Origin of the sequence: Aeribacillus sp. FSL M8-0235, from assembly GCF_038000355.1 — a bacterium.
Taxonomy (GTDB): Bacteria; Bacillota; Bacilli; order Bacillales; family Aeribacillaceae; genus Aeribacillus; species Aeribacillus composti.
In genome coordinates this window covers 3,210,397-3,441,082 of the sequence record NZ_JBBOBW010000001.1, presented here as the reverse complement: position 1 = coordinate 3,441,082, position 230,686 = coordinate 3,210,397, and the positions used below count along the sequence as shown (strand labels likewise).

Below are 230,686 nucleotides of genomic sequence, written 5' to 3'. Positions count from 1 at the left end.
TAAAGGCTGAACTTAGAACGGTTTGAATGAATCAGCATTTATCCCGGTTTCAGCAAGCAGCAGTTTAAGGACTCACATTTTATGTTTTCAAAGAAAAAAAGCGCCTCCGTGGAGAGCGTTTTTTTTCTTTGAAAAGATTTTTTGGAAAGGGAGTGTTTCTGATGTTCAGAGGTTTGAAATTAGCAATTCACTTTCGCATCACTTCTTGATTTATTAAATTGGGCGGACATAATCCTTTCAGCCCCTTTATTAAATTTTCCGTCGCCAGTTTTGCCATTGCATACCGCGTTTCATAAGTTGCTGAGCCGATATGCGGTAATGTGACGACATTATTCATTTTTAACAGAGGGTGATCTTTCGGGACAGGTTCTTGTTCAAATACATCAAGCCCGGCACCTAAAATGAGTTTGTTTTGGAGCGCGTAAATAAGGTCTTTTTCGTTGACGGTCTGGCCCCTTGAACCGTTGATGAAAATGGCGCTTCGTTTCATCAATTGAAATTGTTTTAGCCCGATTAAATGCTTTGTTTCTGATGTTAACGGCGTCATAAGGCAGACAAAGTCTGATTGTTTTAGTAAGTCCTCAAGCTCGCAATAGGTGGCATGAAATTGTTCCTCTGCCTTTTGATTGCGGGATCGGTTATGATATAAAATGTTCATGCCAAAACCGAAATGTGCTCTTTTGGCAATGGCGGTGCCGATTTTCCCCATGCCGATAATCCCAAGTGTTTTATGGTGAACGTCAACACCAAATAAATTTTCTCCAATCGGGGCTTCCCATTTGCCTTCTTTTACGTAACGATCTAACTCCGCCATTCTTCTAGCTGTTATAAGGAGCAGCCCAAAAATTGCATCAGCCGTTGTTTCATTTAAAACATCAGGTGTATTGGTTGCCATAATGTTTCGTTTCGTTAATTCCTGAATGTCTAAATTGTCATATCCAACCGAAACATTGCTGACAATTCGCAATTTTGGAGCTTGCTTTAAAAAATGCTGATCGATTCGCATTCCTGCGCCAATAATCCCTTCAGCGTCATGTAAGTCATGCAGAAATATAGAATAGTCTTCACTGTCGGGGTAATATTTGATCTCACATACTTGTTTCAAGCTGTTTAAAATATCTTCAGGACTAGACTTAAAAAATGAATGATCGTGTGTTCGTCTTCATGAAAACTCATTTTATCATTTGCCTTCCAGCTGTTGTTTTATAACTTCCAGCGCCCAATATTTCGGCGGTTTTTCTGCTTCTAATTTTGCCAAGCATTCCCGGTGGATTTCGGCAACTCGTTCTGGTGTGATGACGTCAGCAGGATCCACTTCTACAATTTTTACTGTACTTTTATCTTCGTAAAGATGCTCTCCCTTAAGTCTCCCCTTTTCATCATACGGCCATAAAAATACTTGACGGCTTGAGTAATGATAAATTTTGTCCGGATCATCTACTTCAAATCCTAAATCAAGCAATCCTTGGCCTTTAATTAATTGGTGGAAAGTCAGTTCATCTGCAATTCCCCAATCAGCCACAGCTAGCAAGTCATCAGAATGCCAAAGTACTGATTTTGATGCAATATGATAGAAGTTGAGGACTCCTTCTTTTCCTTCAATAACAGCAGGCTCGCTTCCCCAAGTAACACGATAAACGGGGTGATCGACCATCATATCGGAAGAGACAATTTCATTGAACATGCCAGCGCCTTCCAGATGAACGTGTCGGCGGAAGTTTTCAAGAATCGCAATATGCAATGGATTGGTTGTTTTAGCCAGCAATTCTTCAACTGGTTTCATGCAATTATAAATTTGTTCTTCAAATGTATTCATATTATTCTCCCCCTCTTTTTGTTAACGCTTACATTTTTAACAGAATCAATTCTGATCATTACTGATATCTTATATAAAATTTCCTGAAAATTTATTAAATATATATGATAATTTTGATAAAAAATGCTAATAGTTTGCGGTGAGGGGGATGGAAATGGGGAAAGTTTTAGACTCCAATGAAATGATGAAATTTTTGCCTGAATCTGGGCAAATCTTAAATACTTTGCGAAATCATTTAATTTCAGCTTTAGGTCTCGACAGAGCTAAAGGTTTTTTATTACGGTATGGCTGGGATTGCGGCAATAATTTTTCAAATCATTTAAGAATGAAAGATGCTTATCATACGCTGACATTGAAAGAACTGTTTATCGCTTGTTCGCATATGCACGGCATAACGGCTGATTTAGGCATTTCAGTTAAAGAGCTGTATATCGACCCTGTAACAAAAGATTATTATTCAGAAGGCTATTGGAAGCATTCACAAGAAGCTGAACACCATATTGCAACCTTTGGATTATCTTCTGATCCAGTATGTTTTACACTAATAGGATTTGCAGGCGGATATGTGAGCAATCATTTGGGCAGAAAAGTAATTTTTAAAGAAGTTGAGTGTAAAGGAAAGGGTGATCCGCATTGTCATTGGATTGCTAAACCGGTTTTAGGATTGGGGAGAAGAAATCGAAAAAGAGCTGCCTTATTATGAAGAGGAAAATTTAGGATAAAGCGGTGAGAATCCTCCTTATTTCAATGAGGAGATGAATCAACGCCTTCTTTGTACAGATAAAAGACTATATGTAATCAATCTAATCCATATAAATATTGGAATTTCGTTGTATTTGTAATATACTATATGTATGGATAAAAAAGCAAAAATTACTTATGCTAGAACTTGTGTTTATAATGTCAATTATCATATTGTATGGTCTGTCAAATATCGAAGAAAGGTGCTAATCAAGGAAATCGAGAAATATTTAAAAGACCTTTTTCAAGAAATCGCAAAAGAAAAAGGATTTGAAGTGGTCATGATGGAGGTAGGTGAACAAGATCATATTCATGTATTTGCGACCGCTCATCCAAAAGTAGCTCCTTCTTACATTGTAAAAATGTTAAAAGGAATTTCGGGCAGAAAATTGTTCTTAGAATTTCCTGAGATTAAGCAAAAGTTATGGAAAGGGCAACTATGGAACAGCAGTTACTATATTGAAACGATTGGTTCTATTAGTGAAGGAGCGATTAAGAAATACATTGCTATGCAGAAGAAGGGCAGTGAATAACATGATTCGTGCATCGTATTTCATTTATAAACCAAATCAAATGAACGAGATTATCCTTCGTCAGCTATGTTATGCGAGCCGAAAATTATGGAATGTTGCAAATTTTGAAAGACGTAACTGGACAAAAGATAGTGGTATTCCTTATCCTAACTGGTACGATCAAAAGAAGCGGTTAAAGAATCACTTTTGGTACAAGAATCTTCCTTCTCAATCCGCACAAGAAGTTTTGAAGGTGTTACAAGAATCTTGGCAATCATTTTTTGAATTGAAGAAATCGGGAGGGATTGAAAATCCCAAACCTCCACGATTCAAACATCACAATTTCAATGTAAAGTTTCTAAACAATGGTTTTCGCATCGAAGGAAATCGTATTCGATTGTCTATTCCTGCTAAACAAAAGGCTTATTTGCAAGAAACGTATGGGATTATAGAGAAATTCGTTTATATCTCTATCCCTAAACATATAAAAATTCATCATGTGAAAACGGTCGAAGTAAAACCGTTGAAAAATGGGAAGTACAAAATTATTTTGGCACAAAAATACGATGATGTGTTGATGAAGCAACATTCTACAAAGTTTATGTCTATCGACATAGGGATTGCGAACGCTCTTACTTGTTATGATTATAAAGGAAACTCTCATATTCTATCGGGTCGCCAATGGTTAGCGGTTGAACGGTATTTTCACAAGAAAATAGCGCACTATCAAGCTATTTCTGATGCTCAACAGGTAGCCAAAGGAATGAAATACCCGAAGAAATCCAAACGAGTGTTGCAGTTATATCGCAAAAGAAAAGGACAAACGTTTCATATCTTGCATTGTATGACGAAGAAAGTTGTTGATCTTGCAGTTAAGCAAGGTGTTGAAACGATTGTCATTGGAGATATAACAGGTATTCGTGATCAAACGAATTTTGGGAAGAAAACCAATCAAAAGTTTCATCAATTACCGTTTGAAAAGATAGTTCAGATGATCACGTATAAAGCCGAGGAACAAGGGATTTCAGTCGTTAAGCAATCAGAAGAATATACATCACAAACGTGTTCGGTATGTACACCATATCCAGCGAAAGAATTTGCGAAAAGGTCGAATCGTAAGCATCGAGGACTATATGTATGTAAGGATTGTCAAAGTGTAATCAATGCAGATGTGAATGGAGCGATCAACATCAGCAAAAAGTATCTGAAAGGGCTGAAAGCCCAATCAGTAGTGGTGTTGGACACGCCAACTGTGTATACGTTTAATGGACAAAAGTTCATTGCGTAGAACAGGAAGCTCGTCATTTCAATGACGAGTAGTTCACGACAAGAGCTAGACAAAGCTTTTATAAGGATAGAAAAGCAGAAAGAAATGTTTAAGAAAGCTCTTATGATTAATGAAAAGTTGACAAATTCGCTATTAAACGGGTGTGGACTAAAGGGGATATTGAACACTTTAGCGGTTGAGATGAATTGTGCTCTTCTGCTGGAAAACTCTCACCGTCAGTTGATTGCAGCGAGCGATTCGCTTCGAAAAATTTATTTAAACAGCGCTGATTATGTGTGGGAGAAAGTGGAAACAGTAGATATAAAAGAAAAATGTAATACGAATCGGGTAAAAGTTTCTTCAGCAAAAGGCTATACATTTGAAAAATTAATATCTCCTGTTTTTGTAAGAAACAACATTTTTGGTTATGTTTCACTAATTCGTGAATCAGAAGGCTTTTCGGAATTGGACTATATCGTCATTGAAAAGGCGGCATCCATTTGTGCTATGCAAATAATAAATGAAACTTCTGCGTTTGAAAACGAACAGCGAATTAAAGGAGAATTGCTGAACGCCGTTTTTAGGGGGGAATTTTCAGAAGAAGAGCTTACTTACCGATTAAAATTAATGGGATACAATCTTAATCAACCGCAATATGTGTTTTTGTTTCATCTGGACAGCGGCCAAGAGTTTAATCGAAAAGAGCTTGAAGATTCGCTTAATCATGATAAAACTGCAGCAGCTGAAAACTTAAATAAATTGATCAAGCAGCAGGGTTTTGCATGTATAATGACAACAAAAGTCAATCAGCTGATTGCTGTTATTCCTGAAGATTTTATCCGTCAATTTTCATCTGAAGTTTCATGCGGGCAATGGCTAATTGATCAGATTTTCTCCGAGATTAAACCTTTTGAAATGAAATTGGGGATCAGCAGTTTATGTCAGCAAGCATCAGATTTGAAAAAAGGATTAAAAGAAGCAGAAAAAACAATTAAGATTATGAAGTTTTCTAAAAGCAATGCGAAAGTCAAAGCATTTAAGGAGCTTTTAGCGGTTGCGAAGTTAATATGCTCTGAAAATTTACCAGAAATGGAAGCCTTTGCACATACAATGCTTCAAAAAATAAAAAACTACGATGACAAGCATGGCTCAGATTTATTAGAAACGCTTTTTTGGTATGTTGAAAATAACGGACATCTATATAAAACAGCCGAAAGAATGCATGTTTCATTAGGGTCTGTTCGTTACCGACTGAAGAGGATGCAAGAAATTGGCGGGTTTGATTTATCGTCGAGCCAAGGCTTCTTTGATGTTCATGCTGCGGTCAATATTTATCTTTTCTTAGGGCTCATTGAAGTCAAAATGAAATAAAGCGCAAGTTTTATAATCATAACAATTTGTCCAATAAACTCAACTCCCTCTTGCACGCTCAGGCTGTTTCAGAGGATTTTCATCAGAAAATACAATCCATTCAGGAAATTTGCAAAAATAATTATCCGATTTTTTAAGTGAACGCTATTTTAAAAATTTTACAATGGGTTTATTGTGCTAGGAACGTTTTTTTCTACACGGTGGAGAAAATAAACCCCAATACTTTTTAAATGGGGGAATTTACCCCCTTCTTCCGCAAATTTCTTCAATAAATTACAAATCTTTACATTATTCGTAAGAGTATGGTACTATTAATACTACTAAAACTCGTAAAAAATGAGGTTACTGAAAAATGAATAAAATGAATATTCTATCTATTAAAATAGAAAATGAACGAGCATATATGATTTCATTGGCTGAGAAATATGGATATACATCTGAGGTTGTGTTAAAAATCAGTCAGGAACTTGATAAGCTGATTCATCAATACCAAATCGAGCTCTTAAAAAAAACGAAGTGAACTTGGCAGTATATTGATAAAATTATCTCCCATCTTGAATCAAAATGGTATCTACCTTTCAGCTTTCAAATTGGGCAATCGTAAGAATGGCAGCTCTTTTGATTTTCCGACACATATTTTAGATTCCCGGAGTATACCGCTGTTCTTGTTCTATGAGCCCCAAGATAGAATATGAAAACATCATCTTTTCGTTTGTCAATTGGCTGTTTTTACAAAGTTTCACCACTGCTTTTTTATTTGTAAAGGTTAAATCACGGCGCAGGAAGAAGGTTTAGAAGATGGATAAACAGGCCGTCAGGGAAAAAATATGGACTCAGCTTGAAAAAGAGAAGCTTGGACGCTTTCCGTTTCCGCTGAAAAATAGAATTCCAAATTTCAAAGGAGCTGAACAAGCTGCAAAAATTGTTGCTTCGATGCCTGAATATAAATCGGCAAACGTCGTAAAGGTGAACCCTGATGCTCCGCAGCTTCCAATTCGGACGAAAGTGCTAATTGATGGAAAGATTCTTCTTATGCCAACTCCAAGATTAAAATCCGGTTTTATCATGGTGAAGCCTGAATGGGTGCCAAAAGGAGAAGAGAGAAAAGCCGCCAGCTTGAAACATATGAATACGTTCGGAAAGGAAATCTCTCTCGATCAGCTGCCAACTATTGATTTCATCGTGGTTGGATCGGTTGCAGTCCATAGGGACGGGCGCAGAATTGGAAAAGGCGAAGGATATGCCGATCGCGAATATGCCATTATTCGGGAGCTTGGGCAGCCTTCTGTTCCTGTCGTCACGACTGTTCATAGCATTCAGCTGGTAGAAGACGATTTTCCTATTGATCCGTATGATTTGACGGTTGATTGGATTGCTACAGAAAAAGAATTGATCAAAACGAACACTCCTTATTCAAAGCCGGAAGGAATCATTTGGGAACAAGTAAGTGAAGAAGAGAAAGAACAAATGCCTATTTTAAAAGAAATTTGGGCAATGCTATACAAGCGTTCTTAACGATCATTCCCTTGCATTTTACTTTATTTAGCATGACGTCATCCCATTCATTTAGAAGTATAAAATTTGTGAAAATTCTCAATTTTCTACCCCTTATTCTTTTCTCAGAAGAAAACGGAACAATGTACAATAAATTTTAAACAGTTTGAAAACGAATCGTTTTTTTCTGCTATTAGGCAATTGTATAATAGAGTTAGAAGTGCAGATATGATGATTGGGAGGCCTATAAATGCAAGGGGAGACGATGCATCCAAAATTAGAAAAAATTGTCGAAAATGTTGAAAAAGTTATTGTAGGAAAGAGTGAACTGGTCATTTTAAGTTTGTCGGCATTGCTTGCTGGAGGGCATGTGCTTCTCGAAGATGTACCCGGAGTTGGAAAAACGATGATGGTGAAGGCATTGGCAAAGTCTGTTGGGGCTGATTTTAAAAGAATTCAGTTTACACCTGATTTACTGCCTTCAGACGTTACTGGAGTATCGATATATAATCCGAAAACGATTGAATTTGAATACCGACCAGGACCGATTATGGCTAATATTATTTTGGCCGATGAAATAAATCGAAGCTCACCAAAGACCCAATCCGCCTTGCTTGAAGGCATGGAGGAAGGGAGTGTCACCATTGATGGCGTGACAATGCCGCTTGAAAAACCTTTTTTCGTTATGGCGACACAAAATCCGGTTGAGTATGAAGGAACTTATCCGTTGCCGGAGGCTCAATTGGATCGATTTTTGCTAAAACTGAAAATGGGCTATCCTTCCGTTACAGAAGAAGTAGAAGTGTTGACAAGAGCCGAAAAAGGACAGCCGCTTGATGAACTAACGTCAGTCATCACCAAAGACGAACTAACGGCACTTCAGGAAGAAATCAAACAAGTATATGTAGATGATACGATTAAACATTATATTGTAGACATCGTAAATAAGACGCGGAACCATGATTCCGTCTATTTAGGAGTCAGTCCCCGTGGTTCTGTTGCACTTATGAAGGCATCTCAGGCGTATGCGTTTATTCATGCCCGAGATTATGTGATCCCCGATGATGTTCAGTATTTATCCGTGCATGTCCTGCCCCATCGCATTATTTTGACATCTGAAGCGCGTTATGAAGGGAAAACAGCTGAACAAATCATTGAAGATATTCTTGCCGAAATCCCTGTGCCTGTAGTGAGGTCGCTGTGAAATCAATGAAAGGCTTGCTAAAAGGCACACGGCTGGCGTGGAACCTTGCTTTTTTAATATTGCTCGTGGCGGCTTCCTTTGCATATGCCATGTTTCAAGGAGGATTTGTCAGCTGGTTTTTATTGTATTCATTGCTGCCGTTTGTTGTTTATTCTGTTGCGTTGGCTCTTTATCCGCTGAAGAAGCTGCGAGTTCGGCGCAAATTAAATAAAACGGAATTTCAAGCAGGCGAACCGCTTGTTTGTACTATCGAAATTGAACAGCCGTTTCCCTTCCCTTTTTTCTTTGGAATCGTTGAGGATGTCCTTCCTGAAAAGCTGAAAAATTCGGGATCAGCGAAGATTGTATTGTTTCCTTGGTGGAAAAAACGTTTTTCATTCCAATATTCGTTATCTAATCTTCCGAGGGGATCCCATCATTTTGAAACAGTGCGATTTAAAACAGGAGATTTGTTTGGAATCATTGAAAGAGAAGGCATTTATTCGGCAAAAAATCACATTGTGGTCTATCCGCCATTTTTTGAGTTTCAGTACCGTCCCCAACAACTTTCACTTGAAAAGGATGCAGGTTTTGCAAGAACACGATATATAAAAGATGTTTCGATTGTTGCTGGGGTAAGGGAATATGAACCAGGAGACAAATTATCTTGGATAGACTGGAAGGCGACAGCGAGACGCCATTCGATCATGACAAAGGAATTTGAGCAGCTAAATAGCCAACAAATTGTTTGTTTCATCGATCGAACAAAGTCATCGTCATTTGAAGAGCTTATCTCATTTACAGCTTCGTTCTCTAAAGCAGTGCTCAAAAACGGTTCCAAGCTCGGGGTAGTTTCGGTTGGGAAAACGAAGAAAGTTTTTCCTATATCAAATCATGAGCATCATTGGAAGCATATCCTGTATCATTTAGCAGTAGCGGATTGCGATGGTGAGGACGAGTTTATCAACCAGCTTTTAGAGGAATTGAACAAATGGGGACAGCATTCATCTATCATGATTATGACAAGTCATTTACACCCTTCCTTGATTGACAAGCTTCTAGCGTTTCCGAAGCCGCGTCATGTCACCATTTGGCATGTGACAAAAGCGGTTGAAAAGCCGAGAAGAGATCAAGAACTAATAGATAAATTGCGGCGGCATTCGATAACTGTCCGCACTGTTGACGCCGGCATGTTCCGAGATGCAGCGCAAAGGGTGGGAAGCCGATAATGAAACAGCAAATCGTTAACTTTTGTTTATATTTGCTATCGTTTATTTTGCTGTGGGAATGGCTGCGGCCGCTTGAATATTCGACTGATTCTATCTATACCGTTATTTTCGTTATATTTATCGGAATTTCTCTCTTTTTTACTTTTATGCAGCTAAAATGGTATATCTCGTATCCAGTTAAATTATGCTATATTTTCTTTTTTATTCATCAGCAGTTCTACAACGGCTCTGTTTTTGAAATAGGATGGATATTAGAATTTATTCATGATCTTCGCTATAACTTAAACTTGATCACCGAAAGGTATTTCGGCGGAATGACTCCTCCATTCCGGACGTTTCTTTTCTTTGTATTATTGTGGCTGCTTGTCTATTTATTAAACTATTGGATTATTCAGAGAAAAAGAATTTTATTATTTTTAATTTTAACTATTACGTATGTGGCAGTATTAGATACGTTTTCGCCATATGATGCAACTTATGCGATTATACGGTTAGCGGTGGTTGGATTTTTTCTTTTAGGTCTTCTTTATTTTGAAAGGATGATTTTTTCGGAGAAAATTCCGTTTAGGTCTATTTTGTATTGGAAATGGATTGTGCCGCTTTTGGCAATGATTGTTGTTTCCGCTGCGATCGGGTGGCTCGCTCCGAAAGCGGCTCCCCAATGGCCAGACCCTTTACCGTATTTTTCGAAGTATAAACAGGACGGAGAAGGGGAGCATTTGTCAAATTCGGTTGTCAAAAAAATCGGTTATGGTACCAATGATGAGCAATTGGGCGGTCCGTTCATTCCAAACGATGCACCTGCTTTTCGGGCGTATGTAGAAAGGCAGCATTATTGGCGAGTTGAAACAAAAGATGTTTATACAGGAAAAGGCTGGATGACAAGCGACAGACAATTTTCCATTGCAAATGGATTTATCGGTCCGTATTTAAACTTGACGAGTAGTCAGGTTCAAACGGAACAGCTTGTTTCGACTGTAGAAATTGAGCGCGAATATCCATATCAGCATATTATTTATCCGCTTGGATTGCAGGAAATTTCCAGTGATGCTGATCAATACCGCATCGATCATGTTACGGAGAATATATTCCCAATGTTTAATGAATCGGGGGAACGGCTTTCCAGTTATTCTTTGAAATATTCTTATCCCTTGTTTGAAATTGAAAAATTGCAGGCTGTTCACTCGAATGAAGGTGCTCCAAAAGAATTGGTTGAACGATATACGCAGCTTCCCGTAAGCCTTCCGGAACGCGTGAAAAATCTCGCTGTGGAGATTACAAAAGATAAAAACAACTTTTATGATAAAGCCAAGGCGGTTGAACAGTATTTTTTGAAAGAACCGTTTGTATATGAAACGAATGATGTGGCTGTCCCAGAATTGGATGAAGATTATGTCGATCAGTTTTTATTTGAAACGAAGAAAGGATATTGCGACAATTTTTCAACATCTATGGTTGTTCTTCTTCGGTCTGTCGGAATTCCGGCGCGCTGGGTAAAGGGATATACCCCTGGGCAGTTTGTAGAAACGACAAGCGAAGGATTGGAAGTGTATGAAGTAACTAGCAACAATGCCCATTCGTGGGTAGAGGTTTATTTTTCTGGAATTGGCTGGGTCCCTTTTGAACCGACGATCGGTTTTTCCAATCCGCAGGAATTTGCACATCAATCAAATGAAAATCAACAAGATTCATCCGCTACCGAACAAGAACAAAGTCAGCCGCTTGAGGAAGAAAGTCAAGAACAAATCGATACGGATGATGCTAAGCAGCCAAAGGAATTCCCTTTTTCGCTATCACCAGCTGTTATTGTCTCCATCGGTTTCATCTTGTTTATAGCGGCATGTGTGTTAATACTTTTCAAAACGAGAAATAAATGGATGACCAGTTGGATGACTAGCTTCTATAAATGGAATCATGATGAGAAAGATTTTTTGAAAGCATACAGGCTTTTGCTTAAATCTCTGGAAAGATGTGGCTACAAACGGGAAAACGGGCAAACGTTAAGGGAATATGCAAAACAGATTGATCAAATGTTTGGAACAAATAGTATGTCGCAATTAACTTACATTTATGAGCGGGCGCTGTATCGGGGCGATGATCCAAGCAAGGAATGGGAGCAATCGAAAGAATTATGGGAAGATTTAATCAAAAAAACAACTTCTTGACCGGGTCTTGATCACTTGGTATGATAAGAAAAAATTCATAGCGGGAAGCTCCTTCGTATATCCTCGATAATATGGTTCGAGAGTCTCTACCGGGTTACCGTAAATAACCCGACTATGAAGGCAGAAGTTAGTAGATGTACTAGAATTCTGCCTTTTTTTCGGTAGAATTCTATTTTTTTGAAGTCAGATGTGAAACAATATATTGATCCATCAAAATAATGAGGTGAACACGTTGGAGAACATCCAAGACATGATCTTAGTGTTAGATTTCGGCAGCCAATACAATCAATTAATTACGCGCAGAATTCGCGAATTTGGTGTTTACAGCGAGCTTCATCCGCATACGCTGTCGATAGAAGATATCAAAAAAATGAATCCGAAAGGAATTATTTTGTCAGGGGGTCCAAACAGCGTATATGACGAAAAGTCTTTTCGCTGCGACGAGCGGATTTTTGAACTCGGGGTTCCAGTGCTCGGAATTTGCTATGGCATGCAATTAATGACCTATTTGCTCGGGGGAAAAGTGGAAAAGGCGAAGCACCGGGAATATGGAAAAGCAGCTTTACAAGTAAAGGAAAAATCGCCGTTGTTTGAAGGCTTGCCCGATGATCAAATCGTTTGGATGAGCCACGGGGATCTTGTGGCCGATATTCCGAACGGCTTTAAAGTAGACGCCGTTAGCCCATCATGTCCATTTGCTGCTATCAGCAATGATGAGCGGAACATGTACGGGGTTCAATTTCATCCAGAAGTACGCCATACGGAATTTGGAAACGACCTATTGAAAAATTTCGTTTTCCATATTTGCGGGTGCGCGAAATCGTGGACGATGGAAAACTTTATTGAAATGCAAATAGAGAACATCCGCAAAACTGTCGGAAACAAAAAAGTGCTATGTGCGCTAAGCGGCGGGGTGGACTCATCTGTTGTAGCCGTTTTAATCCATAAAGCGATCGGCAAGCAATTAACATGCATTTTTGTTGACCATGGACTCCTTCGCAAAGGGGAAGCGGAAAGCGTCATGAAGACGTTTAGCGAAGGGTTTAACATGAATGTCATTAAAGTGGATGCAAAAGACCGCTTTTTAGAAAAATTAAAGGGTGTCACTGACCCGGAAAAGAAAAGAAAAATCATTGGCAACGAGTTTATCTACGTTTTTGATGATGAAGCGGCAAAATTGGAGGGCATTGAGTTTCTTGCTCAAGGAACACTTTATACAGACATTATTGAAAGTGGTACACAGACAGCGCAAACGATCAAATCGCATCACAATGTCGGCGGACTTCCGGAGGATATGAAATTTCAACTGATTGAACCATTGAATACACTCTTTAAAGACGAAGTTCGCGCACTTGGAACAGAGCTTGGTATTCCAGATGAAATCGTTTGGCGGCAGCCGTTCCCGGGACCAGGATTAGCCATTCGGGTTTTAGGAGAAGTAACGGAAGAAAAGCTAGAGATTGTTCGGGAATCCGATGCTATTTTACGAGAGGAAATTAAAAAAGCCGGATTAGAGCGGGACATTTGGCAATATTTCACCGTTTTGCCTAACATCCGCAGCGTAGGTGTGATGGGCGATGCCCGCACGTACGATCATACAATTGGAATCCGTGCTGTCACTTCAATTGACGGCATGACTTCAGATTGGGCTCGTATTCCGTGGGAAGTGCTGGAAATGATCTCTACGCGGATTGTCAATGAAGTGCCGCACGTGAACCGAGTTGTCTACGATATTACAAGCAAGCCGCCGGCAACAATTGAATGGGAATAAATCTGACCAACTTGTATAAATCGGAATTATCATTTTTATATAATAAATATAAACATTCTCGTATAATTTCGGGAATATGGCCCGAAAGTTTCTACCAAGCTACCGTAAATAGCTTGACTACGAGGTGTTGACGGTTCGATGGCTGAAGGAGGAGAGGATCCTTTTCCTTTCTCACATTGGGCTTTCAGCAACCTCATGGTCAAGCGCATCCTTGGAATGGAGCGCTTATTTTTTTGCTTAAAGTTTTTTATACAGCCAATTGTAGGAGGACTTTATAATGAAAAAATATTTTCAATTTGATGAACTTGGCACTAATTACCGCAGGGAAATTATTGGCGGAATTACAACTTTTCTTTCAATGGCCTATATTTTGTTTGTCAATCCAGCAACGCTTTCATTAAGCTCTGTTGCTGATTTTCCCAATGAATTGAGAATGGATCAAGGAGCTGTCTTCACTGCGACCGCGTTGGCTGCAGCCATCGGGACACTCATCATGGGTATTGTGGCACGGTATCCGGTAGCTCTTGCTCCCGGTATGGGATTGAACGCGTTCTTTGCTTTTACTGTCGTTTTGACGTACGGCATCCCTTGGCAAACAGCCCTTTCAGGTGTTCTTGTTTCAGGTCTCTTTCTTGTCTTGCTGACGCTTAGCGGATTGCGGGAAAAAATTATTGATTCCATTCCGCCGGAGCTGAAGCATGCAGTCGGTGCGGGAATCGGATTGTTTATCACATTTATCGGTTTTCAAAATGCAGGCATAATTGTTAATGATGACGCTGTTCTTGTCGGATTGGGAGACTTGCGGAATGGAAATACTCTTCTATCTATTTTTGGATTAACTATTACGATTATTTTAATGGTTCGGCAAGTGAAAGGCGGCGTGTTTTACGGCATGGTGATTACGGCCGTTGTCGGAATGATTTTTGGCCTTGTTCCAAAACCGGATAAAATTATTGGGGAAATTCCGAGCTTGGCTCCGACGTTTGGAGTAGCTTTAGGACATTTAGGAGATATTTTTTCTTTACAAATGCTTGTCGTAATCTTAACGTTTATGTTTGTTGACTTTTTTGATACGGCTGGAACGCTGGTTGCGGTTGCCAACCAAGCAGGGTTATTGAAAAACAATAAACTTCCGCGAATCGGCAGAGCTTTAGTATCTGATTCAATGGGAACAGTTGTCGGAGCGATTTTAGGAACATCTTCAACCACTTCTTATGTAGAATCATCAGCAGGGGTTGCGGCAGGAGCGCGGACAGGGTTTGCTTCCATTATAACGGCAGGATGTTTCCTATTAGCTTTATTTTTCTCGCCGCTATTGAGCGTTATTACATCTTCTGTTACAGCTCCAGCGCTCATTATTGTCGGAGTTTTAATGGTATCGTCTTTAGGGCATATAAAATGGGATCAGTTTGAAATTGCTGTTCCGGCGTTTTTAATCTTGATTACAATGCCATTAACGTACAGCATCGCAACCGGTATTGCTATCGGCTTTATTTTCTACCCGATCACGATGATTCTAAAAGGAAGAGGAAAAGAGATTCATCCGATTTTGTATGGTTTATCGATTGTATTTCTGCTTTATTTCATCTTTCTTGTCAATTAATAAGAAGTCGAAGGATCAGATTGAAATGCTGTCTGATCCTTTTCTTGTGCGCCCGGCATGGGTGTAATCTATAGGGTGAAAGTCCCGAGCTGCGAAGGCAGAAGTAGCAGTTAGCTTAACGCAAGGGTGTCCGTGGTGACGCGGAATCTGAAGGAAGCGAGCGGCAAACTTCCGGTCTGAGGAACACGAACTTCATATGAGGCTAGGTATCACTGGGTGAGTTTGCAAGACAAAACAAAGCCCTTTCTGCCGAAGGTGATACAGAGTAAATGAAGCAGATGGATGGAAGGAAAGATTACACTCTTACCCGGGGAGGTCTGGCGGATATGTGAAGTACGCTTCATAACCTACTTAGTGATAAGTAGCTGAACCGTCAGAAGTCAGCAGAGGTCATAGTATTAGTTGGTCTAGAACAACTAAGAAGGACCGAACAATTAAGAGAGAATAGCCCTTGGCATTCAGTGAGTCATGATGAACACAGAAAACGTAGTACCTCACTTGAGGGAGGAAGCGGTGAATCCCGTGGGAGATCTCTTGGAGGGTGGAGTGACCACTGGCATAAAGAGAACAGCTATTCACGGAAGTTATAAAGACTTGCGTCAATTATCTTAATTGAACCGCCGTATACGGAACCGTACGTACGGTGGTGTGAGAGGACGGGAGTTAATCGCTCCCTCCTACTCGATTTGTTTTAGAAGGAAGTGAAAACGTCACAGATCATGATCAAGGTTCATCAAAACCCGAACATTCGGTGTTTAAAGAAAAATAATGTTCGATTTTATCGTTGACATAATGATTTTTCATTGTTAAGATGGAGTCGAAAACAGCATATGAAAACTAAAACCTCATATAATCTTGGGAATATGGCCCAAAAGTTTCTACCCAACAACCGTAAATTGTTGGACTATGAGGGAAAGTAATCGGCAAGATTTTTCAACTGAGCATACATATTACTTATGCCCGGTTTGTGTTACTTTCCCTTATTGATAGGGAAAATGCAGAAGCGGGCTTTTTTTATGCCTTTCAATTATTGTCAAGATTTTTAACGAAGGTGGCAACCTATTATTAAAAATAAAGAGGGGAGCATCGCCATGAATCCTGTCGTTGGAGTGATAATGGGAAGCACTTCAGATTGGGAAACGATGAAGCATGCCTGTGAAATATTAGATGAGCTGAATATTCCTTATGAAAAAAAGGTTGTTTCTGCCCACCGCACACCTGATTGGATGTTTCAATATGCAAGCACTGCCAGGGATCGCGGAATTCAAGTAATCATTGCAGGCGCAGGCGGAGCAGCACACTTGCCGGGAATGGTTGCAGCGAAAACAACTCTCCCTGTCATCGGAGTTCCGGTTAAAACAAACGCGTTAAACGGACTGGATTCGCTGCTCTCGATCGTGCAAATGCCCGGCGGCGTGCCTGTTGCAACAGTGGCGATAGGAAAAGCGGGCGCAGTGAACGCTGGTCTGTTAGCGGCGCAAATTTTGTCGATCAATGATGCTGATGTTCAGCAAAAGCTTGAACAACGGCGAGAAAATATGAGAAAAAACGTCATGGAAAGCAGTGATCAGCTTGTATAAAAAACTTTTGCCTCAAAGTACAATTGGAATCATTGGAGGCGGTCAACTAGGCAAATTTATGGCTATCGCTGCCAAAAATATGGGATATCGTGTGGCGGTGCTTGATCCAACACCGAATTCTCCATGCGGCCAAGTGAGCGACATTGAAATCACAGCCCGTTACGATGATTTGGATGCAATCAAAGAGCTTGCGAAGGTGAGCGATTGTATAACGTATGAATTTGAAAATATTGATTACGAGGCGTTAACTTGGCTTGAGAAAAACGCCTACTTGCCTCAAGGAAGCAGACTGCTCGCCATTACACAAGATCGCCAGACGGAAAAGGAAGCTGTGGCGAACGCTGGTGTGAAAGTTGCGCCGTATGAAGTCGTTGAATCAGAAGATGATTTTTATCAAGCCGTATCCAACATAGGCATCCCGAGTGTTTTAAAGACATGCCGCGGAGGATATGATGGGAAAGGCCAATTTGTACTAAAGCAAGAAGAAGATATAGAAGAAGCAAAAGCTTTGTTGAAGAACGGACGCTGTGTATTGGAAAAATGGATCGCGTTCGACAAAGAAATTTCGGTTATTGTCACTAGAAGCGTGACAGGTGAAGTCAGCACATTGCCTGTTGCCGAAAACATTCATGTTAACAATATTTTGCACGAAAGCATTGTACCTGCAAGAATTTCTGATTCGTTGAAGGAACAGGCGGAGGAAACAGCAAAAACATTGGCGGCGAAGCTTGGGCTGATTGGAACGCTGGCAGTTGAAATGTTTGTGGCAAACGATGAAATTTATATAAATGAGCTCGCCCCCCGGCCTCATAATTCAGGTCATTATTCATTAAATTTATGTGAAACATCGCAGTTTGAACAGCATATTCGCGCGATTTGCGGATTGCCTCTCGGAAACACGAAGCTCATTCATCAAGGAATTATGGTGAATATACTGGGCCAGCATCTAGAGCCTGTGTTGAAAAACGAAGAGCTGCTGAAAAAAGGGAAATTATTTTTATATGGAAAAGCGGAGGCAAAAATCAACAGAAAAATGGGACATATTACGTTCTTCAGTGATGAAATTGAGGAACTATTGACATATATCGAATCCACTCAAATTTGGAATGTTTGACAAGCTATTCATAAACAAGACGGAGAGATCAATAGGAGGTTGCAGGAATGATTGAACGATACACACGTCCTGAAATGGGTGCGATTTGGACGGAAGAAAACCGCTTTAAAGCTTGGCTTGAAGTGGAGATTTTAGCATGTGAAGCGTGGGCGGAGCTTGGTGTGATCCCGAAGGAAGATGTAAAAAAACTGCGTGAACGTGCTTCATTTGATGTGAACCGAATTAAGCAAATTGAAGAGGAAACAAGGCACGACGTAGTGGCGTTTACCCGTGCTGTATCAGAAACGCTTGGCGACGAACGAAAATGGGTGCATTACGGATTGACCTCCACTGATGTCGTGGATACCGCTTTATCTTATTTGCTAAAGCAAGCGAACGAAATTTTACAAAAAGACTTGGAAAATTTCATCGCTATTTTAAGAGATAAAGCGTTGGAGCATAAATACACCGTCATGATGGGGCGTACGCACGGGGTGCATGCAGAACCGACAACGTTTGGTTTGAAATTGGCGCTATGGTATGAAGAAATGAAGCGAAATCTAGAGCGGTTTAAACGCGCAAGAGAAGAGATTGAAGTCGGCAAAATTTCCGGAGCAGTCGGCACTTATGCCAACATCGATCCGTTTGTGGAGCAGTATGTGTGTGAAAAACTCGGTTTAAAGCCGGCGCCGATTTCGACGCAAACATTGCAGCGTGATCGACATGCCGAGTACATGGCTACGCTTGCTTTAATTGCTACATCGATTGAAAAGTTTGCAGTTGAGATTCGCGGCTTGCAAAAGAGCGAAACCCGCGAGGTGGAAGAGTTTTTTGCCAAAGGACAGAAAGGTTCATCTGCGATGCCGCATAAGCGCAATCCGATCGGATCGGAAAACATGACAGGAATGGCAAGGGTCATTCGCGGAATGATGCTGACGGCTTACGAAAATGTTCCATTGTGGCATGAGCGCGACATCTCTCATTCTTCGGCAGAGCGCATCATTTTGCCAGATGCTACGATCGCGTTGAACTACATGTTAAATCGATTTGGCAATATTGTGAAAAACTTGACGGTCTTCCCGGAAAATATGAAGCGCAATATGGAGAAAACGCTGGGATTGATCTACTCACAGCGGGTTTTGCTTGCGCTAATCAATAAAGGTATGACACGTGAAGAAGCATACGATTTAGTTCAGCCGAAAGCGATGGAAGCGTGGGAGCGCCAAGTTCCGTTTAGAGAGCTGATCGAAGCGGAAAAACAAATTACAACAGAGCTTTCGAAAGAAGAAATCGATGACTGCTTCGATTACAATTACCATTTGAAAAATGTGGATTACATTTTTAAACGCTGCGGGTTAGAACAATAGATGTCCAAATGGGGCTCGGCAAATCGAAAAACTGCCCTGCCCCTTGACATAAAATGAAAGGCCAATATTCCGCATTAGGAGGCATGATCATGACCGTTCAAAAGGGCTCATTGCTGTACGAAGGAAAAGCGAAAAAAATTTATGAAACAGACGATCCCAACATTTTTCTTGTTTATTATAAAGATTCCGCTACCGCGTTTAATGGGGAGAAAAAAGCTGAGATTGTAGGCAAAGGACAGCTAAACAATGAAATTTCAAGTTTGCTGTTTGAAAAGTTAAATGAACACGGCATTCCGACCCATTTTGTTCAAAAAATTTCGTCAAATGAACAGCTTGTCAAACGGGTGACAATCATTCCGATTGAAGTAGTTGTACGTAATATTGTGGCAGGAAGCTTGTCCAAAAGATTGGGCATTGCCGAAGGAACTGAGATTAAAAAGCCGATCATTGAGTTCTACTATAAAAATGATGACCTGGGAGACCCTTTAATTAACAGTTTCCATATTGAACTACTAGAGCTTGCGGATAAAGAGCAGCTGGATGAAATAAAAACATTAGCTTTCAAAGTAAACGATATTTTATTGAAGCATTTTCATGAAAGAAACGTGAGACTAGTAGATTTTAAGCTTGAATTTGGCTTGCTAAACGACGGAACGCTTGTTGTTGCAGATGAAATTTCCCCTGATACGTGCCGACTTTGGGACAAACATACAAATGAAAAGCTTGATAAAGATGTGTTCCGCCGGGATATCGGCAATTTGACGGATGCTTATAAAGAAATTTTAAAACGTTTAGGAGGTACAGTTCCATGTACAGAGTAAAAGTATATGTTACATTGCGTGAAAGTGTGCTTGATCCTCAAGGAAATGCGGTGAAAAATGCTTTACATTCAATGAATTTCAACGAAGTGGAAGATGTTCGGATCGGGAAGTACATGGAGCTAGCAATCGGAAAAACGGATCGAAATGTCGAAGAGATTGTCGACGAAATGTGTAAAAAGCTTTTAGCAAATCCTGTGATTGAAGACTACCGTTATGAAATAGAGGAGGTAGCCGTCAAGTGAAATTTGCCGTGATCGTTTTTCCGGGTTCCAATTGTGACGTTGACATGTACCATGCCATTAAAGACGAACTGGGAGAGGAAGTCGAATACGTTTGGCATGACGCTCAAGATTTAAGTGGCTTCGATGGCATTCTCCTTCCTGGCGGCTTCTCATACGGCGATTATTTGCGCAGCGGAGCCATTGCCCGTTTTGCCAATGTTATGAAGGAAGTTGTGAAAGCTGCAGATGAAGGGAAGCCTGTACTTGGCGTTTGCAATGGGTTTCAGATTTTGCTTGAGGCTGGTCTTCTTCCGGGTGCCATGAGACGGAACGAGAAGCTGAAATTTATTTGCCGCCCTGTGAAATTAAAGGTGGAAAACAACGAAACGATGTTTTCGAACAAATATGATAAGGGCGAGATTATCACCATTCCGATCGCACATGGGGAAGGAAATTATTATTGTGATGAAAAAACTCTTGAAGAGTTAATCGCAAACAAGCAAATTGTTTTTACGTATCAAGATAATCCGAACGGAAGCTTAAATAACATTGCAGGCATCGTAAATAAACGCGGCAATGTCCTTGGAATGATGCCGCATCCGGAACGGGCAGTCAGCGAACTTTTAGGAAATACAGACGGGTTGAAATTGTTTCAATCGATTGTAAGAAGTTGGAGGGAAGCTCATGTCACAAATTCTTGAACCAAGTCCAGAAATGATAAAAAACGACAAAATTTATAAGCAAATGGGAGTTAGTGATGAGGAGTTTGCCCTCATTGAAAAAATATTAGGACGATTGCCGAATTACACGGAAATTGGAATTTTTTCTGTTATGTGGTCAGAGCATTGCAGCTACAAAAATTCAAAACCAGTATTAAAAAAGTTTCCAACAAAAGGAGAACGTGTGCTGCAAGGACCTGGTGAAGGAGCAGGGATTGTTGATATCGGCGACAATCAAGCCGTCGTCTTTAAAATAGAAAGCCATAACCACCCTTCTGCAATCGAACCGTATCAAGGTGCAGCAACAGGAGTCGGAGGCATTATTCGCGATGTTTTCTCGATGGGAGCCAGACCAATCGCTCTCCTTAACTCTCTTCGCTTTGGGGAACTTACAAGCCCGCGTGTCAAATATTTGTTTGAAGAAGTTGTCGCTGGCATTGCCGGATACGGTAACTGTATCGGAATTCCAACCGTTGGAGGAGAAGTGCAGTTTGACGCTTCCTATGAAGGAAATCCGCTGGTCAATGCGATGTGTGTCGGACTCATAAACCATGAAGATATCAAAAAAGGGCAAGCAACTGGTGTCGGCAATACAGTGATGTACGTCGGAGCCAAAACCGGAAGAGACGGCATTCACGGAGCTACATTTGCTTCCGAAGAATTGTCGGAAGCTTCCGAAGAAAAGCGTCCGGCTGTTCAAGTTGGAGATCCTTTCATGGAAAAACTGCTTTTGGAAGCTTGCCTTGAAGTAATCAAATCTGATGCACTTGTCGGCATTCAAGATATGGGAGCAGCGGGGCTTACAAGCTCATCGGCAGAAATGGCGAGCAAGGCGGGCTCAGGAATTGAAATGAACTTGGATCTTGTTCCTCAGCGGGAAGCAGGAATGACTCCTTATGAGATGATGTTATCCGAATCGCAAGAAAGAATGCTTCTCGTAATTAAAAAAGGGCGGGAGCAGGAAATCATTGATCTGTTTAAAAAATATGATCTGGAGGCTGCACCGATTGGGAAAGTTACAGATGACAAGATGCTGCGCCTTATTCATAAAGGAGAAATCGTTGCGGAAATTCCTGTTGATGCGCTTGCGGAAGATGCGCCTGTTTACTATAAACCGTCTAAAGAACCAGAATATTATCGCCAGTTTCAAAGCATGCCGCCCTATGTTCCAAAAGTTGACGATTACAAAGAAACGCTTCTTGCATTGCTGAAACAGCCAACGATAGCCAGCAAGGAGTGGGTATATGACCAATACGATTATATGGTGCGGACGAACACTGTCGTGGCGCCCGGTTCTGATGCGGCTGTCCTAAGAATCAGAGGGACGAAAAAAGCTTTGGCGATGACAACCGATTGCAACTCACGCTATTTATATTTAGATCCAGAAGTCGGCGGAAAAATTGCAGTTAGTGAAGCAGCAAGAAACATCGTATGTTCAGGAGCGGTGCCGCTCGCTATTACAGACTGTTTAAACTTCGGCAGTCCGGAAAAACCGGAGATTTTTTGGCAGCTTGAAAAAGCGGTGGACGGCATGAGCGAAGCGTGCTTAGCTTTAAATACACCTGTCATTGGCGGAAATGTTTCCTTGTACAATGAAACGAACGGAACAGCTATTTATCCAACTCCGGTTGTCGGGATGGTCGGACTTATTGAAGATACAGATCATATTACAACGCAATCATTTAAAGAGGCGGGCAGCATCGTTTATTTGCTCGGTGAGACAAAACCAGAATTTTCTGGAAGTGAATTGCAAAAAATGCTTGAAGGCAAGATCTTTGGCAAAGCGCCGGAAATTGACTTGGAAGAAGAGAAGCAACGTTTAGATCAGCTGTTAGCTGCCATTCGAGAAGGGCTTGTCCAGTCGGCTCATGACGTTGCCGAAGGAGGCCTGGCCGTTGCGCTAAGTGAATGCTTAATCGGAACGGGTCTTGGAGCGGAAATAACGATCAACGGTGATGCATTGGCAGGGCTGTTCAGCGAATCCCAGTCCCGCATCGTCGTTTCCGTAAAACCGGAAAACAAAGAGGCGTTTGAAAAGATTGTTCAAGCTGAAGCTATCGGAACGGTCACAAACAGCGGAATTCTTAAAATTGTCAACGGCAATGGAGAAACATTGATTCAAGCATCAGTGGAAGAGTTAGAACAAGCTTGGAAAGGAGCTATCCCATGCTTGCTGAAATAAAGGGGCTAAATGAAGAATGCGGTGTATTCGGCATATGGGGTCATAGGGACGCTGCTCAAATCACTTATTACGGTCTGCACAGCCTTCAGCATCGCGGACAAGAGGGGGCAGGGATTGTCGTAACAGACGGCGAAAAACTGACAGGGTTTAAAGGGGAAGGACTTGTTACAGAAGTGTTTGCCAATGGGGTAGACAACTTAAAAGGAACAGGAGCTATTGGCCATGTTCGCTATGCGACGGCTGGAGGAGGCGGTTATGAAAACGTCCAGCCGTTCCTTTTTCGATCGGAGCAAGGCGGTCTCGCATTAGCTCACAACGGAAATTTAGTGAATGCTTCCGGATTGAAGCATCAGCTTGAAAATCAAGGAAGCATCTTTCAAACAACGTCAGATACAGAAGTTCTTGCTCATTTAATTAAAAGAAGCGGCTATTTAGAGCTAAAAGATAAAGTGAAAAACGCGCTTACGATGATTAAAGGGGCATACGCCTTTTTAATCATGACGGAAACAGAGATGATGATTGCCCTTGATCCGAACGGACTCCGTCCTTTATCTATCGGACGTCTCGGTGATGCATATGTTGTCGCTTCGGAAACCTGCGCTTTTGATGCTGTTGGAGCTCAGCTAGAAAGGGACGTTGAGCCTGGCGAGCTTATCATCATCAATGGTGAAGGACTGAAAAGCGAACGTTTTTCCAAAACGATTAACCGTGCGATTTGTACGATGGAATACGTTTATTTTTCACGCCCTGACAGCAATGTGGAAGGAATAAATGTTCATACTGCAAGAAAAAATCTTGGCAAACGGCTTGCGATAGAAGCGCCTGTAGAGGCGGACGTAGTGACTGGAGTTCCGGATTCCAGCATATCTGCGGCGATCGGCTATGCCGAGGCATCCGGTATACCGTACGAGCTCGGTTTAATTAAAAACCGATATGTCGGCCGTACGTTTATTCAGCCGTCCCAATCATTGCGAGAGCAAGGAGTGAAAATGAAGCTTTCCCCTGTCCGCGGGGTAGTGGAAGGCAAACGGGTTGTCATGGTGGATGACTCAATCGTAAGAGGAACGACATCGAAGCGTATTGTCAAGATGCTGCGGGAAGCAGGGGCAACGGAAGTGCATGTCCGCATCAGTTCACCGCCGATTGCCAACCCTTGCTATTACGGTATTGACACCTCCACTCATGAGGAGCTGATCGCTTCTTCTCATACTGTAGAAGAAATTCGCAGCATCATTGGCGCCGATAGTCTTGCTTTCTTAAGCACAGAAGGGATGCTGGATGCGATCGGAAGGAAATATGAAGGTGAATTTCGCGGGCAATGTATGGCATGTTTTACAGGAAAATATCCGACAGACATTTATGAAGATACGATTCTTCCTCATGAGAAAGGCTAATATGACAGACCGAAGGAGGATAATTCATGTCCAAAGCGTATAGAGAAGCAGGTGTGGACATTCATGCGGGCTATGAAGCAGTTCGCCGCATGAAAAAGCATGTGGAAAAAACGAAGCGTCCCGGTGTTTTAGGAGGGATCGGCAGTTTTGGCGGAATGTTTGATCTGGCAAGCTTAGGATATAAGGAGCCGGTGCTTGTTTCTGGAACAGACGGAGTGGGAACGAAGCTGAAGCTTGCCTTTATGGCGGATAAACACGATACGATTGGAATAGACGCTGTGGCTATGTGTGTAAACGACATTTTGGCACAAGGTGCGGAGCCGCTTTTTTTCCTGGACTATTTGGGGCTCGGGAAAGCAGACCCTGAAAAAATTGAAAAAATTGTTAAAGGTGTTGCCGATGGCTGCCTGCAGGCGGGTTGTGCGCTCATCGGTGGAGAAACAGCGGAAATGCCCGGCGTATATGATGAAGATGAATACGACATTGCCGGCTTTGCTGTCGGTGTTGTCGAGAAAGAAAACATTGTCACAGGCGAACGGATCAAGCCTGGGCACTTTCTCATCGGCCTTTCATCAAACGGCATCCATTCAAACGGTTATTCACTCGTTCGCAAAGTGCTTTTGGAAGAAAATAAGCTTGATTTACATGAAATATACGAGCCTCTAACCGAAACGCTCGGAGAAGAATTGCTAAAGCCGACAAAAATTTATGTTTCTTCTGTCCTGCCGCTTGTGAAAGCATATAAAGTTGACGGCATGGCCCATATTACCGGAGGAGGGTTTATTGAAAACATCCCGAGAATGCTTCCGGAAGGGCTTGGAGCAGAAATCGATTTCGGTTCATGGCCGATTCATCCGATTTTTACCTTTATTCAACAGCAAGGAAATATCGATTTGTCTGAAATGTTTGAAGTGTTCAATATGGGAATCGGCTTTGTTCTGGCGGTCGAAGAAGATGTTGTTCAGCAGTGCCTCAATAAGCTTGAAAAGCTGGGAGAAAAGGCTTTTCTCATCGGCCGGGTAAAAGAAGGAAGCGGAATTCGGCTGAAAGGAGGGCCTTTTTCATGAAGCGGATCGCGGTGTTTGCATCCGGGAGCGGCTCTAATTTCCAAGCGATTGTAGACCATGTAAAGAGCGGGAAGCTAAAAGCAAATGTGATGCTTTTAGTCTGTGATAAACCCGGTGCTAAAGTAGTGGAGCGGGCAGAAAAGGAGCAGATTCCTGCTTTTGTTTTTGATCCGAAGCAATATGAGTCGAAGGAACAGTTTGAAGAAGATATTTTACAGCAATTGAGGCACTATCAAGTGGACTTTATCGTGCTGGCCGGCTACATGCGTTTAATCGGCCACACTCTTCTTGACGCTTTTGCGGGGAGAATTGTGAATATACATCCTTCCTTGCTTCCTGCATTTCCGGGAAAACATGCAATTGAACAAGCGCTCCGTGCCGGCGTAAAAATTACGGGTGTCACCATCCATTATGTTGATGAAGGAATGGATACAGGCCCGATCATCGCTCAGCGTGCGGTTGAAATCAGCGAAGATGATGATGCTAATACACTTGCAGAGAAAATCCATAAAATCGAGCATTCATTTTATCCTGAAACAATAGGAAAAATTTTAGAAAAATTAGAGGTGAAAGCATGACAATCAGACGGGCAATTGTCAGTGTATCTAATAAAGCAAACATCATTCCGTTTGTGCAAGAGCTTGTCAATCTTGGGATCGAAGTAATCTCCACTGGCGGAACGAAAAAGCTTCTTGAGGAAAATGGAATAGATGTCATTGGAATTCAGGAAGTAACCGGTTTTCCGGAAATTATGGACGGAAGAGTTAAAACGCTGCATCCTGTTATTCACGGGGGGCTGCTAGCGGTTCGCAGCAATGATATCCATATGAAGCAGATGGAGGAAAACGGTATTCAACCGATTGACTTAGTCGTTGTGAATTTATATCCGTTTAAAGAGACAATTGCCAAAGATGGCGTGACTTTTGAGGAAGCGATCGAGAACATTGACATCGGCGGGCCGACGATGCTTCGGGCTGCTGCAAAAAATCACCAAGATGTAGTGGTTGTCGTTGATCCTGAAGATTATCCCGTCATTTTAGCCGAACTGAAAGAGAACGGAGAAGTAAGCATAGAAACAAAACGGAAGTTGGCTGCCAAAGTATTCCGTCATACTGCTGCATACGATGCACTGATTGCGGAATATTTAACAGAGCAGGCAGGAGAAGAAGAGCCTGAATCGATTACTGTGACATTTGAAAGGAAGCAATCCCTTCGTTATGGGGAAAATCCTCACCAACAGGCAACGTTCTATAAAAAGCCGATCACGCCTCCATCATCTATTGCCGAAGCCATCCAGCTCCATGGAAAGGAATTGTCGTATAACAACATTAAAGATGCGGATGCGGCACTTAGCATTGTCAAAGAATTTGATGGACCGGCAGCGGTCGCTGTTAAGCATATGAATCCGTGCGGCGTCGGCGCAGGTGAAACCATTTTTGAAGCTTATAATCGGGCATATGAGGCGGACCCGACTTCAATTTTCGGCGGCATTGTTGCACTGAATCGTGAAGTTGATCAGAAAACGGCTGAAAAAATGAGCGAAATTTTTTTAGAAATTATCATTGCCCCTTCGTTTAGCCAAGAAGCTCTTGAAATATTAACGAAAAAGAAAAATATTCGATTGTTAACGATCGACTTTTCGAAAAAATTCCAACCGGAGAAGCAGCTGACATCTGTTTACGGCGGCCTTCTTGTTCAAGATCAAGATATTTATACGCTCGATGACGCGAACATTTCAATCCCAACAAAAAGACAGCCGACTGAACAAGAATGGAAGGACTTAAAGCTTGGCTGGAAAGTCGTGAAGCACGTCAAGTCAAATGCGATTGTTTTGGCAAAAGATGAAATGACCGTTGGTGTTGGTGCAGGCCAAATGAACCGGGTTGGTGCTGCAAAAATTGCGATTGCACAGGCTGGCGAGAAAGCGAAAGGCAGTGCACTTGCATCAGATGCGTTCTTCCCAATGCCTGACACCGTTGAAGAAGCAGCGAAAGCAGGGGTTACAGCAATCATACAACCAGGCGGATCCATTCGCGATGAAGATTCGATAAAAAAAGCGGATGAATACGGAATTGCAATGGTCTTTACTGGAGTCCGTCATTTCAAACATTAAGAAAGGGGATGACTGATGATGAAAGTACTTGTTATTGGAAAAGGGGGCCGTGAGCATGCGATCGCTTGGAAGGCGGCCAAAAGCCCTCTCGTTGAAAAAGTGTATGTCGCGCCTGGCAATGATGGTATGAAAGACGTTGCAATAAGAGTTCCGATTTCAGAAGAACAAACAGACGAATTGATCCAATTTGCCAAAACAAACAACATTGATTTAACCATTGTTGGTCCTGAAATTCCTTTAATGAACGGTATTGTCAACGAATTTGAAGACGCTGGATTAACTGTATTCGGACCGAGGAAAGAAGCGGCAATTATTGAAGGAAGCAAATCATTTGCAAAAAATTTAATGAAAAAATATAACATTCCGACTGCCAATTATGAAACGTTCTCTGATTTTGCCAAAGCGAAGCAATATGTAGAAGAAAAAGGCGCCCCGATTGTGATTAAAGCGGATGGGCTTGCGGCGGGAAAAGGTGTCGTTGTTGCGATGACAAATGAAGAAGCAATTGACACGCTGTCCGGCTATTTAAAGGAAAATAAGCTGGGAGAAGCAGGAAAATCCGTTGTAATTGAAGAATTTTTGACAGGTGAAGAGTTTTCCCTTATGGCTTTCGTAAACGGAGAAAACATTTACCCGATGGTGATTGCGCAGGATCATAAGCGGGCCTTTGACGGAGACAAAGGACCGAATACAGGTGGAATGGGGGCTTATTCTCCTGTCCCGCAAATTTCTGATGATGTTGTTCATGAGTCTGTAGAGAAAATTTTAAAGCCGGTAGCGAAAGCTTTGAAAAATGAAGGAGCGGCATTTACCGGTATTCTTTATGCCGGCCTCATGCTGACAAAAGACGGCCCGAAGGTGATTGAATTCAATGCGCGTTTTGGAGATCCAGAAACACAGGTAGTTCTTCCTCGACTAAAATCAGACCTTATCGATGTGATGTTGAAAGTGTTAAAAGGAGAACCGGTTGAACTTGAATGGACAGATCAAGCGGTGTTGGGAGTCGTTGTGGCGGCGGAAGGCTATCCGGGCAGCTATAAGAAAGGAACACCGATCGGTTTGTTAAAGGTTGGTGCGGATGCCCTTTTATTCCATGCCGGAACAAAAGAGGAAGGCGGCCAATTTGTAACAGACGGGGGTCGTGTATACCTTGTGGCGTCATTTGGAGATAATTTAAAAAATGCGCAAGAAAAAGTGTACAAGCAATTAAAAGAGCTTGAGACGGAAGGTTTGTTTTATCGTAAAGACATCGGCTATCGCGCATTATAACGAATTTGGCTTTCAATATTCCGAACCGATGAATACTAATAAATAAAAGACATATCTACCACATATTTTATAAACCTTTCCAATGGGACAGGAGGATGTTCCTGTCCTTTTCATTTTATAAAGGAATGTAATCGGCATTTTTGACATAGCTTCTTCTTAAACAACTTCCTATTTTGACCGCTCATTATTAAAAATAAACCAGCGTTTCTTCTATTAGGAAACGATCAATCAAGAAAGCCTCTGCACCGTTATCCCAAGTTCAAAATTTTGTAAGAAACTTTAGTGCTTTAATATTTTTCATATGTTAATATATAAAGTAACAGAGTCACTATTTTGAGTAATTACTTTTAATTGAGGAGGACTGAGCAGATCATGCGATCTGGTGCTTTTTGGAAAGCCCATGAAATTCGTGAACATATAGATGTCGTTTCAAATAGATTAGCACCAACCTTGTGGTTGAAAAATGCAGTATTTTTACATCCATATTTAAACCAGTGGGTGAAGTCAAATATTTGGATTTATAAAGACCGCATTATTTATGTCGGCAATGAAGAGCCGGAAAAAACAGCAAATACGGAAATATTTGATTGCAAAGGACTTTATTTAGTTCCTGGCTATATTGAACCGCACGCCCATCCGTTTCAATTATATAATCCTCATTCGCTTGCACAACATGTATCGCAAACGGGAACTACAACACTAATATGCGATAACCTATTTTTGCTATTACAATTCCCAAAAAAGAAAGCGTTTTCTTTTGTTGAAGATATGCAATCTTCTCCAGTTCAGTTTTTTTGGTGGGCCCGCTATGACTTACAAACGGAATGCAGAGAAGAAGATCAACTCATTCCGCCAGATGTCGTGAAACAATGGATCGAGCATCCAGCCGTTATTCAAGGAGGAGAATTGACAGGCTGGCCAAAGCTTCTTTTAGGGGATGACTTGTTTTTACACTGGATTCATGAGACAAAAAAGGTCGGGAAGCGTGTAGAAGGCCATTTTCCAGGGGCTTCTCGAAAAACATTGACAAAAATGAAATTATTTGGTGTCGATTCCGATCACGAATCTATTAGCGGAGAAGAAGTATATAATCGATTGTTATGCGGATACAGCGTGCCGCTCCGCTATTCTTCAATACGGCCGGATTTGCCGAAATTGTTGGAAGAGCTGCTTGCATTTGGAGTTAATCGTTTTGACGAAATGTTTTTTACAACGGATGGTTCAACGCCTGCTTTTTATGAAAATGGAATGATTAATCAGACCATTCAAATAGCGCTGGAGGCCGGAATTCCAGAGTTTGAGGCTTATAAAATGGCAACGTACAATGTTGCTAGATATTATATGCTTGATTCAAAATTGGGAGTAATCGGTCCTGGCAGGTTAGCCTCCATAAATTTTCTGGAAGCGAAAAATAACCCGAACCCAGTGGCTGTTTTGGCGAAAGGGAAATGGATTCATAAGGACGGTCAGGTGTTTGATCATTTCCCTCAAGCAGACTGGAACAAATATGAAGTTGCACCGCTTGAACTTGATTGGGATTTGACAATGGATGATCTTCAATTTTCTATGCCGATGGGATTAAAAATGAGAAACACGGTTATTATTGAGCCGTATTCCATCACTATTGACAACTTCGTTGATGAACTTCCGCTAGATCATGACGAAAGCTTCCTCGCTGTCATCGATAAAAAAGGGAAATGGCGGATCAATACAATGTTAAAAGGCTTCGCAAAGGGGATAAAAGGCTTTGCAAGCACTTATTCAACGACTGGAGATGTGGTGTTGATAGGGAAAAACAAACAAGATATGATGCATGCATTTTCCAGATTGAAAGAAATCGGCGGTGGAATAGTATTAACGGAAAATGGCCAAGTGATTTATGAAATGCCTCTTAACATTAACGGCGCTGCGTCATCGAAAGAATTTAAAGAGGTCATTAAGGAAGAAAATGGTTTGGTCCAGATTATGAGAGAAAAGGGCTATAAATTTTTAGACCCGATTCACAGCCTGCTCTTTTTATCTTCCACACATTTACCATATATTCGGATTACACAGGAAGGAATTTATGATGTTATGAAAAAAACAATACTCTTTCCGACAATAATACGTTAAAATATAAAAGGGATAAATTAGTTAAGGTTGTGAATGAATGAAAAGGACATTGATTTTATTTACGATGCTTTTCTTTGTCTTTATAACAGCTTGCACGAATGAAAAAGAAAAAGAGAAAACAAATGACGAACCGTCATCATCTGAAAATCAGCCAATTGAAAAAGAAACAGCCGTAAGCCCTTTGACAGGAAATGCTGCGACCGGAAATATTGACAGCCGCCCAATTGCTGTCACGATTAACAACCATCCGAAAGCGAGGCCTCAATCAGGATTAAATAAAGCGGATATTGTTTACGAGGCTTTAGCTGAAGGCACGATCACGCGCTTTTTAGCCATTTATCAAAGCGAGAAGCCAAAAATTATCGGTCCAGTCAGAAGTGCGCGGGAATATTTTGTCGATTTGAGTAAAGGGTATGAAGCAATTTATATCAGTCACGGCTGGAGTCCCACTGCTAAAGAAATGCTGGAGTCAGAGCATCTAGACTATTTAAACGGTCTGTTTTATGATGGTACGCTGTTTTGGCGGGATTCAACCCGGAAAGCTCCTCATAACTCGTATATTTCTTTTGAAAATGTCGTAAAAGGAGCAAAAGAAAACGGGTATTCAATGACAAAGGAAGTTGCCCCGCTGCCTTTTCTTTCAGATGAAGAAATAAACGGCATTTCTGGAGAAGAAATGTTAGAAGCCGTTGTTTCTTATGGTTCTAAACCGGAATGGCGCATTAAATATGCTTTCGATCAGCAGCTAGGCCGCTATAAGCGGTATTCCGGGGACGAACTGACAGTCGATCGGGAAACGGAAGAACCTGTTCTTTTAGACAACATTTTTATTGTCCAAATGGATCATCGTTTCCTTGATGATTACGGCCGCAGAACGATTGATTTAAACTCTGGGGGCGAAGGGATTCTTTTGCAAAAAGGTATGATGAAAAGGGTCGATTGGAAAAATGTGAACGGACGCATCCTTCCTTATGAAAATGAAGAACAAGTAAAATTAGTTCCCGGCCATACTTGGATCAATATCGTGCCAGATTTGGATCAGGCTTTTCAAAATTTAGCTGAGAAAGGAGAATGATGCATGCAAATTGACAAGCTGCGGGGGAGAGAGTTAGACCAATTGTTCCGGGCTATCCTTTCTTTAAGAGATTTGGAGGAATGCTACCGTTTTTTTGATGATCTTTGCACCGTCAATGAAATCCAATCGCTTGCCCAACGGTTTGAAGTTGCAAGAATGCTACAGGAAGGCTATACGTATCATAAAATTGAAACAGAAACAGGTGCATCGACAGCGACTATCTCCCGGGTAAAACGGTGCTTGAATTACGGAAATGATGCTTATGCAATGGCGCTTGAAAGAATTAAAGATGACAACGCTTCGTCATAAATTGGGCTGCTGGATGAAATCAGCAGCTCTTTTTTAGTTTAGAACTTTTAAAACTCTGAAAGGCTTCTTCAATTTAGCTTGAAAATCCCCTCCCATTAAAAAAACTCTTTCTAAACATCTACAGACTTTCATTGATTCCCCATTTTTTTGTCCTATTATAATTTGATATAATAATGAAATGGTATATGAAATGGAGGATTATGTATGTATGATGTGAACGAGTGGAGACATGTGTTTAAGCTCGATCCGAATAAAACCATTTCCGATGAACAGCTTGAAAAAATTTGCGAATCGAAAACGGACGCTGTTATCATTGGAGGAAGCGACAATGTAACGGAAGATAATGTTCTTTCTTTGCTTTCGCGGGTGCGGCGTTTTCTCGTTCCATGCGTGCTGGAAGTATCGAACTTAGAAGCAATTGTTCCTGGATTTGATTTGTATTTTATTCCGACGGTTTTAAACAGCCGAAATACTACATGGATTACGGAGCTGCATCACCAAGCAATGAAAGAGTTTGGTGACATTATGAACTGGAATGATATTTTAATGGAAGGTTATTGCATTTTAAATGGAGAGTGCAAAGCCGCAAAATTGACCGAAGCAAAGACGGAGCTTAATGTGGATGATATTAAAGCGTATGCGAGAATGGCGGAAAACATGTTTCATCTTCCGCTCTTTTATTTAGAATATAGCGGAACGTACGGCAATGTTGAAGCAGTAAAAGCAGCGAAATCGGTTTTAACGAATACTAGGCTTATTTATGGGGGCGGCATTCAAAATGCTGCGCAAGCAAAAGAAATGGCCGAGCACGCTGACATCATCGTTGTCGGGAATGCCATTTATGAAAATTTACAATCAGCGCTTGAAACTGTCCGCGCTGTTAAAGGGTAAAGAAAGTGAAAATGAGGTGAGTGTTGAATGCATTTTTTGACTGAGCAGCTCCTCTCAGGTTTGAATGAACAGCAGCAAAAAGCGACGAAACATACGGAAGGTCCTCTTTTAATCATGGCGGGTGCAGGCAGCGGCAAGACAAGGGTTCTCACCCACCGGATCGCTTATTTAATGGCAGAAAAAGGAGTAGCACCTTGGAATATTCTTGCTATTACCTTCACAAATAAAGCAGCGAGGGAAATGAAAGACCGGATTGAACAACTGCTTGGCCCTGGTGCTGAGGAAATATGGATTTCCACTTTTCACTCGATGTGCGTGCGAATCCTTCGCCGAGATATTGACCGGATCGGCGTCAATCGCAATTTTACGATATTGGATACATCAGACCAATTGTCTGTCATCAAAGGAATTTTAAAAGAACGAAACATTGATCCTAAAAAATATGATCCTCGAGCTATTCTCGGCACTATCAGCAGCGCGAAAAACGATCTCATTTCCCCGGAGGAATTTGCTCGTCAAGCAGGAGATGTGTGGGAGCAAATTGTCAGCGATATCTATATCGACTACCAAAAAAAATTGTTGAAAAACCAAGCTCTTGATTTTGATGACCTCATTATGTCAACGATACTGCTTTTTCAACGTGTTCCAGAAGTACTCGAATATTATCAGCGGAAATTTCAATACATTCATGTTGATGAATATCAAGATACAAACCGCGCACAATACACGCTTGTAAAGATGCTGGCATCCCGTTTTCAAAATATTTGTGTTGTCGGCGATTCGGATCAATCGATTTATCGCTGGCGAGGGGCGGACATCGGAAACATTTTATCGTTTGAAAAAGATTATCCGAACGCTAAAGTGATTTTGCTTGAACAAAATTATCGTTCTACCAAGCGTATTTTGCATGCGGCTAATGAAGTCATTAAAAATAATATGAACAGAAAGCCGAAAAATTTATGGACGGAAAACCCTGAGGGGAAAAAAATTATTTACTACCGGGCTGATCACGAAATTGGGGAGGCCCAGTTTGTCGCCAAGCAAATTCAAGAGCTCGTCCAATCGGGCAAAAGAAGACTTTCCGATATTGCTGTATTGTACCGTACAAATGCACAGTCCCGTGTCATAGAGGAAGTGCTGTTAAAATCGAATATTGATTATAAAATTGTCGGCGGCATAAAGTTCTATGACCGGAAAGAAATCAAGGATATTCTTGCATACATGCGTCTAGTGGCAAACCAGAATGATGATATTAGTTTGGTGCGAATCATCAATGTTCCGAAACGGGGCATCGGTGCATCAACCGTTGAAAAAATAATGAATTATGCAGCCCAGCAAGGTATCTCGATGTTTGCTGCTTTAGAAGAAATGGAACATATCGGGGTCAGCACTCGTGCTATGAAAGTGTTGACGGAATTCCGTGAATTGATCCAGCAGCTGTCACAAATGCAAGACTATGTGTCTGTTACTGAGCTTGTGGAAGAGATTCTTGACAGAACCGGCTACAGGGAGATGCTTAAGCAGGAAAAAACATTGGAAGCCCAAGGTCGTTTAGAGAACATTGATGAATTTTTATCTGTAACTCAAAACTTTGAAAAGCAAAATGAGGACAAAAGCCTCGTCGCCTTTTTAACGGATTTGGCCTTGATTGCGGACATTGACCGCATTGATGAAGAGCAATCGGAGCAGAAAGATTCCGTGTTATTGATGACGATCCATTCGGCAAAAGGTTTAGAGTTTCCGGTTGTATTTATGATCGGGATGGAAGAAGGTGTATTTCCTCACAACCGAGCCTTGATGGAAGAGGCGGAAATGGAGGAAGAGCGCCGGCTGGCATACGTCGGGATAACGCGGGCAGAGGAAGAATTGTATGTAACAAATGCGAAAATGAGGACCCTTTTTGGAAGAACAAACATGAACCCGGAATCTCGTTTTATTGAAGAGATGCCGAAAGAGGTTTTAGAAGACTTAAATGAAAAGAAATCTCCAAAGCCGAAACTAAATAGAACAATCGGAGCCAAATCAACGGGAGGAGATGTAAAGGCTTGGTCAGTAGGTGATAAAGCCGTGCACGGAAAATGGGGTGTCGGTGTTGTCGTCCGAGTGAAAGGCGATGGGGAGGATCAAGAACTTGACGTGGCATTTCCAAGTCCTGTCGGCATAAAACGGTTGCTTGCTAAATTTGCACCAATTGAAAAAGTACAGTAACTATTTGAAGGAAGGAATTGACACATATGGACAAACGTACGGCAGAAAACCGTGTAAAAGAATTGCACAAGCTTTTGAATCAATATAATTATGAATATCACGTTCTTGACAATCCGTCTGTTCCTGACGCAGAGTATGACCGCCTCATGAGAGAACTAATAGAACTTGAAGAAAAATATCCAGAGCTGAAAACCCCTGATTCTCCCTCCCAGCGGGTGGGGGGCGCTGTTTTAGATGCTTTCCGAAAAGTGGCGCACCGCGTGCCGATGCTAAGTTTGGCAAACGCTTTTAATGAGCAGGACTTGCGTGACTTTGACAGGCGAGTCCGCCAAGCAGTTGGGGATGTCGAATATGTAGTGGAGCTGAAAATTGACGGGCTTGCGGTTTCCCTTCGATATGAAAACGGCCTGTTTGTACAAGGATCAACACGAGGAGACGGCACGACGGGGGAAGATATCACGGAAAATTTAAAAACGATCCGCTCGATCCCTTTGAGACTAAAGAAAAATTTATCGATGGAAGTGCGCGGGGAAGCATTTATGCCGAAAGCATCATTTGAGAAATTAAATGAGGAGCGCATTGCAAAAGGGGAAGTTCCGTTTGCCAATCCGAGAAACGCTGCGGCTGGTTCCTTGCGCCAGCTAGACCCAAAAATTGCCGCGAAACGAAATTTAGATATTTTCGTCTATAACATAGCAGAGCTTGGCGATACCGGAGTGTCTTCTCATAGTGAAGCATTGGACTTGCTTGATGAACTCGGCTTTAAAACAAATCGTGAACGCAGAAAATGCAAAAACATCGACGAAGTGATCGAGCTGCTTGATCAATTGTTGGAAAAGCGCTCTCAGCTTCCGTATGATATTGACGGAGTTGTAATTAAGGTTGATAGTTTGCGTCAGCAGGAAGCGCTGGGGGCAACTGCGAAAAGCCCGAGATGGGCGATTGCCTATAAGTTTCCGGCAGAAGAGGTGGTGACGAAGCTGCTGGATATTGAACTCGCTGTCGGACGCACCGGCGTCATTACCCCAACAGCGATCTTAGAGCCTGTAAAGGTTGCCGGGACAACCGTCAAACGAGCTTCCCTTCATAATGAAGATTTGATTCGGGAAAAAGATATTAAGCTTGGGGACTTCGTCGTCGTGAAAAAAGCCGGGGACATCATTCCTGAAATTGTAAATGTTCTTGTTGACAGAAGAACAGGCAATGAACAGGATTTTCGGATGCCTTCGCACTGTCCTGAATGCAATAGCGAGCTGGTCCGGTTGGAAGGAGAAGTTGCGCTTAGATGCATTAATCCAAAATGTCCGGCGCAAATTCGCGAAGGTCTCATCCATTTTGTTTCCCGAAATGCGATGAATATTGAAGGACTAGGGGAGCGCGTCATCACCCAATTGTTTAAAGAAGGCTTGATTCAAGATGTAGCGGATTTATACAAATTAACAAAACCCCAATTGCTTCAGCTTGAACGGATGGGTGAAAAATCAACGGATAATTTGTTGCACGCGATTGAACGGTCGAAGGAAAATTCGCTGGAGCGCCTTTTATTCGGTTTAGGCATTCGCTATGTCGGCGAAAAAGCCGCCAAGATTTTAGCAGAGCATTTTGAAACAATGGAGCGGCTGCAAAGCGCGACAAGAGAACAATTAATCAACATACCGGAAATCGGAGAAAAAATGGCTGATTCCATCGCTACTTTTTTTGAACAGCCTGAAGTAAAAGAATTGATTGAAGAATTAAAGTCGTTCGGCGTCAATATGACGTATAAAGGTCCGAAACGGACAAATTCAGATGAAGGGGATTCGTATTTTGCCGGTAAGACAATCGTTTTAACAGGGAAGCTTGCTGAAATGTCCCGCAATGAAGCAAAAGAACAAATTGAAGCAAGAGGCGGAAAAGTTACTGGCAGTGTGAGCAAAAAAACAGATCTTGTAATCGCTGGTGAAGATGCCGGCAGCAAGCTTGCAAAAGCTCGCGAATTAAACATAGAGGTTTGGGATGAGTCTCGTTTACTTGAAGAACTAAGGAAATAGGAGAGGGAAGGTACCTTGAAAAAACTTTTGATCATAGCGGCAGCGTGCATGGCTGTGCTCAGTGCATGCTCGCAGGACATTGGAGAACCGGAGCAAATTGTACAAGAGACGGAAGAATCAACGGAAGAAAAAGCAATTATACCGAAATACAGAATTTCGGAAGATTATTACAAGATGCTCGTGCCTTTTAAAACGAGTGAAGCGCGAGGGCTTGTGGCAAGCAATCTCAATACAAGATTTGATGTTGATGAATTTGAAACTGGTCTTATGCGGATGGCCAGCGACAAGTTTCCAACGGATAAATATGTGTTTCAAGAAGGACAATATTTAGACAAAAAAACTGTCCAAAACTGGCTTAGCCGCAAGCTGGAAGGAAAAGATTTGGAAGAAGCGAAAAAAAAGGATAAATCTTTCAAAAATGAAGGTTTAAATCCGCCAGAAAGCTCCGAAAAAAGCCCCATTTATGTAACGCATATACTTGAACATAATTACCTTGTAAAAAAAGATGAAAAAACACTTGAGCTTGGCGGAGTGTCGATCGGTTTGGCCTTGAATTCTGTTTATTATTACCGCACGGAAGACGGCATCCAAAAAGAAAATAAAATAGACAAGGCCACCATTGAAAAGAAAGGGAAGGAAATCGCACAAGTGGTTGTGAAGAGGCTTCGAGATATAGAAGGATTAGAAAAAGTGCCGATTGTCGTTTCCCTTTACGAACAAGCGCCTAAATCTTCGATTGTTCCAGGGCACTTTTTTGCAAGAACAATCGTTGATGGCGGAAGCGAAAATATCGGAAAGTGGGAAAATATTAACGAAGAGTATTACTTTTTCCCATCTGAAGAGGGAACAAAGAAAAAACCGGATGATGCCAACACATTTAAACGTTTAAAAGGAGATATTGAAGACTTTTTCCCTAACTACACAGGCGTCATTGGGAAGGCTTTTTATCAAGACGGTGAAATGAAGCAAATGAAAATAGAAATACCGGTTCAGTTTTACGGAAAAACAGAGGTCATAGCCTTTACGCAATTTTTAACTGGAAAAGTTGTGGAATATTACAAAAACTATATTTCTCTGGAAGTGACCATCAACTCTTCAAGAGGTCCGGAAGCGCTCATCGTTAGAGAGCCAGGGCAGGACAAACCGACAGTTCATGTTTTTCAATAAAAAAACAGGTGATTTCAAAAAGGGGGGATTTTGAAATCACCTTTATATTGATCGTTTTTTGGCGGGCATTTGGTTAAACGGTGTTTAACACTTTACAAAAGCAGTACCGACAATGATCAACAAAATGAACAATACTACTATAAGGGCAAATCCGCCGCCGTGTCCGAATCCACCACCGTACCCGAATCCGCCGTCATATCCTCCGTAACCGTAGCCTTGACAAGAACCGAATCCAAAACTCATGTTTTTCACCTCCGAATAATGTACCGTACAATATTTTTATATTCACGAATGAATAAAACGTTTGGACGAATGTACCTATATTTGAATTTTTGGTTGAAGTCCTTCGACGTTTTGAAAATTACATATGAAAAGAAAATCATCTGTAAGAGGGGCTTTTTTCAGCCTGCCTTCGTGCAATATTGTTTCAACATTTCGGGGGTGTTGCTTTATCTGGCTAAAATTTGATATTATCAGAGTATTGCAGTGTGTTCGAAAAAGTGGAGGTGAATTGGAATGTCACGCATTTCGAAAGAACAAGTAAAACATGTTGCGCATCTTGCCCGCTTGGCAATTACGGAAGAGGAAGCAGAGATGTTTACCAATCAGCTTGACGCGATTATAACGTTTGCTGAGCAGTTAAATGAATTGGATACGGAGAACGTTCAACCAACTTCCCACGTTTTGGATATGAAAAATGTCATGCGCGAAGATCAACCTGAGCCGGGTCTTCCACGGGAAGTTGCGTTGAAAAATGCTCCTGACCAAAAAGACGGACAATTCCGCGTACCAGCCATTCTTGAGTAAGGAGGACGAAGCGAACATGGCTCTGTTTGATCATAAAATATCTGAATTAAAACAAATGCTGCACCGAAAAGAAATTTCCGTCTCCGATCTTGTCGACGAGTCTTACAAGCGCATTCAAGAAGTCGACGGAAAGGTAGAAGCTTTCTTAACCCTCGATGAAGAACGAGCCCGGGAAAAAGCAAAACAACTGGATAATGAAATAGGAAAAAAAGATACATACGGTTTATTGTTTGGCATGCCGATAGGGATTAAAGATAACATTGTGACAAAGGATTTACGCACAACCTGTGCAAGCAAAATTCTTGAAAACTTTGACCCAATTTATGATGCAACGGTTATGCGCAAGCTGGAAGAAGCTGAAGCGATTACGATCGGCAAATTAAACATGGATGAGTTTGCGATGGGATCATCCACTGAAACGTCCGCATTTAAAAAGACGAAAAACCCATGGAATTTAGAAGCGGTTCCAGGCGGTTCCAGCGGCGGCAGCGCAGCGGCTGTCAGCGCAGGAGAAGTTCCGTTTGCACTAGGCTCTGATACAGGCGGCTCGATTCGCCAGCCGGCAGCATTCTGCGGGGTTGTTGGCTTGAAGCCTACATATGGAAGAGTTTCCCGTTTCGGATTAGTCGCATTCGCGTCTTCATTAGATCAAATCGGACCGATAACAAGAACTGTTGAAGACAACGCTTACCTTCTTCAAGTCATTTCAGGTCTTGATCCAATGGATTCCACAAGTGCAAATGTGGAAGTTCCTGATTATATATCCGCTTTAACTGGAGATATTAAAGGGCTGAAAATTGCGGTTCCGAAAGAGTATTTAGGTGAAGGGGTAAGCCGTGAGTCGCGCGAGGCCGTACTGGCTGCTTTAAAAGTACTCGAAGGATTGGGCGCAGAATGGGAAGAAGTATCTTTGCCGCATTCCAAATACGGTATTGCTACATATTATTTGCTTGCCTCATCCGAAGCATCTGCGAATCTCGCCCGTTTTGACGGAGTCCGCTATGGCTATCGCTCCGACAACGCTGAAACCTTGATCGATATGTATAAACAAACACGCGCGGAAGGCTTTGGAAATGAGGTAAAACGCCGCATTATGCTCGGTACATTTGCATTAAGCTCTGGATATTATGATGCATATTACAAAAAAGCGCAGCAAGTGCGCACGCTTATTAAAAAAGATTTTGAAGACGTTTTTGAAAAATATGACGTCATCATCGGACCGACAACCCCGACTCCAGCATTTAAAATCGGCGAAAAAATTGACGATCCACTCACGATGTATGCGAACGATATTTTAACAATCAATGTGAACCTTGCCGGAGTTCCTGCTATTTCCGTACCTTGCGGATTTGCCAACGGCCTGCCGCTGGGATTGCAAATCATCGGCAAGCATTTTGACGAGAGCACCGTTTATCGCGTTGCCCATGCATACGAACAAGCAACAGACTTCCATAAACAAAAACCGGAACTGTAAGGGGTGAGAACTAATGAACTTTGAAACGGTCATCGGACTTGAAGTACATGTGGAATTGAAAACGAAATCGAAAATCTTTTCAAGTGCACCAAACGCTTTCGGTGCTGAACCAAATACAAACACAACGGTCATTGACCTCGGATACCCGGGAGTTTTGCCCGTTTTAAATAAAGAAGCCGTTGAATTCGCAATGAAAGCTGCGATGGCATTGAACTGCGAAGTGGCTACTTATACAAAGTTTGACCGGAAAAACTATTTTTATCCGGACAACCCGAAAGCATATCAAATTTCCCAATATGATCAGCCGATCGGTCAAAACGGCTGGATTGAAATTGAAGTGAACGGAAAGAAAAAGAAAATCGGCATTACGCGCCTTCATTTAGAAGAGGATGCTGGCAAATTGACGCATACTGGCGACGGCTATTCTCTTGTAGACTTTAACCGTCAAGGAACACCGCTGATTGAAATTGTATCAGAGCCGGACATCCGCTCACCTGAAGAAGCCTATGCATATTTGGAAAAATTAAAATCGATTATTCAATATACTGGCGTATCCGACTGTAAAATGGAAGAAGGATCTCTTCGCTGCGACGCAAACATTTCGCTCCGCCCGATCGGACAAAAAGAATTTGGCACAAAAACAGAATTGAAAAACTTAAACTCATTTAACTTTGTGCGCAAAGGGCTCGAATATGAAGAAAAACGTCAGGCGGAAGTGCTTTTATCCGGCGGCGTCATTCAACAAGAAACACGCCGTTTTGATGAGGCTACAGGGAAAACGATTTTAATGCGCGTTAAAGAAGGATCAGACGATTATCGTTATTTTCCTGAACCTGATTTAGTCACTCTTTACATTGATGATGAGTGGAAAGAAAGAGTCCGGTCATCGATTCCGGAGCTGCCGGATGCGCGCCAAAAACGATATGTTGAAGAGCTTGGACTCCCAGCGTATGATGCTAAAGTGCTGACCATGACGAAAGAAATGTCTGATTTCTTTGAAGCAACAGTTAAAGCCGGAGCTGATGCGAAACAAGCTTCTAACTGGCTGATGGGAGAAGTATCAGCATATTTAAATGCAGAGCAAAAAGAGTTGTCTGAAGTGGCGCTCACCCCGGAAAGTCTTGCAGGAATGATCAAGCTGATCGAAAATGGAACCATCTCCTCCAAAATCGCGAAAAAAGTGTTCAAAGAGCTGATTGAAAAAGGCGGAGACCCTGAAAAAATCGTGAAAGAAAAAGGGCTTGTTCAAATTTCTGATGAAGGTGCCATCTTAAAGCTTGTAATCGAAACATTGGATGAAAATGAGCAATCGGTTATCGACTTTAAAAACGGAAAAGATAAAGCGATTGGCTTTCTAGTCGGTCAAATTATGAAAAAAACGAAGGGACAAGCCAACCCGCAATTAGTAAACAAATTGTTATTACAAGAAATAAAGAAACGATAATTTTAATAGACGCTCAGCTTAGCAGCTGGGTGTTTTATTTGTATTAAAATGGGAATAAAACCCATCCGTGAATTTTTGAAGCTGGAATTTGAAAAAAGTGTTTAAATGGCGAACAGTTTTATCAAAATAAAAATAGAATAAACGTTTATTGACAAAAATAGTATAAATGAACACAAATGATAGAAAAAACTTGTTTGTTTTGGCAAAAAGGAATAATCTATTAATGATTCTATTTTTACAATAGAAATGGATAGTATAGGATGATGTGAATGAAACGCGCAAGAATCATTTATAACCCCACATCTGGTCGAGAGGCTTTCAAAAAACAGCTCCCTGAAGTTCTTGCTAAATTTGAAGAGGCCGGCTATGAAACATCGTGCCATGCTACTACCGGTGAAGGAGATGCGACAAATGCAGCGAAACAGGCTGCTGAACGCGGGTTTGACCTCATTATCGCTGCGGGTGGAGACGGTACGGTGAACGAAGTTGTGAACGGGCTCGCAGTCATGGAAAATCGTCCGACGCTCGGAATCATCCCCGTCGGAACTACAAACGATTTTGCCCGTGCAATCGGCATTCCCCGCGACAATATTTTGCATGCAGTCGATACGCTGCTGAACGGCGTAAAAAGGAAAATAGACATTGGAAAAGTGAATAACCAATATTTTATTAATATTGCCGGCGGCGGAAAATTAACAGAGCTTACTTATGACGTTCCAAGCAAATTAAAGACCGTTTTAGGACAGCTTGCTTATTATTTAAAGGGCATTGAAATGCTCCCTTCCATCCATCCGACAGAGGTGGAAATTGAATATGATGGCAAGCTGTTTCAAGGAGAGATCATGCTGTTTTTAATCAGCTTGACAAATTCGGTCGGAGGGTTTGAAAAGCTGGCTCCAGACTCAATTTTAAATGATGGTATGTTTGATTTACTGATTTTGAAAAAAGTCAGCCTCGCAGAGTTTATTCGCCTTGCCAGCTTGGCATTAAAAGGCGAGCATATTCACAGTGAAAATGTAATTTATACAAAAGCCAATCGGATAAAAGTAAAGACAGAAGACAAAATGCAGTTAAACTTGGACGGCGAATACGGAGGACTCCTGCCTGCTGAATTTGAAAACCTGTATCAATATATTGAGATCATCATGTCGAAAGAAAAAGCAGAAAAAAACGCGCCAATTGAAAAGAGCAGCGAATAGGCTGCTCTTTACCGTTTTTGAATAGATGAAATGCGGCTCCCCGCGCTAATTTCAACGATTTATATGACTTGTCTGCAACATTTTGCTTAAAAAAACCACTGCAAAAGCTTTGCAGGCAGCTTGTTAAACAAAATGTAATGAAAGAAAGGTGCAGCTGTTTTTACAGCCTTGCTTTCAAGCTGGAAAAACGAAATTTTTATTTTCCATAATGGTAATGATCGCTTTCAATTTTATTGACAAGTTTTAACAACTCAATGACGTTCAATTCATATAATTGTTGTCCATCTTCCCCTTTGTAAACACCGTTGGCAATAAGCTGTTCGATGAGTGACTCTTTAAAACTTTGATCCATGTAAATTCACTCCTTCAGCTAATATAGACGATTTTTCATCAACCAATGTTACGTGCCGCCCTTTTATATTTTCATTACAATAGTATTTCCTATTATGACAATAATAAAATCACTTGGGTCATTTTTACGGTTGTGATACAATTTTTTCAGTTCATTCTGATCAAAAAGGAAGAAAACAACATGGAAGCACCAGTGAAGAAAAATGATTATTACGATGTAGTGTTTGAAGATTTAACACATGACGGGGCAGGAGTAGCCAAAATCAACGGCTTTCCTTTATTTGTCCCGAATGCTTTGCCTGGAGAAAAGGGAACAGTCAAAGTTGTCAAAGTAAAAAAAGGCTATGGATACGGACGTCTCATGAAATTATCGGAAACAAGCCCGGATCGGGCAGATGCGCCTTGTCCCATATATAAACAATGCGGAGGCTGCCAGCTTCAGCATGTAAGCTATGACGGCCAACTGCGCCATAAGCAAAAAATAGTAAAAGAAACGCTTGCCCGCATCGGAAAAGTGGATGTAGAAAAAGTCACGGTTCATCCAACGATCGGAATGAGCGATCCTTGGAATTATCGAAATAAAGCACAGGTTCCAATCGGGGAGCGGGAAGGCGCCCTGATTGCAGGCTTTTATCAGCAAAGAACGCACGAAATTATCGATATGGAGAGATGTCTCATTCAGCAGACGGAAAACGATCGAATTGTCCGAGAAGTTAAAGCGATATTGAACCGCTATCATATCCGGGCTTACAACGAACAAACCCATCAAGGATGGCTGCGCCATATCGTTGTCCGCTACGGGTATCAAACAAAGCAAGCGATGCTTGTTTTCGTTACCCGAACAGCTGATTTTCCACATAAAAAGAAAATTTTAGCTGAAATTACCGCTAAATTTCCAAACATTCGATCGATTGTCCAAAACATAAACCCGAAACGGACAAACGTCATATTTGGCGAAGAAACAAAGCTGCTTTCGGGTTTGGAATATATATATGATTACATCGGATCAATTAAGTTTGCCATTTCCGCACGATCTTTTTACCAAGTGAACCCTGAACAGACGAAGGCGCTTTACGAAAAAGCGTTAGAATACGCCGAACTTACAGGAGAAGAAACGGTCATCGACGCCTATTGCGGGATCGGAACGATTTCACTCTTCCTTGCGCAAAAAGCTAAAAAAGTGTACGGCGTGGAAATTGTGCCCGATGCCATTGAAGATGCCAAACGAAATGCAAAACTAAACGGCATCGAGAACGTTGAATTTGCCGTCGGTGAAGCAGAGGAGATCATGCCCAAATGGCATGCACAAGGAATTCGCGCAGACGTCATCGTCGTGGATCCTCCTCGAAAAGGCTGCGATCATTCACTGCTTCAAACAATTATAGTAATGAAACCAAAAAAAGTCGTCTACGTCTCCTGCAACCCGGCGACATTAGCGCGTGACATTGCCATCCTAGAACAAGGCGGCTACGAAACAAAAGAGGTCCAGCCAGTCGACATGTTCCCGCATACGGCGCATGTGGAGTGTGTGGCGCGATTAACGTTGAAAATGTAGTTCCAAAATAAACATTTGCGATTATAAATAAACTCTTGCGAAAATGAAAATAAAAGTTTTGTGATTGAAACAGGGAGAAGGGAAAGTCCTTATACTTCAAGCCTTTTCCCTTTTTTCTGTCAAAAGTTTATTTTTGGATTTAAGTCAATATTTTGGACACACCAATAAGTGAAATTTAATTTTGATCTCATGCCATATTTTTCATGACATCGCTGGTCGCTTGACATGGAGCCTCTGCGGCGTGGTGTTATGCGAAGGGCGAAAGGGGCAATGATTTCTTTCGCATGGCAAACAAGCCTACCACGCCCTGCCATTCCATGTAAAGCGGGTGAACAATCTCAAGATAGTGATTAGGCGGTACGCCGAATGTAGTTCTCTAGCTCTTGTGGGGTTTTATAGCCAATGCTACTATGAATTCTTTTTCGATTATACCAACCTTCAATGTATTGAAATAAAGCTAATGTAGCTGACTGTAATCCATATATTTGACGTTTTGTATTTCTTCTTTCTTCAAAATGGCATGAAAAGATTCCATGCACGCATTATCATATGGGCAACCTTTGCGGCTGAATGGCTGTTTCATGCCTTTGGATTGAACATACTTAGTAAATTCTTCACTTGTATATTGAGAACCTAGGTCAGTATGAATGATAAGCCCTCTTTCCGGAGTTTGAGTGTCATACGCGTTTGCTAAAGCTTGAATCACCAGATCCGTTGTCATCGTCCGCAAAAAGGAATAACCAATAACCTTTTTAGAATGCAAATCCAGTACAGAAGCTAAATAACACCAACCGTCTTTCACTGTATGGATATAAGTAATATCTGATACCCATTTTTCATTAATGGAATTTGTCGAAAAATCCTGTTCTAATAGATTTTCTCGTTCTTTCACTCTTTGATTACTTGAATATGGACGGTATTTTTTCGAAATGATCGAACGAATTCCAGCTTTTTTCATCAAACGCTGGACTCTTTTTAGGCTCACCAAATAGCCTTTTTTTTGAAGAGTGATATGGATTTTGGGAGCACCATAGCGTTGTTTGCTTTCTGTATGAATTTCTATGATTTTGTCGGTTCATTCCTTGTTTTCCCGGTTACGATTCGACTCAACCTGTTGAAGCGATTGATAGTACGTACTTCTAGGTATTTCGAACACTTTGCAAAGCGTTTTAATGGAATACTGGTCTTTATGTTGATCAATCACAGAAACGAGCTCGTCTTGACTTACTTTTTCGCAAATATGGCCATAGCCTTTTTTAAAATGTCGTTTTCCTCCTGAAGACGACGGATTTCTTTTTGCAGCTTGACAACATCATCCGGAGTGACAGATGTTCCATCTTCCAAATCGATAGGGGAATATTGCTTAATCCATCTGTAGATTGATACATCTGATACGCCATATTCGCTGCATAAATCTTTCACAGAGCTGCCAGTGTTGTAAAGATCAACAACCATTTTTTTGAAGTCTTCATTAAATTTTTTTCCAGTACTATGGTTACCCATAAGGACACATCCTTTCATTTTTTATTATGGTCAGTTATATGAAAATTTAACTTAGATGTGTCCATGGAATTATACTAGCATCAAGTTGACATGAAGTTTATTGATCAATATTCGAATTAATTTCGCTTAGCTGATGTTCCTTTTTCGAAGAACTTAAAAGAGCGAATTTGACAGGGGCAAATATAAAGCTATCACATTATCATAGTGTCAACAATTGAAAATCATTGACAGTTTTACCCGATCAGCTACAGCCTTTTAAACTTAGCCGCAAATTCAGAAAGAGTGCCTCCTTTTTGCATTGTAAAGGTCGTTTCCCAGATGACTTATTTGTAATTTTTTGTTTGGCTGTTAGGATTTGATCCTTGTTTTTGCATTCCTTGATCCAATTAAATATTTACATAGAATCAATGAAAATTCCGCATGCGATCTAAAAATACCTAGGTTTTTGGTTTCCAATTTCATTTGGTTTTTTAAGCCAAATTTTATCTAACCCCATATAGAGTAATTTTTTGCTCTTTTAATTTGATCCACTAGACCACTTAAAGCAACTAATAGTAGAGCTAACATAGATACTGTATTTAATCCGAACATTAAAGTCGCGATAGCATACGGTTACAGAAACCAACACCGATTTAGAACACGTGTATTTTTAGATTGTACAGGACAAACTTATGATAAGCACTTCAATGCTGCTTTCGTTCAGGTATTCAATAATCTTATTAAGGATCGATGATGGCCTCTTAGAGACCGCCAAAAAAACTGAACATAAGCAACATGGAAGCGTTAGCTGTCGACGTGTATCCAGATGCCTCCACTGGTAGCGGTGCAAAAAGTCTAGATCGAAACGGCCTGTCGGTGTAGACTGCGGCCACCAAGACTCTTACTAAATTATAGAAAACTGACCTGAGACCCGTAGTTCCCAGCGCGGGACACCTTCCTACTAGGGAATTTTTAAGGACAGTAATTCCGCTAAGAGAAGGATGTTACACGCTTCCTTCTTTGTTTTTCATCATAAAGAATATTTCCTGAGTTTCCGGCTGACGGTGGATTGATCCACTTCCAAAGCCTTTGCCATGCCACTGGTCGTCCCATATTTCTTTTTGGCAAATTCGAGTATCGCTTTCTCTGCCGCCCCCACTGCTTCTTTTAAAGGAACCTCTCGGTGAATTTTTATTTCGATTGGAGAGGGTTCTTTACCAGCCGAGAAATGGTTGACATCCTTAACCCGGATTACAGGCTCATCCGACGAAATGATCAAACGTTCCACCAGATTTTGAAGTTCTCGCACATTGCCCTTCCAAGGTTTCTTCTGTAACTCCGCGATCGCTTCCACTGAAAAGCTTTTATTCAGGCCGTAACGCTCATTGAATTTGACAGCGAAATGGTGAACCAGCAATGGAATGTCCTCCGCCCGCTTCCGCAACGGTGGGATCCAAATCGGGAACACGTTCAATCGGTAGTATAAATCTTCCCGAAATGCTCCTTGTTCCACTAATTTCTCCAAATTGCGATTGGTTGCCGCGATTAAACGCACATCGACCGGTATGGAACGCAATCCGCCAATTCGCCGGATTTCTTTTTCCTGTAACACGCGCAGTAGCTTTACTTGCAAAGTGAGAGGGAGTTCGGCAACTTCGTCCAAAAAAAGAGTTCCGAGATGGGCTAACTCAAACAAGCCGGTTTTCCCTCCTTTTTGCGCACCTGTGAACGCCCCCGGTTCATAGCCAAACAACTCCGATTCCAACAGGGATTCAGGAATGGCCCCGCAGTTGATTTTCACAAAAGGTTGCCCGGAACGGTCGCTCCATTCGTGAATCAGGGAAGCCACCACATCTTTCCCAACCCCGGACTCGCCCGTTATCAGCACGGTTGTATCGAATCCGGAGATTTTTTGTGCCTGGTTCACCACCTTCTCCATTGCCACACTCCGGTAAATCAACTTGCTGCTGGAGCTTTCATGCAGACGTAAGCGGCTGATTTCTTGTTTATACCGTTCCATCATTTCCTTCATGGTTTGTACTTCTTCACGGAGTTTCCCAATTTCGGTTATATCACGGGAAGCATTGATGACACGGACGATTTTTCCGTTCTTATCCTTTACGGGCGTGCCTACAACGAGCAAGGTCCGGCCTGTTTTAGTTTTTTGGATCACACGGACTTTCTCTCGGCTTTCCAAAACCAGCCGAGTAACCGATGGTCTATAGATTCCTTCTTTTTCTAGATCAAGCACACTCCTGCCCACCAGCTCTTCTGGTTTCTTCCCCCAGATTTCCTCACAAGCCGAACTAACGCGAAGCGTCACTCCCTCCCCGTCCGACACGTAAATCACATCATAGGAAGATTCAAAGATGGTTTTGAGATCTAAGCTCGTATTCCGGAATTCGTCCAATTCTGCATCCCCATAAAAAGCCCCTCCTAAAATGCAAAGGACGCCCACCACTTGCCCGTATTCCATCACCGGATTGCATTGAACTAACAGTTCACTGTTATCCTGTAATGTGACGGAATGAAACTTGACTTTTTTCTCCTCCATGGCACTATCCACCAGTTGTTGAAAATCGGCATTCTCTAGTTCAAAGTTTTCGGCCAAATAATCCGAGAGGGAAATGGCACGGATGGTTCCCTTGACATCAAGCAAGACATAGGGGCTTCGTAAAGCATCCAAAACAGACTGAATATTCATTCATCTTCACATCCCTATTAAATGGTAATTTGATTATGCAAAAATGCATAAATTATATGCATTTTTGCACGAAAATCCATTCTCATTATTTGTTTCCCCAATTCATTATGCTTAATCTATTAAGCTAAAAAGTATGCATTTTTGCAATAGTATGATTATATTTAAAAGTATGCATTTTTGCAATAATATGATGGTTGATGTGGACGTTTTGAGTTGGCACGGATTTTGCATATAAATTGTTGTGTATAAAATTTTTACAGAGAAAGGATGGGGGGAATGAAGAATTATCGTTATTTCATCATGGGGATGATCGTCTTCATGGTGGTGATCAACTATGTGGATCGCGGCGCGATATCCTACGCGCAAAAAGACATCATCTCCACTTATGGTTTTGATGCCGTTTCTTGGGGAGCGGTACTCGGTTATTTTGGGTATGGTTATATGATCGGAGCTTTGTTTGGAGGAGTTTTGGCAGATCGCAAAGGACCCAAATTTGTCTGGATTCTCGCGGGGCTTGGCTGGTCGGTGTTTGAAATAGGCACCGCTTACGCAGGTGAAATCGGACTGACTCTGTTCGGCGGTTCCGCCCTAGCTGGATTTGCCGTGTTTCGTGTACTGTTTGGCTTGGCAGAAGGCCCAACTTTTTCAACGATCAACCGTACTAATGCGAACTGGGCGGCTCCCAAGGAGCGAGGCTTTGTCGCGGCTCTGGGACTTTTGGGTAACCCATTGGGTGCTCTGTTAACCGCTCCTATTGCAGTCACACTGCTTACGTTGACTAACTGGAAAATGATGTTTATTATTCTCGGGTTAATCGGTATTGTTTGGGTCATCATATGGAACAAAGTCTTCACCAATTTTCCGGAAGACCATCCGAAAGTGTCTAAGGAAGAACTGGAGGAGATTCGATCGAAATCCGAATTGCTGGAAAACGAGAAAAACGTGGGAGCAGGCGATACGAATGTGAAATGGTACCACTTTTTCCGGAATCCCACTTTAGTTTTCAATACGATTGGTTATTTTGCGTTTCAATATGTGAACTTCCTCTTACTTACCTGGACACCAAAATATTTGCAAGATGTATTCAACTTTCAGCTCAGTTCCCTTTGGTACCTGGGCATGATTCCCTGGGTGGGAGCCTGTTTCACTGTACTGTGGGGCGGTAAAATATCGGATGCGCTACGACGCAAAACGGGAAATTTGCGGATTGCCCGTTCCGGCCTTGCCGTGGTTTCCCTATTTCTTACCGCCGTGTGTTTTCTGCTGATTCCTACTGTCGACAGCATCGTAGCTGTAATGGTGTTGATGTCACTTGGAAATGCGTTCAACTTCCTACCTAACTCTGTTTACTGGTCAGTAATCATTGATACGGAGCCAAACCGGGCAGGCACTTTTGGCGGTGTGACACACTTTTTCACCAATATTGCCACCATTGTAGCGCCTACACTGACCGGCTATTTGGTGGCCAAATACGGTTATACTTCCATGTTTGCGGCAGCTGTTGTGGCGGTTGTGATCGGAATGCTGGCAATGCTCTTTGTCAAACCGGGTCAGCCTATGTCTGTAACCAACAACGCTCCCAAGGACAAATAATAACTAAAATACAGAAAGGAGATTTCAAGATGGCAAACACTCAGCACACCGATGTATTGCAGTGGGATGTCACCAATTTGTCGAACGCGTTCAAACAGAAACAGATTTCACCGGCTGAAGTGACAGGAACCTTGTTGGAGCAGATCGACAGGATCAATCCCCAATTAAACGCATACATCACCGTGATGTATGAACAAGCGATGGAAAGCGCACGTAAAGCGGAACGGGAAATCACCTCCGGCAATTGGAAGGGGCCACTACATGGTGTACCGATCGGACTAAAAGATTTAATTTACACGAAAAGTGTCCGTACCACAATGGGATCCAAAATTTTCAAAGATTACATTCCGGATTTCGACGCGGCCGTCGTTGAAAAACTGACACAGGTAGGCGCCGTAATAATCGGAAAGCTGAATACCCATGAGTTTGCCTACGGTCCGACAGGAGATCGATCCGCTTTCGGAGCGGTGAAAAATCCACACCATCTGTCAAAAATATCTGGGGGATCGAGCAGCGGTTCCGGAGCGGCTGTTTCGGCAGCCCTATGTTATGCAGCATTGGGAACGGATACCGGGGGATCCATCCGGATTCCGTCGAGTTGTTGCGGCATCGTCGGCATGAAACCAACCTTTGGCCGCGTCAGCAAATACGGGGTGTATCCGTTAAGTTGGACTCTTGATCATGTAGGGCCGATGACTCGAACCGTACTGGACAATGCCCTGTTATTAAACGTGTTGTCCGGATACGACGAACGGGATCCGTACTCCATGAAAACCGATGAGGAAGACTTCACCCGTTTCATTGGACAAAGCATTAAGGGTAGCGTTATCGGTGTTCCTTCCTCTTTTTACTTTGACCATGTAGAAGAAGAAGTGGAACAGCAAGTGCAGCATGCATTGAAGGTGTTTGAAAGTCTGGGGGCAGAAATGCGTGTCATCGATCTGCCCCACATCCAACAATTTTCATTGGCACAACAAATCACCATCCGAAGCGAAGCCTATACGGTACACGAAGACATGCTTCGGGATCAGTCTGAGCAATACGACCAAGAAGTGAGGGAACGGTTGCTGACCGGCATGGACGAAAAAGCGCACACATATGTCCATGCTCAGCAGCTCAGGCACGTCGCTGTCCAAGAATTTAAACAAGCGTTCAACGAAGCGGATGTCATTGTGACACCGACGCTTCCGATTTTGCCGCCTGACATTGGCCAGCGTGAAGTCCATATCCACGGAAATAAAGAGTATGTCCGATCTGCGCTGCTTCGCTTGACAAGTCCCACCAATTTTAACGGTTTCCCCAGCATCTCCGTACCCTGTGGCTTCTCGGAATCGGGATTGCCTATCGGAATGCAACTGATTGGGAAACCGTTTGACGAAGCAAATCTGTATCGCTTCGCTTATGCCTTTGAACAGGAAAGTTCCATTCCCAATGTAAAAATGGATATCGTTTGAACAGTTGTAAAAAAACAGAAAAGCTGAGCGGATTCAGGGAAAAATGACTGAGTCCAGCTCGCTTTTGTATTTTTGTTTTTTGATGTTATTCTGGTCGGACAACCGCCAATTAGAAGGACGGATAAGGATTACATTTGTTTATATATTATAATTCTTCGCCATTCGTTTGAATGACATTTTTATACCAATAAAATGAATCTTTTTTATACCGCTTCATTGTTCCATTTCCTTCATTATCACGATCAACGTATATCATGCCATACCGTTTTTTCATTTCACCCGTTGTAAACGACACGATGTCTATAATTCCCCATGGTGTATAGCCGATTAAATCAACACCATCGTAGGTGACCGCTTTTTTTAAAGCTTCAATATGCGCTTTTAAATATTCGATTCTTTGCGGGTCATGGACAGAACCATCCTTTTCTAACGTATCGACTGCACCAAAACCATTTTCTACAATAAATAATGGAATTTGGTATCGATCATAAAAACGGTTTAATGTATATCTTAAACCGGTTGGATCAATCGGCCAGCCCCATTCACTTGATTGAATATACGGATTTTCTACACTATTAGGCAAGCCGCCATTGACTATATTTCCTGTATTATCATTTTCTACATCGCTTTTCACGGTTGTCGACATATAATAACTAAAACCTAAATAGTCAACAGTGCCATTTCTTAAAATTTCTTCATCACCGTCTTCGAACTTGATGTTATATCCTTCCCGTTCAAATTCTTTCAAAGCGTAGTTCGGGTAATATCCACGAACTTGTACATCAGGAAAGAAATATCGTTGCCGCATTAATTCTTCCGCTAACATGACATCTTCCGGATTTGATGAATAAGGGTAAATAGGTACATGTGAAACCATTGCCCCGATTTGGAAATCCGGGTTGATTTTTTTTCCTATTGATACCGCTAAAGCACTTGCCAGCAATTCATGATGCCCCGCCTGATACATGACTTCCTTCGCGTTTTCGTTTTCTTTAACAATGACACCAGAATTGGTCCACAAAAATATAGGATTGTTCACATCCATTTGGTTATTGATTTCGTTAAATGTCATCCAGTATTTTACTTTATCTTTATAACGATTGAAACAAACTTCCGCAAATTTTACGAAGAAGTCTACTACTTTTCGATTTCTAAATCCGCCATACTCTCTTGCAAGATGCAGCGGCATTTCAAAGTGGGATAAGGTAATGACAGGTTCAATTCCGTGCTTTCGTAATTCATCAAATACACGGTCGTAAAATTGCAATCCTTGTTCATTCGGCTCCGCTTCATCCCCTTTTGGAAAAATTCTGCTCCATGCGATGGATGTTCTTAAGCATTTTAACCCCATTTCGGCAAATAAAGCGATATCTTCTTTATACTTATGATAGAAATCAATTGCTTCATGGTTTGGATAAAATTCATTTTCTTCGATTGTATCAGTTATTTTTCTAGGTACTCCATGAGCACCTGCTGTCATAACATCGGCTATACTTGGCCCTTTTCCGCCTTCATTCCAGCCGCCTTCAGATTGATGGGCAGCCAAAGCACCACCCCATAAAAAACCTTCCGGTAATTTTGACATTTTATTTCCTCCTTATTTTATGATCGTAAATAACTTCTGATCGAATGTCACATCTTGCACATCTTCGATGATAATTTCATTATAATCATCTGAATTCGTTATAATAATCGGTGTAGTTGTTTTGACTCCTTTACTTTGAATGAGTTCTTTATCAAATGTAATCAAAAGATCGCCTTTTTTAAATTTATCGCCATCATTTACATGTAAAGTGAACGGTTTTCCATTCAATTGAACAGTATCTAAACCAATATGGACAAGTAATTCAATACCAGATTGGGAACGCAATCCTATCGCATGCTTTGTAGGAGCAACCATGACTACCGTCCCATCAAATGGGGCATATAGCTTGTTGTCTGATGGCTCTATAGCCAATCCTTGTCCCATTGCACCTGATCTGAATACTTCATCCTGAACTTCTGAAAGCCGTATTGCCTTTCCGCTCATTGGGGAATGTACCGTTTCTTCATTATTTTCGAGAATATTTTGTTGAAAATTCGTTTTATGTTTCGTTCGTTCATTACCTGCTGTATTCGCTGAATCTTCCCCATATCCGAAGATTTGAATGAGAATGACAGGAAGAATAATGGCAATCACAACACCTAATAAAATTCCCCATATGGACATTGGATAGTCCGCATCAATCCCATTGACGATCGTTAGTGGTCCAGGCAGTCCTGCATATACAAAGTAATAAGGATTAAAGAAGCTTGCTGCAATGGCGCCAATGGCACCTGAAATACAGCCAAAGATAAACGGTTTCTTAAATCTCAAAGTCACCCCGTAGATAGCTGGCTCAGTGATGCCAAATAGACCAGTTAAACCAGCTGATACACTGACTTTACGCAGTTCTTGATTTTTTGACTTTAAAATAACGCCAAGCACCGCTCCAATTTGTGCGATAACGGCGATCGTTTGATACGCTTGAAAGGAATCCCGGCCATATAAATCAAAATTGGCTAATACCATTGGGGTGATTCCCCAATGCACACCAAAAATAACAACTACTTGCCAAAATGCACCAATAATTGCTCCGGCTACAGCGGGCGCATTTTCTGCCAAGAAGTTATAACCATTTGCAATGCCATTTGCTCCCATTGTTGTAACAGGACCAATTAATAAAATCGTTAAAGGTACCATGATTACTAAACATAAAAATGGAACAAATAACGGTTTAATCACTTCATTCATCCACTTATTCAAAAATCTTTCAAGATATGACAAAATCCATACTAAAAATAGCGGTGGCAGCACCGATGAAGTATACGTCGTTTCCGATAAGGCAATACCTAAGAACGTAATTTTTTGTCCTTCAGCTATTTTTGCAGCCATTTCCCCCCATGTCGGACTGACCAATGCAGCACAGCATGCCACTGCTATAAATGTGTTTGTTTTAAAATGCTTTGCTGCAGTAATGGCAATAAAAATCGGCAAAAAAGTAAATGGAGCCCATGATATAAAACTTAAAACTTGATAAGTCCCTGTTTCTGCAAAATTGTTGAAAAATAAATTAATTAATATTAAAGCGCCTTGCAAAATACCTGCAGCAGCCAAAATGTAAATAAATGGCGCAAAAACCGCCGACATAGTAGCGATGACACGATTTAAGACCGTTCCTTGGTTATCGATTTTTGTCTCAGATGCTTCAACATTTACCAATTTTGAAAATTCTTCGTAGACCTCTCCTACATGCTGCCCGATAACCACTTGGAATTGACCGTTGTTTTCCACTACTGTAATGACTCCTGGCATAGATGCCACTTTTGCTTTTGCATTTGGTTTTGAACGCTTAAGAACTATTCTAAGTCTTGTTGCACACCGTGAAACTCCGACAACATTCTCTTCCCCGCCTATAGCTTCTAGGATGTCTTTAGCAAGCTTAGGGTAATCTCTTACTTTTGCAGACAATGTAAATCCTCCCTCAATTTAATTTATACGCTTACATTATAATTGTATCGGTATAATTTATCAATAACCAAACAAAATAATTATTAATGAACAATATAACTAAATGAGCTTTTAATAAGTTTGTGCTATAATCCAATATTATGAAAAGCTTAATGAAAGTGGGGAATGATACGTGATATGTTAAAATATCAGCGAATTGCAATGGAAATTGAAAAATATATTGAAAATCATAATCTTCAACAAGGTGATAAACTGCCTGTATTAGAAACCTTAATGAATCAATTTAATGTAAGTAAGAGTACGATTACGAAATCTTTAGATCTGTTGGAAAAAAAAGGGGTGGTTTTTCAAGTAAGAGGCAGCGGAATTTTTGTTAGAAGGCACAAGAGAAAAGGATATATTAGTCTGCTCTCCAATCAGGGGTTTAAAAAGGATCTTGAGGAATTTCATGTAACTTCAAAAGTCATCGAGCTAGATGTAAGAAAGCCGACACAGGAAGCCGCTTATAATTTAAATATGGAACTCGATGATGATGTTTATTTTGTAAAAAGAGTTCAGTATATTAACGGACAAACGTTATGTTTAGAAGAATCTTATTATAACAAATCCATCATTACTTATTTGAATAAAGAAATTGTTTCTGGATCCATATTTCATTATATTAGAGAAGGATTAGGATTAAAGGTCGGCTTTTCAGATTTATACCTTCATGTGGACAAACTGAGTGAAGAAGAAGCGAAGTTTTTAGGTCTGCAAACCGGAGCACCTAAACTTTATATCGAAAGCATTTTTCATTTAACAAATGGCCAGCCATTTGACTTTTCAAAAATCACTTATAACTATGAACAATCACAGTTTTTTGTACAGGTAAACAATCATTTTTTCTAAAAGTTTAGTCGCTTGACAGGAACTATTACGTTTTGGATAAGGATCCTCTTCTTCAACCATGCCGGCATTTTGGCAATGAATAGAAAGTTTATTTCGCTGAGTCAAATTTCTTTTAGTGGTTAGGATTTGTTAGTAGACGCAGGGATTATTCATCAAATTTGTTTTATTTGCCCAAATACTTTTATCCAAAAAATCTAATTTTGCAAAATGCTCAATTGAGTGACATGTTCATCATCTGTTGTTTGAAGAGGTGATTTATCTGTTTTATTTTGTGCAACTGTTCGCGTTTGCATCAACGTAAAAATTTTCGATATCCCCCTTTAACCAAGATATATCCCATAAAGAGCTCTATTTGACTGCTTATGGATTCTTTTTTGATCTTCTTTATCGGTAGAAACTCTTATTTAAACAGCACATCTCATTCGTTCAGGTGATATCTGGCGATTGGTAAATAATAGGATATGTTGGTGAAGTAAAATGATTCATTTTCAAGAAAAAATTAATTTTAGCGGTCTGGTTGTATAAAGTTGATATAGAATCTGTAAATCTATAAATAATCGTGATGGACTTTAATTAGAAATACTAATAATGAACTATACTTAAATAATGATATACTATAATTAAGATATAATTGTTGTAGAAAAGGCGTGTGGCGAAAGCCATGTAGAGCTTTGAATTAGGCAGGTCGCCTGCATCCTTTCTACAAATATTGGGGGATAAGGATGGGGAAAAATGAGTAGCAGACAAACTAACACAGACGTTATTTTAATTGGTGCCGGAATTATGAGTGCGACTTTAGGGACACTGTTGAAAGAATTAGCGCCGGAATGGGAAATTAAAGTGTTTGAAAAGCTCAACAAACCAGGAGAAGAAAGCTCTAATGAATGGAATAATGCAGGAACGGGGCATGCTGCACTATGTGAGCTTAACTACACACCCGAGAAACCGGATGGATCTATTGATATTAGCAAAGCTATAAAAATTAATGAACAGTTCCAAGTTTCCAGACAGTTTTGGTCTTACCTTGTAAAAAACAATCTAATACAAAATCCGCAGGAATTCATCAGACCGCTGCCCCACATGAGTTTAGTCCAAGGGGAAAATAATGTGAGATATTTAAAGAAACGTTTTGAAGCGCTATCAAACAATCCATTATTCCAAGGAATGGAATTTTCTGATGACCCGGAAAAACTGAAAGAATGGATTCCGCTTATAATGGAAGGACGTACATCGAATGAACCGATCGCAGCAACCAAAATCGACTCAGGTACGGATGTTAACTTTGGAGCTTTAACACGCATGTTATTTGACTACTTAAAAGAGAAAGAGGTCGAAATATACTACAAGCATAGTGTTAAGGATATTAAACGTACAAGCGACGGTTTGTGGGAATTGAAAGTGAAGGATCTCAATAGCGGTTCTGTTGAAATCCATAAGGCTAAATTCGTATTTATTGGAGCCGGCGGGGGAAGTCTGCACTTGCTTCAAAAATCTGGTATTCCAGAAGGTAAACATATTGGTGGTTTTCCTGTAAGCGGATTATTTATGGTATGTAATAATCCAGAAGTTGTAGAGCAGCATCATGCAAAAGTTTACAGTAAGGCTAAAATTGGTGCACCTCCAATGTCAGTTCCGCACCTTGATACACGGTATATCGACAACAAAAAAACATTGCTCTTTGGACCGTTTGCAGGCTTCTCGCCTAAGTTCTTAAAAACTGGTTCAAATATGGATTTGTTTGCTTCCGTAAAACCGCACAATTTTGTAACTTTGTTGGCATCAGCTTTTAAAAACTTTTCTTTGGAAAAATACTTGATCGAGCAGCTTCTGTTAACGAAAGAAAAGCGCATGAATGAGTTGCGTGAATTTATCCCGACGGCTAAATCAGAGGATTGGGATATAGTCGTCGCAGGCCAACGTGTACAAATTATCAAAGATACTGAAGCTGGCGGTAAAGGAACGATTCAATTTGGTACAGAAGTTGTTACGGCTGCAGATGGCTCGATCGCTGCATTGCTCGGTGCTTCTCCTGGAGCTTCTACTGCCGTACACGTAATGCTTGAAGTAATTAAAAAATGCTTCCCTCAACATTTGAATGAATGGGAACCGAAAATTAAAGAAATGATTCCTTCTTATGGTGTGTCACTAGTGGAAAACCCGGATCTTTTCCATGAACTTCATACTTCAACAGCAGAGACGCTCGGTCTAAACGGACAAGAACCGATCTCTGGTGTAAACGAAAAAGAACCGGTTTATAGCTAATTTCTTGGATGAGAAACAAAGGTGTGGAATGAATAAAGTTTAAAACAGCCACTTTTCATCAGTGGATAATTGTTTCTATAATAAAGAAAAGAGACTGATAAGTCAATGATTTTAAAGCAGAGCTAATATAAAAAAATTGCAGAATAATAGAATATAATTGAAAATAATCCGTTTTTAAAAATTTTTTGTCACGACGAAAAAAAGAGGGATGTCTAATAAGTCGTTTTTTCGATTTATAGACCTCCCCTTTAATGTTTTAGTAACGTTTATATATTGATGTTTATGTGTTTTTTGTTTTAATGACGTTTTGATTTTTGATATGCCTCCCCATTAGGTAGACAGATTAAAAAATAAAAATCTGTTTATCTTCATGGGGAGTTTTATTATGATAACCAAAAGAGTTTATCCTTACGGTGTTATACACATGCGGAATTTGAATGGAAAGCCATTTTGACAATAAAGAGCTTGCTCTGCCGCAGCCTTAAAAGCATTGTAAAACTTGTGTTCGTAAAAAGACACCTGTCTTGGATAAAATTTAAACTTATTTATCAAGATTGGCAACAATATTGCCACGTAAAAAACACATGTTAGGAGTTGATTTCGTTTGACTTCATAAACGTGTGTTTTTTTGTTGCGAACTTATATTAAAATAGTTTTTTAAAATAATGAACGAATATTATCTTGGCTAATGGAGTATCTGATACGAAAGCCGGACAAGTAGGGAAACAATTAAATAGTGATAGTGTGCCGGCAATTCAATTTTTCATCTGGTGGGGACAGCGGAGCCATATAGTCATATGTTGTGCTGCGGATCAGGCGCTTTGCTATTGGCCATCATCCTTTTAAATGAATTGATTGAGAAGCGTTTCGAAAAAAGATGAATATTTCTTGCGGGTATTATTGAAAATGATAATTGTTATCAATTATAATAATGTATAATCACAATGAAAGGAGTAATGTGAGTGTTTGTTCAAATAAAAACTATTTTAGTGACAGAAGGACATGCCGATCGAATTGTTGACCGTTTCACTTCACAGGGAATAATCGAACAGCAGCCGGGTTTTATCGATTTAAGCGTGCTTAAGAAAAGGCAGAGAAAAGGGAATGAAGAAGTACTCGTTATGATTCGCTGGGAATCAGAAGAGGCTTGGAAAGCCTGGGAGAAGAGCGAGGCTCACCTTGCTGGTCACCGGGCGAACCGAGGCAAGCCTGCTCCCTCCTACATTTTGGAGAGTCGTCAAGATGTCTTCTATGTGCTGGGTCAGAAAGGCTATGTAGAGTCCTCTACTCGATAAAATAAAGCAGCCTCCAGTCCAAAAGTAGGTTTTTCCTGAACATATGCTCTAAAAATTTTTAAATGCCCATTCATTTATAGATGATGGCAAATGTGAATGGGTGTTTTTTTATTGCTTAAGAATCTATTCATGCGTGGGGTTTCTGGATCCAATTGAACGTCAAAAAGGATTAGAAGAACTTAAATCATTACTATTAGAAGAATAGTAGATACATAAGAAGGGGAGATCATTTTGATTATCATGTTGGACCCGATCTCCCCTTCTGGATTTTATGATATGAAAAGTCCGTACACGGTGGCATTAAGACACACATCTAATTTTCAGAGCTGAGTGTTCTTGAAAATTATTATTCAATAATTGGCATGTTGTGCCGAAAAAAGTGGAATAAATGCAAATGGACGTTCGACCATTTAAAGAATCCTAAAAAACATACTAAGATTAGTAGCACAGACCACGGCCATGGTCTGTGCTACTATTTTTTTATAGTAGAAGTGGAGAATAGGTCGTGACAGCCCCAGAACCTTGAGTTCGTAGTGAAAAACTGGCCTACTTCACTGCCCTTATAAGAATCAGTTTCAGTATGTTGGATCCTTGAGATCGTGTATAAGAAAAGGGAATCGATAAGGTGAAGTGAAGACTTCTACATAAAAATCAGGAGGAATGTATATGCAAAGCGTCATTGCTTTTGATGTCAGTATGGGAAAAAGTTATACGGTGATTTATAACGCTGCACGTTCTTGTATTTTTGAGGGGGAAATTTTGCATAATCGCCCCCATTTTGAACAGCTAAAAAAACCAAATCATCGATTTAGTACAAAAAGATGGACAAGTTCCAGCCATTGTATTTGAAGCAACAGGCGTGTATTCCCGACCATTAGAGCGCTTTATGAATGATCACGGTTTTCCGTACTGTCTGTTAAATCCCCTTGAATCAAAGATTCAAACGGCTACTATGCGCATTCATAAAACCGATAAAAGTGATGCCCACCGTAGAATGTTGATTTAACAGCATTCTTTGGCCTTACTTTTTTTATGCTTGGGCTGAAAAGCCGTTTTTCAGACACCCCCTGCCTTTGTTTAAATTCGCAGTTAGAGAGGCTGCGGTGAACCATATCATAAATAAACAGATGGTCAATTTGCTCTAAAGAAGTATAAAAAGAACAGCTCAATGTCTTTAATATCCAATTCTTGGATTTACATATAGACGCTTTATACTTATTAGTCTCCTAATGATTTTGAACACTCCATAAGGTTGTTTTTTTTGGCCAAGTCCTAATTATTGTGTAAAAACACACTCCCAGCCCAGCAAACCTAGATTCCCGGTCAATCAAACCGTTTCCTTTTTATACAAAATTCAGGACTTAATCGTTTTTTATAATCAAAGTGACCAAATGAAGAGGACCTTTTGTATACATGAAACGAGGGAAACATTCAAAGGGATTTTTTAGCTGCAATTAACGAAAGAAGCATTGGCAGTAAAAACATCTTCGAGAGAACAAACGGGTAATATTGCTTGTCCGCTTGATGATAAAGGTAGTCCCCTTCTGGCATTAGTTTACTGAAAGTGATTGAAGGAATTCCTATAAGTTTACGGATTTCCTTTAAATTATACTTCTGTAACATTTATTGACTACTTGTAAGTCTTTTTGATTTTCCCATCGAGTTTTTTGTTTAGTATGTAAGTCCAAATAATATGATTTATCGGTAAGGGGATGTCATTAAAATAATATTTTCTTGAGGAGGAGTATAAGGCTGCACGGCAGAGAACCGTTTGTGAAAAACGAAAAGTTAAAATCGTGTTCTATTGAGACAAAGAGGGCGGTTTTATGAGAGTGTGTGACTTGTTGAGGATAAGTTTCATGGATAGACATTATTTAGAGAGGACCGAGGGGACCTCTTTTTTAAAATTTTTCGCATCAACTTGAAACTATAATTTTCTTGCCATCATTAAGGTTAAAAATATATTTATTAATTATTCTAAAGGCTGTAAGATGAATGTAAATAAATTAACTTGAGGAATGCACTTCGCGTTTTTTAAGTTATTTCAAGGCATATTTCCAACTTCATTCTGCGAAAGTTTCCAGGAGGTAAATAATATACCCGCTACCCGTTATAGGACTTTGCGGGGCTTATCAGCCTATCATACCCGCCTATTCATGTAAGGCGGTGGATATGGAATATATAATATGCAAACCTTTTATTGCCAAACACTACATTTCTTAAATGCCTTTAACAATGTGATTCATGACTATATTTTCGAATGTGCCGCTCTTTTTGAACTTTGGGGGCAGAGACCCCGTTCGTAAACAATGATATTTAGGTTTTGTTTTCGTTGTTCACGTAAACTCTTGGCACTCTTTTGCCAATGAGGCAGACTGTTTCATAGTGGATCGTATTCATTTGTTCCGCTACTTCGCCTAATGAAATATAGCCATGATCTGGATCTCCAAAAATAGTGACGATGTCATCTTCATTCACAGCTCCAACACCTGTTACATCAATCATCGACTGGTCCATGCAGATTCTGCCCACAATAGGCGCCCTTTTTCCTTTTACAGTAACATTGCCCTTATTGGATATGGATCTGGATAACCCATCTGCATAGCCGACAGGAATCGTTGCAATCGTTGATACTCTGTTAGTTGTAAATGTACAGCCGTAGCTGATTGATTCACCGGCATTCACCATTTTGACCAGAACCGGCTTTGTTTTAAAACTCATCGCTTGTCTCAAGGAAATTTTGTCTCGCAAATGTTCACTTGGATAAAGCCCATACAGACTGACACCAACCCTGACCATATCCAAATGCTTTTCCGGATATGCGATCGTTGCGGCACTATTGCAGCAATGTTTTATTGGGATATGTACATCATGTTGTTCCAAGTAATCAACAATTGCTTGAAAATGGGAAAATTGTTTTTCTGTAAAGGATGAATCTGGATCATCCGCTTGTGCAAAATGAGTGAATATCCCTTCCACCGTTACAAAAGAAGAAGTATTGGAATGAATCAGTTTCAGAGCTTCTTCTTTATTTTTAATGCCGATCCGGTTCATCCCGCTGTCAATTTTGATATGAATATGGGTGTTTTTTTTCAGTTCCTCTGCAGTCTGTATCACTTGATCTAACACATCCTGCGTAAAAACAGTTAGTGTAATATCATGTTGTATTGCAGTTTTTACGGCATTTGGGGAGGTATAACCCAAAATTAAAATTGGAGCCTTAATATTTGCCTCCCTTAGGGAAATTGCTTCATCAAGGATGGCAACCGCTAAATAGTCAGCACCGGCTCCAATTGCAGCTTTTGCCACTTCGATGGCACCGTGTCCATATCCGTCCGCTTTCACGACAGCCATCAGCTTACATTCATTATGAATATGTTCTTTAAAGGACTTTACATTATGCTGGATCGCTCCCAAATCCACTTCAACCCATGTGTCTCGATAACTTCCATGATTCATTGCGTTTTCCCCCTTGGTGAAATGAACAACAATATGCTTTTTAGGATATATACAATTCAAACAGCAAAAAGTTGTTTGCGTAATATCACTGATTATTGGCCAAATCCTAATTATTAAGTAAAATCTCACATCCAACCCAACGAACCGAACCTAGATTCCGCTTTACACAAAGTTCAGGATTTACTCTTGTATAAAATGCATTTTTATTAACTAATGGATAAACACAAGTTTTTTCCGTCTAAAAAATCATGATAAAATTGCCTTGGTGTCCCAACTATGGAGAAAAGATTACCAGATTACAACAAAATCTTCGATAAGAGTACCTGATAAAATGGTTTTTTCTAAATGAATTCATGCAGGGGACAGCTTGGCAGATTCTCAATTTCTAATCTTGGAACACATAGTTTGAAATATTTTTCAAAAGGCTTTAATCCTTCTAAACTTCATGGAAACAACAATGCAATGTTTCGGCAAAGTCATTTGAGGCATTTTCATTTAAGGATTCTTTAGTTTTTCCATTTAGAAATAGTTTCTGCTATATGAGAGTAAAGATTATTGAACGTATTCACATCAAAAATTTTGCTATGACCACAGTTTCTGATTTCAAGTATTTGTTATAAACCCAGCATTTTTTGAAATGCTGGGTCAAGTGATTCACTTACATAAAAGTTGAGAACCAGTTGCCGAGAATTGTGCCAACATAGTTTCCAATAATATAGCCGAATGTTCCGACTATTAATATCGGTCCAATTAAATTTTTCCAACCTTTCGCTATGGCCAATGCAGCTGCAGTTGTTGGCCCTCCAATATTAGCGTTGCTTGCTAAAAGTATATCTTCAAGATCATATTTAAATATTTTTCCGGCAACTAAAGAAATGATTAAATTAATGATGACAATAATAAAAGCGAACAATAACAACAATGGTGCATTTTGAATAATGAGTGGTATGGACGCCGGGATGCCGATAACAACGAAAAATATATGAACCAAAAATGTTCCAACTTCCTGACTCCCGTTAATATTTTCAAAGTATTTCGGAAATAACGTCAGTGCCATGAACGTCATCGTTGTCAGCATAATATATCCATCACCGAAAAGTCCATTCAGTAAATTCATAAAGAACGAAACATCTTCCCCAGATGGAATCAACTGGTCAAAATATTTGGCGATCTTAAATGATACAATGACAAACAAAAAGGCTGTCCCAACAGAAAGTGCAATATCTTTTAAAGAAATATCCTTTCTTTTCCAAAAGCTTTCCGCCAATGTTTTTCCATCTTCTATTGCACCCTCACGCTCTACTTCCAATATGTGGGGAGTACTGTAACGTCTCTTGAAAAATGAAAGAGTTGGAATAATCATTAGAATAATAAAGAGTATGGCCATCATTAAATTATCGGCAACTACCGCAGAAGAGACTAGTTCACCAGGTGTTTTAAACTTAGCGGCCATTGCGGCAAAATTCACTCCGCCGCCAATATAGCTTGCACTGAACATAGCACCTAGTCTGTCAAGCATTGGAATATAATCTTTTAATAAAAAGAAACTGACAATGGTGCCGGCAATTGTCCCTATCGAGCTTAATAGGAAGATAATAAGCAATCTTCCGGTTTCCTTAAATATTTTTTTAATGTTAACATGGAAAAGCAACAATGGTATCGCTACTGGAACAATAACAGTCCAAACTGCATCATACACTGGAGATGCTGTAGGAATGATTCCAGTATTTGATAAAACGATCGCCCCAATGAGTGCAATGATGGCTCCTGTTATTTTGGATGCCCAAATGTAACGCTGTTCTAGATAAATACTTATCGAAGCCAAAACTACAATAATGCCCCACAAAGTTATATAGTCATCCGCTTGAATAAGTGTCTTCTCCAATTTAATCATCTCCTATCTTTTTCTTTTGAAAATAATTTTTTTATATAATGATCAGCATTGTTGAAGCTGATGGATTCTAACTCTTCAGGTGTGAACCCTCTTTTGCTCATTTTCTCCAAAAGATATGGAATTTTTGTCGCATCCTCCAGATCTCTTGTGTATACATTAAATTCTGTATCTAAATCATAGGATTCTAAGTAATTTACAAAATCAAACCCAAAGGCGACATGCTCCGGACCAACTAGATCAGCTATATAAATCGCATGATCAATGAATTTATTAATCGTTGGATTTTCGTGATCTACAAACAAACCATAAGTATTTAAACCGATGATTCCACCTCTTTCCGCAATCGCTTTTATTTGTTCATCTGTTAAATTTCTCTCATGGGGACAAAGAGCTCTTGCATTGCTATGAGAAGCTATAACTGGAAGTTCGCTGGCATTATACATATCCCAAAAAGATGTTTCATCTAAATGAGAAACATCAAGAATCCAGTTTTTCTTATTTGCCATCTGAACGGCAATTTTCCCATAGTCTGTGAGACCTTTGATCTTAGAATCTTCTGCGCCAGTACCGGTTGCCAAAAAGTTGCGCTCATTCCATGCAAAGATCAAATGAATAAATTTATTTTCATGAAGGAAATTGAATGCATTTTCGATTTTGGCTTCAATTGTTTCCCCTTTCCAATCCTTCATAAAAGTAAGGCCTTCAACCCCAAAAAAGATTTTGATTTTTTCCGAATCAGGGTTATTCCGTTGATCAGACAAAGGATGACCAATCATTGCGTGTTTAGAATCCATTAAATCACTCATTACATATTGAAATAATGTTTGAAACCTGTCATATGGATGATTACGGAATTTTGGCTCTACCCAAAACACACAAATGATAGAATCGACTCCGCCTTCTTTCAGTTTAGGATAATGAAATCGATCAAATATATTCTTTTCGCCACGGCTTTTCCGCCATGCAATATCAGTAAACAGGTCAGAATGCAGATCAAAAACTTTCATGATGAACTCCCCCATAACAAACAGATTCAGGTTTTTGTAAGTTGGCGGTATGCATCAGATAATAAATGAATAATTTATTTACTTTCATCATTCTAAAAATAAGATTAAAAATTCAGGAAGTTCAGTCAAAATATAATAACGAAGAGATTCTTTCCAAACTTTTAACAAGCTTTTTGGAATTTTTATCTTATTTTGTAGATGAAAGAGTGATTAGATCTCTTTCTTCAAACGAATGTTGAAGTACTTTATCGGCAGCGGAAAATTTGTTTGGAAAGAAAATCTGATAAAAGCTTGCCTTTTCAGTTAATCTGGAAATTTGTTTTAAACAAACTTTTGATTGTCCATTTGATTGATATAAAATTCTGAAAAATAATCGTATTTGCTGGCTCTATTCAAAAAGGTTCTCCTGCGGAGCCAGCGTTTCCTGTTAATCTATTTCGGTTTACGATTTGATATTCAATTGTTCAACTCCCATTTTCATCAAGGCGCTTTCATATTTATTTTTTCCGGTTTTTTCAGAAAGATGAGCAATGAATGCCATTTCTTTATTTAAATCAACCTTTTCCATCTTCAACTTTTTTGCGGTTTCGAACTTTTATTAATGTCAATGAAGGTTGTTTAAGGAACCTTTTATTTTAAAACACCCTTCATAGCTAAGCTAGAAGGGTGTTTTTATGATGTTGAATACAATCGTTCGGAGATAACGTCATCGACTGGAACATAGTCATAGCCAAGGTCATGTGCTACTGCTTTAAAGGTTATATTCCCATTCATGACGTTCACGCCTGTTTTAATCGCTTCACTTTCTTTAATTGCTTGAATTACACCTTTGGAAGCAATTTGCACAGCATATGGAATCGTGACATTTGTTAGGGCAATTGTTGCTGTACGTGGAACCGCACCTGGAATGTTGGCGACTGCATAATGCAGCACTCCATATTTTTCGATAATAGGATTGTCATGAGTTGTTGCATAATTAATCGTTTCAAAGTTTCCGCCTTGATCAATAGCAACGTCGATTATGACTGACCCGGGCTGCATAGATTTTACCATTTCTTCCGTTACAAGCTTAGGTGCTTTTGCACCGGGAATCAGCACCGAACCGATAACTAAATCGGAGTCTTTGACAGATTCTGCAATATTATAAGGATTTGACATTAACGTCTGCACAGTTGAACCAAAAATGTCTTCTAATTGACGCAGGCGTGCAGGATTTAAGTCAATAATCGTTACATCTGCACCAAGGCCGTGTGCAATTTTTGCTGCATTCGTTCCGACTACACCGCCGCCAATAATCGTGACTTTTCCGCGTTTGACACCAGGAACACCGCTTAGCAGTATTCCCTTTCCTCCTTTAGATTTTTCCAAATATTGCGCCCCGAGTTGAGCTGCCATGCGGCCGGCAACTTCGCTCATTGGTGTCAATAATGGCAATGTATTATTTACGGTAATTGTTTCATAAGCAATAGCGGTCACTTCATTTTCCACTAAAGCTTTGGCCAATTCCGGTTCATTTGCCAAATGGAGATAGGTAAATAAAATTAACCCTTTTCGGAAATATACATATTCATCTGGGAGGGGCTCTTTTACTTTCAGAATCATTTCTGCTATTTCCCAAATCTCTGAAGCTCTTTCAACAATCTCGGCACCAGCCTGTTTATACTCTTCATCGGTAAAACCGCTTCCGATTCCAGCGTTTGCTTCAATAACTACTTTATGTCCTGCATTTATTAATTGCACAACCCCTGCAGGTGTGATAGCTACACGATTTTCATTATTTTTAATTTCTTTCGGTACCCCGATGATCATCCTCACCATCTCCTTAAAATAACATCTGCACCACTATCATATCTCTTTTAGTTGAACCTTACTTTATGAAAAAATCAGAAAACCGCAAAAGTAATTTGTGTAAATATACAAATTACTCGACATTCATGCTTTCAAGTTTTAAATCCAGAAATAATGTTATTTTCTGGTTAGGGTCTTTCAGGTTTATTCCTGTTATTTCTACTACTCTTTTTAAACGGTAATTTAACGTATTCGGATGAACATGTAATAATTGCGCTGCTTGATAAACATTGCAGTCACATTCTAAATAACTTTTAAGCGTATGCAATAAATCGGTGTGATGCTTGAGGTCATACTCTCTTAATTTTTTGATTGCCTCACTTTGATAGTGGTCACGAACTCGGATTTGATAAAGTTCATCTAAAAACTGATAGATGCCGATCTCCTGAAAACTATACTTTTGCTGTAATTCATCGGGGAATTTTTCCTTAAGCCTTAATACTTTCAATGCTTGTTTATAGCTGCAATGAACATGCTCCGGAGTATGATAAACGGAGCCGAAAGCACCAGATATATTTCGGATTTGTAAACGCATACTTATTTTGTTGATAAAATCTTTAATAAAACCGGAAAGAGCGTTCATCGCCTCTTTTTCTGTTCTGAGCCGGGTAAGCAATATTAGTTGATTTTGATCAAATAATTTGCTGACTACTTGAACTTGGTGCAATGTTTCAGCCAAATAATAGGCATGTTTTTCAATAGCTTGTGTTATATCATTTTCAAAGTTAATGATAGCAACAGCAAGATTTCCATCCAGATTAACCCCAACTCGTTTAGCCTGGTGTTTAATCTTAGACACATCGTTCAGATGACCTGTTAATAGCTTCCATAGAAATTCTTGATGACTCTCTTCTTCTTTTCGTTTTCTTATTCGCTGAAGGAGGAGATGGTTTTTCACAAGCTTTGCAGCTTCCTTTAGCAAATGCAATTGATCATCGCCCATTGTTTTATCATTGATTTGTGCCCATATAAACCCTAAAACCTCATTATGTTTTCGAATCGAAACAGCGACACGGTTGCCAAGTCCAACTTCTTCGATTGCAGGGACAATAACAGGTTCATCGCTTTCGAACAGTTTTGCCATAATCCCATTTTTCCAAAGACTGTTAATGATTTTATCTGGCACTTTTCTACTCATAATCGTGGCCATTCTTGCTTCATCAACATTTTCTTTATGTCTGCTGTAGGAAATGATCTGATGATTGGAATCCTCTATCGTTATTGGACATTCAAGCATTTCACCAATACGGTCTGCCAAAAGGTCTAGGGAATCGTCTTGACGTAACTGCGAAAGTAATTGTGGATAGCCTAATGAATTCCTCATTAATTCTTGCCCCCTTTTGCATTTTTACAGTCCTAAATCCAATAATGAAGGGTCAATTGAATGAACAAGAATCACCCGTTTTGTCGATCATTATTAAAAAAATTTCTGAACAATTATTAGAAGAGCCTAAACAAGATTCGTACCAAATATCCTTGCCAAGAAGCTCATACCGCCTAAGGTAACATAAAGAGTCATATGGCGAAAAAAGAATCTCTACATGGTCAGCCAAACACCGAGAATTACAGATTACATTTTGTTTGCTTCTATAAATGCAGCCAATTATCCAAGGATTTACAGTTATGAAGAAAACTAAATATTTGCTTTTCCTTTTTCATTTACGTGTTTTGATAATTTCGTGATATTGATTTTTCCTAAATCCGGCCTGGCTTTCCTTTTTGATTGATCGATTCTTTGCCGATCATTTATCCTGCAAAAGGGATGTAATACGAAAAATTACTAATAGGAAACGCACTTTTTGCTAAGTAGAAAAACACGGGGTCAGCATATATAAAAATCTCTGTTAGTTCATAGTTATTTTGAATTAATCTTGCCGATTGTTCAGCAGTTTCACAAATCAAAGGTGTCGTCATCAATTCATTACATTCGGCAGCGATCTTACCAATTTCATGGTATTAGGCTCAAGCACATCATCTGCAATCATTAATTGAATGATTCCACCTCCTTAAAATGGTTTTAATAATCTATAATGAAAATATTCCGTCTTTATTAAAAGCAGCAGCCCATTTAAACGGTCTTTAAATAGATTATTTTTTTAAAATGCAGCATTCTCAATATTATCGTCAGGAAATCTGACAAATTATAAAAAGTAAACGTTTTCAAAATTGCCTATTTTAGAAAACGTTGGCGAACGTATGGGATAAAATCTGGGTAAAACCGATGAACTGCTTGTTCATTGCATAGACGACGATGCTTACATTTGCCGGGTTCCAAAAGAATAGGACATTTTTGCCGGAAACATATGGATAGATATTCAGCTTTGTATAATTGCCACTTGATCGAAATCTTCCGCGAAAAACTTCTTCGTATAACGGGTGAGAATTTGCATTACTGTTGGATCAATAAAGTGCTTGTACTCATGCATTTCGAAAGAATACAGCGCTGCTGAACAGTGCTATGCTGATGCTATTATTTTACCACGTTCTTGAGAAACTTGCTTTTGCTTGTCGTGTCGTTAAAATATTTGGCTGTTGTGGATATTTAATACTTTAATGGGAAACGCTGGCTCATTTCGAAGGTTCTTTATTTTACGGGAGCTTCCACGTCCTGATATGTTCATTCCGTAGGATGCCCAGTGGAAACAGCTTGAATAGTGGTGCTCGTAAAGGATATGGAGGAAATCAATCAATATTCGGCAAAAGCCCTAAACAATTGTATGGAATCGTTTAGGGCTAGGAATTTTAGGAGGTTTCTGTGTTTGGGCCTGTATTTACAGTGATGTGAAAGGACAGAGGCTGTTCACTTTTTAAATATAGTAAGTAAAATCCTCGGGTATTACCCGCTTTAAGAACTGTTTTGTTCTTTCTTCTTTTGGGTGTGTGAAAATTTCTTTAGGTGATCCTTCTTCTACAATGACTCCGCCATCCATAAAAATCACCCGATTGGCAACATCTTTCGCAAAAGACATTTCATGAGTTACAACCAACATTGTTGTTCCTTCTTTGGCAATTTGCTTCATAACTGTTAAAACTTCACCAACTAATTCCGGATCCAGTGCTGAAGTTGGTTCATCAAATAAAATGATGTCTGGATTTAAAGCAATCGCTCTTGCAATGCCAACCCTTTGCTGCTGCCCGCCCGATAATTCACTAGGGTAAGCATTGTATTTGTGGGACAGTCCTACTTTATCCAATGCTTTTTTTCCAATTTCATTCGCTTTTTCTTTTGGAATCTTCCTGCCAATAATAAGCCCCTCTGTTACATTTTCTAATGCTGTTTTATTATTAAACAGATTGTAATTTTGAAATACAAATGCAGTCTTTTGTCTTATTGCATGAATTTGTTTTCTAGTTGCTTTATGAAGATCAACCTGAATATCCCCAAAAATTGCCTGACCTTGATCTGCTTTTTCAAGAAAATTTATGCATCTTAGCAATGTTGTCTTTCCTGATCCGCTCGGTCCAAGAATGACGACAACATCTCCTTTATCTATTTTTAAATCAACTCCGTTTAAAACTTTGTTTTTCCCAAATGATTTATATACATTTTTAATTTCCAGCATGTTATCCACCTCTTGCCTTCAAGCTTAAGTATGGTAGTTTTATAAATATTCTCCAAAACTACATATCAATATAAAATTCAAAAAATTGCGACACGTTTAGGCTCTTAATATTATTTCATGCAATGGCACCCTATGACTTAATGATGTGCTTTAATAAAATTGACAGTGGCTGTACAAAAATTTGAAAGTGCTGCAGCCAGCGTTTGAGGAATGAGTATTCTAAATGCCTGAACATTTATTAATCCAACTGACTGACTGTGCAGTCATAAGTTATATATGATTTCATTTGCATAAGGATAGGCTCTGTCATATGCAAGCTTTTGAATCACTATCTTTGCAGTGTCAAATGATGAACGAGAGGATGTATTTGATCCACACCCTGTTAGTAGATGAGTAATGCTAAATCTGTACCTGCCGCTTCGTCGTCTGCACCTTTTATCCATTCAAAAATCTGTACCATCTAATTGAGTCGTTTTAAATTTAAATCATACTATTTAGCTAGGTTTAATTTTCTATAATAATAGATCTTAATAATTTGAAAGTCAACAGTTGATTGTACAGATCGGACAAATTGATAAAAAGAAATGAGAGTTACTAGTATTCTGAGCTTGTTTTGAAGTTTCATTGTAGGTGCAGCGAAAATATTATTGTTTGAAGAAATGCTCATATGTATTTTCAATACATTTTTGCCTAGTTGTAAACTCATATAGAATAGCTGGCGAATATTATTTAAAAAAATTATTCAAAAATAATTAATTTCGTTTTACACTCCATTTCGTATTCACACTTTTTAAAAAAGTTCATGTCCAATTTTTACCATTTTTGTATCTGCTCTATATTACTTTTTTATAGAATCTAAACTTATTTTTATGGAGATAACAGCTTCTCCATACATATTTTTATGGAGTTCATATTGCGTTATCGATACATAAAGAAGAAAGTGCTGGTACAAACATTAAATTTTCTTAATAAAGTTTAATCAATGAAAAAGCATTTTTTAAAAATACTCCAAGTCTTCCATTTCATTTTCCCCCTTGGCCTTAACATCACACTACCTCATGTCCGAAAAAAGGGAACTGATCTAATTTGTTTCATCTCCATTTTTTTTCTATTCATTTTGTTAATCGATAGCCTATATTCACATGAGTAATACACTGTCCGAATAATTTTTCAGACATAAGGCGAATCAATCATTCTGATAAATACAAATTATTTTTTTATGAATGAAATTCAATTAAACAAGATTTTTCTATTTTCCTGTAAAAAATTCGACTAAAGTCTTCTAATACGGAGTATCCAACTAAATAAAAAACTACTAAATGAAAAATTTCTATAATTATGGAAAACTGGAAGATTCATAAAAATTTATTGACAATGAGAATCGTTATTAATAAGTGACCGAAAGGGGGAAAGCTATTTAATTCTGGAATATAACAATCTATTAATTAAATTTTAAAGGAGGGTACGGATCAAAAAATGAAAAAAATTTTTTCAGTCGTCTTTTTACTATTTGTAGTTTTTTATGCTTCATTGCCGGCATCGGCGAATAATTCCTTGGCTGATGGAACATATACCATCAACTATAAAGTTTTAAAAGCAGATAATGATTCGGTATCCATGGCCAATGATTATTGGGAAAAGCCTGCAAAACTAATTGTGAAAAATGGCAAATACTTCGTTCAAGTAAGATTAAATCATAGTTCGTGGATTAAAGAATTTAAAGTTTCTAATGTGGATACAAAAGTGATAAGCACAGATACTTCTGCAAATAAAAGAGTTGCGCAATTTGAAGTAGATCAAGTTCCCGACATTGTAACCTCTCAAATACATGTTTATATTCCAGAAGACGAATTTCCTGGAGAGGGTGTTTATGACAGCCATTACACAATAAGACTAAAGTTTGATCAAAATAGTATTAAAGCTGTTAGCTCAGATTCTAATAGTTCAAACGAATTATCTACCTCTGCTTCTACAAAAACAAGCAATGAAAAAAGTAGTCAAAATAAAACAAACAATCAAAATGAAACAGACAAGCAGACAGAAAATAATCCGGAAACTAGTGACAGCACGTCACTTTATGTTTTCATCGGTTTATTTTTATTATCTGCAGCATTTCTAATTTTTAAATTCAAATCTAGATTTAAAGTTTTGTAGAAGGGGAGGTTTCTTGTGAAGAAAAGGATTAGAAAGTTTTTTGCCATTTTTATGGTTTTCCTGCTATTATTGCCGACCGTCAAAATACAGCCTGTTTTTGCTGAATCGGCTTTAGCAGACGGAGAATACACGATTGGCTTTAGGGTCTTGAAAAACGGGACAGAAGATACCTCGACAATGGACGGCTATACCGTGAAGCCGGCCGGCTTAACAGTGCAGAACGGCAAAGCATATGTATCAGTGACATTAAAAAGCAGCGAATGGATTAAAACTTTTCAAGTAGAACGTAATGGTGAATACGTCGATGCGGAGGTTGTATCGACGAATGGAGCAGAAAACACGAGAGTCGTCAAGTTTGAAGTGGATGATTTAACGAAAAAATTGAATGTTCAAACAAGAGTCGCCGTACCAGGCGTATATGATACAGTTCATACGGTTCAATTCCAATTTGATGTAGACAGCATTACACCAGTGCAGGCGGAGCAGCCGGAAGAGGGCGGGCAAGAGCCTGAAAATCCGGATCAAGAAGATGGGGAAGAGCCGAAAGATCCAACTCCTGGAGATACTGAGCCAAATCCGCAGCCGGGAGAAGATGGCAATCAAGATGAACAGCCTGCGGAACAGCTTCAAGACGGCGAATATACGATTGGCTTTAGGGTCTTGAAAAACGGAACAGAAGATACCTCAACAATGGACGGCTATACTGTGAAGCCAGCTGGTTTAACAGTGCAGAACGGCAAAAAATACGTCTCAGTGACGTTAAAAAGCAGCAAACGGATTAAAACATTTCAAGTAGAACGAAACGGTCAATATGTCGATGCGGAGGTTGTATCGACGAATGACGTAGAAGACACAAGAGTCGTCAAGTTTGAAGTGGACGATTTAACGAAAAAACTGAATGTTCAAACAAGAGTTGTTATACCGCAATATGGTTATGATGGATCTTATACGGTTCAAATCCAGTTTGATGTAGACAGCATCAAACCAATGAAGAAGGATCAGCCGGATGAGGATGGACAAAAACCAGAAGATCCTGGGAAAGATCCGGGTACAAATAAGCCTGGAGACAATCCATCGAACAATAACAATCAAAATTCTGGAAATAACAATGGCGGCCAAACAAGAAATGAGTTGGCTGACGGTTTATATACCGTGGAATTTACTGTATTAAAAAATGGTACAGAAGAACCGTCAATGGTCAATGATTATGTTGTCAGCCCGGCACTATTAACTGTAAAAAATGGACAATTAGATGTTGCGTTCACATTGCTAAAAAGCTCATGGATCACGAAATTACAAGTGGAAAGAAACGGCCAATATCAAGATGTGGAAGTGCGAAGCAAAAATGAAAAAGAAGATACAAGAGTAGTAGGTTTCCCGATCGAAGATTTATCTAAAAAAGTGAATGCTAAGATCAAGGTGGATATTCCAGATCTTCAATATCACAATACGTATGATATCCAAATTGCTTTTGATCCAGATAGTGTAAAACCATATGATGGAACAGGCGTTCCAACGAAGAATACGAATTCCACCGATCAAGATCAAAACCAAAATCAGGATCAAAATCAACAAAATAGCAATAGCGATGACGATTCACTAACCTTTAACCGAGATGCAGATCAACAGTCGACAGACGATGACGCTTCCAATAACTCAAATAATTCAACCGTGAATGCCAAAACGGCTGATCTTTCCCAAATTGGTTTGTATTTGGCATTGCTGCTAGGATCTCTTGCCATCATAGTTTGGAAGAATCGCTCAAGGCTCCTTATTCATTTGAAAAAATAACCTGACTGTTGTCTTGATGCGGACATGCGCATCAAGACAACATTTTCTTATTTAAAAAATATGACAACGACTTTTTAGGTCGGTCGAAAGCGGGGAGGCTTTGTTTAAGTGTGTAAACAAAGAAGAATGGGATGGCTGATCCTTTTGATAATGCTGCTGGTTGTCGTCGCCGGTTGTTCTTCATCTGCTGCTGAATCAACGGAACAAAAAAAGCCGAAAAAACAGGATCATCGAGTTGTCTCATTATCTGTTGCCGTTACGGAAATTTTTGATGCGTTAGATATTGATTTAGTTGGAGTCCCCACAAGCAGCAAAAAACTGCCGGAGCGGTATAAGAATGCGAAAAGAGTGGGGTATGCTAAAAATCCTGATATGGAAGTTTTGATGTCTTTAAAACCTACTGATGTATACTCTGTTTCAACTATTCAATATGATTTAGAGCCAGTGTTTGAAAAACATAACGTTCAAGTAGATTTTTTGGATTTAACCAGTCTTCAATCAATGGAAAAGGAAATTCTTGCACTCGGAGAAAAATATGAACGACAAAAACAAGCGAAGAAGATCGTTGATAGATTCGAAAAAAAAGTAAAAGAAATCCAGAAAAAAACTCGTAACTTGGAAAAACCAAATGTTTTAATCTTACTCGGAGTTCCCGGAAGTTACTTAGTGGCAACAGAGCATTCCTATATTGGCGATCTAGTGAAATTGGCGGGTGGAAACAACGTGATTCAAGGAGAGAAAGTGGAGTATTTAGAATCTAACACAGAATATTTATATGAGTCCAATCCCGATGTCATATTAAGGCTTGCTCACGGCATGCCGGAGGAAGTAGTCAAAATGTTCGATGAAGAATTTAAGAAGAACGATATATGGAAGCATTTTGATGCTGTCAAAAATGGCAGGGTGTATGATCTGGAAGAAGAATTGTTCCCGACTACCGCAACCATTCGAGCGGATGAAGCTTTAGATGAATTGGTGAAATATTTGTATCCTGAGTTTCATGAATAAGCGGACAAAAAAGAAAAGGGTGCTGATCCATGAAGAAAACGTGGCTAACTTTTGCAGTAGTGACCACAATGCTGGTTGTTGTCACTTTTTTCTCTATTGTGAACGGAAGCTTGGAAATTGGCGTTGCTGAGTTGATCAGAGGCCTTTTGTTTGGTGGAAATGAAGATGTAGAAGTCATAAAAGATATGAGATTTCCACGGATCATTGTGTCCCTTTTTGCTGGAGCAAATTTGGCGGTATCGGGATTATTATTGCAGGCAGTCATGAGAAATCCTTTGGCGGAAGCTGGGATCATCGGGATTTCTTCAGGAGCCAATTTTGTTGCATTAACTATGATCAGCTTCTTTCCTACGTTGTTTTTTTGGATGCCGCTGTTTGCTTTTCTTGGAGGGATACTTGCCTGTTTTCTTGTCTATTCCTTTTCATGGAAATCAGGACTCAGCCCCCTTCGATTAATTTTAGTTGGGGTGGCAGTCAATGCGGTGTTTACTGCATTATATGAATCCTTTAACTACAGAGGCTATACGACAACCAGTTCTGCGAAAGCTACTGCATCAACATTATCTCAACAAACGTGGGACGATGTTCAAACAATTGTTATATATGGTTCCATCGGTTTAATATTGTCCTTGCTCGTTTATTCTTGGTGCAACATGCTGGCTTTACAAGATAAAACGGCGCGAAATCTGGGGCTTCACGTGACAAGAGCTCGGGTTATTATATCTGCGATTGCAGTTTATTTGGCAAGCGTCACAACCGCAACTGTTGGGGTCATTGCATTTGTCGGTTTGCTAATTCCCCATATTGGACGGCTATTAGTCGGTTCAGATTATAAAATATTAACACCATTCTCCATTTTATCAGGAGCTTTGCTTATTTTAACGGCCGACACAATCGGAAGGGTGTTTTTAGCGCCGACGGAACTTCCTGCATCCATTATTATGTCATTAATCGGCGGTCCCTTTTTGATTATATTGATTAGAAGGAGTGATCGCATCTATGGAGGTTAAAAATGTTTCATTTTCATATAATCAAAAAGAGGATCAGTTAAAATCAATTAACCTTGCTGTTGAACCTGGTAAAATTACGACGATTATCGGTCCGAATGGATGCGGAAAGTCCACATTATTAGAAGTTATGTCTAGCCACAATGCACCGCAAAAAGGCCAGATTATTTTGGACGGAAAATTGATTCAACAATATAAGCCGAAGGAATTGGCGAAGAAACTATCGGTTGTTCATCAAAAAAATGAAATTCCTTTTGATATCAATGTCGAGAACCTGGTGAGCTACGGCCGCATGCCGTATAAAAGATTTTTTCATCATCATAACTCAGAAGAGGATGAAGAAGTGATTGATTGGGCGCTTTCCATTACCAATTTGCAATCAAAACGAAAAGAAAAAGTAGAACAGCTGTCTGGGGGAGAAAGACAGCGAGTTTGGATAGCGATGGCATTGGCGCAAAAAACTCCTATTTTGTTTTTGGATGAACCGACAACATATTTGGATGTTTATTATCAATTCGAAATTTTAGAGCTCATCAAGAAGTTAAACAGGGAGTATAACATTACGATTGTGATGGTGCTGCATGATATGAATCAAGCCATTCGTTATAGTGATTGGATTATTGTGATGAAAAACGGCGAAATTGTGACGGAAGGTTCTCCAAAAGAAGTGATCACGGAAGGAATGATTGAAAGCATTTATGGGGTAAGAGCCATAGTCAATCATAATGATCAAAGCGGATTTTATGTTGTGCCAATGGGAGTTGCTAGAAGGAATGACAATGCGACATGAATGATCGGGGATTGAGAAAGATCATTGGGAAACTCGTTAGCATTGTTTGCATTGGGATTTTGTTTTTTTCAGCGTATCAAATTATAAGTATCCTTTACGATTACTATACAAACCGGCAAGTTTTAGCTGAAATTCAAGAGGTTTATCAAGAAAATCGTACCGAGAGAACTTCTCACGAAGGCAAGGACTTTGAAAGAATTCGTTCGTCTTTTATTGAATTGCAGCGCATTAACCAAGATATTGTTGGTTGGATTGAAATTCCCGACACATACATTTCGTATCCGATTCTTCAAGCGGAAAACAATGAGTTTTATTTAACAAGAAATTATAAAAAAGAGAAATCAAGGGCTGGAAGCATTTTTATGGATTATCGAAATGATGTGAAAGGCCTAAATCAAAATGTTATCCTTTACGGACATCGTATGAAAGATGACACGATGTTTGGACAATTAGATAAATATCTGGATGAATCGTTTTTCCAGCATCACCGCACCATTTATTTTGATACGTTATATGAAAGCTACGATGCTGAAATCTTTTCAGTATATAAAACGACTACAGATTTTTATTATATCGATACTGAATTTTCCTCTGATGACGAATTTTTATCATTTGTCAATCAGTTAAAAGATCGTTCCATTTATAAGACCGATATTGATATCGAACCGAATGATCAAATTTTAACTTTATCTACTTGTGATTACACGTTTCCTGGAGGAGAAGGGAGACTTGTCATACATGCAAAATTAAAGGAGAACAAGTAAATGGTAGAAAATTTCGAAAATAACAATTGACAATGATAATCATTTTTAATTAAAATGGTAAAGGAGGGATACTTTTGAAAACAAAACTTTTCCAATTCACCCTCACGTTTTTCTTATTGCTCTTATTTACCGGATGCGGGGTAAAAGGAACTGAATCAACAGGAGGGACAAAAGTAACAGAAAGCAAAGTGAAAGTGACCGATGCATCAGGTCGTGAAGTTGCTTTTGACACTCATCCGAAAAAATTTGCTTCATTAACGATCGGTGATATGGATATCATTCATCAATTAGGAGGGGAAATTGTCGGCAGGCCTAGTACGAAGGTAGAGATACCGGAAGAATTAGAAAAAGTAGAAGAAATCGGAAATACACACCAGCCGAATATAGAGAAGATCGTAAGTTTGAAGCCAGATGTGTTAATTGCCAATGTTGGTTTTGATAAAAACATCCCCGCATTGGAGAATCAAGGAATACAAACTCTCATGACGGAAGCGAATTCCATTGAAGATATAAAGAAAAACATCGAAACATATGGAACTCTTCTCGGTAAAGAATCGAAAGCTCAAGAGCTGATTAAACAAATCGAGCAAGTCGTTGAGAAGCAAACGGAAGCTTCCGAAGCTCAAGCATTGCTTGTTTATGGAGCACCTGGATCATTTTTAGCAGCTCTCCCAACGTCATTGGCAGGAGATATTTTAGAAAAATCGGGCGGAATTAATGTAGCATCGAACTTTCCAAAGTTAAAAGAATATCCGCAATACGCTCAATTAGCGGTAGAACGTGTGGTGGAAGCTGATCCAGATATCATTTACTTAATCACACACGGTGATCCTAGCGGGGTAGAAAAAGCATTTAAACAAGAAATGGAAAAAAATGCAGCTTGGAAAAACTTAGATGCAGTAAAAAAAGGAAACATTGTGGTGCTGCCATCGAATTTGTTTGGCACTAATCCGGGGACAAAGATCACAGAAGCAGTGGAATATATGCGTCAAAGCTTGAAAGATATAGGAAAGGATTCATGATGAATCGAAAGAAACGAATATGGCTTATCATCATTCTGATCATCTTATTGTTTCTAAGCGTATTCTATAGCCTGACAGCAGGCAGTATCTCTATTTCATTTAAGGAATTTTTTGCGGATATGGGCGATAAGGAATCGTTAGTGTACCGTGTTGTTTGGGATTTGCGGCTCCCAAGGATTCTCGTTGGGCTGCTTGTCGGCATGTGTTTAGCGGTTTCGGGTGCTATCTTACAAGGTGTAATGAAAAACCCGCTTGCGGATCCCGGTATTATTGGCGTGACGTCTGGGGCAGGACTGGCAGCGACGGTGATCATGGTGCTGTATCCCGATCAACTGCACATTTTGCCTTTAGCAGCCTTTCTTGGCGCTTTTCTTACGGCTATGCTCATTTATTTGCTAGCTTGGCAAGATGGAACTTCCATTGTTCGAATTATGCTGGTCGGGATTTCAATCAACGCCTTTTTAGGTGCGATCATGTCATGTATTATGATTTTACATAGCGACAAAGTTCAAGCGGTTCTGCCGTGGCTAAATGGCGGGATTAGCGGCGTAAGCTGGGTGCATGTAGAGATGATTGTTTATTATGCCATTTTTGCACTGGTATTAGCGTTTTTTTCCATCAAACATATCCGCATGCTGATGCTGGGGGATGAGGTGGCCACTTTATTAGGCCATCAAGTGGAAAGAAGCAGATTTTTCTTAATTTTTGTCAGTGCTCTTTTAGCTGGAATAGCCGTCAGTGTTGCTGGACTGGTAGGATTTGTAGGTCTTATCGTTCCGCATATCATTCGATTGCTCATCGGAAACGATTATCGTTATTTGCTGCCATTATCCTGTGTAGGCGGCGGCATACTCGTTGTGTTCGCAGATGCTGCGGCAAGAAGCTGGTTTGATCCTATTGAACTGCCGGTAGGGATCCTGCTGTCTTTTCTAGGCGGTCCGTTTTTCCTATATTTGGTCTTTAAAGGGGGAGTGAAGCATGCTCACCGTTAAAGATCTGACTTACCACCATTCCAAACGATTCGGCATCAACGAAATGAATCTGGAATTGCCAAAGGGTGAAGTGATTAGTATTATCGGGCCTAATGGATCAGGAAAATCCACCTTGCTGCGGCTCATCGCTGCCTTATTACAGCCCCAAAATGGCGAGATCATTCTCGATGGAAAAAATATCGTTTCTGCGAATCGAAAAGATATCGCAAAACAATTAACTATGCTGCCGCAAACACATGATGTTACGCTCGATTTTACCGTACGTGAATTAGTAGAGTTCGGCAGGAACCCTTATAAACGCAAATTTGCCCCATTCAGTCAAGAAGATAAAGAAATCGTTGATTGGGCGTTAGCTCTTGCCAATGTGAAACAATATGAACATCAACACTTGTCCTCCTTATCAGGAGGCGAGAGGCAAAGAGCGTGGATTGCGATGGTTCTTGCCCAGAGTACTGAATATTTATTATTGGATGAACCGACCACGTTTTTAGATATTGTACATCAATTGGAAATTTTGGAGGTTGTCCAAACGATCAATCAACAGTATAACAGGACGGTCATCATGATTCTTCACGATCTGAATCAAGCCGCACAGTATAGTGACCGCTTAATCGTGATGAAAGACGGGACGATTTATCAACAAGGCAGTCCAGAGGAAGTATTTTCGGAAAAAATGTTTGAAGAGGTATTTGGTATTTCTGTCTCCATCCATGATATGGATGGAAAACCAATGTTTATTCCAAAACGATTCAAAAGAAAGGGGAAAAAAGAATGTACATCGTTACCAATTCCATTCGCGTGAAAAAAGGATATTCCGGAAAGTTAGTGGAGCGTTTTAAAATTAGAAAGGGAATTGAGAAATTTCCTGGGTTCATTCGTTTAGATCTCTTAGTAACAGACGGATTAAAAGATTATGACGAAGTTCGTGTATACACAACATGGGAGAACAAAGAAAGCTTCGAAGGTTGGTTCCACAGCGATGTGTTCCAAAAAGCGCATGAAAATCGAAAACAACATGACTATGTTATTGGAAATCAAGTGTCCTTCCATGAGCTAGCATATTCCTATGTAAAAGAAGATGAGCGTGCTGTCGAAAATTTATAAATAAAAGATGGCAGAGCGATTTTTGTGAAGAAAGTTACAAAAATTGATTGGAAAAAGAATAGATATCCGAATTGCGGCCTTTTCCAAATGAATTGCGGGAAAAGGTCGTTTATTTTTTTCAGCAAAAACAAAAAATGTAGCACGGGGCTGTCCAGAAAGTCAAATCCCTATTGAAAACCAAAAATCATTAACATCGATATTTCATAAAAGGGGGGCCGTCAATAAGCCGAAAAAACGACTTATTAGACAGCCCCAATCAAGAAAATAGTTAGTTAAAACCGCAAACACTCCGGCTTGGACAGCGGAACAGCTGTTAGAAACAAGAAAATAGGTAGTTAAAGGCAGTTGCTAAAACAAAATTTGTATAAAAAATGATTGCAAAAGATTTTTCAATATCCTTTGTAATCAAAACTTTACTTCGTTTTTTCACTCTTTTTCAGCAGGAATTTCTTTGCCGTTCAATATTAGTTTGAACGTAACGTCACCCTTTAAAGATGCAGAAACCGCACAATATTTTTGTTTGCCTAATTGGATGGCGCGCCAAACTTTTTTCGGCGTTATATCCCCATTTACTGTAAATGTGATGGTATAAGCGGTGAAAGAAGAGGGCAATTCTTCGCGACGCGTGCCGTCGACTGTAATATCAATTGCCTCAATATGATCTAATTCATGTCTTAAAATCATCGTTACATCAATTCCAATGCAGCCGGCAAGAGCCGCTAGGAGCATTTCTGTTGGGGTTGCGGCACTTCCTTCTCCACCGTAGTTTTCCGTGGCATCCATTGCCATTTTGTATCCGGATGGACCGACTGCTTCAAAAGCACGGCCGCCCTGCCATGTTGCTTTAATTTGCATATTGTTCAATTCCTCTCTTTTAAAACTCTGTAACTTGTTGCAAAAATTTTTGTGCCCGCGCTGTTTGCGGATGTTCAAAAAATGCTGCTGGCTTCGCATCTTCTACGATAACGCCGTCTGCCATAAATAAAATGCGGTCAGCGGCACTCCGGGCAAATTTCATCTCATGCGTTACAATAATCATCGTCATGCCGTCTTCTGCTAATTCTTTCATTACTTTTAATACTTCTCCTACAAGCTCCGGATCAAGTGCAGAAGTCGGTTCATCGAATAGCATCAACTTCGGTTCCATCGCAAGAGCTCTTGCGATCGCTACACGCTGTTGCTGCCCGCCTGACAGCTGAGACGGATAAGCATCTTCTTTTGCTGCAAGCCCGACTTTTTCTAACAAATTGGCTGCGATGCTGTATGCTTTTTCCTTCGGCATTTTTTTCACTACTAATAAAGCTTCCATTACATTTTGGACGGCCGTTTTATGCGGGTATAAATTAAATTGTTGAAACACCATCCCTGTTTTTCGACGAATGGCATAAATTTCTTTTTGTTGTGCTTTTTTTGAAGCATTTGCATCAATCACGTGACCGTCGACTGTAATGGTGCCGCCTGTAATTGTTTCAAGTCCGTTGATGCATCTTAAAAACGTACTTTTTCCTGAACCGCTTGGACCAATGACTGCCACTACTTGATGGGCTGGAATGGATAATGAAATATTTTTTAATATTTCATGCGGTCCAAAATTTTTCTGTAAATTTTTAATCTCTATCATGCTGTCACCACCTTAATAAACAGACAGCCGTTTTTCGATTTTATTTAATAAAAATGTAAAGAATGTACTCATAATCCAATACATCGCTGCAATGGCTAAATAAAACGGCATGTAAACATAATATTGCGCCACTAATAATTGAGCAGAGCGCATTAATTCTGTGACCGCAATAACGGATACGAGCGATGTTTCTTTTAACATTCCGACAAATGTATTACCAAGTGGGGGGATAGCGTAGCGAATCGCTTGAGGGATGATAATTCGGCGCATCGCCTGGCGTTCCGTCATACCAGTTGCGAGCGCTGCTTCTGTTTGCCCTTTTGGTATGGATTGAATCGCACCGCGAAACGCTTCTGAAACATAAGCGCCGATGTTAATACTTAGTGCAATATACGCAGCAGTTAATGGGCCTAATTCAATCCCATAATCAACTAAGCCATAATAAACGATGACGATTTGCACCAATGCCGGTGTCCCCCGAATGATGGACACATAGGCTCTTGCTATACCACGCAGAATGCGATTGCCCTTAAGCCGGGCAATCGCAATGATTAAACCAATGATTAAACCGAAGAACATGGAAACTACAGTAATGAGTAATGTATAATATGCCCCTTTTAACAAAAAAGGCAAGTTTTCAATGACTAAGTCCATTTTGGCAACCTACTTTCATCATTCTTCGGTCGGCTCTTCGTCAAACCATTTTACATAAATTTCTTTATATGTTCCGTCTTCTTTCATTTCTTTCAATGCTTTATTTAAAGCATCCACCAATTCTTTATTGCCTTTTTTCACAGCAACGCCAGCTTGGTCCTCCTTAATTGGATCGCCGACGGCTTTAATTTTATAGCCGTTTTCTTCAATGACTGGTTTTAATGCATAGACATTGTTGATCGTTGCATCAATTCTGCCAGCATCCAAGTCTTTTAATGTTGTAATCACGTCATCATATGTGTTGATTTTAAAATCGCCCACTTTTGGCAATAATTCATTTCGCAAATATGCTTCATCATTCGTACCAAGTCCAACTCCGATTGTTTTTCCTTTAAAATCATTAACAGATTTGATGTCATTATTGTCTTCCCGAACGATCACTTTGACTTTATTTGTAATATATGGTTCTGTAAAATCGATTTGTTTTTTCCGTTCATCTGTGATTGTCACTTGGCTTACTAAAATATCAAATTTACCTTTTTGAAGCCCAGGAATTAAACCAGAAAATTCTTGTGCAACAAAATTTGCTTTAACTCCTAGACGTTTTGCCAATTCTTTCGCAATGTCAACGTCAAAGCCGTCGTATTCTTTGTTTTCATTCATAAAATTATAAGGTGCATAAGTACCCATAATGCCGACAGTGATTTCGCCTTTATCTTTGATTTCCTGTAATGCGTTTTTCTCTTGATCTTGAGTTTGTTTTTCTTTTTGATCATTGTTATTGCCGCATGCTGAAAGTATTAGAGCTGCTATTGCAATGAGTGAAATGAACCATCTTATTTTTTTCATGTTTATCCTCCTTCATTAGACACCAAAGATTCCAAAAAATTCAAAGTGTACAGTTTCTTCAATGAGCTGTTGAAGTGTTTTTTGCTGTAATGCATCTTTTGATGATGGCGATTGAAATAGCCATCTGGCTAAAACTCCTTCCAGGAGGCTCATGATGAATACTGCCAGTAATTTTGGATCTACTTCACGCGAGATCATTTTCAGTTCTTTGGCCTGTGCAATATTTTCCGCAAAAGCTGTTTCCATGTCTGCTTTAATCTCTTCCACTTTTTCTTGTATCTTTGGCTGAGAATGAATGCCTTTTAGCAATATGTTCATGAAATACTTATTGTTTTCAGCGAAATGAAAAATACGTTCAAACATTTGTGTCGTGGAAGCAACGGAATCTTGCAAGTCCACTTTTTTTGTGCGGTACCCTAGTTTGATTGCATCTAAAAGTTGGGCACGACCTATTTCCAGCATCTCAAGCGCGATCGCTTCTTTGCTTTTAAAATACCAATAAAATGTCCCTTGGGACACATTGCCTTTTGCGACGATATCTGAGACTTTCGTTTTTTCATAGCCAACTGTCGCAAATAATTCTAATGCAATTTGCAATAATTGCTGTTTTCTTTCCTGTCTTCGAGCTTCTGCCTGCACTATACCCCCCCTGACTGACTAATTAGTCAATTAAATCCTATAAGATTACTATAAATTAGTCAACACTTTTGCTTCATTTTTTTAAAAAGCATGCTGCAAATTTAGAAATGGTTCGGCTGAAAAGAATAACAGAGCGAATCACCGTTATTTTATGGAAATCTGCATTACGTTATTCGTCCCGCTTTCACACACAGTCCTCTGTGTTCGTTCATGAACAGAGCAAGAGAAGAAATCAAAGAAACAATGCTTTTCATGTGGAAAAAATGAATCCTCCGATGTCTGCAGCTGTTTTGCTGTTAACGAGATCAACTATCAACGTTTTCTTCATTATTTTCAACTGTATATCCCAGCAATTGATTTAGCTGACTTAGGAAATCAGTGAAAAAGGAAATAAAGATGGATTCATTGTAACTTTTCCCCTTTAGGATTTTATTAGCAAAAAACAATGACGCCGTTTGCGAGCACTGATCCTTCTGCAAAGAGCCTTGCTTGTATGCGCGAAAAAAGAGCAGGAATGAGGATAAAATTTTGACACGTAATCAAGTTGTCTTGCATTTAGTTGTGGATAAAGCCAATTCACTTATATTTTCAAAATGATCCTATCTTCTTTAAGTTTTCCTTCAAAAATATCTTCCTCAATTTCTGCTCGACGGTTTTTTATGAAATGTCCTTGCCTTTGTTCACCTAACGTGTGCTAAAGATACCTTTACTATGAAAAGCCGATGGCAAGAGCATCTTCTGTGGTTGAAGCGATCACACTCTGTTCTAATAGACCTAATTTCAAAAGTTTTATAAATTTTCCATACAGATTGTCTATAGGATTAATTTACTATGGTAAAATATTACACGTAAATGTTGTTAGGTATTTTGGAGGTATCATTATGTCGAAAATTGTCAATGCTTTTCGAATGCTCCTTTTATTGAAATCACGAGGACGAATGCAAATTAAAGAATTAGCAGAAGAACTTGAATTAAGTGAAAGGGTTATTCGAGTTTATCGAGATCAATTAGAAATGGCTGGATTTCATATTCAGACAGCTAGGGGAAGATATGGAGGTTATGTTCTGCCGAAAAGCAATATTTTTGAATACTTGTCGCTTTCACCAAAAGAATTAGAAGCATTAGTAAAGGCAAGTGAATATTTAAAAAATCATCCTACCTTTTTGCAATTCGATGATTTTGAAAGTGCCGTCATGAAGATTCAAAGTATTTCCAAACAGCAGATTCAGTCTTCGTCTGAATGGAAGCCAATTATTTTAGAGGAAAAAGCAAATGTCGATTGGAATCATGAAAAAGATAAGTATGAACAATTAAATTTTGCAATCGCGGCTCGCAGAAAAGTGAAGATTGTTTATGAGGCTTTAAATTCAGACCGCACTGAACGCATCATTCATCCTTACAAACTGATTCCGTATAAAAAATTTTGGTATTGCATTGCTTATTGTGAGCTGAGAAATGATTATCGTGATTTTAAATTAACTAGAATTCAAGATTATCAAATATATGAAGAAAGGTTTCAGCGTGATGAATCATTTCGGCTCGAAGACTATATAGGTAAAACGAGTATTTATGCTGATACCTATTTTGTTGAATTGCATGTAAAACCACCATTTTCCAAGATTTTAAGTGAAAAGATCTATTCAGAGGATCAAGAAATAGAGCAACAACAAGATGGATCCATCATTTTTCGGGCGACGATGTCCGGGTTGCCGGAATTAACTAGTTTTGTATTAAGCATGGGATCTGCAGTTCAGGTGCTCGGTCCGAATGAACTTCGCCAAAGCGTCGAGGAAGAAGTAGAAAAAATGTCAAAAAATTTTTTAAACTGACATATTAAGTTCCGGAATAGATGATAGGATGATGATAGAAAAGCTTGGAGGGAAAAGAAATGAGACTTCGATGCCAATTTGAGGTTGAAAGGCTACCCGTTGCCTATCGTATGATGTTTGTCAGTCTGATCAAGGAGAGCATAAAACGGTCAGCTCCGACATTGTATGAATCTTTGTATTTTTTTAACGGAAAACCTAGTAAGAACAGCAAACATTTTAGCACTGCATTATTTTTACCAAAGTATAAACTTATCGATGATGAATTCCATATCGAAGGCAAGATATCATTCTTGATCAGTACGCCTGACTATGAATTTTTTCTTCACCTTTATAATGGGTTGCAGCACATACAAGAGTTTACTTATCAAACGTATACACTTCATCGGGGAAAAATTACACTTTTAGAAGAAAAACAAATAGATCAAATCCCTGTTTATTTTAAAACACTTTCTCCCATTTATATTCGTGATGCTCATAACAGATCAATCGCGCCAGATGATCCTGCATTCGAGCGTGAGCTGAATTATATTGCTAATCTCCTATTGAAAAATTTTCGTGGGCACGGACTTAAACAGCCATTGCAAGTCTTAGAAAATCAACTAAAGAAAACTGTAGTTAAAGAAAAAATCAGAGAATTTGACCACGGGTATCTTTACTTCACTGCATATAAAGGAAATTTTTGTCTAAATGGAGACATCGATGATTTACGCTTGCTTTCCCAGCTTGGAATTGGATTTCGCAGGAATCAATCGTTCGGCATGGTGGAGGTGATATAACTTGGAAATTTTTTTGCCTACGGGTGAATGGATGATTAATCAAGGTTTGGTTGGATTTGTACGGATTGCTAGGAAAGCCGGACATCATATAGAAATGAAGCAGGACGGTATTTGTTTTGATAGCAGCATATTTAACACAATGGCTAAAGATTATTTTACATATTTTCTTGAAAAATTCAGTGTTGCTGATCGGGATGAAACAAGGCTAAAAAAAATTTTAAGTCAGTGTCGGAAAGAAGAAACATTTAAAGAAGCGAAAAAAAAGCTTGATGAATCGTTAAAGAGAACATGGGATAAGGCAAAAAATTACTGTTCTGATACAGCTGAAGGAACTGAAATGTCTTTGTTGATTGAACAAATTAAGGGATATGATCAGTTCGAAGACATTGAGCAAATAGAAAAAGAAGTTAACCGTTATCTCGACCTACTGAAAACTCCGTTTATTAATGAAAAACAAACAGTAAACTTTTTTAAACTTTCTATACTTCAACCTTATTTCGGTCAGAATAGTTTTCTCAATATTAGTTTAAATAAGTTGGCGATTGAGGAACAAATTCAACGCATACATCAAGATTACATCGTTCCAATTTTGTGTGAACTAAAGCTTAAACAACTGCTTATGAATGCAGAGGATGAAAACCAACTATTAAGTTGGCTCAAAGAATGTCCCTATAAACCGATCAAAAATTTACATAAAACGTGGAAGAAAACATCTCTTGCTGACATTCGGGAAAACGAAAATGAACAGTTTTTATCATGCAGTTTTTTTGATGAATGGTATGCATTCGAACATTTAAATGAAGGTCATTTTGTTCCCTTACAGGTTAGTTCTTCAAATGCTTTGAATTATTATTGGGATTTTGACAATGGAATGAAAATTCCTATTTCCAACCTTGCCAAATTTATATTGTTTTGTGCGCCTGCCGGAGCGGCACTTTCACCAAATGGAAACCAATCGAGCTTTGTGCAAATCGATGGGAGTATGAATAAACTTTTTGAAGTAAATGAACGTTATGCATTATTGCGCGAAGAAGAGAGCCCTTTAAACGAAATTATTTTTGATTTAGTTACAGAATTGAAGGAAAAGGGAAATGCGAATCATCGAAATTATCTTTTTATTGATTATTCATCCGATTATCGGTTGAGAAAGACGATATTGAATTATTTTGATTTACCACGTTCATTAAGTCGTTTCTTCGTGAATGAGCACAAACTATTGAAAAGGATGCATTATTCTTTGCGCAATGCGCTTGCATATGACTTTTTAACAAGGCGCGATGCAAAATGGAGGATTTTCAATGTGCTCCGCCAATGCATCGAGAAAAAATATTCATCATTAGATGCTCAGACGGCAGTAGTTGTCCGTCATTTATACCAAAAATATTTGGAAGGAGATGGAGATGTGAAGATCGATTCGAAAACTGAAAGCAAAAGTATCTGGTTTTTATACAACTGTGGACGTGAAGTTCGGCAAAAATACGTGGAAAAAGGACAAGAACCGAAAGTTCAGGGAATTGCTTACCGATTGTTAAATGCAACAAAAGCGAACAATAAAAAGACTTTTATGGATTCTTTAATTCGCGTGTATATGTCTTTGGAGTTGCCAATGCCCTCTCTCTTTTTACAAGTGCTGCACGAAGAAAAGCTTGATTTTGCGACTGTTGCTAATGCGTTTATCGCAGGCTTGGTATCCCAACCTAATGACAAACAACCTGAAGGAGGAAATGAATAATGAGAAAGGCTTTATCATTTACAGTAATATTTCAAGGAAATTCATTAAATTATGGGGAAGGTATCGCCAATATTTCCGAATTAAAAAAATTCCACCGCGGGAATGGTGATGTTCATACATTTGCCTCTCGCCAAAGTCTCCGCTACGACATCGTCCGTCTTGGTAATCAACTTTTTAACTGGAATTTAGATGTTGTAGACAAATCGAAAGGAGTTATTCAATTTAAAGACGAATGCACCATCAAAGATTCAGTTGAAATGGATTTATTTGGATATATGAAAACAAAGGCGAAATCAGGCGCAGAGAGAAGATCTGCAGCTGTTCGCATTAGTCATGCGATTTCACTCGAACCTTTTCGAAGCGATCTTGAATTTTTAACAAATATGGGCCTCGCTAATCGAATTGGAACAGACGCGAATTTAGCAAATTTAGAGCAGCATCAAAGCCTTTATACGTATACGGTAACCATAGATTTTGCTCGTATCGGGGTGGACGGAAAGATTGAACTGCCGAATGAAGAACGTGCTGCCCGTATCAAACAACTTTTGACAATCATTAAAATATTAAATCGTGAAATTAAAGGAAGACAAGAGAATCTTGCACCTCTATTTATTATTGGAGGGGTATACAGTGTTGCTAATCCATTTTTCCTTGGGAGAGTGTCGTTAAAACAAGGAAATCAATACGAACTCAATACGGGAAAAATTGCATCAGTGCTTGAACAAACGATACTTGGAGAAAAGGTGGCAGATCGTACTTATATCGGGCTAGTACGTGGAGTTTTCGATAATGAAAGTGAAATTGAAACATTGGGGAATATCGTGACAATTGAGCAGTTTTTTACAATTCTTGAACAAGAAATTGACGAATATTTTGGTGATAAATGATGCAAGTACTACGACTAAAAATGTTTCAAGAAACTGCCTGTTATACAAAACCTTTTGCTTTGAAAGTAGGAGAAACATATCCGCTTCCTCCATACTCAACAGTAAAGGGCATGATACATGAAGTGTTAAAAGCCAATGAACTGATTCCATTTCGTTTGAGCATCCAAGGTGATTATGAAACAAGAGTTGTAGATTATAAAAAAAGTTATTTTATAAAAGATAGAAAAAGTAAAGAATTTCCTATAATTTTGGACGGGCTTTCAGGAATTGATTATTCCTATACTTCCATGACAGCGATGCCGCTTTATATGCATCTTTTGTACAATGTTCAGTTAGTAATACATATCGCTGCAGAGGACGAAATTTTGCAAAAAATTTATAAAGCTTTTTATAGTTATGACGGTCATATCAGCCTTGGACGCCATGAAGATCTCGTACGTATGGATGAGATAAGATTTATTGAGCTGATAACAGTTGATGAAAGTGACTTAGCTCATTCGATGTATATCCCGAAAAAGATCATTGCAGAGGATGACCTAACGGGTATCCCTTATCGCCTAAATTGGACTTATACAATTAAAAAGGGAGTTCGTGATTGGGTGAAAATCCCAACATTATATGTTGCACAGGGTGAAAAAATTTACAGTGAATTGTTTTATGAACCAATTCATTTTGATAAAGAAGGATATACTGTCTTCTTTAATTAAGCTTTTGTCTATGGACAAAAGCTCTTTTCTTACAGATATAAGGGAGGGAATCAACATTGTGCATCATTTATGCAAAATCAAATCCCGTTGAATCCTTGAAGGAGCACACAGACGAATTATTGAGACAATATGAAAAATTACGTAATGCATATGGCATTTACATACAGAATGAAAGAGTTTGGGAGCTTTTAAAAATTGCCATTCACTATCATGATGCTGGAAAGGTGTATGGACCCTTTCAGCAACGCATTTCAGATGTGATCGGCATTCCTTATAAGGCAAAAACTGAAGCACAAAAATATTTGCCGCACAATTATTTATCTCCATTTTTTCTTCCCTTGGAGAAGCTTTCACTTACTCGTTTTGAACGAAAGGTGCTTATCCAAGCAATTGCTTATCATCATGAACGTGACCATGAGTTAAATTTTGAAGAACTTCGAGAAGCAATTGAACTGGACTTAGTGAAGAAACAAGATCTAGTTCGAAGCCATCTTGAAATTCCTGTTCCGGATCAAATTAAATTGTCCAATCGAGTTTTTAGAGAAATGGAAAAAAGAATTGTCTACGATGAGGAAAAAATAGATGAATATTTATTTTATGTCTTAGTGAAAGGTCTTCTTCATCGAATAGATCATGCGGCCTCTGGGCATATCGATATTGAAGTAGGGATAGAAGAAAATATCGGTGAACGAGCAGTACAATTTATCCTAGAGAAAGGGTCTTCATTAAGAGATGTTCAATTATTTGCGAAGGAGCAACAAGGAAAAAATGCAATTATTGTAGCACAGACGGGAATGGGAAAAACAGAGGCAGCTTTATTATGGATCGGTAATCAAAAAGCATTTTTTACATTGCCTCTTCGAGTCAGTATCAATGCACTATTTGATAGGGTATTTGAACAAATGGGATTCGAGCAAGCCGGACTTCTGCATTCGACAAGCAGCAACTATCTTGATGAAACAGGAAAAGAAAATTGGGAGGTCATCTATGATCAGTCGAAAAATTTTGCTTCAAAATTGCTTTTTACTACGATTGATCAAATTTTAAAATTTCCTTTTAAATATAGAGGATATGAAAAGCTGTATGCAACCATGGCTTATTCGGTAGTTGTCATCGATGAAATCCAGGCTTATGAACCGAAAATTGTAGCGGTATTAATTAAAGCTTTAGAAATGATTAAACAAATTGGTGGAAGGTTTCTAATTATGACAGCGACACTCCCGACTTTATATGTAGAAGCACTTGAAAGTCGTGGAGTAATAAAAAAAGAAGATTACGTATTTCAAACTTTTGTGAATGACGATATTCGTCATCGTATTGCCATATATGATCAACCAATGAGCGATTACTATGAAAGGATCGCTGAAAGTGGGAAGAAGAAAAAAGTATTAGTTATTGTAAATACCGTTAAGCAAGCTGTGGAAGTTTATTCGAAATTGTGTAAACTTACTGATCAAGTATCGCTTCTGCACTCCATGTTTATTCAGGAAGATCGCAGCATTCTTGAAGAAGCCATTAAAGCATTTGACAAAGATCGAAATCAATCAGGCATTTGGGTGACGACTCAGCTTGTTGAAGCATCTATTGATATCGATTTTGATGAGCTTTATACAGAAGTAGCAACATTGGATAGCTTATTTCAACGATTTGGCAGATGTTATCGAAGACGCTTGCTTGATCACGACAATCCAAACATTTTTATTTTTACTAAAGATGCTTCAGGTATCGGCTATATTTATGATCAAGAAATTGTTTTAAAAAGTATTGAGGCGCTTTCGTTATTTCATGAAAAGGTGATAAAAGAAAAGGAAAAAGTAGAGCTGGTTGCTAATCTTTATAAGCGGGAATCATTAAAAAATACAAAATTTTTAAAGGAATTTGATCATGCAATGAGGGCGATTGATTCGATTACTGACCATGAATTAACGAACAAAGAAGCACAAAATATACTCCGTGACATCCAGGCTGTTCTTGCGATTCCGAGAAAAATATTTGATGAATATGAGTACCTCTTTGACCAGTTAGCTCAATGTGAAGATCGTTATGAACGCATGAAACTGCGGAAAGAAATTGAGCGAAAAACGGTGTCCATTACCAAAGCCCGAGCAAGAGGTAATACATCACCGATTTTAAAGACGTATCGATCATCTAACGGTAAAGAATATCCATTACTGCCATATATCGAAATATTAGACTTAGATTATGATTTTGACAAAAAAACAAAAAAAGGTACTGGAGTTTCGCTTACTCCTTCTTTATCCCCTTTTGTATAAAGAGGTGTCATTTGTGCGGCTAGATATTCAAGGGATAAAAGTACACTATTATTTTGTTTGTAAAAGGAAGCTGTGGTTGTTTTCAAAAGGTATACAACTTGAGAGTGAGCATGAAAAAGTCGCCATCGGTCAATTGCTTCATGAGCATTCCTATAAAAGAGTACAAATGAAAGAGAAAATGGTAGATGATGTCATAAAACTTGATTTAGTAGATGATGATTATGTCAGGGAAGTCAAAATGTCTAGCAAAATGGAAAAAGCTGATCGGATGCAACTTTTGTATTACTTATATTATTTAAAGCAGATGGGCATTGAAAAAAAAGGGAAGCTTCATTACCCAAAGGAAAAACGAACGGAAGAAATTGAATTAACATCAGAGAATGAGGTGGAAATAGAAAAATTAATAAAAGCGATCAATGCTATTCAATATCAGCCGACAGCCCCGAAAGTAAAGAGACTTCCATACTGTTCATCATGTGCTTACTATTCTTTTTGTTTTGCTCAAGAGGAGTGAGTGAGTTGCAAGATTTTTATGTGTTTTCAAATGGACAATTAAAACGACAGGATAATACTATTTATTTTATCGATGGTGAAGGAAAGAAAAAATCCCTTCCTGTTGATAAAGTAGAAAATCTTCACTTATTCGGAGAAACACAATTTAATAGCAGCTTTTTAAACTTATTGAATCAATATGATATTAATCTTCATATATACAATTATTATGGTTTTTATGCTGGTTCATATGTTCCAAGAGAAAAAAAGGTTTCCGGTTTCGTACTAGTTAAACAGGCTGAACATTATTTGAAAGAAGAAAAAAGACTGGATATTGCCCGTTCTTTTATAGAGAGTGCGTCATTTCATATATTGCGGAATTTAAAATCTCATAAAGAGAAGACGTCAGATACAATTCGCATGATAACTGAAGAACGAAAAAAATTGGAAAATGCCAATAGTGTTCAAGAAATAATGGGAATTGAAGGCCGAATTCGAAATTGTTATTATCAATCATTTTCACAGTTTTTACGTCCTGAGTTCTCTATGGAAAAAAGAGAGAAGCGTCCGCCAACTAGTCCGATAAATGCCTTACTTTCTTTTGGGAATAGTTTAATGTATACGACAGTGTTGACGGAAATATATAAAACACAGTTAAACCCTACGATTAGCTATTTGCATGAACCTTCAGTTAAACGATTTTCTTTAAGCTTGGACATTGCGGAAATTTTTAAACCCCTTATCGTAGAGCCGCTAATTTTTTCGCTGATTAATAACCGTCGAATTACACCAAAGCAATTTTCATATGAACATGGCTTCTGTTTATTAAATGAAGAAGGGCGCAAACGGTTTATTGAAAGTTGGGAAAAGAAAATGCAAACTTCTATAAAACATCGAAAGTTGAAGCGTCAAGTAACGTATCGATATTTAATCCGATTGGAATGCTATAAGCTGATCAAGCATGTAATCGGTGACGAAAAATACAAGCCTTTGAAAGCGTGGTGGTAAGTGTGTTTGTCATAATAACGTACGATGTTGGAGAGAAAAGAGTAAATAAAGTTCGAAAAAAATTAAAAGAGTATCTTTATTGGACGCAAAATTCTGTATTCGAAGGGGAAATCACTTTAAGCAGCCTTGCCAAATGCATGTCAGAGCTTGAGGCGATTATTAACAAAAATGAAGATTCGATTTATGTTTATGAAGTGAAAAACCCGCGGAACATAAAAAAGAAAGTGTATGGGCAGGAAAAAAGTTTTGAGACTTTATTCCTTTAATGAAAAAAGCAGTATAATTGATTGTGCCGATTTTTTAAAAAATTCAGTAATATGTGATAGTGTTTACGAGAACAATGTTGTTATAATAGATTGTATTGATTGACATAGGGTACTAGTGTTTCCAATCTTTTTTTGGGAAGGTTAGTATACATTCATTATTTTAATGAACTCAATTCATGATGATGCATGAAATGGGCTGCTGACGGCTAGTATGTATTTGTAATTTTAATGAAAAAGGCTGAAATGAGACTTGTTTTCGTAGGGATATGGATCAAGATTGGAAGAGTAGCAAGGATAGACAAATATTCTTAGCCTAAGGAATGTTGTTTTTGTCAACAAGTATCAACATTATCTCAATGTTGAAGGCAAAAATTAATATTTGCAGCAAACCTATTATATGAAAAAAGTGATGAAACCTTCGATGAATTCTAGGTTTCAAAGCTTTTTTTCATAGATCCCAAAACACGATTTAACCTTTACTGCAAACTGCACAAATACTTGATCTCGCAAGTTTATAAAAAAGCTTGATACTATCGTTATTTTGGCATTTTTGTTTGGTGGGTTTTATCTGAACTAAGTGGGATATAAAGGGCGTTATCAAAGCCGGGATAGTGATGGAGTGATGGTTTTATCTGAACTAAGTGGGATATAAAGCCGTTTATTACGTATCAGTTTGCTTACTCATCCGAGTTTTATCTGAACTAAGTGGGATATAAAGTTCAAAAAATTGATATATTCTTTGTACTGCTGGCGCGGGTTTTATCTGAACTAAGTGGGATATAAAGCGAAACAAGAAAAACTGTCTTATGCAACGTGAAAGTTTTATCTGAACTAAGTGGGATATAAAGTGAAACAAAGGAAGAAACAATTGCTTTCGATACAATCGTTTTATCTGAACTAAGTGGGATATAAAGTTTTCTGAAAGCTCGTCAGTATTTCGATTGTGCATCGTTTTATCTGAACTAAGTGGGATATAAAGCTAAATTGCACGAATGTTGTTATTCGTGTTTGGAACGGTTTTATCTGAACTAAGTGGGATATAAAGTCCCGAACAATTGGACATCATCGCGGAATATGGCCAACGTTTTATCTGAACTAAGTGGGATATAAAGATGAAATGAATGGACAAATAGTTGAGCTGCAGAAAGTGTTTTATCTGAACTAAGTGGGATATAAAGAGCTGATCGTACCGACGATAGGAAGTTTAACAAAAGTTTTATCTGAACTAAGTGGGATATAAAGAGAAATCAAAACGCATGGCAAGACGCCGGATATAAAGTTTTATCTGAACTAAGTGGGATATAAAGAATCTTATCTTTTCATGTTCCAAACCCGGTACTTTTTGTTTTATCTGAACTAAGTGGGATATAAAGTAGTCAGCCTCGATCACTTCCCCGTCATCGATAATGTTTTATCTGAACTAAGTGGGATATAAAGAACCGAACATATTTCGGAAGACTGTCGGCGGTTGAGGTTTTATCTGAACTAAGTGGGATATAAAGAAAATGGCGTGGAAAATCCGTGAGCATTTGCTGAATTTGTTTTATCTGAACTAAGTGGGATATAAAGACCAACCCAACAAACGGCCAGTTGTGGTTAGATACGTTTTATCTGAACTAAGTGGGATATAAAGAGAGGTTTTCGTCGAAGACAAAGACGCACTTGCACGGTTTTATCTGAACTAAGTGGGATATAAAGCTCGTCAACTTTGCCGAAACGTGTATGGCATCTGAGTTTTATCTGAACTAAGTGGGATATAAAGTCCGTTATAGCAACCGATAAAGTCAACTGTGCTTTGTTTTATCTGAACTAAGTGGGATATAAAGGATTTCATTTTGGAAAGGTACGTAGGGTCAATGTGCGTTTTATCTGAACTAAGTGGGATATAAAGATCTTTGTTCTTTTCCGCCTGTTTCTTAAGTAGGTTGTTTTATCTGAACTAAGTGGGATATAAAGTTTTTCTAACTCTGAAAGGGAAAGTATATAGACTTCGTTTTATCTGAACTAAGTGGGATATAAAGTTCAAAATATACGCATCAAACAGTTTTGCCCCTTCCGGTTTTATCTGAACTAAGTGGGATATAAAGTACCTTGCTTACCCTTCAACTGAATATCTTCAAGTCGTTTTATCTGAACTAAGTGGGATATAAAGATAATACTCATTATGTCAACTAGCGCCATTTTCGTCGTTTTATCTGAACTAAGTGGGATATAAAGTTGACAGACAGTAAAACACATTATTTTTTCATCACCGTTTTATCTGAACTAAGTGGGATATAAAGAGAATCCTTGCTGACATTAAGAAACGAGAACAAGAACGTTTTATCTGAACTAAGTGGGATATAAAGAGTGCCGATGCGCTCAATAAGATCGACATACCACCGTTTTATCTGAACTAAGTGGGATATAAAGCGGGTATTCACCTGTTTCGTTAATTAAGTGGTAGTTTGTTTTATCTGAACTAAGTGGGATATAAAGGTCCAGAAAGACTGGAATTGGGTTAAGACTTATGTTGGTTTTATCTGAACTAAGTGGGATATAAAGTGTTGGGGAATTAATTTTCTTTTGTTCTGATCCCTGTTTTATCTGAACTAAGTGGGATATAAAGTAGAGTTGCCGACAAAATGATTAATTCAAATAGACGTTTTATCTGAACTAAGTGGGATATAAAGTACCGGTATTTTTTCCAACTGATCGTTGATTTCTTTGTTTTATCTGAACTAAGTGGGATATAAAGCATAAATAGAGATACACTAAAAAAGAGGTTGTCAATGTTTTATCTGAACTAAGTGGGATATAAAGTTGAATGTCATGCGCATTATTGTCGGCTCTAGTTGTTTGTTTTATCTGAACTAAGTGGGATATAAAGTTGAAATTCTCGCGTGTAAGGCTTTCTTGTAATTCAGTTTTATCTGAACTAAGTGGGATATAAAGTTCTTTCTGTGATATCCCTCCAAAAAAGGGAATCGCGTTTTATCTGAACTAAGTGGGATATAAAGATCTTTCACCATATCGAACGGGATTGCAGCGCATTTTGTTTTATCTGAACTAAGTGGGATATAAAGGTAAAAACGCTAAGCATTGCAAAAAACGCATAAGTCGTTTTATCTGAACTAAGTGGGATATAAAGGATATATTTAAAAAAACTTATGAGCCTGTTGAAGAAGTTTTATCTGAACTAAGTGGGATATAAAGTGGCGCAATGGGAGAGAGAAACTATTGCCGAAAGGGTTTTATCTGAACTAAGTGGGATATAAAGTAAAAATGCGTCCTAGAAGAATACGTAGACTGCTTGCGTTTTATCTGAACTAAGTGGGATATAAAGGATTTCAAATCTGAGGAAATGAGAAAGTCGTACAAAACGTTTTATCTGAACTAAGTGGGATATAAAGAATAATTCAACAAATGTAGCTGACGGATCTTCATGTGGTTTTATCTGAACTAAGTGGGATATAAAGTTATTTTATTCCACGAAAGGAGGAACGCTAATGCAGTTTTATCTGAACTAAGTGGGATATAAAGAGAAAAAGAAAAAATACTCACAGAACGGTATAACGAGTTTTATCTGAACTAAGTGGGATATAAAGTATAAGGTTTAATGTCAACATTTTTTTGAAAAATTGCGTTTTATCTGAACTAAGTGGGATATAAAGATTTTTATACTCCTTTCTTAGTCAAAACAAAACCCTACCGTTTTATCTGAACTAAGTGGGATATAAAGTCTAAAACACAACTTCTATAAGGAGGAGGTAGAACGTTTTATCTGAACTAAGTGGGATATAAAGAATGATCATTGATGCACCTGCTATGAATAACAATCCGTTTTATCTGAACTAAGTGGGATATAAAGATCAGCAGGCGCAGCAAGCTGAACAAAGGGCCGTCAGTTTTATCTGAACTAAGTGGGATATAAAGTGCCGTAAGCGTAAAATAATCCCCACCTTTTAATGATAGGGATTAAATACTATTATTGTGATAAGTTATTAAAAACCCGACAATTCAAAGGAATTGTTTTGGACCAAGGAAGTAGTTGATCAAGCTCATCCATATTGCTTATATCCATATTGGGAAGCCTTTCAAATAAGTAGCGAAGATAATAAAATGGATTTAATTTATTCTCTTTTGCTGTCTCCACAATACTGTAAATGATTGAGCTGGCCTTAGCTCCTTTCGGAGTATTGCTAAAAATCCAGTTCTTCCTTCCGATCACAAATGGTTTAATGGATCGTTCACTTCGATTATTATCGATTTCTAATCGTCCATCCTCTAAAAATGCCACGAGTTTTTCCCATTGGTTGAGGCAGTATGTAATGGCTTGACCTAATAGACTCTTTGGTAAAACATTGCTTTTCTCTGTTTTTAGCCATGCTGAAAAAGCCTCCAACAATGGTTGGCTGTGTTTAAGTCGTTTTTTATATCGTTCTTCTGGTGTACATTCTTTCAAATCACGCTCGATGGCAAATAGCTGATTACAGAAATTGAGTCCTTCCCGAGCTGTGACTGCTGAATGACGTTTGGATTCAGGAAGTACGTTTAAAGCCTCATCGAACTTTCTGCGGGCATGAGCCCAACATCCAACTAATGTTACGCCGGATACCTTATGGTATCCTGCATATCCATCGACATGCAGGTATCCTTTAAACCCTTTTAGGAATTCTTTGGCATGTTCTCCTGCTCTAGTTTCCTGATAGTCATAAAGGACAAGTGGTGGATCCTCTCTTCCAGTCCGATAAAGCCACATGTAAGATTTCGATGTGCTTGACCTTCCAGGTTCATGTAAAACCTGAACAGTTGTTTCATCCGCATGTAGAATGTCTTTAGAGAGGAGATGCTCTTTCATTCGTTGATAAATTGGCGCAAGCCATTTTTCGGCACCATAAAGCATCCAATTGGCCATGGTTTGCCTGGATAAGATCACACCTAATCGTTTGAACTGTTGTTCTTGGCGATATAGAGGTAGCCCCTCTACATATTTTTGATTCATAATATATGCCATGCTTGACGGTGAAGCTAAACTTTTTGGATACACAGATTTTGGGGCAGGTGCTGTAACGATTGGTGTCTCTATTTCATTACGCTCACAATGACGGCATCCATAGACATATCGAACGTGTTTTAAAACTTTGACTTGAGCCGGAATAATCACTAATTCTTGTCGTACTTCTGTGCTCATTTCGTGTGTTTTTTCACCGCAACACGAACAGACCTGCTCTTCTTCGGGTAAACGATATTCAATCGTTTCCATAGGCAGGTTTTCAAACGTAGCTTGACGTTGACCACGTTTCTTTTTACGACGATATGTAATTGTTTCAACAGTTGGCTCTTCGGCTTTTACATTAGACTCTACCTCTGCTTCATTGAATAAAGGTAGTTCTAATTGATTAGGATTTGTTTTTTCGCTTGAAGAGCCAAATTTTCGTTTTTGACTAAGACGATACTGTTCTTCATACCATTGTAATTTCGCCGTCAATTCAACGATTTGCTGTTGAAGTTTTTCAATTAATTCAAATGGGTTTTGGTTAGGATTCTTTAAATTTTTCATCATGTAGTAATAATTCGACGGTTTTAGCTATTTTCCTCCAAGGTTTTTGTTAAAAGTAAAAAATTCATATAACTGTTCTAGCCTTTACTTCTGGGTGTGCTTTCTTTTGCTCCATTGCAAGACCATCCAATAACCAGCGTAATTGCCGATAACTAATTTGTATCGTTCCAGTGTCATTTTCATTTGGCCATTGAAATTTTCCTTTTTCCAATCGACGATAATAAAGCCAAAAACCATTATAGTCCCAGTGAAGAATTTTTAATTTATCTCGCTTTCGATTACAGAACACAAAATAGCTTGATGAAAAGGGATCTAAATCAAATCCCTCTTTCACCAAAGCAGCTAATCCATCAATGGATTTTCTCAAATCAGTACTTCCTTTTGCCAAGTAAACTCGTTCAGCTCTTGTACCAGCTAACATGTTGATTTCAAAGTCCTAACCACTTCTGAAAGAAAGGCCGGATCGAAACCAGGTTTTACTTCAATTGAAATCCCACTAATTTCAATCCGTAATGAATTTTCAACTGTTTGTGAATGATCTTCTAGGGTAACGGATGCCCATTTTGTAGACTTTCCTTGATTTTTTATTGGATTTTCAATTTTTCTTAACCAGTATTTAAACTGGTGAATACTCCATTGATTTTCCTTGCACCAGTTTACTTGAGTTTGACCGCTTTTACGATAGTCAGCGATTCGTTGTTCCCAAACCTTTCGTAATTCAGGATTCTTAGGCATAAAAAAACCTCCTTCAATTTCATCTTGAGGAGATTATCTCATGAAATTAGCACATCAAGAAGGTGTGCAAGATTTGACGCTTACAAAGTGCCCCCATTGTGAAGAGGAACGCCTCAAACGTCACGGTTTTATCTGAACTAAGTGGGATATAAAGAATGAATTTGGACAAGCTTTACAAAAAGCGAAACAGGTTTTATCTGAACTAAGTGGGATATAAAGAACACTTTTCGCAGAAGAAATAGTCAATCTTTGTCGTTTTATCTGAACTAAGTGGGATATAAAGTCACATGAAATCCATGAGCGCAATAACGGCGGATTCGGTTTTATCTGAACTAAGTGGGATATAAAGTTTCCTCCAAGCGTTGCTGTTCCGCCTTGCAGTTTGTGTTTTATCTGAACTAAGTGGGATATAAAGCCGCATTAACGGCGGCTGATGAAAAACCTGATTCACGTTTTATCTGAACTAAGTGGGATATAAAGCTCGTCAACTTTGCCGAAACGTGTATGGCATCTGAGTTTTATCTGAACTAAGTGGGATATAAAGGACGAGAAAAATAGCCTTTAACAAAAATTATGACGGTTTTATCTGAACTAAGTGGGATATAAAGTTATCTTAATGAGCTGGACCAGTACGCCAAACATCAGGTTTTATCTGAACTAAGTGGGATATAAAGTCAGCCAAACCGTAAATAAATGGTTTAAAATGCGTGTTTTATCTGAACTAAGTGGGATATAAAGCAAACTCCGTTCTGCTGACTTTCGTTGCGATCTGATCAGTTTTATCTGAACTAAGTGGGATATAAAGTTTTGCGCTTGAATGCTTCTAAAAAAGCTCCAATTGGTTTTATCTGAACTAAGTGGGATATAAAGTAACAGAAAGTTATACTTCCCGTTTTGTAGGAGAGCGCGTTTTATCTGAACTAAGTGGGATATAAAGTTGTTAGATGTCATTATGTTTGTGGCACAAAAAATGTTTTATCTGAACTAAGTGGGATATAAAGTTTTGTTATTTGATACGAATTCGTATCAACTTTCTGGTTTTATCTGAACTAAGTGGGATATAAAGATGTTTCGTAACACATCAATAATATTTGAAGTTATCGTTTTATCTGAACTAAGTGGGATATAAAGTGATGATTTTAAAGCAAAAGGCGTTAAAGAATATAAGGTTTTATCTGAACTAAGTGGGATATAAAGTGGATCGAGCCAGACGAGGGCGGATTAAATAAATTCCCGTTTTATCTGAACTAAGTGGGATATAAAGTCTAATATGAGAATGAGATAACCCCATATGCATTGCGTTTTATCTGAACTAAGTGGGATATAAAGTTGTACCCATCAAGTCGCCCAACGCTTGTATATTGCGTTTTATCTGAACTAAGTGGGATATAAAGGTATATACGAATACTTCTTCCGGCTTTCCGTCATTCGTTTTATCTGAACTAAGTGGGATATAAAGAAAGTTTGGTGAATTCCTCCTTCTTGTCAATTAAATGTTTTATCTGAACTAAGTGGGATATAAAGTTGTTGATTCATCAGCATTCCAACTCGCAACACCCCGTTTTATCTGAACTAAGTGGGATATAAAGTTCCATAACGAGCTTTGATATATCGAATTGCCGCAACGTTTTATCTGAACTAAGTGGGATATAAAGGTAGAGCTAACATTTCATTCGAGGGCGTGCTATACCCGGTTTTATCTGAACTAAGTGGGATATAAAGATCTACCGCATGCTGACGAACAAACAAAAATGACTTTGTTTTATCTGAACTAAGTGGGATATAAAGCAAGCATCCCCGGTTTTGGCTGTGGATTCGTTTTCCAGTTTTATCTGAACTAAGTGGGATATAAAGTGATATCGGAATGTTGTATTATGAAACTGCAATAATGTTTTATCTGAACTAAGTGGGATATAAAGATTATCAATAAGTTTTTTGTTTTCTCACTAATGATGTTTTATCTGAACTAAGTGGGATATAAATGAATGGGGGGGGGGTTTATGATTCAATAACAAGTTGTGTTTTATCTGAACTAAGTGGGATATAAATAGCAAAGAAACAAGCAAAAGGGCAAGTTGATGAAATGTTTTATCTGAACTAAGTGGGATATAAATTGTCATCGGCAGGGACTTGATCACGCTGGATATGGGTTTTATCTGAACTAAGTGGGATATAAATTAAACGGTGATGACGTCAATATATATCTATATCTTGGTTTTATCTGAACTAAGTGGGATATAAATTGAGATTTTAAAATATTTCTTGTTTCTTCTGAAGGTTTTATCTGAACTAAGTGGGATATAAATGAAGATGAAACTAACATAGACGAATACATCAAAAACGTTTTATCTGAACTAAGTGGGATATAAATGTAAAAGAAAACATCGATTTCTTTACCGGCAGAGAAGTTTTATCTGAACTAAGTGGGATATAAATCTTCATGTTTCGGATTTCACCCCCAAAACATTCCACGTTTTATCTGAACTAAGTGGGATATAAATGGTAGACCAGGAGCTTATCTTGTTGGTACGCAGGAAGTTTTATCTGAACTAAGTGGGATATAAATTGTCGTGCTGAAAACTGTAAAACACTAAAGCAGGCTTGTTTTATCTGAACTAAGTGGGATATAAATTCGAACAGATCCTTCCGGCAGGGAAAACATTTCTTCGTTTTATCTGAACTAAGTGGGATATAAATTTTATTAAGATGTCTTTTGTTATATGATCAAACGTGTTTTATCTGAACTAAGTGGGATATAAATAAAACGAGGAGGAATAAAAATGAATCGGGATATCAAGTTTTATCTGAACTAAGTGGGATATAAATCAACTTTGTCGTATCTGTCTTACTTACCTTCTCCTTTTTCGCAAAATTAAAAGACGATATAAATCAACTTTGTCGTATCTGTCGGTGCTGTCGCTCCCCTGTTTTATCTGAACTAAGTGGGATATAAATTTCCGCGGGATGTAGGCAAGTTCTTCACCTTCTTCGTTTTATCTGAACTAAGTGGGATATAAATTTGTTAGATATCCAATTGCTGATGGAGAGTAGACTGTTTTATCTGAACTAAGTGGGATATAAATTTTTATATATAATTCATGATATTTCTTTTTGAATTGGTTTTATCTGAACTAAGTGGGATATAAATTAAACATCATGTAAGTATTCAGTAAGATTGTCAGGGTTTTATCTGAACTAAGTGGGATATAAATTAAAAATGGCGAAACTAGGTGATCTGCATGCAATACGTTTTATCTGAACTAAGTGGGATATAAATTGAAAATAAACGATATATCGTATGCGGTAAAAATTCGTTTTATCTGAACTAAGTGGGATATAAATCAAATTGAAAAAATGATTGTAGAAAAAGAAGAAGATGTTTTATCTGAACTAAGTGGGATATAAATCTCGTTAATACGAAACGTTGTTGTAATAGCAAATACGTTTTATCTGAACTAAGTGGGATATAAATTTCAGTTTTATGAAGAAAACTATGGATTTTTAAGCCCGTTTTATCTGAACTAAGTGGGATATAAAGATTAATCTTCTAAGAAAAGAAATGTCTGATCAGTGTGAGTTTTATCTGAACTAAGTGGGATATAAATTCACTGACAAGGAATATTCTGACCGTTCCCGGAAGGATTTTATCTAAACTAAGTGGGATATAAAGTGATTCACGGTCTTTATTGCGGGTTTACTGCTGGGATTTTATCTAAACTAAGTGGGATATAAAGTTTTTTCCGCTAGAACCGAAATAAAAAGTAGATTTGTTTTATCACTAAGTTGGATATAAATAAGGGGAACTTGAACGTATTCGGACAGGCTGGAAATGGTTGTATCAAAACTAAGTGGGATATCAAACAGCTAAGGCTAATTTAAGCGTTAATCATTTCATAAGCAGGCAACACGAATATAACGGAAAAGCTGGAGAAGAACAGTGCCTGCTTTCTTAATTTTTGTTTTATACTAGCTTGTCTCAATGATGGTTTCCATCTTCAAAGGACGGGTCAGTGCTTACTCTTTCTCATAAATCATTTGTACAAATGTGTGATTCTTTTTAATGAAAATATTTTTGTAAAGGTTTAAAATGAAACATATACTAGTGCTTTTGTCATAATGCAAGAGAAATTAGCATTGCATGAATCAGAGGCTGGTTTAGGGGGAGTTTCCAATGGCTTGAAAAAGCGGTGAGACGATAATGAATATAAGCTTCTAAAGGTAAAATATTTTATCTATTTGGTTAGCATTCGGCTTGCTTCTTATTCGTGATGCCATTCGGAAAGATTTTATATTGCATTTTTCCCGAAATGGTTGTTTTTATATTTTAGTCGGTGCTAAAAATAGAAAGATTTTTGGTTATGCGGCAGCTTAAGTGCTTTCTGGCTTACCTGTTTTCTTTTTAGTATTTTCCGGCTCTTTTGCAACAGCTATATTCAAATAGCTTCCTGCTTTGCCGCTTTCATTTTAGTGATTCCATACGTTCTTTGCCGATGTGTAACCTCCAACTAGAAAAAGAAAAAAAGTTACATAAGAAGGTACGAGGGGGATTATTATGATACGGATGTATAAAAATTTAAATATTGGCTGGAAATATTCAATTGGTTTGATCGTAACAGTGGGATTATTTATTATAGCGTCTATTATTATAGGAAACCAATTTTTTCAAATAAAAAACAACATTGAACAAATTGACCGTAGAGGAGAAAAGGCTGTACATATAACAGAAATGGCTTCGCTTTTCAGAGCTGCTGACATTCGAGTGGCCGATTATATAAATACAATGGATGAAAAAAACTTGCAAGAGTTTAATGATCGTATGCAGGAGTATGATGACAAAAAGAAGGGAATAGAGTCTCAACTGGAGACTAAAAATCAACGGGATTTATTAGCAAATATTGAAACAAACAAGGAAATGATTAATGATCTGTTTTTAAACCAGCTAGTTCCGGCTTTGAAGGGTGGAAACAAGGAAGAAATCGGCAAGTTAAGAGAACAAATCGCTGAATTGCGTACAGAAACAGTTGCTCAGCTAGATCAATTGACAAAGGCCGTAGAGGAAGAACGCATTGTAGCTGTCAATCAAACATTAAATGTTATGCAGCACAGCCTACTCATATTGGTTTTATCTGTCCTTTTATCAATCGTTCTTGGGGTAACAGTGGTTTTCCTTATTACGCGGACGATAAGGAAAAATTTACTTGTAGCAGTAAAAATGGCGAATCAAATCGCAGACGGGAACCTGCAAGGTCATGCAGTCATTTATGACGGTAAAGACGAAATCGGCCAATTAATCAATGCTATGAATAAAATGAAAGGAAACTTGCATCAGATTATTGGACATATGACAAATGTTTCAGGCAATTTAAGCAAACAAAGCAGAACGCTGTCACAATATTCCGAAGAGGTTCAGCAAGGCAGCCAACAGATTGCTTCTACCATGCAGGAATTATCAAGCGGTGCTGAAGAACAAGCGAACTCTGCATCAGAGCTATTAGAACAGATGAATGAATTTGAATCGATCGTAACAAATGTATTAAAAAATCAACAAGAAGTGCAGACATTTTCAGACTCCATGCTTACTCTGACGGAGGATGGCAGTCAGGCAATGATAAAATCAATCGAAAAAATGGAATCAATTGATGCGAAAATTCAAGGTTCACTCGCAATGGTAAAAGGGTTAGATACAAAAACAAACGATATTGCCAAATTAATTAACGTCATCCAAGAAATTGCCGATCAAACCAACCTTTTAGCGTTGAATGCTGCGATTGAGGCTGCGAGAGCAGGAGAACATGGAAAAGGTTTTGCAGTTGTCGCTGATGAAGTGCGCAAGCTTGCAGAACAGGTAGCTTCCTCTGTTTCGGAAATTACTTCTATCATTCAAGGCATTCAAACTGAATCTAAAAATGTTGTTATTTCATTGGAGGATGGCTATAGAAACGTAGCAGAAGGTACGGAAACTATTTCCAAAACAGGTGATATCTTTAATGAACTAAAAGAGACCATTAAAAAAGTCTCGCATAAAATTCGCGGTATGTCAGAATCGATTAACAGTGTTCTTGACAATACGAAAAAAATGGGAGAATCCATTGAAAGTATTGCATCTGTATCAGAAGAATCTGCAGCTGGAATAGAAGAGGTGACAGCTACTGCTGAACAGTCTAATTCTTCTATGAAGGAAGTAGCAAATTCAGCAAAACATTTGGATAAAGAAGCAATGGATTTTGATCGATTAATACAGCAGTTTAAAATTTAGTTAGTTTTTGAGATTGTATGTAACACACGTCTATTTTAAAAAATGAGGGCCATTTCAAACTTTGATAAATGTAAGTTTGAAATGGCTTTTTGTAATGCGTTTTGAAATAAATTTTTTAAGTTTCAAAATAATAATGACGGTGAAGTCCACAGCCTGGATTAAACTGCGCATTGCAGTTCGGGCATTGATATGCACTGTGCAAATACTCATTAATAGTCAATTCTTTCCCGCAATGGCCGCATAAAATCGCCTTCTCATCAAACAAGGCTTTGGGCCAAACTTGTGGATTTCCGCATCCCTCTTCCTCATGGCATTTATGACATGGATAATAAGTCTGGCAGCAATAAAATTTGATTGCAATAATATCCACATCTTTATGGTAATGCTTGCAACGAGATTGTCTGTCGACGACTTTACCTTTCACTTCTATTCCATTTATGTGCATTGGATTTTCACCCCAGTTCAAAACGTCTTTATCATGTGCCACAAACAGAACGAAAAATAGTCATTTTTTTATATAAAAGTATAGCATAACTGTTTCTTTCAATTGTGCTTGGTTGTGATGACTTTGGGGGCTGTCTTAGAAAGTCAAATCGCCATTGAAAACAAAAAATCATAAACACCGATATATCAACGCTTCTAAAACATTAATGGGGGCGTCAATAAGCCGATTTTCTAAAAATAGATCAGTCTTTTCTTGATGATTTTGTGATATTGAGCAAAAACGATTATTTTAATGGCGCACAATATGGGCTTAGGGCATGCCGCAAAAGGACAAAGGTGCAGCTCGAAATTTGGGAAGCGATGAGGTTCAAGCGAAATTCATAAAAGTGCAAGATAAAAAGCAGGTACCTAAATTGTTTCCTATGAAATGGAATGAAGAAAAAACCGTATGCAAAATTGTTTAAAGAAGGCTTGAAACGGGCAGGATTACATATTAAAATTCCTCTTTTTTAGGAATAACAGAACTGCTAAACATAAAAAAAACAGTTTGTTTACCTTATCCCTTATTTTCGTCTTAAAATCCAAAGCTTTGTTTGCGTGTTACATAATAATAGTATATAATAGTATTAAGTAACGTGGATTAAGGGGAATAACTATATGGAATATGTTGAAGCTCTAAGAGATATAAAACAAATCAATGCCATGAAAAGATATTTAAAAAAGCATTCAGAGCGAGATTATGTACTCTTTGTGTTTGGCATCAATACCGGTTTAAAGATCACAGAAATATTGGAAATAAAAGTAGGAGATGTTTTGGGGGATGACGGCTACATAAAGGATTTTTATCTGCTTCCACATAAAGAATCTAAAACGACTAAGGAAGTGTATCTCAACCAAAAAGTAAAAAGGGCGATTCTCCACTATATCCAATCGAGACAATTGAACCGCGAAGATTATTTATTCCAGTCCGTGAAAACGAAAAAGCCCATCACGCGTCAACAGGCTTACCGCATTATCCATCGTGCCGCAGAAGCGGTCGGCATACAAGGGAAAATTGGAACGAACTCTATGCGTAAAACCTTTGGATTTCATGCCTATAAACGAGGAGTCGCCATTTCTTTGCTTCAGAAATATTTTCACCATTCGTCTCCTTCTGAAACACTCAAATATCTAGGAATTTCGAAAGATGAAAAAATTAGAACGGAAATTGATGTAAACCTTTAATATTCAACAACCTTAATCCATTCATTTAAAACATTTATAAGGAGGAATTTTTGCATGAATATTAGAGAAAGTGAACTTCCGGGAATTGGATATAAGTTTGAAATTATTACAAAGAACCAAGATAAGCTTGTTATTGTCATCCATGATGATGGACGGAGAGAAATTTATCATTTTGATTCAGATGATCATGATGAGGTTTTAAGTACTGCCACATTTGATGACTCAGAAGCAAGACAAATTGCTGGAATTTTAGGCGGAATGGCATATAAACCTAAAGCATTAGAAACCGTTGACTTTGCGTTTGATGATTTAATTATTGAATGGTATCAAGTAGAACCTGGTGCACCAGTTGTGAATAAAACGATCGGTGAGATTGATATAAGAAACAATTATGGAGTTACGGTCATTGCTATTAAGAAAAAAAAGACAAAGAAGACACACAACCCAGGTCCGGATACGGTGATTGAGGCAGGCGATACATTAGTAATTTCAGGAGAACGAAACCAACTAAAACAACTAGTTAACAACTTATTATCGAACAAAGGAAAGGAGTGAGGTTTATAGATGGATCATTTAGTCTTTGAAGTTGGAACAGCACTTGTCCTTGTTGCAATTGCAGCTATTATCGCAAATAAGCTTAAATTTTCCATTATCCCTTTCCTGATTGTCCTAGGTATGCTTGTTGGCCCGCATGCCCCAACGATTGGGATTATCGACTTAACCTTTATTGAAAGCAAAGAAATTATCCAATTTTTAGGACGCATTGGTGTTCTGTTTTTGCTTTTTTATTTAGGTTTGGAATTTTCTGTTGGAAAATTGATGAAATCAGGCCGAAATATTGTGGTAGGCGGGAGTCTTTATGTAGCAATCAATTTTGTTTTAGGCCTTTTATATGGATTTATCGTCGGGATGCCATGGATGGAGACTCTTATTATTGCTGGGCTTGTCAGCGTGTCTTCCAGTGCAATCGTCGCCAAAGTCCTTGTTGATTTAAAAAGAACAGCAAATCCAGAAACAGAGTTAATCCTTGGGATCATCTTATTTGACGACATTTTCCTTGCTTTATTTTTAACCACAATGTCAGGTGTCTTGCTTGCCGGCTCTACTTCTGTCCTCGGTATCATTACCTCTGTTCTTATTTCGGTTGGCTATATGCTGCTGTTTTTTTTCATTGCACGAAAAGGTTCGCCTTTATTAAATAAATGGTTGAATATTAAATCTGACGAAATTTTCATTATTGTTATATTTGCTACATTGTTTTTTGTTGCTGGGTTTTCAGAAACCCTTCATGTTGCAGAAGCGATTGGCGCATTGCTGTTAGGTCTAGTTTTTTCAGAAACTGACTATCGAGACCGCATTGAACATATGGTAGTTCCGTTTAGAGATTTCTTTGGCGCAATCTTCTTTTTCAGCTTTGGATTGAGTATTGATCCATCAACATTAGCTGGTGCGATCTGGTTAGCTTTAGGCGCTGCCGCACTCACAATTGCTGGGAACTTTGTAGCTGGTATGATTTCGGGGAGGAAAGCGGGGCTATCCCATAAAGCTTCTACCAATATTGGTTTAACCATTATGGCTCGTGGAGAATTTTCGATCATTGTTGCAAATTTAGGGATTACAGCAGGATTAAATCCCATTTTAACTCCTTTTACTGCCCTTTATGTTCTCATTTTAGCGATCGTAGGACCGCTACTTGCGAAAGAAAGCAAAAATATTTACAAGTTTTTAAATAAGATTTTCAAATGGAGTAACACACCGGAAAAGAAAAAAATAAAAGTCCCAGGCGAGTAGCTCGCCAATGGGAAATTTTAAGCTCAATGAACATTATTATACACCAAAAACATCTCTCAAGAAATATAGAAATAAAACGCGAAAAATGTACGTAAGCTGTTTTCAAAAATTTATTGAAAATGCAGGTTTTCTCCTTAAAACAGAAAACCTGCATTTCCTTGTAAACTATTACTTTGCGTACAAAATTTCGCATTTTTTGTTTGCGTTTCTTTAACGTATGGATCGAAGCGGCTGAACAGAATGTGCATTTGCTTGTTGACAGTTTCGCTACTTGAACTACCACTAGGCTAAAGCCGTAGTGGATTCCTAAGTACAGAGTTCTACCGAACTCTAATTGATTAGGCTATCCCCGTAGTTCCTACGGTTAATCGCAAGGCTTCCTTGCGAAGATTTAAACTTGCGTTAATATCTCGGTTATGATGGGTATGACAATTAGGACACACCCATTCACGCAATGCAAGATTTTTAACGTCTTTGTTTTTGTAGCCACAGCACGAACAAAGCTGGCTGGATGGAAAATTTTTCGATACGGTAACAACTTGCTTTCCGTACCATTTCGCTTTGTATTCTAACATCGTTCTAAATTGTGACCATGATACTTCGCTAATTGCTTTAGCAAGATTGTTATTTTTTAACATATTACTTACAGACAAATCTTCCATCCCGATAATGTCGTGGTTTTTGACAATATAGGTGGAGATTTTATGCAAGTAATCGTTTCTAGCGTTTGTGATTTTTTCATGAATACGAGCAACTTTAATTCGTTGTTTGTTCCAATTAGAACCACCTTTTTTACGTCTTGATAGAATCCGTTGTGCTTTTGCTAATTTTTCTTCTAATCTTCGAAAAAACTTAGGATTAGAGTAAATCGTTCCATCTGAAAGAATAGCAAATTCTTTCAAGCCGACATCTATGCCAACAGCAGAGTCAGTTTTAGGTAATTCCTGAACTTCTGTTTCTACAAGAATGGATACAAAATATTTTCCACTTGGATTACGTCTAATTGTTGCATTGAGAATGCGACCTTCTACTTCACGACTCTTTGCAAAACGAATCCATCCAAGTTTAGGCAGCTTGATTTTATTATCATCAATAGCAATATTGTCATTTGTATACTTTGTCGTGTAAGACTGAACAGGATTTTTCTTGGACTTAAAACGTGGTTTATCGTTTTGTTTCTTGAAGAAACGGGAATAAGCGTCAGCAAGATTTTTTAATGACGATTGAAGTGCAATACTATCCACTTCTTTTAGCCAAGTTAATTCTTTTTTTAATTGTGTTAACTGAGCAGAACAAGAATTATAAGTTAACCCTTTTCCTGCCTCTTTGTAAGTATTATCCCATTTTGCTAAAAAATGATTAAATACAAATCGACAGCACCCAAAGGTTTTATTAATTAATATTTCTTGTTCTTTGTTCGGATAGAGCCGAAACTTATATGCTTTATTTACAATCATTGATTTTTTACCTCCTTTAATATATACTAAAAGTATATACTTAATTAAAAAATATGTCAATAGTATATACCGAGGAGGATTGTAAAATGGAACGTATACCAAAATTAATTAAATTTCCTGTCGATTTAGTAACAAGAATCGAAGAGTACAAAAAAAAGAACAATATTAAAAATTTTTCAGTTGCAGTTTACGAATTAATTCGTAAAGGTTTAGAAAAATAATGGAATACATTTCTGAAAATCACAGTAAGCATTTACTTTTGTGCCATTTGATATTTGTTTGTAAGTATCGAAAAAAGTTATTATTAAAAGTTGGTGATGATATTAAAACCGAAATCGAATCTATATCTAATCGTTATGGTTGGCAAATTATCGAGCAAGAAATAGACCAAGACCATATTCATATTTTGATTCGTTATTCTCCGAAATGGAGCATTCTTGAAATCGTTAGATTATTGAAGCAACTTACAACCTATCGAATATGGCAAAAGCATAACGAATATCTTTCTCAACATTTTTGGAAAGAAAGAACCTTTTGGAGTGATGGATATTTTTCTTGTAGTATTGGAAATGTAAGCAAAGAGATTATCCAAAAATATATTCAAGAACAAGGTCATTAGAGCTTACATCCCCTAGGCTAAATGCATAGGGGTTTTACGCCATTTCCTATAAAATCATCATTGTTGTTGTTTCAATGCACATTTCGAAAATGCACATTTCGAATTTGTTGCACCACTTTTAATTGACATCATTTTTTATTGTAAAAGATAATGATTGACAATACTTAAAAATATTTTCCCTGAGACGAGAAGCGCACGCTCGTCAAAGTCAAAGCGGGGATGGTGATGAGGATAATGAGTTTTTGGATCGTCTCCTCTTGCACCGACATGAAAATAAACACCTGGTTTATGCTTTAAATAGTATGCAAAATCTTCTGCTCCCATTGACGGCTGATAATTATAAAAACAGTCAGATGCATACGTCTCGCTAATAATGGCTCGCAATTGTTCGGTTTCATTTCTAGGATTGATAACTGGAGGATAGCCGTTTAAATAATCAATTTCGTAGCTTGCGTGCGAAGCTTGGCATAGTCCTTGAACAATCGCTCTGATTTCCTCCTCAATTTGCTTCCTAACGTTTGGATTAAATGTTCTTACTGTCCCTTCTATTCTAGCGTTTTCTGCAATGACATTGAAAGCTGTTCCAGCTTGAAACACACCAACTGTCACAACAGCTGAATCTATCGGATTCACGCGTCTGCTGACAATTTGCTGCAAGTAGTTCACAATTTGGCTGCCGATGACAAGAGCATCTACTGTTTCATGCGGACGGGCCCCATGGCCTCCTTTTCCTTTTATTTGAATCGTAAATGCATCGACAGCAGCCATAACGGGTCCTTCTCGTAAGCCTATTTTGCCGTACGGAATATCAGTGGAAACATGTGCGCCAAATACAAGGTCAACATCGTCCAGGCATCCATCTTCAATCATAAACTTGGCGCCGCCGGGCGGTTTTTCCTCCGCGTGCTGAAAGATGAATACGATGTTGCCTTTTAAACGGCTGCGATCGATTTCACTTAATACTTTTGCAACCCCGAGGAGAGCTGCTGTATGCCCGTCGTGGCCGCAGGCATGCATAACTCCTTTTACGGACGATCTGTAAGGAGAGTCATTCTCTTCATGGATCGGAAGCGCATCAAAATCTGCGCGGAAGGCAATGGTTTTTCCTTCTTTTCCGCCCTTAATCATTCCGATAACTCCATTTCCGCCGATTCCGGTCTTTACCTCAATCCCAAAGGAGGAAAGCTTCTCTGCAATAAATTTTGGTGTATTTTCTTCTTGGAAAGAAAGCTCAGGATACCGATGCAAATATCTTCTCCACGAAACCAATTGTTCGAAATTTTCTATTAAAGAACGATGAAGCTCTTTAATCATTTTCGCACCTTCTTTCAAAAATAATGATCCTTTTTTTCGATTAAAAGCTGTTAAATCATCATCAAAAATATGAAGTATCTAGTAGTCTAGCTGGGAAGAGAAGTAAGCTGAGATTTTAAGATCAAAAGTAACTCTTTAGCAGCGTTAGATAAAACTCTTCTTTACTTCTAAGCCAACTAAAAAAGGCTTCATCACGTATTATTTTCTTTAATATTTGGCCTTCTTTAGAAGTACGAAAACTGCTTTTTCAGGTATGGTTAAATATTTTAATCACCAATTCTTTATTAAACCTATACAATATATTGCAATTACTTAATATTCATTTTACCTCCCTTTTTTTGTCACACCAAGTAAAATTTTTCATTTATTTATATTTTACAGAACCATTTAAGAATGTATTCGCTGTCTCTATATAGAACTCTAGTAGAAACAAAAGAGGTTAACTCATGAAAAGTTCGCTATTGCTCAAAACGAAAGAACCAAGCTGGAAAAGGGATATAAAGAAAGCGCCATAAAAATAATCAAACAACCAGAAAATAAAAATGACCTGTCCTTTTCCTAAAGCGAGAAATGTAATATTCGATGATTGGTTTTTAAAAACAACACGTCCGGATTAGTACCATAAGATAAGATGCCATCTTCTTTTCCGGGTTTCTACCATTTTTAAATTGTACATTCCAGAGTGGTTTAATAATTAATTCTTTTTTTCTAGAATATAATGTATCTCTAATTCTTCAAGATCCAATACTAAACCATCATACTTTCATCAAATGATCGAAAATATTCACCCCAACTTATTTTATTTTGACATCATTCCATTTTTTACCTTATTAACAATCCAGCGGTTGTTTTTGAAAAACCGTTTTTACCTGACGTTTAGTTCATCTATACGCAAATTTGCTGAATTCTCCTTTGATTTTTAAGTATTTTTAACATTGTTATTTAATTTTCGTAATTTTATAATGAGCGTGTAAATAATTTTCATTATTCTGATAAATGAAAACGCTTTTTATACACTAACGCATCAGAAATATTTGATACATGCAAAGGAACTGTTGGAATACCGAAATGTTTAGAGGAGTGAATAAAATGAAAGATATCGTTTTGCTGGAAGGAGCAAGAACGGCATTTGCTGAAATATCTGGATCATTTCGAAATACTACTGCGACTGATTTAGGTGCATTTGCGGCTAAAGAAGCTATTCGAAAATCTAATATTTCGCCTGATGAAATTGATCATGTTGTGTTTGGAAACGTTCAGCAATCAAGCAGAGATGCACACATTTTAGCAAGACATGTTGGATTAAAAGCCGGCACCCCGATTGAAGTTCCTGCCGTAACGATTAATCGTTTATGCGGGACGGGGATTGAAGCAATCCTAACAGGCGCCCGCTACATTTTAACGGGAGAAGCAAATGTTGTGCTGGCTGGCGGCACGGAAAATATGAGTCAAGTACCGCATGTCATTCGCGGTATGAGATGGGGAAGTCCTCTAGGTTCGCCTGTTGTAGAAGACTGGTTATGGGATGGACTATATGATACGTATGGCGGCTGCACAATGGCTGAAACAGCTGAAAATTTAGCTGTCAAATATAATTTAACGAGGGAAGAAATTGACCGTCATGCTTTATCTAGCCATGAGCGTGCGATTGCAGCGAGAGAAAAAGGGTATTTTAAAGAAGAAATTGTACCGGTTACTGTGAAAGGGAAAAAAGGAGACATCATTATTGATCAAGATGAACATATCCGCCATACGAGCATGGAGCAGCTTAGTAAATTAAAGCCTAGATTTATTGAAAATGGTGTTGTCACGCCGGGAAATGCAAGCGGTATGGTTGATGGAGCAGCAGCTGTTGTCATTGCATCAAGTGATTATGCAGAAGAAAAGGGGTTAAAACCGATTGCCCGCCTTGTTTCCTGGGATGTTGTAGGAGTAGAACCGAAGTATATGGGGATCGGTCCGGTTCCTGCTATTCAAAATGCATTAAAGAAAGCAAATTTAACGATTTCTGATTTGGACTTAATTGAAATCAATGAAGCTTTCTCTGCTCAATATTTAGCATGCCAAAAAGAATTAGGCTTTGATCTTGAAATAGGTAATGTAAATGGGGGAGCCGTTGCGCTAGGACATCCTCTTGCTGCAAGCGGAACAAGAATCACGACAACTCTTATTTATGAATTAAAAAGGCGAAACAAAAAATATGGCGCTGTATCTGCATGTATTGGCGGAGGACAAGGAATCGCCGCTGTTTGGGAAGCGCTGTAAATCCGCAGAAAAAATTGAATGCTTCGGCTACACGAGAAAATAACGGGTTAAATATATTGTCGGATCAAGCCTTATTTGTTTCCATGCGGCAAGGCGATTTCAAAAGAAAAATGGGGCAACTGTATCGGATGTCAACTTCTGATGCAGAACATATTATTGAAGCAGTCTCTGCAGCTTTTTGATTATAAGAGGGTTGATGATAAGTAAATAGGTATGAAATGTTCAGCTGCTGTTGAAGCTGCCTTTTAATTCCGGCTGGAAAATCTAGATATTTTGAATGAAAAAGCCTCTAGACTGATGAACTTAGTCTAGAGGCTTTCTATTTTATGATGCGGATTGTTTTAAAAATGTTTCTCCTTCTGGTTTTGCCCGTTTGATAAAGAAAGTGAGAACGAGGGCGATCAGTGCAATTAACACTGATATTTTGAAAGAAAAGTTGATTCCATTTAGCATTGCTTCATTCATGATATCGGCCATTTTTGCTGGATCACCCGCTGCGGATTGCGCCAATCGCTCCGCTTCCGACTCTGCTTTGTTTTGCATGAGCGTGACCAGCAGCGCTGAACCAGCAGCTCCTGAAACTTGCTGCAACGTGTTGTTCATCGCTGTAGCGTGCGGGTTCATGGTTTGCGGCAGCTGATTGATTCCGTTTGCCATGACGGGCATCATCACCATCGACATTCCCAACATTCTTAATGAGTACATAAGCATTAAAAAGCTGTAGGATGTATCCATTGTTAAGTGGCTGAATTCATATGTTGTAAAAATGGTAATAGATAAGCCGATAATGGCGAGCGCTCTAGCACCAAATTTATCAAAAAGCCTTCCTGTTATCGGCGACATAATTCCCATGATGATTGCTCCCGGCAGCATTAAAAGTCCGGAATCAAAAGGTGAAATGCCGCGAATTGTTTGAATATATATTGGCATAAGCAGCATCGCTGAGAACATCGTCATCGAAAGAATGATCGAAATTGCGGATGATAAGGCGAACATCGGATATTTATAAATTCGAAATTGCAAAAGAGGCTCTTCCATTTTTAATTGCCGCATAATAAATAAGACTAAGCTGATCGTTCCGACAATAATGGTTCCATATACATGAACGGAATCCCAGCCTTTTTCCCCGGCGGAGCTAAACCCGTATAAAATGCCGCCAAACCCGATGCTTGATAAGATGAGCGATAAAATATCCAAAGATATTTGTTTTTGCGGCAAAATGTTTTTTAATTTAAAGATTGCAAGGATGAGTGTGAGAGCAGCGATCGGAATAACGATGTCAAACAATGTACGCCATGAATAATGCTCAACAATCCATCCGGATAGCGTTGGCCCTATCGCTGGCGCAGTGATCATTACGAGTCCAAAAAATCCCATTGCTGTGCCGCGCCGTTCAACAGGAAAAGCGACAAGCATGACATTCATTAATAAGGGAGCCATGATCGCTGAACCGGCCGCTTGAAACATTCTTGCAACCAATAACACGCCAAATGTCGGCGAAAGTGAAGCTAGCACTGTACCGGCTGTAAACAAGCTCATTGCTGTTAAATATAGTTGGCGATTCGTAAACTTTTGCAACAAGAATGCGCTGGCAGGAATTAAAATCCCATTAATCAGCATGTAGCCTGTTGACAGCCATTGCGCGGATGAAGGAGATATTTCAAAATCCTTCATAATGGATGGAAGTGCAACATTTAGAAACGTTTCGTTAACAAAAGACACAAAGGCACCAACAAATAAAATGGCAATCATCCCATAAGGCGGTTTGTTTAATGTTTCATGATTGGTCAAGCGAGAATCCTCCTTGTACTTATAGTATATTATTTTATACTGTTGTTATAAAAGATAATAATAATATATACTGATAGTATAAAAAAATCAACAATAACTTTTATTTTTGAGTTCAATCATAAAGGATGTGCAGTCAAATTGAACGATCGAAAAAGACAAGTAATGGAAGCGGCGCATACTCTTTTTGTTGAAAAGGGATTTGTGAGAACATCAGTTCAAGATATTTTAGATAAAAGCGGGATATCGAAAGGGACATTTTATAATTATTTCTCATCGAAAAAAGAACTTTTAATTAGTATTTTTGAAAAGATTAAAATGGAAACAGATCAGCGGAGAATGGAAGTGTTGGCTGGCAGGCAAGCAAACGATAAAAACGCGTTTATCGAACAAATTCAAGTCAAGATGGAAATCAGTAAAGAAAATAAACTATTCGCTCTGTTTTATGGTGTGCTGATGTCAGAAGATGAAGAGCTTAAAGGATTGGTGCAGCAGTATCATTTTGATGAACTTTGCTGGGCACAGAAGAGGATTGCAGAAGTATTCGGGGAACAAATACGTCCGTATTCGGTTGATTTGGCCGTGTTGTTGTATGGAATGGTTCAAAACGCCATTCATTTCGCTGTCACTGCCGGAGCAGAAATAGAAATTAACAGCATAATCGCTTATTCGTTGAGAAGAATTGAAAAAATAGCGGAAAATGTTGTGAAAGCGAAGGATCAGCTATTTGATCCGGATATAGTAGAAAGGCTGGAGCCGGAAGAGGCTTTGAATCGGAAAAAGAAAAAGGAATCCCTTTTCAATCAAATTGATAAAATAAAAAAATCGGCAGATGAGGAGCAAAAGGAATTGCTATCCTTTCTAAAGGAAGAATTGCAATCTTCTGTTCCGCGGCGAGCGCTGATTTACGCGGTGATGTCCCAAATTGATCAGAAGAAAAAGCTTGAGCATTTGGTCGATGAGGTGCTAAGATTTAATACTTAAAGACCTATAAAAGGCTGAATCGTTTTGCCATTCACTTACCAAAAGACTTGGATATAATAATAGGAAATGAAGTTTATTGGAGAGATTAGCGTGCAATTAAATTCCAACAAGATTATTGAAGCCTGTTTGCTAGCTGGTAAAATTATGCTAGAAAATGGAGCGGAAACGTACCGCGTTGAGGATACGATGCAGAGGATGGCTACATCGCTTGGTGTAAAGCAGTCTCATTGTTTTGCTATGCCCACTGGAATTATATTTTCCATTGACGAAATGGAACAGACAAAACTTGTACGTGTGCTGGAACGGACAATAGATTTAAATAAAGTTGCGATGGTGAACAACATTTCTAGAAGGATGGCGCAGGGTGAAATATCTGTTGATGAAGTTTTGTTGGAACTGAAACAAATAGACGAATCAAAACCTGAATATCCAGTTTGGCTGCAATTGACCTCCGTTTCCATCTTGAGCGGATGGTTTTTAATCATGTTTCAAGGAAAGTGGGCAGATTTTGTTCCTGCCATGATTTCAGGCGGTTTAGGTTTTGCATTTTTAGTTTATGTTCATCGTTTTGCTAAAATTAAATTTTTTTCAGAGTTCCTAGCATCGTTTGTCATTGGATTTACAGCCATTTGGCAGGTGAAGCTGGGCATCGGGACAGATTTAGATAAAATTATTATCGGTTCTGTCATGCCTCTTGTGCCGGGGCTGCATATCACGAATGCTGTCCGCGATTTGATGGCAGGACATTTAGTGGCGGGATTATCAAAGGGAGCTGAAGCGTTTTTAACAGCTTTTGCGATCGGGTCAGGAATTGCCATCGTTTTATCGATTTATTAATTGAAAGGATTGTTGTCATGCTGTCACAACTTGCAGCAAGCTTTATTGCAGCATTTGCATTTGGAATTATTTTTAATGTACCAAAAAAGACGTTATTTGCATGCGGAATTGCGGGAGCAGTTGGATGGCTTGCGTATTTATTCTTGATTCATTTTAAGATGGATTTAATTATCGCTGCATTTATTTCAGCGCTTCTTGTTGCCTTCATTAGTCACTTGTTTGCGAAAATGTATAAAGCACCGATCATCATTTTTTCTGTCCCAGGAATTATTCCGCTTGTCCCAGGAGGGATTGCGTACGATGCCATGCGCCATGTCGTCGAGCAAGACTATTTTATGGCGATTGAACTAGCAGCTAAAGCTTTTATCATATCAGGAGCCATCGCCATGGGACTAGTGTTTTCCGAAGTATTGAATCGGATGATTATGAAAATCATTCGGCAGTAGCTCGTTTCAATTGGTTGACGTGTGTTTGTCGCTTAGGAAACAAATTTTTATACATGTCAACTCTCATAGTCTCGCTGACCAGACTATGCATTTTGAGGTGGGGAATCGTTCATTTCAACTTGATTTTTGAGGTGGGTAGTAGCTCGTTTCAATTAGTTTGCCGGTACATTTGTCGTCTAGGCACGAATTTTATACATACTAGCTTTCATAGGACACGCTGGCTAGGCTATGCTTTTAAGGTGGACAATCGCTCATTTCAACTTGATTTTCCGAAGTATTTGTCGTCTAAGAAACAAATTTTTATACATACTAGCTTTCATAGACACGCTGACCGGACTATGCTTTTTGAAGTGTGCAATAGCTCTTTTTCAACTAAATGTCGGTGTTCGCTGATCTGATTATACTTTTTGAGGTGAGCAGCCATGCTTTATCAAGTTTTTGTGTATGGAACGTTGTTAGTCGGGGAAGCAAATCATCATGTTGTAGAGCCTTATTTAATCTCTTGCGAAAGAGGACATGTGAAAGGACGCCTATATGATGTAGGAGATTATCCAGCGCTTGTCCTTGATGAAGGTGAAGATGAAGTTGCCGGTGAATGGTTCATTGTAACAGAAGAAGGATTGAGGCAAATGGATTTGCTGGAGGATTTTATAGAAGGGCGGCCGAATAATGAGTATGAGCGCGTTTGGGTCAAGGATAGCCGGCAAAATATAGAAGGTTTTGTTTACGTATATTCCTTGGAAAAAGCGCAGCATCTTCCTATCATATATTCCAATTCATGGAGAGAGCATCGGAGAAATCAAAAGTAAAAGGCTGATTCAACACATTGCTTTTCAGCGATGTTGAGTCAGCCTTCTTATTGGTTGTTTAATTAATATGTTTTCTTGTTCATTGCATTCGATTGAGGGGCTGTCCAGAAGGTCAAATCCCTATTGAAGAACAAAAAATCATAAACATCGATATATCAACATTTCTAAAACATAAAAGGGAGCCGTCAATAAGCCAAAAAACGACTTATTAGACAGCCCCGTGTTTAAACAGGCAGAATGAACCATCCTGCTTACATTATTTCAATTTGATGAGCTGTTCATATTTTTCAAGAATTAGTTTTGTTAACGGGTCGTTTTCGTCAAGCTGGCTGTACTGCTTCAAAGCTGCAGCTGCTCCTTTTGTTTTAATGATTTCTTGCAATTCGACTGCCTCTTGGTCTTCTTTATAGTCGAACAATAGCGCAGCTGCTACGGCTGTTGCGAGATTTTCAGGTTTTTGCCCGAATTCCATTAATCTTTTTGCTGGTAAAATTAATCGGTCGTTTGCGCCAAGCTTGCGAATAGGCGATCTGGCTACTCTAGTGACATTATCGGAAATTTGTTTGTTTTCAAATCTAGAGAGAATCTTATCGATATATTTTTGATGCTCGGAACGATCAAAATGATAAGTTTTCGCCAGCATGTCGCCGGTTTCAGCTAGCGCGCCTTCTAAAATTGGGCGGACAAACGGGTCCAATACAGCTTTGTCGATTGTTTCTATATTTTTGAAATAGCCTAAATAAGCTGCAGTAGCATGTCCAGTGTTGACAGTAAATAGCTTGCGCTCAATATATGGATTTAAGTCGTCGACATAGGTGATTCCTTGAATATTTGGCAAGCTTCCTTTTATGTCTGTTTTTTCCACGACCCATTCAAAAAATGGTTCAACAGAAACTTTTAAAGGGTCCTCGTGGGTTTGTAATGGAACGATGCGGTCGACAGCTGCATTAGGAAAGCCAACATATTGATCCAATTTTTGTTTTTCTTCATCTGTAAGCGATTTGTCCACTTCTTCTTTTAATAATTGGCTGCCGCCGATCATATTTTCACATGCAATAATGTTTAAAGGCTGGACTGACTGTTTAAATCGTTCCTTAAGTCCTGAAGCGATTGTCGGTGCAATGATTTTTAAAATATTTGGACCGACAGCCGTTGTAATTAAGTCAGCTTGGCAAATGAGATCGATAACTTTGTCAGTTTGTTTTGCACTGTTAATTCCTTTTACACCTGTGACGGTGATTGTTTCTTTTTTTTCGCTGGCTAATTCGATGATATAACTTCCTCTTTTATTTAGCTCAGAGATTAGATTTTCATTCACGTCAAGAAAATATATTTCATAGTTAGCTTGATTTAGAAGAGCGCCGATGAATCCTCTTCCTATATTTCCAGCGCCGAACTGCAAAGCGATCATGTTTATTCCACCTCATTGAATAAATTGATTAATTCTTCTTTAGTTGCTGCATTGATGATACGGTCAACATTTTCTTCCTCTGAGCAAAGGATGGCGATTTTCGACAAGAGCTCCAAATGTTCGTTGTCTTTTCCGGCAATTCCGAACACTACTTTAGCAATGTTGCCTTCTCCATATTCTACACCTTCAGGAATTTGAATAATGGAAATACCTGATGATAAAATGTCTTTTTTTCCTTCTTCTGTTCCATGAGGAATAGCTATATGGTTTCCCATGTATGTGGAAGTGATTTGTTCTCTTTCAAGCATTTTACTGATATAATGTTCGTTCACATAGCCGTTTTCCACAAGAACCTTTCCAGCTAATTTAATAGCTTCCTCCTGATTGTCCACTTTTGCATTTAAAACAATGTTGTCAGTTGTTAGTATTGGCTTCATCTCACTCACTCCAATTAAAAAATTTTTCTTTCATATAATGATGGAAAATCACATTCAGTTTATGATAGACGGCTGCTTCATCTCCGCTTTCAAATAGTGTTAAACTGCTATTGCTCTCAATAATAGATGAACTGATTTGGCTTAATATTTCCAGCTTATTTTGAGTTAGCTGTTCAGGAGCTAAAAGCAGCAATATCCGGCTGATTTCCATCGCATTTCCGTCCATTCCGAGGACGTTGTCCGCTTTGTCCAAATCATAAATACGAAATAAAGGAATCAATACTTCTTCATCTTTTAAATGAAATAAAGCAATTTTTGTCCCGGGAATTCCCAATCCTCCTTTTTGTTCTCTCGCCAAAAGCTTCTTCGCAACGGATTCATCATTTGTGATCAATTTTTCTTTATGCAATGTGCGGGCGATTTCCAAAAGATTTTTTTTATGCTGTCCTGTATTTTCAAGCAAGCTCACATTGAAATGGAGCAAAACTGTTTTGATAATATCGCCCAGTTCAAAAAATTGATCGATGATGTGAATCATATCGTTTGAAGGATTTTTCCGGAAAGGAATGCCCGGAACATTGTTTTCGCTTCTTTTGAATTCTGTCAGCTTTTCATTCATGTACCTTTTTATTTTGGCGATATCATGCTCATTTAACAGCGGGTTAACTGTAATATATGGCACATGACGATACGGAAGATCGGTAGTTGAAATAATAATATCGTATTGGCTGACATCCAGCCTTTTTAAATCAATAAGAGAAGCAATATGAATGTTTTCTATTTCAGGAAATTCCTTGCGAAGTCTCGTTGCCAGCATTTTGGAAGAACCGATTCCGCTGGGGCAAACAACTAATCCCTGCAGCGAAATATTCTCCATCTTTGATTCTAAAGCGGAGCCAAAATGCAGTACGAGAAAGCCAATTTCATCCTCTGATAACTGAAGATCATAAAAGATTTTTTTTACCCCTTCTTCGACAGACTCGAAAAGGGCGGAAAATTTTGTTTTGATCTGTTGCAGCAGAGGATTGTGCGTATGAATCTTCTCTTTTGAACGTGTAATAGCAGGGACAAAATGGGCCACCAATCCTTGATATAAAGATTGATCTTCCGTCAAGGGAAAACCGGTTTTGTTGGAAACAAATTCAATGAGCGCATGGACCTTTCTTGAAATGTCTACATCTACATCAAAGAAGGAAAAATCTTTATCTTCTTTTCTGCGCGCACCTAATAAATGAGTCGCGACATAGCCGATTTCCGCTTCAGGAAACTTGACCTGAAAGGCTTTTTCCAATTCTTTGACGATCATGCGGGCGGATTCGAATTCTTTTGTGCCTTTCAATTCTTGAAAAACTTGAGGATCGATATCGATCGTTTCGCCTTTTTGGATTCTTTCCGCTGCCAGCATTAAATGGACTGCAAGAGCAATATAGGCACTGTCCGCAATAGAAAATAAAATGGTTTGCCGAAAATTTTCAAGTACTCCTTCAACCGTTTTTATTTTTTCTTCATCAATGATTTCAAAAATTTTTTCCCTTTTTTCATTTTTCTCTTCTTTTATCTGCCTTTCAATTGCTTGCAAAAAACTTTTTTCATCCAATTTCTCCATTATAATGTTTCCAAGGAGAGCCCTCTTTCCATTTTCTGGTCCAATGAGTTCTATTCCGTATCCTCTTTTTCGGATGAGCTTCAAATCAAATTGAGCAATCCATTCTTCGATTTGATCTAAATCATTGCTTACGGTTGCAGAAGTGACGTTTAATTTTTCAGCTAGTGTAAACAGTTTTAGAGGCTCGCTGGCCTCTAAAAGTGAACATAGGATAAGCACTTTTCTTTCTTCCTGGCTAAAGTCTGTGTGCTCTCCAGATCGGATATCTTTTAATAAATTTTGTTTCCGCAGCGATGGACCGAATAAGCGAATTCCTTTTCCTTGCAGGCTGTCAATATAAAGACCATATTTTTTTATCACTTTTTTTATATTTTTAAGCTCCCGGTGAACTGTTCTTGAGCTGACGTTTAATCGTTCAGCGATCTCTTTTGTGGAAATGTGTCGGTCCTCCTGCAGCATTAATTCGATGATTTCCCGTTCTCTCGCCCGCAAGTACATGGAATTCACCCCTTTTAAAGTGCACAGCTGTGCAATCTGCTTATGACTGTTCTTTTAATTTTTCTAGCAGTTCATCGTACTTAGGACTGTTTAAGAAATTCTCAACAGAAATGTGTGTTGCATTAGGAAGCTTTGCTTTTGCTCTATCTGTTAAATCTTTATGTGTAAATACAATGTCTGCGTCATCAGGCAAATTGTTGATGGCAGTGTTTGTTACTTCGATATTTAACCCAGCTTTTTTGACTTTGTTTCGCAAAATGGAAGCGCCCATTGCACTGGATCCCATGCCTGCGTCACAAGCAAAAACAATCTTTTGGACATTGGCTAATTCATTTTCTTGCAGCTCGGCATCTTCGCTGTCTTTTTGCGCTTGATTTGTGAGCATTTCTGCTGCTTTGCTTTCTTTACCTTTTAATTGCTGCATTTTCTCTGCTGCTGCTGATAAGTCTTCCTCGCTGTCTGCTTTCGCTGCTTTTAAGATGATGCTTGAGATGAGGAATGAAACAGCAGTTGCAACAATAACACCAGCCAACACACTTATATAATGTCCTTTTGGAGTCATAATCATTAATGCAATAATACTTCCCGGTGAAGGCACTGCCACAAGTCCGGCATCAAAAAGTAAGAATGTTAACACTCCGCTCGCTCCACCGGCAATAGCAGCTAAAATTAATAATGGTCTCATTAAAATATAAGGGAAGTAAATTTCGTGAATTCCGCCCAAAAAGTGAATAATGGCTGCACCAGGAGCAGTTTGTTTAGAATTTCCTTTTCCAAACAGCATATAGGCAAGCAAAATTCCTAGACCTGGACCTGGATTCGTTTCAAGCAAAAATAAAACGGATTTGCCTGTTTCTGCTGCTTGTTCAATTCCGAGCGGGCTTAAAATTCCATGATTAATCGCATTATTTAAAAACAGCACTTTTCCGGGTTCGATAAATATACTTGCGAGTGGAAGCAGGTTGGCATCGACAATGAATTTAACTCCACCTGCCAAAATGCCGCTCAAAGTTAAGACAATCGGGCCGATTCCTAAAAAAGCAATAATCGTTAAAATAGCGGCGACAATACCAGCTGAAAAATTGTTGACAAGCATCTCAAATCCGGATTTAACTTTTCCTTGGAACAGTCTGTCCACTTGCTTTATAATATACCCACCAAGAGGCCCCATTATCATGGCACCTAAAAACATTGGAATGTCCGCTCCAACGATTACTCCCATCGTTGCGGTTGCACCCACAACTCCTCCGCGCAGATCATACACCATGCGTCCTCCGGTAAAACCAATTAGAAGCGGCAACAAATATTGTATCATCGGATTCACTAGTTTTGCTAAAGCTTCATTTGGTGTCCAACCAGTCGGTATAAATAACGCAGTGATGAGTCCCCACGCAATAAATGCGCCGATATTTGGCATAATCATTCCGCTTAAATAACTGCCGAATCTCTGTATTTTTACTTTAATATTTGATTCTGCCATTGTGTTCACCCCTTTTATTTTTTTAGAATAATGTTTCTACATTTTAAATTTTAAAGCGTTATCATTGCGAGTCTCAATTTAAAGAAAAGTCAAGTTTGTCACTTTTGCTGCTGACAAAATTTATTTGAAGTTTAACCAAACGCATGCTTTTTATCCTTCTTTTTAGCTATTTTTTGGCATCTATTAGATGACAAATTTCCTGTATTTTATTACTATAAATGTAACTTCTATTTTCTGTATAAGGTGCTTGAAAATGGAATCGTATGATGTGGAGGGTATCGTAGTGGGGATGAAAAGACACGAAGCTCTGGAAGAGATTGAGAGAGTGCTGGGTATACGGGCTGTTGAAGTGCTGACTCATGTTGGAGAAGAATACTTTCGCTCCCTTGTTAAGTATATTGCAGAAACATTACATGCGCCAATAGTCCTTGTCGGAGAAGTGGACGAAACATCTTCAAAAATAAATGTACTAGCAATGTATCGAAACGGAAATTTGTCTGATGGAGATGTTCAGCCAATACTAGCTTTGGAAAGTTCTTTAAAGGAAGCGAGCTTTTACGAAAAATTAATTCACCAGTTATTCTCTAGATTAAAGGGAGATATAGAAGGCGCCGGTTATTTGGAAATACCTCTTAAAAGCAGCAAAGGGGAGATCATTGGGCTCATTTTTATTATAAACATAGAGACGACGGAGACAAAGGAGAAAGCCGAAACGATTTTTCGCTTGTTTAGGGATCGGACTGCGAAGGAAATAGCTAGGAATAAAAAGGAAAAAAGATTATTAAAGCTGGCACACTACGATTCGTTGACTAATTTATTAGAACGGGCTACTTTTCGAAAAATGGTTGATGAAGAAATAGGAAAACATCCTGAAATAAAAAGAGGCTTTTTCTTTATTGACATTGACAATTTTAAAATGATCAATGATTCTTTCGGGCATAAGAAGGGAGACGAGCTGTTAGTCAAATTTGCAAAACGATTAAAAGACATAATGAAAAACGAAAACGCGCTTCTTTGCCGCAATAGCGGCGATGAATTTGTCATCATGCTGAGAGATGTAGAAAAGGATCAAGTTTATAATTTAGCAGCAAACCTTGTCAATGAGCTTCAATATCCACTAATTTTAGGAGAAAATGCTGTGTTTATCACAGTAAGCATAGGAGTTTCTTTTTTTCCTGAGCATGGCCACAATGCAGACACACTGATCCATCATGCTGACTTAGCCATGTATGAGGCAAAAAAGGATGGGAAAAGCACATACCGCTTCTATCAATCTTTTATGGAGCATCATTACGAACGTTTTCTCCTGAAGCAGGAGCTGCGGCGCGGTATTGCCAATAACGAGTTTGTCTTATATTATCAGCCGAAAGTTGACATAATTCAAAGGAGAACCATCGGGTTTGAGGCTTTAGTTCGATGGAATCACCCGGAGAAAGGGTTTCTTTCCCCATCAGAATTTATTGAGTTGGCTGAAGAAGATAATACGATTGAATTGATAGGAAGCTTAGGATTGGATGAAGCGTGTAAACAGCTTAAATGCTGGCAGGAGGAATTTAGTAATAAACAATTAACGATTGCGGTCAATATGTCGGCACGTAAATTTTTTCATAGTGATTTAGTTCATCAAGTCCAGGAATCGATTTCAAAATACAAGCTGCCGTATTCTTCGCTTGTCATCGAAATAACGGAAACAACGGCCATAAAAGATTTTGAACATGCGGTAAAAATTATTCAAAAGCTCCAATCATTAGGTGTGCACATTCATCTGGACGATTTCGGCAAAGGTTTTTCCTCTCTTTATTATTTGAATAGACTTCCTGTCAATGCAATTAAGATCGACCGTTCGTTTATACAACAAATCGGGCAGGGGCAAAAGGAAAATCCAATCGTCAACGCCATCATCGCAATGGCTCATTCTCTAAATTTGGATGTCATTGCAGAAGGGGTCGAAACAAATGTTCAGCTCAAATATTTGCTAGGGAAGGGCTGTCATATTATGCAAGGATACTATTTCAGTAAACCTTTGCCAGCGGATAAAGCCGGGGATTATTTAAGAAGAATGTAAATAATGATTCACTTCTGCCTCCATTTCTCAAGCCGTTTTGAGAGAGGAGGCATTTATTTTTTTGGATCGGCGTGTTATCAGAGTGCGTTTTTTCATATAAAAGATGCCGGCATATCGAGTCCGGTCTTTTTGTTTTGTAAAAATGTTTATGTGTTTGATAGACTGTGTTATGTTAAGGGAAGATCCCGTAGATTATGTATTAGTATATTTTGAGAAAGAAAGGATGAGGGAAAGGTTTTGCGCATTTTTGTGTATACAGTTTTGATAGCTATTTATATTTTATCTCGTTTTTTTCATGCCCCAGTCATAAGCTATAGCACTGGAGCTGTCGCTTTGGTAGCACTCGCAATTTCAGCGGTTTATGCCAGAGGACTATATCTCATTTCAGGTGCCATATTTTTATTGATTGGATTTGTTTTATTTATTCAAAGTAAGCAGCCATGGCATACGTTTATTTTGCATTTTGAGCAAGTGCTTGGTTTGCTTTCATTGTTTTTCGTATTGCCATTTATGAATTCCATCATTCGTGTCGGAAGGTATGATAAACATTTAAGCTTGTTACTTCAGGATCAAGCTGCTGATCTGAACCATTTATATCGGCGAAGCTCAGGAGTTTGTCATATACTCGGTCTATTTTTAAATATTGCTACAGCCCCCCTTCTTATTAAATCATTAAATGTTATCCTGCATGATTTGCCCAAAAAAGTGCTAACGAAATTTTATTCGCAAAACTTGCTGCGCGCCTATGCTTTATGTCTTACTTGGAGCCCGATGGAGGTGATGGTGAGTTCAACGATAGACATTACAAAAGTGCAGTATTTTATCATTTTTCCAATTTTGCTTTCGATGGCAATCATAATGCTTGGGTTTGATTGGCTCATGTCTTCGTATAAATATAAAGGTATCCAACTCGCCTTTCATACGCCTCATTTTTTTAATAAGAAAAAGGGTTATAAAAAAGCTTCTGAATTAATCGGAATGCTGCTTTTGTTTATTTTCATGGTGTCGACTGTTCAATATTTTTTACAAAAAGGTTTTCTGTTTTCTGTTGTATTATTGATTATCCCATTTTCTACCATTTGGTCTTTGTTTATTAAAAAAGGAAAAAGATATTTTACAGTTGCAATCCAGCATTGGAAAGAGCGGACAAGGGGATTAGCCAATTACTTTTTCATGTTTTTGGGAGCAGGTTTATTTGTAGAAATGCTGGCAGACTCGCAATTGCTATCATTTTTAAAACCTGTTTTTGAATTAGGAACTGAAAAGACGTTGATTTTATATAGTACAATAGGACTTTATTTTTTCATTACATCGTTAATTGGTTTTCACCCTTTAGTAGGTTTTGCTTTATTGGCAGAGCTCTTGCAGCCGTTTTTAGTCGACATACCACCAATTCCGCTATCCATTGTGTTAATATGCAGCAGCTTGTCGACTGTGATGTTCAGCCCTTTTAATATATCAGTATCAATTTTGTCTGATGAATTAAGCGCACAATCTTATCGGATCGGTTCATGGAATATGATTTTTGCATTAGGGTACATTGGGTTCGGCATTGTGGTAGCATGTTTAGTTGAAATGTTTTTTATGTATTGACACCGTTTACAATAAAATTTATAATCTTCTTAAAAAGAGATTATTTTCAAAATTCTCAACAATAAATATTTTTTAGATCGATCTAACAGGATTTTAGATCGATCTAAAAAGCTCGGATATTGGATCGATCTAATAGAAGAGTAAACAGAGCCAAATCGATGTGATAAGCAGGTGATTAGATGAGAAAAGCTCAGCCATTTATTAACGGATGTTGGATTTGGTATCCATACAACAGGCAAAGGTGAATCACTTGGAGCCATTTATGAAACGGTTATATGGTGGCTTTCTCCCGACAGAAGTACATATTTGATCTATGCTCTTGTCTATATATAAACCGACTTCAGCCCATTTTTTCAGGTGATTTGTGGTGCTCCTGCAGCCTGAAGGGAGGTGATTATTTATAACATTTTCAAAGCCGTAAAGCATGGAAATAAACAAATTGACAACGTTTTAAATGTAAAGGTATACTTTTCTCAACTGAATTCGTTGATTAATTGCGTTAGCAGGTGATTAGACAGATGGGACGAAAAAAACAGTCCCGCGTGACGCTGCAGGAGGTTGCAAAACACGCGGGTGTGTCGAGGGCTACAGCTTCCCTTGTTGTTCGGGGCAGCCCAAATATTTCAAAAGAAACAAGAGAAAAAGTGTTAAAATCGATAAAAGAGTTGGGATATATATATGATCGTGTTGCAGCGAATTTACGATCCCACCAATCTTCAACAGTTGGTTTGATTATAACAGAGATCGGCAACCCCTTTTTCTCGGAATTATTGGTGGGCGTTCACGAAGCTTTAGATAAAGAAGGATATACCGTAATATTAGGAACGACGTTTGATTCCCCTGATAAACAAGATGCGCTGCTTGCGACAATGCTTGAATATCGTGTCGGCGGGGTAATTATGAGCCCTGTCCCAGGCAGTTCACCAGATATGGTAGAACGGTTAAAGCAATGGGGGATTCCTGTTATTTTAGTAGCGAGAAAAATGCTGTCAGAAGAGCCGTTTGATTATGTCGGAATCGATAATGTTGCAGGCGGACGGATAGCGGCTGAACATTTAATCGAACAAGGCCACCGCCGCATCGCTTTTTTGGGCGGTTTTTCTAATTCATCAGTATGGACAGACAGGAAAAAAGGATTTTGTGAAGCGATTGAACAAGCCGGGCTGGAAATGGATGAATCGCTGTTTGTCCAATCTCCCGCAACTAGGCAAGGGGGAATAGAGGCGATTAAGCGAGTTATGCAGCATCCTCAGCCTCCAACCGGGGTTTTTTGCTATAATGATGTTGTTGCATCTGGTGTTATGCTCGGATTAAAAGAACAAGGCATTGTTCCAGGCAAAGATGTGGCTGTGGTTGGTTTTGATAATATTCCGGAGTCAGCGGTATTCAGCCCTTCTTTAACAACTATTGCAGCTTTTCCTGATCGGCTCGGTGCAAAAGCTGCTGATCTCTTGCATCGGAGAATGAAAGGTGATGAAGAAGAGGCAAAAAAACTGATTTTACAGCCTGAGCTTGTAGTGCGGGAGTCAAGCTGACACACCATGATGAAGAAATCTAGGGAAGTGGATGCGTTATGAAGGAACATGTAGAAATCCCTCTTCGGGAAAAAAATATTGTTTTAATTGGATTTATGGGAGTCGGCAAAACGACTATTGGCCAGTTGGTCGCGAAAAAGCTGTATCGAGATTTCATTGATGTGGATCAGGAGATTGAAAAAAAGCAAAATATGCCCATCTCGTTAATATTTCAAAAATTTGGCGAAGATTATTTCCGAAAAATCGAAAAGGAGTATATTGTTGATATTTGCACGAACACACGCTTGAAGGTTGTATCTTTAGGAGGGGGAGCCTATTTACAAGAAGAGGTCCGCAATGCTTGTTTATCAAACTGCATCGTCTTTTTGCTGGATTTATCTTGGGACAGCTGGAAGGATCGAATGCCGCTTTTAGTCGAGAACCGCCCTCTTTTAAAGGAAAAATCAATGGAGGAAATTGAAGAATTGTTTATAAAACGACAAAATGCATACTCTCTCCATAACTCAAAAGTATCGACCAATAATCTTGATCCTGAAACAGTAGCAGATGAAATTGTAAATTCGGTGAAATTAACGTGGAGCATCTATGAACCGAACCAATAATATGAGATTATCCCTTTAAATGAATAGTTTGCAAGATGAGATTTGGGAAAGGGATTTAAAAACATGAATGTAGAAAACTTATTGTCTCCTTATCTTCAACTGGCTGATGCTGTCATTGTGACAGATAAAGATCATGTTGTCGTCGCTGTTAACGATGCGTATGAACAAATAACGGGATATAAAAAGGATTTCATTGTCGGCAGAAGAGCAGGTGTCATTAAATCTCATTTGACCCCGGAGCAAACTTATGCTTCGATGAAAAAAGCATTATCGGAAAAAAAGCCTTGGTCCGGTGTTTTTGTGAATCGTAAGAAATCCGGAGAATTATGGCACTCATCTATAACAATAACTCCTATTCTAATAGAAGATGAACTGTTTTTTGTAGGAATTTTTCGGGAATTGGAGCAGCTGGACAGCGGAGCATACGTTCCGCAGGAGCAAATAGAAGAAACAAAAAAATCAATATTGGAAGTGCTGGCGATTTCTTGTGAAATTCAAGATCCAAGCATTGAGGATCATTTGATCAACGTTCGAAAACTAACAGAAAAGCTCATTTATGCTCACAACAGCTATCATAATCTTAATTTATCAGAAGAATATATGAGAAATGTTGCTTATTCCAGCATTTTGCATGATATAGGAAAAGCTGGCATACCTGAAGGAATTTTATATAAACCAGGACCACTAACAAAATATGAACGCTTAATCATGGAGACGCATCCGTTAATAGGCTTTGACATTTTGAAAAAAATAACAAGCAAACTGAAAGATAACTTTTTAAGGCAAAGCTATAAAGTGGCCGAAAATATTATTCTCTTTCACCATGAAAAATGGAATGGAACGGGATATCCGAAAAACTTGAAAGGAGCAGAAATTCCTTTAGAAGCTAGAATTGTTGCGGTTGTCGATGTGTTTGAAGCTTTAACGAGCAGCCGGCCATATAAAGTTGCTTGGCCGATTGAAAAAGCGTTGAATTTTTTAGTGGAGCATCAAAATACGCATTTTGATCCAGATGTAGTGGCCTCATTTCTGACAATTAAGGATTTTTAAACAGAAGGAAATTTTAGTTGAAGATCAACTAAAGTTTCCTTCTTTTTTTGAAGATTTTTTATTGTGTTTTTTGTGTAATTGTGTATAATAAATCGTCGTGAAATAAACAATTTTCGATAAATATATTAATTTTTTTTGACAAAAAGTTTACTAGTATTAAACAAATGAGGTTGTTATGATGAAAATTGGGAGGAAAATTCGAAATTTGCGGATAAAAAAAGGTCTGACGCAAGAAGAGCTAAGCGAACGAACCGATTTGTCTAAAGGATACATTTCCCAATTGGAAAGAGATTTAAGCTCTCCCTCATTGGAAACGTTTCTGAATATATTGGATGTGCTGGGATGCAATCCAAAAGATTTTTTCGATGATGAGGATGCCGAGCAAAAAGTAGTTTACGGCAAAGAAGAACGAAAAGTATTTATTGACCAAGAGAGAGGATATAAGGTTGAATGGATTGTTCCTGAATCAAATGAAAAAGAAATGGAGCCGATTCTTTTAACGTTGTTTGAAAAAGGAGAGTTTAAAGTTTTTGAACCATCCTTATCTGAAACGTTTGCCTATGTTCTGAAAGGAACAATAAAAGTTCGGATCGGAACAAAAAAGTATGTGGCAAAGGAAGGAGAATCCATTTATTATCATGCATCCGATGAGCATCAAATTGTCAATGAGGCAGAAAGCATGTCGCAAGTAATTTTAGTGGCAACTGAATCTTATTTATAATTCTTGATGCGGTTGGAGGAAACGTCATGAACAATAAAACAATTATTCGTTTTGAACAAGTGACAAAAAAATATGATGATGATTTGCCAGTATTGGATAATGTAAGTTTTGAAATCGAACGCGGAAAATTTTACACGTTGCTTGGACCTTCAGGATGCGGAAAAACAACCATTCTCCGTCTAATTGCGGGATTTACGGAACCGACCAGCGGCACGATTTATTTTAACGGAAAAAATATTAACCATGTAACGCCGAACAAACGTCAAGTCAATACAGTGTTTCAAGATTATGCCCTTTTTCCGCATCTGAATGTGTTTGAAAATGTTGCCTTTGGCCTTAGAATTAAAAAAATGAAAAAGGATATCATTGAACAAAAAGTAAAAGATGCCCTTCGTTTTGTAAACTTATCTGGCTATGAACAACGGAACATTCAGGAGATGTCAGGAGGACAGCGGCAGCGGGTCGCCATTGCGAGAGCGATAGTCAATGAACCGGAAGTGCTTCTGTTAGACGAACCGTTGTCAGCTCTTGATTTAAAGCTGCGCACGGAAATGCAGTACGAGCTGCGGGAGCTTCAGCGCCGGCTCGGCATTACATTTATTTTTGTCACACACGACCAAGAGGAAGCTCTTGCAATGTCTGATGAAATCTTTGTTTTAAATAAGGGGAAAATTCAGCAAAGTGGAACGCCGAAAGATATTTATGATGAACCTGTTAACCGCTTTGTGGCAGACTTTATCGGAGAATCGAATATTGTCGCAGGAAAAATGATTCAAGATTATCTTGTTGAATTTGTCGGAAAGCAGTTTGAATGTGTTGATAAAGGCTTTGCTCCGAACGAGGACGTAGAAGTGGTAATTCGACCGGAGGACTTGGAAATAACAACACCTGAAAAAGGAAAGCTGAAGGTTTATGTGGATTCCCAGCTGTTTAGAGGAGTTCATTATGAAATTTGCTGTTATGATAAGGATGGCAACGAGTGGCTTGTTCATTCTACAAAAAAGGCAGAAGTCGGCGATGAAATTGGTCTTTATTTTGAACCGGAAGCAATACACGTTATGCGTTTAGAAGAAAATTCTCGTATTGGTGTTGCCGATGAAAAGTAATATTCGCGCTTTATACTTCTTACCATATGTGTTATGGATCTTACTATTTGTTGTCGTTCCGATTCTGCTTATCATTTATTATTCGTTTTTTAACATTGAAGGAACATTTTCTTTTGAAAACTACGAGAAATTTTTCACGCCGGTCTATTTGAAAATGGCGTTAAGCTCATTTTGGTATGCGTTTTTAATTACAGCCTTTTCGCTATTGATCGCTTATCCGACAGCTCTTTTATTAACGAAAACAAAACATAAGCAGCTTTGGCTTTTGTTAATCATTTTGCCGATGTGGATCAATTTGCTGTTAAAAGCATACGCCTTTCTCGGCATTTTTGGAACCTATGGAATAGCCAATCATTTTTTGGAATTAATTGGTGTCGGTGCTAAACAAATATTATTTACAGATTTCAGCTTTGTGTTTGTTTCTGTCTATATTTTCGTTCCATTTATGATTTTGCCGATTTTTAATGCTTTAGAAAAATTAAATCCAACGCTTGTAGATGCAGCTAAGGATCTCGGAGCATCCCCTTGGATTACGTTCCGCCGGGTCATTTTTCCGCTGACGCTGGACGGTGTTAAATCCGGATGCCAAGCAGTGTTTATTCCTGCATTATCGTTATTTATGATTACCCGCTTGATTGCAGGAAACCGGGTAATTACGCTTGGCACAGCAATAGAGCAGCATTTCCTAGTTACTCAAAACTGGGGAATGGGAGCAACCATTGCGGTCTTTTTAATTCTTGCAATGGTGATCATCATGTTTTTAACAGGAAATCGGAAGTGAGGGATGAAAAATGAACAGAAAATGGAAGGTTTCAAATATATATTTAATCATCGTATTTTTCATCTTATACGCTCCGATTTTCTACCTTATTTATTACTCGTTTAACAGCGGCGGAAAAATGCATCATTTTGAAAATTTTACGTTGGACTGGTATAAAGAAGTCCTGCAGGATGTGCGTCTATTGATTATTGTACTGAATACGATTGTAATTGCTTTGCTTTCTGCGGCGATTTCAACGATCATCGGCGTTTTCGGTGCGCTCGCCATTTACTCCGTCAAAACAAGACGGGTGAAAAATACATTGCTTTCGTTAAATAATGTTCTATTAGTCAGTCCTGATGTCATCATCGGAGCTTCCTTTTTAATTTTGTTTACCATTGTCGGCATTCAGCTTGGTTTTATTTCTGTTTTGCTGTCTCATATCGCCTTTAGTGTGCCGATTGTCGTATTGATGGTATTGCCAAAGCTTCAGGAAATGAGCCCGACATTAATCGATGCGGCAAGAGATTTAGGGGCGAGCCAGTGGAATGTCATAACAAAAGTAGTAATTCCCTACATTACCCCTGGGATTTTTGCTGGATTTTTTATGGCTTTAACCTATTCTTTGGACGATTTCGCCGTTACATTCTTTGTTACTGGAAATGGTTTTTCCACTTTATCTGTTGAAATATATTCAATGGCTCGACAAGGCATTTCCCTTACCATTAATGCTTTGTCAACACTCATTTTCCTTTTAACGATTTTGCTTGTGATCGGCTATTATTTCATCACGCTGCGCTATAATCGTCCGGGAAGATTGGGGGGACGGAAATGAAAAAAATTGTGCAGATGTTTGCGATAGTATTTATCGCTTCGTTTGCCATCCTGTTTTTTATTGCGAGACTGAATGCATCTGAAGGCTACTCCGGTGATAATACCCTTACGATTTACAACTGGGGAGAATATATTGATCCGGAATTGATCGACCGTTTTGAAAAAGAAACAGGTATAAAAGTGATTTACCAAACATTTGATTCAAATGAAGCGATGATGACAAAAATTTCCCAAGGAGGAACAACATTTGATATTGCCGTCCCTTCTGAGTATGCCATTAGCAAAATGAAGGAAGAAGGTCTTCTTATTCCGATTGATCATTCGAAAATTCCTAATTTAAAATATATCAACCCCCGTTTTCTAAATTTATCGTTTGATCCGGGGAATAAATATTCCATTCCATATTTTTGGGGAACGGTCGGCATTTTGTATAATCCGGAAGCTCTCGGGGGAAAAAAGATCGACAGCTGGAATGATTTATGGGATAAAGATATGAAAAATCAAATACTTCTTGTCGACGGTGCCCGAGAGGTAATCGGAATGGGATTGAACAGTCTTGGTTACTCGTTGAATGATACGAACAAAGACCATTTGCTAGAAGCGAAAAAGAAACTGGATAAACTGACTCCAAACGTGAAGGCGATCGTTGGAGATGAAATCAAAATGCTGATGGCAAACGAAGAAGCAGGTGCCGCTCTCGTCTGGTCGGGAGATGCTGCAGATATCATGTGGGAAAATGAGAAGCTAGATTACGTGGTGCCGAAAGAAGGCTCTAATCTTTGGTTTGATAATATGGTTATTCCGAAAACGGCCAAAAACATAGAAGGCGCTCATAAATTTATCAACTTTATGCTAGACCCGAAAGTGGCTGCGCAAAATGCTGAATATGTCGGCTACTCTACTCCAAATGAAAAGGCGCTTGAATACTTGCCGAAAGAGATTTCTGAAGATGAGCGGTTTTACCCGCCCCCTGAATTAACGGATAAATTGGAAGTGTATGAAAACCTAGGGAAACGAATGCTTTCCTATTATAATGATTTATTTTTAGAATTTAAAATGCACTCGAAATAAAAGGAAACCATCGCCATCCTCAATTTGGAAGGCGATGGTTTTTTAATGATTTTTGCGAAATCTGATCTTTGAAGCAAGAACGAGCTGTTGTTGGAACATATACGGCATAAGCTACCCTTATGTACTGTAAAAATGGATGCATAGTAGATCTAATGGTATTTTGAAGGCAGCTGTTTGCAGCATAGAAAAAATGCGCATATGGGCTTTTAAAATCGAAAACAAGAATCGGCACTTTGCCGGTTTCTGCTCATCGCGCTCACCTTTAAAAGAGTGTGGTTATGAACATTTCCTTAGCTGCTGCCGCATCCTCCGCCGCAGCTGCTTCCGCAATTTGAACTGGAGCATCCTGAAGAAGAGCATCCGGAACCCCCTGAATGATCATTGGAATCGCTGAGCGCAGCCCCGCATGCATAAACAGAACCTCCGCTTGTCCCTGCATCCTTATTCAAAAGCTGCGACATTTTTTCTGTATAACTATCCTGCTCGTACAGCGATAAAAATACCATAGCCGGCAGCAGCATCGAGTACGTATCGTCTGTTTTTATTTCCTTGCGGAGCGATTTGTTTTGCCGTTTCATTACTTCTGCTTTTTCAATATCGTTTTTCAGCTGTTCAAGCAGCTTTGTTTGTAATGGTTTGATCGGGTCAAACGAACGAAAATATTTATCAAACAGTTTTTCGTCACTAGCTGAGCGAACTTCTTCCAAAAGAGTTTTGCTTAGCGGATTTTTTAAAAAGCCTCCCCACAGCTTCGTGCTGTTTGGATAGATTTCAAATAAGTGCAAATACATCCAATCAAAAAGGGCTCTTTCGTGAGGAATCGGTGTCCGTTCCACATTAGGGCTGTGATGCAGAAATGATCCAAAAAATTTTTTTGAAAAATTTTCGTATTCTTTCGTAAACATAATCATTTCATGCCATATTTCATCCACTTCATCGCTGAACATTGGAACTGATTTTAAAATTCCTGCCAACAAAAAATATCTTTTTAATTCAAATAGGCGCCAGTTAAAGTCCGTTTCGGTCCAACTAGGATGATTTGCTAACACTCTTTTCTTTACTTTTTCCATATATTCTGAGTTTAGAGAGTCTTCCAAACGAGAGATAATTGGCAGCCCTTCTGGAATGCGGCAGGCTAATTCTGTCGGGACAGCCTCTTGAACAAGCTTTAATGATCTTTTTTTCTTCGTTTTATTGATATTGACAACGATGAACATGATGAAAATACCAAAGATCAATCCTACTAAAAGCTCAGTCATAATATCCCTCCACAACACTATATATATCTTATTATACTATTGGAATAGGAAATTTATAGAAACGATTTTCGTGCAACTTGAATATTGTAAAATTTCAAAAATATCGTAAAATGGAAAGAGCAAAAAATTCCTATTTAATCATATAGAAAGGTTTTGGCGATGAACGTTCAAAAAATAAATATAGCAGGGAAAAAAGATCATATTATTTTTTTAACAGTTATCTTTTGCTTTTGGTTTTCCATTTATATTTATGTTCCAATCTTTGGGGTTTATTTAGAACATTTGCAGTTTGATTATTCACTTGTTGGCATTATTTTTGGCAGTTACGGCATCACCCAGATTTTGATTCGTTTGCCTCTTGGAGTTTTATCAGATTATTTAGGGCAAATGAGAAAAGGAATGCTTATAGCTGGTTTTTTTATGGCGTTTGCCAGCGGAATCCTGTTTCTTTTCTTTCAATCATTTATCCCGATTTTTATTGCACGACTTCTTTCAGGAATTACCGCGTCGATGTGGGTAATGGCTACTACATTATACGCTCAATATTTTACGGAAAGTCAATCTTCCAAAGCGATGGGAATTCTCCAGTTTATGACGGTCGTTTCCCAATTTATTAGCATGGCTATCAGCGGGAAAATTGTAGAGTGGTTCGGCTGGGAAATGCCGTTTCTCATTGGGACCGTCATGGCTTTGATTGGTCTTATTCTTTCATTTCGCATTAAAGAAATCGGCGATAAGGTGCATCTTATTGATTTCAAATATATGAGTCAATTAAAATATGTTCTCGGCATCAAGCCGCTTTGGGGCATCTCAGCTTTATCGCTTGCCGGACACGGAATTTTGTTTATGACGATTTTTGGATTTACACCGGTTTATGTCTCGAAAATCGGATTTAGTGAGTCCGTGTTTTTTTGGGTCGTCACTTCCTTTTTTATTCCGCATGCAGCTGCATCATTGCTGCTTGCCTATTTTCCTGTTCGAAAGCAAAAACAACTGCTTTTGCTTTCATTTATTTTAAGCGGATTATTTCATCTTCTGTTGCCGTTGTCAAATTCGATTCTATGGATTTGCTTCATGCATATTTTCATAGGGTTTTGGCTTGGTTTTATTTTTCCGCTGCTGCTTGCGATGGTTATTCAAAGCTGTCAAGAAGCATATCGGACGACCGCAATGGGCTTTTATCAATCATTTTATGCAATCGGCATTTTCACTGGTCCGATGTTAGCGGGCTTTATTGCAGATCACATCGGTTTTTATGAAGTGTTTCTTGCAACAGGCCTGCTTGCCTTTGCAGCTGCTTTTCTGTCTTTATTCATTCCAAGCTCTCGCATGGAAAGGAAAGCGGAGCGAATCTCTTCGTAAAGAGATAAAGTGGAATACGAACATTTTTTCATATTAGCGTTGAATCCTATATTGCTTGGGAATATGAAATGACATCTTGCCATAAATGAAAATGGCTGGCTGTTTTTGCACGGAGAGATCAACGGTCTTTTTCATCTATGTATGTTGTTTTTTCAGTTTCCATTCGATAGCTTCCATAAGAACCTCTCAATTTGTAGCGGCTGAGCTATATTTGCTCAGCCGTTTTTTTCTGCCAATTTTTTAAACAACTTTTCAAAGAAAATAAACAGAACAACATGAAAAAAATAGTGGCTAATTGATAATAAACGAGGTTCATTGATTGATAGATCAACGGTTTCAAACTCCTTTATTAAAATTATTATAATTTACTATTGATTTTTAATTAAAATATGTTATCATATAGTTGTAATGATTAGAGAAATATTATTTTAAATTATGAGGTGATCGGTAAATGGGAGATAATAAAAAGCTTACGACGAGCTGGGGTGCTCCTGTAGGGGACAATCAAAATTCGATGACAGCAGGCCATCGAGGTCCGACATTAATTCAAGACGTACATCTTCTGGAAAAACTAGCCCATTTTAATAGAGAAAGAGTTCCTGAACGAGTTGTTCACGCAAAAGGTGCCGGTGCTCACGGATACTTTGAAGTGACAAATGATATGTCAAAATATACGAAAGCGAAAGTCTTCAACGGAGTAGGCAAGCGAACACCAGTATTTGTCAGATTCTCAACTGTTGCAGGTGAGCTTGGCTCCGCTGATACGGTCCGCGATCCGCGCGGTTTTGCCGTTAAGTTTTACACAGAAGAAGGAAACTATGACATCGTAGGAAACAACACGCCGATTTTCTTCATTCGCGATGCGATTAAATTCCCTGATTTTATCCACACACAAAAGCGCGATCCAAAAACACATTTGAAAAATCCTACTGCCGTATGGGATTTTTGGTCTCTATCGCCTGAATCATTGCACCAAGTAACTTATTTGATGGGAGATCGCGGAATTCCGGCAACATACCGTCATATGAATGGTTATGGAAGCCATACATTTAAATGGACAAACGAAGACGGGGAAAGCGTCTGGATCAAATATCATTTCAAAACTGACCAAGGTATAAAAAACCTTGATACGAAAACAGCTGTAAAAATTGCCGGAGAAAATCCGGATTATCATACAGAGGATTTATTCAATGCGATTGAAAACGGAGACTATCCTTCTTGGACGCTTTATGTGCAAATCATGCCGCTTGAAGATGCCAACACATACAGATGGGATCCATTTGACGTGACAAAAGTATGGTCTCACAAAGATTATCCATTAATTGAAGTAGGAAAATTAGTATTAAATAAAAACCCTGAAAACTATTTTGCAGAAGTTGAGCAAGCTGCATTCTCACCGGGAAACCTAGTTCCAGGAGTCGATGTATCGCCGGACAAAATGCTGCAAGGTCGTCTCTTTGCATATCATGATGCACATCGCTACCGCATCGGGGCAAACTATAACTCACTTCCAATCAACCGTCCGCGGGTTGAAGTGAACAACTATCAACGCGATGGATTTATGCGCTTTGACTCAAATGGCGGAGGCTCTGTATATTATGAACCAAACAGCTTCGGCGGTCCAAAAGAAACACCTGAAGCAAAACAAGCATCATACCCAGTATCAGGTGTTGCGGAAAACGTTCCTTATGACCATGATGACCATTATACTCAAGCGGGCGACTTATACCGTCTCATGAGTGAAGATGAAAGAGTACGTCTTATTGAAAATATTGTAAATTCAATGAAGCCAGTTAAGCTGGAAGAAATAAAACTCCGCCAAATCGGCCACTTCTACAAAGCAGATCCTGAATATGGCACCCGCGTTGCAGAAGGTCTTGGTTTGCAAGTGCCAGAAGAAGTAAAAAAAGGTTAATAAATATTTCATAGCTGGACGATCTCGGAAGGTTCAAACGAACTTTTCGGGGTCGTCTTAATTTTTGTCACTTTCGAAAAAATATTTGGAATTACAACCTGCTTGCTTGTGAATGCGTCAGCTTTCAAACAATAGTTGGAATTACCACACGTCCCATAAAAACATATAATTGCCTTCTTTAATAGGGAAAAGTAAAAATAGTTAAAAATTTTTTTATAAAGTTGTATGATGGAAAATATAAATAGTTTCGTTCATACTTTTTGGAGGCTATGCTTATGAAAGAAGTGGCGTCTTTCTTAAAACCGTACCGCTTGGCGGTTGTTATTGCTCTTGCTCTCATGTTAACCGAGCTGACAGTGGAGCTTGTCCAGCCTTTGTTTATGGCAAAAATTGTAGATGATGGAATTTTGAAAAGGGATTTATCAGCTGTCGTCCATTGGGGGTTGGTGATGGTTGGTGTATCGGCTCTTGCCTTTGCAGCAGGCATCATTAATTCATTTTTTGCGGCGCATGTCAGCCAGAGCTTTGGCTTTGATATTAGAAAAGTTCTTTTTGGGAAAATTCAATCCTTTTCATTTGCGAACTATAATCAATTTTCCAATTCATCTTTCATTACAAGGATGACAAATGATGTCTCCCAAGTGCAAAACACAATTTTTATGGGACTTCGGATTATGCTGCGTGCTCCATTGTTGGTGATCGGCGGCGCGGTTATGGCTCTAGCAGTAAATTTTACATTATCCTTCATTCTCATCGTCATTCTTCCGTGTCTGATCTTTTTTCTTTTATGGGTGATGAAAAGAGCAGGATCGATGTTTCGAATCGTGCAAGAAAAGCTGGATACGGTGAATAAAGTCATACAGGAAAACTTGACGAATATGCGCTTAATCAAAGCTTTTTTGCGAAATGACTATGAAGTTAATCGCTTTCAGAAGGCGAACAAAGATTTAAAAGACCAAACAATTTTCGTACTCCGCTTTATGGAAATTATGCAGCCTGTCTTGCTTTTTGTAATGAATGTAAGCATCTTAATTATTTTATGGGCGGCTCATGCTGGACCAAGTGAGGCAAAAGTAGGTGAAGTCGTTGCGATCGTCAATTATTCAACGAGGATCATTTCTGTTTTATCTATGCTGTCTTTTATTGTCTCTGGTTTTTCCAGGGCAAAAGCCTCCAGCTTAAGGATTTCGGAGGTGCTTCAAACAGAAGTAAAATTGACTGATGAGCTTGCCGAATCAAGTCATCAAATAACAGAGGGAAAAATTGAATTTCGATCGGTGTCCTTTGCATACCCGGATTCAGCCGTTAAGGTGCTTGATGATGTATCGTTTACGGTAAATGCTGGAGAAACTATGGCGGTGATGGGGGCTACCGGCTCCGGCAAATCGACTCTTTTCAATTTAATTCCGCGATTATATGACTTAGAAAAAGGAGCCGTTTATATTGACGGTTTCGATATACGTACGATCAAGCTTGAGCATTTAAGAAGGTCAATTGGGATGGTTCCGCAAGAATCGCTGTTATTCACTGGAACGGTAAAAGATAATATTTTATGGGGAAAAGAAGATGCTACTATGGAAGAAATCATTGCTGCTGCAAAGGATGCCCAAATACATGATACGATTTTAAAGCTACCTCATGGATATGATACCCTTATCAGCCAAAAAGGCGTGAATCTTTCCGGAGGGCAAAAGCAGCGAATTTCGATTGCCAGAGCGCTTGTCCGAAAGCCAAAAATATTGCTGCTTGATGACAGCACGAGTGCTTTAGACTTAAAGACGGAAAGAAAACTGCTTCAAGCATTGATGAAATATCCATGTACGACCTTGATCATTACGCAAAAAATTTTAACAGCGATGGCGGCTGATCAAATTTTGCTACTAGAAAACGGAAAGGTGCTTGCGAAAGGAAGGCATGATGAATTAATACGCAGCGTTCCACTTTACCAAAAAATCTATGAATCACAATATGGAAAGGATGGCATCCGTCATGCTCAAAAGTCTTATTGAACCTTTCCGATATGAAAAACTAAAGCTGACAAATGAGTCAAAAGTGAAGAAAAGCTCTTCAAAAGTTAAAGACTGGAAAGGAACATTAAAAAGAATTTGGGGATATATGTCAGATCAAAAGGTTTTGTTTTTTTTCGTTTTGCTCATGGTTTTTATTAGCACAGCTTTAACAATCCTTGGGCCTTTTTTAGTAGGGAAAGGGATCGACATTTATATTGTAGAAAAAAGCGGAAATCACTTTTTCTTTTTTTTCGTCGTTCTTGTTTTGATCTATGCATTGCATTCCCTTTCCATTTGGCTGCAAAACATATGGATGATCAAAGTGGCGCAAAATACTGTGTATAAAATGAGATCCGATCTATTTCGCCAGTTTCACCTTCTTCCCATTTCTTTTTTTGATCAGAAAAAAACGGGAGAGCTGATGAGCCGAATGACCAATGATGTTGAAAACGTCAGCTCGACATTAAACAGCTCAGTGATTCAAATCTCATCCAGTGTTCTTACATTAATTGGTGTTATTTCTGTTATGTTATGGATGAGCCCTTTTTTAACAATCATCACCTTAATAGTTGTTCCTTTATTGGTTGTAGGTATGAAATGGATTACCCGGCGGACTGGACAATTGTTTAAAGAGCAGCAGCGAAGTTTAGGAGAACTGAATGGATACATTGAAGAAACCATCACTGGTCAGCGAATTGTCAAAACCTTTTCACAAGAGAACCGGGTTATGCATGAGTTTTTAGAAAAAAATGAAAGGCTGCGGAGATCTTCATTTTGGGCTCAGACGATTTCCGGTTTTATCCCAAAGCTTATGCACGTATTAAACAATTTAAGTTTTACATTGATTGCAGGGTTCGGTGGAATCTTTGCTCTAAAAGGGTGGATAACCATCGGAACGATTGTTGTTTTTGCGGAGTACGCCAGGCAGTTTACACGACCTTTAAATGATCTTGCCAATCAATTTAATACATTATTATCTGCGGTTGCCGGTGCAGAGCGGGTATTTGATTTGCTCGATGAGCAGGCAGAGGAAGCTGATTTTGGAGAATATGTACAATCCGCAAATATAAAAGGGGACATTGTGTTTGATCGAGTATCTTTTTCATACGGGGAAGAGAGCCAAACGATAAAAAATATTAGCTTTCATGTTTCTCCGGGAGAAACAGTTGCCCTTGTCGGTGCCACCGGCGCCGGAAAAACAACGATCATCAATTTACTGGCACGCTTTTATGAAGTAAAAGAAGGGAGAATTTTGATAGATGGAAAGGATATTTCCAAATTAAGACGGAGTGAACTTCGTCAAGCAATGGGGTTTGTATTGCAGGATCCTTTTTTGTTTCACACGACAATTCGTGAAAATATCCGATACGGAAGATTGGATGCAACAGATGAGGAAGTGGAGGAAGCGGCAAAGCTAGCAAATGCTCACTCATTTATTAAAAACCTGCCTGATCAATATGATACAATCATTAACGAAGGTGGAACGAGCATCAGTCAAGGACAAAAACAACTTCTTTCAATTGCGAGGGCGATTTTAAAAAATCCGTCCATTTTATTGCTGGATGAAGCGACAAGCAGCATTGACACTGTAACAGAATTAAAGATTCAAGAAGCGCTGGAGAGGCTGATGAAGGGGAGAACAAGCTTTGTGATCGCTCATCGGCTGAATACAATTAAAAAAGCAGATCAAATATTTGTTATCCTGGATGGTCGCATTGTGGAAAAAGGATCTCATGATGAATTGCTGGAAAAAGAGGGGTTTTATTTTGATTTAGTCACAAACCAGCTAAAACCGCAATTAAAAACGAAAGACATGTTGTCAGAAATAAAGGATCATATATAATGAATATAATCACTTTACTTTGTTAAAAGGGGAAACAGTATGAAATTAGTAGCTATTGATTTAGACGGGACATTGCTATCTTCAAATTTATCCATATCAGAAGAAAATCTTACAGCTATTCGGGAAGCACAAAATGAGGGAAACATCATCATGATTTGCTCCGGCAGGGCGCCTGAGAGTATTCGTGAACTGCTGGACGAATATGATTTTGCATGTCCATTTGCAGCAAGCAATGGAACAGTTGTCGTAATCGAAGGAGAAAAGCCGAAATACATTTCAATGAACAAACAAAACATGTTGGAAGCAGCCGAAATTTTGGAGAGTTATGGTGTGCCGTATAAACTTTATACAAATGATGGTATTTGGATGCCGGAAGACTGGAGCGCCAAAGTTCGCTCTGCTCTGCAGTCGAATCCGGAGCTGGCAAAATGTTTGCTTGAATCTGAGTACAAACTGTTTATCGAGCAGCCAAAAAGGACCGACAATAATCGATACTTTCGTCATATACAAGATGTTATAAACCGCGGTGATTTATCGGTCCAGAAGTTTTTTATTTTGCAATTTAATCAACATACTAGAAAAGAAATTATGGAACAATTAGAAAACATTGCTGGGATTGTGGTTACGACATCAGGTGACTACAACATTGAAATAATGGATGAAAAGGGAAATAAAGGATACGGATTAAAAGCTGTTGCCAAGCACTACAATATCCCATTGGAACAAACGATTGCGATTGGTGATAATTTCAATGACGTTCCAATGCTGGAAGCTGCAGGGCTTTCCGTTGCAATGGGGAATGCCGAGCCTGAGGTGAAAGAAATGTGCGATATCGTGACGAGGACAAACGATGAACACGGTGTCGCCCATGCTATTCGACAATTTGTGCTGTAAATAGTTTATGGATGCAAAGGGGTGTCTAATAAGTCGTTTTTACGGCTTATTGACGCCCCCTTTAATGTTTTATAAACGTTGATATATCGACGTTTATAATTTTTTGTTTACGATAGGGATTTGACTTTCTGGATAGCTCCTTTCATTTTATTTACTATTGAAAACTGCGGCGGTGCGGCTTCTTTGAGGCGGGCAATAAAAAAGTGTGATGAAATTATTTTTATTGTTTCGCTAGTTCTGTCTGCCATACTTTTTTTAACATAGCTGTTTCGTCACACGATGGAAGTTTCGGACAATTGATGCAATCCTTCCACATTTTTTGCGGGAGAGATTGCTTGTCAACGATATCGAATCCTAATTTGGTAAAAAACTCGATTTGATACGTTAAGGCAATCAAATTTTCAATTTCCAACCTGTTTGTTTCATAAATGATTTGTTTTACGAGCTCTTTTCCGATGCCTTTTCCGGTATGGTCAGGGTCAACGGCCAGCGAGCGGATTTCAGCCAAATCTTTGTCTAAAATATGCAAGCTGGCAACGCCAGCCACTGCTCCGCCTTCATCTGCAACATAAAAATTTTGTAAATTCTCATAAATAGATGCGTACGTTCTGCTGAGCAGCTTTCCTTCCAATGCATAATGTTTAATTAATTGATAGATGGCATCTGTATCGCTCATAGTCGCTCTTCGAATGTGCATGTATACTCCCTCATTTAATCGAATGAATAATTATAAGTAAAACAAAATATTTATTCATATATATTATCGGTATGAACATTATTTTGTCAATAAAAAAACCAAACAATTTATAATTATGCAAGTTCATCAAATATTTAAACATTTTCTGTAAGTAAAATTTTGGCGGGAGAAATAATTCATTAGAGGATTATATTAAAAGGGAGCTATCATTCAATGAATTTAGTGAAAAAATGGATTCCTGTAAGAGAGGATCTCTAAATATATGAATCTTCTTCATCCATCAACGAAAATAACCTTCTTTTGTGGACAAATTTAGATATTTTTTCTAAATGTATTGAAAATGAGTCTTATTCTTATTATAATTGATAACGAATCTCATTATTAATTTATTACGGAAAGAGTTAAAAAATGAAAAAACGATATTTGATCATTGCTCTCATTATTCTTTCAATTGCATCGATTTTTATCGGAGTAAACGATATTAAACCAACTGATATATTCAATTTGACAGATGAACAAATACAAATTTTGATCATCAGCAGAATTCCGCGCGTTATTAGCATTATTATTGCAGGAACGAGTATAAGCATTGCCGGTCTTATTATGCAGCAGCTGAGCAGAAACAAGTTCGTTTCCCCAACTACGGCAGGAACGATGGATTCCGCCAGATTGGGGATTTTAGTTGCGATCATGGTTTTTGCAGACGCCAGTCCGATTCAAAAAATGATTGTCGCTTTTGCTTTTGCACTTTTAGGAACATTTATCTTTATGAAAATATTAGAAAAAATTAAATATAAAGATACTATTTTTGTTCCTCTAGTCGGGCTGATGTTTGGCAACATCATTGGATCTATCACTACTTTTTTTGCATACAAAAATAATTTGATTCAAAATGTTTCCTCATGGCTGGAAGGAGATTTTTCGTTAATTTTAAAAGGTCAATATGAATTATTGTACGTCAGCATTCCTTTTGTATTAATTGCATACTTGTATGCGAATCAATTCACTGTCGCTGGAATGGGAGAGGAATTTTCGAAAAATTTAGGCTTGAATTATAAGCAAGTTGTCAATATCGGACTTGTTATCGTAGCTTTGATCACTTCATCTGTTGTATTGACGGTTGGAACCATTCCGTTTCTAGGTCTTGTCGTTCCGAATATTGTCGCCATATACAATGGAGACCATTTGAAAAAGAATTTGATTCATACCGCTTTGCTCGGTGCTGTTTTCGTTATGTTTTGCGATATTTTAGGGCGAATCATTATATATCCGTACGAAATCTCGATCAGCTTAACCGTCGGTGTCATCGGCAGTGCCATTTTTGTTTACTTACTTATGAGGAGAAAAGCATATGGGTTATAGAGCGAAATTAACATCTCTTCTAGTGGTCGCAGTCCTTTTAATTATCACCTTTTTGTTCATCGACCTCGGCAAAAATTGGGATTATGCATTGCCGCGCCGTTCGGTGAAGATGCTGGCGGTTATTATTACAAGTGTAGCAATCGGTTTTTCAACATTAGTATTTCAAACGATTACAAACAACAGAATTTTAACTCCGAGCATTTTAGGTTTAGATTCTTTATATATGCTTTTGCAAACCATGCTTGTCTTTTTATTTGGTTCAACACATGTTGCGATGATCGATAAAAATATTAACTTTGCGCTTTCCTTGTTCTTTATGATGCTGTTTGCACTGATCTTTTACAAATTCCTTCTTCGAGGCGAGGGTCAAGACATTTATTTTCTTCTTCTAATTGGACTGATATTCGGAACATTATTTAACAGCTTGACTTCTTTTATGCAAGTGCTGATAGATCCTAACGAATTTCTAATTGTACAGGACAGAATGTTTGCCAGCATCAATAACGTGAATACGGATTTGCTGTACTTGTCGATTGCCGTTATGCTGCTGGCGGGTCTTTATTCACTGAAATATGCCAAATATTTAGATGTGCTGGCACTTGGAAGGGAGCATGCGATTAATCTCGGCATTGATTACGATCATGTTGTCAAAAGGCTTTTGATCATTGTGGCTGTTTTCGTTTCGATTTCGACAGCTTTAACCGGTCCGATGACGTTTTTGGGCCTTCTCGTGATTAACGTGGCAAGGGAATTTTTAAACACATATAAACATAGTGTTTTAACGATCGGGACCGTTCTTTTTTCCATCATTGCGTTGGTTGGCGGTCAGCTATTGGTCGAAAGAGTGTTTACATTTTCAACTACGTTAAGTGTTGTCATTAATTTTGTTGGAGGGGTTTATTTTATTTATCTTCTATTAAAGGAGAATCGATCATGGTAGAAGTAAAAAATGTTTCAAAACAGTACGGAAACAAATTTGTAGTAAAAGGCGTCTCGCTGAAAATTCCGAAACAAAAAATCACAGCCTTCATCGGCCCAAACGGAGCTGGAAAAAGCACACTGCTATCAATGATCAGCCGATTAATAAAAAAAGATGAAGGAGAAATATTGATTGACGGAAAAGAAATTGGCGCATGCAAAAGCAACGATTTGGCGAAAAAAATTTCGATCTTAAAGCAATCAAACCACATTAATCTTCGCTTAACAGTCAGGGAACTTGTCTCTTTCGGTAGATTTCCGTATTCAAGCGGAAGATTAACAAAAGAAGATCAAAGGCATGTGGATGAAGCGATCCGTTACATGGGGCTTGAAGAGATTGAACATAAATTTCTTGATCAGTTGAGCGGAGGCCAAAAGCAGCGGGCTTTTATCGCTATGGTGATCGCGCAGGATACCGAATATATTTTGCTTGATGAGCCATTGAACAATTTAGATATGAAGCACTCTGTGCAAATTATGAAAATGTTAAGAAAACTTGTCGATGAACTTGGAAAAACAATTGTCATTGTACTGCACGATATCAATTTTGCATCGGTGTATGCCGATTATGTAGTTGCAATGAAAGATGGAGAGCTCGTACACGTCGGGCCAACTGATCAAGTCATAGATCATTCTGTCTTAAAAGACGTATATGATATGGATATAAACATTCAGCAAATAAACAATTGCAAAATATGTGTGTACTTTTCTTAAGAAGGGTAGTATGGATGGAGGCATTTTGATAAACATCTCAGCAGAAGGAAGAGCTGTCAGCTCTTCCTTACAAAGAATTCGAAATGATAATGATTTTCTTATTCAATTGAGAGATGTTTAAAGAATTGCCGACATCATTCAAAAAATATACAGGGGGTAATTTTTATGAAAAAGTTTTTAGTTTTTCTCATTGCTTCTTTGATGGTTTTTGTTGTTGCAGCTTGCGGCTCGAACGGGTCAACTAGCGGCGAAGGTGAAAAAAATGACACGAAACAGGAGTCAGAAGAACTGACGATTAAGCATCAGCTTGGCGAAACAAAAGTGAAGAAAAATCCAGAAAAAGTCGTCGTTTTTGATTTTGGTGCTCTTGACACATTGGATAAGCTTGGCGTTGAAGTGGCAGGTGTACCGAAGGATAACCTTCCATCCTATTTAAAAGACAAATACAGTGACGATAAATATGAAAATGTCGGCGGTTTAAAAGAACCGGATTTTGAAAAAATCAGTTCGATTGAGCCTGATTTGATCATTATTTCCGGAAGACAATCAGAGGTTTATGAAGAGTTTGAGAAAATTGCACCAACCATCTTTATGGGTGTTGATACAACGAAATATTTAGAGTCATTCCATGAAAATGTGAAAACACTTGGAAAAATTTTCGGTAAAGAAGAGGAAGCTGAAAAAGAATTGGCAGCAATCGATGAATCGATTAAAAAGCTAAAAGAAAAAGCAGAAGCGTCTGGAAAAAATGCATTAGTTATTTTAGCTAATGAAGGGAAAGTCAGCGCATATGGACAGAAATCTAGATTTGGACTCATCCATGATGAATTTGGGATTAAAGCTGTAGATGAAAACATTGAAGTTTCTACACACGGACAAAGCATTTCATTTGAATATATCGTTGAAAAAAATCCTGATTACTTATTTGTGGTAGACCGCGGTGCTGCTGTAGGCGGCCAATCATCTGCAAAACAAACAGTAGAAAATGAATTAGTGAAAAAGACAAATGCCTACAAAAACGGCAATATTGTGTACTTAGATCCTAACTACTGGTATTTATCCGGCGGCGGATTGATTTCGGTTGCTGAAATGGTGAAAGAAGTGGATAATGCGATCCAATAATTTTTCAAAAGGGAGCTGAATAAAATGGTACCTGTAGGTAGGACACTCGAAAAAAAGAGTGTTCAACCTACAGGTATTTTTATATACTTGAATTTCAGAATATGGGGGGTAGGGGACAATATGAGTAAAATAACTTTTTCATCTAAAGAGATAAACATACTTCAAAAAAATCCAAATGTACAACGTGTCAGCGAAAGGTCTATTACCTATACTGACGATTTTAAAAATAGATTTATAGATGAATACCAAGCTGGAAAATTCCCTCGTCAGATCTTTGAGGAAAACGGCTTTGATGTGGACGTTATCGGCATAAAACGAATTGAACAGTCAGCCCATAGATGGAAAAAAGCCTATGAAAAGAATGGCCTGATAGGGCTTACAGATTCAAGGAAAACGGCTTCTGGGAGACCCTTAAAGCGTGAGCTTACACAGTCCGAAGTGATTGAAAGGCAAAGGGCCAGAATTGAGCTGTTGGAAGGACAGGTGGAGCTGTTAAAAAAGCTAGAATTGACCGAAAGGATGCTAAACGCAAGCTAGCGAAAATCTCAATCCGAATAAAGCGTACCAATTGATACAGGAGACCATTGAACAGAATGGATTCAAGGGGATGACCAGGTATTTTTGTGACCTTCTGGATGTCTCACGGTCGGGATATTACAGCTACCTGAAGGCTTCCTCTGTCCGGGAAGCACGGGAGAAATTGGACCTTGAAGCGAAGGAAATCATCTTAAAGGCCTTTGACCGGCGGGGATATAAGAAAGGTTCACGCTCTATCAAAATGATATTGGAGAATGAGTTTGATATTATCTTCAGCCGTAAAAAGATCCAGAGGATCATGAGGAAATACGGAATCGTCTGTCCTCACCGAAAGCCTAACCCTTATAAAAAGATCGCTAAAGCAACGAAGGAGCATCAGGTTGTCCCAAACAAATTAAACAGGGAATTCAAGCAGGGAATCCCTGGGAAAGTACTACTTACGGATATCACTTATCTTCCATATAACGGAAATTGTATGGCTTATTTGTCGACCGTAAAAGACGCCTCCACCAATGAAATCCTGGCTTACCATGTGTCTGATCGCATCACCTTGGACATCGCCACCCAGACGATCCATCAATTGATGAACAATAAAAAAATTACTCTCCATGAAGAGGCTTTTATCCACTCGGATCAGGGAAGCCACTATACAAGCCCACGTTACCAGAAGCTTTTAAAGGAGTATGGCCTGGGCCAGTCTATGTCACGAAGAGGCAACTGCTGGGATAATGCCCCTCAAGAATCATTCTTTGGCCACCTTAAGGATGAAGTGGATTATAAATCGGCAAGAACATTGAAGGAATTGAAGTCAAAAATTAATCATTACATGGTTTACTATAACAATTACCGCTATCAGTGGAATTTAAAAAAGATGACCCCTATTCAATATAGGAATCATCTTCTAGCTGCTTAATCTCTTTTTTATAGTGTCCTTGACATGGGTGCCACTTTAAAATGATAGGTGATCCCCTTTTTGTTCTTCCTACTCCCTTTCAGCGTGTTACTTGCAATGTATTTGCTCTTTCTCAATTGGTATAGAACCTTATTGACATAGAACTTTGAATTCGGAAAGTATATCCTCTTTATCTGATCCGTTGTCATGGCTCGATAATTATATAAATCTTCTAGTATATTAATCTTTCGGTCATTCAATTGCTCATAGTACTTGTATTCACTCATTTTTTTCCTCCTCTTTGATGCCTTCTCTCCGGGGTCTGTTTAGTGTTTCAGATTCCTCATTTTTTCGGAATCCTCACACTAAACTGCATTCAAAAAATGATCTTTTTTTTAATACATAAAACTGTTGAAAACATTGATAAATCAACGATTTTACGCTTCATTTTAGGTTAAAATTGTTGTCTAATTTTAAGGTCAAAATTCAGAAAACAATCTTTAGGTTTTTTTACCCTTATTTTGATCACATTTTTTTCTACTATTTGAACCTTTCTAAGACTGTTTACCAAAAGCCCAAACTCTCTTTTTTCATCAAATCTACTTCTTCCCTATTTGTTATTTCGGAAAAATGTTTTTCAGAAAGATTGATCGTAATTTTTCCTGTTAAAAGAAAATCCACTAAAAAACTTTGAGGGATAACGTACACTTCAATTCGTTCATCTTCATCTTCATCTGGAATCAAATTTCCAAAATGCATAAAGGATAAGTGTTGCCAGCTATCATCTTTTATGATTCCTGTCTTTCTAATCCCGTCAATTAATGGTTTGTAATTCAAATTATCGAGATCTCTTTCGATATTGTTTTCAAAGTAATGAATAGTAATCAAAATTGCTTTTTCAAAAACGGTATAGTTCCCACTGAAATCATATTGATGATAGGAAATCTTATTGAAAAATTCCCTTATATCTGTTCCGTCACGGAGACAATGCTTTCTGTTTTGTTTCAGAAGAATTTTATGAAACTCCCCAAAATAAACGAAATGATAGTATGGAATCTTGATTCCGTTATGTTCCACGGTATGTGCTACATAGTATTCTTTTTTCATCTTCATCCAGTCCTTTCTATTGTTTTGTAAACATGTAAAATTGTTATTATTTCAATATCTTTTAAATCCAACTAAAATAAAATGTTTACAATTAAACTAGGAAAACTGATGTTAGACTAAAAAGTAGACACAGATTATTATAGTAATAATAGACTGAAAAATGAGGTGTCTACATGACAAAAAAACAAAGGCGGTACGAGGAAGACTTTAAGCGTCAAACTGTTCGTTATATTTTGGAGGAAGCGAAATCCGTTGCACAAGTGGCTCGTGAGCTCAAAATTAACGAAAATACTCTTCACGGCTGGATGAAAAAATATAAGCAAGAACCTGAAATAACAGAAACCCAAACGTTTCGATCCGAAGACCACGAAGTTCGTGAACTGAAGAAACGTATTCGGGATCTGGAGGAGGAAAACTCCATCTTAAAAAAGGCGATGCACTTCTTCGCGAAAGACCATCGGTAAAATATTCATTTATCCATAAACATCGCTTCGATTACCGATTGGAGAAGATGTGCGAAGTATTGAAAGTTTCTCGAAGCGGTTATTATAAATGGCGTGATCGTCCCAAAAGTGCTAGACAAGAGCGTCGAGAAGAATTGACGCAGGAAGTGCGTCGTGTGTATATCGAATCTCGCCAACTGTATGGGAGTCCCAAGGTTACCAAAAAGCTTAATCATGAAGGCATTAAGGTTTCACAGAAGACGGTTTCCCGCATAATGAATGAAGAGGGAATGAAGTCTCGTACCGTGAAAAAGCATAAGGCAACTACTAACTCAAAACATAACCATCCGGTTCACGAAAATGTCTTAAACCAACATTTTACTGTTACGAAACCAAATGAAGTATGGGTAGCTGATATCACCTACATTCCAACGGATGAAGGTTGGCTTTATCTAGCTAGTATGATGGATTTGTATTCAAGGAAAATAGTCGGCTGGCATATAGACTGTTCCATGAAAAAGGAGCTAGTGTTAAGTGCTTTAAAGCAAGCCTATCAGCGTCAACAACCACAGGGTTCTATCCTCCATCATTCTGATCGAGGGAGTCAATATGCTTCAAATGACTATCAAGCTAAGCTAATGGAATACGGAATGAAATGTAGCATGAGCCGCAAAGGAAATTGTTATGACAACGCTTGTATTGAATCATTTCATGGGATAATAAAAAAAGAACTAATCTATCAGACTCGTTATAAAACAAGGGAGGAAGCAAAAAAGAGCATATTTGAGTATATAGAAATATTTTACAATAATAAACGTATTCACTCCGCAACAGAGTATTTTTCGCCATCTGAATACGAACGTATGTACTATAAAAAGGGAGCTTAATGAACATATTAATAGAATAGTTAGACCCGAAAATTTACCTTTAAAAATAATTAGGACAACGTCGTAATTATTTTTAAAAGGCCACCAAGCGATAGCGCGGTAGCTGCGAAAAAAAATCTATAAATTTTTGTGTCTACTTTATTGACCTAATATCAAACAGCTTGCAAATGATAGAATGTATACAAAAAGTTAGAAAAAACACTTAAAAACGTTTATATTTCAACGATTTTAAGTGTTTACTCTTTTTCTTATGATTTTCATAAAACTGTTTACACGAACTGTATTTCAAGCTTTATAAATGCTTATGTGACAAGGATTTGATCCACTTATTTTTTGTTTACAAATCTTATTCTCCTATCCATTCTTTTAAATATGGTCTTGGATTCACTGGTTGATCGTTTATTCTAATCTCAAAATGAAGGTGAACCCCTGTTGATCGTCCTGTTGATCCCATGTATCCAATAACTTGTCCAGCTCTAACCTTTGTTCCTTTGCTAATTCCTTGTTTTTGTAAATGAGCGTAATAAGTTTTCATATTGTTCTCGTGTTGAATAATCACCAAATAACCATATCCCCCGTTGTTGTATTGGGAATATATAACCTTTCCATCCATAAACGCCACAACTGGTTTTCCTAAATCGTTTCCTCCTGCAATATCAATTCCTTTATGCATCTTTGTTTCTCCACCCAATGTGATGTTAGACTAAAAAGTAGACACAGATTATTATAGTAATAATAGACTGAAAAATGAGGTGTCTACATGACAAAAAAACAAAGGCGGTACGAGGAAGACTTTAAGCGTCAAACTGTTCGTTATATTTTGGAGGAAGCGAAATCCGTTGCACAAGTGGCTCGTGAGCTCAAAATTAACGAAAATACTCTTCACGGCTGGATGAAAAAATATAAGCAAGAACCTGAAATAACAGAAACCCAAACGTTTCGATCCGAAGACCACGAAGTTCGTGAACTGAAGAAACGTATTCGGGATCTGGAGGAGGAAAACTCCATCTTAAAAAAGGCGATGCACTTCTTCGCGAAAGACCATCGGTAAAATATTCATTTATCCATAAACATCGCTTCGATTACCGATTGGAGAAGATGTGCGAAGTATTGAAAGTTTCTCGAAGCGGTTATTATAAATGGCGTGATCGTCCCAAAAGTGCTAGACAAGAGCGTCGAGAAGAATTGACGCAGGAAGTGCGTCGTGTGTATATCGAATCTCGCCAACTGTATGGGAGTCCCAAGGTTACCAAAAAGCTTAATCATGAAGGCATTAAGGTTTCACAGAAGACGGTTTCCCGCATAATGAATGAAGAGGGAATGAAGTCTCGTACCGTGAAAAAGCATAAGGCAACTACTAACTCAAAACATAACCATCCGGTTCACGAAAATGTCTTAAACCAACATTTTACTGTTACGAAACCAAATGAAGTATGGGTAGCTGATATCACCTACATTCCAACGGATGAAGGTTGGCTTTATCTAGCTAGTATGATGGATTTGTATTCAAGGAAAATAGTCGGCTGGCATATAGACTGTTCCATGAAAAAGGAGCTAGTGTTAAGTGCTTTAAAGCAAGCCTATCAGCGTCAACAACCACAGGGTTCTATCCTCCATCATTCTGATCGAGGGAGTCAATATGCTTCAAATGACTATCAAGCTAAGCTAATGGAATACGGAATGAAATGTAGCATGAGCCGCAAAGGAAATTGTTATGACAACGCTTGTATTGAATCATTTCATGGGATAATAAAAAAAGAACTAATCTATCAGACTCGTTATAAAACAAGGGAGGAAGCAAAAAAGAGCATATTTGAGTATATAGAAATATTTTACAATAATAAACGTATTCACTCCGCAACAGAGTATTTTTCGCCATCTGAATACGAACGTATGTACTATAAAAAGGGAGCTTAATGAACATATTAATAGAATAGTTAGACCCGAAAATTTACCTTTAAAAATAATTAGGACAACGTCGTAATTATTTTTAAAAGGCCACCAAGCGATAGCGCGGTAGCTGCGAAAAAAAATCTATAAATTTTTGTGTCTACTTTATTGACCTAATATCAGACAGCCTGTATTGCCTAGTGAAATGCAGCCTGGTGATCTTGTATTTTTTGATACCTATAAAGCCGATGGCCATGTGGGGATTTATGTCGGTGATGGTAAATTCATAGGGGCGCAATCAAAAACAGGTGTTGCGATTGCTGACATGTCAAAAGGTTATTGGCAACAAAAATTCAATGGACGTGTAAAAAGAATATAAGGGGAAGCATTACAAGTATCAACAGAAGCCGGGAGAGGGGAAATCCTCGCCCGGCTTTATTACGTTCGATGAAAGAGATAGTATCAACAGAAACTTTGTTTAGTCATAGATCCTTATTTACTTTTTTAGTAGGTAGCTTAGACCGTAGCAATACTAATTATTTCTTAATAAAATCTGTATCTATCTATATTTTGTTTAAATTATCCAAATAACCCATATATTACACCATTATATTGTGAAAACTTTTGTATACTTGGATAAATCTTACGGTATATAATTTTCTTGCTTTAATTACAAAAAAATGGGGGTTAATTATGAACGTTAAATCAGTACTTGCTAGAGTACTAGCATCAACTTTGCTATTCTCGGGGTAGCACCATCATTTCGCGGATTTACAACGCTAAGCGTTTATGTCAAAAAGTACGCTTTATGACAAGCCTAATATCCTTTGAATTCATCATGTCAAAAAGCCTGAATTCAAGTTATGCAATATTTCATTTAATTAAGGGACTTTATGACATACGGACAATAGGAAGGTTCTCTAAACGTTGTCATATCAAGGGATTCTTGGGTTCTGCATTCCTTAGCGTTGTTAATCTGCGTTTTGCTGGCGGTACCCCTTTTATTATTTATAAATATTATGGTTCTGGTGCCAAAATAATTCGATAAGAAAAAAGAACCTATATTATCTGCCAACTTACGGATTACGAGATTACAGTTCGTAAATTAACAGGTAATATAGGTTTTATATTTTTATCAGGTTGTTTTTTCTTTAGAATCGATATCTTTATGATGCTTAATTAAGTCATCAATACTACGTTTAAGGTGATTTATCATAGCAGCACGTGCTTCATCTGGAGTACCTGTGCAAATAGCTGTAACAATATTTTGATGTTCAGAGATCGAACTTTTCATTTGTTTTGGTAGCAACATTGGTAAATGAGGAGGAAGCCCGTTCCATAAATAATTTAAAAAATTTTCGAGCCTTGAACTCCCTGATGCAGCCCAAATAGCTCTATGGAAAGCTTCATTAGCTGATACATAACTAAACATATCCATCGATAATGCGGCTTTTTCTGAATTTTCAAGAGCGAGTTTAAGATCTTCAAACCCATTACCTCTTAAGTTTGCTCGTGCAGCAGCTTCCCCTTCAAGCATCGCACGTATTTCCAAATGATCCACGATATCTTCGATTGTTAAACCTTTAACGATAGCTCGCCTTTTTTGTATAGTCAATATCCCTTCACGTTCTAAAATCTGAAAGGCTTCCCTCACTGGCATTCTTGATGTACCAAGTTCTTCTGCAATTTTTTCTTGCGTAAGCTCTTGCCCCCGTTGAAGTTCACCAGTAAATATGGCCTTTCTTAGAATTTCAGCCACTTGATCACGTGCAGGTAACAGAGATGCTTGTTTCATTGTACAATCCTCCTAAAAAATATATGCGATAAATGCTGAAGTAAAAGCTACAGCTGACAAATTTAAGCTATTAGTATAAATACAAACATTGCAGTTAATAACTTAACAGTGCAATTTGAATCCAAAATAACAAACTTATCTTAAGTTTATCTTAAATTGATCTCATAGGTATTTCAATAGTAAGTTGCTTCTCACCTTTCAAGCAAATAATTTTCAAAAGTAGATTGACAATTTAGATTATGGTTAATTATAATCTAAATTAACAATGTTACTTTGGATCCAAAGTTACAAAGCTAAAATAAAGATAGAGAAGGTGTGATTATGAATTTGGGCGTAAATGGAGATATGGGGTTACGTGTGGGAATTATTGGGTTTGGAGAGGTTGGACAAGTTTTTGCAAAAGGAATTTTAGATAAAATAGAAAGCGTTTTCGTCTATGACATTTTATTAGAGAGTAATAGAGATTTAATAATAGATAAAATTAACCATATTGGTGCCCAAGCTGTTGATCGAATTGAACAGATTGGAGAGTGCTGTACCCTCATCATTTCATTGGTGAATAGCGCTGCTTCTGAGGCAGTAGCCGCGGGGGTTGCCAAGGGGATAAGTAAAGGAACAATATTTGTAGATCTTACAACAAGTACACCTCTAGTAAAGTCGAAGAGCGAAAAATTAATTGTTTCCAATGGCGGTATTTATGTAGACGCCTCTATTATGGGGACGGTAGCGACTGAAGGGCAAAAAGTTCCTCTGTTAATTGCTGGAGAACAGGCAGAAGAAGTTCAGGCGCTATTAAATTCATTAGGCTTTAACTCCCAAGCAATAACGCATCCTAATGGGGGAGCAGCCAGCATTAAATTATTAAGAAGTATTTTTATGAAAGGGCTTGAAGCTCTCGTGCTAGAAACAATGGTAACCGCTAAAAAATACGGGGTTGCAGATGAGGTCATGGAAAGCATATCAAAAACAATCAATAATAATGATTTTACTACTTTTGCAAACGCTTTAATCACAACTCATGTCATTCACAAAAATCGTCGTTATAAAGAAATTATGGATAGTTGCAATTTAATAAAAGAAGCTGAAATTCCACCTTATGTTACGGATGGAGTTGTAACTTTCTTCTCAAATTCAATAAATATTGATATAGATCAACAAGTAATACAATCAAATAATGTATCGGAAATTCTAAAAGAATTTATTCCTAAAAAGGCAGATAGTAATTAAATATGGAGTTCAAAAAAATGTGTTAAGGAGGAATCGTTATAATGTCAAATATTGGTTGTAAAATAATTAAGGAAGTTCAACGACCAGACAATTCCTTAGTGGAGGAATTTAGAAACTTTTCAGTTGCAAATATAGATGACTGTTTGAATCGTTTATCTTCTGTTCATCAAGATATTCGACCTGTAAATAAAGCAAAACTATTGGGTACTGCCTTTACTGTTAAAGTCCCGGAGGGTGACAATCTAATGTTCCATAAAGCTATGGATATGGCTAGAGAAGGAGACGTTATTGTCATTGATGCTGGGGGAAGTACAAATCGTGCGATATGCGGAGAATTGATGATCAATTATTGTAAACTGCGTGGGTTTGCAGGTGTTTTAGTAGATGGTAGTATACGAGATTATGATGCTCTTTCCATCATGGATTTCCCTGTATATGCTAGAGGAGTTACACCTAAAGGTCCTTATAAAAATGGACCAGGGGAAATAAATACAGTCATCAGTTTTGGTGGTCAAGTTGTTCATCCTGGTGACATTGTTGTTGGTGATGCTGATGGGATCGTATTCATACGACCAGAAGAAGCACTAGATCTCCTTGAAAAGGTAAAAAATGTATCAAAAAAAGAAGAAGAGATTATGAAAACGATGGTTAATGAAGGAACTTATAAAAGACCATGGGTTGATCCTAAACTTGATGAAATCGGTTGTGAATATATATAAAGTTTTACCGGTAAATGTAAATTAATAATTACTAAGGACATAATCAACTTTTGCAGAGACATTTTAAACATATAACTATTATTTCGATATTGTTTTAAGACGGTTATTTAAGAAAGGATTTTTCCTAGAAATAAGGTTTTACGTCGTTTAGGAATTAACCGTACACTACTTAAAAATATAGTTTAATACTATATGGGGTATGAAATGGATGGTTCGTTGATCTGTTTTTAGCTCTTATAGATGGCTGTCGAAATTAAGAAACTTCTACTACCGGTTCAATCGTCTGCTCCTGTCAAAAAAGAGGCTAAGGTAAAATGTCTAGATAAGCCCATTAATCTTAGTCTCTTATGTTACCGGTGAAGGTACCGATAGAGGAGCTACTAGGTTAGTGCCATATGTGATGCGAGCGCTGTCAAATAGGTGCATGAATGGGGTGGCTTTATTTGTGATTTAACAGAATATATGTTAATCCTATATATCCCATAAGATAGAAGGAAAATGGGGGAAATAAAAGATGAGGTATCCAGTAGAAGATCTGAAAAAATTTGTTGTTGCTGTGATGACTACAGCTGGTTTAGAAGAGGAAGAATCAAAGATATTTGCTGATGGCTTGCTCTTCGCTGATTTACGTGGAATAGGTTCTCATGGAATATCTCGTCTCCGAACGTACGCGAAACGAGTAGAGTGTGGAGTGGTTAGTAGCAATATTACACCAGAAATTATTATGGATTCAGGTGCGCTTCTTGCAGTGGATGGAAAGAACGGAATTGGAGTATCAGTAGCTTTACAGGTGATGGATATATGCATTGAAAGAGCCAAGCAGTACGGTTGTTCTTTTGTTGGAGTTAAAAATGGGACACACTTTGGTACAGGAGCCTATTTAACAAAATACGCTGCAAATAAAAATATGATTGGTTTTGCTATAAGTAATTCGGAAGCTGCAGTAGTACCAATTGGTGGAGCGAAGCCGATGTTAGGGACAAATCCTTTGTCCGTATCAATTCCAGCAGGCAAACATAATCCATTAGTATTGGATATGGCGACTAGTGTCGTTGCTAGAGGGAAAGTAGTATTAGCTGAAAAAGAAGGAAAAACGATTCCTGATTCATGGTGCGTTGATGCAAACGGAGCACCAACAACAGATCCAAAAGCCGCTTTAGAAGGAGCAATGTTGCCATTTGGCGGTGCGAAAGGATATGCTATAAGCTTAATTATAGACTTGATGTGCAGCTCCTTGGCTGGTGCTCTAGATGGAAGAAAGACTCATCGCTTTTGGGATGATTTTGAAAATCCACAAAATGTAGGTTATTTCATTGGTGCTTTTGACATTTCTAAAATACGCTCTGTCAATGAATTTACAGACAGTGTAGACAGTATTTTCAATGAATTTAAGGCTTGTCCTACTGCACCTGGTGTTGAAGAGGTTATGATTCCGGGTGAAATAGAAGACAGAAAGGAACAAGATAATATTCAGAATGGGATTATACTTTCTGAATCAGTTATAGATGATTTAATTAATGTGGCAGATCACTACAGTGTTAAACATCCTTTTATCCAGTAATACTTGAATGATTTATCATTTAAGGAGGGAGGGAAAGATTATATAAAATACCGGTTGTGAAATTGTTAATGCGATTGCCAGACCTAATGAAGCATTAATAGAAGAGTTAAGGAGTATTCCCACTTGAAACATTGATGATTGTATGAATAGGCTTGCTGCAATTGATGGTTCAATTAGAACTGTGAATAATGCTAGATTAGTAAGTCCAGCTTTTACGACTAAAGTTTCCGCGGGAGATAATTTGATGTTTCACAAAGCAATGGATCTGACTCAACCCGGAGATATCGTCTTTTTCCAACAATGTTTTTTGGTTTGCGACAGACTACTCTATAAAAAGTGTTAATAAGCCTTGAATTCATATTGTTGGAAGCGTATTCACTGATAGAACACATCCTGGAGATATTATTTAAGCTGATGCCTGTGGAGATGTAGGAAGTTCGATTCTAGGTGAATTGATAAGTCACTATGCGAAAACAAAAGGAATTGTAGGATGTATTATTGATGGTCCGGTGAGAGATTTTACGGAATTAGCGAAATGGAATATCCAGTATTTTTAAAAGGCGGTATTCCCCTTGGTCTATATAAATAAAGAACAGGTGAAATTAATATAGCCGGGTCAATCGTCTGCTCTTGCGAAAGAAGAGGCTAAGGTAAAATAGCCAGATAAGCCCATTAATCTAATATATTTTTTTATATAAGAAAAAATGTTGTTCATATGTACAGGAATAATAGGTAAATGAAAGGTGGAGAAACGTATGAATAATTTGAACAAAATTAATGAGGAAGATGTAGCAATCCGTCCGGCACAAAAGAAGACGAGGTATCGATGGGTAGTTGCTCTTATGATATTTTTAGTCTATACGGTTGCTGCAGCTGATCGTGCGAACCTCGGAATGGCTTTACCATTTATACGCGAAGAATTTACCATGTCTAATACCGAGGCTGGCGCATTAACAAGTCTGTTCTTGCTCGCTTATGCCATAGCCCAGATTCCTTCTGGATTTATTTACAGTAAGTTTGGTGTACGTAGCACCTTCTCCGTTGCCATGGTGGCAACGTCAGTAGTTACAGGGCTGATTGGAACGGCAGGAAGTTTATTTACTTTAAAGGCTTTTCGCTTCCTTTTAGGCTTGGCTGAAGGGCCGTTGCCGCTGGGAATGACTTCGACCATTAATAACTGGTTTCCGCCTAAGGAAAAAGGAACAGCAACGGGGCTTTTCCTGTCAGCGGCAAAATTCGGGCCGGTTCTTGTGCCGCCGTTATGTGCATGGATTGTGATGGATTTCGGCTGGCGATACATTTTTTATTTCTTTGCTATTCCCGGCATCGTGTTATCGGTAATTTGGTATATTCTAGTCAAAAATCGTCCGTCCGAAAGCAAATTCGTATCAGAGGCGGAACTTAATTATATTGAACACGGCGAAGACCAGACTACATCTGAGGAACAAGTTCAATCGCCGAAGAAAGAATACAAGCTAGTGTGGCTGGATAAACTGATTCGGGCTACGAAGGCCAATCCGTTGGAGACTAAAAAGGAGATTTTCCGTTCATGGGATATCTGGGGGGCCGCTTTGGGTTACTTTTTCATGGTAGGAGTTGTGAACGTATTATTGGCTTGGATCCCGACCTATTTAACTACTGTAAAGAAGTTTGACATTATGGACATGGGAATCGTAGCTGCGGCTCCATGGACTGGTGCGATTGTTGGAAACATGGTGGGTGGCTGGTTGTCGGATAAGATCATAAACAAGCGGCGTAAACCAAACATGATGTTCACGGCATTTGTCTCTATATTCATGATGTATTCGTTGATCAATGCGCCTAATAATCCCTATATACTGGCAGCGCTAATGTTCGTGTTAGGTATATTTTTGAACATTGGATATTCAACCTATATGGTGTACCCTATGGGCCTGACAAACAAAAAATCCTATCCAATTGCTTGCTCTGTAGTTAACTTTTCCGGCCAATTAGGAGGAGCTGCTGCTCCATTGATTGCGGGGATCATGCTGGATCATTTCAGCTGGAATGCCGTTTGGATCTATTTGGCGGTTTCTTGCTTGTTATGTTTGATCGTATTATTTACCATCAAGGAACCAGTGGAAGACCCGTTGGTTTAACCTACATTTATAAATTTGTAAACGAAATACACGTATAGACAGGAGATATGATTGAAACAGGAGATCTTCTGCTATTAAGAACTGAAGAAAAATCGAAAACAAACTAACCAAGAAAATATTACTGGAATGATTAAAACAAAAAAGGCATGAAAACAGCTCTCTTTTTTCATATGCACCCGGGCATGGGTGTAATCTCTAGGGTGAAAGTCTCGAGCTGCGAAGGCAAAAGTAGCAGTTAGCTTAACGCAATGGTGTCCGTGGTGATGTGGAATCTGAAGGAAGCGGGCAGCAAACTTAGAGTGTCTCTCGAAACACGAACTTCATATGAGGCTAGTTGCCATTGGATGAAACAAAGTCCTTTCTGTCGAAGATGGTACAGAGTAAATGAAGCAGACAGGTGGAAGGAAAGACTGCACCCTTACCCAGTGAGGTATGAACGACATGTCGAATTGATTAGTATGAACGTCTTAACCTTTTCGATAAAAGAAACAGACGCAAGAAACACATACATATGCCGAAAGTCATAGACAAGGTCAACATTTGATTATGAGACTCGCAAGTTAGACACAGTGAGAAGGCATTACAAAAAGCCAATACTTTTCTACATAGTATTGGCTTTTAATCATTGATGAAAAATGAAGTGAATAGATTCTCATCTCCTTTTAACTTAAATTCTTTTTCTTTTTTGAAGTTATCAAGATTATAAATTTGTATCTTTGTGCCGTCTGATGTAATAAATTGATCTTCATGAATATATGATACATAGTTTTCAATTTCTGTAGTAAATACATCCATTTTAGAAGAATTTAAATGAAGTTTCGCAATTTTCTTTTCCGTGGGTTCTAGAAACGAATTTCCTTGTGTGATAAACATATGATCTTTGTGTACATAAATATAACGCAAGCCTTTGAATGGAAGGATAATCTTTTCAATTTTCTTGTTCATCAAGTTTATTTTTATTAATTCATTTGACTGATTGTCTTTTCCATCTGATGTTTTTACTAGGAAAAGATCGTTGTCAACGAGCTCCATATCTGATGAATACATCATATCGTCTATTTTTATTGTTTCAATTAAAGATAAATCTTTTTTATTGATTACATTGATAATACCGTAAATATCATCTGGATTGGAGTGTATAAAGGTTAATACATATAATTTGTCTGAATGTTCAATCATATAGTTCGCCTCCCCCTTGAGCTTAGTGGATGCGACCTGTTTTCCTGTTGCTATATTTGTTTTGGCAAGCTTAGAGGAAGTAAGATCTCCTTCAGACATATAAGCAAACTCCTTATCAACAGTCCAAACTGTGGGAGCAATTTTTTCTTCGTTAGGAATTTCTTTAATCTGCAAATTACTTTTATTTAACTCTAATATAAATTCATTGGTGTTGTGTTTAGATAGTGGATTAGCGTAATATACTTTATTATTCATATGAATAGGTTTTTTCATAAAAGCTCCAAGAGGCATTCCTCTGTATTTCGTTTTATGTTTTGAAAGAAACTTTCCTTTTTCATTGTACAGGTGTATAACTGCTTTCTCAAACATATCTGTATAAATCACTGCATATTTGTAATCTTCGATGTTTTTTGTTTCCGTTGAGAAGCATCCTTGTAAAAAGATCATGGAGGATAACAAACAGATAAAGATCATTTTGTATCTGTTTGTTATCGTATTAAAAAGGTTCATTTGTTAAACTCCTTTAGTATAAATGATATACGTGTGAGAAGAGTTAACTAAATCAATTGGAAATACGATTCCCCCGCCATGATTTAAGTTTAAACCTGTAGTATACTTATATGCTTCATACACTAATTGCGAACAATAAAATTTTTTTGTAGTGTTGATATTCGTAAATTCCCAATTATAAGGTTTTCCTTTGTGTGCATACGCTCTGTCTGCAGCTTTTGCATCTTGAGCGACAGTTGTTCCCTTTGTCGTTACCGCATAAACAGTTTTATATTTTTTATTCCAATCATTATCGTAAGTTTTTACTCCTTTTTCTGGGAAAGATTCAACTGTTTTTGTTTCTGAGTATATGATTCCTGCATGACCTACTAGAGAACCAAATTTTCCATCTTTAGTTACTAATATAACTCCTTTTCTTTTTGGATATGATGGTGCTGCTAACGCTTGAAAATTATTAGCTTTAAAATTATAAGATGATGAATTTTTATCAGGTTGAACTAGTTCTGGGTCAGATTCGATCTCTTTCTCCACTCTTTCATAAGTTTCTAACTGTTGTTGGACTATGTCCTCAGAAGAAGTAGAATTTGCATGAGATACAGCTGGCAAAATTACCGATAACATGCATAAGGACAAGACTGTACTCAATACTTTTCCAATTTTCTTTTTCATTAATTCTGCTCCTCTGTTAATAAAGTATTAGGAAAAAATTCCTTTTCATTTTCATTATATATTAAACTTAACTTTTTTCAACTTAAATTTGGTAAATTAGTAAAATATTTCTGGTAAATAGAATAATAGATGAACATAGAAAATGGTGATCCTTTTTGCAGATAAAGTTAGCCAAAAACAACACCGGCACTTATTAAGACAGAAAGCCAGGTGTGCTTTTCCTATAATCCCGTCTACCGCTAACATACAAAAGCATTGAAATTCCATAACGGCTCTAACGCTACTTCCATAAAAAAGTTGCCCACAAATACTTGACTCAAACTTTTTCATTTGAAAATAAGGGATGAACGGAGTATTTATAGTATGATAGAGAAAAAGGGGGAAGAAAGGCATGGGAAATTTACATGGGAAACGGATCGCTATCACAGGCTCTCGAAAGAGCGAGGAAATTTCCACGTTAATTCGTAAAAAAGGAGGGGAGCCTGTTATTCGAGCTATTCAAGAAACAATAAAATGCTCTCCTTCGGATTTGGAGGCTGGTCTTCGAAGCATTGTTGAAAAAGGGACTGACTGGGCTGTGTTTACGACAGGAGTAGGGACGAACGCTCTGTTGGAAGCGGCAGAAAAGATCGGCATTTTGGATTCATTTATAAACGTTTTAAAAGAAGCAAAAATAGCTGCCCGCGGCTATAAAACGAAAGCGGCTCTTAAACAAATCGGCATTCAGCCGGATGCTTGTGATGATGACGGAACGAATGACGGGCTGCTTCGGGCTATTGAAGGATTTTCTTTTAAAGACAAGCATGTTTTTTTACAATTACATGGAGAACCGGTGCCAAAGCTTTCAGAATGGTTTGAAAAGCACGGAGCGATTTTGCATGAAATTTTGCCATACCGCTCCATTGTACCTAATCCTGAGACCGTTGAGCAGCTGCTGGATGAAATAATCGAGAATAAGCTGAATGCTGTTGCGTTTACAGCTGCCCCGCAAGTAAGAGTGCTTTTTAAATTGGCTGAAAAAAAAGGAGCAACATCTGACCTTATAGAGGCATTTCAACAAAATGTTGTGGCAGCAGCCGTCGGCAAAGTAACTGCTGGAGAATTGAAGGAATATGGGGTGCAGCGCATCGTGGCTCCAGAGCTGGAGCGGATGGGGGCGATGATTGTCGCTTTGGATGAGTATTTCCAATGATGTTGTCGTCAAAAAATTTAATGGCTGATTGTGTGTATAAAAAACAGGTGGAGCGTGACAGCTTTGAGGATGAATCACGTCCACCTGGGTTTGAACTTTTTACCTAAAAATCAGTATGTATGAAAGCATCGATTTATTTCATGAAAAACAAATACTGTAAATTTTGTGCAATATAATTCGGGTAAATTTTGTTTTTTTCAATATCTTCTTTTCTAGAGGCTCCTGTTAATACAAGGCATGTGCGGCAATTATTTGTTTTTCCAAGCAAAATATCGGTTTCTAAGCGATCGCCAATGATTAAGCACCTGTTGCTGTTTATGTTTAATTTTTCAAGAATTTTTTTGCCGTAAAAAGAGGAAGGCTTCCCGATCACCTGATCGATCGGCCGTCCTGATGCAGCTTCTATTGCTTTCGCTATTGCCAGTGTATCTGAAATATACCCTTCAGGAACTGGACAAAGCGAATCCGGATTGGCTGCAATTAATTTGGCTCCATTACGAACCGCGTTCATTGCCAAATTGAGTTTTTCGTAAGTGAAGCAGCGATCAAGCCCGACAAGTACGTGGGTCGCGTCCATAGGATTGTCGGTCATTTTTAGGGAAAATTTGTGGAATTCTTCCGAAATAAGAAAGATGTGTATAAAAAAAGAGGATGTATGCTCTTATCATGAACATACTATCCTCTGAAAAATTAATATAGGCAACTAGATGGTTAGTTGGAAAAGCACTTTCAACTTGTAGGGCGGAGATGTCCCTTGAAACAGGAAAGTTTGCCTTGCACAGCGATTATGCTCTTCCCCAAATACGATTAATCCAGTTTTCAATAAGTCCGACCGCTTTATCGAGAAGCAGCCCGGATACGCCGATAAATAGTATAGCAGCCATGACTAAATCAAGCCTCATGGAATTTCTGGCGTCGACAACTAAATAACCAAGTCCTGACTGCGTTCCAACCATCTCTCCTGCTACAAGAAAAATCCAAGCTGTACCTACAGCTATATGAAGACCGTTCGCAATATAAGGGAATGTGGCAGGAAAAATGATTTTGCGCAATAGCTCGAATTTTTTAATCTCGAAATTTTGCGCCACTTTCAAATAAGTTTTATCAACGTTCTTTACAGCAGATACTGTCGATAGCAAAACAGGAAAGAAGGCAGCAATAAAAATAATTACTATTGCCGGCATATTGCCAATCCCAAACCAAAGTACAATAAACGGCGACCATGCGATTGGCGAAACAGGCCGCAATACCTGGATAATTGGGTCAATCACTCCCCATAATAGTGGTATTCTGCCGAAAATAAGTCCTAAAATGATCGCTAATACAACGGCAGAAAGATATCCAGCCAAAAATCGCATGATACTCACTTGAAAATGTTCGAACAGTGTGCCATCTTTAATAAGCGAAAGTATTCCATCCCATACTTGAATGGGTGAAGGGAAAAGTGCTGAATCATATTTTCCAATGAAAATAATTAACTGCCACAAGGTAATCAAGATAGCAAAACCAATGATGACATTTATGAAATTCTTATATTTAATCATCCTATCACTTCTCTTTTTTCTCAAATTAATTGGTGAATTTATGCATCATCAACCATGCGGAACTGTCATTTTAGTATACTTCCATCATTAGGGCTTCTGTTGTTCAACATGCCTAGTGCCTGCTTAACCATAGAACATCTTTAAATTCGCGTCCATCTTTCGGTTTGCTCGAGAAATAGGAATTCCCCTTATGGAAGCTTTGCATTGTCTATTAGCGAATTATCTACAAATTCTTCATAAGATGGCGGATTTTTTTGTAAGCCCATCTCAATCAAGTTTTTCGTTAATTCTTTATAGTCTTTTTCATGAATGATTAAATCGTCATAGGCAATCCATTTAAAAGATAAATCCATTACTTCTTTGTCCGCTTTCATATATTTGGAGGACATTTCAATTGTTTGCTCATCCTTGTGCTCTGCTACCTCACCAGCTTTTAAGTAATAATTAACAAAATCCTGAGCAATCTCTTTTTCCTTTTCGATAAATTCACCGCGCAGTACTAGTGCACAGTCAATGGAATTCTGCCAAATTTCATTATCTTGAAATAGTACCTTGCCCTTTCCGATCGATACGGAAGCTGCACCAAAAGGTTCTGCAACGACATATCCAGCAATTCTGCCCTCAGATAAAGCTGCCGGCATTTCTGCTGGAGGCATCTCGACAGCCTTTACATCATCGTACTTTAATCCGTTTTGTTTTAACATTTGATAAAGCAAAATATTGTGAGTGGAGAATTTGTGTGGAATAGCAAAATTTTTCCCCTTTAAGTCTTTAACACTATTAATATCATTTGCTACGACAAGTACGTTCCCATCTCGATGTCCTAATGCGACAGCTTTTAAATCAATGCCTTGCTCTTTTGCCTTCATAGCCAAAGTAACTAGCATGGAAGCTCCGTCAATATTGCCTGTGTTTAAGGCGTCTACAAGCTCGGGCCACGAACCAAATTTCACGAGTTCCAGATTGAATTTTTCATATTTTTCTAATTCCTTCTCGATAAACAGAGGTACTGCATGAGTAATCGGCAAATACCCGATCTTGATTGTTCTTTTTCCATCTTTGCCGCTTTCGGAAGTATTATCGCTTCTGTTTGCCCCACAAGCAGCCATTGTCAATAACAATACTGATATAACTAATAGAATCAGTCCAGATTGAATAATCCTTTTCATCTAATTTCCCCTTTTCCTATTTTTATTTTTTATATACAATGTGAGCTTGCTTTGAAAAATTAGATATAATACTCCGTTGTTACATTAGGATGGTTAAAGTGGAATTCTTCAAAAATGATTTTTCGATAATACTGAAAATCAGAATGGCTTCGGTCTCGAGGCTTCGAGAGAGCGATCTTGATCTCCCTGTGAATATGACCGGGATTTGGATGCATTATGAGAATCCGGTCTGATAAATAGATTGCTTCATCAATATCGTGGGTAACTAAAATAATAGTTGTTTTTTCCTTTTGCTGGATGCGAAGCAGTTCATCCTGCAAATAATAACGATTAAACGTGTCCAATGCTGCAAACGGTTCATCCATTAAAATTAATTCTGGCTTCAGTGCAAGTGCTCTGGCAATTCCTGCTCTTTGCTGCATTCCTCCAGAAAGTTCATGAGGAAACAAATCTTCTTTTCCTTTTAGACCAACCAATGCCAAGTAATGTAACGCTCTTTCCTTCCGTTCTGCAGGATGAAGCTTGAGACCTTCCAGCCCCAATTCTACATTTTTAAGCACTGTTCGCCATGGGAGCAGTCCATAGTCTTGAAACAGCATTATGCATTTGCGATTCGGCTGATTCACCACATTCCCATCAAGCAAAACTTGACCGCTATCCGCCTTTTCAAAGCCGCCGATAATATTTAAAAAAGTGCTTTTCCCGCAGCCGCTTTCTCCTAATATGGAGATGATTTCACCTTGCTTTATTTCTAGTGAAATATTGTCTAGAACGTGTATTTCTTTATTTTTATTTGTGAAGCTCTTGCTCAAATTTTCAACTTTAATAATTGTAGACTGCTGAGAATCCATTCATTACACCGCCTCTTAGTCGTCGGATTTTCATTAATCTTCGGTTAATTCATTAACAAAATAATTCTTATAAGAATAGTGAGTTTTAATATTTGTAGATCATTTTATTATACTTTGTTAGTTTTTTCAACTATATATAGAAAATATTTTTTAGTGTCAATGATTTTAATTTTTGAGAATGAATCGTGTTATTTTGATTGTGAGCGATTTGCACCGATGTATCTGGACGTTTTGCAGAAGAAGTGATGGGAGTTCAATGAGGATAAGCTTAGTTATTGCGTTTTTATAGATTTTTATTATGAAGGACGTTTGCGGATGGCATTTTTGAAGCCGGAGGCAGGAAAACATTTAAAGCTGTAAGCGGGATTTTTAAAGTGATGCTTTAAGAATAGGTAGGTGATTCAAGCATACTGGATTTTACGGAAGGTGTTGAAAAAGGAGAACAAGGGAATGATGATAACCTGGAATAGGGGATTTATAATATGGATTTCGTATTCGTTATTGACAAAGGGAAATGAATTTATGTAAAAATTGGTATCTAAGAGGCTAGACGCGTGGAAAAACCCCTCCTGAAAGGCAATTGCCGGAGCTTCCAGCACGCCTATCCTTAAACTAGTCTTAGAAGACCTGACAGCATTTTTATTTAATATTTTGAAGCTCACTTTCAATAGAAATAACTTCAACATTTTGGACAAGTTCGCCTGTTTTTTTGGAATAATAGGCAATGTCCACCTCATCACCTGTAGCCGGGTCAATTAGTTTTTTATAACATTTTTTTAAATGTTTGCTTCCCCAAATAATAAGTGCATTGAAAACATGCTCTAAATCTTTTCCGCTTTGTGTTAATACATAGCGGTATCGAGGTGGATGCTGTGAATAAAGCTCTGATTGAACGAGGCCTTCTTCTTCTAAATATCTGAGACGTTCCGAAAGCAAATTAGAAGAAATTCCCGGTAAAGCTTTTTTAATTTCATTAAAAAGTGCATTTCCGTTTAAAATTTCATGAATAATTAACAGTGTCCAACGATCTCCAATGATATTAAGTGATTGCGCGATGTTGCAAGGGATATCATATCTTATTTTCATAAACTAATCTCCTCCATTTGTTACAATCCATTTTAACATAAAATAATTTAAAAGTGATTAAGTTGATTTTTTGAACTAAGTATATTAAAATGACTTTATGATAATAAAAAAGTGGGGGATAAAAATATGGCGCTATACTTAATTGAATCATCCTTACATGGTATTGTATCAGCAAAAGAGGAATTAGATCAAAAAGTTTCAGAGCTTCAAGGAAAATTAAACGAAAATCAGGCATCATTAATTGAACTTCAAGTATCAAAGGGTTTCTCACGCGCATTCTTTATTGTTGAAGCAGAAAATCAAAAAGCTGCCACTGAAACGTTAAAAGACATTCAGATACCTATTCATCTAGTAAAACAAGTTCGTCTTGTTGGAAAAGAACTCGAAGATGTAAAGAAAAATAATGAAGTTGTCAATTATTTGGTTGAATGGAATTTACCAGAAGATTTGACAATGGAACAATATTTGGAGAGAAAGAAGAAAAACTCTGTACATTATCAAGAAGTTCCTGAAGTAACATTTTCGAGAACTTATGTTTGTGAAGATATGACAAAATGCCTTTGCTTCTACGATGCACCAGATGAAGAGGCTGTTAAGCGTGCCCGCAACGCAGTAAAAACACCAATTGACTCCATTACGGAAATATTGGCAGATAAATAATCAATTTTAATCACCTTTTTTAAAGAGGCGGGGCTGTCCGATAAGTCCCTAAAATGAAGCAAGTGGAGAAAAACAATGCGTTTCTTTCCACTTGCTTTTATATTTTTTCGATTTTTATCTGAAAGTAGCTTGCGGATGCCGGCTACTTTCAGGAAGTTGTAATAAGCCAAGCATTGGTTTATTGTCTTTTTTTCAAAGCTCTTTTGAAATACATATACAGGTTCATCTTTATCAAAAAAATAGGAGAGGCGGCAAAATAAAGATTGATTTTTTGAACCTAATATAATAAAATAACTTTAAACCGACTAAACACGTAGGAATTATTTATTTAATAATAATTGGAATGCCTGATTTCGGACATTATGAACGCGGGTGATGATTGAAATGAATAGTTTGGACGAAAAAGTTGAAACGTTGGAGCAGTTAATTGAAAAAGAATTGAAACCATATGTAAAAAAAATTGATGCGGAAGGTTTTTATCAGGAGCAATATTTGCGGGAGCTAGGGAAAGCTGGATTTTTCTCTACGAATCATAAGTCGCAAAAGGAATATATTTTACAGGAAATGAAAGTGGTAGAAGAAACAGCAAAATGGTGTATGACGACTGCATTTTGTCTATGGTGCCATCTGGCCGCTTTAACTTATGTACGAAATTCCAACAATCTTTCATTAAAAAATAAATTGCTCCCTTTGCTGGAGAATGGAAAAATTTTAGGTGCAACAGGCTTATCGAATCCGATGAAATATTATGCAGGACTTGAAAAATTGCACTTAAAGGCAAAACCTAAAGAAGATGGTTATATACTTTCAGGTGTTTTACCGAATGTATCCAATCTAGGTGACAATCATTGGTTCGGTGTGATTGCTGAGGTGGATGAACACAAACGAATCATGTGCTTTATTCCGAGCAATGCGGAAGGATTAATATTAAAGGAAAAAAATGATTTTCTAGGTTTAAATGGAAGCGCAACATATTCTTGTACTTTTCAAGATGTTTTTGTCCCGAATCAGTGGGTTGTATCTGACGATGCGGATCTTTTTGTGGAGAAAATCCGCCCGGTTTTCATTTTATATCAAATACCTCTTGGTTTAGGTGTTATACGATCTTCCATCGCCTCCATTGAAAAGGTTATTAATAAACAAAATGGCTGCAACAGCTTTTTAAAAATACAGCCGGGTCAATTGAAAACACAAGAGCGCAAAATTCAAGATGACATTCATGCATTGTTCAGCGGTCAAAGACTCGACTGGAAAGAAATTGCAAGGATACGTTTGGAAGCTGCTTATTTAACCCTTGAAGCTGTACAGGCAAACATGCTTCATCACGGAAGCGCTGGATATCTCATGCATAGTGCACCTTCCCGCAGACTCCGCGAAGCGTATTTCTTTGCTAATTTAACACCAACAGTGAAACATTTAGAAAAAGTTCTTCACTCATAAAAAATGGACTGACCCACCTATTTGAGACACAGAAAAAACACCTATGCTGCCTGTTTCCTGAACTCAATAGGTGACAGGTAGTTTAATTTGGCCTGAATTCGAATTTGATTATAATAATAGATGTCATTCTGAACCATTTGTTTTACAATAGAGTTAGTGAGATGTTGTTTTTTTGTGAATAGAATGTTTCAGCCTTTCATGAAGAATGAAACGATTCTATTACGGCATGATCATGGCAGTTTCCTTTGCGGGACATGCTCGTGGTAATGCCTTTTTCTTTGGCTAAATGTTGAAAAGCATAAGACGTATAGACCGCCCCTTGATCGCTATAGAGTATTTTTTCCTTGTCCCATTTTACTGGGTCACTTCAGTTATCCATAAGGGATTTTTTGTATGTGCTGGGCATCTGTACATTCGCCAAGCTTTAAAGCAGCAGTATTTTGTTTAAGACAAGGGTGTCTAGGGCGCCAAGATCTGAAGGAAGTCAGCAGCCAATTTTTGACTTGCGGAAAAGATGATCGATGTTTTATTCTTTCTCCTTTTTTTTCTTTAACCTTCCTTCGCGTCGAGCAGCGTCCCGCAATAAAAATTCAATATGGGAATTGACGCTGCGGAATTCCTCTTGCGCCCAACGTTCAATAACGGCATACAATTCAGGATCGATTCTTAAAGGGAAATTTTTCTTTTTTGCCATGATGCGACACAACCATTAATATAGACTTCCGGTATTTATGACCGGCTGGGTGCCGCGATCGGAGATGATCGCAACCATTAAATTATTCACCATGTTAACCTTTCTTTCTTCATCAAGCTCAATCGTTCCGTCGCTAGCCAGCTGCTCGACAGCCATTTGGGCCATACTGACGGCTCCTTCGACAATCTTTTTTCTCGCAGATAAAACGGCGGCTGCCTGCTGGCGCTGAAGCATGGCGCTGGCAATTTCAGTCGAGTAAGCTAAATGAGTCAGTCTAGCTTCTATTACTTCAACTCCAGCGACGTTCAACCGTTCTTGCAATTCATCTGCCAGCTCTTTTGAAACAACATCGGCGTTGCCTCTTAATGTAATATTGTGGTCATCAAACGTATCGTAAGGATATTTCGTTGCTACATGACGAATGGCAGCCTCGCTTTGGATTTCCACGAATTCTTCATAATCATCCACATCAAAAGTTGCTTTTGCGGAATCGATTACTTTAAAGACGATGACCGAAGCAATTTCAATCGGATTCCCTTCCACATCGTTTACTTTTAGCTTTTTGCTGTTAAAATTTCGAACGCGAAGGGACACCTTTTGTCTAATAGTTAATGGAACCGTTAAGGCAAGGCCACTTTTCCGAATGCTTCCTAAATAACGTCCGAAGAAAATGACAACGTTTGCTTGATTCGGCTGTACAATGGTAAGACCGCTTCCAAGCAGTACGGCAAGAACAACCAATACAATTGCAAGAACAATAAACTCCTGGATAAATGTAAAAGCTGCTCCGAGCAAAAGTGCAACGATTAATACAATTCCAATAAACCCGTCAATAAACCATGCCTTTTTTTCTTTCAACTTTCATTGCCCCTCTCATATTATTTTTATATTAAAATGATATCACTTTTTGAAATAAATGTAAATATATATTGTCAAAAAATTTTGGCGAAAAACGTTTTTGGAGCTATGAAAATTCAATGAAAACCAAAATAAAAAACCTCAACTAACAACCATGCTAAACGTCATTTCGTTAGCAAGGGTTAGTCGAGGATTTAGGTTTAAATATATTTAGTTCATTATTGTTTGCATAGGTTCGTTTCTTTAGCATTAAAACAGAAAAATAAGACATACAATGAGGATGACAATGAACAATAAGGTATAAATCCATGTCAACGAGCGAACATTGCGAAAGGAGCTTGTTTCATATTCCCTTGACCTTGTAAGTTCATCATGGGGACTGTTCCCGATCGCTTTATATGTTTCTATTTTTTTTCCTACTTCTTTTCCGATAAACGCAGTTAAAATGAGTGCAAGTACACAAATAATAATGCCTACGGTCAATAACATACTATACATAAAACCATCTCCCTGTCTCTTTACATTGTGGTAGAGAATTTTGATAATCACCTGAAAATAGGAATTTATTTATGCTGAATATTATAAAATGCATCAGCAAATCTTTTTATTCCTTCATTTATATTTTCTTCATTTTCTCTTGCGAAGGTAAAACGGACATATTTTGTACTTGATCCAAGCGTTGAGCCCGGAACATAAATAACCCCGCGCTTGATCGACTCTTCTAGCAGCTGGATCTCATTAAAGTCTTTCTTTATTTTGCACCATAAATGAATGCCTCCTTGCGGGATATAAAAATCAACATCGTCTTTTAAGTAGAATCGAAGGCTTTTGACAATTTGATCCCTTCTGTTTTCGAGCCGTTTGACTAAGCAGTTGATATGGGCATCGAAGTCGTCAGATTCCAGAAAATCATTGGCAATCCATTGAGTAAAGCTGGCATGACCGAAATCCACTTGCTGTTTGGCATCAGACAATCTTTCAATCACAGGCTTTGGTCCAATAACCCAACCAATTCGCAAACCAGAAGCAACAATTTTCGACAATGAGCTGATATATAAGACATTTCCATGCTCATCCATTGATTTTAGCGGGTAGGTCTCTTCCCCATTAAAGGACGTTAAACTGTAAGGATCGTCTTCAACAATCGGTATTCCATACTCAGACGATATTTCCAATATTTTTTCCCGCCGGTTTTTATGAAGGAAAGCGCCTGATGGATTTTGGAAAGCAGGATTTAAAAAGATCATCCTGATTCGATGTTTTTTATGCAATAGAAGCAAATCATCCGGGTTTATACCGTCTTTGTCAACTGGTAAATAGAAAGGTCTAATTCCGGTTGATTTAAAGACCGGGAGACTGTAATAATACGAAGGCTCTTCTAATGCTATCGCATCACCCGGCTTTAATAAGCATTGGACGATTAAATATAAAGCTTGCTGCGCTCCTGATGTGATGAGAATGGAAGACGGATTTGTCTCAATTCTCCGATATCGTTTCACATGCTTTGTGATAGTTTTTCTTAATATCTCATTCCCTTGAGGATGATCATATCCTAGGCTTCCGATAAATGACCTTGTCGAAATGATTTCTCGCAAGGAGTCGATTGGAAAAAGATCTTCCGACAATTCACCGCTAGCTAAATTGATTAGTTTATGCTCTTCCATCTCTTTGCGTATTCTCTGGGTCACAGGTAAATTCGGCAAGAACGATCCTGCCTCAATATACCGATTCCAGCTTGGTACACGCTTCTTTGTCATGCCCCATATATCTTTGCTGATTGTTGTTCCGCTTCCTCTCTTTCTCTCGATAAGTCCGTTTGATTCTAATTCGTCATATGCAGCCACAACTGTGCTTCTGTTTATTTGCAGCTTATTGGCCAAAAACCGTTCAGAAGGCAGCGGTTTATCAGGGGGAAATGTGCCATCCGCAATTCCATTTTCAATATATTCGGCCAGCTGTTTATATATAGGCTTTTTTGCATTTCGATCCGGTTTCCAGTCCATATGCTTCACCCTTTTGATCTGCTTGGCACTTCCTGCAATATGGCAAGTTAATCAGGTTCTTTGTTATTTATCTATAGAATGTTCCTATTGAACATAATCGAAAATGTTGTTATATTCATCAAAATTTGAACCTGTTCAAACATTAATTATAACGCTAGATGAAAGAATAATGCCCATCCAATTCAGTAACATTTTACCCATCCACTTTTATTTTAACTTGGAGTTTTTAGCACATGATTTGAACGCTGCTGAAAAATCATTAGCTTTTGTAACATGGACGCAATGCTTAAAGCTGTCCTGCCCGATTTTTTCTTTACTTGAAGTTGAAAACCCTTAAAATAGATGTGCGATTTTCGGCAAATTTATTTCACTTTATGGTTCGTCTTGGATAAATGGCTGTTGCAGTATTGAAATTGGATGATTGACAAAGTCTTTGATTGGATGGTCCAAAAATTTTTGAACATTTTTATTATGAATAATATACTCCAATTCAAACCGTTTCTCATATTTTACGCTTAATGCTTTATAGAATTAAGTGTTGATAGTTAGTTCGACACTCAACCACAGCTGTATTGTACAAAGGAGCATGCTAAGAAATTATCATTAAATTACTTCAGATGAGATATCACATGAAAAGCTCTCATGGAAAAACATAATCCAATTATTTTGAACTCAAATTCATGGACCGGCCCTTCTATGCTTAAAAAGAGGATTATTCAAAGTGTTTTCCTTCCTGTGCAGATTTTTTTATGGAAGATGAATAGGGTGCAACTTCCGAAGGTTATGACTTTGAAGGTTCATGAGCTTCGGCATTTAAGATTGCTTTAGATTTTTTGATTTGGTGGAGGGGAAAAATATGTCGAACAGAGCACAAAAGGTTAAAGTTGCTGTTATACAAGCCTCATCTGTTATTATGGACCGGGACGCCACGACAAAAAAGGCGGTTAGCCTCATACATCAAGCTGCTGAAAAAGGAGCAAAGATTGTTGTATTTCCTGAAGCTTTTATTCCCGCTTATCCTAGAGGCTTATCTTTTGGTACAACGATTGGGAGCCGTTCGGCTGAAGGGAGGAAGGATTGGTATAGATACTGGAGCAATTCTGTAGCTGTTCCAGACGAAACGACGGAACAACTTGGTGAAGCGGCTCGAAAAGCAGGTGTCTACCTTGTGATAGGTGTAACAGAAAGGGATAATGAATTTAGCGGCGGGACTCTTTACTGTTCTGTTTTATTTTTCGATTCTGACGGACAGTTGTTAGGAAAACACCGCAAATTAAAACCGACTGCAGCAGAACGGATTGTTTGGGGGGAAGGGGATGGAAGCACATTACCAGTGTTTGACACCCCTTATGGAAGAATAGGGGCGCTAATCTGCTGGGAAAATTATATGCCGTTAGCAAGGGCTGCGATGTACGCACAAGGAATTCAAATTTATATTGCCCCAACGGCTGATGCAAGGGAAACTTGGCAGTCAACAATCCGCCACATTGCTTTGGAGGGGAGATGCTTTGTTTTGTCTGCCAATCAATATGTGACAAAAGATATGTATCCGAAAGATTTGGCTTGTTATGATGAACTTGCTTCTTCACCTGAAGTAATGAGCAGAGGAGGTAGCGCGATTGTTGGACCGTTGGGCGAATATGTGACAGAGCCCGTATTTGGCAAGGAAGACATCATCATTGCAGAACTGGATATGAAACAAATCGCCTATAGCCAGTTTGATTTTGATCCTGTTGGGCATTATGCAAGACCTGATGTTTTTAAATTGCTAGTCAACAAAGAGAAGAAGACAACTATTGAGTGGAAAAATTAATCTCATGATGAGACTCGTTTCTACGATTATCTCATTATTTATTTGAGATTTTACAGTTCAATAAACAATAAGGGAAATAAAGAAATCCCTTGCTCCTTTACATTAAGAAAGCGTTTATTTTATAATTAGTGTAAAACAAACGTTCGAGTGGATTCGCTATTTTAAGAAATATTTTCCGGGAAATATCGAGCCCTCTGGCGAATGGGAATGATTTTGTCGAACTTAGCTGAGAGCTTGTTTAAAAAAGGAGATGCTCTTAATTGATAAAAATTAAGAAAATTGTTTTGCATATATTACAGATGCGTTTGAAAGCCCCATTTTCTACTAGCTATGGAGACATTCACGATCGCGAATTGTTGATCGTAGAAGTAAAGGATGATGATGGTGCAGCCGGTTTTGGAGAAGGGGTTGCTTTTTCCATTCCATGGTATACAGAAGAAACCGTGAAAACAACTGTGCACATGATCGAAGATTTCCTCATTCCGATTTTATCAAAGACGTCGTTTCATCATCCTCGTGAGTTGGCTGAATCGTTTCGTTTTATTCGCAGAAATTATATGGCAAAAGCGGCTTTGGAAGGTGCCGTGTGGGATCTATATGCAAAACAGCAAAATATACCTCTTTCACAAGCTCTCGGGGGAATGAAAAAAGAAGTTGAAGCTGGGGTGAGCATCGGTATTCAGCCAACAATAAAAGATTTAATCAGTCTTATTGAACAATATCAGGAGGAAGGATACAAGAGAGTAAAAATAAAGATTAAACCAGGTTGGGATATTGAAGTAGTTAAGGAAATACGGAAGCATTTTCCGAACTTGGATTTAATGGCTGATGCGAACAGTGCCTATACATTAAAAGATATAAATCATCTAAAACAATTGGATGAGTTTCAATTAATGATGATTGAGCAGCCTCTTGCGCACGATGATATTGTGGATCATAGCAAACTTCAAAAAGAATTGGACACACCGATCTGTTTAGATGAAAGTATTTGTTCCTTCGAAGATGCTCGAAAGGCTGTTGAACTTCGAAGCTGCAAAATTATGAATATAAAAATCGGCCGTGTTGGCGGTTTGACAGAAGCAAAAAAAATCCATGATTTTTGCAAAGAGCAAAATGTTCCAGTTTGGTGCGGAGGGATGCTTGAATCAGGGATTGGACGGGCCCATAATATAGCCTTAGCGACACTTGAACAATTCACACTGCCAGGAGATATATCCAGTTCATCTAAGTATTGGGAAGAAGATATTATTGAACCGGAAATATCGGTTTATAATGGAAAAATTGCCTTGCCTGATAACCCGGGGATCGGTTTTCATGTAAGCCGTGAAAAATTAAAAAAATACACTGTTGAAACGAAAGTATTTACCCTATAAACAAAATCATCCTCTGCATGTTTTGCAGAGGACTATTTTATTTATTTTACAACCAATCTTGGCGCCGCCATAATGAGAATAACAGTAACGACAGCGCATAATACAAACGCTCCTATCATCGTAATGCCGTTTACGATCAAAGAATAAACGACCGCTGACATTCCTTCTGGTGCATATTCTCCGAAGAAAAAGACACCGCTGATAAAATGCCAAAAATAACGTGCAAAAGCTCCGATGAAGACGCCAAAGATGATGAAAACAAGAGCAGAGCTTTTCTTTCCATCTTTCAGCTTATTTTGGATAGTTTTGCAGAAAAGACCGGCTAAACCGATAAAGGAAAAAGCTAGAAAATAGTCGATGAAGCCTTGAACAGGCATCAGGATGTATGCATCACCTAATACAATTTGCAATAATCCCCATAAAAAGCCGGAAATGAAGCCAATCTTTGCACCGGATCGAAACGATAATATGAGTACAGGCACCATGGCAATGGATATAGAAATGGCTGATGATAATTGAATGGAAGGGAGAAGATCAAGTATAACTGCCAATGCTGCAAAGATTGCTGCTTCTATTAATAGTAATAAGCGATTTTTTTCCAAAAATAAAACCCCCTGTATATTATTTGCTATCAACAAATATCCATAAGGGGGAAAAGGCTGTATCATGGATCAGTATACTTCCACATCCCTACGCTAGCATTAACTAACAGGTTCAAAGGGTCTGGACGAAATATCCGTCCACTCTCAGCATATAGCTCCCCTTGTGGATCTGCTGATATTCGAATCTTATGTCTATCATAATAGACTATAAGAAAATTGTCATTCTTTTTTCGCTATATTCAAATAAATTTAAACATGATAAAGCTGAAATGCAGCCTTTGGACAAAAAGTAATGAAAAAAGGGCGTTAACAATAAGAACTTTTTTCAGAATGGGGGTTTTGGTTTGAATCTTAAACGTGAGCGTTATGAAGTAGTGGATGTGGTGCGGGGGGCTGCGATATTTGGCATTTTACTTGTGAATATGGCGCATTTCAGCTATCCAGATGTATATTTATACCAAATAGGCAGCGAAAATTTTTTTACTGAAACATGGAGAACATGGGATTTTCTAACGAAAAATATTTTGGAAATATTTGTACAAATGAAGTTTATTACAATGTTCTCATTATTGTTCGGATTTGGAATCATCATCATGGAGGAACGGGCTTTAGGAAACGGCAGGAACTTTGTTTCTATATATATACGCAGACTGGTGGTGCTTTTTGTATTTGGACTAATTCATTCATTTTTCATTTGGGATGGAGACATTTTAATGGATTATGCTGTGCTGGGGTTTCTTCTCCTTTTTTTCCGGAAGTGTTCCTGGAAAACCCTTTTGGTATGGACTGTATGTTTATTTAGTTTATATTTGCTCCTTATTGGTTTGATGACGGCTGTATCCAATGGTGAGGATGCTTTTGTCCAAAAAAGAGAGCAGGCTGCCTTACTGGAAGAGGAGGCAAGAAACGCAATCCATTCATATCAAAACGGAAGTTTTACTGATATTTTCCATCAGCGTATTCATGATCGGCTTTTTTACATGTCTATGTCTGGCATGTGGCCTTTTCAACCGCTTGTCTATATAATAAACATGCTCCCATATATCAGCATGTTTTTAGTTGGCATGATATTTGCGAAACAAAAGCTTTTTCAAGAACCGGAGAAGCATCGAAGGTTATTAACAGCCATCTGGTTTTTCGGGCTTATCATTGGGCTTCCGTTAAATATTTTTGCGGTCACCGCTAAAAATAGTTTTTACATGGTGTTCGGTGCACCATTTCTCATGTTGTTTTATGTGATCTCTCTCATATTTTTATATTTTCACCCAATCTGCCGGCAAATTGTTAAGAAGATAGCGCCTGTTGGACGCATGTCATTGACAAATTACATCATGCAATCTGTTATTTGTACATATCTTTTTTATCATTACGGATTGGGATTGTACGGTAAAGTATACCCCTTCGCCGGTTTTTGGCTTGCACTCGCAATTTTTGCCGTGCAGCTTATCATCAGCCATATTTGGTTTAAATATTTTCAATTAGGGCCGTTGGAGTGGGTATGGAGAACAGCGATGTATTTCAAGCGCCAGCCTATTCGCATGAAAAAGGAAGTTTCGAAGCATAATAACAGATCAAGATGAATTGTAAAAATGTAGTTTCAAATCTCAGATTTTGAGTTTATGATAGCTCTTTCTTTTTGAAAATAATTTATAGTATGATGGAACAAAGGAGTGTCTAGGCAACATGTTTCTACAAGCAATTTTTATTTTTTTGCTGCAATTATTGTATGTACCAGTATTGACGATCCGAACTATTTTGTTAGTGAAAAATCAAACAAAGGCTGCTGCTGGTATAGGTTTGCTAGAAGCAGCGATTTATATTGTCGCTTTAGGAATAGTTTTTCAAGATTTATCTAATATTTACAATATTAGTGCATATATTGTCGGTTTTGGTGCAGGGCTGTTGTTGGGCGGTGAACTGGAGAAAAAGCTGGCTTTTGGATATGTAACATACAATGTGAATTTAATGGATAAAAATTCCGAATTAGTAAAAAAATTGAGGGAGGCTGGTTTTGGGGTTACGGTCTTTCAAGGAGAAGGAATGAATTCGATCAGGTATCGTTTGGAAGTTGTTGCTCAACGCTCTCGGGAGGAAGAATTTTTAAACCTTGTCAATGAAATAGAACCAAAAGCGTTTTTAAGCTCGTATGAAATTCGTTCTTTTAAAGGCGGATATTTAACAAAAGCGATGAAAAAGCGGGTAAAGCGTTTAGAAAAAGGACGAACATAACGGTCGAAGGGAGGGTGAAGCGTGGATATATTTGCAAAAATTGCTGAGGATCGGATCAAAAAGGCATATGAAGAGGGAGAGTTTAAAGAACTTCCCGGGATGGGGAAGCCTCTCCCGCATGACGATTTGTCTGATATTCCGGAAGAACTCCGAATGGCTTATCGTCTTTTGAGAAACGCCGGTATGGTCGATCAAGAAAATGACTTGAAAAAGGAACTATTAACTATTCAAGATTTACTAAAATGCTGTGAAGATGAAGCAGAAAGGAAAAAATTACAACAAAAGCTGTCGGAAAAACAATTAGCATTGGAACGAATCGTGAAGAAAAGGAATATATTCAACACATCTGCATCTCAATTTTATAAAGATAAAGTTTATAAAAAGCTTATTTGACGTTTTCGAAAAAGAATGGTGCCTTTATTTTCGCCATTCTTTTAAATTTGCTGTTTTTTCAAGGCTTCTCTATGGAAGACATAATATAAAGCAAGATTGAAAAAACCTAAGAAAATGACTATCATCGAAAGCGGAAGCTCCTTTGCAAAACCGACCAAAATTCCAGACAATAAACAGAAGAGAGCAACGAATAAATAAAAATATTTCATAAGTGTCACGACCATTTTTTTGACCCCCAAACAAAGAAAACGTTTTCTTTTATTATAAATCATTTGTCACAAAAACGAAACAAAAAATTCACATTTTGTTCAAAAAATAGACACCGTTTTGACAAAAAGTTATTATACAAAAAGCAGCTTATACTGAATTTATAAAGCTGCTTTAAAGTAAAAACGATTTCTTCTGAAATCTGGCATCTAAACAACAAGGAGGTCTATCTTTATTTTTCTCCTGCAAAAGAAAAAAGAGAATGATGAAAATGGAGCGCGTACACGATTCGCCTGCTTTAGAATCCAAGCTAAACCTCTGATGGATGGCAGATTGGGCGGTTCCTAATGTGACTCGAACATCGTTTTGAGAAGCGTATAGAACCACATATAACAAATCAACTGAAGCAAGCTGATGAGGACAGCAGCTGCGAGTTTTCACAACACTTCAACATCGCTAAGTTAAACACTTATTGCCGTCATTTGCACAAGCCCATTCGCAACGAGCAGCAGAAAGCTCAATTCACTTAAAGAGTGCTCTTTCGTAGGTTCCCCAATTCCTCTGCAATTGCTTGCATTTCGCTGGGGCTGAAAGTATTTTTTTTCATTACATGGTCATAAATTTCTTTTAGGTCTTCATACATATTTACATTAAAATGTGTTGGTTGAACTGCACTGATGTTGATCATATTCAATTTTTCTGTAATTTTTTTAATCATGTATTCCATATTTTCTGCTGATTTTTCACATAAATTCAATTGATTTCATCCTCTCGTTTTTTTATTTGTTTCATTGTATCATGTATTATGAAAGATTGAATATTATGATCAAAAAAATTGATCTTTCCAAACTATTCTTTGCAGCTTATGAAAAAACGATTGAAGCAATGGGTTCAGGAGGTTTCAGCAATGATAAAAGTACTTTTTGTTTGTTTAGGAAATATATGCCGTTCGCCAATGGCTGAGGCGGTTTTTCGTGATTTAGTTAAACGGGAAGGTCTGGAAGATAAAATTTTTGTCGATTCAGCGGGAACGGGAGGCTGGCATGTAGGAAGCCCGCCGCATAGAGGGACTCGAGAAATATTAGACCGTTACCAAATTTCTTATGAAGGTTTAAAAGCACGTCAAATTCATAAGAATGATTTATCAGATTTTGATTATATTATTGCCATGGATGGAGAAAACTTAGGAAATTTGCGCCGGATGGCAGGATATAACAATACGGGTGAAATCAGTCGTTTAATGGATTTCGTACCAGATGCTGATATTTTGGACGTCCCTGATCCGTATTATACTGGGAACTTTGAAGAGGTTTATGACATGGTTGTCAAAGGCTGCAAAGGGCTGCTCCAGAAGATCAAAGAAGAACACCATCTTTCGTAGAAGAGGTGAAAGTCAAATGAAATCGCAAAATAAATTGTTAAAAGGGCTGTTCATCGGAGCGATCGCAGGCGCAGCGCTTTCTTTATTGGATAAAAAAACAAGGGACGATGTAATCAGCAAAAGCAGATCAGCTTTTAGCAAAATCAAGCAGTGCGCAGAAAATCCGATGGAGATTGCTGATAAAACAAAGGAAAAAATGAACTCTGTCAAAAGAACAATCGAGCAAACAATCGAAGATATTGAATTTGTTTCTGAAAAAGTGAAAGAATTAAAAGAAACGACACCGAAAGTAATGGAAATAATGAAAGAAGCAAAAGAGAAATGGAAGGAGCGCCTTTGACAGAAACTAGTTTGAAATGAGGTGCCAAGATGGATGACCATATCAACCTTCTTCAAATCGCTAAAGAGCTTTTTAAACGGTTTAAAGAAGATGAAATATCAAGTTTAGCTGCGGAGTTAGCCTACTTCTTTCTTTTGTCTCTTTTTCCATTCCTTATTTTTTTAATGAATCTCCTTGCATATTTGCCCCTCTCTTCAGATGTTGTTCTTGATTTTGTCGCACAATATGCACCGGGAAATACAATGAAATTGATCGAAAACAATGTGAGGCATATTATTGAAACTCAAAATGTGACCCTTTTGTCGTTCGGAGTCATTGGAACAATTTGGTCTGCCTCAAATGGGATTAATGCGATTGTCAGAGCTTTTAATAAAGCATATCAAGTGGAAGAAAACCGTCATTTCCTTGTAGCTCGCTTGATGTCTATTTTGTTGACTTTTGCCATGATTTTAGTCATTTTAGTTGCACTGCTGCTTCCGGTGTTTGGCAGAGAGATAGGCTTGTTTATATTTCGGGCGTTCGGATTTACAGAAGTGTTTTTAACGATATGGAATACGATAAGATGGTTATTAAGTGCTGTTATTTTGTGCATCGTTTTTACAGGACTGTATTTTATTGCGCCAAATAAACGGATGAAAATTTCTGAAGCATATCCAGGCGCTTTATTTGCTACCGTTGGCTGGATTGTTGTTTCTCTTCTTTTTTCTTACTATGTCGGAAATTTTGGGAATTTCAGCGTGACATATGGAAGCCTCGGCGGGGTGATCATTCTTCTAATTTGGTTTTATCTTTCCGCGGTTATTATTATATTAGGCGGGGAGATCAATGCAATTTTATCAAAAAATTCCAATAATTAATAAAGGCCGCCATTTATTTCGAAGACTTTTTTTCATTTCACATGGTCATATTAAAAATGAGGCTGAAAAAATTGACGTAAACAGGAGGACATACGAGTGGCAAAGCAATCAAAAAAAGGCGGTCAACACAACAAGCAAAACTCAAAATCCAAGCCGAAGCATAAGACAAGCGGAAGTGCGAACGGCCAAAACGGCTACCATTAAAAGAGATATTATCAAGCGCATTCCTCGGGCTGTCGACTTTTTCGACAGCCCGGGTTTTTGTATTCAACGAGAATTTAGCTATGTTTGCCATGAGTTCAGAGCTTTAATTTTATATTAAATAAAGTTCGGCAAGAGGTTGAGTGTCTGCGCGTTGAAGCTTCTTTTTTTTGCGGGAATGTTCGCATCGGACCTCCGGCGGCGGAAGGCTTCTTTTGCGTTTTCTACTCAGCCATTTCTAAATATCGATCATAAATAGAAGCATAAATGTGTTCAATGTCCGCATCCGTCATGTACATAAGCGTTTCCCGATCAATATTTCCTATTTTTTCAATAAAATCAATCATATTTTTTCTTTCCTGCCGTTTCATCATTTTTCCCCTCTCCTCTATAATGTTATGATACAGTTTTTTTATTTTGAAACTATTATATAACAGATGGAGTAGATGTTCAACTTATTTTTTAATTTTTTTCCCGCAATTTGTATTAATTGCAAATAAAAAAATTAATCAATTACAATAAAATTGTAGATATTAATGGAGGAGATGATACAGCATGGAATTTCAAATGAAGGAAATTGGATATAAAACAACTTTTGAATACGGAGAACTGCATGTGGCAGGTGATGTTACATACGGATTCCGTCCATTTCAATTGATGGTTTCCGCCATTGCTGGCTGCAGCGGAAGTGTTTTCAGAAAAATTTTAGATAAAAAAAGAATCGTTTATGACGATATTACGATTCAAGCTGAAGTTGAACGGAACGAAGAAAAAGCGAACAGAATTGAAAAAATTCATCTTCATTTCATCATTTCAAGTTCCAGCGAGGATTTGGACCGTGAGCAAATTCAAAAATGCTTGGAGCTGGCGCACAAAAATTGTCCAATGGTTCAATCAGTAGAAGGCAGCATCAACATTACGGAAACATTTGAACTAAAATAAAAGCTTTTATGAGCAAAAAAATTGTTTTTAGAAAAAAATGTAATACAATAAATGTGTATAATTCCGATCTGATTTCTAGGAGGTAATGTGATGACACAAACGAAGCTTGCCCGCCAGGCCGAATATGAAATTGATTCTATTTATTTAAAACGCTGGTCTCCGCGTTCGTTTTTAACTAAAGAGGTCCCGGAGGATGTGTTACTAAGCCTTTTTGAAGCAGCACGCTGGGCGCCTTCTGCTTTCAATTTCCAGCCATGGCGTTTTATTATCGCTCGCACAGAGGAAGACCGCAAAAGATTTATGTCATTCATTGGCGAGTTTAATCAAATTTGGTGCAAAAACGTCCCGGTTTTTGCCTTGATTATTTCTAAAAAGACTAGCGAGCGGGGGGAAATCGGCTCCCACGCCTTTGATGCAGGTGCAGCTTGGGGCTATTTATCATTAGAAGCAACAAGAAAAGGCTTGATTACGCATCCGATGACAGGCATAGACTTTGAAAAAGCACGTCAAGTTTTAAACATCCCTGAAGAGTATGCAATCAATGCGCTCATTGCAATTGGCTATCAAGGGGAAAAAGAAGCTCTGCCGGAAAGCCTGCAGGAAAGAGAGGCACCAACCCCTCGTCGTCCTATAAAAGAATCCATTTTTGAAGGCCTTTTTGGCGAATCGCTGAATGAATAAAAGTTTCAACAAAAAAATAGAAGCAGATGATAGAGATCTGCTTCTATTTCATTTTTATGAAGAGGAATTGTGGCATTGCCGATTTACCACATTTAGTTCTGAAAAATTTCCTTTCAGTTATTACGCTAGAGTCGAAGGTGTAAAAGTTCGTCCGGCAAATTCAAAAACAAAAAGTTATACGGCCTCGCTAAAACGGCGTTTATGTTGGATTGTAAAGTAGGTGATCGTTGCGAGAACAAACACGATCATAAAAGTGAGCAAAATAAATGCATTTTGCCACATAAACGCATAATCGCCGCTCGAAATGACTGAACGGAAGCCGGCTACGGAATATGTCATTGGCAGCCAGTTGTGGAGCGGCTGCAACGCTGTTGGGATTAACTCTAACGGGAAGGTACCGGCGCTTGTAGTTAATTGTAAGATTAAGATAATGATTGCTAAAAATCTTCCCGGATCACTTAACGTTGTGACAAGCAGCTGAATTAACGTCATGAACGTTAAGCTTGTGATGATCGTAAATACGATAAATCTCGCAATACTTTGCACTTCAATGCCTACTCCTGCTAGTAAAATTGTATCGGCTATCAACGATTGCATGACGCTGATCATAACGAGAACACCAAACTTGCTAAAAAACCAACTCATTCCCGTTTTAGGTGTAGTTGCTGGTTCACGAAGAGGGTACACAATTGTTACGAGCAAGGCGCCGACAAACAATCCCAGCGATAAGAAGTACGGAGCAATCCCCGTTCCATAGTTAGGAACTTCGTTTAATTTTTCGTTTTTAATTTTAATAGGTTTTGCAAACATATCGTATATTTCTTTGTCCGCTTTGACGTTGCTGGCATCTTTGGCTCCATCGTGCAATTTTTCTGCCAATTCATTAGAACCTTTATCCAGCGTCGTCATTCCTTCCGTCAATTGACCAGACCCGTTAGAGAGCTGCTCGATTCCGTGTGAAAAGTTCCCTAACCCATTTGTGAGTTTTTCCATTCCGTTTGCTAATTCGCCGGAACCAGCAGCAAGCTGATTAGTGCCATCTTGCAGTTGATCAGAACCGGAAGCGAGATCATGCAAGCCGGCTGATAATTGTCCGCTTCCTTCCATCAGCTGGGTTATTCCGCTTTTCGCTTCATTCATTTTTTCACCGAATGTCGATAATCCTTGGGAGAGCTCCTTCTGTCCGCCAGCTAATGATTCGGCACCTGCGGCGAGCTGCTCCTGCCCTGCTACTAGTCGTTTGAGACCGTCGCTTAAAGCGACTGTTCCGCTATGCAATTGCGCTGATCCAGAAGAAAGCTGATCAGCTCCATCTTTCAATGCTGCAGCATTTTCGGAAAGCTGGCTGATACCGCTTGTTACTTGTTTGCTTCCATCCGCCAGCTGCCCTACACTTGCACGCAGTTCTTTGAGTGCCGTTTTTTGCTGCGGATCAGACGTTTGAGCGATCATAGCATCAAGCCGGGCTGTCAGCTGTTCCAGTCCGGCACTCACCTGTGCCGCTCCCGTTTTCGTTTGTTCTGCTCCCTTAGCCCATTGTCCGAGTGATGACGACAGATTGCTGGCTCCGCTTCGTACTTGCTCGGCTCCGTTTGCGAGCTGAGGAGCTTTTTCATTTATTTGTTTCATTCCATGAAGTGATTGCTTTAATCCATCCGCCAGCTGCTGAGAACCATTTCTTGCCTTTTCTGCACCATCGAGCAATTTCTCTTGACCTGCAATCAATTGGTCAAGACCGGAATTAAAACGGTTCATTCCGCTGTTCAGACGCTCGGCTCCGGAACTAGCGGATTGCAGTCCATTTTTAAATATCAATGATTTTTCAGCCATCGTTTTTAAATGTCCATATATTTCTTGAACTCCTTGTTCCGCAGAGAGCGCGCCGTTGTACAGCTCTTGTGAACCATCTTTGGCCGAATCAACCCCGTCCTTCAGCTTTATTGCTCCTTGTTTTGCTGAATCAATGCCATCATGCAGTTTCTTTGCTCCTTCGCTTGCCGATTCGAGCCCTTCTGCCAGCTTCTTAATATTTTGGAACATTGTTTCGGCATATGTTTCCGTTAATGTATCACCAACTTCTTCTTTCAGTTTTTCAATGGTTTTATCCCCGATTTGTGCTGCGAAAAAGTTCATGCTCTCATTCGGCATATAAATGAGCTCCATTTTTTGAGGGTGTTCGTCCTTTATCGTAGTTGCATGCTTTGAAAAGTTTTCTGGAATTTTGATAACTAGATAATATTTCCGGTTTTTTAATCCGTTTTCCGCTTCTTTCTCGTCAACAAATTCCCAAGAAAGCTGCTTTTTCTTTTTTAGATTTTCCACTAGATCGTCGCCGATCTTTAACTTTTCCCCATTCAATGTTGCCCCTTTGTCTTGATTGACTACAGCGACCGGCAATCTCTCTAAGTGGCCATACGGATCTCCAAATCCCCATATAAACATTCCGCTATACATAATGGGAATAAATAAAATAGCGATAACAGGAATCAAAATTTTCCGATTCGCTACAATCATTTTTAGCTCATGTAAAAATAATGAGATTCCACGCAACGGTTATCTCCTTCCTTTTTTGTACTTTTGACCATTTTGCTCATTTAGTCATTTTATGATAAAAGAAGAAGGACTATCTATTTCGACAATCCTTTTAAAAAATACTGCTCAAATAATTCTGCGATTTTCTCCTTTGGCAGCGGCTCATGTTCCTTTTCCCAATCAAAGTTTAGGGCGATATACATTTTTAACATTAAAAAGGCGGTGATTTCGGAATCACAGTTGCGAATTTCTCCTTTTTTTATGGCGTTGTCAATTTTTTCGCGGATAAAGGCGATAATCGCCCGATCCAATCTTTTCATCACTTCTTGAACGGCCGGAGTCCCGATATCCCGAATTTCTTGGAGAAGCTTAATTGTTAGTGGATGTTGCTTTCGAAACTCTGCAATGCGATATAAAGCGCGATGGGCGTTTTCAAGAAATGGACGATCGGGGTCCATTGCATGCTCTGCCGTTTCTTTTATTTCTACAATAACTGAGGAAATAATTTCGTCTAACAAATCCTCTTTGCTTTTAAAAAACGTATAAATTGTTCCTTTGCCTACATTCGCGAGTTTCGCCACTTGTTCTATCGTCGTTGCCTTATACCCGAATAAGGAAAAAGATTTTGTCGCCGCATCAATAATATTTTGTTTTCGATCGATAGCCATGCTCCTCATCCTCTTGATTGACTAAATGGACATTTTGGTCATTTCGTTAAAATTATCATACTATATTTCCTGATTAAAATAAAGGGGTTTTTTTACAAAATGATCGACAGGCTTTACACATGCGGCTGTCCTCATTTTTAAAAAGGGAAGAAGGTCCAAGCACGATAACGTTGTGAAATGTTTGCAAAAACCACCACATTATAGTATACCGTCAATCATCCGAAGCTGTAATCGGCAAAAGGCTTCTGCTTCAGACATCATTTTTTTCTTGTTGTTGTATTTTTTAGATTTGAGTATTTTGCACATTGTGTCCTCTATATGATAGAGCAGAAGGAACAAAATAATCAATTACCAAATAAACTAAAATCCGTTTTCAACGAATTGGAAATCTTGAAACATCTTCGAAAGGCAAACCATCCAAAAAAATCTCTGATTCACCTGTTCTTATTTGTTTCAACTGGTGTTTTGCCTCATTTTCCAACAGAAGAACTGGTTCCGGCTTTTGGACTCTAAAAAAGCGGATCAGCTGCCAGTCAAGGATGCGGTCTACCGTTTCCTCAACCATGGCGCCGTTCTACTTTCCTTTAGTTCCTCGGTCATTGCCAAGGTTAGTAGCCTAACAGATAAATACCGGGTAAAAGTATTCATTATTGATGATTCGATGTTTGAACGGAATCGCAGTAAGAAAGTGGAACTGCTTGCACGTTGTATGGATCACTCGTCGCTCCGGAAGCGATTCTATAAAGGCTTTCGTATGCTTACTTTAGGCTGGTCTGACGGCTACTCCGTTATGCCGATTGACTTTTCTTTATTGAGCTCCAAAAAGGCTCAAATCAATGGGATTTCAGAAAAAATAGATAAGCGTACATCAGGGGATAAATGCTGTGTTGAGGCATTACAGACAGCACCAGAACAAATCCCTGCTATGCTTGAGCGTGCCTTGACCGCAGGGTTGGAGCCCGTTACGTCTTGATGGATACATGGTTTACTCAACAACCTCTCATTCAAGCAATCGTGGAACAGGGACTTGATGTGATCGGCATGGTGAAAGCGACCAATCAACGCTATCTCGTAGGGGGCAGAGCCGTCTCTTTAAAAGAACTCTATCGATTGTCTAATCCGGTTCAAGGAAAGAAAGGAATCCTTCGTTCCATTCACACGGTGATGGCAAATTGAATACCAGTTAAAGTGGTCTTCATTCAAAACCGAAACAAGAAAAACGAATGGGTGGCCATTCTTAGCACCGATTGTACCCTGACAGAACAAGAAATCGTGCGCATCTATGGAATACGCTGGGACATCGAAGTATTTTTCAAGACGACTAAGTCACTGTTGCGCCTTCAGGAAGAATTCCAAGGCCGTTCTTTCGACTTGCTTATCAGCCATACCAACATTGTGTTTACTCGTTACATCGTTCTCTCGTGGCAAAATCAATGTAACACGGATGATCGGACCATTGGCGGTCTCTTTTATGAACTATGCGATGAAATCAATGAACTGGATTGGGCTGTAGCTTTACAGCAGTTGATCGAGCTTCTTCAAGATACCCTAAAAAAGATAAATAAAATGACAAAAAAATCATTGAAAGTCAACTACAGCAATGGATTGCAGGCCTTCCTAGTTATATCAAGGCTTATTTGCCAATTTCTATCTGCGAAAGTTGAGTTAGTAATTAAAATAAAGGAGAAAATGGATATGACTATTACTAGCAATTATCTTCATTCCCCTGCACTTAAAACAGTACAGGGGAATGTTGTAAAGATTTTATACAGCGAAAATGTGTATCAATCTATTTTCCCAGTAGCCTATATATCAGCACAATACCAATTAATAACACGGGTATTTGAACCGATAACTTAATTAAGCTATTTGTGAATATATACTCACCTATTAAAACGACTAATCCTGCAAAAATTGCAGATATAATAGCCTTTTTCATAATTTTCAACCCTTTTTATTGAGGTAAGACAATAGGAGGATATTTATTACCATAAGTATATTTAACATAAATCGGGACACCTGTTATATACTCAGATATTATGGCTCCTACAACAGCTCCTGCAACTGCGCCAGCTATTCCAAATATACTACCTAGATATGCTGCACCACCAGAAATTCCACCTTTTACTATGGCTCGAACATCAGTCTTAGTCAACCACAGTTCGATTCCCCACCAATGAAATTTAATTGCTCTTTTTCCTTTAGAAGCTTTAGCGTAACTAATAGTTTTAGCTGAAACGTCTTTAGCATTACAACAACAATATTTCTTACTACCGCTGTATTAGCTCCACTGATGGTCTCTAAATTATTATTAGCTTGAGATACTAAATTGTTAACAATCTCAAAATCTCTTTCAGAAAGAATCTCCTTTAACTTTTTCTCATCTTTCAATACAAATTTATTTTCTTCGACAACAACATATTGATCAGCTGTTTGAATTAGATTTTCTGATAACAATACATTATATCCTTGAGAATAGACGTTTAATGTTCTTGTTTTTCTGCCGCAAACGCTGAGTATGATGGTAATGTACTTCCTAACAAAGATAAACTTAAAGTCCCTAGTAAAATTTTTTTACGCATATTAAATTACCTCCTTAGTATATTAATTTCTATCACACCTTATAGACGTTAATTTTATCGATATAGTTCCACATATTTCATTTTTTGACATAAAAATACCATTAAATAAAGTATTCTAGAACTTTATTACTGGTAGACTAAATACCAACAAACTCGAAAATCCTTAAAAGAATGAAACTAATTACAATGCCTTAATGGATAAGTGACCTTTATTTTTTCTCTTTCAGTAGCTTACTTAACGCTTGTTCCCAAAATGGAATACCATCTACAAAACCCGCTTCTTTGCAACGTCTCATCTCATTTTTAATCTTTTGAATGGCCTTTTCTAATTTTTCCATATTTACAGCAATCGTCCGGGACACCGATCTATCATGCCCTGTCTGAATTCAAGGGATGGTAAAAAAAGGTATGCATATCGGTCTGTCATGGCAAGGGATGATAGTCCCAAAGCGCTTACAGATGAAATTCAAAAAAATGGTTCGCTAACCTATGACTTACATCTGTTTTCAGCGAATCAAAAAAGTTCCCTCAAAGTCTTGACTGACTCTTTGCAAAATGCTCGATTTGTCAAAATATATTGCTTATGTCAGAATAAAAATAATTTTTACGGACAAATTTTTTTCCATAATTGTAAACGGCCTTTTTTTAGAAGGAAATGTTTATTTTAAACAACTTTTGTTAAAATAAGTAAGCAAAGTTTTCGGGAAAATTATTGCTAAATATGGGTGGTGAGCTTTATGTTCAATCGTATATTATCGATCTTGGTTGTTGTTGGATTGCCGTTGTCCGTTATTGGCAGTTTGATGCATTGGAATGCACTGCTTCTATTTGCAATTTATTGTTTAACGATTATCGGACTCGCCAGTTTTATGGGAAGAGCGACAGAAAGCTTGGCGATTGTGGCAGGTCCACGAATTGGCGGACTGTTGAATGCAACTTTTGGGAACGCTGTTGAGCTCATTATTTCAATCTTTGCGTTAAAAGCAGGTTTAATTTCAGTTGTTTTAGCATCTCTCACAGGTTCTGTAATCGGCAACTTGCTGCTTGTTGCAGGTTTATCGTTTTTTGTTGGTGGATTAAAGTACAAGCGGCAGAAGTTTAATGAATACGACGCAAGACATAATTCTGGATTGTTAATGTTTGCGGTCATTGTTGCCTTTGTCATTCCAGAAGTGTTTGCACAAACAATGAATGATACGGACACATTGACGTTAAGCATTGGCATTTCCATCATTATGATCGGGCTCTATTTAGCCGCGTTGTTTTTTAAATTGGTAACCCATCGGGGAGTTTATCAGAAAAAAGAGGAGCAGATCGAAGAACACGAAAGCCCGGAATGGTCTGGCAAGATCGCAACCATCATTTTGTTTTTGGCAACAATTGCGGTTGCATATGTTTCGGAAAATCTTGTACATACGTTTGAAACGGTCGCACATGAACTTGGCTGGAGTGAATTATTTATTGGGGTAATTGTCGTTGCCATTGTTGGAAATGCAGCGGAGCATGCGTCTGCGATTATTATGGCTTACAAAAATAAAATGGATGTAGCGGTTGAAATCGCCATCGGATCAACCTTGCAGATTGCCATGTTTGTTGCGCCTTTGCTTGTATTAATTTCGCTTCTGTTTTCAGAAAAAATGCCGCTCGTCTTTACACTTCCTGAGTTGATTGCCATGGCGACAGGAGTACTGCTCATGATTGTAATTTCCAATGACGGCGATACGAACTGGTTTGAAGGGGCTACTTTGCTTGCTGCTTATGTCATCATGGGGATAGGCTTCTATCTATTATAGGAAGATATTTTGCGGATAAAATACAAATAGCTTGAAAAAACTACAAGCAAAGGCTACTTGAAAGGAGATAACCACATGAAACAGCTAATGACGTTATTTATTTCAGTCATGCTTGCATCGGTTTTTTCAAGCTTAAGCTTTGCTGAAGCACCAACTATCCCCAAATCGGTGATGGATATTTCAAAAGAAAATACGTATCCAAATCCGAGTCAAAATCTTCCTTATTTACAGCCAAGTGAATTAACAAAAGAGTTAATCAAAACATCCAACGTCCCGATTGAAAATCCTGTTTTAATTAAAATGTTAAATGAGTCTTCCATTACACCTTCTCCAACCGCCATAGGATATAGAGCCGCCATTTACTTGGGACGGTGGGCATTGAATTATGAATCTGAGGAAACAACAGTCAATTGGGAGTATCAAAAAATCAATACAAACTTTTTTGACAATCGAGGCGGTAAGTCGCCCGTTCAAATTAGCTATAAACAGGAGGCGCAAAAACGGGTAAAAGGAGGATTAACCGCTAGAATTTCTGATCATAAAGATGTCAAAAAAATGATGCTGATGAAGGCGGCAAAGAAATCGAAAATGCCGCTAGCATTTGAAACAATTGTCGGATTCGGGACGAAAAAAAATCAAGTATATAATATCCCGCCGAAAAAAATGGGGTATTTATACGCATACGTTCCCGCTGTCAACGAAAAAGGAAAAGTCACTTACGGAGAAGTGTATTTAATGTTAAAGGGAAGCAAGAAGCAAATTGTTGTCAAAAATGTTACGCAACAAGGCATTGGAGCATGGATTCCTGTGCAGGATCGGGCATCCTTCCACTTTCTTATTACCAATCAGCCTAGATAATAGAAAAGGGCGGGCGAAAGGCAAATATATTGCCGAAAGAAGCCCAAGCCCTTTTATTTATATGCGCGCTTTTCTTTTTGTAAAATCTAAGTCTCGGTAATAACTATTTTTCACTAAAAGATTCGGTCCAAGACACGCTACGTTTGGACAATGGCAATTCAGCTGTTGGGCAATCGGGGATTGCATCCATTTTTCATAGGCTGATAAAAGAGTATCTTTTTTGATGTTTCCAAGCGGCGGTACATCGCCGAAATCTGTCACAATAATGTCCCCTGTAAAAATATTGACATTGAGACGGGATCTGCCGTCAGGGTCATTTCGAACAGTCACGTTTTTGCTTTCTCTCAATCGCTTCAGCAATGCTAAATCTTCCTCATTGTCGCTGCAAGCGTAAAACGGGAGTGTTCCAAACAGCATCCACACTGATTCGTCGCGGATATCCAAGAGCTTATGAATTGCTTCGCGTATCTCATCCAAGCTGAGCGTTTCAAGATTGCTAGCGAAATCACTTGGATACATTGGATGCACCTCATGGCGTTGACATTTCATTTCGTCTACAATTTGTCTATGGATTTTTTCAAGATGAGGAACCGTCCGTTTATTCAGCATCGTCTCCGCTGAAACAATTACTCCCGCTTCAGCCAGAGCTCTAGAGTTTTCAATGATTCGTTCAAAATATTTTGCACGTTCTTTATATGGAGGCTTCTTTTTCATCATTGCAAATCCGGCTTCAACAAAATCATCGACTGTTCCCCAGTTATGGGAAATATGCAAAACATCTAAATACGGGATAATTTTTTCATAGCGTTTCAAGTCCAATGTTAAATTGGAATTGATTTGGGTTCGTATCCCGCGTTCATGTGCGTATTTTAAAATGGGAACGACATAATTTTCCACAGATTTTATCGAAAGCATCGGCTCCCCGCCGGTAATCGAAAGGGATCGCAATGTCGGCACTTCGTCTAGCCTTTTTAAAAGTAAATCGAGCGGCAGCCCTTCCGGATCTTTCGGAGATAAAGTGTATCCTACAGCGCAATGCTCACATCGCATATTACAGATTGTGGTGGTGGTAAATTCTATATTTGATAATGTTAATTCACCGTATTCCTTCATATCTAAATAAGCTTCCCAAGGGTCATAGGAAGGAGTAATCTTTTTGAGGGTTGTATAAGTTTCCATAAAAATCATTTCTCCTTTAATTAACGTTCTCAAGACATAACGTTCCTTATGACGATATTGCCCTGTTACCTCTACACCGTTTTTTGAATTAATGCTTCCAGCAATGCGGAATACCCTTGAAGCATCAACCGCCCTAGAGTCGCCCCCTAGCTCTTTTAATTGTTCTAAGAAGTGATTTTGTACCGCTTGCCATAACGGTGAAGCTTTGTAAGGAACAGGCTCTTTAAGCCAAATTAAAACCATTTCTTGACCGCTAAAAATGATTATATTCGGCTCTGGAATCGATTGGCCAAAATAATCGTATTCTAATTTGCCGATTATCCAGTTCGAATTATAATTAAACAAATAAAAATCTAAATCAACATATAACGACTTTAATTGCCTTATATTCGTAATTTGTCGGCAAAAGTATTCTAGCTAAAATAAACATCCTCTTCGAGCCATTCTGTTAGTTTTTCAGCCAATTCCTGTGGTTTGTAATGATATTGGATGAATTTACCTTCTTTTTTCTTTGCAACAGTAATCCATCAATCAGAGTTATGATGATGAAACCATGCATGGTATCTAGCGTTATCTAGCCTTTTTGCATTTTCCATAAATATTTTCTGGTGTGCGTAAAATGTTTGTGGGAGAAATTCTTAGAATTCCCGATGAGGGGGGATGGGAACGTAGGTTCGCAATCCCCTCATCGGGGTCACCAAGCGAAAGCGCGGTAGGATCCCAAGCAGGAACATGAAAAAAGGACTCTCTCCCTGATAAGATGATTGACCACACTATCAAACAGGAGGAGAGAGTCCCATGAATATTCAACAACATCTTACCACAAATTCGTTGACATGGAAAGAGATCGAACTTGATTTGTTTCGAGCCCTGCAAAACGCCTTCGCCGAACTGTTTACGGCTTTGTTGGAGGACATCGACCGACAATTGGCGGAAACCCGGGACAAGCGCCGGTACCACTTGAAAGACAAACGACGCTCCACGATTCAAACCCTGTTTGGCGAAGTCACCTTTGAGCGAAACTACTATTTAGACCGAGAACAAAACCGTTACACGTTTTTGCTTGACTCCCTTCTAGCGTTTGATGGATCGCAGTCAATCAGTCCTTGTCTAGAAGAAACGGCGGTGGGATTGGTTGTGGAGTGCTCTTCTTATCGCAAAGCGGCTTGTACGCTTGCCCAGATGGTCGGGTATCCGGTGATAAGCCATGAGGCGATCCGCCAGTTGGTGCTCGAAGCCGAAGCTCCGCTGCACTGCCCGGTTGACCAGCAATATGGACGGATGCTGTTTGTGGGAGGCCGATGGACTGTTTGTCTCTCGCCAAGGGAAGAGAAAACGGGCCAAGGAAGACAAATCCTGATCGTTCACGAAGGGTGGAAGCGCAACGGCTTACGGATCGAATTCGTGAATCAGCGCCATTACGTCCATGAGGGCAAGAGGGAGGTGTGGGAAGGCTTCGAGGAATTTTTGATGAACGAATATGCCTATGATCCGTATCGGGATCTTCTTGTCATCAACGGGGACGGCGCTCCATGGATTACCGCGTGCCGGGAGTATTTCAAGGGACGGGACTGCTTCCAATTTGATCGATTCCACGTGGCGCGTGAGTTGCGCTAATGCCTCTCGGGCCATCCACGGTGACAGGCGATTCGGCAAAAGCCGGCGAAGCAGGATGAAGAGGGATTGCTTGTGGAACTGAACAGAGCCCTCGGCACGCTGGGGGACGAAGCGAAAGAACAACAGCTGGCTGCCTTGATCCACCGGATCGAATCGATGCCGGGATGTATCCGAGATTACCGGGAATGGCTGAAGGAGCAAGGAGTGGACACAACGGGCATGTATCCGATGGGAAGGGCGGAAAGCGTGAGAAGCCAGTTGGCGTATCGGGTGAAATACCGCCGCAGTTGGACAGACAAGGGACTCGGGGCGTTTTTCAAGGCAATGATTGCCCGGTATGGATGGGATTCGTCTTTTCGGACGTCGTTTCGGAGAAGAATCGTCGCAGCCGGCGGAGGAAACGGCGTCGACGACATCCACCAAACAGACGATCGTGAACAAGGCGAAACAACGCGTCCGCCGTCTTTGGCCGGAGATCACGTGGAATAACGTGCCATATTTGCAGCAATCTTCCGGGTCTCCGATCTATCATGACCTGCCTGAACTCAAGGAATGGTAAAAAAAGGTATACATATCGGTCTATCATGGCAAGGGATGAGAATCCGAAAGCGCTTACGGATAAAATTCAAAAAAATGGTTCGCTAACCTATGACTTACATCTATTTTCAGCGAACTAAAAAAATTCCCACAAAGTCTTGACTGACTCGCGTTTGATCGGTGACTTGATTGAGATAGAATTCATGTATAGTCCTCCTTGGTATCCAAATTAGGTGTCAATTCATCCGATTGACACCCCGAATCATACCAAGAGGGCTTTTTTTATTCAAGTCCCCGAAAAACCTTCTAACAGGAATGCTCCTTTTTATAATAAGCTGACGATAGAAAATGTCTTGCGATATTACGTAGTTCTCTCTATACTGCTCTATAATGTTTAAACACTTGAAACCCTAAAAACTTTCTATTTAGCAATTCTTTAATATCATCTAATTCAAGATTTAATATTGTTTCATAATTACTGAATGTTTTTTGACCAATATATCCATACAGTATCTTATAAATACTATTGAGGAGCGATAATATTTGTGTGTCTACCTGAACTTTTAAGAAGTCGTTTAATTCATCATCTAACATTCCTTTTACATATAATTCTTGAATTGTTTTCGTTAATATTTTAGCCAAATACTTCCTTACTTCAGATTTTCCATTAAGACTATATACTATATGTCTTCTAAATTTTAAATCAAAGGGCAAATCTTCATAAGTCCCATAGTCTGAATTAAATATACATATAATTCTTTCCCATCCTAACACTTTTGATGCATAACCTAACGCAAGTAACACAATTGGATTCGGGGTCTTTCTGTCTTTCGAGCTTGGATTTATAATACTTATATCAGCAACAAAAATTTTAGCCCTTTCTATTTTAAAAAAAATGATATTAGGTCAATAAAGTAGACACAAAAATTTAAAATTTTTTTAGCAGCTACAGCGCTATCGCTTGGTGGCCTTTTAAAAATAATTACGACGTTGTCCTAATTATTTTTAAAAGGTAAATTTTCGGGTCTAACTATTCTATTAATATGTTCATTAAGCTCCCTTTTTATTGTACATACGTTCGTATTCGGATGGCGAAAAATACTCTGTTGCGGAGTGAATACGTTTATTGTTGTAAAATATTTCTATATGCTCAAATATGCTCTTTTTTGTTTTATAACGAGTCTGATAGATTAGTTCTTTTTTTATTATCCTATGAAATGATTCAATACAAGCGTTGTCATAACAATTTCCTTTGCGGCTCATGCTACATTTCATTCCGTATTCCATTAGCTTAGCTTGATAGTCATTTGAAGCATATTGACTCCCTCGATCAGAATGATGGAGGATAGAACCCTGTGGTTGTTGACGCTGATAGGCTTGCTTTAAAGCACTTAACACTAGCTCCTTTTTCATGGAACAGTCTATATGCCAGCCGACTATTTTCCTTGAATACAAATCCATCATACTAGCTAGATAAAGCCAACCTTCATCCGTTGGAATGTATGTGATATCAGCTACCCATACTTCATTTGGTTTCGTAACAGTAAAATGTTGGTTTAAGACATTTTCGTGGACCGGATGGTTATGTTTTGAGTTAGTGGTAGCCTTATGTTTTTTCACGGTACGAGACTTCATTCCCTCTTTGTTCATTATGCGGGAAACCGTCTTCTGTGAAACCTTAATGCCTTCATGATTAAGCTTTTTGGCAACCTTTGGACTCCCATACAGTTGGCGAGATTCGATATACACACGACGCACTTCCTGCGTCAATTCTTCTCGACACTCTTGTCTAGCACTTTTGGGACGATCACGCCATTTATAATAACCGCTTCGAGAAACTTTCAATACTTCGCACATCTTCTCCAATCGGTAATCGAAGCGATGCTCATGGATAAATGAATATTTTACCGATGGTCTTTCGCGAAGAAGTGCATCGCCTTTTTTAAGATGGAGTTTTCCTCCTCCAGATCCCGAATACGTTTCTTCAGTTCACGAACTTCGTGGTCTTCGGATTGAAACGTTTGGGTTTCTGTTATTTCAGGTTCTTGCTTATATTTTTTCATCCAGCCGTGAAGAGTATTTTCGTTAATTTTGAGCTCACGAGCCACTTGTGCAACGGATTTCGCTTCCTCCAAAATATAACGAACAGTTTGACGCTTAAAGTCTTCCTCGTACCGCCTTTGTTTTTTTGTCATGTAGACACCTCATTTTTCAGTCTATTATTACTATAATAATCTGTGTCTACTTTTTAGTCTAACATTAAAATAGTATTCACGATATCAGGAGTACCTAATTCTTCTTTTGTGTCTCTATCCAAATTTGAATCTAAGTAAAAATCTTTTGAATTCTCAGATTCTTAATTGCTAAAGATAAACACGATTCTATGAATCCTCTATATTGTACTATTAGGTAAATCAGATCGCTAAGAATAGAATATATAACTGTAGATGAGCAAATTCACTAACATAAATTTACATCCGAACAAAAAAGGAGACATGAACCCGATTCCTTGATTAGAATAGATGTGTCACCAAACCATTCTCAAGGAGGTTCATGTCTCATGAATAGACTACCACATCACCAAGGAATCGACAAGTTTTTCGCAATGTTGGGGCTGGCCCTTTATTTCTCTAAGCCGGTCATGAAGCATCTCGTTCATATTATCGATGCGCTGACAACGAAAGGATTTGTGGGAACCTTGACCGATCTGCATCATGAGAGCTTTCATCCCAACCATCGAACGACACTGAGCCATTTTTTCACGAAAAGCCCTTGGGATGAAGAAATCTTGCTTCGCAAACTCCAGCAGTGGATGCTTCGTCATGTGGAACGAACGGCCAAGCGAAAGAATCACCCCATTTTTGTTTCGATCGATGATACGATCTGCCGAAAAACGAAGCCTTCGTCACAGGCGAAACACGCTATTGAAGGGTGTAATTGGCATTATTCTCACGCGGACAAAAAGTCGATTTGGGGACACTCTCTCGTCTGGCTCATGGTTCATACGATGACGCAAGCCTTTCCCTTTGCGTTTCGCCTCTACGACAAGGCGGATGGGAAAAGCAAGGGTCAATGGGCCATCGAGATGCTTTCTTCTTTGGATGTGCACGGTTCTGTTTATGTGCTGATGGATTCTTGGTACCCATCGAAAACACTCGTGGAAGCCTGCCTGAAAAAAGGATTCCACGTCATTGCGATGCTCAAGACGAATCGGGTTCTTTATCCAAAAGGCATCGCCATCCAAGCCAAACAGTTTGCCCGCTATATCGAACCGAACGACACCCATCTCGTCACGGTGGGAGAAGAGCGTTATCGCGTGTATCGCTACGAGGGAGCGCTGAAAGGTCTCGATGATGCCGTTGTGTTGTTGGCTTGGAAAGCCGATCAGCCGATGACACCTGAACATCTTCACTGCGTCTTGAGCACCGACCGGGAGCTAAGCGATGAAGAGATCTTGCGCTACTATGCCCAGCGTTGGTCGATCGAATGCTTTTTTCGACAAGCGAAAGACCAGCTGAAGCTCGATGGGTACCGCGTTCGTCAACGTCGGGCGGTGAAACGGTATTGGATCTTGGTGCAACTCGCTTATGTGTACAGTATGGTCGAATCCAACAGCGATTTCTCTACCGGGCTTGACTTCCTTCGAAAGAAGAAAGGACATAGCCTCGTGGAGTTTATTTACGATGCAGCGAAACAAGATATTCCCATTGATGTCGTTAAAAAACAGCTTCATGTGGCATAAGGGGTACTCCGTTTGTCTCTTTTTACATGGTAATTATTGTAATGAAAATTGCTCAACTACAGTATATAATTTTCATAAACACTCCCCCACATAATATATAGAACTGATTTAACTTTTCAACATGTAAATTAAACGGCTTAATCCAGAGACACTTATCAAAATGAATCGTGCCAACTATTAGGTCCTATTCGACCTCATTTAAACTTTTTTGGTATGTCAACACTAAACTAGACACTTTTTTTGAGGTGTTTCTCTTTATACTCCATTCGGCTCAAATACCCTAGCGTTCCATGGATTCTAATATGATTAAACCAATGAACATAATCATCTAATTCCATTTTGAGTTGTTCTACACTTTCGAAATATTTACCCGGTCTTCATGATTTTACAGGTTGCTTCAGCTACTGCGTTGTCATAGGGGCAGCCTTTCATGCTTAACGATCGATTAATCTGAAAAGTATCTAGAGCTTCATCAATGGTCTTGTTTTTGAATTCGTTGCCTCTGTTTGTGTGGAATAATTGAATTTGCTGCAAATCAGCTTTCACAGTCGACAATGCTTCATAGACGAGTTAGGTATCTTTGTTGGAACCTGCACTATGGCCAATAATTTCTCGATTATAAAGATCGACAAATAAACAGATGTAATGCCATTTTTTCACTCTCACGTATGTTAAGTCGCTAACTACAACTGTTAATTCCTCTTGTGGGTCAAATTCCCTTTTCAACACGTTTTCCACTTTTGATTCATTGCATTTATCCACATGGGGCTTAAACTGGGCAACTGTATAGTTTGATACAAGCCCGCTTTTTTCATGATTCTACCAATTCTTCGCCTTGAGGTGATGCCAAGCTTCTTTAATTCGTGTTTAATCTTCCGTGTACCATCGTTATGTCGGCTTTTCTGGAAGATCTCCAGTATGGTAGCTGCCAGTTCATCTTCTGAATGATCTTGCTCTTTTGCTTTGTCGTAATAGGTGCTTCTTGGAAGTTTTAGGACATCGTACATTGCTGATATCGAGGCTGAAGGCGTTAAATCATATTCATGAATAATATCTTTTCTTAGTTTCCCATTTTCATAAAGCTTGACCATTTGAGCCTTGAATTCTACAGTGAATGTTCATCTGTTTCTCATTTTTAAACTCTCCTTAACTGTGGTAGTTTGAAGTAGACCACCAAAACAGTGGGTTTGCGACGAAACTTGACATTGAGCCTCTGCGGGCATGCTTTCCCAGCCAGGAAGTCAGATGATGTGTTCATCTGTCTCGCCGACAAGGCTAGCATACCCGCCACTCCACGTAAAGTTTCTAGAACGGATCCTTTATATTTAATAAGCAGTATACCCAAATTTGGTGTTTAGTCTACTTGACCTTAATTTTATTGTCCAGTTAAGTGTAGCCGATTCAAATTTTTCTAAATCATGTTTAAACTAAAACTCTAGATAAAAGGAGGGCTGTCAAGAAAAACTCGACAGCCTAAAATTAAATCCAGATTTTAATTAACAAATTTAATTGTTTCCACCTTTAAAATTCCCTTTGCTCTTCCACCTTTAGCATTTCCTTTTCTATAACGTCTACCAATTTTTTAGTACTATACATATATAGCACTAACTCTTTATCCCCATCTTCAATGTGGATTTCAGCTTGAACCCTTATTTTTGATGGCTTTCCTTTATAGATAACATCGAAAGTTCCAAACTCTTTGATCTCATTGTCTTCATTCATTTTATCTATTTCAGATAGAATCATGTTGATTTCTTCTTGAGTCAAGCCTGAATCTAAAATTGAGTTTGATAAATGGTTTAAAAAGGGTTCTATCTCTTCAAGATCAAAATTCATTCCTGCAGCATAACGTGCTTCTTTGTATTTAGTAACTTTATTCCAAAAATTAATCATAAAAATAGGTTCCTCCTATCAAATGTTTAATTTTCACATAAATTTCCTTATTTTTGTTAAAAAGTAAAACGCTCTAACTTATTGGACACCTCCTCTTAGACCAAATAATAAAGATATATTTGAGTCTTTTCAATTTGTCTATTAAGAGTACTTATAATGCTCCCATAAGGTGAGACACATGAGCGTAATAAATAAGTTATAATGATACCATGAAAAAAAGAAACTGATATACCGCAGAATTTAAAGCTAAGGTGGTTCTTAAGGTGTTGCGTGAAGAGCAAACCATCAATGAAATAGCCGCCAAATATGAATTAAGCCCAGTCATGGTCAGTCGTTGGAAAGCAGAATTTCTAGAACGATCCTCGATGGTCTTTGAAATTCATAAATTTTTCACTGCGAAAATTGAATATATAACTAAAAAATTTAATGTAAATAAAACATTCAGTACTTTTGAACTATTAATCGAGTTTAATTTATATACTGTAGATGAGCAAAATCACTAACATAAATTTACATCGAAACAAAAAAGGAGACATGAACCCGATTCCTTGGTTAGAATAGATGTGCCAACAAACCATTCACACAAGGAGGTTCATGTCTCATGAATAGATTAGCACATCATCAAGGAATCCACAAGTTTTTCACGATGTTGGGGTTGGCACTTTATTTTTCAAAACCTGTCATGAAGCATCTCGTTCATATCGTGGATGCGATGATCACGAAAGGCTTTTCTGGAACGTTGACCGATCTTCATCATTGGAGCTTTCACCCCAATCATCGAACGACACTCAGCCATTTTTTCACGAAAAGCCCTTGGGATGAAGAGACGCTGCTTCGCAAACTCCAGCAATGGATGCTTCATCGTGTCGAACGGATCGCCAAACAGAAAAATCAACCCCTTTTTGTTTCGATCGATGATACGATTTGCCAAAAAATCAAGCCTTCGTCACGGGCAACGCACGCCATTCAAGGGTGTGATTGGCACTATTCTCACACAGAGAAAAAGTCGATCTGGGGACATTCTCTTGTTTGGCTCATGGTTCATACGATGACCCAGGCTTTTCCCTTTGCGTTCCGCCTCTACGACAAGGCGGATGGGAAAAGCAAGGGTCAATGGGCCATCGAGATGCTTTCTTCTTTGGATGTGCACGGTTCTGTTTATGTGCTGATGGATTCTTGGTACCCATCGAAAACACTCGTGGAAGCCTGCCTGAAAAAAGGATTCCACGTCATTGCGATGCTCAAGACGAATCGGGTTCTTTATCCAAAAGGCATCGCCATCCAAGCCAAACAGTTTGCCCGCTATATCGAACCGAACGACACCCATCTCGTCACGGTGGGAGAAGAGCGTTATCGCGTGTATCGCTACGAGGGAGCGCTGAAAGGTCTCGATGATGCCGTTGTGTTGTTGGCTTGGAAAGCCGATCAGCCGATGACACCTGAACATCTTCACTGCGTCTTGAGCACCGACCGGGAGCTAAGCGATGAAGAGATCTTGCGCTACTATGCCCAGCGTTGGTCGATCGAATGCTTTTTTCGACAAGCGAAAGACCAGCTGAAGCTCGATGGGTACCGCGTTCGTCAACGTCGGGCGGTGAAACGGTATTGGATCTTGGTGCAACTCGCTTATGTGTACAGTATGGTCGAGTCCAACCGGGATTTCTCTACTGGGCTTGATCTTCTCCGAACGAAGAAAGGGCATAGTCTCGTCGAGTTCATTTACCATGCAGCGAAGCAAGATATTCCCATTGATGTTGTCAAAAAACAGCTCCATGTGGCATAAGGGATACCCTGTTTGTCTCTTTTGGTATGGTAATTATTGTTATGAAAATTGCTCATCTACAGTAAATAATATTTAGACTAGAGGTCACTAAAATTAGAATTGTGAATTTTAAGTGTACTAGTTCGTTTTGAATCACATGGGAACCCCTTTCTTTTAATAATAATATATAATTAAGATATAAAAGACAAAATGAATTTTTGGAGGAATACTAAATATGGCTTCCAATGACCGTCTAAATATGACTAATGCATTAAAAAAGATTGTTGTTCCTTATTTAAGAGAACATGGTTTTAAAGGATCATTTCCACATTTTAGAAGGAAAAATGAAGATAATATTGACTTAATAACTTTTCAGTTTAATCGTTATGGTGGATCTTTTGTTGTAGTTTTAGCTATTTGCCCAATTGAAGGAGTAACAACGAGTTGGGGAGAAAAAATTCCGCCAAGTAAAGTGACTGCACACGATGTAGGTATAGATTACCGATATAGACTCACAGAAAATATAAAAGATTTCAATGAAACTTGGTTTAACTATGAGGATGCAAAGAATGAAGAAGATTTTGACTTAGTCGCATCAAGAGTGTTGAGCTTATTACATGTGTCAGACAGAAATTGGATTAAGAATCTTTTTAAATAATATAACTACTGATGCTAGTATAGTTTCATGGACACCCTTTAGTGAAATATAATATTAACGAAGGGATGTGTCCTGATATAGGTAACACAAGCGAAAAACGTAAACGTTATCATGCTGAATTTAAGGAAATGGTGGTTGAGCTTTATCAAACTGGAACACTAGTAAAACAGATCTTGATCGAATATGGCCTGTCTGAAACGACATTCTACAAATGGATCAGAAAACAAAAACCGGTTAAGGTGGATGACGGGGGCTCTTTTACCCCGAAAGAATTTCTGAACCTGCAAAAAGAATTGCATCGGCTGAAAGAGGAAAACGAAATTTTTAAAAAAGCTATGGTCATATTCGCAAAGAAGTAGATTCAAACCACTGTTATATCCATGATTGACGAGATAAGAGCCAGACACCATTATGACCTTAAAACCATGTGTACGGTCCTTGGCGTGCCGAGAAGTACCTACTATCAATCCAAACAAAAAACAGAATCAAAAACAAAACGGAAAACCGGGAGCTGACAGACAGAATACGAAAAATCCATACGGAAAGCAAGCAGAGATACGGAGAACCGAAGATCCACCATATGCTTGAAAAAGAATGGCTCAAAGTCAGACTGAAACGGGTTCAGCATTTGATGAAGGCTGCAGGCATTTATTCCATTATCAGAAAAAAGTATCGCCCCCATTCCAATAAGGGCAAGATGGAAGAGAATGGACATCGTTCCCCTCTTTTGCAGCGTCTAATACGAATATAAATTCACGTAAAAATGTCCTTGGAAGTACAGTGATTTCCTGTTCAAAGGCAACAGTAAATGATTCAACATATTGCTTAATAAATGTATCATCAATAACTGTCTCTGGTATCCATTTGTGTACCATACCGTGGATTTCCCTAACTTTATATGAAACTTCTATTAATTGTTCAGTTGAGAAACGGTTTAATTTCATCAATGGGGTTGAAAGTACACCACTAACCCTTCCATTTTTTGTGAAGATAAAGGTTTAATTCTAGAATATAAAACATCATGTTCTTTAATTGATCGATCCTCGTTTTTAATTAAATCATCCGTTCCAGTAAATAACATATAACATCCTTTCCTTACATACGATTCACTTATTCCTAGCAATTTAGCTAATTTGTAATTCGAGAAATCAGGATTCAACTCAATTGCTTGTCTAAGTTTTTCTAAGTTCTTATCCGTTTTATTGCGCTGTTCTTTTAAATACTCCTCACGGCTTTTTACGCCCATTTCCCGGCGTTTTTGTTTCCTTCTCCGCTTTTCATTCGCATCTATAATCGTGCTTAAATGGCGTTGTTCGTCCTCTGTTATATCTAACCATTCAATTAATTTTTTATTGCTGATATTATATCCAGCGCCAGGATACCCTTTTTCTCTGGCTATTCGGTTTGCTTCTTCGTTATTCCGTGCATAATAGGCCTTTTCAGCGCTTCTGGTGGATCTTCTTAAAGGCTCATTAAACTGTAAATTAAACGTTAGCGTTTGTTTTAAGGCTTCTTCTGGATCATTCAAAAAGCAACATAACCAATAACGGTACAAGAAACAAATTGTCTCACGATAACCAGTAACGTTATAATTGCGTAATTCAACCAGTTTTTCTAAGTCTAGTAATCTAGCATGATGCGATCGGAAGACGTTAAAAAGATGTTGTACCTTCTTTTTTCGTCCTCTTTTTTTAGGCTTTCCTGTTTTGGCTCAACCTCAAGTTCCGGTAAATACCTCAAATTGTAAACTGCACCATTAAATAATTGTAGCATGCCATCAGAAAAATGTAAGCGAATTTGAATCGAATATGATGTAAAAAAGTGTTGACAGAGGGGAAGGATAGTGGCATAATCCAAGTAACCGAATAAGAATTATAAAGTTAATAATAAAACTCTTATCAAGAGCAGGTGGAGGGATGAGCCCAATGAAGCCCGGCAACCGACTCATATGATGAGCACGGTGCTAATTCTCCCAACAGAGATGTTGAAAGATAAGAAGTTGTTTTGACAAAAAACCTCTTCTTATTGAAGAGGTTTTATTTATATAAAAAAATCTGAATGAAGAGGATTGAAAAAATGGGTCACGTAACAGCAGTATACCAAATCATTGCGAAACGAGAAGATTTAGAAAAAAAAGCAGAAGGCATTGCTCTTGGATTAACGGTAGGTTCGTGGACTGACCTTCCTCTTTTAGTGCAAGAGCAGTTAAAAAAGCATAAAGGACAAGTGGTTGAGATAAAAGAAACAGGCGAGGATCCATCCTCCGGCAAAACGATTGCACAGCTTCACATTCGCTTTCCGGGAGAAAACTTTTCTAAAGACATTCCTGCTATCTTAACGACAACTTTTGGAAAATTATCACTAGATGGAGAAATAAAATTACTAGATTTGCAGTTTGACGATGAGATCTTTCGGTATTTTCCAGGTCCTCGATTTGGAATTCAGGGGTTACGAGAAAAACTTGGCGTTTACGACAGACCGTTAGTGATGAGCATCTTTAAAGGTGTAATTGGACGTGATATGGATTACCTTCTTGCCCAATTGCGGGAGCAGGCTCTCGGGGGCGTCGACTTAGTAAAGGATGACGAAATACTTTTTGAAAATTCGCTCACATCATTTGAAACAAGAATAAAGGAAGGCAAAAAAGTTCTTGATAACGTGTATCAAGAAAAAGGGCACCGAACTTTGTATGCGGTCAATTTGACGGGAAAAACATTTGAATTGAAAGATAAGGCAAGAAAAGCAAAAGAATTAGGTGCCGATATTTTGCTATTTAATGTTTTTACATATGGCCTCGATGTGCTGCAAGCATTAAGGGAAGATGATGAAATCGCCCTCCCGATTATGGCTCATCCGGCGTTTAGCGGATCGTTTACTTCATCCGAAAAATATGGGCTCTCTCATTCCTTATTGCTTGGAAAATTGATAAGAATTGCTGGAGCAGATTTTTCGTTGTTCCCTTCACCATATGGCAGCGTTGCATTGGAGCGTGACAAAGTTTTAAACGTGAAAGAAGAATTGGTGAAGGAATCAGTTTTAAAACCAGTTTTTCCTGTTCCATCTGCTGGCATTCACCCGGGTCTTGTTCCCATTTTAATTCATGATTTTGGAAAAGATTGTGTCATTAATGCAGGAGGCGGTGTTCACGGTCACCCGCAAGGTGCTAAAGGCGGAGGAAAAGCTTTCCGTCAGGCAGTTGACGCTGTTTCCCGGGGTGTTCCCCTTAATGAAGCAGCTGAAGACATAGAATTACAAGAAGCAATTCGTCTCTGGGGATGGAAGGAGGCACCGTCCAATTGAAGCCAGTAATATTTTGTGATTTTGATGGAACGGTGACAAAAAAAGATAACATCGTTAGCATCATGAAGCGTTTCGCTCCAAAAGAGTGGGAGCAATTGAAGGATGGCGTCCTTTCCCAGTCGATTAGTATTCAGGAAGGAGTCGGCAAGATGTTTGCACTTCTTCCATCTTCTTTAAAGGGTGACATCATTCACTATATTTTAGAAACTGCAGAAATAAGGGAAGGATTTCACGACTTTGTTCATTATGCGAAAAACATGAACATTCCTTTATACATTGTCAGCGGCGGAATCGATTTTTTTATTAAACCGCTGTTGCAGCCTTTTGATTCTATTACCGCACTGTTTTGCAATAAAGCGGATTTTAGCGGAGAAACGATCACCATTCATTGGCCTTATACGTGTGATGAAAAGTGTCCCAACCAAAATTGTGGGTGCTGCAAACCGACAATTATTCGGCAAATTGCAAATGCTGACACTCATTCCATCATCATCGGGGATTCCGTCACAGATTTAGAAGCCGCGAAGATTGCAGATACAGTTATTGCACGTGATTATTTATCAAAAAAATGTCAAGAATTTTCTATTCCTTATCAATCTTTCGAAACATTTTACGACTGTATTGACATTTTAGAGAAGACAATAAACAAAACAAATTTCATAGAAGAAAAAGGTGGCGCAAAATGAGTGTCGTTTTAACTCGTGTTCATGAGCTTGCGGAGATTAAAGAGGAGCTTGCTGCGAGGGATTGGTTTATGGGGACAAGCGGCAATTTAGCCATAAAAGTTCAAGATTCCCCGCTTCAGTTTCTTGTGACCGCAAGCGGCAAAGATAAACGAAAAAAAACGAAGGAAGATTTTTTGCTTGTAGATGGAGAAGGAAATCCTGTAGGCGCAACACAGCTGAAGCCTTCGGCAGAAACGCTATTGCATTGCGAAATATATAAAAGAAGCAAAGCCGGCTGCAGCCTGCATGTACATACGGTTGCAAATAATGTCATCTCCGAACTTTATGGTGACGCTGGGAAAATTGTATTTCAAGGACAAGAACTGATAAAAGCGTTTGACCGCTGGGAGGAAGATGCAGAATTACAGATTCCGATTATTTATAATTATGCCCATATTCCTACATTAGCAAGCACTTTGGGCGATTTCGTGAAGGAGGATAAAGGGGCAGTTCTTATTCGCAACCACGGAATTACTGTATGGGGAAAAGATGGCTTTGAAGCGAAGAAAATTTTAGAAGCTTGTGAATTTTTATTTCAGTATCAGCTTGCTCTTATTCAAGCAAAAGCCGGTCTCCTTGCGAGTACAGGAGCTTTAAATAATTAAACATTTTAAGGAGGTATTTTACATGACAACGATTAAAATTCAAGGAACAAACGAAGTTATCAGCAATCAAGAGGAAGTGATTTCATTTTTAAATCAACAAGGTGTTATTTACGAGCAATGGGATATTGCCAAATTACCAGAGCATTTAAAAGAGAAATATCTTTTAAATGATGAGGAAAAACAAACGATTTTACAATCTTTTGAAAATGAAATTAAAGATATTTCAGCAAGACGCGGCTACAAAGCTTGGGATGTCATTTCTTTAGCAGATCATACGCCAAACCTTGAAGAGCTGCTGAAAAATTTTCAGCGTGAACATCATCATACAGATGATGAAGTGCGCTTTATTGTAAGCGGCCATGGAATTTTTGTTATTCAAGGACAGGACGGGAAATTTTTTGAAGTGCATCTTAATCCGGGAGACCTTATTTCTGTTCCAGAGGGCAGACGCCACTATTTCACATTAGCTGATGACCGAAAAGTTGTTGCGATCCGCATCTTTGTGACAGAAGAAGGCTGGGTGCCAGTTTACGAAAAAGAAGAAGTAAATTAAGTTTACAAAAAATTTATGAAAAAGCGGCTTTAAACATTCACAGTTGCAAGCTTAACATCATCTTTTTCATATAACTTGCTGCTCTTCGGATACACAATTCATCCAGCTCAGTGAACAATGTTCCTGAATGCAAAGAAACTATGAAAATACCACAGCGGCTGCTGGCCCGGTTTTAATAGGTTTACACATTTTTGCGAAGAAGCTTGCAGCTAAAAGAGCAACACAAAAATAGGCTTGTCTTATGTTACAAGAGGATATAGTTTCACTTGAAAACCAAGTAAACACAGATAATTTATCAAGTATTATGGCGGGATGGGGAAAATCAAGAATAAATGATGCAGATTTATATTTTTAGGAAGGGGCTGTCTTAGAAAGACAAAATCCACTGAAAACGAAACATCATAAGCATTGATATATCAACGTTTCTAAAACATTAAAGGGGCGTCTATAAGCCGGAAAATCGACTTATTAGACAGCCCCCTCTATTTAATGGATGCGGCGGCTGCTTTGGATCTAGAAATCCGAATCCATTTGGAGCATTTGCCGAAATCGGCTTTTACAAGCAGGTGACGAAGTGGTCTTGTAATAATGTCGTCCCCATATTGTGAATGGATATTATGAAAGACTCTTTTTTCACTTTATGACAAACAAAGATAGAGGAGGGAATTTTTTTGAAGGATTTTACAACATATTTTACGATGACTGAGCAAGATGTCATCGAATATGTACAGAAAAAACTCGATATTTTTGAACAAAACGCAGAATTGGAATGTCGAGAGATTGGCGATGGCAACTTAAATTATGTATTTCGTGTCGTTGATCAAAATAGCGACCAGTCTGTCATTATTAAACAAGCTGGTCCGGTTGCGCGTATTTCAGACGCCTTTAAAGTTTCGCCAGATCGCAATCGGATTGAAAGCGAAGCATTGAAGCTGCAAGGGGAATTAGCGCCTGGATTTGTACCTAAGGTTTATTCGTATGATCCGATTATGAATTGTTGTGTGATGGATGATCTATCTGACCATGAAATTATGAGGACAGCTCTTTTAAAACATAAAAAATTTCCTTTGTTTGCCGACCATATTACAACGTTTCTTGTCAACACCTTATTGCTTACTTCAGATGCCGTTATCGATCATAAAGAGAAGAAAGCATTGGTGCAAAAATTTACAAACCCAGAATTATGTGAAATAACAGAAGATCTCGTGTATACAGAACCTTTTTACGATTGTGAGCAAAATGATGTATTTCCAGAAACGAGAGAATTCATCCGTGAAGAAATTTGGAATGATTCAAAGCTTGCATTGGAAACAGCTAAACTGAAGTTTGATTTTATGACAAAAGCACAGTCCCTCCTCCACGGCGACCTTCATACCGGTTCCATTTTTATAAAGGAAGATTCAACAAAAATAATCGATCCTGAGTTTGCTTTTTATGGACCTGCTGGGTTCGATATTGGGAATGTGATTGCAAACCTTATTTTCGCCTATGTAAATGCAAGCTTTACAATTGAAGATCAAGAAACAAAGGAAGACTACTTGCAATATATTCAACAAACAATCTCAGACGTAATAGAGCTGTTTACAAAAAAATTTTTACATGCTTGGGATGAGAATATAAAAGAAAGAACTGCAAGTGCACCTGGTTTTAAAGAATGGTATATAAATTCCATCCTTGAGGATGCCTCAGCCGCTGCCGGACTTGAATTATGCAGAAGAATTATTGGGATCGCCCATGTAAAAGACATCACGTCAATTGAAAATAAAGAATCCCGAGCTTTGGCTGAAAAAATTTGTTTAACAGCTGGTAAAACCTTTATTCTTGAACGTGCAAACATTCGTACAGGCGACGACTTTGTGAATGTTTTATTACAAAGTGTCCGCAAATTTATTGAAGGGGAAAAGTTTTATGACAGCAGTAAAAGCCATTCAATCCGTACAACTGGATGATGAAAACAATACGGTGATCATACTCGACCAAACGCTATTGCCGAATGAGAAAGTATTTCTGCATCTTTCTACTCCAGAAGAAATATGGGAGGCCATTTACCATCTGAAGGTTAGAGGAGCACCTGCGATCGGAATTGCTGCTGCATTCGGTGTTTATTTAGGCACGAAGCAATCAAAAGCGTCGACTTATGAACAGCTTTTGGATGATTTTCAAAAAATCAAACAGTATTTGGCTTCATCGCGGCCGACTGCAGTGAATTTATTTTGGGCTTTAGATCGCATGGAGGATAGACTCAAAGTAGAAAAAGACAAAAGCATCGAGGAAATTAAAAACGCACTGAAGGAAGAAGCAGAACATATCCGTAATGAGGATGAGCAAGTCTGTTATTCGATCGGGGAGCATGCCCTGTCATTATTAAAACCCGGCTGGGGTCTTCTGACCCATTGCAATGCAGGAACAATTGCGACGGCGAGGTATGGGACTGCGTTAGCTCCCATCTACTTAGGCCAAGAAAGAGGCTACCATTTCAAAGTTTTTGCAGATGAAACAAGACCGCTTCTTCAAGGTGCACGTCTAACTGCATGGGAATTGCAGGAAGCTGGTGTGGATGTAACGTTAATTTGTGACAACATGGCATCCATTGTGATGAAGGAGGGAAAAGTACAAGCGGTTTTAGTCGGGTGTGATCGAGTTGCCGCAAACGGAGATACTGCCAATAAAATTGGAACTTCCGGAGTGGCAATCTTAGCAAAATATTATGGAATCCCGTTTTATGTTTGTGCTCCGCTTTCAACAATCGATTTAGATTGTCCGACAGGGGAACATATACCGATCGAAGTGAGAAAAGCAGAGGAGATCACGACAAAATGGTATGAAAAACCGATGGCGCCGGAAAATGTGCAAACATATAATCCGGCATTCGACGTGACCGATCATGAACTCATTACGGCAATTATTACAGAAAAAGGGATTGCCTATCCACCCTTTACAAAAAGTTTAAAACACATGAAAAGCGTTTAATTGCCTTTTCATACAAAAACCCCTTAAAAGGGAATGCTTTCACATTCTTTTAAGGGGTGTAAAATTTTATTCGAAATCAGTAGCGTTGCATAAAAAAATTTAATGTTTGTCAAGCTCAATAAAAATTCCAGTTATTTCATGTAACTGAATATTCAGACATACAATCTTTCTAAGCAAGCTTAAAAGGACAATGACGTCTTAATCGGCAGTCCACTTCCACAATTTGGCAATATATTACAGAAACATTGGATCATAAACTAAATCGTCTAGGTGTTCCACCTCCCCTTCTTCAAATTGGTACACGATGGTTTCAAAATCTTTTTCCCAATCGTATTTTTTCCGACCGTTGGACGTTCGAATTGGCTTTTTAAAAAGGGAGCGAACAAAACAGTCAAAACCTTTAAAAAGCAGATTCTGTAAAGTTCGCTTGATCTCTAATAAAGGACCATCGTGATTCACTTTTAATTGGAGCATGGCCTGTAAGCAATAGGTGATTAGGGCGATCCAAATTTGATTGTAAACGGCATTTTGACTTTTTCCATAAAATCTTTTTATCTTAAGGTGCTGTTTCATCCATTTAAAGAAGGTCTCTATCTTCCAGCGATATCGGTATAAATCTGCAATCTCTTCCGCAGAAAGATCAAAGCAATTGGTTATGATGATCACGGGATTCCCTTCGCTGTCGACCGTTTCGATCAATCGGAGAGGATGAGTCATTTTGGTATGATTACGGTCATTTCCTAAAATGACAATCTGATCCCTATAAATCAAACGTTCTGGATTGGGAATCCGTTCCGATAAAACTTCAATCTCTGCGTTCTTTTTAAGCCGGGTAATGAATCGCACCCCTTCTCGGCATAAGCGGTCGAACTGTTTGTAATCGACATACCCTCGATCAAACAAGTAAATCGCATTTGGATCGATTTCAATGAGTTCGTCCATCTGTGTGCGATCGGCATGTTTCGCGGGTAAGATAATCCCTTGATCCGGAACAGTGATATCCTTCGTTACAACAACCTTTAAATGGAGTCGAACACCAGCCTTTGTCTTACGAAAAGTTGCCCATGGATATTGGCTCAAACTCATGCTCATCGTGGTAGAATCAATGACCAGAAGACGACCAATGTTTCGGATGATCGGGGCATTTTTCATTTGCCCTTGGATCTTTAAGACCAGATATTTAAATACTTTTTCAAACAGTTGAGGGGATAATTGGCCTAATTTGCGAGAAAGTTGCGAAGTACTAATTGCATCAAATTCCAGATATGTCTGCAACTCTTCCTTGTCTTTCAAATGTTTGGCCAATTTTGTTAAGCTTTCCAATTCATTTATCTGAGCGATGATACAAAGTTGTAAAAACTTATACGCTGTTAATTTTTTAATGTATTTGTCAACGTCAATCACATTAATTAGTTTTGAAAAAGTTATTGGATCGATCTCTTTAAATAGTTCATTTATTGTGGATTCTGTGGTATTCTTATCCATAATGGTTTCTCCTTATTCTTAGGATTTGGATAGGACTGCCAATCCTAATTATAAGGAGTTTTTTTATATCCAAAAAGATGAAATTTAACATAAAATTGGGCTTGACAAATTAAAATTAACTTAATGCAATGCTACTGATTCGAAATATAATTCCGGACGTCTGTCTTGAAAAATAGGAATGGTTTTTCTTACACGGTCAATTTCTTGAAGATCCAGTTGGGCGTAAAAAATTCCTTCATCTGTTTGATCATGAACAAGAAGCTCGCCCCAAGGGGCAATGACCATTGAGTGTCCATTAAATTCATTATTTTGATCCGCTCCGACCCGGTTTACTGCTACAACAAACATTTGATTTTCAACTGCCCGTGCTTTGAGAAGCAATTGCCAATGGTCAATTCGCTTTTTCGGCCATTCGGCAGGAATGAACATAATGTTTGCACCTTTTAATGCATGGGTGCGAATCCATTCCGGAAAACGCAAATCATAACAAATAACACCGCCGCAAGTGATGCCGTCCAGCTCAAATATATTTACTTTTTGGCCGGCACTCATAAATTTATGCTCATCCATCAATTTAAACAGATGGGCTTTGTCGTATTCAGCGGTGATATTTCCGAATCGGTCGACAACGTACATGGTATTAAAAAATTGTCCGTTTTTTTTCGTTGCAACTGAACCGCCGACAATATTGATATGATATGTTTTAGCAAGGGATGTCAGCAGCTCAATTGTTTTTTCTCCATTTTTGTCTGCAAGCTCATCAAGCTGATCAAGGGCGTATCCTGTATTCCACATTTCAGGCAAAACAATTGTATCCGCTTGATGGCTTGCTGCTTCTATTATATTTTTTTGAGCGATTTCATAGTTTTGGTCCGGTTCGCCTAAAATGATATTCATTTGTATACAAGCAACTTTCATGATTTTCAGCCCCTAGACATTTTTATATAAAGACTATAGAATTTTTATGATAATTTCAACTATTTTTATAAAAAAAGGTGGATTAGAGTGGAGATTTCAGAACGTTTAAAAAAGCTTCCAACACAATTTTTCTCTGCCCTTGTGAAAAAAGTGAATAACGCTGTAGCCGAAGGAAGAGATATTATTAATTTAGGACAAGGAAATCCTGACCAGCCGACTCCCCCGCATATCGTCAAAGCGCTGCAAACCGCAGCAGAAGACCCGAAAACACATAGATATTCACCATTTTCAGGTCTGATCGAGCTAAAACATGCGGCTAGTGAATATTATAAGAAACAATACGGAGTCGATATAGATCCAGAAAAAGAAGTGGCGATTTTATTCGGTACGAAAACTGGACTTGTTGAATTGCCGATGTGCCTATTAAATGAAGGAGATCTAATGCTATTGCCCGACCCGGGTTATCCAGACTATTTATCAGGCGTTGTTTTAGCCGGGGCTCAATTTAAAACGTTCCCGCTGTTGGCAGAAAATCAGTTTTTACCTGATTACAACGCCATTTCGTTGGAGGATAAAGAAGCGGCAAAATTGATGTATTTAAACTACCCGAACAATCCGACAGGAGCAACGGCCGATCTTAAGTTTTTTGAGGAAACGGTTACGTTTGCAAAGAAGCATCGAATTTCCGTTGTCCATGATTTTGCGTACGGTGCGATCGGCTTTGACGGCAAAAAACCGACCAGCCTTCTTGAAGCGGAAGGAGCTAAGGACATCGGCATTGAAATGTACACATTGTCGAAAACCTACAATATGGCCGGCTGGCGCGTTGGATTTGCTGTAGGGAACCAGAATATCATTGAAAGTATTAATCTTATTCAAGATCACTTATATTGCAGCCTTTTTCCAGCAATACAATTAGCAGCAGCTGCCGCATTAACAGGCGATCAGTCGTGTGTAGAGGAGCTTGTCTCCCTTTATGAAAAACGCCGAAATACGTTTATCAATGCTATTCGGCAAATTGGCTGGAACGCTCAAGCTCCGAAAGGATCATTTTTTGCCTGGCTCCCTGTTCCGAAAGGATTTACTAGCGAAGAGTTTGCCGATTATTTGCTTGAAAAAGCAGATGTCGCCGTTGCGCCAGGAAACGGCTTCGGGCAATATGGAGAAGGATACATACGCGTTGGTTTATTAGTTGATGAGAGCAGGCTTTTAGAAGCGGTTGATAGAATTCGCAAGCTGAATCTTTTTTAACTGCTGCAATGAATGTTGAAACACTCTCCTTATCCCCCTAAAAAAATGATCAGCACGTGAATGCCTTTCCAATCAAAATTAAAAGAAGTATAATAAAAATTGTGTTAAGTGGGAGTTTTTTGACTGAATGTAAGGGGGATAAGCGGGATGGAAAAATTATATGAGAGTATGTATCAATTAATTGTGGAAACGTCTACAAAATTGCCGAAGGATGTCCGCCGCGCTATTTTGAAGGCGAAGCAGCGTGAAAATGCTGGTACAAGAGCTGCGATGTCGCTTGCCACGATAACCGAAAATATTAAAATGGCAGATGAAAATGTATCGCCGATCTGCCAAGATACCGGATTGCCGACATTTAAAATTAAAGTGCCAGTCGGTATCAATCAAATTCAAATAAAGGAAACAATAAAAAAAGCGATCGCTCAAGCGACGAAGGACGGGAAGCTTCGCCCGAACTCGGTCGATTCGCTCACTGGAGAAAATTCCGGCGATAACTTGGGCGAAGGGCTTCCAGTCGTAAAATTTGAACAATGGGAAAAAGATTATATCGATGTTCGCTTAATATTAAAAGGCGGCGGCTGCGAAAACAAAAATATTCAATACAGCCTGCCGTGCGAACTAGAAGGATTGGGAAGAGCCGGCAGGGATTTGGATGGAATCCGCAAATGTATTTTGCATGCGGTATATCAAGCACAAGGCCAAGGATGCAGCGCAGGATTCATTGGAGTTGGAATCGGTGGAGACCGTTCATCGGGGTACGATTTAGCGAAAGAACAATTATTCCGCGAAGTCGATGACGTAAATCCGAACGAAGAATTGCGGCAATTGGAAGAATATATTATGGAAAATGCGAACAAGCTTGGCATCGGAACGATGGGATTTGGCGGGGAAACCACTTTATTAGGCTGCAAAGTCGGCGCAATGCACAGAATCCCTGCGAGCTTTTTTGTTTCTGTCGCATACAACTGCTGGGCATTCCGCCGTTTAGGTGTGCATATCGATCCAAATACGGGTGAAATCATAAAATGGCTTTATCAAGATGGAGAAGATGTTGATTTTCAAGAAAATGCTGCACAAGAAGAACATTTAGCATCAACGGACTCTGAAAGACGTGTCATCACGCTGCAAGCGCCAATTACAGAAGAACAAATCCGCCAGCTGAAAGTCGGCGACGTTGTTCGCATCAACGGAATCATTTACACAGGAAGGGATGCCATCCATAAATATTTAATGGATCATGATGCGCCGGTTGATTTAAACGGTCAAATTATTTACCACTGCGGACCTGTCATGTTAAAAGATGAAAACGGCAATTGGGAAGTGAAAGCGGCCGGGCCGACCACTTCCATTCGCGAAGAGCCTTATCAAGGGGATATTATGAAAAAATTTGGCATCCGTGCGGTAATGGGCAAAGGCGGCATGGGGCAAAAAACGCTGCAAGCTTTAAAAGAGCATGGCGGAGTATACTTGAATGCGATTGGCGGTGCTGCTCAATATTATGCGGATTGCATCGAAGCGGTTGAAGGTGTTGACTTGCTGGAGTTTGGAATTCCAGAAGCTATGTGGCATTTGCGCGTAAAAGACTTCACGGCCGTTGTCACAATGGATTCACACGGCAACAGCCTGCATGAAGACATTGAAAAATCGTCATTAGAAAAGCTTTCTCAATTTAAAGAGCCGGTATTTAGCTAAATATTAAACTCAATGCCATAGCCAGATGATTGGCTATGGTATTTTTTTGAAATCAAGATGGAGCATAATTCCTAAAAACGGATAAAGACTAATAGTAAAAATAATGGAAAGGAGATTCACAGCTTGAATTATTTCCGGATTTTATATTGCTCTGTCTTGTTATTTTTTTCTTTTTTTAGCTGCGCCTCTGCTGCTGTCAGCAATCACCCGATTCATTGGGGTTTTCAAAAAAACAATAATCATCAGCCTCCTGATGCCGGGAAAGAATGGAATGAACTTTTAAATAAATATGGAGCGTTTTATTTAGGAGATCCCAGCAAAAAAGAGATTTATTTAACGTTTGATAATGGCTATGAAAACGGCTATACATCGAAAATTTTGGACGTACTGAAAAAGCACGATGTACATGCGACGTTTTTTGTAACAGGCCATTATTTAAAAACAGCCCCTGATCTTGTAAAGAGAATGGTGAAGGAAGGGCATATTGTCGGCAATCATTCATGGAGCCACCCTGATATGACGACAATAAGTGCTGATAAAATAAAGAAGGAGCTTGATGCCGTCAGCGACAAAGTAAAGGAGCTTACAGGCCAAGAAGGAACAGTATATGTGAGACCGCCAAGGGGCATTTTTAGCGAACGCACACTTGCATTGTCCGAAAAATACGGTTATCGCAATATTTTTTGGTCGCTTGCATTTGTCGACTGGAAGGTGAATGAACAAAAAGGCTGGCGATATGCATACGACAACATTATCAATCAAATTCATCCGGGCGCGATCATTTTGCTGCACACCGTATCAAAAGACAACGCTGATGCGCTTGATGAAGCGATTAAAACTTTAAAACAGCAAGGCTATACTTTTAAAAGCTTAGACGATCTAGTGATGGAGAAAATGTTTGAAAGTCCATTTCTTTATTAATAGAAGCGGATTATGTGATATAATAGCTCCGAAAAAATACGATAAAGGTCGGTAAAAACATGTGGAATGTGACGATAAAAGCGGCGCCGCCGTATGACTTCGACCGCGTGTTAGAGCGCCTTTCACTTGATCCGTTGAACAAGGTGGACGTGCACAAGCGAACCGTCCTTGTTCCTCTTTATAGTGAAAAAGAAGAACCTTTTGTTGCCGCTGTAAAAGCAATCGGAACGAAGGAAAACCCAGTATTTGAAATATCAGGGGAACAGGATGAACAAAAAGAACGAGCCATCCATGAGCTGACACGCATATTTCAATGGAAGAATTCGCTTAAAACCATTCAAGATCATTTCCTGCAAACCAACCTTGCTCCGCTTTTTCAAGAGCATGAAGGGACGCCGCTCGTGTTAGATTTTCATCCGTATGCTTGTTTAATGAAATGCATTATTCATCAGCAATTAAATTTATCATTTGCCTATCAGTTGACGACCGCTTTTGTGCAAACTTTTGGGTTTCAAGTAGATAATGTATGGTTTTATCCAAAACCGGAAACAGTAGCCAAATTGAATTATGAGGATTTGCGGGCGCTGAAATTCAGCATGAGAAAAGCGGAATATGTTATTGATACCTCCAGACTGATTGCAGAAGGAGCACTGCCGCTTCAGGCCTTCCATGAATGGAGCGATGATGACATTATGAAAAAATTGGTTCAAGTGCGCGGCATCGGCCCGTGGACGGTGCAAAATTTTCTTTTATTTGGGCTAGGCAGGCCGAATCTGTTTCCTGCTGCTGATATCGGCTTGCAAAATGCTATCAAGCATTATTTTCAACTGGAAAAGAAACCGACAAAAGAAGAAATGGAAAACTACAGCCGCGAGTGGGCTCCTTATTTAAGCTATGCAGCTTTTTATTTATGGCGAAGCATCGAAAAGAGACGGGGAGAAGCGAAATGAAGATAAAAAATAGACCGGCATCTGTGACGATTCAAAAGGGACAGCAATTTCCGCTGACCATTAAGCGGCTTGGCATTAACGGAGAAGGTGTCGGGTATTTTAAGAAACAAGTCGTCTTTGTCCCGGGAGCTTTGCCCGGGGAAGAAGTGGTCGTTCAAGCAGAGAATATCCAACCAAATTATGCAGAAGCCGTTATTAAAAAAATACGGAAAAAATCCCCTCATCGTGTGAAACCGCCCTGCATCTATTATGACCGATGCGGAGGCTGCCAATTGCAGCATTTGCAATATGAACAGCAGCTTGCTGCCAAACGGGACATTGTCATTCAAGCGCTTGAGCGCCATACGAACCTAGAGGTTGACACCCTCGACATCCGTCCGACAATCGGTATGGACGACCCTTGGCATTACCGCAATAAAAGTCAATTTCAGCTCGGAAATGAAAAACAGCAAGTGATAGCGGGCCTGTATGGTGCGAATTCACACAAGCTTGTTCCAATTCACTCTTGCATGGTCCAGCACCCGCTGACAGATAAAATTACCCAAACGGTAAAACAAGTACTGGAGGATTTTCACATTCCGATTTACCATGAGCGAAAACGGACGGGCATCGTTCGCACAATCGTTGTACGCGCCGGCGTTCAAACGAACCATGTGCAAGTCGTCCTCATTACAAAAGCGGAAGAATTGCCGCGAAAAGAACTGATTGCAGCGGAGATCATGAAGCGCGCGCCGGAAGTAAAATCAGTCATGCAAAATATAAATGGAAGCAAAACATCGCTGATTTTCGGCGACAAAACGGTTTTGTTAAAAGGTGAAGAAGTCATCCAAGAAACATTGGGCGATCTTTCCTTTGAACTATCCGCCCGCGCTTTTTTCCAGCTTAACCCGGTGCAAACGGTCAAACTTTATGACGAAGTCAAAAAAGCAGCAGGTTTAACAGGAAGCGAAAAAATCGTAGATGCCTATTGCGGCGTCGGCACGATCGGCTTGTGGCTGGCAAAGGATGCAGCAGAAATCAGAGGAATGGATGTCATTGAAGAATCCATCCGTGACGCGAAAAAAAACGCCGAAAAACACGGGATCAAAAATGCAACATATGTCACAGGCAAAGCAGAAACATGGATGCCAAAATGGGCAAAAGAAGGCTGGCGCCCAGATGTTGTCGTCGTCGACCCTCCCCGCACCGGCTGCGACCGAGCGTTTCTCAAAACAATCAAAAAAGTGAAGCCAAAACGATTCGTTTACGTCTCATGCAATCCGTCCACCCTGGCAAAAGACATTCAATTTCTTTCCAGCTTGTACAAAGTCGAATACATCCAGCCCGTCGACATGTTCCCGCACACGGCGCATGTGGAGTGCTGCGCGTTGCTTATAAAAAAATAAATATTCGAAAAAGCGCGTTTCTGAAAATCAATGAAACGGGCTTTTCCTAATGGATAATACAACTGACAGATCCGATTAGTTCGAAACAAATCAAAGAAGGAATAATCCATCCAGACTTGCCCGATACAATGAATTTATTTTTTCCGTGAAATAGATTTTTGAATCTGTTCTAAAAAAACCGGAACAAATGGAACAACCAAAATGCGCTATAAATAAGGCTTTAGCGCGAGTTGTTCCCTTGTTCCTAAAATTTTTGCCTAGTGCTATATAATTTTATGATGGAAATCGAAAAAGTTATTAATAGTTGGGTACTTAATTAATGGAACTTTGGAACACTGAATATTAAGTAGTCGAAAAATGCAATAATTGCAAGTCTTTGTTTTAATATAGGTGTTCCAAAACAAATAAGAGCTTAGAACATATTTGGAGCATTAGTTTTTCACAGAGAAACAAAGGTCTGGTAATAACTTTGTAGAATTACAAGGTTATGTGCGATCCCATTCTCCTTTACAATCCGGGCATTGCCACCTTACTACACGGTCTTCCTCTAAACTAGATATCCCGATTTTTCGACTAAAGTGTGTCGCATTGTAATGATGTTGTTTTTCCTTGGGGATGGGATCTCCTTGTAGACAGCTCCCACAAAATGGACAGTACTCTAAATTATCTTCCAAAATTATCATCCTTTCTTAATTTATTAAACATTAGATCTTGTGGAATTTTGATGTTAGTCTAAAAATTGGACACGTTTATGATACATTTTATGGTATAATCATTTTCAAATTCAAAAAAGGGTTTGATAAAAAATGGATTTAAATTCGGCTGATCGGGAACAGATACTGTCGTTTTTGAAAAAAATAATTGTTGAAACATTACATGATCAATCAGTAAAAGTCTATCTGTTTGGTTCGTGGGCTCGTAAAGAGGAAAAGAGGACATCCGATATTGACATCGCTCTTTCTGCAGATTCAGCTATTCCGATTTCTAAGTGGGTGGAACTTCGTGAACGAATAGAGGAATCGCCATTACCGTACAGAGTAGATCTTGTCGATTTATCTAAAGCCGATCAGGCTATGAAAGAAAAAGTGAAAAAGGAAGGAATTTTATGGAACGGTTAAAGGAACGTATTCAACTTGCTTTAAAAGCTCTTCGTGCTTTCCAAGAGGTTTTGCTCCTAGAGAATCCAACGGAAGTTGAACGGGATGCAGCTATTCAGCGATTTGAGTTTAGTTTTGAAGCTTGTTGGAAAGCAGTAAAACAATTTTTATATGATAAAGAAGGAATTGATGTCGGTTCACCTAAAGGAGTAATTCGTTCAAGCAGGGAAATTGGAATTTTATCTGATGAGGAAACGATCATTGCATTAAAAATGGTAGATGATCGGAATTTGACAGTTCATACATACAATGAAGAGCTAGCTGTTGAAATTTTTGGCAATCTCCATAAATATTATCAACTTCTCTATAACTGGATTATCCGTATAGAGAAGAGAGAATATTAAATATAGTTGGAAGAGTAAAATTCCGTTAACGATGTATCGTTGTTTTTTAAGATTGGCATTTGCAGTTCGCCCACTCAATTTTCTACGCCTGGAAAGAATTATGAACATCGTTTTATATTGAACAGATTTTCCCTATTTTTTCTCAAACAATCGATTGTTTATCGTCAATACCGAATACATGCATTCGGTATTGACTTGTGTAAATGAAATTTGCTTCA

200 protein-coding genes, 7 pseudogenes, 3 CRISPR repeat arrays and 5 riboswitches (1 of these 215 cut by a window edge) are annotated in these 230,686 nt (G+C 38.7%); of the genes and pseudogenes, 138 read left to right on the top strand and 69 right to left on the bottom strand.

What is annotated here, in order from left to right:
* Nucleotides 1-187 precede the first annotated feature (187 nt).
* Both NSQ71_RS16720 and NSQ71_RS16715 read right to left on the bottom strand, forming a co-directional pair.
* Nucleotides 188-1,117, bottom strand: coding sequence for a 2-hydroxyacid dehydrogenase (locus NSQ71_RS16720; protein ID WP_340734444.1), 930 nt, complete (start codon nt 1,115-1,117; stop codon nt 188-190).
* A gap of 63 nt (nt 1,118-1,180) precedes the next feature.
* A complete protein-coding gene (locus tag NSQ71_RS16715) occupies nt 1,181-1,816 on the bottom strand; it encodes a hypothetical protein (protein ID WP_340734273.1) in 636 nt (211 codons plus the stop codon).
* Nucleotides 1,817-1,970: 154 nt separating this feature from the next.
* On the opposite strand from NSQ71_RS16715, the gene NSQ71_RS16710 reads away from it, so the two are divergent.
* The 31 genes from NSQ71_RS16710 (at nt 1,971) to NSQ71_RS16560 (ending at nt 38,770) form a co-directional block, all read left to right on the top strand.
* The gene (locus tag NSQ71_RS16710; protein WP_340734272.1) at nt 1,971-2,519 is read left to right on the top strand and encodes a V4R domain-containing protein; all 549 of its coding nucleotides are present in this window, start codon (nt 1,971-1,973) and stop codon (nt 2,517-2,519) included.
* Nucleotides 2,520-2,670: 151 nt separating this feature from the next.
* The gene (gene tnpA, locus NSQ71_RS16705; protein ID WP_340734271.1) at nt 2,671-3,090 is read left to right on the top strand and encodes an IS200/IS605 family transposase; all 420 of its coding nucleotides are present in this window, start codon (nt 2,671-2,673) and stop codon (nt 3,088-3,090) included.
* A 1-nt stretch (nt 3,091) separates the two neighbouring features.
* Nucleotides 3,092-4,357: an RNA-guided endonuclease InsQ/TnpB family protein gene (locus NSQ71_RS16700; protein ID WP_340734443.1), complete on the top strand. Its 1,266-nt coding sequence runs from the start codon at nt 3,092-3,094 to the stop codon at nt 4,355-4,357.
* A 21-nt stretch (nt 4,358-4,378) separates the two neighbouring features.
* Nucleotides 4,379-5,707, top strand: coding sequence for a PucR family transcriptional regulator (locus NSQ71_RS16695; RefSeq protein WP_340734270.1), 1,329 nt, complete (start codon nt 4,379-4,381; stop codon nt 5,705-5,707).
* A 352-nt stretch (nt 5,708-6,059) separates the two neighbouring features.
* Nucleotides 6,060-6,227 (top strand): aspartyl-phosphate phosphatase Spo0E family protein, encoded by a 168-nt coding sequence (locus NSQ71_RS16690; RefSeq protein ID WP_082829641.1) that lies wholly within the window; start codon nt 6,060-6,062, stop codon nt 6,225-6,227.
* A gap of 278 nt (nt 6,228-6,505) precedes the next feature.
* Nucleotides 6,506-7,222 carry a 5-formyltetrahydrofolate cyclo-ligase gene (locus tag NSQ71_RS16685; RefSeq protein ID WP_340734269.1) on the top strand — a complete coding sequence of 239 codons (717 nt, stop codon included), beginning with the start codon at nt 6,506-6,508 and terminating at the stop codon, nt 7,220-7,222.
* Nucleotides 7,223-7,451: 229 nt separating this feature from the next.
* Nucleotides 7,452-8,405, top strand: a complete 954-nt coding sequence (locus NSQ71_RS16680) for an AAA family ATPase (RefSeq protein WP_063388834.1) — start codon at nt 7,452-7,454, stop codon at nt 8,403-8,405.
* Between the two features lie 5 nt (nt 8,406-8,410).
* Complete coding sequence (locus NSQ71_RS16675) at nt 8,411-9,613, top strand: DUF58 domain-containing protein (protein ID WP_066252179.1); 1,203 nt, start codon at nt 8,411-8,413, stop codon at nt 9,611-9,613.
* Nucleotides 9,613-11,778 (top strand): DUF4129 domain-containing transglutaminase family protein, encoded by a 2,166-nt coding sequence (locus NSQ71_RS16670; RefSeq protein WP_340734268.1) that lies wholly within the window; start codon nt 9,613-9,615, stop codon nt 11,776-11,778. Before NSQ71_RS16675 ends, NSQ71_RS16670 begins: the two co-directional genes overlap by 1 nt.
* A gap of 33 nt (nt 11,779-11,811) precedes the next feature.
* Nucleotides 11,812-11,913, top strand: a riboswitch (purine riboswitch).
* Nucleotides 11,914-12,028: 115 nt separating this feature from the next.
* Nucleotides 12,029-13,549 (top strand): glutamine-hydrolyzing GMP synthase, encoded by a 1,521-nt coding sequence (gene guaA / locus NSQ71_RS16665; protein ID WP_340734442.1) that lies wholly within the window; start codon nt 12,029-12,031, stop codon nt 13,547-13,549.
* A 38-nt stretch (nt 13,550-13,587) separates the two neighbouring features.
* A riboswitch (purine riboswitch) is annotated at nt 13,588-13,689 on the top strand.
* Nucleotides 13,688-13,849 carry a hypothetical protein gene (locus NSQ71_RS16660; protein WP_157727845.1) on the top strand — a complete coding sequence of 54 codons (162 nt, stop codon included), beginning with the start codon at nt 13,688-13,690 and terminating at the stop codon, nt 13,847-13,849. (Overlaps the previous riboswitch by 2 nt.)
* Complete coding sequence (locus tag NSQ71_RS16655) at nt 13,827-15,152, top strand: NCS2 family permease (RefSeq protein WP_339197745.1); 1,326 nt, start codon at nt 13,827-13,829, stop codon at nt 15,150-15,152. The genes NSQ71_RS16660 and NSQ71_RS16655 overlap by 23 nt, the downstream gene beginning before the upstream one ends.
* Nucleotides 15,153-15,977: 825 nt before the next feature.
* A riboswitch (purine riboswitch) is annotated at nt 15,978-16,079 on the top strand.
* Between the two features lie 164 nt (nt 16,080-16,243).
* Entirely contained in the window at nt 16,244-16,732 is a 489-nt protein-coding gene (gene purE, locus NSQ71_RS16650) for a 5-(carboxyamino)imidazole ribonucleotide mutase (protein ID WP_339210493.1), read from the top strand.
* A complete protein-coding gene (purK, locus tag NSQ71_RS16645) occupies nt 16,725-17,846 on the top strand; it encodes a 5-(carboxyamino)imidazole ribonucleotide synthase (RefSeq protein WP_339210491.1) in 1,122 nt (373 codons plus the stop codon). Before purE ends, purK begins: the two co-directional genes overlap by 8 nt.
* Nucleotides 17,847-17,893: 47 nt before the next feature.
* Entirely contained in the window at nt 17,894-19,192 is a 1,299-nt protein-coding gene (purB, locus tag NSQ71_RS16640; RefSeq protein WP_340734267.1) for an adenylosuccinate lyase, read from the top strand.
* Between the two features lie 89 nt (nt 19,193-19,281).
* On the top strand, nt 19,282-20,013 hold the full coding sequence (purC, locus tag NSQ71_RS16635) for a phosphoribosylaminoimidazolesuccinocarboxamide synthase (RefSeq protein ID WP_063388827.1): 732 nt from the start codon (nt 19,282-19,284) through the stop codon (nt 20,011-20,013).
* Nucleotides 20,001-20,255: a phosphoribosylformylglycinamidine synthase subunit PurS gene (gene purS / locus NSQ71_RS16630; protein ID WP_063388826.1), complete on the top strand. Its 255-nt coding sequence runs from the start codon at nt 20,001-20,003 to the stop codon at nt 20,253-20,255. The genes purC and purS overlap by 13 nt, the downstream gene beginning before the upstream one ends.
* Entirely contained in the window at nt 20,252-20,935 is a 684-nt protein-coding gene (gene purQ / locus NSQ71_RS16625) for a phosphoribosylformylglycinamidine synthase subunit PurQ (protein WP_063388825.1), read from the top strand. Before purS ends, purQ begins: the two co-directional genes overlap by 4 nt.
* Nucleotides 20,919-23,135, top strand: a complete 2,217-nt coding sequence (purL, locus tag NSQ71_RS16620; RefSeq protein WP_063388824.1) for a phosphoribosylformylglycinamidine synthase subunit PurL — start codon at nt 20,919-20,921, stop codon at nt 23,133-23,135. The genes purQ and purL overlap by 17 nt, the downstream gene beginning before the upstream one ends.
* Nucleotides 23,120-24,529, top strand: coding sequence for an amidophosphoribosyltransferase (gene purF, locus NSQ71_RS16615; RefSeq protein ID WP_339210489.1), 1,410 nt, complete (start codon nt 23,120-23,122; stop codon nt 24,527-24,529). The genes purL and purF overlap by 16 nt, the downstream gene beginning before the upstream one ends.
* 26 nt (nt 24,530-24,555) lie before the next feature.
* Complete coding sequence (purM, locus tag NSQ71_RS16610; RefSeq protein WP_339210487.1) at nt 24,556-25,596, top strand: phosphoribosylformylglycinamidine cyclo-ligase; 1,041 nt, start codon at nt 24,556-24,558, stop codon at nt 25,594-25,596.
* Nucleotides 25,593-26,174 carry a phosphoribosylglycinamide formyltransferase gene (gene purN / locus NSQ71_RS16605; protein WP_066252087.1) on the top strand — a complete coding sequence of 194 codons (582 nt, stop codon included), beginning with the start codon at nt 25,593-25,595 and terminating at the stop codon, nt 26,172-26,174. The genes purM and purN overlap by 4 nt, the downstream gene beginning before the upstream one ends.
* On the top strand, nt 26,171-27,709 hold the full coding sequence (gene purH / locus NSQ71_RS16600; protein ID WP_339210485.1) for a bifunctional phosphoribosylaminoimidazolecarboxamide formyltransferase/IMP cyclohydrolase: 1,539 nt from the start codon (nt 26,171-26,173) through the stop codon (nt 27,707-27,709). Before purN ends, purH begins: the two co-directional genes overlap by 4 nt.
* A gap of 18 nt (nt 27,710-27,727) precedes the next feature.
* Nucleotides 27,728-28,978, top strand: coding sequence for a phosphoribosylamine--glycine ligase (gene purD, locus NSQ71_RS16595; RefSeq protein WP_117017208.1), 1,251 nt, complete (start codon nt 27,728-27,730; stop codon nt 28,976-28,978).
* 372 nt (nt 28,979-29,350) lie between these two features.
* Nucleotides 29,351-31,090 (top strand): adenine deaminase C-terminal domain-containing protein, encoded by a 1,740-nt coding sequence (locus tag NSQ71_RS16590; protein WP_339210483.1) that lies wholly within the window; start codon nt 29,351-29,353, stop codon nt 31,088-31,090.
* Nucleotides 31,091-31,127: 37 nt separating this feature from the next.
* Nucleotides 31,128-32,165, top strand: a complete 1,038-nt coding sequence (locus NSQ71_RS16585) for a DUF3048 domain-containing protein (RefSeq protein WP_339210481.1) — start codon at nt 31,128-31,130, stop codon at nt 32,163-32,165.
* A gap of 3 nt (nt 32,166-32,168) precedes the next feature.
* Complete coding sequence (locus tag NSQ71_RS16580) at nt 32,169-32,474, top strand: YerC/YecD family TrpR-related protein (protein WP_063388817.1); 306 nt, start codon at nt 32,169-32,171, stop codon at nt 32,472-32,474.
* Between the two features lie 204 nt (nt 32,475-32,678).
* Entirely contained in the window at nt 32,679-33,365 is a 687-nt protein-coding gene (locus NSQ71_RS16575) for a heptaprenylglyceryl phosphate synthase (RefSeq protein ID WP_339210479.1), read from the top strand.
* Between the two features lie 27 nt (nt 33,366-33,392).
* Entirely contained in the window at nt 33,393-35,573 is a 2,181-nt protein-coding gene (gene pcrA, locus NSQ71_RS16570; RefSeq protein WP_339210477.1) for a DNA helicase PcrA, read from the top strand.
* A 26-nt stretch (nt 35,574-35,599) separates the two neighbouring features.
* The gene (gene ligA / locus NSQ71_RS16565) at nt 35,600-37,603 is read left to right on the top strand and encodes an NAD-dependent DNA ligase LigA (RefSeq protein ID WP_066250775.1); all 2,004 of its coding nucleotides are present in this window, start codon (nt 35,600-35,602) and stop codon (nt 37,601-37,603) included.
* A gap of 15 nt (nt 37,604-37,618) precedes the next feature.
* A complete protein-coding gene (locus NSQ71_RS16560; RefSeq protein ID WP_066250778.1) occupies nt 37,619-38,770 on the top strand; it encodes a CamS family sex pheromone protein in 1,152 nt (383 codons plus the stop codon).
* A gap of 84 nt (nt 38,771-38,854) precedes the next feature.
* On the opposite strand, the gene NSQ71_RS16555 is transcribed toward NSQ71_RS16560, so the two are convergent.
* A complete protein-coding gene (locus NSQ71_RS16555; protein ID WP_340734266.1) occupies nt 38,855-39,013 on the bottom strand; it encodes a YjcZ family sporulation protein in 159 nt (52 codons plus the stop codon).
* A 273-nt stretch (nt 39,014-39,286) separates the two neighbouring features.
* Here NSQ71_RS16555 and gatC point away from each other — a divergent pair, with 273 nt between their 5' ends.
* From gatC to NSQ71_RS16535, 4 genes are all read left to right on the top strand, one after another.
* The gene (gene gatC / locus NSQ71_RS16550; protein ID WP_063388808.1) at nt 39,287-39,577 is read left to right on the top strand and encodes an Asp-tRNA(Asn)/Glu-tRNA(Gln) amidotransferase subunit GatC; all 291 of its coding nucleotides are present in this window, start codon (nt 39,287-39,289) and stop codon (nt 39,575-39,577) included.
* A gap of 16 nt (nt 39,578-39,593) precedes the next feature.
* Nucleotides 39,594-41,051 carry an Asp-tRNA(Asn)/Glu-tRNA(Gln) amidotransferase subunit GatA gene (gatA, locus tag NSQ71_RS16545; RefSeq protein WP_094244375.1) on the top strand — a complete coding sequence of 486 codons (1,458 nt, stop codon included), beginning with the start codon at nt 39,594-39,596 and terminating at the stop codon, nt 41,049-41,051.
* A gap of 13 nt (nt 41,052-41,064) precedes the next feature.
* Nucleotides 41,065-42,495, top strand: a complete 1,431-nt coding sequence (gatB, locus tag NSQ71_RS16540; RefSeq protein WP_144597463.1) for an Asp-tRNA(Asn)/Glu-tRNA(Gln) amidotransferase subunit GatB — start codon at nt 41,065-41,067, stop codon at nt 42,493-42,495.
* Nucleotides 42,496-42,764: 269 nt separating this feature from the next.
* Entirely contained in the window at nt 42,765-43,694 is a 930-nt protein-coding gene (locus NSQ71_RS16535) for a diacylglycerol kinase (protein WP_063388805.1), read from the top strand.
* 196 nt (nt 43,695-43,890) lie between these two features.
* On the opposite strand, the gene NSQ71_RS16530 is transcribed toward NSQ71_RS16535, so the two are convergent.
* Nucleotides 43,891-44,046, bottom strand: coding sequence for a Fur-regulated basic protein FbpA (locus tag NSQ71_RS16530; RefSeq protein WP_082829588.1), 156 nt, complete (start codon nt 44,044-44,046; stop codon nt 43,891-43,893).
* A gap of 180 nt (nt 44,047-44,226) precedes the next feature.
* Between NSQ71_RS16530 and rlmD (NSQ71_RS16525) the strand changes: the two genes are divergently transcribed.
* The gene (gene rlmD, locus NSQ71_RS16525) at nt 44,227-45,600 is read left to right on the top strand and encodes a 23S rRNA (uracil(1939)-C(5))-methyltransferase RlmD (protein ID WP_340734265.1); all 1,374 of its coding nucleotides are present in this window, start codon (nt 44,227-44,229) and stop codon (nt 45,598-45,600) included.
* Nucleotides 45,601-45,950: 350 nt separating this feature from the next.
* On the opposite strand, the pseudogene NSQ71_RS16520 reads toward rlmD (NSQ71_RS16525), so the two are convergent.
* A pseudogene (locus NSQ71_RS16520) lies at nt 45,951-47,103 on the bottom strand (IS3 family transposase).
* A gap of 1,009 nt (nt 47,104-48,112) precedes the next feature.
* Nucleotides 48,113-49,786, bottom strand: coding sequence for a sigma-54 interaction domain-containing protein (locus NSQ71_RS16515; RefSeq protein WP_340734264.1), 1,674 nt, complete (start codon nt 49,784-49,786; stop codon nt 48,113-48,115).
* 276 nt (nt 49,787-50,062) lie between these two features.
* Here NSQ71_RS16515 and NSQ71_RS16510 point away from each other — a divergent pair, with 276 nt between their 5' ends.
* Together NSQ71_RS16510 and NSQ71_RS16505 are read left to right on the top strand one after the other, a co-directional pair.
* Nucleotides 50,063-51,379 carry an MFS transporter gene (locus NSQ71_RS16510; RefSeq protein WP_340734263.1) on the top strand — a complete coding sequence of 439 codons (1,317 nt, stop codon included), beginning with the start codon at nt 50,063-50,065 and terminating at the stop codon, nt 51,377-51,379.
* 77 nt (nt 51,380-51,456) lie between these two features.
* Complete coding sequence (locus tag NSQ71_RS16505) at nt 51,457-52,833, top strand: amidase (RefSeq protein WP_340734262.1); 1,377 nt, start codon at nt 51,457-51,459, stop codon at nt 52,831-52,833.
* Nucleotides 52,834-52,978: 145 nt separating this feature from the next.
* Here NSQ71_RS16505 and bglA read toward each other — a convergent pair whose 3' ends face one another.
* Together bglA and NSQ71_RS16495 are read right to left on the bottom strand one after the other, a co-directional pair.
* A complete protein-coding gene (gene bglA / locus NSQ71_RS16500; protein ID WP_340734261.1) occupies nt 52,979-54,418 on the bottom strand; it encodes a 6-phospho-beta-glucosidase BglA in 1,440 nt (479 codons plus the stop codon).
* Between the two features lie 12 nt (nt 54,419-54,430).
* The gene (locus NSQ71_RS16495; protein ID WP_340734260.1) at nt 54,431-56,323 is read right to left on the bottom strand and encodes a beta-glucoside-specific PTS transporter subunit IIABC; all 1,893 of its coding nucleotides are present in this window, start codon (nt 56,321-56,323) and stop codon (nt 54,431-54,433) included.
* A 177-nt stretch (nt 56,324-56,500) separates the two neighbouring features.
* On the opposite strand from NSQ71_RS16495, the gene NSQ71_RS16490 reads away from it, so the two are divergent.
* The 4 genes and pseudogenes from NSQ71_RS16490 to NSQ71_RS16475 all read left to right on the top strand — a co-directional run.
* Nucleotides 56,501-57,211, top strand: a complete 711-nt coding sequence (locus NSQ71_RS16490) for a GntR family transcriptional regulator (protein ID WP_340734259.1) — start codon at nt 56,501-56,503, stop codon at nt 57,209-57,211.
* 732 nt (nt 57,212-57,943) lie between these two features.
* Nucleotides 57,944-59,473 (top strand): malate:quinone oxidoreductase, encoded by a 1,530-nt coding sequence (locus NSQ71_RS16485; RefSeq protein ID WP_340734258.1) that lies wholly within the window; start codon nt 57,944-57,946, stop codon nt 59,471-59,473.
* 962 nt (nt 59,474-60,435) lie between these two features.
* On the top strand, nt 60,436-60,768 hold the full coding sequence (locus NSQ71_RS16480; RefSeq protein WP_066250125.1) for an antibiotic biosynthesis monooxygenase family protein: 333 nt from the start codon (nt 60,436-60,438) through the stop codon (nt 60,766-60,768).
* A 666-nt stretch (nt 60,769-61,434) separates the two neighbouring features.
* A pseudogene (locus NSQ71_RS16475) lies at nt 61,435-61,768 on the top strand (IS110 family transposase); the annotation flags it as partial.
* Nucleotides 61,769-63,084: 1,316 nt separating this feature from the next.
* Here NSQ71_RS16475 and alr read toward each other — a convergent pair.
* From alr to NSQ71_RS16445, 6 genes are all read right to left on the bottom strand, one after another.
* Nucleotides 63,085-64,227, bottom strand: coding sequence for an alanine racemase (alr, locus tag NSQ71_RS16470; protein WP_339193399.1), 1,143 nt, complete (start codon nt 64,225-64,227; stop codon nt 63,085-63,087).
* Nucleotides 64,228-64,885: 658 nt separating this feature from the next.
* Nucleotides 64,886-66,112, bottom strand: coding sequence for a DUF819 family protein (locus NSQ71_RS16465; RefSeq protein WP_340734257.1), 1,227 nt, complete (start codon nt 66,110-66,112; stop codon nt 64,886-64,888).
* A 5-nt stretch (nt 66,113-66,117) separates the two neighbouring features.
* On the bottom strand, nt 66,118-67,128 hold the full coding sequence (locus NSQ71_RS16460; protein WP_340734256.1) for a dipeptidase: 1,011 nt from the start codon (nt 67,126-67,128) through the stop codon (nt 66,118-66,120).
* 672 nt (nt 67,129-67,800) lie between these two features.
* On the bottom strand, nt 67,801-68,937 hold the full coding sequence (gene ald, locus NSQ71_RS16455) for an alanine dehydrogenase (protein WP_340734255.1): 1,137 nt from the start codon (nt 68,935-68,937) through the stop codon (nt 67,801-67,803).
* A gap of 112 nt (nt 68,938-69,049) precedes the next feature.
* A complete protein-coding gene (locus tag NSQ71_RS16450; RefSeq protein WP_066250119.1) occupies nt 69,050-70,300 on the bottom strand; it encodes a PucR family transcriptional regulator in 1,251 nt (416 codons plus the stop codon).
* 1,483 nt (nt 70,301-71,783) lie between these two features.
* Nucleotides 71,784-72,539 carry an amino acid ABC transporter ATP-binding protein gene (locus tag NSQ71_RS16445; protein WP_340734254.1) on the bottom strand — a complete coding sequence of 252 codons (756 nt, stop codon included), beginning with the start codon at nt 72,537-72,539 and terminating at the stop codon, nt 71,784-71,786.
* Nucleotides 72,540-74,015: 1,476 nt separating this feature from the next.
* Between NSQ71_RS16445 and isdC the strand changes: the two genes are divergently transcribed.
* The 10 genes from isdC (at nt 74,016) to NSQ71_RS16395 (ending at nt 83,171) form a co-directional block, all read left to right on the top strand.
* A complete protein-coding gene (isdC, locus tag NSQ71_RS16440; protein ID WP_339210445.1) occupies nt 74,016-74,693 on the top strand; it encodes a heme uptake protein IsdC in 678 nt (225 codons plus the stop codon).
* Nucleotides 74,694-74,708: 15 nt separating this feature from the next.
* A complete protein-coding gene (locus NSQ71_RS16435) occupies nt 74,709-76,484 on the top strand; it encodes an NEAT domain-containing protein (protein ID WP_340734253.1) in 1,776 nt (591 codons plus the stop codon).
* A 126-nt stretch (nt 76,485-76,610) separates the two neighbouring features.
* Nucleotides 76,611-77,492: a heme ABC transporter substrate-binding protein IsdE gene (gene isdE / locus NSQ71_RS16430; protein ID WP_063387711.1), complete on the top strand. Its 882-nt coding sequence runs from the start codon at nt 76,611-76,613 to the stop codon at nt 77,490-77,492.
* A gap of 29 nt (nt 77,493-77,521) precedes the next feature.
* A complete protein-coding gene (locus tag NSQ71_RS16425) occupies nt 77,522-78,502 on the top strand; it encodes a FecCD family ABC transporter permease (RefSeq protein WP_063387712.1) in 981 nt (326 codons plus the stop codon).
* Nucleotides 78,492-79,289, top strand: a complete 798-nt coding sequence (locus NSQ71_RS16420; protein ID WP_130157533.1) for an ABC transporter ATP-binding protein — start codon at nt 78,492-78,494, stop codon at nt 79,287-79,289. The genes NSQ71_RS16425 and NSQ71_RS16420 overlap by 11 nt, the downstream gene beginning before the upstream one ends.
* A complete protein-coding gene (srtB, locus tag NSQ71_RS16415; RefSeq protein ID WP_063387714.1) occupies nt 79,286-80,053 on the top strand; it encodes a class B sortase in 768 nt (255 codons plus the stop codon). The genes NSQ71_RS16420 and srtB overlap by 4 nt, the downstream gene beginning before the upstream one ends.
* A gap of 74 nt (nt 80,054-80,127) precedes the next feature.
* On the top strand, nt 80,128-81,075 hold the full coding sequence (locus tag NSQ71_RS16410) for an ABC transporter substrate-binding protein (protein ID WP_339197617.1): 948 nt from the start codon (nt 80,128-80,130) through the stop codon (nt 81,073-81,075).
* On the top strand, nt 81,072-82,067 hold the full coding sequence (locus NSQ71_RS16405; RefSeq protein ID WP_339197614.1) for a FecCD family ABC transporter permease: 996 nt from the start codon (nt 81,072-81,074) through the stop codon (nt 82,065-82,067). The genes NSQ71_RS16410 and NSQ71_RS16405 overlap by 4 nt, the downstream gene beginning before the upstream one ends.
* Complete coding sequence (locus NSQ71_RS16400; protein ID WP_130157530.1) at nt 82,054-82,869, top strand: ABC transporter ATP-binding protein; 816 nt, start codon at nt 82,054-82,056, stop codon at nt 82,867-82,869. Before NSQ71_RS16405 ends, NSQ71_RS16400 begins: the two co-directional genes overlap by 14 nt.
* The gene (locus NSQ71_RS16395) at nt 82,839-83,171 is read left to right on the top strand and encodes an antibiotic biosynthesis monooxygenase (protein WP_063387718.1); all 333 of its coding nucleotides are present in this window, start codon (nt 82,839-82,841) and stop codon (nt 83,169-83,171) included. Before NSQ71_RS16400 ends, NSQ71_RS16395 begins: the two co-directional genes overlap by 31 nt.
* Before the next feature lie 426 nt (nt 83,172-83,597).
* Here NSQ71_RS16395 and NSQ71_RS16390 read toward each other — a convergent pair whose 3' ends face one another.
* Genes NSQ71_RS16390 through NSQ71_RS16370 form a run of 5 tightly spaced genes read right to left on the bottom strand, consistent with a single transcriptional unit; the run spans nt 83,598 to nt 86,934 of the window.
* On the bottom strand, nt 83,598-84,026 hold the full coding sequence (locus tag NSQ71_RS16390) for an OsmC family protein (RefSeq protein WP_063387719.1): 429 nt from the start codon (nt 84,024-84,026) through the stop codon (nt 83,598-83,600).
* A 19-nt stretch (nt 84,027-84,045) separates the two neighbouring features.
* On the bottom strand, nt 84,046-84,792 hold the full coding sequence (locus NSQ71_RS16385; protein ID WP_340734252.1) for an amino acid ABC transporter ATP-binding protein: 747 nt from the start codon (nt 84,790-84,792) through the stop codon (nt 84,046-84,048).
* 12 nt (nt 84,793-84,804) lie between these two features.
* Nucleotides 84,805-85,446: an amino acid ABC transporter permease gene (locus tag NSQ71_RS16380; RefSeq protein ID WP_063387721.1), complete on the bottom strand. Its 642-nt coding sequence runs from the start codon at nt 85,444-85,446 to the stop codon at nt 84,805-84,807.
* Nucleotides 85,447-85,464: 18 nt separating this feature from the next.
* On the bottom strand, nt 85,465-86,295 hold the full coding sequence (locus NSQ71_RS16375; protein WP_063387722.1) for a substrate-binding periplasmic protein: 831 nt from the start codon (nt 86,293-86,295) through the stop codon (nt 85,465-85,467).
* 15 nt (nt 86,296-86,310) lie between these two features.
* Nucleotides 86,311-86,934 (bottom strand): TetR/AcrR family transcriptional regulator, encoded by a 624-nt coding sequence (locus NSQ71_RS16370; RefSeq protein WP_232515597.1) that lies wholly within the window; start codon nt 86,932-86,934, stop codon nt 86,311-86,313.
* Nucleotides 86,935-87,815: 881 nt separating this feature from the next.
* On the opposite strand from NSQ71_RS16370, the gene NSQ71_RS16365 reads away from it, so the two are divergent.
* From NSQ71_RS16365 to cas2, 9 genes are read left to right on the top strand one after another with little or no spacing between them, the layout of a single operon-like run.
* Nucleotides 87,816-88,763: a helix-turn-helix transcriptional regulator gene (locus NSQ71_RS16365; RefSeq protein WP_340734251.1), complete on the top strand. Its 948-nt coding sequence runs from the start codon at nt 87,816-87,818 to the stop codon at nt 88,761-88,763.
* 59 nt (nt 88,764-88,822) lie between these two features.
* On the top strand, nt 88,823-89,539 hold the full coding sequence (gene cas6 / locus NSQ71_RS16360) for a CRISPR-associated endoribonuclease Cas6 (protein ID WP_340734250.1): 717 nt from the start codon (nt 88,823-88,825) through the stop codon (nt 89,537-89,539).
* 1 nt (nt 89,540) lies between these two features.
* Nucleotides 89,541-91,271, top strand: a complete 1,731-nt coding sequence (gene cas8a1, locus NSQ71_RS16355; RefSeq protein WP_340734249.1) for a type I-B CRISPR-associated protein Cas8b1/Cst1 — start codon at nt 89,541-89,543, stop codon at nt 91,269-91,271.
* Nucleotides 91,271-92,158, top strand: a complete 888-nt coding sequence (gene cas7i, locus NSQ71_RS16350; RefSeq protein ID WP_340734248.1) for a type I-B CRISPR-associated protein Cas7/Cst2/DevR — start codon at nt 91,271-91,273, stop codon at nt 92,156-92,158. The genes cas8a1 and cas7i overlap by 1 nt, the downstream gene beginning before the upstream one ends.
* Nucleotides 92,158-92,865, top strand: coding sequence for a type I-B CRISPR-associated protein Cas5b (gene cas5b / locus NSQ71_RS16345; protein ID WP_340734247.1), 708 nt, complete (start codon nt 92,158-92,160; stop codon nt 92,863-92,865). The genes cas7i and cas5b overlap by 1 nt, the downstream gene beginning before the upstream one ends.
* 56 nt (nt 92,866-92,921) lie before the next feature.
* Nucleotides 92,922-95,138, top strand: coding sequence for a CRISPR-associated helicase Cas3' (cas3, locus tag NSQ71_RS16340; RefSeq protein ID WP_327848721.1), 2,217 nt, complete (start codon nt 92,922-92,924; stop codon nt 95,136-95,138).
* Between the two features lie 13 nt (nt 95,139-95,151).
* Nucleotides 95,152-95,652 (top strand): CRISPR-associated protein Cas4, encoded by a 501-nt coding sequence (gene cas4 / locus NSQ71_RS16335; RefSeq protein ID WP_235600436.1) that lies wholly within the window; start codon nt 95,152-95,154, stop codon nt 95,650-95,652.
* Between the two features lie 5 nt (nt 95,653-95,657).
* On the top strand, nt 95,658-96,638 hold the full coding sequence (gene cas1b / locus NSQ71_RS16330; protein ID WP_340734246.1) for a type I-B CRISPR-associated endonuclease Cas1b: 981 nt from the start codon (nt 95,658-95,660) through the stop codon (nt 96,636-96,638).
* Nucleotides 96,639-96,640: 2 nt separating this feature from the next.
* Entirely contained in the window at nt 96,641-96,904 is a 264-nt protein-coding gene (gene cas2, locus NSQ71_RS16325) for a CRISPR-associated endonuclease Cas2 (RefSeq protein ID WP_063387729.1), read from the top strand.
* Nucleotides 96,905-97,465: 561 nt separating this feature from the next.
* Nucleotides 97,466-100,819: a CRISPR direct-repeat array (repeat unit 29 nt; unit sequence GTTTTATCTGAACTAAGTGGGATATAAAG).
* A 52-nt stretch (nt 100,820-100,871) separates the two neighbouring features.
* On the opposite strand, the gene tnpC is transcribed toward cas2, so the two are convergent.
* The 3 genes from tnpC to tnpA (NSQ71_RS16310) all read right to left on the bottom strand — a co-directional run bounded on the left by tnpC (nt 100,872) and on the right by tnpA (NSQ71_RS16310) (nt 103,181).
* Nucleotides 100,872-102,449 carry an IS66 family transposase gene (tnpC, locus tag NSQ71_RS16320; RefSeq protein WP_094245431.1) on the bottom strand — a complete coding sequence of 526 codons (1,578 nt, stop codon included), beginning with the start codon at nt 102,447-102,449 and terminating at the stop codon, nt 100,872-100,874.
* A gap of 61 nt (nt 102,450-102,510) precedes the next feature.
* On the bottom strand, nt 102,511-102,867 hold the full coding sequence (gene tnpB / locus NSQ71_RS16315) for an IS66 family insertion sequence element accessory protein TnpB (RefSeq protein ID WP_157727923.1): 357 nt from the start codon (nt 102,865-102,867) through the stop codon (nt 102,511-102,513).
* A complete protein-coding gene (gene tnpA / locus NSQ71_RS16310) occupies nt 102,861-103,181 on the bottom strand; it encodes an IS66 family insertion sequence element accessory protein TnpA (RefSeq protein ID WP_003352856.1) in 321 nt (106 codons plus the stop codon). The genes tnpB (NSQ71_RS16315) and tnpA (NSQ71_RS16310) overlap by 7 nt, the downstream gene beginning before the upstream one ends.
* A 125-nt stretch (nt 103,182-103,306) precedes the next feature.
* Nucleotides 103,307-106,007: direct repeats of the CRISPR family, unit length 29 nt; unit sequence GTTTTATCTGAACTAAGTGGGATATAAAG.
* A gap of 99 nt (nt 106,008-106,106) precedes the next feature.
* Nucleotides 106,107-106,915: a CRISPR direct-repeat array (repeat unit 29 nt; unit sequence GTTTTATCTGAACTAAGTGGGATATAAAG).
* 818 nt (nt 106,916-107,733) lie between these two features.
* Here tnpA (NSQ71_RS16310) and NSQ71_RS16305 point away from each other — a divergent pair.
* Nucleotides 107,734-109,437, top strand: a complete 1,704-nt coding sequence (locus NSQ71_RS16305; protein ID WP_340734245.1) for a methyl-accepting chemotaxis protein — start codon at nt 107,734-107,736, stop codon at nt 109,435-109,437.
* Between the two features lie 115 nt (nt 109,438-109,552).
* Here the strand turns inward: NSQ71_RS16305 and NSQ71_RS16300 are convergent, their stop codons facing one another.
* Nucleotides 109,553-109,882, bottom strand: a complete 330-nt coding sequence (locus NSQ71_RS16300; RefSeq protein WP_066250083.1) for a CHY zinc finger protein — start codon at nt 109,880-109,882, stop codon at nt 109,553-109,555.
* Between the two features lie 656 nt (nt 109,883-110,538).
* Between NSQ71_RS16300 and NSQ71_RS16295 the strand changes: the two genes are divergently transcribed.
* Genes NSQ71_RS16295 through NSQ71_RS16285 form a run of 3 tightly spaced genes read left to right on the top strand, consistent with a single transcriptional unit; the run spans nt 110,539 to nt 112,896 of the window.
* Nucleotides 110,539-111,105, top strand: coding sequence for a tyrosine-type recombinase/integrase (locus NSQ71_RS16295; RefSeq protein ID WP_340734244.1), 567 nt, complete (start codon nt 110,539-110,541; stop codon nt 111,103-111,105).
* A 54-nt stretch (nt 111,106-111,159) separates the two neighbouring features.
* On the top strand, nt 111,160-111,660 hold the full coding sequence (locus NSQ71_RS16290) for a cation:proton antiporter regulatory subunit (protein ID WP_066250077.1): 501 nt from the start codon (nt 111,160-111,162) through the stop codon (nt 111,658-111,660).
* A gap of 9 nt (nt 111,661-111,669) precedes the next feature.
* The gene (locus NSQ71_RS16285) at nt 111,670-112,896 is read left to right on the top strand and encodes a cation:proton antiporter (RefSeq protein ID WP_144598418.1); all 1,227 of its coding nucleotides are present in this window, start codon (nt 111,670-111,672) and stop codon (nt 112,894-112,896) included.
* A 338-nt stretch (nt 112,897-113,234) separates the two neighbouring features.
* On the opposite strand, the gene tnpB (NSQ71_RS16280) is transcribed toward NSQ71_RS16285, so the two are convergent.
* Nucleotides 113,235-114,353: an IS200/IS605 family element RNA-guided endonuclease TnpB gene (gene tnpB, locus NSQ71_RS16280; protein WP_339193944.1), complete on the bottom strand. Its 1,119-nt coding sequence runs from the start codon at nt 114,351-114,353 to the stop codon at nt 113,235-113,237.
* Nucleotides 114,354-114,439: 86 nt separating this feature from the next.
* On the opposite strand from tnpB (NSQ71_RS16280), the gene NSQ71_RS16275 reads away from it, so the two are divergent.
* The gene (locus NSQ71_RS16275; RefSeq protein WP_264467635.1) at nt 114,440-114,574 is read left to right on the top strand and encodes a hypothetical protein; all 135 of its coding nucleotides are present in this window, start codon (nt 114,440-114,442) and stop codon (nt 114,572-114,574) included.
* On the top strand, nt 114,574-114,972 hold the full coding sequence (tnpA, locus tag NSQ71_RS16270) for an IS200/IS605 family transposase (protein ID WP_339193942.1): 399 nt from the start codon (nt 114,574-114,576) through the stop codon (nt 114,970-114,972). The genes NSQ71_RS16275 and tnpA (NSQ71_RS16270) overlap by 1 nt, the downstream gene beginning before the upstream one ends.
* 135 nt (nt 114,973-115,107) lie before the next feature.
* Here the strand turns inward: tnpA (NSQ71_RS16270) and NSQ71_RS16265 are convergent, their stop codons facing one another.
* The gene (locus NSQ71_RS16265; protein ID WP_340734243.1) at nt 115,108-116,286 is read right to left on the bottom strand and encodes a M20 metallopeptidase family protein; all 1,179 of its coding nucleotides are present in this window, start codon (nt 116,284-116,286) and stop codon (nt 115,108-115,110) included.
* A 1,089-nt stretch (nt 116,287-117,375) separates the two neighbouring features.
* Between NSQ71_RS16265 and NSQ71_RS16260 the strand changes: the two genes are divergently transcribed.
* Together NSQ71_RS16260 and NSQ71_RS16255 are read left to right on the top strand one after the other, a co-directional pair.
* Entirely contained in the window at nt 117,376-118,551 is a 1,176-nt protein-coding gene (locus NSQ71_RS16260) for an acetyl-CoA C-acetyltransferase (protein ID WP_063386832.1), read from the top strand.
* On the top strand, nt 118,536-118,733 hold the full coding sequence (locus NSQ71_RS16255; RefSeq protein ID WP_339197599.1) for a hypothetical protein: 198 nt from the start codon (nt 118,536-118,538) through the stop codon (nt 118,731-118,733). The genes NSQ71_RS16260 and NSQ71_RS16255 overlap by 16 nt, the downstream gene beginning before the upstream one ends.
* A gap of 142 nt (nt 118,734-118,875) precedes the next feature.
* Here the strand turns inward: NSQ71_RS16255 and NSQ71_RS16250 are convergent, their stop codons facing one another.
* A complete protein-coding gene (locus NSQ71_RS16250) occupies nt 118,876-120,303 on the bottom strand; it encodes a DHA2 family efflux MFS transporter permease subunit (RefSeq protein WP_339200043.1) in 1,428 nt (475 codons plus the stop codon).
* A 177-nt stretch (nt 120,304-120,480) separates the two neighbouring features.
* Here NSQ71_RS16250 and NSQ71_RS16245 point away from each other — a divergent pair, with 177 nt between their 5' ends.
* The 4 genes from NSQ71_RS16245 (at nt 120,481) to NSQ71_RS16230 (ending at nt 123,415) form a co-directional block, all read left to right on the top strand.
* Nucleotides 120,481-121,323: a TetR/AcrR family transcriptional regulator gene (locus tag NSQ71_RS16245; RefSeq protein WP_144598416.1), complete on the top strand. Its 843-nt coding sequence runs from the start codon at nt 120,481-120,483 to the stop codon at nt 121,321-121,323.
* A gap of 66 nt (nt 121,324-121,389) precedes the next feature.
* Nucleotides 121,390-122,160, top strand: a complete 771-nt coding sequence (locus NSQ71_RS16240) for a threonine/serine exporter family protein (RefSeq protein WP_429645881.1) — start codon at nt 121,390-121,392, stop codon at nt 122,158-122,160.
* Between the two features lie 17 nt (nt 122,161-122,177).
* The gene (locus tag NSQ71_RS16235; RefSeq protein ID WP_339210421.1) at nt 122,178-122,606 is read left to right on the top strand and encodes a threonine/serine exporter family protein; all 429 of its coding nucleotides are present in this window, start codon (nt 122,178-122,180) and stop codon (nt 122,604-122,606) included.
* Between the two features lie 422 nt (nt 122,607-123,028).
* Nucleotides 123,029-123,415 carry a gamma-glutamylcyclotransferase family protein gene (locus NSQ71_RS16230; RefSeq protein WP_311066542.1) on the top strand — a complete coding sequence of 129 codons (387 nt, stop codon included), beginning with the start codon at nt 123,029-123,031 and terminating at the stop codon, nt 123,413-123,415.
* Nucleotides 123,416-123,671: 256 nt separating this feature from the next.
* Here the strand turns inward: NSQ71_RS16230 and NSQ71_RS16225 are convergent, their stop codons facing one another.
* The 4 genes from NSQ71_RS16225 to NSQ71_RS16210 are packed head-to-tail and all read right to left on the bottom strand — an operon-like array spanning nt 123,672 to nt 128,847.
* Complete coding sequence (locus tag NSQ71_RS16225) at nt 123,672-124,826, bottom strand: mannitol-1-phosphate 5-dehydrogenase (RefSeq protein ID WP_340734241.1); 1,155 nt, start codon at nt 124,824-124,826, stop codon at nt 123,672-123,674.
* A gap of 2 nt (nt 124,827-124,828) precedes the next feature.
* On the bottom strand, nt 124,829-125,263 hold the full coding sequence (locus tag NSQ71_RS16220; RefSeq protein ID WP_340734240.1) for a PTS sugar transporter subunit IIA: 435 nt from the start codon (nt 125,261-125,263) through the stop codon (nt 124,829-124,831).
* Between the two features lies 1 nt (nt 125,264).
* The gene (locus NSQ71_RS16215; RefSeq protein ID WP_340734239.1) at nt 125,265-127,367 is read right to left on the bottom strand and encodes a BglG family transcription antiterminator; all 2,103 of its coding nucleotides are present in this window, start codon (nt 127,365-127,367) and stop codon (nt 125,265-125,267) included.
* Nucleotides 127,368-127,407: 40 nt separating this feature from the next.
* Nucleotides 127,408-128,847: a PTS mannitol transporter subunit IICB gene (locus tag NSQ71_RS16210; protein ID WP_130157436.1), complete on the bottom strand. Its 1,440-nt coding sequence runs from the start codon at nt 128,845-128,847 to the stop codon at nt 127,408-127,410.
* A 289-nt stretch (nt 128,848-129,136) separates the two neighbouring features.
* Here NSQ71_RS16210 and NSQ71_RS16205 point away from each other — a divergent pair, with 289 nt between their 5' ends.
* The 10 genes from NSQ71_RS16205 to NSQ71_RS16160 all read left to right on the top strand — a co-directional run bounded on the left by NSQ71_RS16205 (nt 129,137) and on the right by NSQ71_RS16160 (nt 140,184).
* Nucleotides 129,137-130,912 (top strand): putative bifunctional diguanylate cyclase/phosphodiesterase, encoded by a 1,776-nt coding sequence (locus NSQ71_RS16205; RefSeq protein WP_340734441.1) that lies wholly within the window; start codon nt 129,137-129,139, stop codon nt 130,910-130,912.
* A gap of 237 nt (nt 130,913-131,149) precedes the next feature.
* Nucleotides 131,150-132,505: a hypothetical protein gene (locus NSQ71_RS16200; RefSeq protein ID WP_340734238.1), complete on the top strand. Its 1,356-nt coding sequence runs from the start codon at nt 131,150-131,152 to the stop codon at nt 132,503-132,505.
* 518 nt (nt 132,506-133,023) lie between these two features.
* Nucleotides 133,024-134,040: a LacI family DNA-binding transcriptional regulator gene (locus NSQ71_RS16195; RefSeq protein WP_066250028.1), complete on the top strand. Its 1,017-nt coding sequence runs from the start codon at nt 133,024-133,026 to the stop codon at nt 134,038-134,040.
* Between the two features lie 38 nt (nt 134,041-134,078).
* Complete coding sequence (locus tag NSQ71_RS16190) at nt 134,079-134,642, top strand: shikimate kinase (RefSeq protein ID WP_130157446.1); 564 nt, start codon at nt 134,079-134,081, stop codon at nt 134,640-134,642.
* Between the two features lie 63 nt (nt 134,643-134,705).
* Entirely contained in the window at nt 134,706-135,692 is a 987-nt protein-coding gene (locus tag NSQ71_RS16185) for an HD domain-containing phosphohydrolase (protein ID WP_063386813.1), read from the top strand.
* A gap of 178 nt (nt 135,693-135,870) precedes the next feature.
* Nucleotides 135,871-136,413: a helix-turn-helix domain-containing protein gene (locus NSQ71_RS16180; RefSeq protein WP_066250024.1), complete on the top strand. Its 543-nt coding sequence runs from the start codon at nt 135,871-135,873 to the stop codon at nt 136,411-136,413.
* Between the two features lie 26 nt (nt 136,414-136,439).
* Nucleotides 136,440-137,519, top strand: coding sequence for an ABC transporter ATP-binding protein (locus NSQ71_RS16175; RefSeq protein ID WP_063386811.1), 1,080 nt, complete (start codon nt 136,440-136,442; stop codon nt 137,517-137,519).
* Complete coding sequence (locus tag NSQ71_RS16170; protein WP_063386810.1) at nt 137,509-138,300, top strand: ABC transporter permease; 792 nt, start codon at nt 137,509-137,511, stop codon at nt 138,298-138,300. The genes NSQ71_RS16175 and NSQ71_RS16170 overlap by 11 nt, the downstream gene beginning before the upstream one ends.
* Nucleotides 138,301-138,310: 10 nt before the next feature.
* Nucleotides 138,311-139,114, top strand: coding sequence for an ABC transporter permease (locus NSQ71_RS16165; RefSeq protein WP_130157449.1), 804 nt, complete (start codon nt 138,311-138,313; stop codon nt 139,112-139,114).
* Nucleotides 139,115-139,128: 14 nt separating this feature from the next.
* Nucleotides 139,129-140,184 carry an ABC transporter substrate-binding protein gene (locus NSQ71_RS16160; RefSeq protein ID WP_375338818.1) on the top strand — a complete coding sequence of 352 codons (1,056 nt, stop codon included), beginning with the start codon at nt 139,129-139,131 and terminating at the stop codon, nt 140,182-140,184.
* 290 nt (nt 140,185-140,474) lie between these two features.
* Here the strand turns inward: NSQ71_RS16160 and NSQ71_RS16155 are convergent, their stop codons facing one another.
* Nucleotides 140,475-141,443, bottom strand: coding sequence for a hypothetical protein (locus NSQ71_RS16155; RefSeq protein ID WP_340734237.1), 969 nt, complete (start codon nt 141,441-141,443; stop codon nt 140,475-140,477).
* A 159-nt stretch (nt 141,444-141,602) separates the two neighbouring features.
* Here NSQ71_RS16155 and NSQ71_RS16150 point away from each other — a divergent pair, with 159 nt between their 5' ends.
* The 5 genes from NSQ71_RS16150 to NSQ71_RS16130 all read left to right on the top strand — a co-directional run bounded on the left by NSQ71_RS16150 (nt 141,603) and on the right by NSQ71_RS16130 (nt 149,466).
* Entirely contained in the window at nt 141,603-142,805 is a 1,203-nt protein-coding gene (locus NSQ71_RS16150) for an MFS transporter (protein ID WP_340734236.1), read from the top strand.
* A gap of 451 nt (nt 142,806-143,256) precedes the next feature.
* A complete protein-coding gene (gene katA / locus NSQ71_RS16145; protein ID WP_327848564.1) occupies nt 143,257-144,720 on the top strand; it encodes a catalase KatA in 1,464 nt (487 codons plus the stop codon).
* A gap of 275 nt (nt 144,721-144,995) precedes the next feature.
* Nucleotides 144,996-146,729, top strand: a complete 1,734-nt coding sequence (locus NSQ71_RS16140) for an ABC transporter ATP-binding protein (protein WP_339193373.1) — start codon at nt 144,996-144,998, stop codon at nt 146,727-146,729.
* Nucleotides 146,710-148,572 (top strand): ABC transporter ATP-binding protein, encoded by a 1,863-nt coding sequence (locus NSQ71_RS16135; RefSeq protein WP_340734234.1) that lies wholly within the window; start codon nt 146,710-146,712, stop codon nt 148,570-148,572. Before NSQ71_RS16140 ends, NSQ71_RS16135 begins: the two co-directional genes overlap by 20 nt.
* A 39-nt stretch (nt 148,573-148,611) precedes the next feature.
* Entirely contained in the window at nt 148,612-149,466 is an 855-nt protein-coding gene (locus NSQ71_RS16130; RefSeq protein WP_340734233.1) for a Cof-type HAD-IIB family hydrolase, read from the top strand.
* 220 nt (nt 149,467-149,686) lie between these two features.
* Here NSQ71_RS16130 and NSQ71_RS16125 read toward each other — a convergent pair whose 3' ends face one another.
* Nucleotides 149,687-150,163 carry an N-acetyltransferase gene (locus tag NSQ71_RS16125; RefSeq protein WP_063386801.1) on the bottom strand — a complete coding sequence of 159 codons (477 nt, stop codon included), beginning with the start codon at nt 150,161-150,163 and terminating at the stop codon, nt 149,687-149,689.
* Nucleotides 150,164-150,571: 408 nt separating this feature from the next.
* On the opposite strand from NSQ71_RS16125, the gene NSQ71_RS16120 reads away from it, so the two are divergent.
* The 5 genes from NSQ71_RS16120 to NSQ71_RS16100 all read left to right on the top strand — a co-directional run bounded on the left by NSQ71_RS16120 (nt 150,572) and on the right by NSQ71_RS16100 (nt 155,789).
* Nucleotides 150,572-151,525 carry an ABC transporter permease gene (locus tag NSQ71_RS16120; protein ID WP_063386800.1) on the top strand — a complete coding sequence of 318 codons (954 nt, stop codon included), beginning with the start codon at nt 150,572-150,574 and terminating at the stop codon, nt 151,523-151,525.
* Entirely contained in the window at nt 151,515-152,465 is a 951-nt protein-coding gene (locus NSQ71_RS16115; RefSeq protein WP_327863075.1) for an iron chelate uptake ABC transporter family permease subunit, read from the top strand. The genes NSQ71_RS16120 and NSQ71_RS16115 overlap by 11 nt, the downstream gene beginning before the upstream one ends.
* Nucleotides 152,459-153,217, top strand: coding sequence for an iron ABC transporter ATP-binding protein (locus NSQ71_RS16110; protein ID WP_094244445.1), 759 nt, complete (start codon nt 152,459-152,461; stop codon nt 153,215-153,217). Before NSQ71_RS16115 ends, NSQ71_RS16110 begins: the two co-directional genes overlap by 7 nt.
* A 165-nt stretch (nt 153,218-153,382) precedes the next feature.
* The gene (locus tag NSQ71_RS16105; RefSeq protein WP_340734232.1) at nt 153,383-154,339 is read left to right on the top strand and encodes a siderophore ABC transporter substrate-binding protein; all 957 of its coding nucleotides are present in this window, start codon (nt 153,383-153,385) and stop codon (nt 154,337-154,339) included.
* A gap of 120 nt (nt 154,340-154,459) precedes the next feature.
* Nucleotides 154,460-155,789, top strand: a protein-coding gene (locus NSQ71_RS16100) for an IS3 family transposase (protein WP_340734231.1) whose coding sequence is annotated in 2 segments (ribosomal slippage) — nt 154,460-154,867 and nt 154,869-155,789 — 1,329 coding nt in all. Because the reading frame shifts where the segments join, the coding sequence is not laid out codon by codon here.
* 8 nt (nt 155,790-155,797) lie between these two features.
* On the opposite strand, the gene NSQ71_RS18640 is transcribed toward NSQ71_RS16100, so the two are convergent.
* Nucleotides 155,798-156,055, bottom strand: coding sequence for a replication-relaxation family protein (locus tag NSQ71_RS18640; protein ID WP_445684699.1), 258 nt, complete (start codon nt 156,053-156,055; stop codon nt 155,798-155,800).
* A 277-nt stretch (nt 156,056-156,332) separates the two neighbouring features.
* Nucleotides 156,333-156,875, bottom strand: a complete 543-nt coding sequence (locus NSQ71_RS16095; protein ID WP_340734230.1) for a hypothetical protein — start codon at nt 156,873-156,875, stop codon at nt 156,333-156,335.
* 173 nt (nt 156,876-157,048) lie between these two features.
* Between NSQ71_RS16095 and NSQ71_RS16090 the strand changes: the two genes are divergently transcribed.
* Nucleotides 157,049-158,205, top strand: a protein-coding gene (locus tag NSQ71_RS16090) for an IS3 family transposase (RefSeq protein ID WP_445684698.1) whose coding sequence is annotated in 2 segments (ribosomal slippage) — nt 157,049-157,310 and nt 157,310-158,205 — 1,158 coding nt in all. Because the reading frame shifts where the segments join, the coding sequence is not laid out codon by codon here.
* A gap of 346 nt (nt 158,206-158,551) precedes the next feature.
* Here the strand turns inward: NSQ71_RS16090 and NSQ71_RS16085 are convergent.
* Complete coding sequence (locus NSQ71_RS16085) at nt 158,552-158,878, bottom strand: M23 family metallopeptidase (RefSeq protein WP_340734229.1); 327 nt, start codon at nt 158,876-158,878, stop codon at nt 158,552-158,554.
* 87 nt (nt 158,879-158,965) lie between these two features.
* Here NSQ71_RS16085 and NSQ71_RS16080 point away from each other — a divergent pair.
* Nucleotides 158,966-160,122, top strand: a protein-coding gene (locus tag NSQ71_RS16080; RefSeq protein ID WP_445684698.1) for an IS3 family transposase whose coding sequence is annotated in 2 segments (ribosomal slippage) — nt 158,966-159,227 and nt 159,227-160,122 — 1,158 coding nt in all. Because the reading frame shifts where the segments join, the coding sequence is not laid out codon by codon here.
* 163 nt (nt 160,123-160,285) lie between these two features.
* Nucleotides 160,286-160,474: pseudogene (locus NSQ71_RS16075) on the top strand (C40 family peptidase); the annotation flags it as partial.
* Nucleotides 160,475-161,230: 756 nt separating this feature from the next.
* On the opposite strand, the gene NSQ71_RS16070 reads toward NSQ71_RS16075, so the two are convergent.
* On the bottom strand, nt 161,231-161,890 hold the full coding sequence (locus tag NSQ71_RS16070) for a GntR family transcriptional regulator (protein ID WP_340734227.1): 660 nt from the start codon (nt 161,888-161,890) through the stop codon (nt 161,231-161,233).
* 321 nt (nt 161,891-162,211) lie between these two features.
* Here NSQ71_RS16070 and NSQ71_RS16065 point away from each other — a divergent pair, with 321 nt between their 5' ends.
* From NSQ71_RS16065 to NSQ71_RS16050, 6 genes are all read left to right on the top strand, one after another.
* Nucleotides 162,212-163,117: an NAD(P)-dependent oxidoreductase gene (locus NSQ71_RS16065; RefSeq protein WP_340734226.1), complete on the top strand. Its 906-nt coding sequence runs from the start codon at nt 162,212-162,214 to the stop codon at nt 163,115-163,117.
* A 41-nt stretch (nt 163,118-163,158) separates the two neighbouring features.
* Entirely contained in the window at nt 163,159-163,836 is a 678-nt protein-coding gene (locus NSQ71_RS16060) for an RraA family protein (RefSeq protein WP_340734225.1), read from the top strand.
* A 514-nt stretch (nt 163,837-164,350) separates the two neighbouring features.
* Entirely contained in the window at nt 164,351-165,397 is a 1,047-nt protein-coding gene (locus NSQ71_RS16055) for an Ldh family oxidoreductase (protein ID WP_340734224.1), read from the top strand.
* A 142-nt stretch (nt 165,398-165,539) separates the two neighbouring features.
* Nucleotides 165,540-165,740 (top strand): hypothetical protein, encoded by a 201-nt coding sequence (locus NSQ71_RS18635; protein ID WP_445684697.1) that lies wholly within the window; start codon nt 165,540-165,542, stop codon nt 165,738-165,740.
* A 97-nt stretch (nt 165,741-165,837) separates the two neighbouring features.
* Nucleotides 165,838-165,954 (top strand): hypothetical protein, encoded by a 117-nt coding sequence (locus tag NSQ71_RS18630; protein ID WP_445684713.1) that lies wholly within the window; start codon nt 165,838-165,840, stop codon nt 165,952-165,954.
* Between the two features lie 198 nt (nt 165,955-166,152).
* A complete protein-coding gene (locus NSQ71_RS16050) occupies nt 166,153-167,517 on the top strand; it encodes an MFS transporter (RefSeq protein ID WP_340734223.1) in 1,365 nt (454 codons plus the stop codon).
* Nucleotides 167,518-168,135: 618 nt separating this feature from the next.
* On the opposite strand, the gene NSQ71_RS16045 is transcribed toward NSQ71_RS16050, so the two are convergent.
* Both NSQ71_RS16045 and NSQ71_RS16040 read right to left on the bottom strand, forming a co-directional pair.
* Complete coding sequence (locus NSQ71_RS16045; protein ID WP_340734222.1) at nt 168,136-169,206, bottom strand: hypothetical protein; 1,071 nt, start codon at nt 169,204-169,206, stop codon at nt 168,136-168,138.
* Nucleotides 169,207-169,209: 3 nt separating this feature from the next.
* Nucleotides 169,210-169,875, bottom strand: coding sequence for a YiiX/YebB-like N1pC/P60 family cysteine hydrolase (locus NSQ71_RS16040; RefSeq protein ID WP_340734221.1), 666 nt, complete (start codon nt 169,873-169,875; stop codon nt 169,210-169,212).
* A gap of 391 nt (nt 169,876-170,266) precedes the next feature.
* On the opposite strand from NSQ71_RS16040, the gene NSQ71_RS16035 reads away from it, so the two are divergent.
* Nucleotides 170,267-171,067 (top strand): uroporphyrinogen-III synthase, encoded by an 801-nt coding sequence (locus NSQ71_RS16035; RefSeq protein ID WP_340734220.1) that lies wholly within the window; start codon nt 170,267-170,269, stop codon nt 171,065-171,067.
* A gap of 133 nt (nt 171,068-171,200) precedes the next feature.
* On the opposite strand, the gene NSQ71_RS16030 is transcribed toward NSQ71_RS16035, so the two are convergent.
* The 5 genes from NSQ71_RS16030 to NSQ71_RS16010 all read right to left on the bottom strand — a co-directional run bounded on the left by NSQ71_RS16030 (nt 171,201) and on the right by NSQ71_RS16010 (nt 175,717).
* A complete protein-coding gene (locus tag NSQ71_RS16030; protein ID WP_340734440.1) occupies nt 171,201-171,578 on the bottom strand; it encodes an HAD-IIA family hydrolase in 378 nt (125 codons plus the stop codon).
* Nucleotides 171,579-171,852: 274 nt separating this feature from the next.
* Entirely contained in the window at nt 171,853-172,611 is a 759-nt protein-coding gene (locus tag NSQ71_RS16025; protein WP_063386789.1) for an ABC transporter permease, read from the bottom strand.
* A gap of 188 nt (nt 172,612-172,799) precedes the next feature.
* Nucleotides 172,800-173,780 carry an ABC transporter substrate-binding protein gene (locus NSQ71_RS16020; RefSeq protein WP_327873279.1) on the bottom strand — a complete coding sequence of 327 codons (981 nt, stop codon included), beginning with the start codon at nt 173,778-173,780 and terminating at the stop codon, nt 172,800-172,802.
* Between the two features lie 59 nt (nt 173,781-173,839).
* The gene (locus NSQ71_RS16015) at nt 173,840-174,631 is read right to left on the bottom strand and encodes an ABC transporter ATP-binding protein (RefSeq protein ID WP_327848580.1); all 792 of its coding nucleotides are present in this window, start codon (nt 174,629-174,631) and stop codon (nt 173,840-173,842) included.
* Nucleotides 174,632-175,270: 639 nt separating this feature from the next.
* Nucleotides 175,271-175,717 (bottom strand): winged helix-turn-helix transcriptional regulator, encoded by a 447-nt coding sequence (locus NSQ71_RS16010; RefSeq protein WP_066247718.1) that lies wholly within the window; start codon nt 175,715-175,717, stop codon nt 175,271-175,273.
* Between the two features lie 126 nt (nt 175,718-175,843).
* Between NSQ71_RS16010 and NSQ71_RS16005 the strand changes: the two genes are divergently transcribed.
* Both NSQ71_RS16005 and NSQ71_RS16000 read left to right on the top strand, forming a co-directional pair.
* Entirely contained in the window at nt 175,844-176,377 is a 534-nt protein-coding gene (locus NSQ71_RS16005) for a DUF4242 domain-containing protein (protein ID WP_340734219.1), read from the top strand.
* Nucleotides 176,378-176,761: 384 nt separating this feature from the next.
* On the top strand, nt 176,762-177,817 hold the full coding sequence (locus tag NSQ71_RS16000; protein WP_340734218.1) for an acyl-CoA dehydrogenase family protein: 1,056 nt from the start codon (nt 176,762-176,764) through the stop codon (nt 177,815-177,817).
* Nucleotides 177,818-177,858: 41 nt separating this feature from the next.
* On the opposite strand, the gene NSQ71_RS18625 is transcribed toward NSQ71_RS16000, so the two are convergent.
* The 5 genes from NSQ71_RS18625 to pdxR form a co-directional block, all read right to left on the bottom strand.
* On the bottom strand, nt 177,859-178,002 hold the full coding sequence (locus NSQ71_RS18625; RefSeq protein WP_420534709.1) for an IS3 family transposase: 144 nt from the start codon (nt 178,000-178,002) through the stop codon (nt 177,859-177,861).
* 341 nt (nt 178,003-178,343) lie between these two features.
* Entirely contained in the window at nt 178,344-178,511 is a 168-nt protein-coding gene (locus NSQ71_RS15990) for an Arc family DNA-binding protein (RefSeq protein ID WP_065095528.1), read from the bottom strand.
* A gap of 15 nt (nt 178,512-178,526) precedes the next feature.
* Entirely contained in the window at nt 178,527-179,369 is an 843-nt protein-coding gene (locus NSQ71_RS15985; protein WP_339197507.1) for an SPFH domain-containing protein, read from the bottom strand.
* Nucleotides 179,370-179,618: 249 nt separating this feature from the next.
* On the bottom strand, nt 179,619-179,867 hold the full coding sequence (locus NSQ71_RS15980; protein ID WP_339197505.1) for a hypothetical protein: 249 nt from the start codon (nt 179,865-179,867) through the stop codon (nt 179,619-179,621).
* Nucleotides 179,868-179,932: 65 nt separating this feature from the next.
* Nucleotides 179,933-181,372, bottom strand: coding sequence for a MocR-like pyridoxine biosynthesis transcription factor PdxR (gene pdxR / locus NSQ71_RS15975; RefSeq protein WP_063386781.1), 1,440 nt, complete (start codon nt 181,370-181,372; stop codon nt 179,933-179,935).
* Between the two features lie 856 nt (nt 181,373-182,228).
* Here pdxR and NSQ71_RS15970 point away from each other — a divergent pair.
* The gene (locus NSQ71_RS15970; protein WP_340734216.1) at nt 182,229-183,185 is read left to right on the top strand and encodes a carbon-nitrogen hydrolase family protein; all 957 of its coding nucleotides are present in this window, start codon (nt 182,229-182,231) and stop codon (nt 183,183-183,185) included.
* Nucleotides 183,186-183,448: 263 nt separating this feature from the next.
* Complete coding sequence (menC, locus tag NSQ71_RS15965) at nt 183,449-184,558, top strand: o-succinylbenzoate synthase (protein ID WP_327873290.1); 1,110 nt, start codon at nt 183,449-183,451, stop codon at nt 184,556-184,558.
* A gap of 41 nt (nt 184,559-184,599) precedes the next feature.
* Here menC and thiT read toward each other — a convergent pair whose 3' ends face one another.
* Nucleotides 184,600-185,160, bottom strand: a complete 561-nt coding sequence (thiT, locus tag NSQ71_RS15960) for an energy-coupled thiamine transporter ThiT (protein ID WP_094244462.1) — start codon at nt 185,158-185,160, stop codon at nt 184,600-184,602.
* Nucleotides 185,161-185,228: 68 nt separating this feature from the next.
* A riboswitch (TPP riboswitch) is annotated at nt 185,229-185,332 on the bottom strand.
* A gap of 172 nt (nt 185,333-185,504) precedes the next feature.
* Between thiT and NSQ71_RS15955 the strand changes: the two genes are divergently transcribed.
* The 3 genes from NSQ71_RS15955 (at nt 185,505) to NSQ71_RS15945 (ending at nt 187,782) form a co-directional block, all read left to right on the top strand.
* A complete protein-coding gene (locus tag NSQ71_RS15955) occupies nt 185,505-186,740 on the top strand; it encodes a DUF418 domain-containing protein (protein ID WP_340734215.1) in 1,236 nt (411 codons plus the stop codon).
* Between the two features lie 103 nt (nt 186,741-186,843).
* A complete protein-coding gene (locus NSQ71_RS15950) occupies nt 186,844-187,389 on the top strand; it encodes a DUF2179 domain-containing protein (RefSeq protein WP_311066517.1) in 546 nt (181 codons plus the stop codon).
* 21 nt (nt 187,390-187,410) lie between these two features.
* The gene (locus tag NSQ71_RS15945; protein WP_311066516.1) at nt 187,411-187,782 is read left to right on the top strand and encodes a DnaJ family domain-containing protein; all 372 of its coding nucleotides are present in this window, start codon (nt 187,411-187,413) and stop codon (nt 187,780-187,782) included.
* A gap of 41 nt (nt 187,783-187,823) precedes the next feature.
* Here NSQ71_RS15945 and NSQ71_RS15940 read toward each other — a convergent pair whose 3' ends face one another.
* Nucleotides 187,824-188,006: a hypothetical protein gene (locus tag NSQ71_RS15940; protein ID WP_340734214.1), complete on the bottom strand. Its 183-nt coding sequence runs from the start codon at nt 188,004-188,006 to the stop codon at nt 187,824-187,826.
* Nucleotides 188,007-188,515: 509 nt separating this feature from the next.
* Nucleotides 188,516-188,746 carry a DUF1128 domain-containing protein gene (locus tag NSQ71_RS15935; protein WP_063386774.1) on the bottom strand — a complete coding sequence of 77 codons (231 nt, stop codon included), beginning with the start codon at nt 188,744-188,746 and terminating at the stop codon, nt 188,516-188,518.
* Nucleotides 188,747-188,896: 150 nt separating this feature from the next.
* Here NSQ71_RS15935 and NSQ71_RS15930 point away from each other — a divergent pair, with 150 nt between their 5' ends.
* Genes NSQ71_RS15930 through NSQ71_RS15920 form a run of 3 tightly spaced genes read left to right on the top strand, consistent with a single transcriptional unit; the run spans nt 188,897 to nt 190,567 of the window.
* The gene (locus NSQ71_RS15930) at nt 188,897-189,370 is read left to right on the top strand and encodes a low molecular weight protein-tyrosine-phosphatase (protein WP_130156865.1); all 474 of its coding nucleotides are present in this window, start codon (nt 188,897-188,899) and stop codon (nt 189,368-189,370) included.
* Between the two features lie 16 nt (nt 189,371-189,386).
* Nucleotides 189,387-189,710 carry a YtxH domain-containing protein gene (locus NSQ71_RS15925; protein WP_063386772.1) on the top strand — a complete coding sequence of 108 codons (324 nt, stop codon included), beginning with the start codon at nt 189,387-189,389 and terminating at the stop codon, nt 189,708-189,710.
* A gap of 29 nt (nt 189,711-189,739) precedes the next feature.
* Nucleotides 189,740-190,567, top strand: coding sequence for a YihY/virulence factor BrkB family protein (locus NSQ71_RS15920; RefSeq protein WP_063386771.1), 828 nt, complete (start codon nt 189,740-189,742; stop codon nt 190,565-190,567).
* A 425-nt stretch (nt 190,568-190,992) separates the two neighbouring features.
* Here NSQ71_RS15920 and NSQ71_RS15915 read toward each other — a convergent pair whose 3' ends face one another.
* Nucleotides 190,993-191,142 (bottom strand): BH0509 family protein, encoded by a 150-nt coding sequence (locus NSQ71_RS15915; protein ID WP_375338764.1) that lies wholly within the window; start codon nt 191,140-191,142, stop codon nt 190,993-190,995.
* A gap of 181 nt (nt 191,143-191,323) precedes the next feature.
* Here NSQ71_RS15915 and NSQ71_RS15910 point away from each other — a divergent pair, with 181 nt between their 5' ends.
* Together NSQ71_RS15910 and NSQ71_RS15905 are read left to right on the top strand one after the other, a co-directional pair.
* Entirely contained in the window at nt 191,324-191,710 is a 387-nt protein-coding gene (locus NSQ71_RS15910; RefSeq protein WP_063386769.1) for an OsmC family protein, read from the top strand.
* 90 nt (nt 191,711-191,800) lie between these two features.
* Complete coding sequence (locus tag NSQ71_RS15905) at nt 191,801-192,391, top strand: nitroreductase family protein (RefSeq protein WP_063386768.1); 591 nt, start codon at nt 191,801-191,803, stop codon at nt 192,389-192,391.
* A 174-nt stretch (nt 192,392-192,565) separates the two neighbouring features.
* On the opposite strand, the gene NSQ71_RS15900 is transcribed toward NSQ71_RS15905, so the two are convergent.
* Entirely contained in the window at nt 192,566-194,941 is a 2,376-nt protein-coding gene (locus NSQ71_RS15900) for a YhgE/Pip domain-containing protein (RefSeq protein WP_311066514.1), read from the bottom strand.
* 77 nt (nt 194,942-195,018) lie between these two features.
* A complete protein-coding gene (locus NSQ71_RS15895) occupies nt 195,019-195,591 on the bottom strand; it encodes a TetR/AcrR family transcriptional regulator (protein WP_339210390.1) in 573 nt (190 codons plus the stop codon).
* A 318-nt stretch (nt 195,592-195,909) separates the two neighbouring features.
* On the opposite strand from NSQ71_RS15895, the pseudogene NSQ71_RS15890 reads away from it, so the two are divergent.
* Nucleotides 195,910-197,255: pseudogene (locus tag NSQ71_RS15890) on the top strand (IS4 family transposase).
* A 290-nt stretch (nt 197,256-197,545) separates the two neighbouring features.
* On the opposite strand, the gene NSQ71_RS15885 reads toward NSQ71_RS15890, so the two are convergent.
* The 3 genes from NSQ71_RS15885 to NSQ71_RS15875 all read right to left on the bottom strand — a co-directional run bounded on the left by NSQ71_RS15885 (nt 197,546) and on the right by NSQ71_RS15875 (nt 198,511).
* Nucleotides 197,546-197,746 (bottom strand): hypothetical protein, encoded by a 201-nt coding sequence (locus NSQ71_RS15885; RefSeq protein ID WP_340734213.1) that lies wholly within the window; start codon nt 197,744-197,746, stop codon nt 197,546-197,548.
* Nucleotides 197,743-198,048 carry a hypothetical protein gene (locus NSQ71_RS15880; RefSeq protein ID WP_340734212.1) on the bottom strand — a complete coding sequence of 102 codons (306 nt, stop codon included), beginning with the start codon at nt 198,046-198,048 and terminating at the stop codon, nt 197,743-197,745. The genes NSQ71_RS15885 and NSQ71_RS15880 overlap by 4 nt, the downstream gene beginning before the upstream one ends.
* A 334-nt stretch (nt 198,049-198,382) precedes the next feature.
* Complete coding sequence (locus tag NSQ71_RS15875; RefSeq protein WP_311066512.1) at nt 198,383-198,511, bottom strand: hypothetical protein; 129 nt, start codon at nt 198,509-198,511, stop codon at nt 198,383-198,385.
* A 399-nt stretch (nt 198,512-198,910) separates the two neighbouring features.
* On the opposite strand from NSQ71_RS15875, the gene cax reads away from it, so the two are divergent.
* Complete coding sequence (cax, locus tag NSQ71_RS15870) at nt 198,911-199,966, top strand: calcium/proton exchanger (RefSeq protein ID WP_130156871.1); 1,056 nt, start codon at nt 198,911-198,913, stop codon at nt 199,964-199,966.
* Between the two features lie 108 nt (nt 199,967-200,074).
* Entirely contained in the window at nt 200,075-200,824 is a 750-nt protein-coding gene (locus tag NSQ71_RS15865) for a YfkD famly protein (protein ID WP_395994375.1), read from the top strand.
* Nucleotides 200,825-200,881: 57 nt separating this feature from the next.
* On the opposite strand, the gene yfkAB is transcribed toward NSQ71_RS15865, so the two are convergent.
* On the bottom strand, nt 200,882-202,003 hold the full coding sequence (yfkAB, locus tag NSQ71_RS15860) for a radical SAM/CxCxxxxC motif protein YfkAB (RefSeq protein WP_063386763.1): 1,122 nt from the start codon (nt 202,001-202,003) through the stop codon (nt 200,882-200,884).
* A 798-nt stretch (nt 202,004-202,801) separates the two neighbouring features.
* On the opposite strand from yfkAB, the pseudogene NSQ71_RS15855 reads away from it, so the two are divergent.
* Nucleotides 202,802-204,109, top strand: a pseudogene (locus NSQ71_RS15855) (ISLre2 family transposase).
* A 423-nt stretch (nt 204,110-204,532) separates the two neighbouring features.
* Here NSQ71_RS15855 and NSQ71_RS15850 read toward each other — a convergent pair.
* Together NSQ71_RS15850 and NSQ71_RS15845 are read right to left on the bottom strand one after the other, a co-directional pair.
* Nucleotides 204,533-204,931, bottom strand: a complete 399-nt coding sequence (locus NSQ71_RS15850; protein WP_340734211.1) for a hypothetical protein — start codon at nt 204,929-204,931, stop codon at nt 204,533-204,535.
* Between the two features lie 276 nt (nt 204,932-205,207).
* Nucleotides 205,208-206,352, bottom strand: a protein-coding gene (locus NSQ71_RS15845; RefSeq protein WP_340734210.1) for an IS3 family transposase whose coding sequence is annotated in 2 segments (ribosomal slippage) — nt 205,208-206,094 and nt 206,094-206,352 — 1,146 coding nt in all. Because the reading frame shifts where the segments join, the coding sequence is not laid out codon by codon here.
* Nucleotides 206,353-206,717: 365 nt separating this feature from the next.
* Here NSQ71_RS15845 and NSQ71_RS15840 point away from each other — a divergent pair.
* The gene (locus NSQ71_RS15840) at nt 206,718-207,899 is read left to right on the top strand and encodes an IS701 family transposase (RefSeq protein ID WP_063388773.1); all 1,182 of its coding nucleotides are present in this window, start codon (nt 206,718-206,720) and stop codon (nt 207,897-207,899) included.
* 227 nt (nt 207,900-208,126) lie between these two features.
* Here NSQ71_RS15840 and NSQ71_RS18620 read toward each other — a convergent pair.
* The 4 genes and pseudogenes from NSQ71_RS18620 to NSQ71_RS15830 all read right to left on the bottom strand — a co-directional run.
* Nucleotides 208,127-208,255: pseudogene (locus NSQ71_RS18620) on the bottom strand (IS3 family transposase); the annotation flags it as partial.
* A gap of 214 nt (nt 208,256-208,469) precedes the next feature.
* Complete coding sequence (locus tag NSQ71_RS18615) at nt 208,470-208,628, bottom strand: hypothetical protein (protein ID WP_445684594.1); 159 nt, start codon at nt 208,626-208,628, stop codon at nt 208,470-208,472.
* The gene (locus NSQ71_RS18610; protein WP_412674435.1) at nt 208,622-208,990 is read right to left on the bottom strand and encodes an IS3 family transposase; all 369 of its coding nucleotides are present in this window, start codon (nt 208,988-208,990) and stop codon (nt 208,622-208,624) included. Before NSQ71_RS18610 ends, NSQ71_RS18615 begins: the two co-directional genes overlap by 7 nt.
* Nucleotides 208,991-209,420: 430 nt before the next feature.
* Nucleotides 209,421-209,792, bottom strand: coding sequence for a hypothetical protein (locus NSQ71_RS15830; RefSeq protein ID WP_094244471.1), 372 nt, complete (start codon nt 209,790-209,792; stop codon nt 209,421-209,423).
* A 239-nt stretch (nt 209,793-210,031) separates the two neighbouring features.
* Here NSQ71_RS15830 and NSQ71_RS15825 point away from each other — a divergent pair.
* The 5 genes and pseudogenes from NSQ71_RS15825 to NSQ71_RS18605 form a co-directional block, all read left to right on the top strand.
* A pseudogene (locus NSQ71_RS15825) lies at nt 210,032-210,295 on the top strand (helix-turn-helix domain-containing protein); the annotation flags it as partial.
* Between the two features lie 98 nt (nt 210,296-210,393).
* Entirely contained in the window at nt 210,394-211,575 is a 1,182-nt protein-coding gene (locus NSQ71_RS15820; RefSeq protein ID WP_340734209.1) for an IS701 family transposase, read from the top strand.
* A gap of 214 nt (nt 211,576-211,789) precedes the next feature.
* Nucleotides 211,790-212,212 (top strand): DUF4304 domain-containing protein, encoded by a 423-nt coding sequence (locus tag NSQ71_RS15815; RefSeq protein ID WP_340734208.1) that lies wholly within the window; start codon nt 211,790-211,792, stop codon nt 212,210-212,212.
* A gap of 41 nt (nt 212,213-212,253) precedes the next feature.
* On the top strand, nt 212,254-212,571 hold the full coding sequence (locus NSQ71_RS15810; protein ID WP_340734207.1) for a transposase: 318 nt from the start codon (nt 212,254-212,256) through the stop codon (nt 212,569-212,571).
* A gap of 68 nt (nt 212,572-212,639) precedes the next feature.
* On the top strand, nt 212,640-212,963 hold the full coding sequence (locus NSQ71_RS18605) for an IS3 family transposase (RefSeq protein ID WP_445684696.1): 324 nt from the start codon (nt 212,640-212,642) through the stop codon (nt 212,961-212,963).
* Here NSQ71_RS18605 and NSQ71_RS15805 read toward each other — a convergent pair.
* Together NSQ71_RS15805 and NSQ71_RS15800 are read right to left on the bottom strand one after the other, a co-directional pair.
* The gene (locus NSQ71_RS15805; protein WP_311067368.1) at nt 212,872-213,156 is read right to left on the bottom strand and encodes a BREX system ATP-binding domain-containing protein; all 285 of its coding nucleotides are present in this window, start codon (nt 213,154-213,156) and stop codon (nt 212,872-212,874) included. The two genes, NSQ71_RS18605 and NSQ71_RS15805, sit on opposite strands and share 92 nt — an antisense overlap.
* Nucleotides 213,156-213,740, bottom strand: coding sequence for a hypothetical protein (locus NSQ71_RS15800; RefSeq protein ID WP_144598484.1), 585 nt, complete (start codon nt 213,738-213,740; stop codon nt 213,156-213,158). The genes NSQ71_RS15805 and NSQ71_RS15800 overlap by 1 nt, the downstream gene beginning before the upstream one ends.
* Before the next feature lie 364 nt (nt 213,741-214,104).
* Nucleotides 214,105-214,210, top strand: a riboswitch (SAM riboswitch).
* Between the two features lie 78 nt (nt 214,211-214,288).
* On the opposite strand from NSQ71_RS15800, the gene NSQ71_RS15795 reads away from it, so the two are divergent.
* The 6 genes from NSQ71_RS15795 (at nt 214,289) to mtnA (ending at nt 220,365) form a co-directional block, all read left to right on the top strand.
* Nucleotides 214,289-215,512 carry a 2,3-diketo-5-methylthiopentyl-1-phosphate enolase gene (locus NSQ71_RS15795; protein ID WP_340734206.1) on the top strand — a complete coding sequence of 408 codons (1,224 nt, stop codon included), beginning with the start codon at nt 214,289-214,291 and terminating at the stop codon, nt 215,510-215,512.
* Complete coding sequence (locus NSQ71_RS15790; protein WP_198318542.1) at nt 215,509-216,198, top strand: 2-hydroxy-3-keto-5-methylthiopentenyl-1-phosphate phosphatase; 690 nt, start codon at nt 215,509-215,511, stop codon at nt 216,196-216,198. The genes NSQ71_RS15795 and NSQ71_RS15790 overlap by 4 nt, the downstream gene beginning before the upstream one ends.
* Nucleotides 216,195-216,842: a methylthioribulose 1-phosphate dehydratase gene (locus NSQ71_RS15785; RefSeq protein WP_063386760.1), complete on the top strand. Its 648-nt coding sequence runs from the start codon at nt 216,195-216,197 to the stop codon at nt 216,840-216,842. Before NSQ71_RS15790 ends, NSQ71_RS15785 begins: the two co-directional genes overlap by 4 nt.
* A 22-nt stretch (nt 216,843-216,864) precedes the next feature.
* A complete protein-coding gene (locus NSQ71_RS15780; protein ID WP_063386759.1) occupies nt 216,865-217,395 on the top strand; it encodes a 1,2-dihydroxy-3-keto-5-methylthiopentene dioxygenase in 531 nt (176 codons plus the stop codon).
* A 671-nt stretch (nt 217,396-218,066) separates the two neighbouring features.
* Entirely contained in the window at nt 218,067-219,344 is a 1,278-nt protein-coding gene (gene mtnK, locus NSQ71_RS15775; RefSeq protein ID WP_340734205.1) for an S-methyl-5-thioribose kinase, read from the top strand.
* The gene (gene mtnA, locus NSQ71_RS15770) at nt 219,304-220,365 is read left to right on the top strand and encodes an S-methyl-5-thioribose-1-phosphate isomerase (protein ID WP_063386758.1); all 1,062 of its coding nucleotides are present in this window, start codon (nt 219,304-219,306) and stop codon (nt 220,363-220,365) included. The genes mtnK and mtnA overlap by 41 nt, the downstream gene beginning before the upstream one ends.
* Nucleotides 220,366-220,599: 234 nt before the next feature.
* Here mtnA and NSQ71_RS15765 read toward each other — a convergent pair whose 3' ends face one another.
* Both NSQ71_RS15765 and NSQ71_RS15760 read right to left on the bottom strand, forming a co-directional pair.
* Nucleotides 220,600-221,850: an IS4 family transposase gene (locus NSQ71_RS15765; RefSeq protein WP_340733408.1), complete on the bottom strand. Its 1,251-nt coding sequence runs from the start codon at nt 221,848-221,850 to the stop codon at nt 220,600-220,602.
* A 120-nt stretch (nt 221,851-221,970) separates the two neighbouring features.
* Entirely contained in the window at nt 221,971-222,768 is a 798-nt protein-coding gene (locus tag NSQ71_RS15760; protein ID WP_340734204.1) for a carbon-nitrogen family hydrolase, read from the bottom strand.
* 87 nt (nt 222,769-222,855) lie between these two features.
* On the opposite strand from NSQ71_RS15760, the gene NSQ71_RS15755 reads away from it, so the two are divergent.
* From NSQ71_RS15755 to NSQ71_RS15725, 7 genes are all read left to right on the top strand, one after another.
* The gene (locus tag NSQ71_RS15755; protein WP_339197483.1) at nt 222,856-224,019 is read left to right on the top strand and encodes a pyridoxal phosphate-dependent aminotransferase; all 1,164 of its coding nucleotides are present in this window, start codon (nt 222,856-222,858) and stop codon (nt 224,017-224,019) included.
* A 147-nt stretch (nt 224,020-224,166) separates the two neighbouring features.
* On the top strand, nt 224,167-225,711 hold the full coding sequence (locus NSQ71_RS15750; protein ID WP_340734203.1) for a fumarate hydratase: 1,545 nt from the start codon (nt 224,167-224,169) through the stop codon (nt 225,709-225,711).
* Nucleotides 225,712-225,834: 123 nt separating this feature from the next.
* Nucleotides 225,835-226,632, top strand: coding sequence for a delta-lactam-biosynthetic de-N-acetylase (pdaA, locus tag NSQ71_RS15745; protein WP_327856984.1), 798 nt, complete (start codon nt 225,835-225,837; stop codon nt 226,630-226,632).
* Nucleotides 226,633-226,691: 59 nt separating this feature from the next.
* Nucleotides 226,692-227,582 carry a DNA-3-methyladenine glycosylase family protein gene (locus tag NSQ71_RS15740; RefSeq protein ID WP_340734202.1) on the top strand — a complete coding sequence of 297 codons (891 nt, stop codon included), beginning with the start codon at nt 226,692-226,694 and terminating at the stop codon, nt 227,580-227,582.
* Nucleotides 227,579-228,967 carry a 23S rRNA (uracil(1939)-C(5))-methyltransferase RlmD gene (gene rlmD, locus NSQ71_RS15735; protein WP_339193350.1) on the top strand — a complete coding sequence of 463 codons (1,389 nt, stop codon included), beginning with the start codon at nt 227,579-227,581 and terminating at the stop codon, nt 228,965-228,967. The genes NSQ71_RS15740 and rlmD (NSQ71_RS15735) overlap by 4 nt, the downstream gene beginning before the upstream one ends.
* An 806-nt stretch (nt 228,968-229,773) precedes the next feature.
* Entirely contained in the window at nt 229,774-230,085 is a 312-nt protein-coding gene (locus NSQ71_RS15730) for a nucleotidyltransferase family protein (protein WP_130158900.1), read from the top strand.
* A complete protein-coding gene (locus NSQ71_RS15725) occupies nt 230,073-230,468 on the top strand; it encodes an HI0074 family nucleotidyltransferase substrate-binding subunit (protein WP_063389150.1) in 396 nt (131 codons plus the stop codon). The genes NSQ71_RS15730 and NSQ71_RS15725 overlap by 13 nt, the downstream gene beginning before the upstream one ends.
* Nucleotides 230,469-230,600: 132 nt before the next feature.
* Here the strand turns inward: NSQ71_RS15725 and NSQ71_RS15720 are convergent, their stop codons facing one another.
* Nucleotides 230,601-230,686 carry the final stretch of a hypothetical protein gene (locus NSQ71_RS15720; protein WP_339193349.1) on the bottom strand. Its footprint extends 145 nt past the window's final position, so the window shows 86 of its 231 coding nt (coding positions 146-231); its start codon lies off the right edge, out of view — the gene reads right to left on this strand; it ends in the stop codon at nt 230,601-230,603.

What these genes read in the sequence shown, in the direction of transcription:
- cax (WP_130156871.1), top strand. Translation starts at nt 198,911, where the DNA reads ATGTTCAATCGTATATTATCGATCTTGGTTGTTGTTGGATTGCCGTTG.
- NSQ71_RS15805 (WP_311067368.1), bottom strand. Translation starts at nt 213,156, where the DNA reads ATGAAATTAAACCGTTTCTCAACTGAACAATTAATAGAAGTTTCATAT.
- gatA (WP_094244375.1), top strand. Translation starts at nt 39,594, where the DNA reads ATGGCTCTGTTTGATCATAAAATATCTGAATTAAAACAAATGCTGCAC.
- NSQ71_RS15780 (WP_063386759.1), top strand. Translation starts at nt 216,865, where the DNA reads ATGACAACGATTAAAATTCAAGGAACAAACGAAGTTATCAGCAATCAA.
- NSQ71_RS16045 (WP_340734222.1), bottom strand. Translation starts at nt 169,206, where the DNA reads ATGAACCTTTTTAATACGATAACAAACAGATACAAAATGATCTTTATC.
- NSQ71_RS16010 (WP_066247718.1), bottom strand. Translation starts at nt 175,717, where the DNA reads ATGAAAATAAGATATGATATCCCTTGCAACATCGCGCAATCACTTAAT.
- NSQ71_RS16515 (WP_340734264.1), bottom strand. Translation starts at nt 49,786, where the DNA reads ATGAATATTCAGTCTGTTTTGGATGCTTTACGAAGCCCCTATGTCTTG.
- NSQ71_RS16690 (WP_082829641.1), top strand. Translation starts at nt 6,060, where the DNA reads ATGAATAAAATGAATATTCTATCTATTAAAATAGAAAATGAACGAGCA.
- NSQ71_RS16175 (WP_063386811.1), top strand. Translation starts at nt 136,440, where the DNA reads ATGAACAATAAAACAATTATTCGTTTTGAACAAGTGACAAAAAAATAT.
- NSQ71_RS16250 (WP_339200043.1), bottom strand. Translation starts at nt 120,303, where the DNA reads ATGATTGCCATTTTATTTGTTGGTGCCTTTGTGTCTTTTGTTAACGAA.
- mtnA (WP_063386758.1), top strand. Translation starts at nt 219,304, where the DNA reads ATGACAGCAGTAAAAGCCATTCAATCCGTACAACTGGATGATGAAAAC.
- NSQ71_RS15795 (WP_340734206.1), top strand. Translation starts at nt 214,289, where the DNA reads ATGGGTCACGTAACAGCAGTATACCAAATCATTGCGAAACGAGAAGAT.
- NSQ71_RS16230 (WP_311066542.1), top strand. Translation starts at nt 123,029, where the DNA reads ATGCTTTATCAAGTTTTTGTGTATGGAACGTTGTTAGTCGGGGAAGCA.
- NSQ71_RS16210 (WP_130157436.1), bottom strand. Translation starts at nt 128,847, where the DNA reads ATGGCAGAATCAAATATTAAAGTAAAAATACAGAGATTCGGCAGTTAT.
- NSQ71_RS16275 (WP_264467635.1), top strand. Translation starts at nt 114,440, where the DNA reads ATGGAACGTATACCAAAATTAATTAAATTTCCTGTCGATTTAGTAACA.
- ligA (WP_066250775.1), top strand. Translation starts at nt 35,600, where the DNA reads ATGGACAAACGTACGGCAGAAAACCGTGTAAAAGAATTGCACAAGCTT.
- NSQ71_RS18635 (WP_445684697.1), top strand. Translation starts at nt 165,540, where the DNA reads ATGAATAGGCTTGCTGCAATTGATGGTTCAATTAGAACTGTGAATAAT.
- NSQ71_RS15865 (WP_395994375.1), top strand. Translation starts at nt 200,075, where the DNA reads ATGCTTGCATCGGTTTTTTCAAGCTTAAGCTTTGCTGAAGCACCAACT.
- NSQ71_RS16130 (WP_340734233.1), top strand. Translation starts at nt 148,612, where the DNA reads ATGAAATTAGTAGCTATTGATTTAGACGGGACATTGCTATCTTCAAAT.
- NSQ71_RS16120 (WP_063386800.1), top strand. Translation starts at nt 150,572, where the DNA reads ATGAAAAAACGATATTTGATCATTGCTCTCATTATTCTTTCAATTGCA.
- NSQ71_RS16695 (WP_340734270.1), top strand. Translation starts at nt 4,379, where the DNA reads ATGACGAGTAGTTCACGACAAGAGCTAGACAAAGCTTTTATAAGGATA.
- NSQ71_RS15785 (WP_063386760.1), top strand. Translation starts at nt 216,195, where the DNA reads ATGAGTGTCGTTTTAACTCGTGTTCATGAGCTTGCGGAGATTAAAGAG.
- NSQ71_RS15840 (WP_063388773.1), top strand. Translation starts at nt 206,718, where the DNA reads ATGAATAGACTACCACATCACCAAGGAATCGACAAGTTTTTCGCAATG.
- NSQ71_RS15950 (WP_311066517.1), top strand. Translation starts at nt 186,844, where the DNA reads ATGTTTCTACAAGCAATTTTTATTTTTTTGCTGCAATTATTGTATGTA.
- NSQ71_RS16155 (WP_340734237.1), bottom strand. Translation starts at nt 141,443, where the DNA reads ATGACTGAGCTTTTAGTAGGATTGATCTTTGGTATTTTCATCATGTTC.
- tnpA (WP_003352856.1), bottom strand. Translation starts at nt 103,181, where the DNA reads ATGCCTAAGAATCCTGAATTACGAAAGGTTTGGGAACAACGAATCGCT.
- NSQ71_RS16105 (WP_340734232.1), top strand. Translation starts at nt 153,383, where the DNA reads ATGAAAAAGTTTTTAGTTTTTCTCATTGCTTCTTTGATGGTTTTTGTT.
- NSQ71_RS15730 (WP_130158900.1), top strand. Translation starts at nt 229,774, where the DNA reads ATGGATTTAAATTCGGCTGATCGGGAACAGATACTGTCGTTTTTGAAA.
- purH (WP_339210485.1), top strand. Translation starts at nt 26,171, where the DNA reads ATGACAATCAGACGGGCAATTGTCAGTGTATCTAATAAAGCAAACATC.
- purS (WP_063388826.1), top strand. Translation starts at nt 20,001, where the DNA reads ATGTACAGAGTAAAAGTATATGTTACATTGCGTGAAAGTGTGCTTGAT.
- tnpA (WP_339193942.1), top strand. Translation starts at nt 114,574, where the DNA reads ATGGAATACATTTCTGAAAATCACAGTAAGCATTTACTTTTGTGCCAT.
- NSQ71_RS16110 (WP_094244445.1), top strand. Translation starts at nt 152,459, where the DNA reads ATGGTAGAAGTAAAAAATGTTTCAAAACAGTACGGAAACAAATTTGTA.
- NSQ71_RS16020 (WP_327873279.1), bottom strand. Translation starts at nt 173,780, where the DNA reads ATGAAAAGGATTATTCAATCTGGACTGATTCTATTAGTTATATCAGTA.
- NSQ71_RS16225 (WP_340734241.1), bottom strand. Translation starts at nt 124,826, where the DNA reads ATGATCGCTTTGCAGTTCGGCGCTGGAAATATAGGAAGAGGATTCATC.
- NSQ71_RS16035 (WP_340734220.1), top strand. Translation starts at nt 170,267, where the DNA reads ATGGGAAATTTACATGGGAAACGGATCGCTATCACAGGCTCTCGAAAG.
- NSQ71_RS15980 (WP_339197505.1), bottom strand. Translation starts at nt 179,867, where the DNA reads ATGTATAGTATGTTATTGACCGTAGGCATTATTATTTGTGTACTTGCA.
- NSQ71_RS16660 (WP_157727845.1), top strand. Translation starts at nt 13,688, where the DNA reads ATGGCTGAAGGAGGAGAGGATCCTTTTCCTTTCTCACATTGGGCTTTC.
- NSQ71_RS16240 (WP_429645881.1), top strand. Translation starts at nt 121,390, where the DNA reads ATGAAGTTTATTGGAGAGATTAGCGTGCAATTAAATTCCAACAAGATT.
- NSQ71_RS16030 (WP_340734440.1), bottom strand. Translation starts at nt 171,578, where the DNA reads ATGAACGCGGTTCGTAATGGAGCCAAATTAATTGCAGCCAATCCGGAT.
- NSQ71_RS16390 (WP_063387719.1), bottom strand. Translation starts at nt 84,026, where the DNA reads ATGCAAATTAAAGCAACATGGCAGGGCGGCCGTGCTTTTGAAGCAGTC.
- NSQ71_RS16165 (WP_130157449.1), top strand. Translation starts at nt 138,311, where the DNA reads ATGAACAGAAAATGGAAGGTTTCAAATATATATTTAATCATCGTATTT.
- isdC (WP_339210445.1), top strand. Translation starts at nt 74,016, where the DNA reads ATGAAAAAAATTTTTTCAGTCGTCTTTTTACTATTTGTAGTTTTTTAT.
- NSQ71_RS16420 (WP_130157533.1), top strand. Translation starts at nt 78,492, where the DNA reads ATGGAGGTTAAAAATGTTTCATTTTCATATAATCAAAAAGAGGATCAG.
- NSQ71_RS16040 (WP_340734221.1), bottom strand. Translation starts at nt 169,875, where the DNA reads ATGAAAAAGAAAATTGGAAAAGTATTGAGTACAGTCTTGTCCTTATGC.
- NSQ71_RS16060 (WP_340734225.1), top strand. Translation starts at nt 163,159, where the DNA reads ATGTCAAATATTGGTTGTAAAATAATTAAGGAAGTTCAACGACCAGAC.
- NSQ71_RS15725 (WP_063389150.1), top strand. Translation starts at nt 230,073, where the DNA reads ATGGAACGGTTAAAGGAACGTATTCAACTTGCTTTAAAAGCTCTTCGT.
- NSQ71_RS15875 (WP_311066512.1), bottom strand. Translation starts at nt 198,511, where the DNA reads ATGGAAAAATTAGAAAAGGCCATTCAAAAGATTAAAAATGAGATGAGA.
- NSQ71_RS16220 (WP_340734240.1), bottom strand. Translation starts at nt 125,263, where the DNA reads ATGAAGCCAATACTAACAACTGACAACATTGTTTTAAATGCAAAAGTG.
- NSQ71_RS16005 (WP_340734219.1), top strand. Translation starts at nt 175,844, where the DNA reads ATGGCGCTATACTTAATTGAATCATCCTTACATGGTATTGTATCAGCA.
- NSQ71_RS16575 (WP_339210479.1), top strand. Translation starts at nt 32,679, where the DNA reads ATGTATGATGTGAACGAGTGGAGACATGTGTTTAAGCTCGATCCGAAT.
- NSQ71_RS16365 (WP_340734251.1), top strand. Translation starts at nt 87,816, where the DNA reads ATGTCGAAAATTGTCAATGCTTTTCGAATGCTCCTTTTATTGAAATCA.
- NSQ71_RS16205 (WP_340734441.1), top strand. Translation starts at nt 129,137, where the DNA reads ATGAAAAGACACGAAGCTCTGGAAGAGATTGAGAGAGTGCTGGGTATA.
- NSQ71_RS16115 (WP_327863075.1), top strand. Translation starts at nt 151,515, where the DNA reads ATGGGTTATAGAGCGAAATTAACATCTCTTCTAGTGGTCGCAGTCCTT.
- NSQ71_RS15940 (WP_340734214.1), bottom strand. Translation starts at nt 188,006, where the DNA reads ATGGTCGTGACACTTATGAAATATTTTTATTTATTCGTTGCTCTCTTC.
- NSQ71_RS15820 (WP_340734209.1), top strand. Translation starts at nt 210,394, where the DNA reads ATGAATAGATTAGCACATCATCAAGGAATCCACAAGTTTTTCACGATG.
- NSQ71_RS16050 (WP_340734223.1), top strand. Translation starts at nt 166,153, where the DNA reads ATGAATAATTTGAACAAAATTAATGAGGAAGATGTAGCAATCCGTCCG.
- NSQ71_RS15910 (WP_063386769.1), top strand. Translation starts at nt 191,324, where the DNA reads ATGGAATTTCAAATGAAGGAAATTGGATATAAAACAACTTTTGAATAC.
- NSQ71_RS16485 (WP_340734258.1), top strand. Translation starts at nt 57,944, where the DNA reads ATGAGTAGCAGACAAACTAACACAGACGTTATTTTAATTGGTGCCGGA.
- pdxR (WP_063386781.1), bottom strand. Translation starts at nt 181,372, where the DNA reads ATGGACTGGAAACCGGATCGAAATGCAAAAAAGCCTATATATAAACAG.
- guaA (WP_340734442.1), top strand. Translation starts at nt 12,029, where the DNA reads ATGATCTTAGTGTTAGATTTCGGCAGCCAATACAATCAATTAATTACG.
- NSQ71_RS16260 (WP_063386832.1), top strand. Translation starts at nt 117,376, where the DNA reads ATGAAAGATATCGTTTTGCTGGAAGGAGCAAGAACGGCATTTGCTGAA.
- NSQ71_RS16395 (WP_063387718.1), top strand. Translation starts at nt 82,839, where the DNA reads ATGTACATCGTTACCAATTCCATTCGCGTGAAAAAAGGATATTCCGGA.
- NSQ71_RS15750 (WP_340734203.1), top strand. Translation starts at nt 224,167, where the DNA reads ATGGAAAAATTATATGAGAGTATGTATCAATTAATTGTGGAAACGTCT.
- NSQ71_RS16085 (WP_340734229.1), bottom strand. Translation starts at nt 158,878, where the DNA reads ATGCATAAAGGAATTGATATTGCAGGAGGAAACGATTTAGGAAAACCA.
- NSQ71_RS16215 (WP_340734239.1), bottom strand. Translation starts at nt 127,367, where the DNA reads ATGTACTTGCGGGCGAGAGAACGGGAAATCATCGAATTAATGCTGCAG.
- NSQ71_RS18640 (WP_445684699.1), bottom strand. Translation starts at nt 156,055, where the DNA reads ATGAGTGAATACAAGTACTATGAGCAATTGAATGACCGAAAGATTAAT.
- NSQ71_RS16710 (WP_340734272.1), top strand. Translation starts at nt 1,971, where the DNA reads ATGGGGAAAGTTTTAGACTCCAATGAAATGATGAAATTTTTGCCTGAA.
- NSQ71_RS16135 (WP_340734234.1), top strand. Translation starts at nt 146,710, where the DNA reads ATGCTCAAAAGTCTTATTGAACCTTTCCGATATGAAAAACTAAAGCTG.
- NSQ71_RS16510 (WP_340734263.1), top strand. Translation starts at nt 50,063, where the DNA reads ATGAAGAATTATCGTTATTTCATCATGGGGATGATCGTCTTCATGGTG.
- NSQ71_RS16445 (WP_340734254.1), bottom strand. Translation starts at nt 72,539, where the DNA reads ATGCTGGAAATTAAAAATGTATATAAATCATTTGGGAAAAACAAAGTT.
- NSQ71_RS16070 (WP_340734227.1), bottom strand. Translation starts at nt 161,890, where the DNA reads ATGAAACAAGCATCTCTGTTACCTGCACGTGATCAAGTGGCTGAAATT.
- katA (WP_327848564.1), top strand. Translation starts at nt 143,257, where the DNA reads ATGGGAGATAATAAAAAGCTTACGACGAGCTGGGGTGCTCCTGTAGGG.
- NSQ71_RS16530 (WP_082829588.1), bottom strand. Translation starts at nt 44,046, where the DNA reads ATGGATCAAAGTTTTAAAGAGTCACTCATCGAACAGCTTATTGCCAAC.
- NSQ71_RS16555 (WP_340734266.1), bottom strand. Translation starts at nt 39,013, where the DNA reads ATGAGTTTTGGATTCGGTTCTTGTCAAGGCTACGGTTACGGAGGATAT.
- NSQ71_RS16170 (WP_063386810.1), top strand. Translation starts at nt 137,509, where the DNA reads ATGAAAAGTAATATTCGCGCTTTATACTTCTTACCATATGTGTTATGG.
- NSQ71_RS15970 (WP_340734216.1), top strand. Translation starts at nt 182,229, where the DNA reads ATGTCGAACAGAGCACAAAAGGTTAAAGTTGCTGTTATACAAGCCTCA.
- NSQ71_RS16590 (WP_339210483.1), top strand. Translation starts at nt 29,351, where the DNA reads ATGCGATCTGGTGCTTTTTGGAAAGCCCATGAAATTCGTGAACATATA.
- NSQ71_RS16700 (WP_340734443.1), top strand. Translation starts at nt 3,092, where the DNA reads ATGATTCGTGCATCGTATTTCATTTATAAACCAAATCAAATGAACGAG.
- NSQ71_RS16380 (WP_063387721.1), bottom strand. Translation starts at nt 85,446, where the DNA reads ATGGACTTAGTCATTGAAAACTTGCCTTTTTTGTTAAAAGGGGCATAT.
- NSQ71_RS16450 (WP_066250119.1), bottom strand. Translation starts at nt 70,300, where the DNA reads ATGAGGAATTCATTAGGCTATCCACAATTACTTTCGCAGTTACGTCAA.
- NSQ71_RS16290 (WP_066250077.1), top strand. Translation starts at nt 111,160, where the DNA reads ATGAATATTAGAGAAAGTGAACTTCCGGGAATTGGATATAAGTTTGAA.
- NSQ71_RS16055 (WP_340734224.1), top strand. Translation starts at nt 164,351, where the DNA reads ATGAGGTATCCAGTAGAAGATCTGAAAAAATTTGTTGTTGCTGTGATG.
- NSQ71_RS16375 (WP_063387722.1), bottom strand. Translation starts at nt 86,295, where the DNA reads ATGAAAAAAATAAGATGGTTCATTTCACTCATTGCAATAGCAGCTCTA.
- NSQ71_RS16305 (WP_340734245.1), top strand. Translation starts at nt 107,734, where the DNA reads ATGATACGGATGTATAAAAATTTAAATATTGGCTGGAAATATTCAATT.
- NSQ71_RS15930 (WP_130156865.1), top strand. Translation starts at nt 188,897, where the DNA reads ATGATAAAAGTACTTTTTGTTTGTTTAGGAAATATATGCCGTTCGCCA.
- tnpA (WP_340734271.1), top strand. Translation starts at nt 2,671, where the DNA reads ATGGATAAAAAAGCAAAAATTACTTATGCTAGAACTTGTGTTTATAAT.
- purD (WP_117017208.1), top strand. Translation starts at nt 27,728, where the DNA reads ATGAAAGTACTTGTTATTGGAAAAGGGGGCCGTGAGCATGCGATCGCT.
- NSQ71_RS18610 (WP_412674435.1), bottom strand. Translation starts at nt 208,990, where the DNA reads ATGGTCAAGCTTTATGAAAATGGGAAACTAAGAAAAGATATTATTCAT.
- gatC (WP_063388808.1), top strand. Translation starts at nt 39,287, where the DNA reads ATGTCACGCATTTCGAAAGAACAAGTAAAACATGTTGCGCATCTTGCC.
- NSQ71_RS16065 (WP_340734226.1), top strand. Translation starts at nt 162,212, where the DNA reads ATGAATTTGGGCGTAAATGGAGATATGGGGTTACGTGTGGGAATTATT.
- NSQ71_RS15925 (WP_063386772.1), top strand. Translation starts at nt 189,387, where the DNA reads ATGAAATCGCAAAATAAATTGTTAAAAGGGCTGTTCATCGGAGCGATC.
- srtB (WP_063387714.1), top strand. Translation starts at nt 79,286, where the DNA reads ATGAATGATCGGGGATTGAGAAAGATCATTGGGAAACTCGTTAGCATT.
- cas5b (WP_340734247.1), top strand. Translation starts at nt 92,158, where the DNA reads ATGCAAGTACTACGACTAAAAATGTTTCAAGAAACTGCCTGTTATACA.
- NSQ71_RS16400 (WP_130157530.1), top strand. Translation starts at nt 82,054, where the DNA reads ATGCTCACCGTTAAAGATCTGACTTACCACCATTCCAAACGATTCGGC.
- NSQ71_RS16460 (WP_340734256.1), bottom strand. Translation starts at nt 67,128, where the DNA reads ATGAAAGTTTTTGATCTGCATTCTGACCTGTTTACTGATATTGCATGG.
- rlmD (WP_340734265.1), top strand. Translation starts at nt 44,227, where the DNA reads ATGGAAGCACCAGTGAAGAAAAATGATTATTACGATGTAGTGTTTGAA.
- NSQ71_RS16585 (WP_339210481.1), top strand. Translation starts at nt 31,128, where the DNA reads ATGAAAAGGACATTGATTTTATTTACGATGCTTTTCTTTGTCTTTATA.
- rlmD (WP_339193350.1), top strand. Translation starts at nt 227,579, where the DNA reads ATGAAGATAAAAAATAGACCGGCATCTGTGACGATTCAAAAGGGACAG.
- NSQ71_RS15815 (WP_340734208.1), top strand. Translation starts at nt 211,790, where the DNA reads ATGGCTTCCAATGACCGTCTAAATATGACTAATGCATTAAAAAAGATT.
- tnpB (WP_339193944.1), bottom strand. Translation starts at nt 114,353, where the DNA reads ATGATTGTAAATAAAGCATATAAGTTTCGGCTCTATCCGAACAAAGAA.
- pcrA (WP_339210477.1), top strand. Translation starts at nt 33,393, where the DNA reads ATGCATTTTTTGACTGAGCAGCTCCTCTCAGGTTTGAATGAACAGCAG.
- NSQ71_RS15920 (WP_063386771.1), top strand. Translation starts at nt 189,740, where the DNA reads ATGGATGACCATATCAACCTTCTTCAAATCGCTAAAGAGCTTTTTAAA.
- NSQ71_RS16580 (WP_063388817.1), top strand. Translation starts at nt 32,169, where the DNA reads ATGCAAATTGACAAGCTGCGGGGGAGAGAGTTAGACCAATTGTTCCGG.
- tnpC (WP_094245431.1), bottom strand. Translation starts at nt 102,449, where the DNA reads ATGATGAAAAATTTAAAGAATCCTAACCAAAACCCATTTGAATTAATT.
- NSQ71_RS16235 (WP_339210421.1), top strand. Translation starts at nt 122,178, where the DNA reads ATGCTGTCACAACTTGCAGCAAGCTTTATTGCAGCATTTGCATTTGGA.
- NSQ71_RS16140 (WP_339193373.1), top strand. Translation starts at nt 144,996, where the DNA reads ATGAAAGAAGTGGCGTCTTTCTTAAAACCGTACCGCTTGGCGGTTGTT.
- NSQ71_RS16405 (WP_339197614.1), top strand. Translation starts at nt 81,072, where the DNA reads ATGATGAATCGAAAGAAACGAATATGGCTTATCATCATTCTGATCATC.
- NSQ71_RS16190 (WP_130157446.1), top strand. Translation starts at nt 134,079, where the DNA reads ATGAAGGAACATGTAGAAATCCCTCTTCGGGAAAAAAATATTGTTTTA.
- NSQ71_RS16015 (WP_327848580.1), bottom strand. Translation starts at nt 174,631, where the DNA reads ATGGATTCTCAGCAGTCTACAATTATTAAAGTTGAAAATTTGAGCAAG.
- NSQ71_RS16655 (WP_339197745.1), top strand. Translation starts at nt 13,827, where the DNA reads ATGAAAAAATATTTTCAATTTGATGAACTTGGCACTAATTACCGCAGG.
- NSQ71_RS16680 (WP_063388834.1), top strand. Translation starts at nt 7,452, where the DNA reads ATGCAAGGGGAGACGATGCATCCAAAATTAGAAAAAATTGTCGAAAAT.
- NSQ71_RS15765 (WP_340733408.1), bottom strand. Translation starts at nt 221,850, where the DNA reads ATGGATAAGAATACCACAGAATCCACAATAAATGAACTATTTAAAGAG.
- NSQ71_RS15760 (WP_340734204.1), bottom strand. Translation starts at nt 222,768, where the DNA reads ATGAAAGTTGCTTGTATACAAATGAATATCATTTTAGGCGAACCGGAC.
- NSQ71_RS15915 (WP_375338764.1), bottom strand. Translation starts at nt 191,142, where the DNA reads ATGATGAAACGGCAGGAAAGAAAAAATATGATTGATTTTATTGAAAAA.
- yfkAB (WP_063386763.1), bottom strand. Translation starts at nt 202,003, where the DNA reads ATGGAAACTTATACAACCCTCAAAAAGATTACTCCTTCCTATGACCCT.
- NSQ71_RS16195 (WP_066250028.1), top strand. Translation starts at nt 133,024, where the DNA reads ATGGGACGAAAAAAACAGTCCCGCGTGACGCTGCAGGAGGTTGCAAAA.
- NSQ71_RS16300 (WP_066250083.1), bottom strand. Translation starts at nt 109,882, where the DNA reads ATGCACATAAATGGAATAGAAGTGAAAGGTAAAGTCGTCGACAGACAA.
- NSQ71_RS15990 (WP_065095528.1), bottom strand. Translation starts at nt 178,511, where the DNA reads ATGGCAAAAAAGAAAAATTTCCCTTTAAGAATCGATCCTGAATTGTAT.
- NSQ71_RS16160 (WP_375338818.1), top strand. Translation starts at nt 139,129, where the DNA reads ATGTTTGCGATAGTATTTATCGCTTCGTTTGCCATCCTGTTTTTTATT.
- NSQ71_RS15895 (WP_339210390.1), bottom strand. Translation starts at nt 195,591, where the DNA reads ATGGCTATCGATCGAAAACAAAATATTATTGATGCGGCGACAAAATCT.
- NSQ71_RS16180 (WP_066250024.1), top strand. Translation starts at nt 135,871, where the DNA reads ATGAAAATTGGGAGGAAAATTCGAAATTTGCGGATAAAAAAAGGTCTG.
- NSQ71_RS16285 (WP_144598418.1), top strand. Translation starts at nt 111,670, where the DNA reads ATGGATCATTTAGTCTTTGAAGTTGGAACAGCACTTGTCCTTGTTGCA.
- purL (WP_063388824.1), top strand. Translation starts at nt 20,919, where the DNA reads ATGTCACAAATTCTTGAACCAAGTCCAGAAATGATAAAAAACGACAAA.
- NSQ71_RS16675 (WP_066252179.1), top strand. Translation starts at nt 8,411, where the DNA reads ATGAAAGGCTTGCTAAAAGGCACACGGCTGGCGTGGAACCTTGCTTTT.
- purM (WP_339210487.1), top strand. Translation starts at nt 24,556, where the DNA reads ATGTCCAAAGCGTATAGAGAAGCAGGTGTGGACATTCATGCGGGCTAT.
- NSQ71_RS16095 (WP_340734230.1), bottom strand. Translation starts at nt 156,875, where the DNA reads ATGAAAAAAGAATACTATGTAGCACATACCGTGGAACATAACGGAATC.
- alr (WP_339193399.1), bottom strand. Translation starts at nt 64,227, where the DNA reads ATGAATCATGGAAGTTATCGAGACACATGGGTTGAAGTGGATTTGGGA.
- purE (WP_339210493.1), top strand. Translation starts at nt 16,244, where the DNA reads ATGAATCCTGTCGTTGGAGTGATAATGGGAAGCACTTCAGATTGGGAA.
- NSQ71_RS15830 (WP_094244471.1), bottom strand. Translation starts at nt 209,792, where the DNA reads ATGATTAATTTTTGGAATAAAGTTACTAAATACAAAGAAGCACGTTAT.
- purB (WP_340734267.1), top strand. Translation starts at nt 17,894, where the DNA reads ATGATTGAACGATACACACGTCCTGAAATGGGTGCGATTTGGACGGAA.
- purC (WP_063388827.1), top strand. Translation starts at nt 19,282, where the DNA reads ATGACCGTTCAAAAGGGCTCATTGCTGTACGAAGGAAAAGCGAAAAAA.
- NSQ71_RS16150 (WP_340734236.1), top strand. Translation starts at nt 141,603, where the DNA reads ATGAACGTTCAAAAAATAAATATAGCAGGGAAAAAAGATCATATTATT.
- bglA (WP_340734261.1), bottom strand. Translation starts at nt 54,418, where the DNA reads ATGTCAAAATTACCGGAAGGTTTTTTATGGGGTGGTGCTTTGGCTGCC.
- purN (WP_066252087.1), top strand. Translation starts at nt 25,593, where the DNA reads ATGAAGCGGATCGCGGTGTTTGCATCCGGGAGCGGCTCTAATTTCCAA.
- NSQ71_RS15740 (WP_340734202.1), top strand. Translation starts at nt 226,692, where the DNA reads ATGTGGAATGTGACGATAAAAGCGGCGCCGCCGTATGACTTCGACCGC.
- NSQ71_RS16385 (WP_340734252.1), bottom strand. Translation starts at nt 84,792, where the DNA reads ATGATAGAGATTAAAAATTTACAGAAAAATTTTGGACCGCATGAAATA.
- NSQ71_RS16125 (WP_063386801.1), bottom strand. Translation starts at nt 150,163, where the DNA reads ATGCACATTCGAAGAGCGACTATGAGCGATACAGATGCCATCTATCAA.
- isdE (WP_063387711.1), top strand. Translation starts at nt 76,611, where the DNA reads ATGGGATGGCTGATCCTTTTGATAATGCTGCTGGTTGTCGTCGCCGGT.
- NSQ71_RS16000 (WP_340734218.1), top strand. Translation starts at nt 176,762, where the DNA reads ATGAATAGTTTGGACGAAAAAGTTGAAACGTTGGAGCAGTTAATTGAA.
- ald (WP_340734255.1), bottom strand. Translation starts at nt 68,937, where the DNA reads ATGATCATCGGGGTACCGAAAGAAATTAAAAATAATGAAAATCGTGTA.
- NSQ71_RS16425 (WP_063387712.1), top strand. Translation starts at nt 77,522, where the DNA reads ATGAAGAAAACGTGGCTAACTTTTGCAGTAGTGACCACAATGCTGGTT.
- NSQ71_RS16185 (WP_063386813.1), top strand. Translation starts at nt 134,706, where the DNA reads ATGAATGTAGAAAACTTATTGTCTCCTTATCTTCAACTGGCTGATGCT.
- NSQ71_RS15905 (WP_063386768.1), top strand. Translation starts at nt 191,801, where the DNA reads ATGACACAAACGAAGCTTGCCCGCCAGGCCGAATATGAAATTGATTCT.
- NSQ71_RS16670 (WP_340734268.1), top strand. Translation starts at nt 9,613, where the DNA reads ATGAAACAGCAAATCGTTAACTTTTGTTTATATTTGCTATCGTTTATT.
- NSQ71_RS16265 (WP_340734243.1), bottom strand. Translation starts at nt 116,286, where the DNA reads ATGATTAAAGAGCTTCATCGTTCTTTAATAGAAAATTTCGAACAATTG.
- cas7i (WP_340734248.1), top strand. Translation starts at nt 91,271, where the DNA reads ATGAGAAAGGCTTTATCATTTACAGTAATATTTCAAGGAAATTCATTA.
- tnpB (WP_157727923.1), bottom strand. Translation starts at nt 102,867, where the DNA reads ATGTTAGCTGGTACAAGAGCTGAACGAGTTTACTTGGCAAAAGGAAGT.
- NSQ71_RS16685 (WP_340734269.1), top strand. Translation starts at nt 6,506, where the DNA reads ATGGATAAACAGGCCGTCAGGGAAAAAATATGGACTCAGCTTGAAAAA.
- NSQ71_RS16715 (WP_340734273.1), bottom strand. Translation starts at nt 1,816, where the DNA reads ATGAATACATTTGAAGAACAAATTTATAATTGCATGAAACCAGTTGAA.
- NSQ71_RS16025 (WP_063386789.1), bottom strand. Translation starts at nt 172,611, where the DNA reads ATGATTAAATATAAGAATTTCATAAATGTCATCATTGGTTTTGCTATC.
- purF (WP_339210489.1), top strand. Translation starts at nt 23,120, where the DNA reads ATGCTTGCTGAAATAAAGGGGCTAAATGAAGAATGCGGTGTATTCGGC.
- gatB (WP_144597463.1), top strand. Translation starts at nt 41,065, where the DNA reads ATGAACTTTGAAACGGTCATCGGACTTGAAGTACATGTGGAATTGAAA.
- NSQ71_RS16490 (WP_340734259.1), top strand. Translation starts at nt 56,501, where the DNA reads ATGTTAAAATATCAGCGAATTGCAATGGAAATTGAAAAATATATTGAA.
- NSQ71_RS16535 (WP_063388805.1), top strand. Translation starts at nt 42,765, where the DNA reads ATGAAACGCGCAAGAATCATTTATAACCCCACATCTGGTCGAGAGGCT.
- cas6 (WP_340734250.1), top strand. Translation starts at nt 88,823, where the DNA reads ATGAGACTTCGATGCCAATTTGAGGTTGAAAGGCTACCCGTTGCCTAT.
- NSQ71_RS16295 (WP_340734244.1), top strand. Translation starts at nt 110,539, where the DNA reads ATGGAATATGTTGAAGCTCTAAGAGATATAAAACAAATCAATGCCATG.